This is a genomic window from Arthrobacter agilis, assembly GCF_030816075.1.
GTDB classification, from domain to species: domain Bacteria; phylum Actinomycetota; class Actinomycetes; order Actinomycetales; family Micrococcaceae; genus Arthrobacter_D; species Arthrobacter_D agilis_E.
In genome coordinates this window covers 795,339-1,026,024 of sequence record NZ_JAUSXO010000001.1, presented here as the reverse complement: position 1 = coordinate 1,026,024, position 230,686 = coordinate 795,339, and the positions used below count along the sequence as shown (strand labels likewise).

The following is a 230,686-nucleotide window of genomic DNA, read 5'->3' as shown; positions in this document are numbered from 1 at the left end:
GTGAGCAGGATCTGGCTCACCGTGACGCCGTGGGCGGCGAAGGCCCGCGCGTACTGCGCCATCAGCAGGCTCTGCCCCACGCTCGCTGCCGCCTGCTGGGTGGAGAGCTGGGAGGGACGGCGGGCGAGGCCGAGGGGCGCGAGCCCTGCGGCGATCGCGCCGGAGGACACGAGGATGACCTCCGTGCCCGCCGTACGCCGTGCGGCGAGGACGTCGGCGAGGCCCACCAGGGCCTCACCGGAGATGCCCCCCGACACCGAGGTGAGCGACGACGAGCCGACCTTGACCACGATCCGCCCGGCGACCGCCAGCCCCGCCCGGGACGCGGAGGGCTGCTGCGACTGCTCCAGCGTCACGCGTCAGTCCCCGGACTCGCCGTCCGCGCCGGGCTCGGCAGGACGGGAGCGGTTCTGCACGGACTCCGTCCAGATGCCGGCCTTGCGGTCGGCCTCGAGGTCGGCGCGGGCGGCGGCCTTCGCCACCTTGCGCTCCTGGTACTCCTCGCGCTTCTGCTCGCGCGTGGGCCGCACGTACTCGGCCAGGCGGAGATCGGAACCGCGCGGACCGGCGAGCAGCTCCGCGCCGCCCATCATGGTCGGCTCCCAGTCGAAGACGACGCCGTCGCCCTCGCCGATCACCACGGTGTCGCCGGGCTTGGCGCCCGTCTTGAAGAGCTGCTCCTCCACGCCGAGCTTGGCGAGGCGGTCCGCGAGGTAGCCGACGGCCTCGTCGTTGGTGAAGTCGGTCTGCTTGACCCAGCGCTCAGGCTTCTCGCCGAGTACCCGGAACAGCGGCAGGGCGTCCTTCTCCTCGTGCCGGATCCGGAACGAGGCGGCGTTGACGCCGCGCGGACGCAGCACGGGGGGCGCGACCTTCGGCGGCGTAGCCGCTACGGCCCTGCGCGCGTCCTCGACGATCTCCGCCATGGCGAAGCCGAGCTGGCGCAGCCCCTCGTGGCTCGAGGCCGACACCTCGAAGACGCGGTAGCCGCGCGCTTCGAGGTCCGGGCGCACGAAGTCCGCCATGTCCCGCCCGTCGGGGACGTCCACCTTGTTGAGCGCGATCAGCCGGGGGCGCTCGTTGAGGGGTATGACGTCCCCGTCGGGCCCGGCGAAGCTCATGTCGACGGAGTACCGCTCCAGTTCCCGTTCGATGATCTCGAGGTCGGCGAGCGGATCGCGGTCGGCCTCGAGCGCGGCGCAGTCCAGGACGTGCACCAGGGCCGCGCAGCGCTCCACGTGGCGCAGGAAGTGGTGCCCGAGGCCCTTGCCCTCGCTCGCGCCCTCGATGAGGCCGGGGACGTCGGCGATGGTGAAGCGGGTGGAGCCGGCCTCGACGACGCCGAGGTTCGGCACCAGCGTGGTGAACGGGTAGTCGGCGATCTTGGGCCGGGCCGCCGACATGGCGGCGATGAGGCTCGACTTGCCGGCGGACGGGAACCCGACGAGGGCGATGTCCGCGATGGACTTCAGTTCGAGGACGACGTCCCGCTCGTCGCCGGGGATGCCGAGGAGGGCGAAGCCGGGCGCCTTGCGCTTCTGGGAGGACAGCGCGGCGTTGCCGAGCCCGCCCTGCCCGCCGGCCGCGGCTACGAACTCGGTGCCCTCGCCCACGAGGTCGGCGAGCACCTCGCCGTCCTTCGTCTTGACGACGGTGCCGTCCGGGACGGACAGGATCAGCGTCTCGCCGTTCTTGCCGCCGCGCCAGTCGCCCATCCCGTTGCCGCCGTTGGTGGCATGCCGGTGGGGTGCGTGGTGGTAGTCGAGGAGGGTGGTGGTCTGGTGGTCGACCCGGAGGATGACGTCGCCGCCGTCGCCGCCGTTCCCGCCGTCGGGGCCGCCCAGGGGCTTGAACTTCTCGCGGTGGACGGAGACGCAGCCATGGCCACCGGTGCCTCCGGATACGTGCAGGACTACGCGGTCAACGAAGCTCGCCACGGTGGTCTCCTTCTACAAATCTCTCGCTGTGCCGAGTCTGATCGGCTTAAAAGAAGGTGGGGCGAGCCGTAGAGGCTCACCCCACCCGAATGCTGTGCGCACCGTGTACAGGCAGAATTACTCTGCTGCTGCTCCGACGATGTTGACGACCTTGCGTCCGCGACGGGTGCCGAACTCGACGGCGCCTGCCTCGAGTGCGAACAGGGTGTCGTCGCCGCCGCGGCCGACGTTGGCGCCCGGGTGGAAGTGGGTGCCGCGCTGGCGGACGATGATCTCGCCGGCCTTGACGACCTGACCGCCGAAGCGCTTCACGCCGAGGAACTGCGCGTTCGAGTCGCGGCCGTTGCGAGTGGAGCTTGCGCCCTTCTTATGTGCCATGAGTTATGCCTGCCTTCGCTGAAGTTTTGACGTGACCGACCGGTAGCCCGAAGGGACTACGCGATGCCTGTGATTTTGACGCGGGTCAGTTCCGAACGGTGACCCTGGCGCTTCTTGTAGCCGGTCTTGTTCTTGAACTTCTGGATGACAATCTTCGGTCCACGAAGATTCTCGACGATCTCGGCAGTGACGGTGACCTTCGCGAGGTCCTCCGCTGCGGAGGTGATCTTGGCGCCGTCTACCAGAAGGAGGGCGGGAAGGTTGAACGTGCTTCCTGCCTGACCGGTGACGCGGTCAAGGGTAACGAGGTCTCCTACAGAAACCTTTTCTTGGCGGCCGCCTGCGCGGACAATCGCGTACACCACTTGGGAACTCACTTCTCTCGACAATCTGACTTCTGATGAAAAAACCTGGGTGCGCTTCGGCAGCAATCCTGAAGGTTGCTCCATGTACCGGATCCGCGCTGCGCGTCCCTGACACCACGGCCTGCGGCTGCTGGTGTCGTCGGGACCTCTGCGTGCGCCGGACATGCCGGTTAACAGGCGAGTGCACCGAGGGTCAAGATTACGGCAGAGCTGCGCCTTCCCGCAAATCAGCGGGCATCCGGCCGTCCCCTGGACACGGAAGGCCGGGGTCCTCGCGGACCCCGGCCTTCCCGGCGGAGCGTGCAGGTGACCGGTGCGGCCGGTCCTGCGGTTCCTACAGTTCCGAGGCAGGTACCCCGACGCCGAAGATCAGCGGCTCGGCCGCGGAGGCCTCGGGCTTCCGCGCCGCCGACGGAGCCTTGGCGACATGGCGTGTCCCCGACTGCTCGACGGCCTGCTCCGCGCCCTGCGTCTCGATCGTCGTGTCCGCGGCGCCCTGGGCGCTGCGGGCCACACGGCGGCGCGGCCGCGCCCGCCGGACCGGCGCCTCGGGAGACGCCGCTACCGGTGCCACAGCTGCCACAGGGGCGCCTGCTTCGCGGGCTCCGTCGACGGCCGGCGGTTCGGTGGCGTCGGCCACCGCTGCGCCGTCACGCACGTCCTCTGCTGCGGCGGGCGCGTTCCCCGCTGCAGGCCTCCGGTTGAAGGCCTCGCTCAGGCTGTCGAGGGTCAGGCGGGTCGACGGCGAGGCGTCGCGCTCCTGGGTCTCCGGCCGCCGGCCCTCGGCGCGTGGCAGGGTCACCGTCTCGCCGTTGATCGTGAGGACGGCCTCGGTCACCTGGATGTCGGCCTCGGCGGCCGGCTCCTCCGTCCGGTCCTCGTGTGCCTGGTCCTCGTGTGCGTGGTGCGTCGCGGCCGCGATGCTCGCCAGGGCGGCGCGGGCGGCTTCCGCCTTCGCCGCACGCTCGGGGCTCTCGGCCACGGGAGCGGGAGGCTGCACGGGCGCCTCGTCCACCGGCTGGCCGCTCCGGCCCCGGTTACGCTTGCGCTCGCTCCGGGACATCCTGTCCTGGCGCACCGGCTGGCTCTCCGGTGCGGGCACGGAGCGGTGGTGCTCGACGGGCTCCATGTGGGTCACGACGCCGCGTCCCGCACAGTGCTCGCAGTCCTCACCGAAGACTTCGAGCAGACCGGTCCCCATGCGCTTGCGCGTCATCTGGACGAGTCCCAGCGAGGTCACCTCGGCGACCTGGTGCTTGGTCCGGTCACGGCCCAGGCATTCGACGAGACGCCGGAGCACGAGGTCGCGGTTCGCCTCGAGCACCATGTCGATGAAGTCGATCACGATGATGCCGCCGATGTCGCGGAGCCGGAGCTGGCGGACGACCTCCTCGGCCGCTTCGAGGTTGTTCTTGGTGACGGTCTCCTCGAGGTTCCCGCCGCTGCCGGTGAACTTGCCGGTGTTGACGTCGACGACGGTCATGGCCTCGGTGCGGTCGATGACGAGCGAACCACCGGACGGCAGGAAGACCTTGCGTTCCAGTGCCTTCGAGATCTGCTCGTCGATGCGTGACGCGGCGAAGATGTCCTCCTCGCCCGACCACTTCTCGAGCCTGCCGACGAGGTCAGGTGCCACGTACATGACGTAGGCCTCGATGGTGTCCCACGCCTCCTCGCCCGAGACCACGAGCTTGGAGAAGTCCTCGTTGAAGACGTCGCGGACCACCTTGATGGTGAGGTCCGGTTCGCCGTACAGGAGCTCGGGCGCCAGGGTCTTGGTGGAGCCGGCCTTCCGCTCGATCTCCTCCCACTGGGCGCGGAGCCGGTTGATGTCGTGGGTCAGCTCCTCCTCGCTGGCACCCTCGGCCGCGGTGCGGACGATCACACCGGCGTTCTCCGGCAGGCGGTCCTTGAGGATCCGCTTGAGGCGGTTGCGCTCGACGTCGGGCAGCTTGCGGGAGATGCCCGTCATCGAGCCGCCGGGGACGTAGACGAGGTAGCGGCCGGGGAGGGAGATCTGGCTCGTGAGCCGGGCTCCCTTGTGGCCCACGGGGTCCTTGGTGACCTGCACCAGCACAGGATCGCCGGACTTCAGCGCGAGCTCGATGCGGCGCGGCTGGCCGTCGAGGCCCGCGGCGTCCCAGTTGACCTCGCCGGCGTACAGGACGGCGTTGCGGCCGCGTCCGATGTCCACGAACGCCGCCTCCATGCTCGGCAGCACGTTCTGCACCTTGCCGAGGTACACGTTGCCGATCAGGGAGTCCTGCTGGGTGCGGGAGACGAAGTGCTCGGCGAGGATACCGTCCTCGAGCACGCCGATCTGGATCCTGTCGTCGCGCTGGCGGACGATCATCTGCCGGTCGACGGACTCGCGCCGGGCGAGGAACTCGGCCTCGGTGATGACCTGGCGACGGCGCCCCGTGTCACGGGACTCCCGGCGGCGCTGCTTCTTCGCCTCGAGGCGGGTGGAGCCGCGGACGCTGGTCACGCGGTCGGAGACGGGCTCGCTGGACTGCCGCGGAGCACGGACACGGGTGACCGTGTTGGGCGGATCGTCGTCGTCGCCGCCCGAGAGTTCGAGGTCCTGGTCGCCACGACGGCGACGGCGACGGCGGCGTGACGTGACGGCGGCACCGTCGTCGGGGCCGTTCGTCCCGGCCGGCTCGGCGGTGGTGTCCGCCTCCTCCTGGCCCGCCTCGGTCTGGCCGGCGTCGCTGCGGCGGCCGCGGGTGCGGCGGCTCCGCCGTGAGCGGCGGCCGGCGTCCTCGGTGTCCTCCTCCGGGTCCTCCTCGCGGGGCGCGGTGACCTTGACGGAGGGCACGGTGACAGTGCTCAGGTCGGGGGCATGGAACAGGAGCGACAGGGGTGATTCCGGGACGGCAAAGGGATCGCTGCGCTGTCCCTCTGCCGCCTCGTCCTCGGGAGCCGCTGCTGCGGCGTCGTCGGGGGTCGCTGCCGCAGTGGCACCCGTCGTGTCCGGGGTGGTGTCCGGGGTGGTGTCCGGGGTGGCGCCCGTGGCGTCGGTGGCCGATGCGGGATCGGCCGGCTGCTCCGGCTCGGCGGACGGGACGGGTTCCGAGGCGCGGCGGCTGCGCGTCCGGGTGGAGGTGCGGCGCGCACGCGCGGGCTTCTCCTCGGTCGCGGCCGGGACACCCTCGGTGTCGGCGGAGGCGCCGGTGTCGGCGGAGGTGCTCGCGGAGACGGTGTCGGTGGCGTCCTGCGCCGGCGCCGTGCCACCGGTGGTGGCCTCGGCAGCTGCCGTGTCCGGGACGGCACCGCCGGAGGGACGCTGCTCGACGGGCGCGGCCGGGCCGGCCTCGGCCGTGGCCGCCCGGCGACGGGTGCGCGGTGCCCGGACCGGGGCGGCGGGAGCTGCCTCGGCATCGGTGCCCGGGGTGGCCTCCCCCGCGTCCGGGCCGGTGCCCGTGGTGTCCGTGGTGGCCGTGGTGTCCGTGCTGGCCGTCGGCGCGGCATCGGCGGTCTCGGCGACGGCGGTCTTGCGGGCCCGCGTGGCCCGCTTGCGGACCGGCGCGACGGGCGCCTCAGTAGTGGGCGCGTCGGTGACGGGTGCTTCGGTCGCCGGGGCTCCCGCGGCGGGCGCGGTCTCCTGCACGGCGGGCGGTGCCCCTGCCGGGGCACTGGCGGCGCGGCGCCTGCGCGGCGCCTTCACCGGCGCGGCCTGCTCCGAGGGTTGCTGTGCGGCCTCGGGTGCGACGGTTGCGTTCTGGTCGTTCCCCAGCTGTTCTGACTGATCCATGGGTGCTCGCTCCAAGCCCCTGCGGCGCCGGCCACATTCCGACGCCCTCCAGGGCGGTATGTCGGCCCGCCGTGGGCCCTTCGCCCGGCGGCTGACCGGAAGTCGTTGTCATATCGTCCGAGGTCACACCGTCATGGGGGTGCGTCATCACTCGGAGACCAGTGGCGCTTTTCCAACTCAGCCGCCCTTGTCGACGGTGGGTCCCTCCAGCGGATTCCCCCTCCTTCCGCCGACGGGGCGGACTCGGTAGGACGGAAGCATCGCTGGTGGAACGGAAGCCTGTCACTGGACCGGTGTGGGAATGTGGTTCCCTCGCCGGCCTTCGTCATTATCTCACACCGGACTCCTGCAGAGGGGCCCGTGGAACGGCGAGCCCGCCCGGGAAGCTCCCGCCCCGGTACCCGTCGGTGGTCCCCACGGGTACCGGCGGCGCCACCGACCGGGCGGCGCCGGGTCAGAGGTTCGGGAGCTGCCCGGTGGCCGGCGCGTGGTCGCCCGCGAGCGGCCGCGCGACCGGCACCTTGGTGCCGAGGACCTGCGCGACGACGTCGTGCGTGATCTTCTGGGCGGTGAGTCCCACGCGTTCCAGCACCTGGCTGCGCGAGCCGTGGTCGAGGAACTCGACCGGGAGGCCCACCTCGTTGAGCGCGGTGTCGACGCCCGCCGAGCGCATCTCCTGGCGGATCCTCGAGCCGACCCCGCCGGCGCGGACGCCGTCCTCGATGACGATCACGAGGCGGTGCTCGGCGGCGAGGTCGATCACCGACCGGCAGACCGGCAGGAGCCAGCGCGGGTCGATGACGGTGGAGCTGATGCCCTGCGCGCCGAGCCGGTTCGAGACGTCGAGGGCGAGCTCGCTCATGGCTCCCACGCTGATGATGAGCACGTCGTTCTGGCGGGAGCCGGCCGGTCTGCGGGACAGGACGTCCACGCCGTCGTCCAGGCGTTCGATCGCCTCGACCTCCGCACCGACCGATCCCTTGGAGTAGCGCACCACGCTCGGCGCATCGCCGATGGCGACGGCCTCGCGGAGCTCCTCGCGCAGCCGGGAGGCATCGCGCGGCGCGGCGAGGTGCAGTCCGGGCACGGCCTGCAGCATCGCGAGGTCCCACATGCCGTGGTGGCTGGCGCCGTCGGGCCCCGTCACGCCGGACCGGTCGAGGACCACCGTCACGCCTGCCTCGTGCAGGGCGACATCCATGAGGAGCTGGTCGAAGGCACGGTTCAGGAACGTCGCATACAGGGCGACGACGGGGTGCAGCCCACCGAAGGCCATGCCCGCCGCGCTCGTGAGAGCGTGCTGCTCGGCGATGCCGACGTCGAACACGCGGTCCGGGTGGCGGGCGGCGAAGCGGTGGAGGCCCACAGGGATGAGCATGGCGCCGGTGATGCCGACGATGTCGGGGCGCTCGTCGGCGATGTCCGCGATCTCGTTCGCGAAGACGGAGGTCCAGGACTGCTGGCCCGCCGCGTCCACGGGCTCGCCCGTCTCGGGGTCGATCACGCCGACGGCGTGGAACTGGTCGGCCTCGTGGGCGCGGGCGGGCGCATAGCCGTGGCCCTTCTCGGTGATCGCGTGGACGATCACGGGCCCCTCGTAGTTCCTGGCCAGGTGCAGGGCCTGCTCGACGGCGGACTGGTCGTGGCCGTCCACGGGGCCCACGTACTTCATGCCGAGGTCCTCGAAGAGCCCCTGCGGCGCCCACCAGTCCTTGATGCCCTTCTTCATGGCGTGCAGGCTCTTGTAGCTGAACTCGCCCGCCGTGCCGCCGTTCTGCATGCGCAGCTTCACCCAGTCGAGGGTGCGCTCGTAGACGCGATGCGTGCGCACGGAGTCCAGGGTGGGGCGGAGGGACGCGAGGTAGTCGGCCACGCCGCCGATGGTCGGCGCGTAGGAGCGGCCGTTGTCGTTGACCACGATCACGACGCGCCGCCGCTTGTCCGCGGCGATGTTGTTGAGGGCCTCCCAGGCCATGCCGCCGGTGAGTGCGCCGTCGCCCACGAGCACGACGGTGTAGCGGTCCCCCTCCCCGTTCAGGACACGGGCACGGGAGATGCCGTCGGCCCACGAGAGCGAGGACGAGGCATGGGAGCTCTCGACGACGTCGTGCACCGACTCGGCGCGGGACGGGTAGCCGGACAGGCCGCCCTGCTGGCGGAGGGTGCTGAAGTCCTGGCGCCCGGTCACGAGCTTGTGCACGTAGGACTGGTGGCCGGTGTCGAAGATGATGCTGTCGCGGGGCGAGTCGAACACGCGGTGGATGCCGAGGGTCAGCTCCACCACCCCGAGATTGGGGCCCAGGTGTCCGCCCGTGCGCGAGACGTTGCTGACCAGGAATGTGCGGATCTCCCCGGCGAGAGCCGCCAGTTGAGCCTCGCTGAGCTTGCTCAGGTCCTGCGGGCCGTGGATAGTCTCCAGAAGTCCCATCGGCGCCTCCTCGGTTCGTTCGGCGTGGCGAAGGAATCGCCGCTGATTGACCTTAACTCTAACGTTCGGGTATCCGCCCGGGTGCCATCGGGGACCCGCGATCCGTGACCGCCGCCGGGTCAGGCCGACGGCGGGAGGAGGCGCGCGAACGATTCCATGTGGTGCGTGTGGGGGTAGAGGTCGAAGACGCGGAGGGTGTCGAGCGTCCAGCCGGCGGAGAGGAAATAGCCGAGGTCGCGTGCGAACGACGCCGGGTCGCAGGACACGTAGCCGACCACCCGCGGCGAGGCGTCGAGGATCTGCCGGACCACCTTCTTCCCCGCGCCGGCGCGGGGCGGATCGAGGAGCACGGCGTCGAGCGGCTCGTTCCAGCGGCCGAGCACGGCGTCCACGCGGCCCTGCACGATCGCCACGTGGTCCTGGCCGTGGAGGTTGCGTCGCGCGTCGCGGCTCGTCCCGGGGGACCCCTCGACCGACAGCACGGATCCGGTCGGGCCGACGGCGCGGGCGAGGGGCACGGTGAAGAGCCCGGCACCGGCGTAGAGATCGGCGATCCGCTCGCCCGCGGCGGGCTGGAGGCCGTCGAGCACAGCGGTGGCGAGGGCCTCCGGTGCGCCCCGGTGGATCTGCCAGAACCCTGCGCCGGTGACGCGGTAGTCGAGTCCCAGCACGCTCTCCTGGAGCCAGGTCCGCCCCGTGAGGCGCCGGACCTGGCCGGACTCCGGTTCGAGGACTCCCACCGAGGCGCCGTCGATCGAGGACGCCACGGCGGCGACGCGGCGCGGGGACGTGCCGGCGGCGGGGACGAGGAGGACCAGCGGGTCTCCCCCGCCGGACGGTGCGGCGACGTCCACCCGCTCGATTCCGGAGAGGTCCAGGGTCCACAGCCGCAGCGCGTTGATCGCGGGGACGGCCAGGGGCATCTCCCGCACCGGGACGACGGAGTGCGAACGGTGCAGGTGCATCGCCAGGCGTCCGGCGGCGTCGACGGCGAAGGCGGCCCGCGTGCGCCAGGCCAGCCCGTCGGCGGCCTCGCCGCGGGCGGGTTCGGCGGTCACGGTCCTCCCGGTCTTCGCCAGGCGGGCGAGCTGCTCCTCGAAGATCGCGGCCTTCAGGCGCCGCTGCTCGTCGAGGGCGATGTGCCCGAACTCGGCACCCCCCACGGCCGAGCGTCCGCGGGCGGCCGTGAAGAGGGCGTCGGCGAGCGGCCAGGGATGCGTCACCCGGTGGGGTGAGGACTCGAGCACCTCGACGACGTCGGCGCGCCAGAAGCTGGCGCCGTCGTCCGTGTCGGTGAAGCGCACGCGCACGCGCTCCCCCGGCAGCGCGTGCCGCACGAACACCACGCGGCCCTCGTGCCGCGCCACGAAGTGCCCGCCGTGGGCGGGCCGTTCGATGGTCAGGTCCACCGTCCCGGCCGGTTCCGTGGCGGCGGGATCGGGAGCTGCGGATGGTTCAGGGAGGGTCATGATGTCTTCCTACTTCAGGTCCTGGTAGATGCGGGTCGCGTCGGAGGACGCGAGCTGCCACGGCACGCTGGCAACCATCACCCCGGGGACGAAGTGCAGCCGTGCCTTGATGCGCAGGGCCGTCTGGTTGTGGACGAGCTGCTCCCACCACTTTCCCACCACGTACTCGGGGATGTAGACCACGACGAGGTCACGCGGGGAGTCCCTGCGCATCGTCGTGATGTAGTCGAGGATCGGGGTGATGGTGTCGCGGTAGGGCGAGGCGAGGACCGTGATGGGTACGGGGATCTCGTATCTCTCCCAGTCGGCGAGGGTGCGGCGCGTCTGCTCGGGGTCCACGTCCACGGTGATGGCGTCGAGCCGGGACGGCCGGGAGGCCCGGGCGAATGCCAGCGCCCGCAGCACCGGTTTCCGGACGTGGGAGACGAGGATCACGGCGTGGACCCGGGAGGGAAGCGCACGCAGGTGGACGGCGTCGTCGATCGCGAGCTCGGCGGCCACGACGTCGTAGTGCTTCTTGATGCTGCGCATGACGGCGAAGAGCACGGCCATCGCGAGGACGGCGATCCACGCCCCGTACTCGAACTTGGTGACGAGCACGACGACGAGCACCGCCGCGGTGAGGACGAAGCCGAGCATGTTGATGGCCCGCGACTTGCGGATGGCCCAGCGCTCCTGGGTGCCGACCGTGCTGCGCAGGGTGCGGTTCCAGTGCAGGACCAGGCCGAGCTGGCCCCCGGTGAAGGAGACGAACACACCCACGATGTACAGCTGCACCAGCGCTGTGACGTCCGCCTGGAAGAGGACGATGAGCACGACGGCGCCGAGTCCGAGCAGGAGGATGCCGTTGCTGAAGGTCAGCCGGTCCCCCCGGGTGCGCAGCTGCCGCGGCAGGTACCCGTCGGTCGCGAGGGTGGAGGCCAGGACGGGGAACGCGGCGAAGGCCGCGTGGGCGGCGAGCAGCAGGACCAGCGCCGTCACGGCGACGACGCCGTAGAAGGCCGGCGACCCGGCGTCGAAGACGGTCCGGGCCAGCTGGCTCACTACGGGGGCCTGGATGTAGTCCCCGGGGACGGGGCCGCCGTCGAGGCGGAGCTGCGCCGCCGGATCCTGCACCACGTGGACGCGCGCGGCGTTGGCGAGGTAGATGATGCCCGCGAGCATCGCTGAGGACACGATGCCGAGGATGAGCAGTGTCGTGGCGGCGTTCCGGCTCTGCGGCGCCTGGAAACGGGGCACGTTCGACACGGGCCCCTCGAGCCCGGTCAGCGCTGCGGCGCCCGCCGAGAACGCCCGGAGGACCAGGAGCGCGCCGGCCAGGCCCACGAGGCCGGTGTCGAGGGCCGCGTCCGGCACGATCTCGAAGCGGGCGCTCGGCGCCTGCGCGAGGGTGCCCGAGAGCGCCTGGACCACACCGGTGGCGCAGAGGGCGAGGATCCCGGCGAGGAAGGCGTAGGCCACGACGGCGCGGGCCCGGAAGCCGCGCGTGGTGCCGCGGAGGTTCAGCAGCACGAGCACCGCGACACCGGCGACGGCCAGCACCACGCGAGCACCGTGGAGGGATGGCGCGAGCGAGACGACGTACTGCGCGGCCGCCGAGACCGAGACGGCCACCGTCAGCACGTAGTCGACCATGAGCGCCGACGCGACCGTGGCCCCGGCCCGGGGGCCGATGTTCCGCTTGGCGATCTCGTAGTCGTCCCCGCCCGACGGGTAGGCCCGCATGGCCTGGCGGTAGGAGGCGACGACGACGAGCAGCACCGCGATCACGGCCACCCCCACCCACGGCGAGATGGCCACCGCCGCCACGCCTGCGAGGGCGAGGGTGAGGAGGATCTCGTCCGGCGCGTAGGCGACCGACGAGAGGGCACTGGCGGAGAAGACGGGCATCGCGAGGCGCTTCGGGAGCGTCCTGCTCCTCAGGCTGTCGCTGGCGAAGGGCCTGCCCACCAGCACCCTCTTGACAGCCTCGAGAAAAGTCAGCACAGCCCAAACACTAGCGCGTCCGTGCCCGCGGGCAGCCACTAGGCTTGGTGCTGGTACGGCACGGGACAGCAGGATCTACAGCAGGAATCAGGGGTGCCTCGGTGGCTCATTTCGTGATCATGGGGTGCGGCAGGGTGGGTGTCAGTCTGGCGCACACCCTCGACGACTCAGGGCACTCGGTAGCAATCATCGATCAGGACGACCGCGCGTTCCGCCGGCTGCGGTCCTCGTTCGGCGGTCGCAAGGTGACCGGCGTGGGGTTCGACCGCGAGACGCTCAAGTACGCGGAGATCGGCGACGCCTACGCCTTCGCCGCCGTCTCCAGCGGCGACAACTCCAACATCCTCGCCACGCGCGTGGCCCGGGAGACCTTCCACGTGCCGCACGTCGTCGCACGTATCTACGATCCGGGGCGCGCGGAGATCTACCAGCGCCTCGGCATCCCCACGGTCGCGGCGGTCCGCTGGAGCGCCGACCAGGTGCTGCGGCGGATCCTGCCCGAGCAGACCATCAACGGGGACTTCCGCGAGACCTCCGGCCGGCTGATCCTCGCCGAGCTCGCGCTCGCGGACGCCTGGCTCGGCCGGTCGCTGCGGAGCATCGAGGCGGCGAGCGGCGTGCGCATCGCCTATGTCACCCGCTTCGGCGAGGGCATCCTCCCGACCGCCGAGACGAGCTACCAGCAGGGCGACACCCTGCACGCCATGATGAGGACGACGGCGACGGACGAGATCACCCGTATCCTCGCCGCAGCCCCGAAGGAGGAGAGCCGATGAGGGTCGTCATCGCCGGAGCCGGGAGCGTGGGGTCCTCGATCGCACGCGAACTGCTGGGCAACAACCACGAGATCCTGCTGATCGACGAGAAGCCGGAGGTGATCGGCCGCAGCGGGCTCAAGGGGGCCAAGTGGCTGATCGGCGACGCCTGCGAGCTCACGACGCTGAAGGACGCCCACCTCGACGAGGCCGACGTCGTGGTGTCCGCCACGGGCGACGACAAGGTGAACCTCGTGGTGTCGCTGCTCGCCAAGAGCGAGTTCGGCGTGGGACGCACGGTGGGCCGGGTGAACAACCCCAAGAACGACTGGATGTTCGACGACTCCTGGGGCGTGGACGTTGCCGTCAACACCCCGCGCCTCATGACGGCGCTCGTCGAGGAGGCGGTGGAGATCGGCGACGTGGTGCGCCTGCTGACGCTGCAGACCGGGGTGTCCTCGATCGTCGAGTTCACCGTTCCCGCGGACTCGCCCCTCGTCGGCGGCACGATCGGTTCGATCAGCCTGCCCGAGGACTGCGCCGTCGTCGCCGTGCTGCGGGACGACTCCCCCATCACGCCGAGCCCGGACGACGTCGTCGAGGGCGGCGACGAGATGTTCTTCCTGGCCGCCATCGCGGCCGAGGACGACCTGCGGGCCGCCCTCTCCGCCAGGACCGACCGCGCCGCAGGCTGAGGGCGGGCCGGGCCCGCTCCGCCTAGCCCTTCGGTGCGGCGGGGCCCGATGCGCTCGAGCCCTCGGACACGGCGGGCGCCGGGCGGGAGACGATCCACGCGAGCCAGAGGCCGAGGGCGTACAGCGGCAGGCCCATGGCCACGCGCGTGGAGCCGAGGGCCGCGACGTTCCCGACGAGGTAGAGCGGCACCTGCACCACGAGCCGCAGCGCCAGCACCGCGACGATGATCCAGGTCGCCGTGCTGTAGGCGCGGACCCGCGCCGGGGCCTTGCGCCACTCGATGCCCTCGTTCCGGATGAAGCCGAACAGGAGCCCCGCGAAGGGCCACCGGAAGCCCACCGAGGCGACCATCGCCACGATGTACGCGCCGTTGATGAAGAACCCGGGCAGGAAGAAGTCCTCGGCGTTGCCGGTGCGCAGGGCCACGAAGGCACAGAACGCGACGCCGACCAGCCCGGCGAGGGCCTGCGTCACGGGGGTCCGCGAGACGAGCCGGACGGCGGTGAAGACCGCCGACACGGCCAGCGCCGCGATCAGCGAGACCTGCAGGTCCGTGGTGAGGGTGAAGAGGACCGTGAACACGAGTCCGGGCCCGATGCTCTCGGCGAGCCCCTGCACCCCGCCGATCGACGAGAGGACGTCGATCTGGCCGGCGTGGTTGCGCCGCACACCGGACTTGGCGGCGTACTGGGACGCGAGATCGGCCGCCGTCGGGCCCTCCTGCGGCCCGGGAGGCACCGCAGGAGACCCGGAGGGAGACCCTGCGGGAGGCACGGGGGCGGGTCCGGGGACCGCGCGGGCGCCCGCGTCCGGTCGGCGTCCGGCGCCGGTCTCGTCGGTCGGGTGGCTCACGGGTGGTTCCTCATCAATACTCCTCGGGGCGGCCGATGATCTCGTAGCGGGGGTTGTACACGGTAGGGGTGCCGGCGACCCGGCTCAGCATCCCCTCGAAGCGCAGGGCCACACCGGCCTCGATCCCGGGGACACGACGCTGGCCCATCCAGACGATCCGCACGTCCTCGTTCGCTCCGTTCCAGTCGATCCTCGCGAGGACCGCGAACGACGGCGGCGCCGTCGCCGGGGCGATGGTGATCCTCGCGATCACCCCGTGCGCCTTGATCCTGCCACGCTGCGGCAGGGGCGCCGGCAGAGGCTCGGCGGCCGGTGCCGGGAGCGGCACCGGACGGACCGCGCCCGGAGGAGCGGTCGCGAACCGGCCTGCCCGGTTCCCCCGGTCGGCGGGACCGGGGGCGTCCTGCCGTGTGCGCACGGGCGTCAGCGGGTCTCGGTGATCTCGGGGCCGCGCTCGAGCGGGTTCAGGTCGGGGCGCACGGGCGAGGGCGCGGGCGGAGGGCCGGCCGAGGCGTCCTTCGGCAGCCTGAGCTGCAGAAGCTCGCGCGGCGGGAGGGGGTGGTCGCCGCGGACCACCACGACGCTGCGGAACAGCGTCTCCATGGGCGCTGCAGCGTCCCGGTCGAGCGCTGCGGGCCCGCCGAACACGCCGCGGAGGAACCAGCGGGGACCGTTGACGCCGACGAAGCGGGCCACCCGGTAGCCCGGCTGGCCGTCCGGCGTCTGTGCAGGCAGCTTCGCGAGGAGCTCGGTGCCGAGTCGGCCGGGCCGTTCCTCGACGGTGCCGCCCTGCGACCCCACGGAGACGCCGATCTGCTCCCGGATCTCGTCCCAGAGCCCCTCCGTCTTCGGCGCCGCGAAGGCCTGGAGCTGCAGCGTCGAGCCGCCGAGGTCCAGCGTCACGGCGATGACACGCTTGCTGCGCTCCTCCACTTCGAGGCGCAGCTGCAGCCCTTCGGCCGCGTGGATGCGGAGGGCGCCGAGGTCGATGTAGCCGCTCTCCGTCTCCTGCTCCGACAGGTCGAAGGGGCCGAGTGTCGACCTCTCGTAGTCGGCGCTCGCCACGTGCCCGGCGGGCGCAGGGACGGCGTCGGTCGCGGCAGGAGCTGCCACGGCAGGATCGGCGGCGGCGGCGGCGCCGTCGCCGGTCGTGCTTCCCGCGTCGGCGTCGGCCGCTGCCGGACCGCCCTGGGCTGCCTCCGGCGCGTCGTCGCTCACCGCTTCGGCGTCCTGCTGCGCGTCGGCGTCGTCGTTCTTCTTCTTCCTGAGGCGCCCAAAAGCCATCTCCGGGTTCCTTTCCTGATCACGTGCTCGAGTAGATGAAGTCTTCACGGGTGTCGCGGGAGCGGCGGGTCAGCCGTCCGCAGGGGTGCCCGCGGCGGCCAGTGTCGCATCGCGTCCCCCGAATCCGCCGGTCGAGCCGAACCCGCCGGTGCCGCGTACGCTCTCGGGCAGGGCCTCCACCACGGTGAAGGCCGCACGCTCGACGCGCTGGATGACGAGCTGCGCGATGCGGTCGCCGCGCGTGAAGCGGACGGCCTCGGTCCGATCCGTGTTGAGGAGGCAGACCTTGATCTCGCCGCGGTACCCTGCGTCGACGGTCCCGGGGGCGTTGACGATCGTCACGCCGTGCCGCGCGGCGAGGCCGGAGCGCGGATGGACGAGTCCCACGTACCCGGCGGGGAGGGCCAGCGCCACCCCCGTCGGGACGAGCGACCGCTCACCGGGCTCGAGGACGAGGTCCACGGCGATGCGCAGGTCCGCGCCGGCGTCGCCGTCGGTGGCGTACGCGGGCGGCTCGAGGCCGTCGTCGAGCATCAAGATCTGGACCGGGAGGTCCTGCTGTGTACTCATCGACCGCATCTCCCACGCACGCTATCCGGTTACCAGCCCCCCACTTTAGCGCCTTTGCCCGGGGGCAGGGCGGCGGCCGGGATGAGTCATCCGGGAAATGGTGGGAAGCTGGTGTCATGTCCAGCGCGCCAGGGGGAGCCCCCCGGAACACACCCGACCAGGCCGTCCTCTACGAGGAGCGCCTGTGGCCGACCCCCTGGGTCTGGCTCATCGCGGCGGGCCTCGCCGCGGCCACGATCGTGGTGTTCGCACCCATCTCGATGCTCGTCGGCTACAGCGTCGCCGCCGTGGTCGCGGTCATCGTGTTCACGCTCCTCGTGCTCTCCACCCCCCGCATCGCCGTCACGGAGACCACCCTCACCGTCGGGCGCGCGAGCATCGAACGGACCTACCTCGGCGCGGTCGAATGGTTCACCGGCGACGACGCCACGTACCAGCGCGGACCCGGATTGAACGGCCTCGCCTACCTCTGTATCCGGGGGTGGATCTCCCCCGTGGTGCGGATCGAGGTCACGGACCCGGAGGACCGGACGCCCTACTGGCTCGCGTCCTCCCGCAACCCCGAGCGCCTCGCCGCGGCGCTCACCCGCTGACGGCGATCAGCCGCTGACGCGGGCGCTCAGCCTTCGCAGTCCACGCAGTAGAGGAGCCCGCCCCGTTCGTGGGCGATCTGCGACCGGTGGCGCACGAGGAAACACGACGCGCAGGTGAACTCGTCGGCCTGGGCCGCCAGGATCTGTACCGAGATCTCCTCGCTGGAGAGGTCCGCTCCCGGCAGGTCGAAGGAATCGGCCGCCTCGAGCTCGTCCTCGTCGATCACGGGGGCCAGGACCGCCGTCGGCCCGGTGCCCTCCGTATGTGCCCGCTCCCCGTGCCGTCCGGCGCGGTCGTGCGCCGTGTGCGTCGCCCCATGATTCGTTCGACCGTCGAGTGTCATCCCTGCCTCTTCCCCCTCATCACCGACCGCCCGGCGGGCGGCTTCCAACGAACTCGCATAACGTCGACGGGGCCAAATTTGTGCCCGGCGCCCGTGCAGCGTACGCCACGCCTTACCGCGTAGTAGGAATGGCCGCCATTCAATGGCACAGTTTCCCCTAGGAATTATTGTCGGCTGGAGGAATCGATGCAGGAGTTACGCCTGGTGGGTGTGGATGGCGAACATCTGCTGTTGAGCGGCGAGCAGGGCAGGTCGTTCCGGCTGCCCATCGACGATGCGCTGCGCACCGCGACCACCAGGGCCGGTGTGTCCCGGCCGTCGGTGTCCGAGGCTCCCTCCGTGCCCGAGGAACCCCGGCGGAAGCCTCCGAAGCCGCCCGTCCATCTGACCCCGCGCGACATCCAGGCGCGCATCCGCGCAGGAGCGACGGCGGAGCAGGTGTCCGCGGAGTCGGGACTCGACCTCGCGCACGTCGAGCGCTACGAGGGCCCGGTGCGGGCCGAGCGTGACTACGTGGCGTACCTCGCGCAGCGCGTCGAGGTCGCCACCCCCCTGCCGAGCCACGACGGCTACCGCTCCGCGTTCGGCGACAGCCCCGCCCTCCTCGGGGACATGGTGGCGTTCCGGGTGCGCAGCTACGGGATCGACCCGTCGTCGCTGGAGTGGGACTCCTGGCGCCGCCAGGACGGCTCCTGGCACGTCGAGGCGTCGTTCGACCTGCCCGAGGATTCCCAGGTGGACCTCGGGGAGCAGCCGCCCGCCCAGTGGACGTACAACCCGACGCGGAAGACCGTCACCAACGGCAACCGGTGGGCGCAGGTGCTGAGCGAACTGGAGCCGCTCGACGGTCCGCTGCCCTCCCGGCGGCTCAGCGCCGTGGCGGACCGCGTCTTCGATTTCGAGGCGGAGAAGGCCGACGAGGCACCGGACGCGGCGACCTCCGACCAGGACGGCCTGCTGGACGTGCTCCGGTCCCGGCGCGGTCAGCGCCTGGGAGCGGACGAGGACGGCGACGACGCCCTCGCGGCGCTCCTGAGCCGCGGCGGTATCCCGGCGGCCCACCCGAGGGACGACGACGACACGCCGCAGGAGGAGCAGGAGACCCCGGTACCGGGGCTGGCCCTCGCGCCCAGCGCGGCGCACGAGGCGGACGGCGCCGACGACCTCCTGGAGGCGGGAACCGGTCCTGCGCACCACGAGGACGGCACGCCGAGGCTGTACGACGGCGTCAGCACCGACACCCGCGAGATCAGCGTCTTCGCGCAGCCCACGCCTCCGCAGCAGCCGCCCGCAGCCGCCGCCCGTCCCACGGGAACCGGGAGTGCAGCGGGCCGTGCCGCGGCGGACGAGGGCGCACGACCCACCGGCAGGGACTCGGGCAAGGAAGCCGCGAAGGAAGCCGGCAAGCCTGCGGCGGACGCGGCCGCGGAGCGCCGTGCGAAGCCGAAGCGGTCGAGCGTGCCGAGCTGGGACGACATCGTCTTCGGACGCAAGGGCGACTGACGCCCGACGCGCCGGGCGGCTAGCGCCGTCCGGCCGCCCATGGCGGCCCTGTCCTTCCGGGGGGTCCCCCGGCGTGTCGGCGACGCGTGACAGCGGCTCCGACGGCGACCCCGGCCAGCGCCCAGAAGGCGCCGACCCCGACCCCTGCCAGGACGATCCAGAACGGTACGCGCAGGGCGTCCTGGTCGCCGTGTCGTCCGTCGTCCGTCGGTGCTCCGGTGTGCGGCATGGTCAGATTCTGCCAGGCTCCCGCTGTTTCGGCTCGAAGGGCAGTGGGATCTCGTTGGAGTAGAGCGACGGCGAGGTCCGGGAGGTCTGGCGGCGCATGTGGTGGCGCCGGCACAGCGTCTCGTAGCCGACCAGCGGCTCGCGGTCCCCGCCCGGCGCCTCCGGCCCGGGACCGGGCACGAGGTCCACGTCCCCACCCGTGTCCGGGTCCACCGACTGGTCGACGTCGCCCACCACCATCTGGTCGCCCTCGACGACCATGACGCCGTCGACGGTGCGGGCGTTGTGCGTGGCCCGCTTGCCGCACCAGCACAGCGCCTCGACCTGCAGGACCTGCACCCGGTCGGCGAGTTCGATGAGGCGCTGCGACCCGGGGAAGAGCCGTGTGCGGAAGTCGGAGGTGATCCCGAAGCTGAACACATCGATGTCCATCTCGTCGACGACGCGCGCCAGCTGGTCGATCTGGTCCGTCGTGTAGAACTGCGCCTCGTCGCAGATGACGTAGTCGATCCGCGCCCCCATGGTCTGCCGGACGGTCAGCTCCACCCAGAAATCCGTGTCCGGGAAGACCTCGACGGCCGGGACCTGCAGGCCGAGCCGGCTCGAGATCATCGACTCCCCCGCGCGGTCGTGGGAGCTGAAGAGCACGCCGCGCCGGCCGCGGGCCTTGTGGTTGTGGTCCATCTGCAGTGCGAGCGTGGACTTGCCGCAGTCCATGGTGCCCGAGAAGAACAGGAGTTCAGCCACGGCGTGCCCCCTTGCCGCTCCCCCGGCGCTTGGCGCCCTCGGGCTTCGCCAGGATCAGCAGCGGGATGTCGCGCTCGGCCCGGGTGAGGGAGCCGTGCTGCCCGACCATCTCGAACGCCCCCGGGTCAACGCGCCGCCCGTCGATGAGGGCGATCCCCTCGCGTGCCAGGACGAGCAGGTCCCCGATGCGCGGCAGGACGGCGTCGCTCACCGCCCCGAAGTAGCCCCCGGCGACGGCCTCCTCGCGGGTCAGCACCCAGGCGCGACGACCGAAGGCCTCGTTCCAGCGCAGGGCCAGCGCATCCCGGTCGTCCGCGGTGAGCGCGGGGTCGAGGTAGAGGTGGAGCATGCGCGGCTCGCCTCCGGTGTGCGCCACGCCGTCGAGGAGCTCCGCGTGGTCCGAGTAGTCGATGCGCTGGGACGGCGGGACGTCCACCATGCCGTGGTCGGCGGTGAGCAGCAGGAGCGTGTCGGACGGTACCCTGCGGGCCAGGAGCCTCAGCGCGGCGTCCAGGTCCTCCAGTGCGCGCACCCACTCCGGGGAGTCGACGCCGTACCGGTGCCCGGCCTTATCGAGGTCGTTGACGTAGAAGTACAGGAGCATGGCGGGGGCCGTCGCCAGGTGCTCCGCCGCGGCGTTGATCCGTGCCTGGATGGTGCCGGCTCCCACGAAGGCCGCGCCGCGCAGTGCGGCCCGCGTCATCGGGGAGTCCTCGAAGCGCGGCTGGCTGACGGTGACCACCGGGAGGTGGGCGGAGACCCTCTCGAAGACCGTCGGGTGGGGCTGCCAGGTGAGCGGGTCGACGGCGGCGTCCCAGCGTCCCAGCATGTTGACCACGCGGTCCTGGGCGGGATCGAGGACGTCGTAGCCCACCATGCCGTGCTGCCCGGGCGGCAGCCCGGTGCCGAGGCTGGCGAGCGATGCGGCCGTCGTGGAGGGGAAGGCCGAGGAGAGGATGCGGGCGGAGTCGAGGCTCTCCCGCAGGTAGGGCGCGTGGGCGGCGTACCGGCGCAGCAGCGGCATGCCGAGGCCGTCGACCATGACCACGACGACGCGGCGGGCGGCCGGTAGCGCCAGAGTGTTGGTGAACCCGTCGACGCCGAGCGCCGCGGCCGCGCTGGTCATCACGTCGGCCACGCTGGAGGCACCGTAGAGGGGCGGAGCCGGGAGGGGCTCCTGGTGCGTGAAAGCCATCGGCTGCTACTGCTGGTGGTGCGCCCGGCTGAACCGCGCGCCGAAGCCGGGCTGGCGGCGTGCCGTGACGTCCGGCGCGACGACGTACCCGCCGGCGGCCGGGCTGGCCGTGTTGGCCTTCCGGAGGGCGCGCGCGAACGCCTTCGCGTTCTGCACGGCCTGCGCGCCGTCCGCCTCGGCGCTGACGCGCAGCACGATGTCCTCCTGCGCGACGGTGCCGGTGAGCCCGTGGTCGGCGTCGCACTGGGGATCGCCGCAGCTCGCGGGGCCGATGTCGAGCCGCTGCCCGCCGGACCAGGCGATCGCGAGCGTCATCTCCCGGACCGGGTCGCTCGGCTTGTAGTCCTGCGGCTGCGCGTAGAGGTAGCTGAGGACCACCGACCTGATCTGGCTGACGGGGACGGACTCGGTGGAGATCTGCGCCATGACCTGCTCGCCGGCGTCGTCGAGCTGCTGGTCGTCCACGTGGGTGATCACGAGCATGTCCTCCGTGAGCACGAGCACGGTGATGTGCCGGTGCACCTCGGTGCGCTCGAAGTGCGTCTCGAGATGCGCGACGTGGGAGAGCGGCTCACGCCCGTCGAGCGCGTCGTGGACGACGTCGGCCACGAGTCGCGGGTAGAAGCCCGCCCGCTCGAGCGATGCATCGAGGTCACGCCACTGGGCGGAAAGCGATGGGGTCATGTCCCCAGTTTCCCCCACCGGACCGCGTTGTGCCTAACCCGCAGGCCGTCAGTCGCGCATGGCGCGGCGGGCGCTGTCGGTCCGCCGCTGCGGGTTCCCGACGTCGATCGCGGCACTGAGCACCGTGAGGCCCGAGGACGCGACGAGCACCGGGGTGAAGTCGAGGCGCGCGATCTCGGGGTGGTTGTCCTTCAGCAGGGCCACCCGGGCCACGAGGTCCTCGACCGCCGCGACATCCACGGGCGGGAGGCCCTGGTAGCCGAACAGCTTGCGCGAGGCGCGCGGCGCCCGCACGAGGTCCGTGACGTCGCCGGTGCTCAGCGGCGGGACGGCGTGCGCCCAGTCGTCGAGGAGGTTGACGGAGTCGCCGGCGAGGCCGAAGGAGATCACGGGTCCCATCAGCGGGTCCTCGATGGCCCGGATGCTGCAGGCCTGGCCGGAGGGCGCCATGGACTGCACCTCCATGCCGAACCGGCCGAAGGGCGCCAGCACCTTCTCCATCCGGGTGATGTTGCGGCGCAGGGACTCGGCGTCGTCGATGTTCAGCCGGACGCCGCCCAGGTCGAGGCGGTGCCGAAGGTGCTCGTCCATGGTCTTCAGCGCCACCGGCCAGCCCAGGCGTCCGGCCTGCTCGACCGCCTCGTCCACGGAGGAGAAGCGGGCCGACGGCAGGAGCCGGATGCCGTAGGCGCCCATCAGTGCCGAGCACTCCTCCGGCGTGAGCCGCGTGAGTTCGATGTCCGCGACCCGCGCCCGGACCTGTCCGAGGACACGGGCGGCCCCGTCGACGTCGACACCGTCCGGGTCCAGGAACTCGCCGTGATCGCGGGCACGCCACTGCGCGTACCGGACGACGGCGCCCAGCGCGGCGAGCGCGGCACCCGGGCTCGGGAAGCACGGCAGACCGCGCTGCAGGGGCAGGACGGCGGCGGCGGTCTCCCGTTCGGCCGGCCCTGCGGCCCCCTCCCCGTCCGGGGTCGCGGCACCGCCCTCGAGCGGCGCTGCGAGGGTGCCGCCCGTCGCCTCACCCGCGCGGGCGCCCGACGCCGGCGCGGAGACGAGCCCGTCCAGCTGCAGCCGGGCGTCCAGGATCCCCGTGAAGGACGCGACGACCGGCTTGCCCGCCCGCTCCGCACATGCCTGCAGGCAGGCGGCGGCGGCGTCGGCGGTGAGTCCCCGGGCCGGCAGCGTGGTGATGATCGCCGCGTGGACCGACTCCGCGCGCAGTGCGTCCTCCACGGCCTCGGCGAGGGCCCGCAGGGCGACGGACCGGCCGGTGTCGAGCTGCAGGCCGGTCTCCAGCCGGGCGACGGTCATGCCCTGCGAGACCACGCCGTCGGCCACCACCTTCCCGAGGGCGGACGAGTTGCTGAACACGGCGACGCCGGTGCCCAGGGGCAGGGGCTGGCTGGCGACGATCTGCGCGATGTCCATCAGCTGTTCCGTCGTCTCCACCCGCATCACACCGGATTGCCGGAGCATGGAGTCGAGGGCGCCGGGCGGTGCCTGGGTGGTCCGTACGGCGTGGCCCGGCGGGAGCTGCAGTCCCGTGACGTCGGACTTCGCGACGATCACGGGCTTCGTGCGCGCGAGGCGGCGGGCGATGCGCGAGAACTTCCGCGGGTTGCCGATCGATTCGAAGTACAGCCCGACGGCGCGGGTGGTCGGGTCGTCCTCCCAGAACTGCATGGCGTCGTTCCCGGACACGTCCGCGCGGTTGCCCGCCGAGATCACGGAGGACACGCCGAGCCCGCGGCGGTGGGCGCTCGCGTAGAGGAGCACGCCGAGGCCTGCCGACTGGCTGAAGAGCGACAGGGCGCCCCGGCGCGGGAGCTCGGGGGCCATCGAGGCGTTGAGCCGGACCGCCGGGTCGGTGTTCACGAGGCCGAGCGACGCCGGACCAACGACGCGCATGCCGTGCGCCCTGGCCTTGTGCACGAGGGCGCGCTGCCGCGCGAGGCCCTCGTCGCCGTCGTCGGCGTAGCCGGCGGTCGCCACGAGGAGTCCCCTGACGCCGGCCCGGGCGCATTCGTCCACCACGGCATCCACCTGGTCGTGGGGCACGGCGACGACGGCGAGATCCACGGGCTCAGGGACCTCCGCCAGGGAGGCGTGCGAGATCATGCCGTGCAGCTCGAAGGCCTCCGGGTTGACGGCGTACACGCGGCCGGTGAAGCCGCCGTCGATGAGGTGTTCCAGGAGCGCGTACCCGACGGTCCCCCATTCGCGGCTCGCGCCGATCACGGCGACCGACGAGGGCGTGAGGAGCTCCGCCATGCTCCTCGCCTCCGCACGGTGCTCCCGGGACTCCATCACGGCCTGCGACTTCCGCGTGGGGTCGATGTCGAAGCTCAGCATCACGACGCCGTCGTCGAAGTGCCGTTCCACCTCGTAGCCGGCCTCGGCGAAGACCGTGATCATCTTGCGGTTCTCGGGGAGGACCTCGGCGGAGAAGCGGCGGATGCCGTTCTCGCGGGCGGCCGCGGCCAGGTGTTCGAGGAGGATGGAGCCGACGCCGCGGCCCTGGTGGTGGTCGGAGACGTTGAAGGCGACCTCGGCCTCGAGCGGGTCGTCGAGGCGGTCGTAGCGGCCGATCCCGATGATGTCGGCACCCCGCGTGATGACGAAGGCCACGCGGTCCCGGTGGTCCACCTCGGTGAAGCGTTTGAGCTCCTTCGCGCTGAGCTTGGCCTTGTAGGTGAAGAACCGGAGGTAGATGGAGTTCTGCGACTGGCGGACGTGGAAGGCCTGCACGGCGTCCGCGTCGGAGGGCGAGATGGGGCGCAGGTGGCCGGTCCCGCCGTCGCGCAGGACGACATCAGCCTCCCAATATTCCGGGTATTGTCCGTCCGTCGCCATAGACTCAGGGTAGTCGGCATCCCCCCGGCCCCGGCCCGACGCCGCGACCGGATGCGCGGATGCCCCCGATCCACCCCATCCGATCCCCTGAGTTGTTGAGGAACCGCCACGTGGCCAGGCGCCAGAACTCCGCACCGCCGGAGGATTTCACCGAGAAGATCATCGACATCGATGTCAAAGCCGAGATGGAGGACTCCTTCCTCGAGTACGCGTACTCGGTGATCTATTCGCGTGCCCTCCCGGATGCGCGCGACGGCCTGAAGCCCGTCCAGCGGCGCATCCTGTACATGATGGCCGACATGGGCCTGCGCCCGGACCGCGGCCACGTGAAGTCGGCGCGCGTCGTCGGCGAGGTCATGGGCAAGCTGCACCCGCACGGCGACACCGCCATCTACGACGCCATGGTGCGCATGGCCCAGGACTTCTCCCTGCGCCTGCCCCTCATCGACGGCCACGGCAACTTCGGGTCGCTCGATGACGGCCCCGCGGCCGCCCGGTACACCGAGGCCCGCCTGGCTGCCGCCGCGCTGACCCTGACGGACCATCTCGACGAGGACGTCGTCGACTTCGTCCCCAACTACGACAACCAGCTGACGCAGCCCGAGGTGCTCCCCGCCGCGTTCCCGAACCTCCTCGTCAACGGCGCCAGCGGCATCGCGGTCGGCATGGCGACGAACATGCCGCCTCACAACCTCGGCGAGGTCGTCGCGGCGGCACGCCACCTCATCGCCCACCCGGACGCGTCCCTGGAGGACCTGACCCGCTTCGTCCCCGGGCCGGACCTGCCGAGCGGCGGCAAGATCGTGGGGCTCGACGGCGTGCGCGACGCCTATGCGACCGGCCGCGGGTCCTTCAAGACCCGCGCGACGGTGACCGTCGAGCAGCTCTCGGCGCGGCGCACGGGCCTCGTGGTCACCGAACTGCCCTACACCGTGGGGCCGGAGAAGGTGATCGAGCGGATCAAGGACGCCGTCACGTCCAAGAAGCTGCAGGGCATCTCGGACATCGTGGACCTGACGGACCGGACCCACGGGCTCCGCCTGGTGATCGAACTCAAGAACGGCTTCAACCCGAATGCCGTGCTCGCGCAGCTCTACCGCTTCACGCCGATGGAGGACTCGTTCGGCATCAACAACGTGGCACTCGTGGACGGGCAGCCGCGCACGCTCGGACTCCGTGAGCTCCTGCAGGTCTACGTCTCCCACAGGATCCTCGTGGTGCGCCGCCGCACGTCCTACCGGCTGCAGCGCAAGCGGGACCGCCTGCACCTTGTCGAGGGCCTGCTCGTCGCGATCGTGGACATCGACGAGGTCATCCAGATCATCCGTTCCTCGGACGAGTCCTCCGCCGCCCGCGAGCGGCTGATGTCCATCTACGACCTCACCGAGATCCAGGCCAACTACATCCTCGAGCTCCGCCTGCGTCAGCTCACCCGGTACTCGCGCATCGAGCTGGAGAAGGAACAGGAGCAGCTCCGCAAGGACATCGCCGGGCTGGAGGCCATCCTCGGTTCCGAGGAGCGGCTGCGCACGCTCGTGTCCGACGAACTCGCCGCACTGGCCGACCAGTTCGCGACACCGCGCCGGACCGTGCTGCTGGAGTCCGAGGCCGCCGCACCGCTCAAGGGGTCGACCCTTCCCGCGCCGGCCGGCAAGGGCGCCAAGGCCGTGATGCCGCTCGAGATCGCGGACGACCCCTGCTGGGTGCTCCTGTCGGCGTCCGGGCAGCTCGCGCGCACCTCGGACCGGGAACCGCTGGGCGACGGCCAGCGCATCAAGCACGACGCCTTCCGGTCCGTCCTGCCCTCGACGGCGCGCGGCGAGGTGGGCGCCGTGACCTCCGCCGGGCGGATGATCCGCCTGCAGGTCATGGACATGCCGGCCCTCCCGCCCACGGCCGGGGTGCCGAACCTCGCCGGCGGTGTGCCGTCGTCGGAGTTCATCACCCTCGAACGCGGCGAGAGCCTCGTGGGGCTGGCACCGCTGAACGGCGTGGTGGCCCTCGGGACGGCGCAGGGCGTGGTGAAGCGCGTGCAGCCGGACTACCCGCTGAACCGTGACGACTGGGAGGTGATCACGCTCAAGCCGAAGGACAGGGTGGTGGGTGTGACATCCGCCTCGGACCGGGACGATCTCGTGTTCATCACGCGCCTGGCGCAGCTGCTCCGCTTCCCGGCCTCCGCGGTACGGCCGCAGGGCCGGACCGCCGGCGGCATGGCGGGCATCAAGCTCACGGCCGGCGACGCCGTGCTGCACTTCGGTGCGGTGGAGCCCGGCGACGCGCAGGGCGTGGTGGTGACGGTCGCCGCGGCGGGCAACGCGCTGCCGGGCACGGCTGCCGGGTCCGCGAAGATCACCGAGTTCTCCGAGTACCCGGTCAAGGGCCGGGCCACGGCGGGCGTGCGGGCTCACCGGTTCCTCCGCGGGGAGGAGACGCTGTCGCTCGCGTGGGCCGGCCACGGTCCGGCGCGCGCCGCATCGGCCAACGGTGTGGCCCGGGCGCTGCCCACGGAACACGGGCGGCGCGACGGCTCGGGGGTCCCGCTGACCCAGCAGATCGACGCCGTCGGGCCGAGCCTCGCGGGGCTCATCGAGGCGTCCGCGCCCACCGTGCCTCCGGCCACCGCTGCCGGGCCCGACGGGTCGGCGTCCGGCGTGCGGATCGTCGACGGCTCCGCACCGGCGTCCCCGACACCGGCTGGGGAACCGGACGACGGCCAGGGCGTGCTGCTCTAGCTGCGGCGGGTCCGGGCGGTCAGTCCGCCGGGACCGTGAGCGGCAGGTCGAAGACGATCGCGCGCTGCGTCGGCACGTACCCCATGCGTTCGTACAGGCCGAGGGCGCCCGACGGATTCTCGGTGTCGACCCCCAGCCCCGCGTTCTCCATGCCGGCCGCCCGGTAACGCTTCATCGCCTCGGCCAGGAGTGCCGGCGCCAGGCCCCGGCCACGCCATGACCTGCGCACGCCCAGCAGATCCGTGTAGCCCTCCGAGTGGCCCAGCAGCTGCCGGGAGTCGGGGTCGTAGCTGGCGAGCTGGTAGGCCGCCACCTCCCCCCTGGCCGGGTCGAAGAGCGCAAGGCTCCAGTCGGTGCGGAACTCGGGATGGCTGACGGTGAACTGCCACGACTCCTGGTCGCGCGGCTCGCTCCCCCAGTGGTCCTGGAAGGCGTCGTTGTGGGCGAGGCGGACCAGTTCCACGATGTTCCGGTCGGCGCCGTCGGCGAAACTCACCAGCTCCAGCTCGGCCGGGAAGGGCAGCTCGGGGATCGGCTGTGCCAGCGGCCTCGTCATCTCGGTGAAGTACCGGACGATCGTGCTGCCGCTCGCCGTCAGCAGGGCCAGGTGCGAGGGATTGCGTTCCTCCACGTAGTTCCTGAAGATCCCTTCGGTCCGGCCGGTCTCCCGCAGCCGCCCGAGTGCCCGCCAGGCCTGCCAGGCGAGGACCGCCCGCCCGATCCCGCGGCCACGCCATGCAGGGTCGACACCGCCGGCCCCGTGGACGAGCGAGGACCCGGAATTCATGGACAGCCGCCCGAAGGCACGGGGGACCCCCGCGTCGTCGGACCCGACGATCGTGTCCCGGCGCGGGTCGTTCTTCGAGGCACGCAGCGCCTGCTCGAGGTCGGCTCGCTGCTCCACCCAGTCGGGTTCGTCCTCGGCCGCGATACGCCGGATCAGCAGGAGCCAGGCATCGATGTCCGCGTAGCTGAGGGGCCGCCACCGGAGGGCGGCGGGCAGTGGCGGTGCCTCGGTCTCCGCCGCGCCGCTCCTGTCAGAATGCTGTCCGGTCCGATCGGGGGTGGTCATGGAGCCAGCGTATTGCAGGGCGGCCCGGCCCGTCCTTTTGCGACGCGCCGCCCCGGTGCCGGCCCCACGCCTCAGCCGAGGACGGGCCGACCTGCTCGGACGCCGCGCAGCACCGTCGTCGTCCGCGGGCGACCGCTATGACCGCGGCCCGGCGCGGCTCCTGTGTCCTCAGCGCTCCGACCGGTCGTGACCGGGCGTCGTGACGGCGGCGGGCGGCAGCGTCACCACCTCGTCGCACAGCGCCGCCTCGTCGGGGTCGTGGGTCACGAGCAGCACCGCCGTGTCGGGCAGCCCCCGGCGCAGGTCTTCGAGCAGCGAGCGGGCGCCGTCGGCGTCCAGGTGGGCGGTGGGCTCGTCGAGCAGCACGACGCCGGACCGCGTCAGCAGGGCGCGTGCCACGGCGAGCCGCTGCCGCTGCCCCCCGGACAGTCGGGAGCCGCCCGGTCCGGCCTGTGCGTCCAGGCCGTGCTCTAGGCCGGCCACGAAGCCCGTCAGTCCGACGGCAGCGAGGACGCGCTCGAGCTCCTCGTCGCTGGCCGGGTCGCCGGGCGAGCGGGCGAGCTGCAGGTTGGAACGGAGCGTCGAGGTGAACAGGTGGCTCTCCTGCGGGCACCACGCGATCCGCGGCGTGGAGCCGTCGTGGGGCACCCCGTCCACGAGCAGCCTGCCCGCCTCGAGCGGCAGGAAGCCCAGCAGGGCGCCGATCAGGGTGGACTTCCCGCTGCCGGACGGACCGGTGAGCCCGGTCCAGGAGCCGGGCACGAGGTGCATGTCCACACCGGTCACCACGGGTCGGCCGGGCTCGTACCCCACCGCTGCGCCCTCGAGGTCGAGCCGGCGGGCAGGGGCCGGGACCTCCGGCACGTCGCCCGCCACGAGGGGGTCCAGGGACGGGCCGAGCCTCGGCTGGAGGCGGCGCACGACGGCGGAGAGCGCACCCCAGTGCTGCACGGCGGAGGCGCCCGCGACGAAGGGTTCGATCAGCGCGAGCTGCATCAGCACGAGCACCGCCGTCGTCCCGGCGGGCAGGCCGGCCGAAACCGCGAGGATGCCGAGCGATGCGGCGCAGCAGGCGGCGACGATCACGGCGGTCGCCGCCCCGGCGGCTGCGGCGGAGCGGCGCGCCGCGACCGATGCCCTGTGGTCGAGGTGCCGGGTGGCGGCGAGCGCGGCGCGGTGGGCGCCGTTCACCCGGAGATCGGGTGCCGCCCTCAGCAGGCCGGTCACGCGCTCGAGGGCGTCCGCGCGCAGCTGCACCGCGGCGGCCCCGGCGGCCCGCTCACGCGCGACCGCCACGATCGGCGCGACGACGACGGCCACCCCCACCGCGAGGGCCTGCCAGCCGAGGGCTGCGGGGTGCAGCACGGCTGTGGTGACGAGCGCGGCGAGGGCGGTGAGCACCGATGTGAGGAAGGGCAGCAGTGCCCGCGCGGAGATGTCCCTCAGCTCGTCGATGTCGCCGACGAGCCGCTCGATGCCGCCCGAACCGCGGGCGATCGTGCGCCAGGAGCGTCCTGCCCGCAGGAGGCCGCTCCACAGCCGCAGGCGCGTGTCGTCGGCCCGGTGGAACACCGCGCGGTGCAGCCACAGGCGCTCCTCGTAGCGCAGGAGCGAGCGGCCGATCCCGAAGAACCGGACACCGACGATGGCCGTGAGCAGGTAGAGGATGGGCGGCTGCTCTGCGGCGCGGACGATGAGCCAGCCGCTGAGGGCGGTGAGCGCGACCGCGAAGACGGAGGCACCGAGCCCCAGCGCGGCGGCGGCGAGGAAGCGGCGGTCCCAGGGGCGGACGAGGGCGAGGACATCGCGTCCCGAGCGGAGCCAGGACGCGCGCGGGGTCCTCGGACGCCCGGGAGCGGCCGCCGACCAGTCGGCATCGGTGCCATCGGACGCGGCTGCAGCGGCCGGGGTGGACGGATGATCGGGCGTCCCCTCGCGGCCCTGTGCGGCAGCGGGTCGGGCGGCCGGGACGGGCGCGGCCGTCGCGGTCACGGCATCGGATCGCACCGGGGACAGGTCAGCGGACGCCGGGGCAGCCGAGGACGGGGCAGGGGGCGCGGAGGCGCCGAAGGGCGGCACACCCGCCTGCGAGGCGGAGTGCAAGGAGGCCTGCGAGGCGGCGTGGACGGTGGCCTGCGACCCGGTCAGCGAGGCGGCGTGCGAGGCGGCCTGCACGTCGAGGTCCGGCAGGTCCAGCCGCACCTCGTTCTCGGCGAGCGCGGCCGTCTCGTCGTCGTGCGCGATCAGGAGGACCGAGAGCCCCGGGCGGCGCGCCAGGATGGCCCGCCGGATGGCCCGGGAGGCGTCCTCGTCCACGTGGGCGGTGGGTTCGTCGAGGAGCAGGAGGCGGACCGCGGGGTCCTGCGCCCGCAGCAGGGCGCGGGCGACGGCGACGCGCCGCAGCTCGCCCGGGCTCAGCTCGCCCGTCCGCCGGTCCGCGAGTCCGGCGGCATCCACCGCTGCCAGCTGTTCCGGGATGGCGGGGGCATCTGCCGGGAGCCCCGCGTACAGGGCCAGTTCTGCGCGGACCGTCTCCATCAGCAGCTCCGGGTGCTGCGGGACCCAGGCGACGCTCCCCTCCGGCAGCCCGTCGATCCGGCCCTGGATCCGGAGCCCTGCCGGGGCCGCCGCTCCCCCGGCCAGCGCCCGCATGAGCGTCGACTTCCCCGATCCGCTCGGGCCCCGGAGGGCCAGCACGGATCCCGGGGCGACGTCGAACGTGACGCGCTCGACCACGGGGGCGAGGACGCCGTCGTAGCGCGCGGTGAGTCCCTCCACGCGGATGCCGGCGGTCGCAGCCTGCGGGACCCGTGTGGAGGACGGGGCACAGGCCGGCGCCGGGGCGGGCACGGGAGCCGGCGTGTGCGCCGGGACGGCGTCCCCTACGGGCGGGGCGTCGATGACCGCGCGGACCCGGGCACCGGCCTCCTCGCCGTCCTCGCTCGCGTGGTGCGCGGCGCCGACGTCGCGCAGCGGTCCGTAGCACTCCGGCGCCAGGATCAGGGCGACCAGGGCCGTCTCGAGGCCGAGATCGCCATGGATCAGCCGGACGCCCGCGAAGACGGCGACGACGGCCACCGAGATGGTGCTGATGAGTTCGAGGGCGAGGGAGGAGAGGAACACCGTGCGGAGGGTGGTCATGGTGCGTGCCGTGTAGGAGTCGGCGATCTCGCGGAGCGCCCGCGTCTGCTCCGCGGCACGGCCGAGGCCCACGAGGACGGGCAGTCCCCGGGCGAGCTCCAGCAGGTGGTCCGACAGGCGGCCGAGCGCGGCGGCGGCCTGCTGGGTGCGCTCCTGCGTGTGGTGGCCGATCAGTGCCATGAACACGGGCACCAGCGGCACCGTGAGCACGATGATGAGGGCGCTGACCCAGTCGGCGAGGAGGATGCGTGCGCCGATGAGCAGGGGTACCGCGGCGCAGGTGACGAGCGCGGGCAGGTACTGCGTGTAGTACTTGTCGAGGCCGTCGAGGCCGCGCGTCAGCAGCACGGCGAGGGCGCCCTGCCCGCTGCCCGGGGTGGCGGCCCTCGTGGTGCCGCCGTCGTCGAGCACGCGCAGCAGGGCGGCTTCCCGCAGGCCCTCCTTGGCTCCGAGGGCGAGGCGTGCGGCGGTCGCGTCCTGCCCCCACGCCGCGACGGTGCGGAGGCCCGCGCCGAGCACGCCCTGGACGAGGACGGCCCGGAGGTCCAGCGCGCCGTCGGCGAGGGACGCGATGCCCAGAGCGAGTGCCTGGGCCATGAGCACCAGGCCCGCGGCACGCGCGGCGGCGAGCACGCCGAGGAGGTAGACGGCCGACGCGGACCCCCTGGCGCCCGTCGCGCCCGCCGGCCCCCCTGCCCGGAGGGCGGCCAGGGGCGTGACGCGTCCGGTCGCGGACTCCGGTTGGCGGGTGGCGACACTCACAGGGCTGCCACGGCATGTGCTGCGGGAATGCTCGCCTCCGACACGCGGCGGCGGAAGACCCAGTAGGTCCAGGCCTGGTACGCGAGGACGAGCGGCAGCCCGAAGCATGCGACGACGCTCATCAGACCGAGCGTGTAGGGCGAGGACGAGGCGTTCTGCACCGTCAGATCGAACGCGGCGTCGAGGGTCGACGGCAGGACGACGGGGAACACGGCACCGAAGATCGACCCGACGAGCGCGAGCATCCCGGCACCGAGGGCGGCGAAGGCGCGCCCGTCGCGCCCGATCACCGAGCAGCGGTAGGAGGCGGTGACCGCCGCGACGGCGAGGACCACGGCCAGCCACGTGATCACCGACCCGGAGTCCAGCTGGACGAGGAGGGCCCACCCCAGGAACGGGATCATGGCGACGGGCAGCAGGCGGCGGAACAGGCGCTCCGCCTGGCCGCGCACGCGCCCTTCGGTCTTCAGTGTGATGAAGGCCGCCGCGTGGACGAGGCAGAACAGGACGACCGCCGCGGCCCCGAGGAGCGCCGGGAGGGTGGCCCACGCGAAGGCGCCGCCCACGCGGTTGCCGTCGGCGTCGAGCGGCAGGCCCGTCGTCGTCAGCGCCAGTGCCGCGCCGATGCCCGCCGCAGCGGTGAAGGAGCCGACGGCGATGGCCCAGTCCCAGCGGCCGCGCCACGCATCGCCGTCCCGCTTGCCCCGCCACTCGAAGGCCACGGCCCGGAAGATCAGGCCGAGCAGCACGAGCAGGAAGGGCAGGTAGAGCGCCGACAGCAGCGAGGCGTACCAGGACGGGAAGGCCGCGAAGGTCGCGCCGACGGCGGTGATGAGCCACACCTCGTTGCCGTCCCAGACCGGCCCGACGGTGTTCAGGAGGACGCGCCGCTGCGTGTCGTTGCGGGCCAGGAGCTTCATGAGCATGCCGACCCCGAGGTCGAAGCCCTCGAGGAAGAGGTAGCCGGCCCAGAGCACGGCGATCAGTACGAACCAGAGGGTAGGCAGTGCCTCGGTCATCTAGGGAACCTTCCGGGCGAGCGGGCCGGGAGCGGGGCCGGCTGGGGATCGTGGGACACCGGGGCGGCCGGGTCAGTACGCGAAGGCAAGGACATCGCCGTCGTCCTTCCTGCCGGTGGGCGCGCCCGGGTGGTCGTCGTCGTGCGCGAGTTCCGGCATGGCCGAGGCCGTGCCACCGCGGACGTAGGTGAACAGCAGGCGCACCTCGACCACGAGCAGGACGGCGTACACCGACGTGAGGGCGACGAGCGAGACGACCAGCTCGGCGAGGGAGACGCCGGGTGACACCGCGGCCGCCGTGAACATGAACACGCTGTCGATGCCGGACGGGTCCGGGTTGGGCGCGACGACGAAGGGCTGCCGCCCCATCTCGGTGAAGATCCAGCCGGCGGAGTTGGCGCCGAACGGGGCGAGGATGCCGAACACCGCGAGACGCATGAGCCATCGGGACTGCGGCACGGTGCCCTTGCGGAGGACCCACAGGGCGGCGCCGGCGGCGGCGGCGGCGATCGCGCCGAAGCCGATCATGATCCGGAAGCCCCAGTAGGTGACCTCCATGACGGGCAGGTAGTCGATGGCCGTACCGGCGCGCTCGCCGTACATGGGGTCGTCCGGCAGCGTGGTGCCGTACTTCTCCTGGTACTCGGGCAGCAGGGTGTTGACGCCCTTGACCTCGGTGGTGAAGTCGCCGTTGGCGAGGAACGAGAGCACGCCGGGCACCTCGATGACGGCGGTGATGTCGTCGCAGCTCTGCGCGCCGAGGTTGCCGACCGAGAGGATCGAGAAGCCGGTGCCGTCGTGGCAGGCGGCCTCGGCTGCGGCCATCTTCATGGGCTGCTGGTCGAACATGAGCTTGCCCTGCAGGTCGCCCGTGATGCCCGTCCCGGCGAAGGCGATCATGGCGACGACCGCGCCGGCCCGGGCGGAACGGAGCCAGACCCTGTGGTCGACGGCGTCGCGGGCGCCGCTCCCGCCGATGGTGAGCGTGCCGTCGGCGGCGAGGGTGTCGAGGCCGTCGTGGCGCCGCTTCCACAGGTGGTACCAGCTGATCCCGAGGAGGAAGGCGCCGGCGACGGCGAGGGCACCGAAGACCGTGTGCGGGAAGGCGACGAGGGCCGTGTTGTTGGTGAAGACCGCCCACGCATCGACCATCACCGGCCTGCCGTCGACCATCTCGACGCCCACGGGGTGCTGCATCCACGAGTTCGCCACGAGGATGAAGTAGGCGGAGAAGACGGAGGCCAGGACGGCGGCCCAGAGGCACAGGAGGTGGATCAGCCGCGGCAGGCGGTTCCAGCCGAAGATCCAGAGGCCGAGGAAGGTCGACTCGACGAAGAAGGCTAGGAGCGCCTCCATCGCGAGGGGCGCCCCGAAGACGTCCCCGACGAAGCGGCTGTACTCGCTCCACGCCATGCCGAACTGGAACTCCTGGACGAGCCCGGTGGCGACGCCCATGATGAAGTTGATGAGGAAGAGCTTTCCCCAGAACTTCGTCATGCGGAGATAGTGCTCCTTGCCCGTGCGGTGCCACATGGTCTGCATCATCGCGACCAGGAGGCCGAGCCCGATGGTCAGGGGGACCATGAGGAAGTGGTAGACGGTCGTGATCCCGAATTGCCAGCGGGCAATCTCCAAGGCTTCCATCGGACCCTTTCGGCAGTGCCGTGCGCCGGCAACGCGGAACTTCTACACGCTGTAGAAGAAGTTCTTCTACACATCGTAGAACAAAATGCGGGTCATTTCTACGTGGAGTAGAATTGTCCGCTCCGAGGCGGTAAGTTAGGTGCACAACGCTTGATCGCTCCCCTGTGGGAGCGGACCGGGACCCGAGGCGGGTGCCGGTCATGCACTGATCGAAGGAAGAACATGGCAACGCTCGGAGACCTCGAACGCACGGTGATGGACCTGCTGTGGGCAACGCCCGAGGCGCTGAACGCCAACGCGCTCCGCGACGCGATCGCGGAGGCGCCCTCGGGTCAGGTGGGGCGTGAACTGGCCGTCACGACGGTCCTCACGGTTCTGTCGCGCCTCGAGAAGAAGGGCCTCGTGGAGCGGGAGCGCGACAGCCGCCCGCACCGCTACAGGTCCGTGACCAGCCGTGAGGACCACACGGCCGAACTCATGCACGAGGTGCTCGTGACCGCACCGGACCGCGAGGCCGTCCTCGCGCGGTTCATCGGCAGCGTGTCCGCGACCGAGGCGGAGACCCTCCGCAAACTGCTCGGCGGCAGCTGACCCTTCGGTGTTCTGGGCCTCGTACCTGCTCGCGGCACTCGCGATCATCCTCGCGTGGCCCGCTCCCATCGCGCTCTCGCGCGCCTCCTGGCCCGCCCGCGCGCCCTTCACAGCGATGGTGCTCTGGCAGTCGATCGCCCTCGCGGGCGGACTGTCGATGATCGGCGCGATGCTCGTGTGGGGCCTCGAACCACTCGGCGACAACCTCGTCTCGGCGTCGAGGGGCTTCGTCGGCATCCTGCTCGATGACGACTCCGCGGCGACCCTCGGCGTCATCCACGTCTTCGCGATCAGCGCGGCGACCCTGCTGTTCGGCCACCTCCTGTTCACCCTGGCGCTGACCTTCGTGCGCATCCGCCGCCAGCGCCGCCGCCACCGGGACATGCTCACCCTGCTGAGCTCCCCCGCCGCCGACCAGCCCGCCACGCTCGTGATCAGCCATCCCGCGCCGGTGGCCTACTGCCTCCCGGGCGGGGCACGCTCGGTGACGGTCATGTCGGACGGCCTCATGGACCTGCTCAGCCGGGCCGAGCTCGATGCGGTCCTCACGCACGAGAATGCGCACCTCCACCAGCGCCACCACCTGCTGCTCTGGGCTTTCGCCGCTTGGCGTGCGGCGCTGCCCTGGCTCCCGACGTCGCAGCTCGCCCAGCGCGCGGTGAGCGAACTGATCGAGATGCTCGCGGACGACGAGGCCCTGCGGCACGTGGACGAGCCGACCCTCGTACGCGCCATCGCCATCGTCGGTTCCGGCGCGCTCCCGCCCTCGCGCGAGGAGCTCGACGACCCCCTCGCAGAGCCCCTGTCCGAGCGGGGCCGGCACGGAGCAACGCCGCACGGGGCCGACGTGACCGGTGGGATCGCCGACGCGGAGTCGACGGCACACCGGCTGCGCCGGCTGCTCACACCCCTGCCGCCGCTGAGCCGCCTCCAGCAGAGCCTGGCCCTGTCCACCGCCGGCATGCTCCTGGTGGTCCCGCCGGTGCTGCTGGTGGTCCCCGAACTGCTCGGCTGAGCAGCACCGCGTCCGGGCGGGCGTCATCCGCGGACGGTCGCGGCTCGAACCGCTCTCCGTAGCGCTGACGGAACGGCCCGTCAGGCGTCGATGCGGTCCCGGTCCAGGGATGCGGCTCCCGCGATGATGAAGTCCTTGCGTGGCGCCACGTCGCTGCCCATCAGGAGGTTGAAGACGCTCTCGGCGGACTCGGCCTCCTGGATGCGGACACGCCGCAGGGTCCGGTGCCGCGGGTCCATGGTGGTCTCCGCGAGCTGGTCGGCGTCCATCTCGCCGAGTCCCTTGTACCGCTGGATCGGGGACTTGTACCGCTTGCCCTTCTTCTCCAGCGCGGCCAGCAGGCGCGTCAGTTCGGCCTCCGAGTAGGTGTACATCATCTCGTTGGCCTTCGAGCCGCCGTTGATCACCTCCACGCGGTGCAGCGGCGGGACGGCGGCGTAGACCCGGCCGGCCTCGACGAGCGGACGCATGTACCGGAAGAACAGGGTGAGGAGCAGCGTGCGGATGTGGGCGCCGTCCACGTCGGCGTCGGTCATCAGGATGACCTTGCCGTACCGGCGGGCGTCGAGCTGGAAGCTCCGCCCCGACCCGGCCCCGATCACCTGGATGAGGGCCGCGCACTCCGCGTTGGACAGCATGTCGCCCACCGAGGCTTTCTGCACGTTCAGGATCTTGCCGCGGATCGGCAGGAGCGCCTGGTAGTCGGAGGACCGGGCGTTCTTCGCGGTGCCGAGCGCGCTGTCGCCCTCGACGATGAACAGTTCGGAGCGCTCCGGATCGTCGATGCGGCAGTCGGCGAGCTTGGCCGGCATCGTGGAGGTCTCGAGGGCGTTCTTGCGCCGCTGCGTCTCCTTGTGCACCCGCGCGGAGATCCGCGACTTCATCTCGGCGACGACCTTCTCGAGCAGCAGCGCCGACTGCGCCTTGTCGTTGCGCGCGGAGGAGGACAGGCGTGCCTGCAGCTCCTTCTCGACGACCTTCCCCACGATGGCCTTGACCGCCGAGGTGCCGAGGATCTCCTTCGTCTGTCCCTCGAACTGCGGCTCGGCCAGGCGGACCGTGAGGACGGCCGTCAGGCCAGCGAAGACGTCGTCCTTCTCGATCTTGTCGCTACCCGCCTTCAGCTTCCGCGCATTGGCCTCGATGACCTTGCGGAAGGTCTTCAGCAGGGCCTGCTCGAAGCCGGTCTGGTGCGTTCCGCCCTTCGGCGTCGCGATGATGTTCACGTAGCTGCGCACCGTCGTCTCGTAGCCGATACCCCAGCGCAGGGCGATGTCGACGTCGCAGTCCCGCTCCACCTCGGCCATCCGGCTGTGTCCGCGGTCGTCGAGGACGGGGACGGACTCCTTGAAGCGGCCCGAGCCCTGGAAGCGCCAGACGTCCGTGACCGCTGGGTCGAGCGCCAGGAACTCGGCGTACTCGGAGATGCCGCCGTCGTGCTGGAAGACCTCCTCGACCGGCCCGGACTCCCCCGGCGTGCCCGGGAGCTTGCGCTCGTCCCGGAGGGTGATGCGCAGGCCGGGCACCAGGAACGACGTCTGCCGCGCACGGGTCTGCAGTTCCTCGTAGGAGAAGGCGGCGTCGGGCGTGAAGATCTGGCGGTCGGCCCAGTACCTGATGCGCGTGCCGGTGACACCCCGCTTGGCCGTCCCGACGACCTCCAGGCGGGAGCCGTCGAGGAACGGTTCGAACGACGACGTCGGCGACGGCGTCCTCGCGTCCTTGAACACGCCGGGCTCCCCCCGGCGGAAGGACATGGCGTAGGTCTTGCTGCCGCGGTCGACGAAGACGTCCAACCGGGAGGACAGCGCGTTGACGACGCTCGCCCCCACGCCGTGGAGACCGCCCGAGGCGGTGTAGGAGCCCCCGCCGAACTTCCCGCCGGCATGCAGCTTGGTGAAGACCACCTCCACCCCGGTCAGGCCGGTCTTGGGCTCGATGTCCACCGGGATGCCCCGGCCGTCGTCGTGGATCTCCACCGAGCCGTCCGCATGCAGGATCACCGTGATGCTCTGGCCGTACCCTGCCAGGGCCTCGTCCACGGAGTTGTCGATGATCTCCCAGAGGCAGTGCATGAGGCCGCGCGAATCGGTGGACCCGATATACATGCCGGGGCGCTTGCGCACCGCCTCGAGGCCCTCCAGGACCGAGAGGTGCCGGGCGGTGTAGTCCGAAGTGGGAGGTGTCACGGTGATGCATTCTCCTTGGCGGAACGGGCACGCGCCGGCACAGGCGCCGGAGAGTGTGTTCGGAGGGAAGGGGGGAACTCCAGTCTATTGCCGGGTACCGACAGCGACCGCCAGGCGCGGGCCGACGCCCCGGCGAGCGTCGCGGCACGTCCCATACCCCTCGTACGCCCGGAGCGAAAGAAGACCCAGCCTGGGAAGGGCCGCCGACGAATAGTGGTTATATGAGTACACGATCCACAGGAGGAGACACTCATGACCACTGCAGTAGCAACTCGCGAACTAACGGCCCTTGACCGCTGTGACCGATGCGGTGCCCAGGCCTATGTGCGGGCTGTCCTTCAGTCTTCCGGTGGAGAGCTTCTGTTCTGCGGCCACCACGCGCGTGCCGTCGAAGCAAACCTGAAGCCGCTCACGTCGGAGTGGCAGGACGAGACACAGCGGCTTCACGAGAAGCCCGCAGTCGTCGCCGACTGACCATCGCAGGACGCGGACCCCTCACACTTCCTACCAGGCGCCCCGTGTACAGGCGCTGAGACCTACGGAAAGGCCCCCTCCACAGGAGGGGGCCTTTCCGCGTTCCGGGGGCACCGGGGCCGGTCGGCGGGCCCGGAACGCCGCGCCGCCGTGTCCGGAGACGCCGCAGGGCCCTCCCGGAGGAAGGGCCCTGCAGGAAAAGGTCTCCCGTGGCGTCCGGCTCAGTCCAGGTAGTCGCGCAGGACCTGGGACCGCGAGGGGTGGCGGAGCTTGGACATCGTCTTCGACTCGATCTGCCGGATCCGCTCGCGGGTCACGCCGTAGACCTTGCCGATCTCGTCCAGCGTCTTCGGCTGCCCGTCGGTGAGGCCGAAGCGCATGGCGACGACGCCTGCCTCGCGCTCGGAGAGGGTGTCGAGCACCGAGTGCAGCTGCTCCTGCAGGAGCGTGAAGCTCACGGCGTCGGCCGGCACGACCGCTTCGGAGTCCTCGATGAGGTCACCGAACTCCGAGTCGCCGTCCTCGCCGAGGGGCGTGTGCAGCGAGATGGGCTCGCGGCCGTACTTCTGGACCTCGACGACCTTCTCGGGTGTCATGTCCAGCTCGAGGGCGAGCTCCTCGGGCGTGGGCTCCCGGCCGAGGTCCTGCAGCATCTGGCGCTGCACGCGGGCGAGCTTGTTGATGACCTCGACCATGTGCACGGGGATGCGGATGGTTCGCGCCTGGTCGGCCATCGCGCGGGTGATGGCCTGGCGGATCCACCAGGTGGCGTAGGTGGAGAACTTGAAGCCCTTCGTGTAGTCGAACTTCTCGACCGCACGGATGAGCCCCAGGTTGCCTTCCTGGATGAGGTCGAGGAAGAGCATGCCGCGCCCGGTGTACCGCTTGGCCAGCGATACGACGAGGCGCAGGTTCGCCTCGAGAAGGTGGTTCTTCGCCCGCTTGCCGTCGTGGATGACGAACTCGAGCTCGCGCTTGAGCTTCGGGTCCATGTCCGGATCGGCCGCGATCTTCTCTTCGGCGAACAGCCCCGCCTCGATGCGGAGAGCCAGGTCGACTTCCTGCTCGGCGTTGAGCAGGGCGACCTTGCCGATCTGCTTCAGGTAGTCCTTGACGGGGTCTGCGGTGGCACCCGCGGAGACGACCTGCTGGGCAGGGGCGTCGTCGTCGTCGGCGTCGGAGTACACGAAGCCGGTGGTCGTGCCGACTTCGGCGGCCTCGGGCTTGAGGTCCTCGGGATCGACGTCCGCGGCGGCGTCGACCGTCGGGTCGGCCGCATCGAGAGTGTCCACCGAACCCTGGGCGTCCGAGGTCGAAGCCTTCGCGGCCGCGGCGGAGGAAGCCGCCTTCGTGGCAGGCTTCTTGGCCGCTACCCGTCGCTTGGTAGTGGTGGTACCGGCGTCTGGCGACACCGGTGCTGCTGTCTTCTTGACCGGCACAGAAAACCTTTCATACGGCGGTGTGCGGTGCCATCAGAGGGACAACACCACTATGACCCTGTCAAGCCCGTGCTGATTATCAGAGCTGTCCGGCGAGATCGGGTCCCTGTAGGAACGATCCCGCGGCCCTCGCTATTCCCGTCGGATCCGCCCTCGGGCGGAGACCGTCACGGTGATGCTCGGTGTGTTCTGATGCACGGACCCAACCGGGTCTCGACCTCCATTGTCTCACGCCGGCCCGCCCGCCGGAAATCAGGACCGGGCTCTTTTCCCCCGTCCACAGCCGCCTCATCGCCCCTGCAGGGCGCCTCCTGCCGCGCCGGGCGGGGCCTTCGCGGCGTCGGCGGTCCAGGCGGTCGAGCGCCGCCGGGCCCAGGCCGGCAGCCCGCCGCGGCGCAGGAGCTCGGAGAGCAGCCGGGCGAGCCTGTACCCGGGTACGGCCTGTTCGGCGGCGTCGAGGAACACGGCCGCGCGGGACCCCCGCCCGCGCGCGTATTCGAACCACGCGGACATCGTCAGCGCCGCGGCCCGTGACTCGCCGTCGGACACCGCCGCCAGCCGGGCGAGGACCCCCGTCATCGCGTCCACGCGATGCCAGGCGATCTCTCCCGTGAACCGTCCGGCGAGGAGATCGGCGTAGACCAGCGCGGAGTCGGCCCCGCTGACCGGCTCCGGGGACAGCCCCTCCCCGGCGGCATCCGGAGGAGTCTGCGGCGCAGAGGCTGCCCGCGCCTCCTCCCGGACGGACCTCAGGACCTTCCCCGCGCTCCGGGAACCCCGCACGGCGGGCAGGGTCGGCGGCGGGTTCCCGCCCGGCCGCTCCGCCTCCGGGCCCAGCGCCCCTCGCGATCCACCCCCGTCCAACACGCCGGATGCCGCCGCACCGCCGAGGGCGGTGGCCGAGCCCAGGCAGGCGCTCACGAGCAGGAAGTCGCGGACGGCCCGCGACTCGATGCTCGCCAGCAGGAATCCGGCGACCTCGGGATCGGCACGCGTGTCGAAGTCGTCCTGCAGTGCCAGGACGGCGTCCCAGGCGGCCGAGGTGGCGCGGAACTGCCGCGGGGAGGTCCAGCGGCCGGCGCAGCACGCGGCGACGTGGGCCTGCGCGTCCTCGACGGCGTGGCGCTCGGCCTCCGCGGTCCGGCCGCCCACTGCTACCGCCGGGGCGGAACGGACGACGGCGGCCGGCGCCGACGCGTCGAACGCACTCCCGCCGAAGACCAGTTCGGCGTTGAGGGCACTGGAGGTGACCGTGTCGAGGGACTGGCCGGGCCAGGGACAGCAGTCGTCGTCCCTGCAGAAGTAGTCCCGCCAGCCGGCCGGGGCGACGAACCAGCCGCCCCGGACGGGAAGGCCCGCCAGCTCGAGGACGGCTTCGAGGGCGAGTACTGGAGCCTGGTGCGGCGCCGGCGCGAACCGCCGCCATTCCTCCCCGCTGTACACGATCAGGAGAGTGCCGTCCGCATCGGTGTCCCCGTCCAGGAACGAGAGCACTCCCTCGGCGAACGCGAGCGGGTCCGCGCCGTCCGGCGGCAGGTCCACCCGGAGGGTGGCACCCAGCCGCCGGCCGGCGGTGGTCAGCACGACGAGGCTGTGGGCGGGCATGAACCCGAGCGCGTGGGGTACGTAGGACAGGATGTCCGCCGGCGAGGTGACCGCGACGGAGCGGGGCTGTGGCCGGCCGGAGGGGCGGCTCGTCGAGGATGTCATGCAGGCCAGCCTGCTCCCCTTGCCGGCGCGCGGCCCGCTGCCGGCGTCCTATGTGGACAACCGGCACCCGGCGCGTCGTCTAGCCGGCGCGGCCCCTCCGGGCGACCCTCGTGTCGCGGCGCCGCCGGCGCTCGCGGGCCAGGGCCTCGCGGAGCGGCGGTACCACGACACCCTGTTCCGCCATGCGCCGTCGCACCCTCCGACGCGCGACGAGGACGGCGACCACCCCGACCGCGAGGACGACGAGCTGCGCGGCCATGGCGAGACGGAAGGAGTGGAGGGCATAGAGGTCGCCCCGGGAGTAACCGCTGCCCAGGAGTACGTCGAGGACGACGCCGATGACGAACATCGACAGCAGGGAGGCCATGAAACCGCCGATGTTGACGATGCCCGTGGCCGTCCCCATCCGCGCCGCGGGATTGAAGGTGCGGGCGAAGTCGAACGCGATCATCGACCCCGGTCCGCCGACGGCCAGGGCGACCACCAGCAGGACCAGCAGCGGCAGCGGCGCGGGTCCCGGGTAGAGCAGCACGGCGAGCCACGCGCCCGTGATCAGCGCGGCGATCGCGAGGACCATCGTGGAGCGCCGCAGCGGGTGCCGCCCCACGTAGCGTCCGAGGAAGGGCCCGCAGGCGATGCCCACCGCCACGAACAGGGTCATCAGGGCCGAGGCGGCACCCTCGCCGACCTTCTCGGCCCGCACGAGGTAGGGGTAGCCCCACATGAGCACGAAGACCGTGCCCGGGAACTGGATGGTGAAGTGCGACCAGAGGCCGAGGCGCGTACCCGGCTGCTTCCAGGCCTCCGCGAGGGACGTCCCGGTCTGCCGCAGGGTCTGCGCGGCGCGCTCGCTCCCGGCGAGGGGCGAGTCCCTGATCACGGCGACGGCGAGGACGACGGCGACCACCGAGAGCGCCGCGGCCGCGAGGAACGCCGGCTGCCACCCGTAGGTCGAGAGCAGCGCCACGAACGGGATGACCGACACGATCTGCCCCAGCTGGCCGACGATCCCGGTCCACTGCGTGAGGACCGGGATGCGCCGCGGCTCGAACCACGCGGGCAGCAGTCGCAGGACGCTGATGAAGGTCGTCGCATCCCCGGCGCCCACGAACAGGCGCCCGACGATGCCGGCGCCGACCGAATCGGCGAACGCCAGCTGCACCTGGCCCAGCGCCATGAGGATCCCGCCGGCCACGATCAGGACCCGCGGACCCCACCGGTCCACCAGCACGCCCACCGGGACCTGCAGGCCCGCGTAGACGAGCAGCTGCACCACGGTGAAGATCGACAGCTGCGACGCGGACGCGCTGAAGCGGTCGGTGGCCTCCAGCCCCGCCACCCCGAAGGTGGTGCGCTGCGTCACCGCGACCAGATAGGCCGCGACCCCCGCCGCCCAGACCAGGAGAGCCCTCGAAGAATTCACCTGCCCATTATCGCGGAACGGAGGACCCCGGCCGGAAGGGACGGCGGAGCCTGTCCGCGGGTGGCCTCACGGATGCGGACGGTCTCCTCGGTGCCGACGGACCCGCGGTCCGGGCCGATCAGGCGCCGGGGATCCCGTCCTCGTCCTGGCCCTCCGGTGCCGTCCGGCCGGCGCGGCCTTCCTGCCCCTCACCGTGCGGCGCGTAGTCGATGGGAGTGGTGCCGGTGAACTCCGTGTCCCACAGGAGCGTCGACTCCTCCTCGGCCTGCGGGCTGGCGAGGTACGCCTCGACGGCGGCACCGAGCTCTTCCGCGCTCGCCAGCTCGCTGTTCTCCTTCACGAGGAGCGACCTGCGCTCAGCACCGTCGGCGTACTCGTCGTAGCGCTTCTCGAGCGACGCGACCACCGACTGCACCTCCGCGGAGTTGCCGACCTGGCGTGCGATCTGGCGCTCGACGTCGCGCCCCGTCTCGCGCAGCCGGTCCGTCGGCAGCACCAGGCGCGCGGTCGCGCCCAGGTATTCGAGCCCGGCCACGGCGGCGGGCGGGTACTCGGCTTCGGCGAGGTAGTGCGGCACGTGGATGACGTGCCCGACGACGTCGTGCCCCGCCTCGATGAGGCGCAGTTCGAGGACGTGGCCGATGGACGCCTGCAACTCGGCGGTGGGACGCCAGGCGTTCATCCCGTCGATGATGTCCGACCGGTTGCCGTGCAGCGTCACGCCGATGGGCCGCGTGTGCGGGACCGGCATCGGGATCGCGTGGATCCATGACGTCATCGGTACCTCAAGCTCCTCGACGAGGCCGACGACGGCGCTCGCGAACCGCTCCCACTGGAGGTCCGGTTCCACACCTGTGAGGAACAGGAAGGGTTCCCCGAGGCCGTCGTAGAGGCGGTGCAGCTCGAGCCGGTGCGGCTGGTAGTCCGTGAGGTGGTCCTCGGCGAAGGTGATCTTCGGGCGGCGGCCGCGGTAGTCCATGAGCTGGTCGGCGTCGAACTCGGCCACCAGGTCGTGGTCGAGGATTTCGAGCAGCTCCTCGCTGACCTGCGAGACGACATGGCCTGCGTCCATGAAGCCCGTGAGGCTCACGAGCAGGGGCAGGCCCCGGCTCGCGGGGTCCTCGAAGACGGCGGCGTCGATGTTGTACAGGGTTCGTGGATCCAGCATGGCTCTCTCCTGACAGTGTGGTCCTGCTGATATGAACACCACCGGCGCCGGCTTCATTCCGGGAGGAGAATGCGCGACGCCGCACGGACTACGATCGTCAGGACGGTTCCCGGACCACCAGATACCGGGACCACCAGTGATGCTGCATCTGGACAACCCAGCCGGACACGAGGAGACAGATTCCGTGATCAAGACGACCGAACTACACCTGACCGCCTCCGCGAAGGACCTCAAGAAGATTCCGAGCGATGCCCTCGTGATCGCGGTCGCGAAGGGGACGGACGGGCCGGTCCTGCTCGAGAGCCCCCTGCCGGCCAAGGCCGCACGCGCACTGGGCGACAGCCTCCAGGTCCTCGGGATCACCGGCGCCGCCGACGAGGTGCGCCGCCTCCCCGGGCTCCCCGAGACCGGTGCCGATTCGCTCGTGCTCTCCGGCGTCGGCGCCGCCGCGCCGGACGAGGCGCTCGCCCCGGAGACGCTGCGCCGCGCCGCCGGTGCGGCCGTGCGCCAGCTGAACGGCCTCGACACGGTCGTCCTCGCCCTGCCGGCCGCGACCGTGGACGCCGCGACCGCCGTCGCCGAGGGTGCCGCCTTCGGCGCCTACAGCTACGAGGGCCACAAGTCCGGCCTGACGCCCGACGGCACCGTCGCACCCTCGACGGACAGGGCCGCGGTCCGCAACGTCGTCGTGCACACCCAGGCGGCCGACGACGCCGACCTCGCCCCGGCGTTCCGGCGTGCCGTCGTCCTCGGCAAGAACGTCAACGCGACCCGCTCGCTCGTCAACCAGCCGCCCAGCCACCTCTACCCGGAGACCTTCGCCCAAGCGGCGAAGGAACTCTCCCGCGGTCTTCCCGTGAAGATCACGGTGATGGACGAGAAGCGCCTCGAGCGCGACGGCTATGGGGGCATCCTCGGCGTCGGCAAGGGATCCACCCGGCCGCCGCGCATGGTGAAGGTCGAGTACTCGCCCGCCAAGTCCGCCGTGCACCTTGCCCTCGTGGGCAAGGGCATCACGTTCGACTCGGGCGGACTCTCGCTGAAGCCGGCCGCCGGCATGCAGACCATGAAGCTGGACATGGCCGGCGCCGCCGTCGTCCTTACCACGCTCCTCGCCGTCGCCGAACTGGGCCTGCCCGCGAAGGTCACCGCGTGGCTCTGCCTCGCCGAGAACATGCCCTCGGGCTCGGCACAGCGCCCCGAGGACGTCCTGTCGATCTACGGCGGGCGCACCGTCGAGGTCCTCAACACCGACGCCGAGGGCCGCCTCGTCATGGCGGACGGCCTCGCCGCGGCGAGCGAGGAGTCGCCCGACGCCATCATCGACATCGCGACCCTCACCGGCGCCCAGATGATCGCGCTCGGGACGCGGGTCTCCGGTGTCATGGGCGACGACGGGGTGCGCGACGCCGTGAAGGCCGCCGCCGACCGCGCCGGCGAGCAGTTCTGGCCCATGCCGCTGCCCGAGGAGCTCCGCGCCAGCCTCGAGTCGCAGGTCGCGGACATCGCCAACATCGGTGAGCGGAACGGCGGCATGATGACCGCCGCCGTGTTCCTCCGTGAGTTCGTCGGCCAGGTCGACGGCGAGAAGATCCCGTGGGCGCACCTGGACATCGCCGGACCCGCCTTCAACGAGGGCGCACCCTACGGCTACACGCCGAAGGCCGGGACCGGCGTCGGCGTGCGGACGCTGCTCGCCTACGTCGAGGACGTCCTCGCCCGCACCCTCTAGCCGGACGGGGCGCCGTGCCCGGCACGGCGCCCCTCCCGTCCCGTCCCGTTCCACCCCCGGCACAGGCTCAACGTGACACTGCGCACATCACGGCACTATGGCGCACACGACAGGGAGTTCGGCTGGATGCTTGCTGCGTGTGGGGATAGGGTGAAAAACGAGAGCACAAGCACCTGCGACCGCACCGCGACCGCAACAGCCAACGATTCATCAATCGACGCGCCCGGCGCGTCAACAGACCACGCGAGGGAGCGTTCAAGTGGCCGAAGCGGCAACTGCGCAAGAATTCGACATCCTGGTACTCGGTGGAGGCAGTGGCGGATACGCTGCGGCCCTCCGCGCGGTGCAGCTGGGCTTCACAGTAGGACTCATCGAGAAGGGCAAGCTCGGCGGCACCTGCCTCCACAACGGCTGCATCCCCACCAAGGCCCTCCTGCACTCGGCCGAGATCGCCGACGGCGCCCGCGACTCCGAGAAGTACGGCGTGAAGGCCAGCTTCGAGTCGATCGACATGAACGCGGTCAACGCCTACAAGGACGGCATCATCGCCGGCAAGTACCGCGGACTGCAGGGACTCATCAAGTCCAAGGGCATCACGGTCATCGAGGGCGCCGGCCGGCTCGCGTCGCAGAACACCATCGACGTCGACGGCACCGTGTACACCGGCAAGCACATCATCCTCGCCACCGGCTCCTTCTCCCGCAGCCTCCCCGGCCTGGAGATCGGCGGCAAGGTCATCACCTCGGACCAGGCCCTGAAGATGGACTTCGTCCCCAAGACCGCGGTCATCCTCGGCGGCGGTGTCATCGGCTGCGAATTCGCGTCGGTCTGGAAGTCCTTCGGCGTGGACGTCACCATCATCGAGGCCCTCCCGTCGCTCGTCCCCAACGAGGACGCCTCGATCGTGAAGAACTTCGAGCGGGCGTTCAAGAAGCGCGGGATCAAGTTCAACACCGGGACGCGCTTCAAGGCGGTCCAGCAGAACGACGACGGCGTCGTCGTCACCCTCGAGGACGGCAAGACCTTCGAGGCGGACCTCATGCTCGTCGCCGTCGGCCGCGGACCCGTGACCCAGGACCTCGGCTACGAGGAGGCGGGCCTCACCATGGACCGCGGCTTCGTGATCACCAACGAGCGTCTCCACACCGGCGTCGGCACCATCTACGCGATCGGCGACATCGTCCCCGGCCTGCAGCTCGCCCACCGCGGCTTCCAGCAGGGCATCTTCGTGGCGGAGGAGATCGGCGGCCTCAAGCCCGTCGTCGTCGCCGACATCAACATCCCCAAGGTCACCTACAGCGACCCCGAGATCGCCTCCGTCGGCTACACCGAGAAGGCCGCCCGCGAGAAGTTCGGCGACGACCGCGTCGAGACCCACGAGTACAACCTCGCCGGCAACGGCAAGAGCTCCATCATCGGCACCGGTGGCATCGTCAAGCTCGTCCGGGAGAAGGACGGCCCGATCGTCGGCGTCCACATGCTCGGCAGCCGCATGGGCGAGCAGATCGGCGAGGCGCAGCTCATCGTCAACTGGGAGGCATACCCCGAGGACGTCGCCCCGCTCATCCACGCGCACCCGACGCAGAACGAGGCCCTCGGCGAGGCCCACCTCGCACTCGCCGGCAAGCCGCTGCACGGCTGAGGCAAGCGCGCCGGGCATCACCGAAGGGCCTGGTCCACGCCGTGAAGGCGTGGACTAAGCTCGGAAGCAGGAAATCCAAGCACGTCCAGCTGAGCGGGCCACGCTCGTCGACCAGCTGCCAGGAACGATCTACAAAGGAGAAACGGGCGCATTATGTCTGAATCCGTGAACTTGCCCGCTCTCGGTGAAAGCGTCACCGAAGGCACTGTCACCCGCTGGCTGAAGTCCGTCGGTGACCGCGTCGAGGTCGACGAGCCGCTGCTCGAGGTCTCCACCGACAAGGTCGACACCGAGATCCCCTCACCCATCGCGGGCGTCATCGAGGAGATCCTGGTCGCCGAGGACGAGACCGCCGAGGTCGGCGCCCCCCTCGTACGGATCGGCGACGGCTCCGGCTCCGGTGAGAGCGACTCCGGTGCCGCGGCCCCTGCAGCTCCCGCCGAGCCCGAAGCCGCCCCCGAGCCGGAGGCCGCTCCCGAGCCGTCCCAGCCCGCGGCCGGCGCGTCCGACGACTCGTCGGGCGATGCGTCCGGCGGCTCCGGCGAGGGTACCGAGGTCACCCTCCCCGCCCTGGGCGAGAGCGTCACCGAGGGGACCGTCACACGGTGGCTGAAGGCCGTCGGCGACGACGTCGAGGTCGACGAGCCACTGCTCGAGGTCTCCACCGACAAGGTCGACACCGAGATCCCCTCCCCCGTCGCCGGCACGCTGCAGGAGATCCGCGTCAACGAGGACGAGACCGCCGAGGTCGGCGCCGTCCTCGCCGTCATCGGGTCCGGTGCCGCGGCACCCAAGAAGGTCGAGGCCGCCTCCGGCGAGCCCCTCGTCGCCGCCCCGGCCGAGGAGCGCAACGACGCCCCGACCGAGAAGCCCGGCGCCGACCAGGAAGCCGGACGGGCCTCGGGCACGTCCGAGCCCGACGACGACGCGAGCGGCGCCCCGGAGCCCGCAGCCCAGGAGCCCGCAGCCCAGGAGCCCGCGCCGTCCGCCGGCTCGGACTCCGGCAGCAGCGAGTCGGCAGGATCGGACGCCTCCTACGTGACGCCGCTCGTCCGCCGCCTGGCGAACCAGAACGACGTCGACCTCTCGACCGTCAAGGGCACCGGCGTCGGTGGACGCATCCGCAAGCAGGACGTCCTCGAGGCAGCGGAGGCCCGCAAGGCACAGGCGACCCAGCCGGCAGCCGCGGCGGCTCCTGCCGCACCCGCCCCTGCCGCACCGTCGAAGCCGGCCGCTCCCGCGGTCGAGCCCTCGAAGCTGCGCGGCACGGTCGAGAAGGCCCCGCGCATCCGGCAGACCATCGCCAAGCGCATGCGCGAATCGCTCGAGGTCTCCGCCCAGCTCACGCAGGTGATCGAGGTCGACATGACGCGTATCGCGAAGCTGCGGACCGCCTCGAAGGACTCGTTCCAGGCGCAGAACGGTGCGAAGCTCACCTTCCTCCCCTTCATCTCGAAGGCCGTCACCGAGGCGCTCAAGCAGCACCCGAAGCTGAATGCGTCCTTCGACGAGGAGAAGAAGGAGGTCACGTACCACGATGCCGAGCACCTCGCGATCGCGGTCGACACCGAGAAGGGACTCCTGGTCCCCGTCATCAAGGACGCCGGGAACCTGAACCTCGGCGGCCTGGCCAAGAAGATCGCCGATGTGGGAGCACGCACCCGCAACGGCCAGATCGGTCCCGACGAGCTCTCGGGCGGCACCTTCACGATCACGAACATCGGATCTGCCGGCGCCCTCTTCGACACCCCGATCATCAACCAGCCGCAGGTCGGCATCCTCGGCACGGGCATCATCGTCAAGCGTCCCGTGGTGATCACGGGCGTCGACGGCGACGACACCATCGCCATCCGGTCGATGATGTACCTCAGCCTCACGTACGACCACCGCCTCGTGGACGGCGCCGACGCGGGCCGCTTCCTGCAGACGCTGAAGGCACGGCTCGAAGGCGGCGCGTTCGAGGCCGACCTCGGCCTCTAGGACGCGACCACCGGCACGACCACAGGAGCCGCTCCCCGGACGGGGGGCGGCTCCTGTGCATCCGGTGGGCGGACCGTCTCCCGCCCGAGCGGCGGCCCCGCTGAGCCGGCCGCCGATGGAACTCCGTCCCGGCCCTCCCTAGGATGGGGGTGAAGTACCGGATGCGATCCCCGCGTCCGTCCGACAGCAAGGAGAACCATGGCTACCGTTCGCACAGCCCACACCGTCTGGAGTGGCGATCTTCCCTCCGGCTCGGGTCAGGTGACGCTCGATTCGTCCGGCCTCGGCAGCTACGACGTGACCTGGAAGGCGCGCGCCGAGCAGTCGGGCGGCAAGACGAGCCCCGAGGAGCTCATCGCGGCCGCGCATTCCGCGTGCTTCTCGATGGCCTTCAGCCACGCCCTCGGCGAAGAGGGCAAGACGCCCGAGCGCGTGGAGACCAAGGCGGAGGTCGACTTCCAGCCGGGCACCGGCATCACGGCGATCCGGCTGACGCTCGACGCGACCGTGCCGGGACTGTCCGAGGAGGACTTCCAGCGCGTGGCGCAGGCCGCCAAGGAAGGCTGCCCCGTCTCGCAGGCCCTCGCCGGCGTGAAGGACATCTCGCTGACGGCCACCCTGCAGGGCTGATCCCGCCCTCCACAGGGGGGTCCTGACGGACACGAAGGGCCCCGGACACAGCGTCCGGGGCCCTTCGTCCTGCGTGGACCCGCGAGCCCGGGCGGACCCGGGGTCAGCCGCGGAGGTCCTGCGGCCGCGGTGGCAGGGGCCCGGGCCGGCGCGACGGGTAGCCCTCCTTCGCGGGGGCCACGTCCGTGGGGGTCCCGGTGAGCATCCCCTGCAGGATCTCCACCCCGCGGTCGAGCTGCGGATCCGTGCCGGCCCGATAGGCCTGCGGAGGGAACGGGACCTCGATGTCCGGGTCCACGCCGTGGTTCTCGATGTCCCAGCCCACCCCGCCCGTCACGTGGAAGCCGTACCGTGGCTGGTTGACGCCCGTGCCGTCCGCGAGTGCGAACCGCCCGTCGATGCCGATCACCCCGCCCCACGTCCTCGTGCCGATCACCGGGCCGATCCCCCGCAGCTTCGCCACCTGGGTGATGATGTCGCCGTCCGACCCCGCGAACTCGTCGGTCAGGACGACCACCGGCCCGCGGGGCGCGTGTGCCGGGTACGTGCCGGGCGCTTCGTCACGCGGCATGGACCACGCCGCGACGCGGCGGCCGATCAGCTCGGCCACGAGCTGGGACGTGTGACCGCCCCGGTTGCGGCGCACGTCCACCACGAGGGCGTCGCGGGCGGTCTCGCGGTCGAGATCGCGGTGCAGCTGGCCCCAGCCGTGGGCGACCATGTCCGGGATGTGGAGGTACCCGAAGCGGCCGCCGGACGCCTGCTGGACGGCCGCCCGGTTCGCGGCGACCCAGTTCTGGTAGCGCAGGCGCTCCTCGCTGCGGAGCGGGACGACCGCGACCCTGCGGCGCGACCCCTCGGATCCCGGGGAGTCCCCGGCACCGGACCGCACGGTGAGCTCGACGGCTACTCCGGCGGCACCCGTCAGGAGCACGGACGGGCCGAAGGCGGCGGGCACCGGGACGCCGTCGACTGCCTCGATCACGTCCCCGGCGCGGACCCCGACGCCCGGAGCGCTGAGCGGGGAGACGGCCTGGGGATCGGAGGACTCCGTGTCGAAGACCCGCGTGACCTGCCACCCGCCGTCCGCGGGGGCCAGGTCCGCGCCGAGGAAGCCCTGGTGGCCGCCGGGTTCGGTCACGAGTGCAGGCGCGACGTAGGCGTGGGACGTGCCGAGTTCGCCGTGCAGTTCCCACAGCAGGTCGGCGAGGTCGTCGTGGGTGCCGAGGCGGTCGACGATCGGCAGGTACCGCTCCCGGACGCCGTCCCAGTCGATGCCCGCCATGTCCTCCGTCCAGTAGAAGTCGCGCTGCAGCCGCCAGGCCTCCTCGAACGCCTGCCGCCAGACACGGACGGGGTCGAGCGTGACGCGGATGCGCTCGAGGGCCACCCCTGTGCGCTTCGGCGAATCGGCGTCGGTCCTGCCGTCGGTGGGGATCGCCGTGACCGTCTTCCCTGCGGTGAACACCGCCGTCGCACCGTCGCCGCTGACCTCGTAGGCGTCGATCTCCGTCGCGAGGACCTCCACGCTCCGGCGGGCGAGGTCGAAACGCTCGAGCCGCCGCGGTGACGCCTCCGCGGACGAGGAGGCACGGCCGTCCCCCGTGATGCCACCGATCTCGCCGGCGGTCCAGAGCAGGCCGCCGTCCACCGCCCGCAGGTCGTCGTAGGTGCCCTGGGCGACGGGCAGCGCGATGGTGCGCGCCATCAGGAGGGCGGGATCGACGACGACGGGCACGGGAGTCTCCTCCGGGGCGCCTGCCGCGGCCCGCGCAGCACCCTGTGCTCCGGCCGTGCCCGCGGGCGCCGCGTTCGGCCCGAACGGGGACGGCGTGTCCGCGGCGAGCGCCACGAGGAAGGGCTTCGTCGACGCCGGGAAGCTCAGGTCGAAGCGGTGGGTGTCGTACACGGGATCGAAGCTTCGATCCGAGAGGAACGCGAGGTACCTGCCGTCGCGGGTGAAGGTGGGTGACCAGTCACGGAACCGCCCGTCGGTGACGTCGTGGATGCCGGGCCCGTCGGTGGTCGCCGTGACGGCATCGCCGGTCGCTTCCCCTGCCCCCGCTACCCCCACGCGGGTGAGGCGGATGCGGCAGCGCGTGCCCTCCTGCGCCACCGGTTCGGCCCAGGCGAGCCAGGCCGAGTCGTGCGAGAAGGTGACCGATTCGATCAGCCCGTGCTCGGTCGACGCGATCCTCCGGCGCTCCCCGGTGGAGAGCGTCACGAGGTCCAGGGCGCCGGTCTCCGATGCCACGGCGATCCGGGCGCCGTCCGCGCTGACGGCGAGCGCCGAGGCCCGGAAGCGTCCCTCGAACGTGATGCGCTGCAGGGCGTCGGGGGCTCCCGATCCCTGCGCCTCGAGCACCGCTGCCTCGCCGTCCGCCGTCGGATCGCCGCTCTCCCGCTGCCCGGTGTGTCCTGCGGATCCGGCGGCTCCCGCGTCGTCCCGCCCTGCCTGCTCAGCCGCCTCGACGCCGCCGGCGTGGGCGAAGACGTCGCGGACATAGAGGGCATCTTCTCCGTCCCGGTCCGCGACGTAGGCGACGCGCGTGTCGTCCACGGGTCGGCCGAGGCGCGCGCGGACGCCGGGGGCGGCCTCGACGATGCGGGACGGCCCGTCCCGGTGGGTCAGCCAGTGCAGCGTCCCGTGCGCCTCGACGATCGACGCGGACCCGTCGGCCGTCGGCACCGCGGCGGCGAGGTGCCGTTCCACCTGCAGGGGAAGCGGCCGCCGCGCCGTCGACGCCGAACCCAGCGTGATCTCCAGACGGACGGCGTCCTCCTCGAGGGACGGCAGGTGCCAGAGCCGGCCCGCCGACTCGAAGACGACGCCGGTGCCGTCCGTACTCGCGTGGCGTACGTAGAACTCGTCGTGGTCCGTGTGCCGGCGCAGGTCGGCACCCCGGCCGTCGACGGAGTAGAGGTTGCCGTGGCCCTCGTGGTCGGACAGGAAGGCGACACGGCCGGACACCCATATGGGATCGCTCAGGTTGCCGTCGAGCTCGGGCAGGAACCGCTCGAACTCCCCCTTCCCGTCCGAGTCCATCCAGAACTTGCCGGCGGTCCCGCCCCGGTAGCGCTTCCACCAGGCAGGCTCCCGCGTCAGGACGCTGCCGATGACCACGGGCCTCCCGGCGTCGTCGCCGGGACCCTCGACGATCGTGTCCACGGGCCCGTACGGGAGCACGGTCTGCGAGGACCCGTCGAGCGGCACGCGATAGGCCCAGCCCAGCCGTGAATCCTCGTGGCGGAAGGCACTCGTGGCCAGGACCTCGCCTGCCGCGGTGAAGCCCTTCACGCGGGTGCTCTGATGTCCCCAGTACGTGAGCCGGCGGAAGTTCCCGCCCTCGACGTCGGCGGCCACCACCTCGGGCGCCCCACCCTGGACGACGGTCCAGGCGATGGTCGACCCGTCGGGCGAGAAGCGCGGATTCCTCGCGGCGAGCTGCAGGGCGGAGATCCGCCACGCGCGCCCTCCGCCGAGGGGGGCCACCCACACATCGTTCTCGGCGACGAAGGTGACCCGGTGACCGTGCAGGTGCGGGAAGCGGAGATAATCTGAGCCCATTGGACGATCTTAGCCACGGCGCCGCAGCGGCCGGCGTGCCTGCCACGCCGGCCCCGTCCGCCCCGACCGGCGGTCGTCCGGTCCGCGACGGACGCGCCCGGTACCCTTCGGGGATCGCAAGTGGTTCGATGGTGCCATGCGCATCCTCCTCGCCGGCGCGTCCGGGACCATCGGAACAGCCCTCATCCGCCACCTCCAGCAGGACCATGACGTCCGGCGCCTCGTCCGCCGCACGCCCAAGGGTCCGCAGGAGATCCGGTGGAATCCCTCGGCCGGTGACCTGGATGTCGACGCCGTGGAGTGGGCGGATGCCGTCATCAACCTCTCCGGGGCGGGCATCGCCGGCAGCCCCTGGACGAGGAGCTACAAGGAGACGCTCTACGCGTCACGCATCCTGCCGACCAGGACCCTCGTCGAGGCCATGCGGCGGGCTGCGAGCCCGCCCGAGGTCTTCATCAGCCAGTCGGCGTCCGGCTACTACGGGGACCGCGGCGACGACGTGCTGACCGAGTCATCGGCATCGGGCGACACCCTCATGGCCGACATCTGCCGGCGCTGGGAGGCCGAGGCCCTCCGCGCGCCCGACGGTGTCCGCGTCGTCCTGCCACGGACCGGCATCGTGATGGCCAAGGAAGGCGGGGCCCTGCCGAACCTGCTGATCCCCATCCGCCTGTTCGCCGGCACCGCCCTGGGTTCCGGCCGCCAGTGGTGGCCCTGGATCAGCCTGAACGACGAGGTCCGCGCCCTCGAGTTCCTCCTCACCGCTCCCCTCTCGGGTCCCGTCAACCTGAACGCACCGGCGCCGGCCACGCTGGATACGATCACCCTGCAGCTTGGCAGGGCCTTCCACCGGCCGGTCTGGTTCCGCGTCCCCGGAGCCATCCTGACGGCCACCATCGGACAGCTCGGTCGGGAGCTCCTGCTCGTCAGCGCCCGGATGGAGCCACGCGCCCTGGCGGCCGCGGGCTTCTCCTTCGACGAGCCCACTCCGGAGGCACTCGCCGCCTGGGTGCACCGCACCGTCACCGGGAAGACCGCCGAGGAGAAGAACGCCGCCGGGACGACCGCCACCGACTAGCCCGACGTCGACTGGCCGACACCGACTGGGTGCACCGCGCCGTCACCGGGAAGACCGCCGAGGAGAAGAACGCCGCCGCGGAGTCCGCTGCCCGGACGTCCCGGACGTCGTCGGCTGCGCAGCGGGATCTCACCCCGGCGGCGACACGACGGAGTGGATCCGCCAGCCCGCCTCGGACCGCCAGAGGACGAACACGAGCTCCTGCCGTCCCGCTGCCATGACCGGACCAGGAGGGTCGCCGGGGCGCGGCAGCAGGGTCGCCTCCGTGTAGGAGGAGAGGGCTGCCGTCGCCCTGACGACGGCCACGTCGGTCGCGGCCGGCGGTGCCGCGACCGCGGGGAGTGCGGCGACCGCATGCAGCGCCACGAGGCCGGCGCCGGTCACCTCCGCCGGGTCCCCGATCTCGATCGACAGGTCACGGAGTGCCCGGCCCGAGCCGGCGAGCGCGGCCACGGCGTCCCGGTCCGCGGCCATGGCCGGCGAGCCCTCGACGTCGACGTCCACGAGGACGGCCGGGTCCGCCGTGGCGAACGCTGCCGCGCGACGAGCCGCGAGGGTGCCCAGGGCCGTGAGCGGATCCTCCGCGTCCCGGGCGTCGGCGGGAGCCCCGGACGTGGTCCGGCCGGCCTCCTGGCGGCGTCCGCCCAGGTCCCCGTCGCCCTGTCGGGCATTCCGCCGCTCGGCCTCCTCCGAGCGCTCCGCCTGCCCCGCGGGTGTCCGACCGTCGGGGATCGCGCCCGTCGTCCCGACGCCGTCGAAGGTGAGCGCGATACCCGTCACGAGGAGCACGGCGGCGGTCAGGCCGGCCATCAGTGCGAGCTTTCCCCGAGGCCGCCCATCGGGTCGTGGCCCGGTCCGTCCGCCGGCGCGCGCCGGTCGGCCGGCGGCAGCCCGGCTGCGCCGGGCACGAGACGGGTCGGCCGGACGGCGCGTCGGGGTGTGTCCGGACGGCGACCTCGGTGCCCTCATGCGGCGGGTCGTGCGTTCCCAGCGTGACGCCGGGGCGGCCGTGGCGTCCGTGCGCCGCGTGAGCAACTCGGGCAGGACACTGGCGTGGACCACGGACACCAGGTCGACGGGTGCCGGCACGGCGCTCGCCAGGAGGGTGCGGGCGAACTCGTCGGCCGTCGGCCGGCGGCCCCGGTCTGCGCCGAGCCCGTCCTCGATGAGCCGCATGAGCTGCGGTGGCACCTCGGGCACGATCAGGGCGAGGGGCGGCCTCTGCTCGGTGGGACCCGGGACGCGCCCGGTCAGCGCGAACCAGGCCACGGCTGCCAGCGCGAACACGTCCGACCCTGCATCGAAGGATCCCTGCCGCGCAGGATCGAGGAAGCCGGGCGTCCCCTCCACCACTCCGGGTGCCGACCCGAGGAGCATGCTGGTCCCGAGATCACCGAGCAGCGGTTTCCCCTCGTGTGTGAGGAGGATGTTCGCGGGCGCCACGTCGCCGTGCAGCACGCCGGCGCCGTGCAGGTGGTCGAGCACCTGCGCCACGGGGGCCAGCACGGTCACGACCTCCGGGATGGGGAGCGGTCCGCGGCTCGTGACGAGGCCCAGCAGGGATCCTCCCTTGGCCAGGTCCATCAGCAGGCCCGGACCCCGGTCCGTATCGACCACGCGGTGCACCCGGAGCAGGTGCTCATGGGCGAATCTCTGCAGGAGCCGTGACTCCTGCTCCAGGCCGACCGACCCACCGCCGCGCCCTGGCGCTTGCTGCCGGGGTCCGTCCTCCGCCGGCGGCACACCCCGAAGGCCACCGCGGGGGTCCCCGGGCTCGAGCGGTCGCGCCGTCGAAGCCTGCGGATCCGCCGCCCGCCGCGCGCGCCGCCCTCCGGCGACCGCCGGCTGTGGAGGGACGGCATGCTGGGCGGATGCCGCCCGCCGCGCCGGCGTCGGATGCCGTGCCACCTTCAGTGCGAACGGTCTCCCTCCGTCGTCCGTCACGAGCCAGACCGCGGAGGTGGCGCCCCGCCCCAGCAGCCGGCCGACGCGCAGGCCGGCAGCGGCCGGCCTGTCACCGTCCTCGTCCGGCCCCGCGGTTCCCGGTGCGTCCTGCGGCCCGGCGGGATCCACTCTCTCGGGGCTTCCGGGCGCAGTCCTCCCGGTGCGCTGTGCCCGTGCGGGATCTGTCATGCACCAGTTCTAGAGCACCGGGCCCGAGGACCGTCCGTTATCCACAGGCCGATCGGCTCCCGTCCCGGAAACGCTTGCATCACTAGAACACCTGTTCTATTTTTGATAGTCCCAGACGACGGCGGAACAGGTATGCCATGGACCCCACCCCCTCCGACCCGGCCGGTGGCTGGCGGTCGCTCGACGAACCGGTCACCGTCACGTTCGACGCCGCCGCGCACGGTCCGCGACCACTCGCCCTGCGCTGGCGTGGATCCCTCTGGCGAGTCGTCGGGGAGAGCCTCCACTGGTCCACCTGGCGTGCGCTGCCCGTCGCTCCCCGTCATCCGGACGACCACCCGCCCACCCGCGCGTTCACGGCCGATTTCTGGCGGTTCCGGGCCCAGTCCACTCCTGTCTCCCCCGTCCTGCACTTCGAGGTGCGACGGGCCGGCAGCGGCTGGCGGCTGGTGAGGCTCGGCACCACCTTCGACCTGCCGGGCGACGGTGCCGCCACCCGGCCGGGCCCGCTCCCCGCAGGCGGACCGGCCCGGCGTGCCCCGGCCCGGGCGGGAGGTGTCGGCGGACAGGACTAGGCTTGCCCCATGACTCTTGTGCTGTCGCGCGTCGGCCTCGCTCCGGACTACGTCGAGTACACGCAGGGCTGGGAGATGCAGAGGGCACTGCACGAGCAGGTGGTCCGCGGCTCCGCGCCCAGCACCGTGCTCCTCCTGGAACACACCGCCGTGTACACGGCGGGCAAGCGTACCGAGGACCACGAACGGCCCTTCGACGGCACGCCCGTCGTGCCCGTGGACCGCGGGGGGAAACTCACCTGGCACGGCCCCGGGCAGCTGGTGGGTTACCCGATCCTCGCCCTGCGCGACCCGGCGCGGGTCGCCGAGTACGTGCACACCCTCGAAGAGATCATCATCGTCGCACTGCGCCACTTCGACATCGACGGCATCAGGATCGAGGGCCGCTCCGGTGTGTGGCTCGCGGCCGCGGACGACCGACCGGCGCGGAAGATCGCGGCGATCGGCATCCGCGTGAAGGACCGCGTGACGATGCACGGCTTCGCGATCAACTGCAGCAACAACCTCGCCCCCTTCGCGCAGATCGTCCCGTGCGGCATCAGCGACGCCGGGGTCACGTCCATCTCCGCCGAATACGGGCGGACGGTGGAGCCCGCGCGGATCGTGTCGCTGATCGAGGCCGGACTACGCGACAATGAAGCGGTACTGGTGGGCGGCGTCGGGACCGACGCCGCCCGGCCAGGCACGGCCGCCGCCGGCTCCTCCGGCCCGGCCCAGGACACCCAGCCAGAAGGAGCTTCACTGTGAGCCTTGCACCCGAGGGTCGCCGCCTGCTGCGCATCGAGGCGCGCAACGCCGAGACGCCGGTCGAGCGCAAGCCGGACTGGATGAAGGCCAAGGTCAACATCGGGCCGGAATTCGTCGCGATGAAGAACCTCGTGAAGAAGGAGGGGCTGCACACCGTCTGCGAGGAAGCGGGCTGCCCCAACATCTTCGAGTGCTGGGAGGACCGCGAGGCCACCTTCCTCATCGGCGGTTCGGAATGCACGAGGCGGTGCGACTTCTGCCAGATCGACACGGGCAGGCCGCAGCCGCTGGACAGGAGCGAGCCCTTCAAGGTTGCCCAGTCCGTCCAGTCCATGAACCTGCGCTACGCCACCGTCACCGGCGTCGCCCGCGACGACCTGCCCGACGAGGGAGCCTGGCTGTACGCCGAGACGATCCGGCAGATCCACAGCATGAATCCCGGCACCGGGGTGGAGATCCTCATCCCCGACTTCTCCGGCCGCCCGGAGCACATCGCGGCGATCTGCGATGCCGCCCCCGAGGTGTTCGCGCACAACGTCGAGACGGTGCCGCGGATCTTCAAGCGCATCCGCCCGGCGTTCCGCTACGAGCGCTCCCTCGACGTGATCACGCAGGGCCGCGACCGCGGAATGGTCACGAAGTCCAACCTGATCCTCGGCATGGGTGAGACGCGCGAGGAGATCTCCGAGGCGCTCCGGGACCTGCACGCCGCCGGGTGCGACCTCATCACGATCACGCAGTACCTCCGGCCGAGCGAGCGCCACCTCCCTGTGGACCGCTGGGTCAAGCCCGGCGAGTTCATCGAACTCAGCGAGGAGGCCGAGGAGATCGGCTTCCTCGGCGTCATGAGCGGACCGCTCGTCCGGTCCTCCTACCGCGCCGGCCGCCTCTGGGCGCGCGCCATGCGGAAGAAGGGCCTGGACCTCCCGCCGGAACTCGCCCACCTCGACGAATCCGGGTCGGCGACCCAGGAGGCATCCTCCCTCCTCGCCGGCTGAGGCGGGCGACGGCGACAGCACGACGGCGGCGGACGACGGAGCATGCCGCCGTCGTCCAGTGCCCCGCATCCCGTAGAATCGAAGCACTATGTCGCACACGATCGATCCTTCAGGTCCCCCGCCCAAGCGCCGGTTGTTCTCGCGCACGCCGAAAGCCGGGAAGGGGCCGAAGAAGCCCGGGCGGTTGAAGCAGATCACCGAGGTCTTCCAGATGACCCGGCGCAACGACCCGAGTGCCGTCTGGTTCATGCTGCTCGCCTTCGTCGGCATCATCGCCCTGGGCCTGCTGGTCGGTCTCCTGATCAACAACGTCATCACGCTGATGATCATCGCGATCCCGCTCGCGTTCCTGGCGGCGATCTTCATCCTCTCCCGCAGGGCGGAACGCGCGGCGTTCTCGCAGATCGAGGGGAAGCCCGGCGCGGCCGGCGCGGCCCTCAGCGTCCTCCGGCGCGGGTGGATCCTGCAGGAGCAGCCGGTGGCCGTGAACCCGCGCACGCAGGATGCGGTGTTCCGGGTCATCGGGCGCCCCGGTGTCATCCTCGTCTCGGAGGGGCCCTCCTCGCGCGTCAAGCAGCTCGTCGACGGCGAGAGGCGCAAGATGGCCCGCATCATCCCCAACGTGCCCGTCCACGTCATCGAGACCGGGCGCGACGACCGCCAGGTCCCGCTCGCCAAGGTGCCGAAGACCGTGCAGAAGCTCAAGAAGACGCTCACGAAGCAGGAGGTCTACGCGGTCGACAAGCGACTGACCGCGCTCGGCACGAAACTCCCCATCCCGAAGGGCGTGGATCCGTTCAAGGCCCGCCCGGACCGCAAGGCGATGCGCGGACGCTGATCCCGCAGGCACACCGGGGAAGCACGGAGATCCCTACGGAACGAGCCCCTCCCGCATCGGGAGGGGCTCGTTCCATGCTCAGGAGGCCCTGGAGGCCCGGGCCTAGATGCGGAAGAGACCCGTGGCACGCGCCCGGTCGTGGAGTCCTCGCTGGTCCGCGTCGATGATGAACGCCGGGACGACGAGGCAGAGGAGCACGCTGCGGATGAGGGCCGTCAGGAACCCGGCGGGCCTGCCGTCGAGGGTCTGGACCTGCATCCGCAGGATCCGGTGCCCGATGCTGTAGCCGAAGAAGCCGACGAGCAGTACCTGCTCCACGAGGAAGATGTACAGCGTCGCGAAGCCGTCGTAGCCGAAGAAGGCGGCGGAGATCAGGGAGCAGATGATCCAGTCGATGAGGAGAGCGCCTGCCCTCGGCACGAACCGCGCCAGGGATCCCGGACCCTCCGAGGGCCGCCCGAGGCGCTGCCCCGGCCATTCCTGGCCGCCCGACGGCGGCGGGCCTTCCATCCATGAGCCGACGTCTCTTCTGTCCACCCGTCCAGCGTACCGGCAGCGGCGAGTCCGCATTATCCCTCCGCCCGGCGGGAGGCGCTAGGGTGGGTAGCGCAGTCCTTCTCAAGTAACGTCCCGGAAACAAGGGCGACACCAGCGAGAAACTGCCCGCTCCTACAGTTGGAACGAGTCGGCGGCAGCGTTCCACCTGCCAGAGCTCGTGACCACCGCGCGGTGCAGTGACACGCGCTGGCGCCGGGTCATTCACCAGCCATGCGTTAGGAGCATGAATCGATGTTCAAGAATGCGGACGAGGTCCTCACATTCATCGCCGACGAAGACATCCGATTTGTCGATGTCCGGTTCACCGATCTTCCGGGAGTGCAGCAGCACTTCAACGTCCCTGCGAAGTCGGTCGACGCGGATTTCTTCGTGCACGGCCAGCTCTTCGACGGGTCCTCCATCCGCGGCTTCCAGGGCATCGCCGAGTCGGACATGCAGCTCATCCCGGATGTGACGACGGCGTTCATCGACCCGTTCCGCACCGAGAAGACCCTCGCGCTGAACTTCTCCATCGTCAACCCGCGCACCGGTGACCCCTACCACCGTGACCCGCGCAGCGTCGCCGAGAGGGCCGAGGCCTACCTGTCCTCGACCGGCATCGCCGACACCGCGTTCTTCGCCCCCGAGGCGGAGTTCTTCATCTTCGACAACGTGCAGTACGAGTCCTCCCCGCAGGGCAGCTTCTACAAGGTCGATTCGATCGAGGCGCCCTGGAACAGCGGGCGCGAGGAAGTGGGCGGCAACCTGGGCAACAAGACCCCCTTCAAGGGCGGCTACTTCCCGGTGTCCCCCGTGGACAAGCAGGCCGATCTGCGCGACGCCATCTGCGTCGAGCTGGACAAGGCGGGCCTCGAGGTCGAGCGTTCGCACCACGAGGTCGGCGGCGCAGGCCAGGCCGAGATCAACTACAAGTTCACCACCATGACGCACGCTGCGGACGACCTGCAGAAGTTCAAGTACATCGTGAAGAACGTCTCCAACGCCTGGGGCAAGACTGCCACGTTCATGCCGAAGCCGGTCTTCGGGGACAACGGCTCCGGCATGCACTGCCACCAGTCGCTGTGGAGTGACGGCCAGCCCCTGTTCTACGACGAGCGCGGCTACGCCGGCCTGTCGGACACCGCCCGCTGGTACATCGGAGGCCTGCTCAAGCACGCCTCCGCCGTCCTCGCCTTCACCAACCCGACCGTGAACTCCTACCGTCGTCTGGTCAAGGGCTTCGAGGCTCCCGTCAACATGGTGTACTCGCAGGGCAACCGCTCCGCCGGTATCCGCATCCCGATCACCGGCTCGAACCCCAAGGCCAAGCGCATCGAGTTCCGCGCGCCGGACCCGTCGTCGAACCCCTACCTCGCGTTCGCCGCGCAGCTCATGGCCGGCCTCGACGGCATCAAGAACCGCATCGAACCCGCCGACCCCATCGACAAGGACCTCTACGAGCTTCCGGCCGAGGAGGCCAAGGACATCCAGAAGGCGCCCGGGTCCCTCGAGGAGGCCCTCCTGGCCCTGGAGGCGGACAACGAGTTCCTGCAGGCCGGCGACGTCTTCACGCAGGACCTGATCGACACCTGGATCGCCTACAAGCGCGAAATGGAGATCCTGCCGCTGTCGATGCGCCCGAACCCCTACGAGTTCGAGCTCTACTACGGCGTCTAGCAGCACCGGACACCATCCGCACCGAACGACGGCGGCCCTCCCCCACGGGAGGGCCGCCGTCGTTCGTCCTGCCATGCCGCCGCCACCACACGCGACCCCTTCGTGACCGAAATGCCCGGGTAGTCCGGGAGGCGACCGTACACTCATCGAGGCCACAGTTGCCGCTGTCAGCGGCAGGGACTCAGGCGGACGTGTGAGACGCCGTGGCGATGAGGAGAACCGTTGACAACGAGCGATACCAGCGCGCCACCCGTGGTGCTCACGCGGGCGGGCGGGGCGCAGACGCCGGCCGCCCCGCCGAAGACACCCCGGAAGGACATCCAGGCGCTCCGGGCGCTGGCGGTGACCTTCGTGGTGCTGAACCACGCCGCGCCCGATCTCCTCCCGGGCGGCTACGTCGGCGTCGACGTCTTCTTCGTCATCTCCGGCTACCTGATCACCAAGCACCTGATGGGCGAGCTGTCGGCGACCGGGCGGCTGCGCCTCGGCTCGTTCTACGCGCGTCGCGCCGCCCGTCTCCTGCCCGCCGCAATGGTTGTCTCCGTCGTCTCGCTGGTCGTCGCCTGGCTGGCGTTACCCTATACACGCTGGACCGGGATCGCCCAGGAGACCATTGCGGCCAACGTCTATGTCGAGAACTGGGTCCTGGCTCTCAAAGCCGTCGACTACTCGGCGCAGACCGAGTCGGCGTCACCCCTGCAGCACTACTGGTCCCTCTCGGTGGAGGAGCAGTTCTACCTCGTCTGGCCGGTCCTGCTGGCCGTCGTGTTCACCCTCGCCGTCCGCCATCGGATGCGCAGCAGGGCCCTCCTCACCCTGGTGCTCGGAGCGGTCCTCGTGCTGTCCCTGGCCTTCTGCATCTACATCACCTACACGAGCAGGAGCGCCGCATACTTCGTGACGCCGGCGCGCGCATGGGAATTCGCGGCCGGCGCCCTGATCGCCGTGCGGGCCATGCGCCACAAGCGCAGCCGGGCGACCGCGCTGACCCCGGCGTTCGCGGGCACCGCACAGGCAACCGGCTATGCCCTGATCCTGTACTCCGCCGTGACCTTCACGGAACGCACCCTCTTTCCCGGGTACCTGGCACTGGTGCCCGTCGTCGGCACCCTGCTGGTGATCGCGGCGGGCCCGCATCACCCTTCATGGTCGCCCAACCGGCTCCTTGCGGCGAGGCCCGTCCAGTTCATCGGAGACATCTCCTACTCCCTCTACCTGTGGCACTGGCCCGCCCTGCTCCTCGTCCCGGCCGTCCTCGGGCGCGACCTCCTGCCGATGGACACGGCCGTCCTCCTCGCCGGAGCGATTCTGCTGGCGTTCGGCAGCAAGCGACTCATCGAGGACCCGGCCCGGACCGGTCTCCTCCGCCGTTTCGGCCCCCGTAGGTCAGGCATGCTCCTGCTGGGTCTGATGCTCACCATTCTCCTGTCGGCGACGGTGATGACGGTGTCCGCCCAGGCTGCGGGTGACCGCCAGCGGCAGGCTCTCGAGGCGGTCTCCGGGGGTCCGTGTTTCGGGGCCAGGAGCCTGTCCAACGCGGTGTGCACCGACCCGTTCGGCCCTCCCGAACTCGCGCAGGTCGGAGCCGAGGAGGCTCCCTGGTTCGACGGCGAGGAATGCGCGGAGTCGCAGGATCCGATCGTGGTCAGCGGAGGCGCCCGCCTGAGCACCTGTGAGTTCACCTCCGACGGGCAGCCCTCGGCCGAGGTGTGGCTCGTGGGCGATTCGCACGCCGAGCAGTGGAAAGCGGCCCTCTACGCGCTGGGCCGGGAGTCGTCATGGCGCCTCCAGGAGAGCCTTGTCGGCGGATGCCCGTACGTGGGCGTGCGACGCACCGAGTTCAACGGCCGGCCCGAGGACAAGGGGTCGCAGGACGCGTGCCTCACCTGGAGCCAGGAGGTCTCCGACCGCATCCTCGCAGAGAAGCCGGACATGGTCTTCGTCTCGGCCTTCGGCGCCCGCGAGATTCTCGACGACGGCTCGGGACGGGACCAGCTGAGCCAGTACCGCGACGCGTTCGCCGACCGCGTCGGTGCCTGGGCCGACGCCGGTGTCACCGTCTACGTCCTCCGGGACACGCCGCTGACTCTCGGCCGATCCGGCCCCGAGTGCCTCGCCCTCCATCGGTCTTCGCCCCTCGAGTGCTCCATCCCGGTCGAAGAAGCCCTCGCCGTCGATCCTCTCGCCGAGGCGGCGGCCGCGCTCGATTCCCCCGGGGTGAAGGTGCTGGACCTGCAGGACCAGTTCTGTCCGGGCGGTCGCTGCTATTCGGCCGTCGGCGGCGTCCACGTCTTCTTCGACGCCAACCACATCACCAGCACCTACATGCGCTCGCTCACCCCGGTCCTCGCCGAGCGACTCGCAGCCAGTAGTGGCTGAGGCTCTGCTCGGTCCTCACCGGTGGACCTCCGCCGGCACCTCCGGTCTCGGGCCGCCGGGTGGCTCAGTACCCGTAGAAGTGCCGCTCGAAGACTGCCCTGCTGCGCCGCGTCATGCGGAGGTAGTCCTCCTCGAGGTCGGAGCCGCTGTCCGGCCCGTAGCCGCACCACCGCGCCACCGCTTCGAGGTCACGCCGTGACGACGGCAGCAGGTCGGAGCCGCGTCCGCTCCAGATGACGTTCGCCGCACGGATGCGCGTCGCCAGGTTCCAGCTCTCGCGGAGGGTGGCGACGTCCTCTCCGGGGAGCAGTCCCTCCGAGGCGATGACGTCCAGGGCGGCGAGTGTGGACTGCACGCGAAGGGCCGGGACGGCCCGCGCATGCTGCAGCTGGAGCAGCTGCACGAGCCATTCCACGTCGCTGAGGGCGCCACGGCCCAGCTTGAGGTGCCGGGACGGGTCGGCGCCGCGCGGGAGCCGCTCGGACTCCACCCGCGCCTTGATCCGGCGGATCTCCCGGACATCCGTCTCGCTGAGCTCCTCCGGGTACCGCACGGCGTCGATCACCTGCAGGAACTCGGCCGCCACGTCGTCGTCGCCCGCCAGCGGACGCGCGCGCAGGAGGGCCTGCGCCTCCCACACGAGCGACCAGCGCCGGTAGTACTCCCGGTAGGAGCCGAGCGAGCGCACCATCACCCCCTGCTTGCCCTCGGGCCGGAGGGCCGCATCGATCTCGAGGACCCGCTCCGCGAGCACGGGCGGCTTGCACGGCTGGGTGAGCAGGGCGGCCAGGCGCGCCACGATCGCCTCCGCCTGCTGCTGCGCGGCGGCCTCGTCGACGCCCTGCAGGGGCCGGTGGACGTAGAGGACGTCGGCGTCCGAGCCGTACGTGATCTCGCGACCGCCCTGGCGTCCCATGGCCATGATGACGACATGCGTGAGCTGCTCCTCCTGCCCGAAGACCTGGCTCTCCGCGACGTGCAGGGCCCCGAGGATCGCGGCACGATCGGCGTCGGCCAGTGCCTCGCCCACCTCGGCCTGGGACAACAGGTGGGAGCTGTCGGCGATGGCGATGCGCAGCAGCTCCCTGCGGCGGATCAGCCGGATCAGCCGGATGGCCTCCCCCGGCTCCGGGTGCCGTGACATCTTCGACTGGATCTCCTGCCACTGCGCGTCGAACGTGCCCGGCACCAGCGCGGCGTCGGACCCGAGCCACTGCGTCGATTCGGGCGAGACCTCCAGCAGGTCGGTGATGAACCGACTGCTCGACAGCACGGCGCACAGACGCTCGGCGGCGGCGTTCGAATCCCGAAGCATCCCGAGGTACCAGTGGCTCTCGCCCAGCGACTCGCTGAGGCGCCGGAACCCGAGGAGCCCCGCGTCGGGGTCGACGCCGTCGGCGAACCAGGCCAGGAGGATCGGCAGGAGCTGCCGTTGCAGCATCGCACGGCGCCGGAGGCCGCCCGTGAGCGACTCGATGTGGCGCATCGCCCCGCGCGGGTCGAGATAGCCGAGGGCCGCGAGCCGGGCCTGCGCGGCCTCCGCCGTCAGCTGGACGTCTTCGGGCCGCAGCGTCGCCGCATTGATGAGCAGGGGCCGGTAGAAGATCGACTCGTGGAGCCGGCGGACGAGCTTCCTGGTGCGCTGCCACTCGTCGTGGAGGCTCTGGGGGCTCGGACGCACGGTGACCAGGCAGCCCTGGGAGGAGCGGGCAAGGGCGCGCAGGGCGCTCTCGTCCTCGGGCATGAGGTGGGTGCGGCGCATCTGCACGAGCTGGATCCGGTGCTCGAGGACCCGCAGGTAGCGGTAGGCGTCGTCGAGGTCGAGGGCGTCGGACCGGCCGACGTACCCCGCGGCACTGAGGGCGCCGATCGCCGTGACGGTGTCCCGCACGCGCAGCGACTCGTCCAGCCGGCCGTGCACGAGCTGCAGCAGCTGGACCGTGAATTCGACGTCGCGCAGGCCGCCCGGTCCGAGCTTGAGTTGCCGCGCCTCCTCCTCGCGCGGGATGTTGTCGGTGACGCGGCGCCGCATCGCGCGGACGGCCTCCACGAATCCCTCACGCTGCGACGACGCCCACACGAAGGGCGCGATGGCCTCTTCGTAGCGGCGGCCGAGCTCCGGGTCGCCCGCTGCCGCACGGGCCTTCAGGAGCGCCTGGAACTCCCAGGTCTTCGCCCAGCGCTCGTAGTAGGAGACGTGGGACTGCAGCGTCCGGACGAGCTGTCCGTCCTTGCCCTCGGGGCGGAGATTCGCGTCCACCTCCCAGAGCGCAGGCTCCGGTCCGGCCGAGTAGACCCCGCGGGCCATCCCGGAGGCGAGGCCCGTGCCGATCCTCGTGACCGTCGTGTCGTCGAGGTCGTCCCCCTCCACCACGTAGACGACGTCGACGTCGGAGATGTAGTTGAGCTCGCGCGCGCCGCACTTGCCCATGGCGATCACGGCGAGCCGGACGCGGGCGACGACGTCGGATCCGTACGTCTCTCCCAGCTCGGCCCGGGCGACGGCGAGGGACGCCTCGAGTGCGGCGGTGGCCAGGTCGGCCAGTTCCCGGGCGACGACGGGCAGGTAGTCCACCGGCGCGCAATGGCCGAGGTCCCGCACGGCGAGGTCCGTGAGATGGCGGCGGTAGGTCACCCGGAGCCTGCGGTAGGCGTCGGGGCCGCTGACGCCCGCCACCGGGTTGTCCTCAGACGGATCCGCGTCGACCGCGAGCAGCAGCTCGGAGCGGAGGTGCTCCGGTCCGACGACGGCGGGTGTGGCCGGGCCCGGCCGCACGACGTCGAGATGCTCGGGCCGTCGCATCAGGAACTCGCCGAGGGCCTCCGAGGCCCCCAGGAGCCGGAAGAGCGGTCCGCGCCGGCCCTCGTCGGCGAACGCGGTGAGGACGGCCTTCCGGCTGCCGGCCAGCAGGCGCACGAAGGACTGCAGGGCGAGGTCGGGATCGGCGGCCGCCGCGAGCCCCGCGAAGAGATCGTCGTCGTTCAGCCCCTGCAGTTCGGGCGCGTCCAGGAACCGCCGGCTCTTCTCGAGATCCGTGAAGCCGTAACTGATCAGCTTGCGGTTGAGGCTCATCCCCCAACCCTAGCCACGTCGCGGGCTCCGGCAGGCACTACAGGATGTTCAGGTTCCTGCGCAGCTCGTACGGCGTCACCTGGATGCGGTAGTCGTGCCACTCGGCGCGCTTGTTCCGCAGGAAGTTCTCGAAGACCTGTTCCCCCAGGATGTCCGCCACGAGCTCCGACTCCTCCATCACGCGGATGGCGTCGTGCAGGCTGGCGGGCAGCGGGTCGTGGCCCATGGCGCGGCGCTCGGCGGCGGTCAGGCTCCACACGTCGTCCTCGGCGGCGGGCGGGAGCTCGTAGCCCTCCTCGATGCCCTTGAGGCCGGCGCCCAGGAGCACGGAGTAGGCGAGGTACGGGTTGCTGGCGGAGTCGATGCCCCGGTACTCGATGCGCGCGGACTGGCCCTTGTTGGGCTTGTAGAGCGGCACGCGGACCAGGGCGGAGCGGTTGTTGTGGCCCCAGGAGAGGTAGCTGGGCGCTTCACCGCCGCCCCACAGCCGCTTGAACGAGTTGACGAACTGGTTGGTCACGGCCGTGAACTCGGGCGCGTGGCGCAGGATGCCGGCGATGAACTGGCGTGCGGTCTTCGACAGCTGGAACTCCGCACCGGCCTCGAAGAACGCGTTCGTGTCCCCCTCGAAGAGGGAGAAGTGGGTGTGCATCCCGGAGCCCGGGTGCTCGGAGAACGGCTTGGGCATGAAGGTCGCGTAGCTTCCGGAGGTCAGGGCGACCTCCTTGATGATGGTGCGGAACGTCATGATGTTGTCCGCCGTCTGCAGCGCGTCCGCGTAGCGCAGGTCGATCTCGTTCTGGCCCGGGCCGGCCTCGTGGTGGCTGAACTCCACGGAGATACCGACGGACTCGAGCATCGCCACGGCGGTCCGGCGGAAGTCCTGGGCCACTCCGCCGGGCACGTGGTCGAAGTAGCCGGCGTGGTCCACCGGCACGGGCTGCCCGTCCGCGCCCAGTTCCGCGGACTTGAGCAGGTAGAACTCGATCTCGGGGTGCGTGTAGCAGGTGAAGCCCATGTCGGCGGCCTTCGCCAGGGTCTTCTTGAGCACGCCGCGGGGATCGGCGGTGGAGGGCCTGCCGTCGGGCGTGAGGATGTCGCAGAACATCCGCGAGGTCTGTTCCTTCTCGCCGCGCCACGGCAGGATCTGGAACGTGGACGGGTCCGGCTGGGCCAGCATGTCCGATTCGTACACGCGGGCAAGGCCTTCGATGGATGACCCGTCGAAGCCGAGGCCCTCGGCGAACGCGCCCTCCACTTCCGCGGGGGCGAGTGCCACGGACTTCAGGGAGCCGACGACGTCGGTGAACCACAGCCGCACGTAGCGGACGTCCCGCTCCTCGATGGTGCGCAGTACGAACTCCTGCTGCCGGTCCATGACCACCTCTTCCCGTTCCTCGTCGCCCAGGCCGCCCCGACGGGGCGGCGGGCCGTCCATGCCCGACGTCGTGCGCGTCCGGTGCTGCCGCTTCCGCGGCACGGCACCGCGCCCGCGCGCCAGCACCCGTGAACACTCTACTGACCCGCCGGAGCAGATCGGTGCGCGGGCCCGTCCCGTCCGCGTGCCGTGACGTACGACGTCACGCGCCGCCGTCCTGCCCTGCACGGCGGCGGCCGGTGTGCGGGAGCACACACGGCACGACCCCGGCGGCCCTCGACCACCGTCCGATAGTCTCGTGCCATGACTTCCGCCGAACAGCCCGCACCCTACGGCGACGGGGCAGGAACGACGCCGCCGCCTCCGCCGGGCGCGGCGGCCGCCACGACACCGGTCGCCCGCATCCGGACACACCACCTGCAGCAGGCCAAGGACCAGGGCACGCGGTTCGCGATGCTGACAGCGTACGACCAGTACGCGGCCCAGGTGTTCGACGAGGCCGGCATCGAGGTCCTCCTCGTCGGTGATTCGGCAGCCAACAACGTGCTCGGGCATGCCACGACCCTGCCCATCACGCTCGACGAGATGATCCTGTTCAGCCGGGCGGTGAGCCGGGCCGCCCGGCGGGCCCTCGTCGTCGCCGACCTGCCCTTCGGCAGCTACGAGGTCTCGCCCCAGCAGGCCGTGGAATCGTCCGTGCGGCTCCTCAAGGAGGGCCTGGTGCACGCGGTCAAGATGGAGGGCGGGGCCGACTACGCCCCCACTGTCCGGGCCCTCGTCCGCGCAGGCATCCCCGTGATGGCGCACATCGGGTTCACCCCGCAGAGCGAACACGCGCTCGGCGGCTACCGGGTCCAGGGCCGGGGCGAGGCGTCACAGCGCATCGTCGACGACGCCGTGGCCCTCGCGGACGCCGGCGCGTTCTGCGTGCTGATGGAGATGGTCCCGGCCGAGACGGCGGACGCGGTCGACGCCGCCCTCCGGATACCGACCATCGGTATCGGTGCGGGGCCCGGCACCACAGGGCAGGTCCTCGTCTGGCAGGACATGGCGGGCCTGCGCGGCGGCAGGCAGGCGAGGTTCGTCCGGCAGTACGCCGACGTGCGGACCGTGCTCTCCGACGCCGCCCGCGCCTACGCGGACGACGTCCGCGCCGGCACCTTCCCGGGCCCCGAGCACACCTTCTAGGGGGCTCCCGGGGGCTAGTCGTCCTCCCGGTCCCACGCGTCGTTGCGCTGCTGGACCTTCTCGAGGGCCTTCTCAGCCTCACCGCGGGTGGCATACGGCCCGATGAGCTGCGACCAGTCCGACTGGCGGTCCTCCTCGACCTCGTGCGTCCGCACGTTGTACCAGTACTCCGTCATGTCGACCTCCTCGATCGGGGCTGAGCGGCGTGTCGTCCACTGTCGCCGGCGACACCACGCGTGCGGGCCGTCCACCCGGGCCCGCTATAGGATCAAGGGTATGCCCCAGTCTTCCGCCACGGCCCCCCTCGGGACGCTGACACCCGGCACGGTCTCGCCCAGGCGCCCTGTTCCTGCGACCATCGTCCGGCCCCGAGTACGTGGGCCGCACGGCACCGGCCCCGTTCACCGGCTCGGAGGTGAAGACGCCCGAGACGATCGAGAAGATCCGCGTCGCCGGCCGGATCGCCGCGCAGGCCATCGTGGAGGTGGGCAGGCACGCCACGCCGGGCGTCACCACGGACGAGCTCGACCGCATCGGCCACGAGTTCCTGCTCGACCACGGCGCCTATCCGTCGACCCTCGGGTACCGCGGCTTCCCCAAGTCGCTGTGCTCCTCCCTCAACGAGGTCATCTGCCACGGCATCCCCGACACCACGGTGATCCAGGACGGCGACATCCTGAACATCGACATCACCGCCTACAAGGACGGGGTGCACGGCGACACGAACCACACGTTCTGCATCGGCGACGTGGACGAGGAGTCCCGCCTGCTCGTGGAGCGCACCCAGGAGTCGCTGAACCGGGCCATCCGCGCGGTGGCGCCCGGCCGGGAGATCAACGTCATCGGGCGCACCATCCAGTCCTACGCGAAGCGCTTCGGTTATGGTGTTGTCCGTGACTTCACCGGGCACGGCGTCGGAGAAGCGTTCCACACGGGCCTGATCATCCCGCACTACGACGCCGCCCCCGCCTACAACCGCGTCATCGAGCCGGGCATGGTCTTCACCATCGAACCGATGCTGACGCTCGGCACCATCGACTGGACCATGTGGGCGGACGACTGGACCGTCGTCACGAAGGACCGGAAGAGGACAGCGCAGTTTGAGCACACGCTCGTTGTCACCGACCGCGGCGCGGAGATCCTGACCCTGCCCTAGCGCGACCGCCCGCGGCCCTGCCCGAACACTGCCCGAACACTGCCCGCACTGCCCCATCCGGCTCGCGCCGGTCCCACTTCGACGGAGAATCATGGCCAAGGACACCGACAAGAAGAAATCGAAGAAGCTCCCCGCGACCGTGATCGGCGTCGACATCGGCGGCACCGGCATCAAGGGCGGCATCGTGGACCTCGAGAAGGGTGTCATCGTCGGTGAGCGGTACCGCATCCCGACGCCCAAGCCCGCGACGCCGGAAGCGGTGGCCGAGGTCGTGGCGCAGATCGTCACGGAGCTGTCCTCGCGTCCCGAGGGCCCTGCGGCCGATGTCCCGGTCGGTGTCACGTTCCCCGCGATCATCCAGCACGGTGTCGCCCGGTCCGCGGCGAACGTGGACAAGAGCTGGGTGGACACCGACGTCGACGCCCTGTTCACCACGGTCCTCGGACGCGACGTGCACGTGATCAACGACGCCGACGCAGCCGGTCTCGCCGAGGTCCGCTACGGCGCGGGCAAGGGCAAGATGGGCACGGTCCTCGTGATCACCCTCGGCACCGGCATCGGCTCGGCCTTCATCTTCGACGGCAGGCTGGTCCCCAACGCGGAGCTCGGCCACCTGGAGATCGACGGGCACGACGCGGAGACGAAGGCGTCGGCCGTGGCCCGCGAGCGGGACGGCATCGACTGGGACGAGTACGCGGTGCGCCTGCAGCGGTACTTCTCGCACGTCGAGTTCCTCTTCTCCCCCGAGCTGTTCATCATCGGCGGTGGCATCTCGAAGCGCAGCAGCGAGTACCTGCCCTCGCTCCGGCTGCGCACCCCGATCATCCCGGCGGAGCTCCGGAACCACGCCGGCATCGTGGGCGGCGCACTGCAGGCCGCGCTGCTCTTCTCGCCCAAGGCCTGAGCACGGGGATCCCGGGGGCCGTGAGCCCCGAGGGGTCGTGCCTGCACAGCCGGAAGCCCGGGACGGATCCTCCGTCCCGGGCTTCCGGCTTCTCCTCGTGTCCTGCCGCTACGGGCGGACGTGGAACCGGTGGTGGCGTCGGCTTCCCCTCCGCAGCCACCACCGGGGTCTCATGGGCGCTAGCGCGCCGTCAGGGGTCGTTGCGCGCCGCTCGGCACGCGTTCGTTCTCCTTCGCCTGCTCGCGCAGGGTGTCGATCGCGGCTTCGAAGTCCTCGAGCGACTCGAACCCCTGGTACACGCTGGCGAAACGCAGGTAGGCGATCTGGTCGAGCTTGCGCAGCGGGCCCAGGATGGCCAGCCCCACTTCGTGTGCGTCGATCTCGGCGACGCCGCTCGCGCGGACGTTCTCCTCGACCTCCTGCGCCAGCAGGGCGAGATCGTCCTCCGTCACCGGTCGGCCCTGGCAGGCCTTGCGGACGCCGTTGATGATCTTCGACCGGCTGAACGGCTCCCCCGCACCCGAGCGCTTGATCACGCTGAGGCTGGTGGTCTCCACGGTGCTGAACCGGCGGCCGCACTGCGGGCACTGGCGGCGCCGGCGGATCGCCGAGCCGTCGTCACCGAGGCGGCTGTCCACGACGCGGGAGTCGGGGTTGCGGCAGTACGGGCAGTACATACGGACCCCTTTCCGCTCGAGAACAACCGATTCCTCATTTTAGGACTACATATGGTGAAACAACAACACTGTAATTACCAGATGTAGTGGAAGGCCGCGTCGAAGGGGGCTCAGGAGGCAGGGCCGCCGAAGCGTGCCGTGACCGCTTCACCGTGCGCGGGGAGGTTCTCGGCGGCGGACAGGGCGAGGATCGACGCCGACACCCCGGCGAGCGCCGCACGGTCGTAGTCCACGAGCTGGACCGCGCGCAGGAACGTGGTGACGTTCAGCCCGGACGCGAAGGACGCGGTACCGGCCGTGGGCAGCACGTGGTTCGAGCCCGCGCAGTAGTCGCCGAGGCTCACCGGGCTGTAGGCACCGACGAAGATGGCGCCGGCGTTGCGGATCCTCGCCGCCACCGTCCGTGCGTCGGCCGTCTGGATCTCCAGGTGTTCGGCCGCATAGGCGTCGCACACCGCGATGCCGTGGTCGATGTCGTCGACGAGGATCACGCCGGACTGCGGACCGGAGAGCGCCGTCCGCACCCGCTCGGCATGCCGCGTCGCCGCGGCGCGGATCTGCAGCGCGGCGACGACGGCGGAGGCGAGGTCCTCGGAATCGGTCACCAGGACCGAGGCCGCCTGCGGATCGTGCTCCGCCTGGCTCACGAGGTCGGCGGCCACGAGGTCTGCGTCCGCCGTCGCGTCGGCCAGGACGGCGATCTCGGTGGTGCCGGCCTCGGAATCGATGCCGACCTGCCCGCGGACGAGGCGCTTGGCCGTCGCCACGAAGATGTTGCCCGGACCCGTGACGACGGTGACCGGCTCGATCCCCGTGCCCGCATCCGGGCCGTCGGGGATGCCGTGCGCGAGGGCGGCGACGGCCTGCGCACCGCCCATCGCGTAGATCTCGGTGATGCCGAGCATCGATGCCGCGGCGAGGATCACGGGGTGCGGCCAGCCGCCGAACTCCTTCTGCGGCGGCGACGCGAGGGCGATCGATCCGACGCCGGCGGCCTGCGCCGGCACCACGTTCATCACCACGGAGGACGGGTAGACGGCCAGTCCGCCGGGGACGTAGAGCCCCACGCGGTCCACGGCGATCCACTTGTGGGTGAGGCGGGCACCCTCGGCGATCTCGACCTCCACGTCCGCGGGTACCTGGGCGTGGGCGAAGATCCGCGCACGCCGGATCGCCTCCTCGAGGGCCGAGCGTACCTCGGCGTCGAGTCCTGCCACTGCTGCCGCGACGACCTCGGCCGGCACCCGCGGGTGGTCCTGCTCCACGCCGTCGAACCGTCGGGCGAGGTCCCGGAGGGCCTCGAGGCCGCGGGCCCGTACGTCGTCGATGATGGCCTGCACGGCCGCCTCGGAGGACTGGGCGCTGGCAGCCGCCCTCGGCATGGCGTCCCTCAGCTCACGGGAGGACAGCGCCAGGCCGCGCAGGTCGATGGTCCGGAAGCTGACGGGAGAGGAGGTGCTGGGCGCTGAAGTCACCCCCCGAGTCTATCGGGAGGCGTGCTGTGACCCGGTGTGGAGGCCGGCGGTCCCGTCAGGTCCGGCGGCGGGCGAGCCCGACGAGGGCGGTGGCGAAGATGATGACGGCGGCGACGCCGGGCCAGATCGCGAGGGTGCCGAGGGACTGCAGCACGAAGGAGGAGCCGGGCACGCCTTCCCGCCCGTGGGGTCCGAACAGGTAGGCGAGGCCCTCGCCGACGCCCAGGGCCAGGAGAGAACCGAGGATCGACCCGCCCACCGCGGCCCCGATCCGCGGCACCACGCCGGGCAGGGCCAGCCGGAGCGCGACCACGGTGCCCACGGCGATCCCCGCGGCGAGTTCCAGGCCCGCGAGGGTGAGATCGCGGAGCACCCAGTCCGTGGTGACCTCCGGGTCGCCGAACAGGCGCCCCGTGGGGGCGAGGAGCCACCAGAGGGCGCCGAGCAGGGCCCCGAGGAGGATCGTGGAACCGAGCCACCAGACGACGCCGGCCGGGGGCACCGACCGCCGGTCCTCGGCGACGGCGTAGACCGGCGGCGGATAGTTGCTCGATCCGGGGTCCGGCTGGTGGCTGGCGCGCATGACTTCTACATTAACAAACCCTCCAGTGCCCCGGGACCGCGCCTAGGGTGGACATGACGGCACCGCCCGTGCCCGGCGGACGTCGGCCGGCAACCGTCCGTCAGCAACCGTCCGTCAGCAACCGTCCCGTCCCTGCCGCCACGTCAGCCGACACCGACCCGGAGGAAACCCGTGACCCACCCCAGCACCGCTCCGGGGGGCCCCCTGTCCCCGGCCCCCCTGCACGGAGAGTCCTTCCGCGAGGTCTTCCGCCGGCACGCCGCCGGCGTCGCCATCATCACCGCGACCTACGACGACGTCCCCTACGGTTTCACAGCCACCTCGGTGGCCTCGCTGTCCGCCGATCCCCCGCGCTTCTCCTTCAACATGGCGAGGACGTCCTCCTCGTGGCCCGCGGTCGCGAACACCAGCTTCGTGGGCGTCCACATGCTCAGCACGGAGAACGAGGGGCTCGCGAACCGGTTCGCCCGGACGAAGGACCGCTTCACGGGCGACCACTGGGAGCCCGGCCCGGAGGGCGTACCGATCCTGAAGGACGTCGCCGGCTGGCTCGTGGGCCGCATCAGCATGCGCCTGTCCTTCGAGAACAACGCCGTCGTCGTCGCCGAGGTGGTGGCGGGGAACATCGGGCCCGACGGCGCCCCCCTGCTCTACCACGGCGGGAGCTACGGGACGCCGACGGCCACCGACTACGTCATCTGAGCCCGTCCGGCTCCGGGCGCGTGCCCGGAGCCGTCAGGCGTCGAGGCAGGCAGGCCCGAGCAGCACCTTCAGGTCACCGAACAGCCCGGGCGTCGGGTTGACGCGGAGGTCGACGCCGAGCTTCATCACCTCGACCTTGCGCGATCCGTTCAGCCGGATGAGGACCTCACTGGTGCCGGGGTGCGTCCGGAGGACGTCGCCGAGGGCCGTCACGGCCGTCTCCGTCGCCTTGTGCTGCAGCATGGAGATCACCACAGGGCCCGAGTGCCCCTCACTGAGGTCCGGGACGGTCAGTTCCTGGGCGTTGAGCATCACGGCGCCGTCGTCGCGGCGCTGCAGGCGTCCACGCACCACCACGATCAGGTCCTCCGCGAGGACCGCCGAGATGGGGCCGTAGACCTGCCCGAAGAACATGACCTCCATGGAACCGGAGAGGTCCTCGACCTCGGCCCGCGCGTAGGCGTTGCCGCTGTTCTTCGCGATCCGCCGCTGCAGGGAGGTGATCATGCCGGCGATCGTGACGATCGCGCCGTCGGCCGGGCCCTCCTCGCTGATGATCGACGGGATGGACGAGTCCGCGTGCTGGCCGAGGATGCCCTCGAGCCCTTGCAGCGGGTGGTCCGAGACGTAGAGGCCGAGCATGTCGCGTTCGAAGGACAGCTTGTCCTTCTTGTCCCACTCGGGCAGGTCGGGCACGTCGACGGACAGCGCGCTGACGCCGACGCCGTCGGGGCCGTCGTCGAACGCGCTGAAGAGGTCGAACTGGTTCGCGGCCTCGTTGCGCTTGAGGACGATCACGCTGTCCACCGCTTCCTCGTGGATCATCGCGAGGGCACGGCGGGGATGCCGGAGCGAGTCGAACGCGCCGGCCTTGATGAGCGATTCGATGGTGCGCTTGTTGCAGACGACGGCGGGTACCTTCTGCAGGAAGTCGCTGAACGAGGTGAATGCCCCCTTCTCCTCGCGCGCTCCCACCATGGCACCGACGACGTTCGCGCCCACGTTGCGGATGGCGCCCATGCCGAAGCGGATGTCCTTGCCGACCGGGGTGAAGTTGACACTCGACTCGTTGACGTCCGGCGGCAGCACCGTGATGCCCATGCGGCGGCACTCGTTGAGGTAGATGGCGAGCTTGTCCTTGTCGTCGCCGACGCTGGTGAGCAGGGCCGCCATGTACTCGGCGGGGTAGTGCGCCTTGAGGTACGCCGTCCAGTAGGACACGAGGCCGTAGGCCGCCGTGTGGGCCTTGTTGAACGCGTAGTCCGAGAAGGACTCGAGCACGGTCCACAGCTTGTCCATCGCGGCCTGCGAGTAGCCGTTGGCCTTCATGCCCGCGAAGAAGTCCGCCTGCTGCTTGTCCAGCTCGGACTTCTTCTTCTTGCCCATGGCGCGGCGCAGCATGTCGGCCTGGCCGAGCGTGAAGTTCGCCAGCTTCTGCGCGGCGCTCATCACCTGCTCCTGGTACACGATCAGGCCGTACGTCCCGCCGAGGATCTCCTCGAGGGGCCCCTCGAGCTCGGGGTGGATGGGCTCGATGTCCTGCAGGCCGTTCTTGCGCAGGGCGTAGTTGGTGTGCGAGTTCACGCCCATGGGACCCGGCCGGTACAGGGCCAGGACGGCCGAGATGTCCTCGAAGTTGTCGGGGCGCATGAGCTTCAGGAGGGACCGCATGGGGCCGCCGTCGAGCTGGAAGACGCCCAGGGTGTCGCCGCGCGCCAGGAGCTCGTAGGACGCCTTGTCGTCGAGTTCCAGGTCCTCCAGGACGAGGTCGGTGTCCTTGTTGGCCTTGATGTTCTCGACGGCGTCCGTGATGATCGTCAGGTTCCTCAGGCCGAGGAAGTCCATCTTGATCAGCCCGAGACCCTCGCACGTGGGGTAGTCGAACTGCGTGATGATCTGGCCGTCCTGCTCACGGCGCATGATCGGGATGATGTCGATCAGCGGGTCCGAGGACATGATGACGCCGGCCGCGTGCACGCCCCACTGGCGCTTCAGCCCCTCGAGGCCCAGCGCCGTCTCGAACACCTTCTCGGAGTCGGCGTCGGTCTTCAGCAGTTCGCGCAGCTCCTCGGCCTCGGAGTAGCGCTTGGCGTTCTTGTTGTGCACGTCGGCGAGGGCGAGTCCCTTGCCCATGACGTCCGGCGGCATGGCCTTCGTGAGCCGCTCCCCGGTGGAGAACGGGTAGCCCATGACGCGGGAGGAGTCCTTGAGCGCCTGCTTGGCCTTGATGGTGCCGTAGGTGACGATCATGGCCACGCGCTCGTCGCCGTACTTCTCCGTCACGTACCGGATGACCTCCGAGCGGCGGCGATCATCGAAGTCGACGTCGAAGTCGGGCATGGACACACGCTCGGGGTTGAGGAACCGCTCGAAGATGAGGCCATGCTTGAGCGGGTCGAGGTCGGTGATGCGCATGGCGTAGGCCACCATGGAGCCCGCACCCGAGCCGCGGCCCGGACCGACACGGATGCCGTTGTTCTTCGCCCAGTTGATGAAGTCGGCCACCACGAGGAAGTAGCCGGGGAAGCCCATCTGGGTGATGACGCCGACCTCGAACTCCGCCTGCTTGCGGACGTCGTCCGGCACGCCCGCGGGGTAGCGGTACTGCAGGCCCGTCTCGACCTCCTTGACGAACCAGGACTGCTCGTTCTCCCCCTCCGGGACCGGGAAGCGCGGCATGTAGTTCGCCTTGGTGTTGAACTCCACGTCGCACCGCTCGGCGATGAGCAGGGTGTTGTCGCAGGCCTCGGGGTAGTCACGGAAGATGGCCCGCATCTCCGCCGGCGACTTCAGGTAGAACTCGTCGGCGTCGAACTTGAAGCGCTTCGGGTCGGCGAGGGTGGACCCGGACTGCACGCAGAGCAGCGCGGCATGCGCCTTCGAGTCCTCGGCGTGCGTGTAGTGCAGGTCGTTCGTGGCGACGAGCGGCAGGCCGAGTTCCTTCGCGAGCCGGATGAGGTCCGCCTTGACGTTGCGCTCGATGTCGAGCCCGTGGTCCATGAGTTCGCAGAAGTAGTTCTCGGCCCCGAAGATGTCGCGGAAGTCCGACGCCGCCTGCCGCGCCTCGTCGTACAGGCCGAGCCGCAGCTTGGTCTGCACCTCACCCGACGGGCAGCCGGTGGTCGCGATCAGGCCCTTGCCGTAGGTCTGCAGCAGGTCGCGGTCCATGCGGGGCTTGTACAGGTAGCCCTCGAGGGAGGCGAGCGAGGACATCCGGAAGAGGTTGTGCATGCCCTCGGTGGTCTCCGACCACAGGGTCATGTGCGTGTAGGCACCGGCACCGGAGACGTCGTCGCGCCCGCCACCGCCCCACTGCACGCGCGTGCGGTCGTTCCGGGCGGTCCCCGGGGTCAGGTAGGCCTCGACGCCGATGATCGGCTTGATCCCCGCGCTGGTGGCCTTGCTCCAGAAGTCGAAGGCACCGAACACGAACCCGTGGTCCGTGGTCGCCAGGGCCTTCATCCCGAGTTCCTCGGTGTGGCTGAAGAGGTCCGTCAGCCGGGCCGCGCCGTCGAGCATCGAGTACTCGGTGTGGTTGTGGAGATGGACGAACGAGTCGGTCGATGCAGGAGTAGCCACCTGCCAAGTCTAGTGCTCCCCTACCTGACGGACGGCCGCCGGGAGCATCGACCGAGGTCGCTCCGGCGTGTCCGACGCGCCCCGGCGTGGCCTGTCAGACGAGTCCGGTGGAGAGGGCCGTGACCGCGTAGGCCAGGTCCACGGGGTAGGGGCTCGTGACGCTCACGGGCTCGCCCGTCCGAGGATGCGCGAAGCCCAGGCGGTGCGCGTGGAGCCACTGCCGGGTGAGGCCGAGCTCCGCGGCGAGCCGGGGGTCCGCCCCGTAGGTGAGGTCCCCGGCGCAGGGGTGGCGCAGCGCGGAGAAATGCACGCGGATCTGGTGCGTCCGGCCGGTCTCGAGGTGCACCTCCACGAGGCTCGCCCGGCCGAAGGCCTCCAGCACCTCGTAGTGCGTCACGGAGTCCCGGCCGCCCTCCATGACGGCGAAGCGCCACTCGTGGTGCGGGTGTCGCCCGATCGGCGCGTCGATGGTGCCCTTGAGCGGCTCGGGCAGCCCCTGCACCACCGCGTGGTACACCTTGTCGACCGTCCGCTCCTTGAAGGCGCGCTTGAGCGCCGTGTAGGCGGGTTCGGTCTTGGCGACGACCATCGCCCCCGACGTGCCGACGTCGAGCCGGTGGACGATCCCGACGCGCTCCGGCGCGCCCGACGTCGAGATGCGGTAGCCGGCCGCCGCGAGGGCGCCGACGACGGTGGGGCCGACCCAGCCCGGCGACGGGTGGGCGGCGACCCCCACGGGCTTGTCGACGACGACGAAGTCCTCGTCGTCGAGCAGGATCCCCATGCCGTCGACGGCCTCGGGGATGATGCGGTGCCTGTCCCCGGGGTCCGGCACGTCGACGTCGAGCCGGTCCCCGGCGTGGACGCGGTCCGATTTGGCCAGCGTCACCCCGCCGCGCAGGACGCGGCCGTCGGCGCACCACTGTGCCACCGCCGATCGTGAGACCTCGAGCAGGCGGGCGACGGCCGCGTCGACGCGGCTCCCCGCGTCGGTGTCGGGGACGGTGAGCTGCCGGTGGTCAGCGGTCATCGTCGCCCTGGTCCCCGGCCGTCCGGGCGTCGTCGCCCGGCGTGCCCGGCTTGTCGTCGGTGGTCCGCCGGCCGTCCATGCCGATGCCGCGCAGGGTCAGGATGCAGATGAGCACCACCCCGCTGACGACGGCCGAGTCGGCGATGTTGAAGATCGCGAAGTTGGGCAGGGCGATGAAGTCCACCACGTGGCCCTGGCCGAAGGACGGTTCCCGGAGGAGCCGGTCGGTGAGGTTGCCGAGGGCGCCGCCGAGGACGAGGCCGAGCGCCACGGCCCAGCCCCAGGACGCGACCTTCCGTACCTGCAGCACGATGGCGACGGCGACGACGACCATGACGATGGTGAACACCCAGGTGTAGTCGGTGCCGATGGAGAACGCCGCTCCCGGGTTCCGGATGAAGCGCCAGTGGAGCAGCGGGGGCAGGACGGGGGTGACCTGCCCCTCGGTCATCGTCGCGACGACCCACCACTTCGTGAGCTGGTCGAGGGTGTAGGCCACGAGGGTGCACAGCAGCATCACCGCGCCGTACTGCAGGGGGATCCTCCGGGCGTGGGCGGGGTCTCCGGGAGGAGCGGGATCGGCTGGCTGGTGCTCGTTCACGGTGCGTCCAAGGTCTACTCGCTGGTGTCCGCCGCGGTGCGCGGCGGCTGGAACGGCGGAAGGGCCGGCCGCCGGGGATCGCCCCCCGGCCACCGGCCCTCCCGCTGGCGGCCCGTACCGGGCCGGACGACCTGCTAGGACGCCGTGGCGTCGGCCGCGAGCGACCCGCGGGCGTCCAGGTCGCGGAGCTGACCCTCGATGTAGGCCTTCAGGCGGGCACGGTAGTCGCTCTCGAAGCCGCGGAGCTGCTCCACCTTGCTCTCGAGGACGGACTTCTGCTGCTCGAGGTCCCCGAGGGTCTTGCGGCTCTTCTCCTGGGCGTCGTTGACGAGGCCGCTGGCTTCGATCTGCGCCTCGGCGATGATCTTGTCGCGCTGCTCCACACCGGCGTTGACGTACTCGTCGTGCAGGCGCTGGGCCATGGCGAGCACGCCCGCGGCGGACTCGGCGGATCCGCCGGCGGCAGGAGTGGCGGGGGCGGCAGGGGCCGGCGTGGGCTCCTCGACGTCCGCAACCGTCGCCGGGGCCTTCTCCGCTGCGGCGTCGGCGTCGGCGTCCTCGGTGTGCGTGCTGGCGGCGACCGGGGCCGGGACCGTCGTGGCCTGGGACGTGTCGGCCGAGCCGTCGCCGAGCTTGCGGCGCAGTTCCTCGTTCTCGGAGTTCAGGCGGCGGAGCTCGACGACGATCTCGTCGAGGAAGTCGTCCACCTCATCCTGGTCGTAGCCCTCGCGGAACTTGGTCGGCTGGAACCTCTTGTTGACAACGTCTTCTGGCGTCAAAGCCATCTGGTCACCTCATACTGATAGAAGCCGCCCCCCTGGAGGCGGGCATGGCTGCGGTACCGAATTGTGGACATGAACACGGGACTCACGTCGAACTGTGAATCAGCGTATATCTTCTGGAACTGCATCACGAAACGGACTCGGACGCTAGGTGGCGAGCCCCGCGGACACGGACATCAGGATCAGCACCACGATGAAGAGCACCAGGAACGCGAGGTCGAGCTGCACCCCGCCCAGGCGGAGCGGCGGGATCAGCCGGCGGAGCCCCTTGATGGGCGGGTCCGTCACGGAGTACACGCCCGAGGCGAGCACCAGGGCGAGCTTCTGGGGACGCCAGTCCCGCGCGAAGCCCTGCACGGCGTCGTAGATGATCCGCAGGATCAGGGCGAGCTGGAACAGCATCAGTACCAGGTAGATCAGGGCGAATACCAAACTCACGGAGCAGTTCCAGTCCTTCGGGCCATCGGAGGGTCGGCGACCGTGACGGCCGCGACGGTCAGCTCTGGTTGAAGAAGCTGGTCTGCGCCTCGCTCGCCTTCAGGTCCTCGCCGAGGACTTCAATATACGACGGCGACAGCAGGAACACCTTATTGGTGACCCGCTCGATGCTGCCGTGCAGGCCGAAGACGAGGCCCGCCGAGAAATCGACGAGCCGCTTCGCGTCGGCCTCGCCCATGTCGGTGACGTTCATGATCACGGGGATGCCGTCCCGGAAGCTCTCGCCGATGAGCTTGGCGTCGTTGTAGGAGCGCGGGTGGATGGTGGTGATCTGGCGCAGCGCGGCGGAGTCCTCGCGCGACGACGGCGCGCGCTTGATGGGCGTCACGGGCGCGCGGTACTCCTCGGCGGGGGCGACCCGGGTCGCCACGGGGGCGGGCTCGAGGTGGCGTTCGTCGCGGTCGTAGTCCACTGAATAATCCTCGTTCCTGCTGGGCGCGCTTTTCGTTTCGGGCTCGTAGTGCTCATCACCATCGGCGAGCCCAAGGTAGATCATCGTCTTGCGCAGTGCGCCAGCCATGGTGACTCCTGTTCTGAGTGAGTGGATTGGTGGGGTCCGGAGCCGTGCCGTATGCGTCACGCCCGGCTGCATGTCGTGCCGCCCGTTGTCGCTTCAGACGCTACCCCACGGCCGGACGGGGACCGAGTACATCAGAACCGATCCGGAGGTGTGTCGCGCCGGCCGCGACGGCCGCTTCGAGATCCCCGCTCATCCCGGCGGAGACGGCCGACGCGGAGGGGTCCACCGCGCGTACCGCCTCGCTGATCCGCAGGAGCCGACCGAACGCCTCCGCGGGGTCCGCCCCGAGCGGCGCGACGCCCATGACGCCGGCGAGCCGCAGTCCCGCGGTCGCGCTGACGGCCCGCGCCAGGTCGACTGCATCGGCCGGGAGCGCACCGCCGCGATCGGCCGTCCGGCTCCCCGTCCCGGCCGGAGGACCGGCCGGAGGATTGCCAGGGGCATCGGCGGCGTGCTGGTCCACGGGCTGGTGGCGGGCGTCGAGGGTGAACTGCAAAAAGCACTCGAGGTCGGGGCGGTCGGGCAGGCCCTCGGCCGCGCGTCTCCCCTGTTCCGCGGCCATCGCCTTCGCGAGTGCTCCGACGAGTGCCGGGCGGTCCACCGAGTGCACGCTGTGGGCGTAGCGGACGACAGACTTCGCCTTATTGGTCTGCAGCTGTCCGATGAAGTGCCAGCGCAGGTCGAGGTCCCCGAGATCGGCTGCCTTCGCTGCGGCCTCCTGGTCCCGGTTCTCCCCCACGTCGCCCACCCCGAGACCCGCGAGGATCCGCACGTCGGCGGCGGGGAAGAACTTGGTGACCACGATCAGCTCCGGCGCGGTCCGCCCGGCAGCGGCCGCGGCCGCTGCGATCCGGGCACGGACCGCGGCGAGCCGGTCCGCGAGGTCGCGGGCGCGGACGCCGTCGTGCTCCGCGGCTCCCCCGGCGGGACTCACGTGCGCCAGACCAGGCCGGCGATGCGGCCCGCCCCGGGTGCACGGCGATGGGAGAACAGTGCTGGGTTCTCCAGCGTGCAGGCCGGGCCGGCTCCGGCCACGTGCCCGACGCCGACACCGGCGTCCCCGAGCTGACGGCGGACCGCGGCGGGCAGGTCGAGGGCGGCAGTGCCGGCGCGGGTCCTCGATGCCGCCTCGGGCAGGGCTGCTGCCACGGACCGCATCAGGTCCTCCGGGACCTCGTAGCAGGATCCACAGACGGACGGGCCGATCCACGCGGTGAGGTCTCGTGCGCCGGACCGGCGGAGCGTCCGCGCGGCGTGGGCGACGATCCCGTTGGCGACGCCCGCGCGGCCTGCGTGGACGACAGCCGTCGCACCCGTGCCGCCCTCGGTGACCGACGCGTCGGCGAGCACGATCGGCACGCAGTCGGCCACCAGGACGGCGAGCGGATGGGTGCCGGTGCGCGAGACCATGGCGTCGGCGTGCGGCGCCGGGGAGGCGCCGGTCCCGTGCCCGCTGCCGGCACTGCCGTCGACGATCGCGACGCGGTCGGAGTGGGTCTGGCTCATGAAGCGCAGGGCTCCCGCGGCGACACCCATCGAGTCCTCGAGCCGGCGCCGGTTCTCGTGCACACCCTCGGCGTCATCCCCGACGTGGAGGGCGAGGTTGCCTGCCGCCGCGGAGGTGAAGGCGACCCGGAGCCCCGGACGGACCTCGGCGTTCCAGTAGAACGGGGAGGCCGGTCCGGGACCCGCGGCAGAGTACACCGACTACTTCAGGAAGTCGGGTACGTCGAGGTCGTCCGAGCGGCCGGCGGAGAGGTCCGGCTCCACGATCGCGGGGAGGTCCACGTCGAAGCCCGAATCGGCGGGCACGGCCTGGACGTTCTGCGCGCGCTGCTGCGACCATGCGCCGAGGCCGGCGGTGGCGGGCATGCGCTGGTCGCCGCCGACGCTCGGGGCGACGGCGGGGCGGCTGGCGGGAGCCGCCGCTGCAGCGGGCTGCGAGGTGGCGTCCACCTGGTCGAACCCGGCTGCGATGACCGTCACGCGCGCCTCGTCGCCCAGGGCGTCGTCGATCACGGCGCCGAAGATGATGTTGGCCTCCGGGTGCGCGACCTCCTGCACGAGGCGCGCGGCCTCGTTGATCTCGAACAGACCGAGGTCGGAGCCGCCCTGGATCGAGAGCAGCACGCCGTGCGCGCCGTCGATGGATGCCTCGAGGAGCGGCGACGCGATGGCCAGTTCCGCAGCCTTCACGGCCCGGTCCTCACCGCGTGCGGAGCCGATGCCCATGAGCGCCGAGCCGGCGCCCTGCATCACGGACTTCACGTCGGCGAAGTCGAGGTTGATCAGGCCCGGCGTGGTGATGAGGTCGGTGATGCCCTGGACACCGGAGAGCAGCACCTGGTCCGCCGAACGGAACGCGTCGAGCATCGAGACGTTGCGGTCGCTGATGGACAGCAGCCGGTCGTTCGGGATGACGATGAGGGTGTCGACCTCCTCGCGGAGGGTGTCGATGCCGCTCTCGGCCTGGTTGGAGCGGCGGCGTCCCTCGAAGGTGAAGGGGCGGGTGACCACGCCGATGGTCAGGGCGCCGAGGGAGCGCGCGATGCGCGCGACGACGGGGGCGCCACCGGTACCGGTGCCGCCTCCCTCGCCGGCGGTCACGAAGACCATGTCGGCTCCGCGCAGGACTTCCTCGATCTCCTCGGAGTGGTCCTCCGCGGCGCGCCGGCCGACCTCGGGGTCCGCTCCTGCGCCGAGGCCGCGGGTGAGCTCGCGCCCGACGTCGAGCTTGACGTCCGCGTCGCTCATGAGCAGCGCCTGGGCATCCGTGTTGATGGCGATGAACTCCACGCCGCGGAGCCCGACCTCGATCATCCGGTTGACGGCGTTGACGCCGCCGCCGCCGATGCCGACGACCTTGATGACGGCCAAGTAATTCTGAGGTGCTGCCACGTCCTGTGTCCCTTGTTCGAATCTGTGTGCTGTACGGGGGCTGCCGAGTATTCGGCCGAACCTTCACGAGAAAAAACGTTAACGTTCAGGTTGAGAGTTAACGTTATGTCAGGTAACTTCTATCCTTGACGCTAGGTGCATACGCTGCGCGTTGCAAAGACCGGGCACCGCGTGTCGGCGTGTCGCCCCGTGTTGCCCTCTGCGCCGGTCTCTGATCGCCGGCCGGGATCCCCTCGAAAAGGCCGGTCCCGCGGACGCCGTCCCTCCCCCTGCGGACCCGCATCATCGCGTGACCGGACGGTCGGGTGTGCTGACGTCGAACTCGCGGACGGGCGGGTCGCTCGCCGGCATGGCCAGCATGGCCTCGAGCACCCGGGCCTTCTCGGCGCTGCGCTCCGAGCTGCCCCAGAAGATCCGCTGGTCGCCGGAGAGCGACAGCTGGATGGAGTCCACGCTCGCTGCGGAGGCATTGTTCAGCCGGGACAGCACGCCCACGGGCAGTTCGGCCAGCACGGTGGTGATGGAGGAGAAGACCGCCGAGTTGACCGCGTTGGTCCCGCCGTCGATCAGGGGCAGCTTGACCTGGTCCCGCTGGGCGACACTCGCGAGCTGCCGGCCCTCGGAGTCGATCAGCACGAACTCCCGACCGCTCTGCAGCACGGCGACGGGAACACGCTCGCGCACCGTGACCACGAGTGTGGACGGCGGCTCCGCGGCGATCTGGACGTCCTCGATGGGCGCCTTGTCCGCGAGCAGCCCGCGGACCTGGCCCGGCGAGATCCGCGTCAGCGGGGTGCCCAGCAGCGGACCGAGCGCCGCGTCCACCTCCTGGGTGGGGACCAGCGCGTTGCCCTCGACCACCACGGTCCGCAGGGCGAGGGCCGGCGAGAAGACCACGTAGGCCACCACGCCGCCGAGTACCAGCACCACGGCGGTGACCGCGAGGACGATGTTCCGGACCCGGTGCGACTTCCGTGGCGTCGGGAAGTCCAGGATCTTGCCCGGCGGTGTGCCGCCGCCGCTGCGGTCGAGCTGCGAGACCGTCCCGCCCGCCGTCTGGGGGCCACGCGTGGACGCCGGGGATGATGCGCTGGAGGACGCCGGGGACGCCGGGGTGGACGATGCCGGTGTGGCGGGGCGGGACGCCGCACGGGTTGCCGCCGGTTTCCGCGGCGTCACTCCGGCGCCCCCGCCCGATCGTGTGCCGCGCGCTCCCGGAGCCGGGAGACGAGCTGGGCACCGTACTGCGTGACGTCGCCGGCACCGATGGTGAGGACGATGTCGCCGGGCCGCGCCTGCGCGGTGACCGAGCGTACGGCCTCCTCGGGGTCCTCGACATAGGCGGCGCCGGGCAGGAGGTCCGTGATCGTCCAGCCCCCGATGTCGTCCACGGGGTCCTCACGCGCTGCGTAGACCGGCAGGACGGTGGCGGTGTCCGCGAGCGAGAGCGCCGTCGCGAATCCCGCGGCGAACTCCCGGGTGCGGGAGAACAGGTGCGGCTGGAAGAGCGCGTGCACACGGTGCTCCCCCGCGACGGTCCGTGCTGCCGTGAGGGCGGCCTGCACCTCCGTCGGGTGATGGGCGTAGTCGTCGAACACGCGGACGCCGTCGCCCTCGCCCCGGGCCTCGAAGCGGCGTGCCGCGCCCGAGAACAGCGACAGCGCGGCCGCGGCGACGGCGGGGTCCACGCCGAGCTCGAGCGCCACGGCGAAGGCCGCTGTGGCGTTGAGGATGTTGTGGCGTCCGGGGACGCCGAGCTGCAGTTCCTGCTGGGCGTCCAGGCCGTCGACGGCGAAGGAGAGCACGCTGTTGGTGGTGCTCCCGACGGCCCGCGTGGCGCTGATGCGGAGGTCGGCGGTGTCCGCGTACCCGTAGGTGCGGACCCTGCGCGGCTCGTGCACGCCGGCGGCGAGGGCTGCGGCGCCGGGATCGTCCGCGCAGGCCACGAGCAGCCCGTCCTCGGGCAGCCGCCGGGCGAACTCCCGGAAGGAGGCGTGGACGGCGTCGGCCGTGCCGTAGTGGTCCAGGTGGTCCGCCTCGACGTTGGTGACCACCGCGATCCGTGGGGAGTAGTTGAGGAAGGAGCCGTCGGATTCGTCGGCTTCGGCGACGAAGACGTCGCCGCCGGTCCACGCGGCGTTCACGCCGAGCGCCGCCACGTCGCCACCGATGGCGAAGGACGGCGCGAGGCCGGCTTCGCGGAGCAGGACGGTGATCATCGCCGTCGTCGTGGTCTTGCCGTGGGTGCCGGCCACGGCGACGGCCTGCTGGCCGTGCATGGCCGCGGCGAGGGCCTCGGAGCGGTGCAGGACGGGCAGTCCGCGGCGGCGCGCCTCGGCGAGTTCGGGATTCGTCGGGCGGATCGCCGAGGAGATGACGACGGTGCCGCCGTCGGGGACGGTGTCGGCGGAATGCCCCACGTGGACGTCCGCGCCGAGCGCCGCGAGAGCGCGCAGTCCCTTCGACTCGGCTGCGTCGGAACCGGAGACGCGCACCCCCTGGCCGAGGAGGACGCGCGCGACCGCGGACATGCCGGCGCCGCCCAGGCCGATGAAGTGCACGGGTTCCTGCAGGCCAGCGCCGGATAGCGCTGTCCCCTCGGGGTTTCCGGGCACTGCAGCACGACCGGTTCCGGGACGCCCGGCGTTCATCGGGCGCTCCGGGCCGCGTCGAGGACCAGGTCCGCCATGCGCCGGTCCGCGTCCCGGACGCCCTGGGCGTAGGACGCCGCCGACATGGCGGCCAGGCGTGCCGGATCGGTGACGAGTGCGGGGATGTGCTCGCGGATCCAGGCGGCCGTGAAGTCCGCGTCGTCCACGAGGAGGGCTCCGCCGGAGGCGACGAGTCCCGCTGCGTTGAGCCGCTGCTCGCCGTTGCCGTGCGGCAGCGGCACGAGCACGGCGGGAAGGCCCACGGCGCTCACCTCGCTCACGGTGGCCGCGCCGGCGCGCGCGACCAGGAGGTCGGCGGCGGCGTAGACGCGCTCCATGCCGTCCACGAACTCGATCTGGCGGTAGCCGTCCGCGGCGAGCGGGGCGCCGTCCTGCCCCGTCACCTGCTTGCCGCGCCCGGTGATGTGGAGGATCTGCACGCCGGCCGCTGTGAGGTCGGGGACGGCGGCGGCGACGGCCCTGTTGAGGCTCGCCGCCCCGGAGGACCCGCCCGTCACGATCAGGGTGGGGCGTTCCGGGTCCAGCCCGAGGGACGTCCGCGCGTCGGCGCGGGCGCTCGACCGGTCGAGGTCGGCGATGCTCCGGCGCATGGGCATGCCCACCAGCACCGCGTCGCCGAGGCCGGTGCCGTCGAAGGCGACCGCGACGCGCGCGGCGATCCGGGCGCCCACCCGGTTGGCCATCCCGGGCCGGGCGTTCGCCTCGTGGATGACCACGGGGACGCGGCGCGTCCAGGCCGCGAGGTACACGGGGGTGGAGACGTACCCGCCCACCCCGACGACGACGTCGGCCGCGGAGTCCGCGACGATCGCGCGGGCCTGGCGGACCGCTCGGACGAGACGCACCGGCAGCTTGACGAGGTCGATGGACGGCCGCCGCGGCATGGGCACGCGGTCGATGGTCCGCAGCTCGAACCCGGCGGCCGGGACGAGGCGCGTCTCCATGCCGGCCTCGGTGCCCACGGCGGTGATGCGGGCACCGGGCTGGCGGTCGACGATCGCCCCCGCGATCGCGAGCAGCGGGCTGATGTGGCCCGCCGTGCCGCCGCCCGCGAGGACCACCGACACGGTGCGTTCAGGAGTGGAGGCGGGTGTCATGGAAGTGCGGGTTCTCTTCTCGGGGTGGGGGACGGTGCGGGGGTGTCGGGCATGTGCGGCATCTTGCGGGCGAAGGACAGCAGGACGCCGACCGCCGCGAGCGTGAAGGTGAGGGCCGAACCTCCGTAGGAGATGAAGGGCAGCGGCACGCCGATCACGGGCAGCAGCCCCGTGACCATGCCGATGTTGACGAAGGCCTGCCCGATGAGCCAGACGAGGATCGAACCCATGAGGATCCGCACGAAGGGGTCGCTGTAGCGCAGCGCCACCCGGATGGTGGCCACCGCGAGGATGCCGAACAGGAGGATGACGACGAAGGTGCCGAGGAATCCGAACTCCTCGCCGATGATCGCGAAGATGAAGTCGTTGTGCGCCTCGGGGATCCAGTTCCACTTCTGCCGGCTCTGGCCGATCCCCACGCCGAACCAGCCGCCGGAGGCCATGGCGAACAGGCCGTTGTTGGACTGCAGGCACAGGTCCGCGCCGTCGTCGCAGTTCAGGCCCAGCCACGCGCTGATGCGCCCGCCGCGGTTGGAGCTGGTGGCGACCATCAGCAGGGACCCGGCCAGCGCGGCGAGGCCGGCGAGGCTGAACAGCTTCAGCGGCGCGCCCGCGAAGAAGAGGGCGGCTCCCGCGATCATCATGAGCACCAGGCCGGTCCCGAGGTCCCCGCCGATCAGGACGAGCCCGATGGGCAGGCCGCCGAAGGGCAGGGCCGGGATCATGGCGTGCTTCCAGTCCCGGATGAGGGCCTTCTTGCGTTCGAGCACGGCCGCGAACCAGAGGGCCAGGGCGAGCTTGGTCGGTTCGGACGGCTGGAAGGTCTGGCTCCCGATCCTGATCCAGTTCTTGTTGCCGTTGATCTCGACGCCGATCACGAGCACGAGGATCAGCAGCACGACGGCGATCCCGAGACTGGGCCACGCCAGCCCCTTGTACGCGCGCGGGCCGAGCCGGGAGAGCACCACCATCAGGACGAGTCCCGCGCCGGCCCACATGGCCTGCTTGAGGAAGAGGTCGAAGGTGTCCTTGCCCTCGGAGATGGCCTCCACGGAGGACGCCGAGAGGACCATCATGAGGCCGATGGCCGTGAGGGCGAGCGCCGACCCGAGGATCAGGTAGTAGCTCGACCCGGAGGGCGTGCGGTCCGAGCCCTCCAGGAACGCCCAGCCGCGCCGGAGGCGCGCACGGAGGCCCTTCTCGCGCTGGTCCTCGGGCGCCTCGGGAGCCTCGACGGCCGTCGAGGTGCCCGCCTTGACGGTGTGGGCCTTGGCCGCGGCGCTCGTCGGTCCGGAGCCGCGCCGGGTCCCGGTGGCCGGACCGGCGGGTCTGCCGGGTTCCGTGATGCGCGCAGGACGGACGGAGGGCTTGCGCCCTCCCGGGCGGGTTGGCGTGGTCGCCATCACGACTCCTTCGCGATTGTCCCCTGGCCACCGCGTGCGCCGACGGCGGCCATGAAGGCGGTCCCCCGGTGCGCGTAGGAGGAGAACTGGTCCATCGATGCGGCGGCAGGCGCCATCAGCACGGTGTCGCCGTCCCTGGCGAGGCGTGCTGCTTCGGTGACGGCCCACTGCATCAGGGCCTCGCCGGTCGCCGGGTCGGGTGACCCGCCGTCGTGCCCGTGTCCAGTCTGGGTGCTGGGGTGCAGGGAGACCGGGACATCGGGTGCGTGTCGGGCGAGAGCGCCCTGCAGCGGCGTCGGGTCCGCGCCGAGCAGGACGACGGCGCGGAGTCGCTGCGCGTGGTCCCTGACGAGCGCGTCGTAGGACACGCCCTTCGACAGGCCGCCGGCGATCCACACCACCGACTGGAAGGAGGCGAGGGATGCGGAGGCCGCGTGCGGGTTCGTGGCCTTCGAATCGTTGATCCAGAGCACCCCGTCCTCGTTCGCGACCACCTGGATGCGGTGGTCGCCGGGCTGGAAGGCCCTGATGCCGTCGCGCACCGCGGCGGTCGGGAGGCCGGCTGCCCGGACGAGCGCCGCTGCGGCGAGGGCGTTGGCGACCAGGTGACGCGGCACGACCTCGCCGAGTTCACTGATGGCGGCGAGCTCGGCGGCGGAGTCCTTGCGCTGTTCGATGAAGGCGCGGTCCACGAGGAGGTCCTCGACGACGCCCATCATGCTGATCGACGGCATGCCGGTGGTGAAGCCCACGGCGCGGCAGCCCTCGATGACGTCGGCCTCCTCGACCATGGCCTCGGTCTCGCGCTGCTCCACGTTGTAGATGCACGCGACGCGCGTCCGCTCGTAGACCGATGCTTTGGCGGCGAGGTAGGCCTCGTAGCTGCCGTGCCAGTCCACGTGGTCCTCGGCGACGTTGAGGCAGACGCTCGCCAGCGGCGAGAGGGAATGCGACCAGTGCAGCTGGAAGCTGGACAGTTCCACCGCGAGGAAGTCGTAGCCCTGCGGGTCGCGGATGACGTCGAGGATGGGGGTGCCGACGTTGCCGGCGGCGACCGCGCGCTTGCCGCCGGCCAGGAGCATGGACTCGGTGAGGCCGACGGTGGTGGTCTTGCCGTTGGTCCCGGTGATGGTCAGCCACTCCGCGGTGGGGCGCCCTTCGCGCACGCGGACGCGCCAGGCCAGTTCGACGTCGCCCCAGATCGGTACGCCGGCACCTGCGGCCTCCGCGAGCAGCGGCTGGGTGGGCCGCCAGCCGGGTGAGGTCACCACGAGGTCGGGCATCTCGCCGTCGACGCGTGGGAGTGTCGCGGCGTGCTCCGCCCCGAGCAGGACGTCGCGGGCGCCGACGATCCGCAGGGTGTCCGCCTTCGCCTCGTTCTCCGCCGTGGCGCCGGCGTCCACGACGACGACGACGGCGCCGAGTTCGATCAGCGTGTCCGCGGCGGAGAAGCCGGAGGCGCCGATGCCGGCGACGACGACGCGCAGGCCGGCCCAGTCGGCGTCCCAGGTGGTGAGGTCCTTCAGGCGGGGGGTCTCCCAGCCGGGGGTGTGTCCGTCTGCCGCGCTCATCCGACGACCCATTCCGCGTAGAAGATCCCGAGGGCACCGGCGACGAAGAGCCCGGCGAGGATCCAGAACCGGACCACCACCGTGACCTCCTGCCAGCCCTTGAGCTCGAAGTGGTGCTGCAGGGGCGCCATCTTGAAGACGCGCTTGCCGCCGGACAGCTTGAAGTAGCCGACCTGGATGATGACGGACAGCGTGATCATCACGAACAGTCCGGCCAGGATCACGAGGAGCAGTTCGGTGCGGGAGAGGATCGCGAATCCGGCGATCGCCCCACCGATGGCCAGGGACCCGGTGTCGCCCATGAAGATCTTCGCGGGTGAGGTGTTCCACCACAGGAAGCCCACGAGCGCGCCGCTCATCGCGCCGGCGATCAGCGCCAGGTCCAGGGGGTCCCGGACCTCGTAGCAGACGCCGCCTGCGCCCGGGGAACCGCAGCTCTGGTTGCTCTGCCAGATGCCGATCAGCATGTAGGCGCCGAACACGAGGATGGAGGCGCCCGCGGCGAGCCCGTCCAGGCCGTCGGCGAGATTCACGCCGTTGCTGGCGCCGGTGATGATGAGGTTGGACCAGATGACGAAGAGGATGGCCCCGAGGACCGTCCCGGCGAACGCGAGGTCGATCGGCGTGTCACGGATGAAGGAGATGGCGGTCGACGCCGGCGTCCTCCCCTCCCCGTTCGGGAACTGGAGTGCCAGGACGGCGAAGACCACGCCGACGGCGGTCTGCCCTGCGATCTTCGCCGGGGCGCTCAGGCCGAGGCTGCGCTGCTTAGAGATCTTGATGTAGTCGTCGGCGAACCCGACGAGTCCCATGCCCGCGGCCAGGAAGAGCAGCAGCAGGCCCGAGGCGCTGGGGCCGCCCGACGGGGATCCGGCCGCCATCATGACCAGGTGCGTCAGGAAGTAGGCCAGCAGCACCGAACCGACGATCACGGCGCCCCCCATGGTGGGGGTCCCGCGCTTGGTGTGGTGGGCTGTGGGCCCGTCGTCGCGGATGAACTGGCCGTAGCCCTTGTTCACGAGGAGGCGGATGAACAGGGGTGTGCCGGCGAAGGCGAAGACGAGGGCGGAGGCCGAGCCTATGAGGAGTGCGATCACGGCTGCTGGGCCTTTCCGGAGGCGGCAGGTCCGCTGCCGGCCTCAGAGTCTGCGGAGGGGGGACCCGGACGGCCGACGGGTGCGTCGGCCGGGGTTCCCGCCGGCTGGTTGCCGGCGATGCGATCGCCGAGGAAACGCAGTCCCGCGCCGTTGGAGGACTTGAAGAGCACGATGTCGCCCGGTTCGAGCTCGGCCGCGAGCATCCGCTCCGCGGCGAGGGCGTCGTCGACGTGCACGGCTTCGCTCCCCCACGAGCCCTCCAGCACCGCGCCGTTGAACAGCGCGCGGGTGTTCGGTCCCACGCAGATGAGCTTGGAGATGTTCAGCCGGACCACCACGCGGCCGAGGAGGTCGTGCTCCTCGATGGAGCGGTCCCCCAGCTCGAGCATCTCGCCGAGGACCGCCCAGGTGCGCCGGTGCCGGGCGCGTCCGAGTTCCGCGAGGGTCCGCAGTGCGGCCCGCATGGACTCGGGGTTGGCGTTGTAGGCGTCATTGATGACCGTCACGCCGTCGGCGCGTTCGGTGCGCTCCATCCGCCAGCGGCTCGAGGCCGCCAGCGTGCGCAGTCCCGCGGCGATGCTCGCGGGGGCGCAACCCACCTCGTAGGCGGCCGTGGCCGCCGCGAGCAGGTTGGTGGTGTGGTGGAGGCCGAGCAGCGGGGACACGACGTCGTACTCGCTGCCGTCTGGGAAGACCAGCGTGAAGGAGGGGCTGCCGTCCGGCGTGGTCGTGCTGTTGCGTGCACGCACCACGTCCGAGCCCTCCGCGGCGAAGTCGTCCGAGGCGCTGAAGAACGCCGTTCGGGCGGAGGTCCGGTGCCGCATCGCGAGGACGCGTTCGTCGTCGGCGTTGATGACCGCGGTGCCGGCCGTGGACAGCGCCTCGAACAGTTCGCCCTTGGCCCGGGCGATGTTCTCGACGCCGCCGAACTCGCCGGCGTGGGCGGAACCGACCCCGAGGACGACGCCGACGTCCGGCTGGACGAGGGAGGCGAGGTAGGCGATGTGGCCGGGCTTGGTGGCGCCCATCTCGATGACGAGGTACCGCGTGTCCCAGTCCGCCTCGAACACGGTGAGGGGCACGCCGACCTCCCCGTTGTAGGAGCCGCGGGGGGCGACGGTGGGTGCCTGCGTGGCGAGGATGCCGGCCAGGAGGTCCTTGGTGGTGGTCTTGCCGGCCGAGCCCGTGATGCCGATGACGGTCACCTCGCCATGGGCGCGGAGCCGGCGGACGGTCTCGGCGGCCAGTGCGCCCATGGCGAGGACGGCGTCGGGGACGACGACGGCCGCGAACGGGGCACCGTCCGGTCCGGCGACCTCGTGCTCGGCCAGCGCGAGGACGGCGCCCCGCTCGAACGCGGCGCCGACGAACAGGTGCCCGTCGGACTCCTCGCCCGGCTTGGCGACGAAGAGGGACCCGGGGACGCATTCGCGTGAATCGGTGGCTGCGGAGGTGACGGTGACGGCGGGGAGGGCCGGATCGGTGCCGACGAGGATTCCGCCTGTGAGTGCCGCGATCTCGGCTGCGCTGAATTCAATCATGACGGTTCAGGACTCTATCCCGGCCGGTGAAAGCCCAGAGAATCCGTGCCTTGTCAACGCGGAGCGGAGCTCCACGCGGTCGTCGAGGGACAGGTTGATGCCCTTCACTTCCTGCCAGACCTCGTGTCCGCGGCCCGCGATGACGATGGTGTCGGCAGGGCGCGCCAGGGCGACGGCGCGGTCGATCGCGTCGGCCCGCGGGAAGACCTCGAGCACCTCGCAGGCCAGTCCCTCGTCGCGGACCGCCGCGTCGGCCCCCTGGCGGACGGCACGGCGGATGACGGCGTCGTCCTCGTCGTGGGGGTCGTCGTCGGTCACGATGAGGATGTCCGACAGGCGTGCGCCCACGGCTCCCATGATGGGCCGCTTGGTCTCGTCGCGCTGCCCGGTCGCACCGAACACGGAGATCACCCGGCCCCCGGGGCGACGGACCGAAGCCAGTGTGCGCTCGAGGGCGTCGGGGTTGTGGGCGAAGTCGACGATCGCCGCGGGTTCCTCGCCGATGAGCTGCATGCGGCCGGGGACCTCGGTGGTGAAGGGGTCGGAGGCGTCGAGCACCCGCTGGACGTCCGCCGCGGGCACCCCGGAGGCGAGGACCATGCCGGTCGCGAGGGCCGCGTTGGAGATGTTGAACGTGCCCGGCAGGCCGCTCCGGATCCGGAGGTGGTCCCCTGTGCGGCCGCGGAGCACGAACGTGTGGCCGAGGCCGCTGGGCTCGACGTCGGTGACCGTCCAGTCGGCCGGTGTGTCGCCGGCAGCCTGCGCGGGTGCGGTGCGGACCGTCAGTACGGGGACGTCGGCGGCGTCGGCGAGCCTGCGCCCCCAGTCGTCGTCGACCAGCACCACGGCACGGCGGCAGCGCGCGGCTGTGAAGAGCGTCGCCTTGACCGCGAAGTAGTCGTCCATCGTGCCGTGGAGGTCGAGGTGGTCCTGGGTGAGGTTCGTGAACCCGGCGACGTCGAAGCGGACGCCGTCCACCCGCCCGAACTCGAGGGCGTGGGAGGAGACCTCCATGGAGGCCGCCCCGAGGCCGCGCTCGCGCATGAGCGCCAGGAGCGAGTGCACCTGGGGCGATTCGGGTGTGGTGAGGGCGCTCGGGATGGCCTCGCGTCCGGCCCTGATCTCGATGGTGCCGATCAGTCCCGTGGAGTGCCCGAGCGCCTCGAGGAGGGCGTTGAGGAAGTAGGTGGACGTGGTCTTCCCGTTCGTCCCCGTGATCCCGAACAGGGTCGGCGACGCGCCGTCGTCGGGCTGGCTGTCGAAGATCACCCGGGCGAGGGGGCCCACCGCACGCCGGGGGTCGGGGACGACGACGACGGGCGGCAGGTCCGGGCCTGCCGCCGCTGCGTGGTCGGCCAGGATGCCCGCCCCCGCGGCGTCGGTGAGGATCGCGCGTGCGCCGGCCTGCACGGCCTGCGGGGCGAAGTCGGCGCCGTGCCGTGCCGCTCCGGGCAGGGCGGCGTAGACGTCGCCGGGGAGCACGGCCCGGGAGTCGAGGGTGATGCCCGTGACGGTGGGGAGTCCCGGCGGGATGGACGGACCGGCCGGCGCTCCGATGGCGGCGAGCGCCGCGGAGAGGCTGATCGGGTGGGGGGCATGCGGCCGCATCAGGGAAGCGGGACTCCCCTGCGGCGTGGTCGGGTGCACGGTGCTCTGGCCTCCGGGTCAGTATTCGACCGGGTAGATGTCCGGCTTGGTCGTCGAGGCGGGGACGTTGTTGGAGTTGAGGACCTGCTTCATGACCTTCTGGAAGGACAGGCCGGGAATCAGGTAGTAGAGGTCGCCCTTGGGTCGCTGGAGCGTCACGACGACGACGTACTTCGGGTCCTCGATCGGCGCGATCCCGGCGTAGGACAGAGTGTAGCCGTCGTACCCGCCGGTCGCGCTGGGGGCCTCGGCCGTCCCGGTCTTCGATCCCACGCGGTACTGGTCGAGCTCCCCGGACTTGCCCGAGCCCTCCTGCGTGACCGTCTCGAGCATCTTCCGCATCTTCGCGGCGGTGTCCTCGGAGACGACCTTGGTGCCCTCGTCCTGGGGCACCTTGTGCTCCGTGCCGTCCGGGTCGATGTACGCGTCGATCAGGCGCGGCTGGAGACGGACGCCGTCGTTGGCGATGGTCTGGTAGACCATCGCGGTGTGGAGGGCCGTCTGGGTGAGTCCCTGCCCGAAGAGGACGGTGTACTGCTGGCGCTCGTCCCAGGAGTCGGGGGCGGTCAGCAGGCCCTGGTTCTCCTCGCCGAGGCCGGTGCCGAGCGGCTCGCCGATCCCGAACTTCTTCAGCCAGTCGTAGCGTTCCTGCTTCGTGAGCTTCTGGCCGATCTGGACGGTCCCCGTGTTCATCGACTTGGCGAGGATGCCTGCCGCGGTCCGGTGCTCCGTCTCGTGCTCGGAGGCGTCCTTGAAGGTCTGGTCGTCGACCGTGTACCGGTTCTCGAGGACGAACTTCGAGGTGGGCTCGATGAGTCCCTCCTCCAGCGCCGCCGACATGGTGATGACCTTGGTCGTGGAGCCGGGCTCGAAGGACGCGCTGACGGAGTTCGGGCTGCGCTGGTCGGCGGGCGTCGCCTCGGGGTCGTTCGGGTCGAGGGTCGTCGATTCCGCCATCGCGCGGATGGCGCCCGTCTTCGCCTCGACGACGACGATGTTGCCCCACTCGGCGTTGTAGTCCTTCACCTGCGAGGCGATGGTCTGCTGCGCGAACCACTGCAGGTCCTGGTCGATCGTCAGCCGCACGCTCTGCCCGTCGACGGCCGGCACGTCCTCGTTCGTGGCGTAGGGGATGCGGATGCCGTCGCCGCCGATCTCGAAGGTGCGGCTGCCCGCGTCCCCGGTCAGCTGGTCGTCGAGGGAGACCTCGAGGCCCGACCGCGCCTTGCCGTCGGTCCCCACGTAGCCGATGATCGATCCTGCGACCGGCCCGGCCGGGTACGTGCGGACGCTCGTCTCGTCGGCGTAGACGCCGGGGACCTTGACGGCCAGCGCCCGGTTCTTCACGTCCGGCGTCACGGATTTCAGGACGTAGTTGAAGGTCTTGTCCCCCAGCACGGAGCCCCTGAGGGTCTCCTCGTCGAGGCCGAGGACGGCTGCGAGTTCGGCGAGTCCCTGGTCCATGGGGATGATCTCCCATTCCTCCAGGTCCTCGTTGTAGCGCCGGAAGTCGTCGACGGCGCTCAGCCGCTGGTCCACCACGATGTCGTAGCGCTCGACGCTCCGGGCGAAGTACTTGCCGTTCATGTCGACGATCGAGCCGCGGACGGGCTGCACGGCCGTGCTGGTGAGCCGCTTGGACAGCCCGACCTGCGCCATGCCGTTGAGGTCGAGTGCCTGGAGCTGGAACAGCCGCACGCCGAGGACCATCAGCAGCACCAGGACGAACGCCAGGCCGACGCGGAGCCGGGTGGACCCGAGCGCCAGGCGGAGGCTGTCGGGGCTGCCGGTGCGTGCAGGGGTCACGGAGGAATCCTTGTCGATCAGGTGCGTGCTGTGCGGGAAGCGGCGGGCGCGGGCGTGTTGCGCCTGCTAGCGGTCGGAGCCGAGCTGCTCGGGGGCCGGGAGCGTGCCCGAGGCGACGCTGTCCTCCTGGCCGTCGGTCACGGTCTCTTCGGACGCGGTGGTCCCGCCGTCCGCGGCCGCGGGCTCCTCGACCGGGTCGGCCACAGGTGCCTCGACGGCCACCGGTGCCGGCTGCTCGGCGGGGATGCTCGGAGCCGCGATGAGGACCTCGGGCTTGGGCCCTTCCTTCGCGGGCTCCGGGGTGCCGGTCACCTTCTTCGAGTCCAGCTCGATGGTCCCGAACGTCGGGGAGGAGACCATGCCGAGCTTCGTGGCGGAGGCCGCCAGGTTCTGCGGCGCCTCCTTGCCTTCGATCTCGAGGACCAGGGCGTCGTTCTGCTGGCTCAGGGCCACCTGCTGGTTGCGGAGCTGCACGAGTTCGTACTGCGTGCCGGAGACGGAGATGTTCAGCATGAGCACGGCGGCCAGGGCCGCGCCGAGCACGAGCAGGCTGAAGACGGCGAAGGGCACCCGGCGGCGTGCGGGCCGTGCGGGGACCACCGAGAGCGGCGTCCGCGGTTTCTGCACCGGGCCCGTGGCACCCGGGGTGCCGCCGCTCAGTCTCTCCGGGGCGACGGCGAGGGCGCCGTGTCCGGCGTAGGCAGTGGCACGGTGTCGCTTCTCAGCAGTCAATACCTGGCTCATCTGGTCTTCCTGTCGACGGGTCCTGCTTTGATGCGTTCGACCGCGCGGAGCTTGGCGGATGCCGCACGGGGGTTCTCTTCGATCTCCGCTGCCGTCGGCGCTTCGGTGCCGCGCGTGAGCGAGCGGAGGTACGCCTTGTGTTCCTCGAGTTCGACCGGGAAGCCGACGGGTGCGGAGGACCTCGTGCCCGCGGTGAAGGCACTCTTCACGATGCGGTCCTCGAGGGAGTGGTAGGACATGGCGACGACCCGGCCGCCGACGACGACCGCGTCGACGGCTGCCGGCATGGCACGCTCCAGGACGGAGAGTTCCTCGTTGACCTCGATCCGCAGGGCCTGGAACGTCCGCTTGGCGGGGTGTCCCCCGGTGCGTGCGGCGGCGGCCGGCACGACGCCGCGGATGACGTCGACGAGCTGCGAGGTGGTGCGGAAGGGCTCGGTCTCCCTGGCACGCACGATCGCGGAGGCGATCCGTCCGGCGAACTTCTCCTCGCCCCAGGTGCGGATGATGCGCAGGAGGTCTTCGGAGGCATAGGTGTTGACCACCTCGGCGGCCGTGATGCCCCTGCTCGTGTCCATGCGCATGTCCAGGGGCGCGTCGTAGGAGTAGGCGAAGCCACGGTCGCGTTCGTCGAGCTGCAGGGAGGAGACCCCGAGGTCGAAGAGCACGCCGTCGACGCCCTCGATACCGAGGTCCGCGAGCACCTCCGGCAGTTCGTCGTACACGGCGTGGACCAGGTCGGTGCGGTCCGCGTAGGGGGCGAGGCGCTCCCCTGCGAGATCGAGCGCCTCGGTGTCGCGGTCGATACCGACGAGGTGGGCTGTCGGGAAGCGCTCGAGCATGGTCTCCGAGTGTCCGCCCATGCCGAGTGTCGCGTCGACGACGACCGCGCGGCGTCCTGCGGCTTCCGCGGAGGCGACGGAGGGGGCGATCAGGGAGACGCAGCGGTCGCGGAGGACGGGAACATGGCGCTCACCCGTCGGCCGGTCTCCGCCCATGCGTCCTCTCCCTCCTGCAGTTCGCCATTTGTCGTCTCGGTGTTTCTGCAGGCTGGCAGACGGGAGTGTCATGCTCTTGAGTCAGACCCCCATCCGGCCGGATGGTCCCCGCCTGGCTCCGGGGAAGTGGAGCCAGGTGGCGGACCGTGTCCGGCGGCTGGAGATCTCATCCAAGAGATGCCGCCCACCCGCGAATACGTGCTGCTTCGTCGTCGTGCTGGTACTGCTGGTACTGCTCGTTCCGCCGGCCTCAGATGATGCCCGGGAACCCGTCCTCGTCCGTCTCGGAGAAGGCGGTCTCCTTCTCCGTCAGGTAGGACTCCCAGGCGTCGGCCGCCCAGATCTCCGCACGGCTTCCCGCGCCGATCACTGCGAGCTCCCGGTCCAGGCCTGCGTAGGTCCTGAGGGCCGGCGGGATGGTGATCCTGCCCTGCTTGTCAGGGACCTCGTCCGAGGCTCCTGACAGGAAGATGCGGTTGTAGTCCCTCGCCTGGCGTGACGAGATCGGCGCCGCCCGCATCTGCTCGTGCACCCTTTCGAATTCACTCATGCTGAACACGTAGATGCAGCGTTCCTGGCCCCTTGTGAGGACCAGCCCCTCGCTCAACTCCTCACGGAATTTCGCAGGGAGAATCAGCCTGCCTTTTTCATCGAGGCGGGGGGTGTGAGTTCCGAGGAACATCCCTGACCGCCTGTTCTGAGTCCGCCAAGCCCAGCTATTTGCTGCCTTGCTCTTATGTTCCCCACTTTACTCCACAACTCTCCCCGGTCAATGCAACCGGGGCGCGGCGCGCCCGGCGCGGCGCGGCTTTTCCGGGGCGCCGCCCGCGCCACGAGTGGGATCGGGCACCGTGCGGTCCGCGGGGAGCGAAGTGGAGGGCGGGGAGCGTCATCGATGCTGCGTGGGGCACCGAGGGAGGGGCGTCCGCGGGCGGTCGACCAGGGCGGTCAGCGATGGTTAACGAGGAAGAACCCGCCGTGGCGGGTTCTTCCTGACGCTGTCTGTGCGGGGGCGGAGCTAGGTCTGATCGCGCTTGCGCTCGTCCCATTTGTCCTCGAGGCTGGACATGAAGCCGCTCTTCCCGGGGGATGGTGTCTTCGACGGCCGTCCCTCCGGCTGGCCCGCATCCGGCTGCCTGGACTTCGTGGTGGCGAAGTAGACCCCTGCGCCCATGATCAGGAATCCGACCACCCCGACGATCGTCAACTGGTAGACGATGCCGGCGAGGAGGACGAGGATGCCCGCGATCGTGATGAGCGAACCGATGACCAGGCGCCGGGTCGACATCGACTTGCGCGTGTCCGAGGCCATCGAGTGGGCGAACTTGGGATCATCGGCGTGTAACTGCTGTTCGAGCTGATCAAGCAACCTCTGCTCGTGTTCCGAGAGTGCCATGACCGCCTCCTTGATGTGGATACCAACGTTCCCGTACCCGACCAACGACCCGCACGTGAACCGGGTTCCCGGCGGAAGAGCGTGAACCGCGGGCTCCGGAGGGCGGAAATACGTGCAGGACGGCAGGCGGGCTACCTGCTTAAAGACTAGTTTGCTCCTCGTTGCGTGCAAAGTCACAATGCGGAGTTGATGCGGCCGTTCGGGGGATGCTAACCGGCGCCGATACCGCTCACGCGAGCGGCTCCGGCCGGCGGCGGGCGTCCCGGTCCCGGGGCGTCCCGGAGGGGCCGGACGGGTGTCCCCCGGTGCCGGCGGCAGGGCGCCGCACCGGGAGTCCGGCCGGGGTACCCTTCACCCCGTCGACGCCGTCCCGGGGCTTCGGACGGAGCAGCCCTGCGGGCACCACGCCGGCATCTCCGAACTTCCGGTTCACGTCGTCGAGCGCCCGCTCGGCGATCCGCCAGTTGTCGTCCCGCCGGTCGATCGTCAGCTGCGTGGAACCGTCTCCGGCCGGCTCGAGGGACTCGGCGCGCAGGCCGATCAGCCGCACCGCCTGCGGCCGTTCGCCCAGTGCTGCGAGGAGGGCGGTCGCGGCACCGTACAGCGCGTTCGCGCTGTCCACGGGCTCGTCGAGCTTCCGGGACCGGGTGAGCGTCGAGAAGTCCGCGTAGCGCAGCTTCAGCGCCACTCCCCCGGCCCGGTACCCCGAGGCACGCAGGCGGGTCGCGGTGCGGTGCGCCAGCCTCAGCAGTTCCCGCCGCAGGGTCTCGGAATCGTCGATGTCGTGCGAGAACGTCTCCTCCGCGCCGATGCTCTTCTCCTGCCTCGACACCACCACCCGTCGTGGGTCACGCCCCCACGAGAGGTGGTGGACGTGCTCGCCGGACGCCCCGAGCAGTCTCCTGAGCGTGGTCACCGGCGTGTGGGCGACGTCCTGGACGGTGTGGATCCCGATGCGCGCGAGGACCTCCTGCGTCTTGGCGCCCACCCCCCACAGCGCCGACACCGGCAGGGTGTGGAGGTAGGCGACGGTCTGATCGCCGGGGATGAGCAGGAGACCGTCGGGCTTGGCGCGCGTCGAGGCGATCTTCGCAACGAACTTGGTGGTCGCCGCGCCCACGCTCGCCGTGATGCCGAGGGTCGCCTGGATCTCGGCCCGGACCTGCTCGCCGATCTCGCGTGGCCCGCCGAGCCGCCGCAGGGACCCGGCGACGTCGAGGAAGGCCTCGTCGACGCTCAGCTGCTCGACCTCCGGCGTGACCGCGCGGAAGATGTTCATGACCTCCCGCGACACCTCCGCGTAGCGCCGCTGGTGGGGAGGGAGGATCACTGCGGTGGGGCACTGCCGCATGGCGATGGCCATCGGCATCGCGGACCGCACGCCGTACCGGCGGGCCTCGTACGAGGCGGACAGGACCACCGAGCGCCCCGACGGGGATCCCACGACGACGGGCACGCCGCGCAGATGGGGGTGGTCGAGCAGTTCGACGGAGACGAAGAACGCGTCCATGTCGATATGGAGGATGTGGCACTCCGCATGCTCGACCGGCTTCGACCCCTCATCCCTTGACACGCACATATCGTACGCAGTGCCACCGACGTCGGACGGTCGGGCCCCGGTGGCCGGCACCCGACGGGTCCGCCATGGAGCCGTCGACCCGTCGCAGCGGGCGGCAGGAGGATCGGCCCCGGCGGATAGAGTGGAAGCACCACGTCCAGCCGACCTGCCCGGGAGATCCATGCTGTCCGCACCCGCCACCCCTGACCAGGACGGCTCCGTTCCCGACGCCATCCCGGAGGAGCAGGAGCGGTTCCGGTCCTCGCTCACCCGCGGCATCGAGGCCTTCCTCGCCGAGCAGCGCGAGGTGCTCGCGGAGATCTCCGCGGAATCGCTGCCGCTCATCTCGAGCATCGCCGCCCTGACGGGCGGGGGCAAGAGGATGCGCGCCCTCCTGTGCTACTGGGGCTGGCGGGCGGCGGGCGGCGCCCCGACGGCGTCTGCCCCGGTCGTCGCGGGCACCGCGCTCGAGTTCTTCCAGGCGGCCGCCCTGATCCACGACGACATCATCGACCGCTCGGACACCCGGCGTGGACGGCCGAGCGTCCACCGGCAGTTCACGGCACGGCACACGGACGCGGGCTGGCACCTCGATCCCGAACGCTTCGGGGTCTCGGCGGCGATCCTGGCGGGGGACCTCTGCCTCGCCTTCAGCGAGGAGCTCTTCACGGCCTCGTGTGCGGGCATCCCGGGCCCCACGGGAGAGGCGGCCCGCACGATCTTCAACCGCATGCGGACCGAGGTCATGGCGGGCCAGTACCTCGACCTGCTGGAGGAGGCCGTCGGGCCGGACCAGACGCCCGCGGTGGCCGAGGAGCGCGCGCTCAACATCCTCCGGTTCAAGTCCGCGAAGTACTCGATGGAGCGCCCGGTCATGCTCGGCGGAGCGCTGGCCGGCGCCGACGATGCCCTGCTGTCCGCGTACTCGGCGTTCTCACTCCCCCTGGGTGAGGCCTTCCAGCTCCGCGACGACGTGCTGGGGGTCTTCGGCGATCCGGAGGTCACCGGCAAGCCTGCCGGGGACGACCTGCGCGAGGGCAAGCGCACGTTCCTCATCGCGCGGGCTCTCGGATCGGCCGGTGACGGCGTCCGCGCCCGAATCAACGCGATGCTCGGGGACACGTCCCTCGACGACGACGCCATCGGCATCCTCCGCGGCCTGATCCTCGACACCGGCGCCCTGGCTCATACCGAACAGCTCATCGCGGAGAGGTCCGAGGCTGCCTTCACGGCGCTGGACCGCCTGGAGATCGACGAGGTCTCACGGCGGGCCCTCCGCCTGCTGGCGGAGGCCGCGGTCACGCGGACCGCCTGACACCACCGATCCGTCGCGACGGATCGAAGCCCCGTGGCGGGCCCGCTGCCCGCCGTCGATCGGTCCTCGCCCTACCAGGCGGCTGCCTGGGCGCGACGGCGGATCTCCGTCTTCCGACCGCCGCGCAGGGCGTCGATGGGGCGGCCCGGGAGTGATTCGTCCTCGGTGTAGAGCCAGCGGATGATGTCCTCGTCGCCGTACCCGGAGTCGGCGAGCACCACCACGGTGCCCCGCAGGCTGTCGAGGACGGCGCCGTCCATGAGGAAGTCCGCGGGGACGCTGCGGATGTTCCGCTCACCGATGCGTACGCTGACCAGCGACCTGTCGCTGATGAGTGAGTGCACGCGGGTGATGGGCAGATCGAGGGCCGCGGCGACGTCCGGGAGGTTCAGCCAGGCGGGGACGAGGTGTTCGAGTTCAGTCACCGTCCAAGCCTGCCATGCTCCCGCAGGCAACTCCACTCGGGCGCCGCGGGAGGACCGGCGGCGCCGGACGGTGCCTCCGGTCGGCGCACTGTCGACGCAGGAACGACGCAGGACCGACGCAGTGCCGGCTCAGGACTGCCGCAGGAACACGCGCTCACGCCCGGCTCGCGCACGACACGCCGGAACCCCTGGTTCACACCGATTTCGGAGCTCTTGTGCTACTCCCCTTTTCGTGTAAATTCACAGGAGTCACTCAAGTAACAGTATCAACACGTGACTCAACAGCATCACCAGCACGTGTACGTACCCAGCCGGGGAGCACTGCCTCGGGTACGTGCGTCCGCGCGGACTCAGCCGCCAACAGACGAGGAACGAACCATGACTGCCCAGCGATCGAACGCACCGCTGAACGGCGCCCGCAGGAAGGCCGCCGGCGCCAGCCGCCGCGGCCTGAACGTCGCCGTGACCACCGCCGCACTGCCCGCGGTGATTCTCTCTTCCGTCGCCCTCGCCCAACCGGCGTCGGCAGCACCCACCCTGCAGGCGCCCGCGGTGCGGCACCTCGCGGGGCCGACCGCCCAGGTCCCCGCACGAGCAGTCATCCCCGCAGCCCTCGTGGCCGCCCAGGTCCCGGCGCAGAAGATCGCGGTCCACACGGCGACGACGCCGAGCGACTACACGATCAAGCCGGGCGACACCATCGGCGCGATCGCCAAGCGCTTCGGCCTGGCGACGGATGCCGTCCTCACGCTGAACAAGCTGGACGCGCGCACCATCATCTACCCCGGGCAGAAGATCAGACTCACCGGCAACGCCGCACCGGCCACCACGAAGGCTCCCGCTGCAGCGGCCCCTGCAGCACAGCCGGCGGGCGCGACCTACGTGGTCAAGCCGGGCGACACCCTCGGCGCCATCGCCTCCCGCAACGGCGTGAGCCTGCCGACCCTCCTGTCCGCCAACAAGCTCTCGATGACCTCGATCATCTACCCCGGCCAGAAGATCACCCTGGGCGCAGCCGCCGCACCCGCGCCGACCAAGCCCGCCCCCGCCCCTGCACCGGCCCCCGCACCGGCCCCCGCCGGCGGCAGCTACACGGTGAAGCCCGGCGACACCCTCGGCGCCATCGCCTCGCGCAACGGTGTCGGCCTCGATGCCCTGCTGAAGGCGAACAACCTCGGCATGACGTCGATCATCTACCCCGGCCAGACCCTGAAGCTCACGGGCAGCGTCACCACGCAGGCGACCCCGCCCCGCGCACCCGCCCCTGCACCCGCACCCGCACCCGCGGCCGGTTCCTACACCGTGAAATCGGGCGACACCCTCGGCGCCATCGCGTCGCGGAACGGCGTCAGCCTGTCCAGCCTGCTGACCGCGAACAAGATGACGGCGACCTCGATCATCTACCCCGGGCAGAAGCTCACCCTCCCCGGCGCGAACACCGCTCCGGCTCCCGCTCCCGCCCCGGGTAACCTCGTGCCCTCGACCTTCCTGGGCTACCAGTACCCGGACCGGGTGGTCGCCGACGCCAACGCCAACAAGGCGCTCCTCAACTCCATGCCCGCACCTTCGCAGGCCGAGATGAAGCAGATCGTCGCGGACACGGCCCGCTCCATGGGTGTCGACCCGAGCCTCGCGCTCGCCTTCGCGTTCCAGGAGTCCGGTTTCAACCAGCGCGCGGTCTCCCCCGCCAACGCGATCGGGACCATGCAGGTCATCCCGTCCTCGGGGCAGTGGGCGAGTGACCTCGTGGGTCGCAAGCTGAACCTGCTGGATCCGTACGACAACGCCACCGCAGGCGTCGCGATCATCCGTTCGCTCGTGCGGACCAGCGCCTCGCTGGACATCGCCATCGCCTCCTACTACCAGGGCCAGTACTCGGTCCAGACGCGGGGCATGTTCGAGGACACCAAGCAGTACGTCGCGTCCATCAAGGCCCACCAGAAGAACTTCAAGTAGGGCCTCCCGTCCGGCGACGGGCGGAACGGGGGCGGAACGAGGGGGCGGGATCGCGTGGTGGTCCCGCCCCCTTCCGCGTACCCGATTATCATCGGAGGGTGCACCAGCTACGCAGGGATCCGCTCGAGGGCGCAACCGTCGACGGACGGTACGTCGTCCAGTCGAGGCTGGCCCGTGGCGGGATGTCCACCGTCTACCTGGCCACCGACCGGCGCCTCGACCGGCGCGTGGCCCTCAAGGTCCTGTACCCGCACCTGGCCGAGGAGCCCGGCTTCATCGACCGCTTCGAGCAGGAGGCCAAGTCGGCGGCACGCCTGTCCCACCCGCACGTGGTGGGCGTCCTCGACCAGGGAGTGGACGAGATCGGCGGGCAACCGGTCGCCTACCTCGTCATGGAGTTCGTCCCCGGTCGGACCCTGCGGGACGTGCTGCGCGAGAACGGCCGGCTCACCCCGCGCCACGCGCTGAAGCTCCTGGACGCCGTGGTCGAAGGACTCGCCGCGGCCCACGAGGCGGGCCTGATCCACCGCGACGTCAAGCCGGAGAACGTCCTGATCTCCGACACCGGCAACGTGAAGATCGCCGACTTCGGGCTCGCGCGCGCGGTATCGGCGAGCACCGGTACCGCGACGCTCGTCGGGACCGTCGCCTACCTCTCCCCCGAACTCGTCCTCGGCCGGCCGGCGGAGGCACAGAGCGACATCTACTCGACGGGCATCATGCTCTTCGAACTCCTGACCGGACGACAGCCCTTCACGGGTGAGTCCCCCATCCAGGTGGCCGTGCAGCATGCTCAGTCGGAGGTCCCCGCACCGTCCGTGATCCTGCCCGGGCTGGCCGCGGACATCGACGAACTCGTGCAGTGGTGCACGTCGAGGGACCCCGAGGACCGGCCGGTGGACGGCGCCGCGCTCCTCGGCGAACTCCGGCACATCCGCTCGACCCTCAGCGACGCCGACCTGGACTTCGCGCCGGCCGACCCGCCCGCACCCGTCCCGGACCAGGACACACTGACGGCCGCCGTCGTCCCGCGCCTGGTGGGCGACGGCGCACCGACCGAGGCCCTGCGGTGGCCGGCACCTGCCGGGGACGGTGACACCGAGCGCGTCCCCGACGACGCCGCCGGGGGTGCCCGGGGCCTGACGGAGGTGCTGCCCGGCGCGGCGCTGGAGGACAACAGCACCCGTGTGATCGGCCGCGACCACAACGCGACGCGGGTTCTCGGCGCCATGCCGCAGCAGCCCCCGTCCCGGGGAAACCCGCTGCCGCCGGACGACGGCGCCCCCGACCACGACGGCCGGGACGCACGGCAGCTCCACGAGGTCTACGGCACGCCCCCGGCAGGACGGCCGGCGGGCAGCAGCAGCGCCAGGCCGCCGTCGAAGCGGCAGCAGGCACGGCAGGCCCAGCGGCCCCAGAAGAGCCTCCAGGGCCGGACGGCGCGCCGCTCCGTGCGGCTCCTCGCCGTCCTGCTGGTCCTCCTGGCGGGCCTGGTGGCCGGCGTGGGCTGGTTCTTCGGTGCCGGCCCGGCAGGCCTGGTGTCGCTCCCCGATGTCGCCGACTCCACGCTGGCGGACGCCCGTGCCGTCCTCGAACGGGAAGGGCTGGCATCCCTGTCCACCGAGGAGGTCTTCGACGAGCAGGTCCTCGAAGGCGTCGTCATCGCGACGGAACCCGCCGCCGCGTCCCCGGTCCGCCGCTTCGAACGCGTGGAGCTCATCGTGTCCAAGGGGCCGGAGCTGTTCGCGGTTCCCGACGTCGTGGGGAGGACGCGGGCCGAGGCGACGGAGGAGCTGCGCGCCGCCGGGCTGGCCGTCGGAGGGCTCGAGGAGGAGTACAGCGAGTCGGCTCCGGCGGACGAGGTCGTCCGCCAGTCTCCCGGACAGGGCGCCCAACGCCGCCGGGCGTCGACCGTGGACCTCGTCGTATCGCGCGGTCCGGCCCCGATCGCCGTCCCGGAGGTCACGGGACGCCCGGCGAAGGAGGCCGTCGCCGCGCTGGAGCAGGCAGGGCTGGAGGCGAGGGTGGCGGACGGCCGGGAGTACAGCCGGACCGTCCCCGAGGGCGCGGTGGCGCGCCAGGATCCGTCCGGCGCACCGGGCACCGAGGTACAGCGGGGGACGGCCGTGACGCTGACGCTGTCCCAGGGTCCGCGCATGGTGAAGGTACCCAGCGTGTTCTCACTGCCGGAGGAGCGCGCGGTCGCGACGCTGGAGGCGGCAGGGTTCACCGTGCAGGTGGACTACACCTTCGGCAGCGCGGTCCTCGGACTCGTGGCCGGGCAGAGCCCGACGGGCGAGCAGCCCGAGGGTTCGACGATCCGGATCACGGTCACCTGACCACCGCCGCGGGTCCTCCGCGCGGTGCGCGGATACCTGCGGGACCCGCCGTCGTCCCGCCCCGGGCGGGCGGTGGAGCGGACGACGGCGGGACATCGACCCGGACGGTCAGCTCTTGGAGAGGGCTCCTGCGACCAGGAAGGCCATCTCGAGCGACTGCATGTGGTTCAGGCGCGGGTCGCACACCGACTCGTAGCGTTCCAGGAAGGCGTCCTGGTCGATCGGGTCGGCACCGCCGAGGCACTCGGCGACGTCGTCGCCCGTCATCTCGACGTGCAGACCGCCCGGGAAGGTCCCGAGGGCGTTGTGCACCTCGAAGAACCCGCGCACCTCGTCGATGACGTCGTCGAAGTTCCGGGTCTTATAGCCGTTCGGGGACGTCACGGTGTTGCCGTGCATGGGATCGGTCACCCAGAGGACCTGGGCGCCCGACGCGGTGACGCGTTCCACCAGGGCCGGCAGCTTCTCCCGGATGTTCTGCGCCCCCATGCGGGTGATGAACGTGAGCCTGCCCGGCTCGCGGGCCGGATCGAGCTTGTCGATGAGCGCCAGGGCGTCGTCGGCCGAGGTCGAGGGGCCGAGCTTCACGCCGATCGGGTTCCGCACGCGGGACAGGAAGTCCACGTGCGCGCCGTCGATGTCGCGGGTCCGCTCGCCGATCCACAGGAAGTGCGCCGAGGTGTCGTACGGCAGGGACGTGCGCGAATCGATGCGCGTGAGGGCGCGTTCGTAGTCGAGGAGGAGGGCCTCGTGGCTGGCGAAGAACTCCACACGCTTCAGCGCCTCGAAATCCGCGCCGCAGGCGTCCATGAACCGCACGGCCCGGTCGATCTCGCGGGCCAGCGACTCGTACCGCGAGTGCGCGGGGTTCGCCATGAAACCCTTGTTCCAGTGGTGGACGAGGCGGAGGTCCGCGAAACCGCCCTGCGTGAACGCCCGGATGAGGTTCAGCGTCGACGCGGAGGTGTGGTAGGCCTTCACCATGCGCGCGGCGTCGTGGCCTCGGCTCTCCGGCGTGAAGTCGTAGCCGTTGACCATGTCGCCCCGGTAGGCGGGGAGGGTGACGCCGTCGCGCGTCTCGTCGTTGGACGATCGCGGCTTGGCGAACTGGCCGGCCATGCGTCCCATCTTGATGACGGGCAGCGAGGCGCCGTACGTCAGGACGACGGCCATCTGCAGGATCGTGCGGACCCGGGCGCTGATCTTGTCGGCGGTCGCGCCGTCGAAGGTCTCCGCGCAGTCCCCGCCCTGGAGGAGGAACGCCTTGCCCTGCGCGGCGGCGGCGAGCCGTTCGCGCAGCACGTCCACCTCGCCGGCGAAGACCAGCGGGGGGAGGCTCGAGAGTTCCTTGACCGACGCCGAATAGACCCCGGGGTCCTGCCACGAGGGCTGCTGGACCGCCGCCATGGAGCGCCAGGCGTCGAGGCCGGCGGTGGAGGGGGCAGGAGCCGCGGTACGCGGGAGGGCGGGAGCTAGCGAATCAGTCACAGGGGAATTCTACGGGCTGGGCCTCCGGTGGCCCGATTCGGCCCGTCATCGCGGTGTCCCGCGGTGTCATACAGCCCGGCCCGGCGTGCCGGGTGCGATCAGCCCGCGTCCGGCTGCTGGACGTCCGCGTGCTCGGCGCTCTTCGGGTCCCCCGCGGGGGTGCCCCTGTCGGCGGACGGCGCGCGGCCGATCTCCGTGACGGTGCCCGGCGCGGGGCCGGCCGGATCGGTGGCGATCCGGACCGCGGCACGGCGGGTGTCGGCTCCGGGCTTCGGCGTCTTGCGGCCGGCGGCCTTCTCCGCGGCGAGCCGCTCCTTGACCGTGCTCGCATAGGCGTCCACGTACTCCTGCCCCGAGAGGCGCATGAGCTCGTACATGATCTCGTCGGTGACGGAGCGCTGGACGAAGCGGTCGTCCTCCAGCCCTTCGTAGCGGCTGAAGTCGAGCGGCTCGCCGATGATGATCCCGACGCGCCGGATGTTGGGGATGCGCCGGCCGATGGGCTGGACCTTGTCCGTCCCGATCATCGCCACGGGGATCACCGGCACGCCCGTGGCGAGCACCAGCTTCGCGACGCCGGTCTTCCCGCGGTACAGGCGCCCGTCGGGGCTGCGCGTGCCCTCGGGGTAGATCCCGAGGACCCCGCCCTCGTTGAGGATGTCCATGCCCGCGGTGAGGGAGGACGACGACGCCGCCCCGCCCGAGCGGTCCATGGGCAGCTGGTTGGAGAGGCGGAAGAAGAGGGCGGTCAGCCTGCCCTTGACCCCCTTGCCCGTGAAGTACTCCGACTTGGCGAGGAACACGACGGTACGGGGGACCACGATGGGCAGGAAGATCGAGTCGGAGAAGGACAGGTGGTTGCTGACGATCACCGCGGGCCCCGACGAGGGGATGTTGTCGAGTCCCTTGACCCAGGGCCGGAACAGGAGGTTGAGGATCGGACCGACGATGATCCGCTTCATCACCCAATAGAACACGCTGCTCGTCCTCCCTGCATGGACGGAACGGCATTCGGCATGCCGCCCGCTTTTTCCTGTGGAAGCCTACTCTAAGGGTGTGAGCGCCATGGAGGGCACGTCGCGGGCAGGTCCGGGGGGCTCCGACACGCTGGGGACCGGTTGACGTGGCGGCGCACGGTGTCCACGATTGAACGAGCACGCCCTCTGATTCCCAGGAAGCCGGGCGGAGATCCTCCGCTCCCGGACCGCAGCACGCGACAGCAGGTAGCAAAGTATGGGCCCCCGAGGTCAGGAACCGAACGAATCCACCGATGACGCCGTCTGGCAGGACCTCGTCGCGCGCCTCGAGGGGACCTCCACGGATCCGTCCGGAACTCCCGGGCGTCCCCCCACAGCCCCGCCCGAGGAACCTGCCGCCCTGCCCCCGGAGACGCGCGGCCCCCGGGCGGAGGCGCGCGGCGCCCAGGATCTCACGGACCGGGAGCGCGCCGACGCGATCTTCCGCGACCAGCCCCTCCGTGCCACCGGACCCCGCGACTATGCCGCTCCGGAGGAGCCGGAGGAGGACGAGGGCTTCACCCCGGACGAGCCTCCGCCGCTGGGCTCCGGTGATCCCCTGACGGTCCTCGCCTGGATCGGCGCCGCGGGCGGACCGATCACGCTGCTGCTGTTCGCCATGTTCTGGCGGGACGCGCCCCTGGCCGCCACGCTCGGCGTCCTGGCGCTGTTCCTCGCGGGCGCGGGCTATCTCGTCACCAAGCTGCCGAAGCACCGGGACATCGGGGACGACGGCGCCGAGGTCTAGGGCGCCCCGTCCGGCCGCCGCCTAGGTACCGCTGCGCGAGAGCAGCCGCGACAGGTCCGCCGCCCCGATGAGCCCCGCCTCGGGTCCGAGGGCCGCCCGCTCGATACGGGCCGCCGGCCGGAAGCCGCGGCCGGTCAGGTTGCGGCCGAAGGCGCGCCGTGCGGGCTCGAGCAGGAGTTCGCCCGCCGCGCTGAGTCCGCCGCCGATGACGAACGTCCCGGGATCGAGCGCTGCGGCGAGATTGGCCAGCCCGAGTCCCAGCCACTGCCCGACGTCGTCGACCAGCTCGCGGGACGCTGGATCACCCTCCATCGCCAGACGCGTCACGAGCGCCCCGGTGATGGCGGCGTGACCTTCGGGTGCGGCGTCGATGATGGCCCGGGCCACGGGGGAATTCGCGCCGGCGAGTTCACGGGCCTCCCGCCCCAGCGCGTTGCCCGAGGCGTACTGCTCCCAGCAGCCGCGGTTCCCGCACTCGCACCGGTGGCCCTGCGGCACGATGATCTGGTGCCCGAACTCGCCGGCCACGCCGTGCCGTCCGCGCTCGACGCGCCCGCCCATGATCATGGCCCCGCCGATGCCCGTGCCGAGGGTGACGCAGACGAGGCGGGACTCCCCGCGGCCGGCGCCGAATCTCCACTCGGCCCACGCGGCGGCGTCGGCGTCGTTCACCACCGTGACCCGCCGGCGGAGCATCCTCTCGAGGTTCCGCCGGAGCGGTTCGTTGCGCCACGCCAGGTGCGGGCTGAAGAGCACGGTGCTGTTGGAGAGGTCCATCCAGCCGGCCGCCCCGATCCCGACGGAACGGATCCGGAACTCCCGCGACAGCTCCCGGACGAGCTCGGTGATGACCGCCTCGACGGCGCGCGGGTCGTGGCCGGGGGTGGCACGGCGCGCCTCGGCGAGGATCCTCCCGCGGACGTCCACGACACCCGCCGCCACCTTCGTGCCGCCGATGTCCACCCCGACCGCGAGGCCCCGGCGTGCGGGGTTGGCGAAGGTGCTGCGCGCGGTCCGTACGGCCGGCGGCGTGCCGCGGCCGGCGTGCCAGGCGTCGGCCCGAGGACGGCGTACGCGCGGTCCGGCCGGGTCGGGGGTGATGGGCATCAGGTGCCTCCTCCGTCCTGTGGGGGCGCGCCGGCGCCGCCGTTACCGATTCGTACATTACTGGACGGTAATTCGGCCGACCGAACCGATAGGCTGAGACCTGCCTCACGGTCGAGGCGATATCGAAGGAGCTATCGTGCGCGACATCAGCGTTCCCGTCCTCGTGGACGTCCCCCGCCAGACCAATACGACGGATCTCGTGGTGCGGCAGGCGGCCAAACCCTCCAACCCGGCCCTGTTCGCGGTCAAGGGCGCCTCGGGCGAGTGGGAGAACATCTCGGCCACCGAGTTCCGGCGCCAGGTCGAGGGCGTCGCGAAAGGCCTGATCGCCTCGGGCGTCCGGGCCGGGGATCGCGTGGCCATCATGGCCCGCACGCGCTACGAGTGGTCACTCGCCGATTTCGCCATCTGGTTCGCGGGCGCCGTCTCCGTCCCGGTGTACGAGACCTCCTCCCCCGCCCAGGTCGCCTGGATCCTCAGCGACTCGGGCGCCGTCGGAGCGTTCGTCGAGTCCGCCCGGCACGAGGACGTGGTCCGGCAGGCGGTGATCCTCGAGGGGATCGAGGGCCCGCGGCACGTGTGGCAGTTCGACGGCGGCGGACTGGACACGCTCCGCACCGCGGGCGCCGGTACCGATGAGCAGACCCTCTCGGACCGCCGCGCGTCTGCAGGACTCGACGACGTCGCGACGATCATCTACACCTCCGGCACCACCGGCAAGCCGAAGGGCTGCGAGCTGACGCACGGCAACTTCGTCGAACTGTCCGAGAACGCCGCCGCGGCCCTGCCGGAGGTCGCGCGGGAGGGCGGACAGACCATCATGTTCCTCCCGCTGGCCCACGTCTTCGCGCGGTTCATCTCCGTGCTGTGCGTCGCGGCGGGCGCCACGGTGGCCCACACCCCGGACGTTAAGAACCTCCTGCCCGATCTGCAGAGCTACCGGCCGACCTTCATCCTCGCCGTGCCCCGCGTGTTCGAGAAGGTGTACAACAACTCGATGCTGAAGGCCGAGGACGGCGGCAAGGGCCGGATCTTCCACGCCGGCGCCGACGTCGCCATCGCCTGGTCGAAGGCCGAGCAGGCCGGCAGGATCCCGCTGGGCCTGAAGGTCAAGCATGCCGTCTTCGACCGGCTGCTCTACGGCAAGATCCGCACCGCGATGGGCGGGCGTGTCCAGCACGCGGTCTCAGGCGGCGCGCCCCTCGGGGACCGGCTCGGCCATTTCTTCCACGGCATCGGGCTCATGGTGCTCGAGGGCTACGGCCTGACCGAGACCACGGCCCCCATCACGGTGAACACGCCCAAGCGGATCAAGATCGGCACCGTGGGCGCCCCGCTGCCGGGCAACGCGGTGAAGATCGCGGACGACGGCGAGATCCTCACGAAGGGCGTCTGCGTCATGAAGGGGTACTTCGACCGCCCCGACCTCACCGAGGACGCCTTCGTGGACGGCTGGTTCCGCACGGGCGACATCGGCGAATTGGACGAGGACGGCTTCCTGCGGATCACGGGGCGCAAGAAGGAGATCATCGTGACGGCCAGCGGGAAAAACGTCATCCCGGCGCTGCTCGAGGACGCTATCCGCGCCAACGCTCTGGTCTCCCAGTGCGTGGTCGTCGGTGACCAGCGGCCCTTCATCTCGGCGCTCATCACGCTCGACGAGGAGGCCCTGCCGGGCTGGCTCGAGCGGCACCACCTGCCGGCCGGCACGACGACGGCGGAGGCCGCGGACCACCCGCTGGTGCTCGCCGAGATCCAGGAGCTCGTGGACGGCGCCAACACCACGGTGTCCCGTGCGGAGGCCATCAAGGTGTTCCGGATCGTCGCCACCGACTTCACCGAGACCACCGGTCACCTGACGCCGTCCCTCAAGATCAAGCGTGCCCAGGTCCTGAAGGACTATGCGGACATCGTCGAGTCCATCTACTCCTCCGCCACGGTGTAGGCGCCCTCGCGGGCCGGTCTCCGACGCCCGGCCGGCCCGCCTACCCGGTCTTCAGGCTGAGCAGTGCGTTCTCCACCACCTCGGTGAGCGCCGGATGGATCCAGTACTGCCCGCGGGCCATGGTCCGGGCGTCGAGCCCGAAGGACATGGCCTGGATGACCGGCTGGATGATCATCGACGCCTCGTGGCCGAGGATGTGCGCGCCGAGGATGCGCCCGGTCTGCTGCTCGGCGATGAGCTTCACGAACCCGTGCGTGTCCTCCATCGCCCAGCCGTAGGCCGTCGAGCCGTAGTGCTGGACGGCGGTGACGATCGGGGATCCGGTACGGTCCGCATGGCTCAGCGCCTGCCCCTCGGTCATCCCCACGGAGGCGACCTGCGGGTGGGAGAACACCGCGGAGGGCACGAACCGGTGGTCGGCGGGGCGGAGCGCGCCGGGGTGCAGCAGGTTGTGTGCCACGACCTTCGCCTCGTGGTTCGCCACGTGCTTCAGCTGGTAGTCGCTGCTCACGTCGCCGAGGGACCAGAGGCCGGGCACCGGCAGGCCGCGGCGCAGCACGCGCTGGTAGCCGTCGACGACGAGCCGGCCGTCGTCGTGCAGGTCCAGGCCCGCCTCGCGCGCGCCCAGGGTGTCGGTGTTCGGTGTGCGCCCGACGGCGACGAGCACGGCGTCGACGTCGAGGTCCGTCGGGCCCCCGGGGCCGTTGAGCCGTGCGGTGACGCTGCCGTCACCGTTGGCGGTGATCTGCGTGACGTCGGTGTCCCGCCTGAGATCCCACTGGCGCGCGGCCTGCTCGGTGAACACCTCGGAGACGGTCTCGTCGAGGCTGCGCAGCATGCCCCCCGAGCGGACCGCGATGGTCACCGCCGTGCCGAAGGCCCCGAACACGTGCGCGAACTCCGCCGCGATGTACCCTCCGCCGATGATCAGCAGGCGGCCGGGGAGGTCCTCGAGCCGCATGACCGTGTCCGAGGTGTGCACCTGCGGCAGCTCGATGCCGGGGATCGCGGGACGGACCGCCCGCGATCCGGTGGCGATGACGAGCTGGTCTGCGGTGACGTCGTCGCCGGAGGCGGTGCGGAAGGACCTCTCCCCCGTGAGGCGGACGTGCTCCTCGATCAGTGTCACATTCGCGAGTTCCTCGGCGCGGTAGGACCTGCCGCCCTCGGAGATGGCATCGATCCGGGTGAAGATGCGGTCGCGGATGTCCCGCCAGCGCACCTTCTCCAGCGACAGGTCCACGCCGAGCCGGGACGACTCCCCGGCCGCGGCCGCCAGCCCGGCCGGGTACACGTACATCTTCGTGGGGATGCACCCGACATTCAGGCAGGTACCGCCGAAGGTGCCTCCCTCGACGAGGACCACCGTCCGGTCGTCCCATTCCGGCGAGATGAGGGTGTTGCCGGAGCCGGAGCCGATGATCGCGAGGTCGTAGTGGGTCACATCCCGCAGTGTAGCCGCGCCCGGTCGGCGAGCTGGTCCACCACGGTCGCCTTGGCCACGAGATCGTGCCGGACGTGCGCCTGCGCGGGATCCTGCGCGGGACCGGCGGCGGGATCCGCGTCCGCTGGTACGGGGTCCGGTCCGCCTGCCGAGGATTCGGTCGGGGCGCTTGCCATGGTTCCTCCACGTGGTCCGGCGGGCCCGCGCAGGGCGGAACCGCCTACTGCTTCTGCTCAGCGCCCCACTCTCGCGTGACGGCCGGTCGGCGGTGTCGGGGCGCTGAGCACGTCAGGACGCCGTGATGACGAGGAGGAGGTCCCCTCCCTGGGCGGGTGCGGCGTCGGTGAAGGCGACCCGCTGCACGGTCCCGGCGATGGGCGTGGTGATGCTGGCTTCCATCTTCATGGCCTCGATCGTGGCGACGGTGTCGCCGGCGGCGACGGTATCGCCTTCGGCGCGGGTGACGGTCACCGAGCCGGCGAACGGTGCGGCGATGTGGCCGGGGGTGCCGGGGTCGGCTTTCTCGGCGGCTTTGATGTCGCTCTGGATGCTCTTGTCCCGCACGCTCACGGGTCTCATCTGCCCGTTGAGCGTGCACATCACTGTGCGCATGCCCTTCTCGTCGGGGTCGGACACGGCTTCGAGGGTCGCGATGAGCCGGACGCCCTTCTCGAGCTCGATGACGTGCTCGGTACCGGTCTGCAGGCCGTAGAGGTAATCGGCGGTGCCCAGCAGGGAGACGTCCCCGTAGGTGTCGCGCGTGGTCCTGAAGTCCTGGGTGGGCCCGGCGAACAGCAGGGTGTTCAGCGCGTTGCGGCGCTGCGTGGAGGTCCCGGCGAGGTTCTTCTCGTCCTCGGCGGTGATATCCGCATCGCGGGGCTTGAGTTCCCGGCCCTTGAGGGCCTTGGTGCGGAAGGGCTCGGGCCAGCCGCCGGGCGGGTTGCCGAGGTCCCCGTTGAGGAATCCGATCACGGAGTCGGGGATGTCGAAGTCCTGCGGGTTCTCCTCGAACGCGGCGGGCTCCGCGTTCGATCCCACGAGGGCCAGGGCGAGGTCTCCGACGACCTTCGAGGACGGGGTGACCTTCACGAGGCGTCCCAGGATGCGGTCCGCGGCCGTGTACATGTCCTCGATGGCCTCGAAGCGTTCCCCCGAGGCCGAGGGCGATGGCCTGCTGCCGGAGGTTGGAGAGCTGGCCGCCGGGGATCTCGTGGCGGTAGACCCGTCCGGTGGGTCCGGGCAGCCCGGACTCGAACGGGGCGTACATGCGCCGCACCGCCTCCCAGTAGGGTTCCAGCGCGCACACGTTCCCCAGGTCCAGGCCCGTGTCCCGGGGCGTGTGGGCCAGGGCCGCGACCAGTGCGGAGGCCGAGGGCTGGCTGGTGGTGCCGGCCAGGGCGGCGCTGGCGACGTCGACGGCGTCGACCCCGGCGTCCACGGCGGCCAGCAGGGTCGCCAGCTGACCTCCCGCGGTGTCGTGGGTGTGCAGGTGTACCGGCAGGTCGAACCGTTCCCGCAGGGCGGCCACCAGCTTGGCGGCGGCGGCGGGGCGGAGCAGGCCGGCCATGTCCTTGATCGCCAGGACGTGCGCGCCGGCGTCGACGATCCGCTGGGCCAGGTCGAGGTAGTAGTCCAGGGTGTAGAGCGTCTCGGCCGGGTCGAGCATGTCCGCGGTGTAGCACAGCGCCACCTCGGCGACCGCGGTCCCGGTGTCCCGGACGGCCCGGATGGCCGGTTCCATCTGTGTCACGTCGTTCAGGGCGTCGAAGATCCGGAAGATGTCGATCCCCGACGCTGCCGCTTCCTGCACGAACGCGGCGGTCACGGCCTCCGGGTACGGGGTGTAGCCGACGGTGTTCCGCCCGCGCAGCAGCATCTGCAGACAGATGTCCGGGATCTCACGGCGCAGCGCGTCCAGGCGCTCCCACGGGTCCTCCCCCAGGAAGCGCAGGGCCACGTCGTAGGTCGCCCCGCCCCAGGCCTCCACCGACAGCAGGCCCGGCGTCAGCGCCGACACGCTCGCGCCGGCGGCGACCAGGTCCCGGGTCCGTACCCGGGTGGCCAGCAGCGACTGGTGCGCGTCCCGGAACGTGGTGTCCGTGACCGCGACCGCGGTCTGTTCCCGCAGGGCCCGCGCGAAGCCCTCGGGGCCGAGCTCCAGCAGCCGCTGCCGGCTCCCCGCCGGTGCGGCGGAAGCATCGGTGCCGGCAACACCGGAACCCTGACCGGTGTTCGGGCCGGCGTCCTGTCCGGTGGCGCTGGTGGTGGCGCTGGTGTCGGGCAGGACGGGTAGTTTCTCCTGCGGGTCCAGGTGCACCGGGCGGGGCCCGTGGGGCTGGTTCACCGTCACGTCCGCGAGCCAGGTCAGCAGTTTCGTGCCGCGGTCGGCCGGGACGCGGGCCGTGAGCAGTTCGGGCCGTTCGTCGATGAACGACGTGGCGACGTTGCCGGCGATGAAGTCCGGATCGTCCAGGACCGCCTGCAGGAAGCTGATGTTCGTGGAGACCCCGCGGACCCTGAACTCGGCCAGCGCACGGCGGGCGCGTGCCACGGCGGTCGGATAGTCCCGGCCCCTGCAGGTGAGCTTGACCAGCATCGAATCGAAGTGGGGGCTGATCTCCGCCCCCGCATACACCGTCCCGCCATCCAGGCGTACCCCGGCGCCACCGGCGGACCGGTACGCGGAGATCCGGCCCACGTCGGGGCGGAACCCGTTCGCGGGGTCCTCCGTGGTGATCCTCGACTGAAGGGCCGCACCGCGCAGGAACACCGTGTCCTGGGACAGTCCCAGGTCCGCCAGCGTCTCCCCGGCCGCGATCCGCAGCTGGGCCTGCACGAGGTCGACGTCGGTGACTTCCTCGGTGACCGTGTGCTCGACCTGGATGCGGGGGTTCATCTCGATGAACACGTGCTGTCCGGCGCGTTCCCCGACCGTGTCCACGAGGAACTCGACGGTCCCGGCGTTCACGTACCCCAGGGCGGTCGCGAACTTCACCGCGTCCCGGTGCAGGGCCTGCCGGATCCCCTCGTCCAGGTTCGGGGCCGGGGCGATCTCGATGACCTTCTGGTGCCGGCGCTGCAGGGAGCAGTCCCGCTCGAACAGGTGCATGACGTTGCCCTCGGCGTCGGCGAGGATCTGCACCTCGATGTGCCGGGGCCGCAGCACGGCCTGCTCCAGGAACATGGTCGGATCCCCGAACGCGGACTCGGCCTCGCGCATCGCGGCCTCCAGCGCCTCCGGCAGCGCCTCCCGCGTGTCCACCCGCCGCATGCCGCGCCCGCCGCCACCGGCGACGGCCTTCGCGAACACGGGGAACCCGATCTCGTCCGCCGCGGCAATCAGCTCACCGACGTCGGCGCTCGGACGCGACGAGGCGAGCACCGGGATACCCGCCTTGCGCGCCGCGTCCAGGGCCTTGACCTTGTTCCCGGCGAGTTCCAGTACCTCGGCCGGCGGGCCGACGAACGTGATGCCGGCCTCCGCCGCGGCGCGGGCCAGACCCGGATTCTCGGACAGGAACCCGTACCCGGGGTAGATCGCATCGCAGCCGGCCTCCCGGGCCACACGGATGATCTCCTCGACGTCGAGATACGCCCGGACCGGGTGGCCCTCCTCCCCGATCAGGTACGCCTCGTCCGCCTTCTGCCGGTGGATCGAGTTGCGGTCCTCCTGCGGGAACACCGCGACCGTCTTCGCACCCACCTCGTATCCGGCCCGGAAGGCACGGATGGCGATCTCACCACGGTTGGCTACCAGAATCTTCGAGAACATCGCACTCCTGCATCCTTGCGGGTCGGGTCCTGCACGCTGGACTGATCCTACCCGGCGGGCCCTTTTCGTCCATGGCCCGCGCACGGCCGGGACGGGCGCCCGCCCGGACCCCGGGCGGGTGCGGCCGGCCCGTCCGGGGCGGATGGTCGCCTCGCCCTATGATGGGTCGGGGATCAATCGGACAGCCGCGCGTCCCGGCGGCAGCCAGAGTTAGGTAGAGGTTCAACACGTGCAGGTAGTGAGCATCAGCAGCCTCAAAGGCGGCGTGGGCAAGACGTCGGTCACCCTGGGGCTGGCCTCGGCCGCACTGGCAGCGGGTATCCGCACGCTCGTCGTCGACCTCGACCCCCACGCGGACGCGACCACCGGCCTCGGCGTGCGCGCGACCGGCCAGACCGACGTCGGCCGCCTGCTGAAGAATGCGCGGCGCGGCGATCTCGCGGCGAACATCGTCCCGAGCGGCTGGGTGGCCACCGCGGTGAAGAACCCGGCTGCCCGCGCCTCCACGCTCGACGTCGCCATGGGCTCCGCGTACTCCGGGATCTACGACAGGCCGGACCTCGGGCGCCGCGACCAGCAGCGGCTGTCCCGCCTGCTGTCCCGCGTCGAGGGGTACAGCCTCGTGCTGATCGACTGCCCGCCGTCACTCAACGGGCTGACGCGGATGGCCTGGACCGCGAGCAACAGGGTGCTGCTCGTCGCGGAGCCCAGCCTCTTCTCCGTGGCGGGGACGGAGCGGACCATGCGTGCGCTCGAGCTGTTCCGCCAGGAGTTCGCGCCCGACCTGCAGACAGCAGGCATCGTGGCGAACCGCGTCCGGTCGACCTCCAACGAGCACTCGTTCCGCCTGAACGAGATGCGGCAGATGTTCGGGGACCTGCTGCTGAGCCCCGCCATCCCGGAGCAGGCCAACTGGCAGCAGATCCAGGGCGCCGCGTACTCCGTACATCACTGGCCCGGCGAACCCGCGCAGCAGGCCTCGGCGTACTTCGACGAACTGCTCAGGAGTGTGACGGATTCGGGCAGGATGCGAAGCCGCGCCGCGCGGCGCTGACGCCGGTCCCGCCACGGTATGCGACCGGGCGGGTGGTCCCTCGCCGGGCTAGCTGATCTTGCGGGTGGCCCGGCGCTTGCTGAGCTCGTCGCCGGGGAAGTCCTGGTCGGTGGCGTGCTCGCTCGGCAGGGCCGCGAGGCTTCCTTCGACCTCCCGCCAGACACGGCCGACGGCGATCCCGAAGACGCCCTGCCCGCCCTGGACGAGGTCGATGACCTCGTCGGCCGAGGTGCACTCGTAGACGCTCGCGCCGTCGCTCATGAGGGTGATCTGTGCAAGGTCCTCGACGCCCCGCTCGCGGAGGTGCTCGACGGCGCTGCGGATCTGCTGGAGCGAGACCCCGGTGTCCAGGAGGCGCTTGACGACCTTGAGGACGAGGATGTCGCGGAATCCGTACAGGCGGTGCGTGCCGGACCCGGAGGCGCCGCGGACGGCGGGCTCCACGAGACCGGTGCGGGCCCAGTAGTCGAGTTGGCGGTACGTGATGCCGGCGGCCTTGCAGGCCGTGGGGCCGCGGTATCCGGCGTCCTCGTCGAGGACGGGGAGGTCTTCCGTGAACAGTAAGCCCTGGGCGCTTGCTGGGACACCAGCGCCTGCCGGGCTGGTTGCCTTGCCGGCGTCACCCTTCGGACTCACGTGCTGCCTCCTCGTAGGGTTCCCGGGGAGTTTGCTCATCAGGCGGAACCTCAGGATGTGCACTCAAGTGTGCCCCGAGCCCCCCACACACGCAACGGGAACTGTATTCTTCGACGTTAGATCCCGGGAGGGTCGAGGTCAAAGAGGTTGGGCTGCAACGGTCGGCGTGTCGTGCACGGCTCGCCACCCAAGCGGCGGACAGCCCGGACTCAGCGCTCGAAGTCCTCCGGTTCGACGTCGGCGAGGAACTCCCGGAACTGGAGGACCTCCTTCTCGGCCGTCTCCTCCGTGTCGCCCTGCTCCGTGTCGTCGGCGTCCGCATCCGCGATCTCCACGCCCGCGACGGCCAGGACCTCGTCGGCGCAGTAGATGGGGCACGGGACGCGCAGGGCGACTGCCAGGGCGTCGGAGGCCCGTGAACTCACGGTCACGCCGTCGCTGAACACCAGTTGGGCGTGGTAGACGGTGTCCTCCACCGAGGTGATGCGCACCTCGGTGATCTCCTTGCCGGCCGCTGCCACGACGTCGACCAGGAGGTCATGCGTCATGGGGCGCGGCGGCACGATGCCCTGCTGCACGAACGCGATGGCGCTGGCCTCGGGCGCTCCGATCCAGATCGGCAGGTGCCGCTCCCCCGCGGTTTCCCGCAGGAGGACCAGCGGCTGGTTGGACGGCAGCTCGATCCGGACGCCGACCACTTCTACTTCGATCACGGGAAGCCGCCTAACTGTCCATTCGGGCGATGTGGCTGTGGACGAGGGCGCTGTGGAGGCCCAGGCACAATTCGCTGATCTCCCGTGCGGTCTCCGCCGCCCGCGCCTTCGAGGCGACGTCCTTGCGGGACGCCACCGGGGCGACGACGCGTTCGACGAGCCCTAGCTCACGGTCGGCCGCGGCACGGAAGGGCCGCAGGTGACGCGGTTCGATCCCGTGTCCCTCCAGCTGGACGCAGGCCTTGGTGATCTTGAGGGCGTGCTCGTCGAACCGGTTGTCGACGGCGGTGATGAGCCCGAAGCTCACGAGGTCGTCGACGAGCCGGCGCGGCGCCCCGGCCTCCGCTGCGAGGGTCTCCGCGGTGAGGCGGCGGCCGTGGGCACTCAGTTCGCGCGAGAGCTGGTCCGAGACGACGCGGGGCGCGAGGGTCATGCCGCCCGGCAGGGAGGCGGGACGCTCACCGCGGTCGATGGCGTCGACGTAGTCCTTGATGACCTTCAGGGGCAGGTACTGGTCGCGCTGCAGGGCCAGGACGAAGCGCAGGCGCTCGACGTCGTGCGCCGCGTACTTGCGGTACCCGGCACGCGTGCGCTGCGGCGAGATCAGGCCCTTCTCCTCGAGGAAACGGATCTTCGACGCCGTGACCTGGGGGAACTCCTCCGCCAGCTCGCGCAGGACCTCACCGATGTTCAGGACACCGGAGGGAGGACCTGGAGCGACGCCGGCCGTACGGCGGGCGGGGTGGGAGGCAGGCATGAACCGGACTAGGCCTGTGCTGTGGTGTGCTGGGTGTCCTGGCCGGGGACGGTGCGGGCCGCGTAGAAGGTGAGACGGAACTTGCCGATCTGCACCTCGTTGCCGTTGCGCAGCGTGACGCTGTCCACGCGGTCGTTGTTCACGTAGGTGCCGTTGAGGCTGCGCGTGTCCACGACCATGAACCCGTTCGCCGTCCGACGGAACTCCGCGTGCTGGCGTGACACCGTCACGTCGTCCAGGAAGATGTCGGCGTTGGGGTGGCGTCCGGCCTTCGTGACGTCCTCGTCGAGGAGGAAACGCGCCCCGGCGTTCGGACCCGAGTGGGCGATCAGCAGCGCGGAACCTGCCGGGAGCGCGGCGACGGACGCCTGCTCCTCGCGCGTCAGGTGACGCTCCAGGTCGCTCATCGCCGCCTGCGGCGGCAGCCCGATCGTCGTTGTCTCAGGAGACGTCATGTGCGGCTCTTCTCCATTCACGCCAGTATTCACGTTGGACACCATCGGACTTTCCTCCCCTACTGCGCGGCGCGACGGAGCGACTGCGATCCGCGCCACCCCCGCTGCCGGTAGGACTAGCCTACCTGCTGGGAGTAGTCCGCTGAACTCAGCAGCCCCTGCACGACGGACGGGTCGGACACCTTGATCTCGAGCAGCCAGCCCTCGCCGTAGGGGTCGGAATTGATGAGCGAGGGATCGTCGTCGAGCGCCTCGTTGCGGGCGACGATCTGCCCGGTGACGGGTGCGTAGATGTCGCTGACGCTCTTGGTGGACTCGACCTCGCCGATGACGTCGGCACCGGTGACGTCCGCACCCTCCTCGGGCATCTGCACGTAGACCACGTCGCCGAGGGCGTCCTGGGCGAAGTCGGTGATGCCGACGCGGACCGTGCCGTCGACGGCGGGCTCGCTGACCCACTCGTGCTCCGCGGTGTAGTACAGGCCATCGGGGATGTTGCTCATGGTTGCCTTTCGGAACGCGCGATCGTCGGCGGCGCAGGGCCGTCCGGTACGGGTACTGGTCGAGTATAGGCATAAGCGGCGGGGCCGTGACGCGCCTCTCACCCGGTCCGGGCGGCACCGGGACACCCCTGTCCCGGGAATGCGAAAGGCCCGTCCCCGCCGGTGTATCGCCGGTGGGAACGGGCCTGCCGTGGCGGAATGACAGGATGTGAACCTGCGCCCCCTCGACCCCCAGACTCCGGCAGCGCGTCCACGGCCGACGACCAGAACCGCGGCAGCGAAGGAAGTCGAGACACCGGCGGTCACTCGCGGAAGCTCGTCGGACCACTCCTCGCGCGCGCTCGCACGATCCCGCCCGTTCCCTCGGAGGGGACGGACCTCTACCGGCAGCTCAGGGCCGCCGCCGCAAGACCTGGGGATGTGAAGCCCCTTCCCTACCGGCGCAGTGCGCCCGATAGAGTCGCGGCATGGGGATATGGGACAGGGTCAAGGCGTCATATCGCGAAGCGAAGGCTGACGCATTTCAGCAGGCCAACGAGGCGGTGCCGGCTTCCATGCGTCTGGACGCCGCGGACTTCGACACCCGGCGAGAGCAGGATTCCGCCGTTGCGGCCCGCTCTGCAGCGGAGGAGCGGCGAGCGGACGCACAGGGCCAGACGGTGCGCGGAAACCGGGCCGGCTACATGTCGGCCGAGGAAGCCGACGCCCTGCTCGTCCCTGGCGAGGACGGCCGCCTCCCGCTGCGCCTCGTCCGATCCGGCAACGGCCTCGACCTCGCCGCACCGGACGGCCGGCTCATCGACTACAACACGCCGGCACTTCGTCACTTCCACATCTTCGCCTTCCGCGCGGTCGGTACGAGCTACTACGAGAACCCCGCCCGACCCTTCACGTTCCGCACCGGGCAGACCGTGGGCATCCTCCGGGAGCCGGACAACGAGCACGACCCGCACGCCGTCGCACTCACGACGGGCTGGCCGGCCCGCACGTTCGGCTACGCCACCGAGCAAGGTGCCCGATGGGTCGCCGAGCTGACGGATAGCGGGCAACACCTGGTCGCCCTGATCATCCAGGCCGAGAGGTCGTCACCGTGCGTCCTGATCACAACCCCGGAGATGCTCGCCTCCCTGCGCCGGGAGTGAGGGGTAGCCGGCCGGCGAAGGGGCCCGACCGGCTACCGCCGTACCTGGCGCCGGACGCGCCGGACTCGACGACGTCGGCGTTCACTCACCCCGACACTCCGCGGCAACGGCCATGCCGGAGGCCGGTGTGGACTTCACGGAAGTTCTCGACCCGCTGGGACACTCGTCCGCGAGCATGACCGGCGACAGCCACGGACACACGTCGGACGATAGCGCCCGCTGCTCTCGGCGAACTGTCGGGGGCAATCAGCTTTTGAACCGAACGTCTCCGCGTTGCTGCACGCGCTGCTCCACCAGGCGGACCAAACGGCAGAGGCCGCTCCCGGATTTCTCCGAGAACGGCCTCTGACCTGCTACTTCATCTGTCGGGATGACAGGATTTGAACCTGCGACCCCTTGACCCCCAGTCAAGTGCGCTACCAAGCTGCGCCACATCCCGATCGGCCTGTCCAGCAGGCCAAACCACTCGGATAACAATACAGCATTTCCCGGGCGGCTCCGCACACCGGAGAGGGGTCAGCGCTTGCGGCTCCGCTTCTCGCGGACGCGCATGCTGACCTCGATGGGCGTGCCTTCGAAGCCGAACGTCTCGCGCAGGCGGCGCGTGATGAAGCGGCGGTAGCCCGGGTCGAGGAACCCCGTGGTGAACAGGACGAACTTCGGCGGACGGCTCGAGGCCTGCGTGCCGAAGAGGATGCGGGGCTGCTTGCCGCCGCGCACCGGGTGCGGGTGGGCGGCGACGAGCTCGCCGAGGAACGCGTTGAGACGGCCCGTGGGGATACGCCGGTCCCAGGACTCGAGCGCGACGTCGAGCGCGGGGACCAGCCGGTCCTTGTGCCACCCGGTCAGCGCCGAGATGTTGACCCGCGGCGCCCAGTCGACGTGCGCCAGGTCCTGCTCGATCTCACGCTCGAGATAGCGGCGGCGCTCCTCGTCGAGGAGGTCCCACTTGTTGAAGGCCAGCACGATCGCGCGGCCGGACTCGATGGCCATGTTCAGGATGCGGATGTCCTGCTCGCTGAGCACCTCGTCGACGGCGAGGAGCACGACGGCGACCTCCGCCTTCTCGAGGGCGGACTGGGTGCGCAGCGAGGCGTAGAAGTCGGCGCCCTGCTGCATGTGCACGCGCCGCCGGATACCCGCCGTGTCGACGAAGCGCCAGGTGCGCCCGCCCAGCTCGATCATCTCGTCCACCGGGTCGCGCGTGGTGCCGGCCAGCGGATCGACGACCACCCGGTCGGACCCGGCGAGCTTGTTCAGGAGGGAGGACTTGCCCACGTTCGGTCGCCCGATGAGCGCGATGCGGCGCGGGCCGCCGGACCGCTCGATCCCGCCGTGCTCCGAGAACTCCGGAAGGATCTCGTTGACCTGGTCCAGCATGTCGGCCGTGCCCCGCCCGTGCAGGGCGGACACCGGCCAGGGCTGTCCGAACCCGAGGCCCCACAGCACGGAGGCGTCGGCCTCGTTCTGGATGTCGTCGACCTTGTTGGCCACGAGGATGACGGGCTTCTTCTTGCGGCGCAGCATGCGCACGACGGCCTCGTCGGTCGCGGTGGCACCGACGGTGGCATCGACGACGAGCAGCACGGCGTCGGCCATGTCGACCGCGATCTCCGCCTGGTCGGCCACGCGCGCGGCGATGCCCTTCGCGTCCTGCTCCCAGCCACCGGTGTCCACCAGGGTGAAGTTCCGGCCCGACCACTGGGCGGGGTAGGAGACCCGGTCACGGGTCACGCCGGGGGTGTCCTCGACGACGGCCTCGCGGCGGCCGAGGATCCTGTTCACGAGCGTGGACTTGCCGACGTTGGGGCGGCCGACGATCGCGAGCACCGGGTTGAGGCGGCCTTCGGTCTCCTCGTCGAAGTCCTCGTCCTGCCGGGCGAGGAGCGCGGCGTCCTCCTCGTCGAGCTCGTAGTCCTCGAGGCCGGCGCGCAGGGAGGCGGCGCGCTGCTCGGCCTCGGTGTCGTCGAGGGTCTCCAGCAGCTCGGTGACCTGGTCCTCGCCCGTGGGCTCGTAGTCCTCCCCTGCTGCGTTGTCGGGTGCGTCCGGCGAAAGGTTCTCGCTCATTGTTCTGTCCTTCGGTTGGTGTTCACCGTCTCCCGACGGTGGGCCTGGTGGGCGCGGGGCCCGGAGTCGATAGGGTGCTGGTCCGGCTAGTGCGCCACGGTGCGCACGATGCCGAGGACCGCCGAGACGGTCTGCTCGAAGTCGAGGTCGGAGGAGTCGAGGGTGACGACGCCGTCCGCCGCCTGCTGGAAGTTCACGACGGCGGAGTCCTTCGCGTCCCGCTCCGTGACCTGGCGCCGGAGCTGGGCGTCGGTCTGCGTGCCACCGAGCTGGTCCCCGCGCCGGCGCAGCCGCGCCTCCTCACTGGCCGTGAGGAGGATGCGCACCTCGGCGTCGGGGGCGACGACCGTGGTGATGTCGCGTCCTTCCGCGACGATCCGGTGGCCGGCACCGGCGATCAGGGCGCGCTGGCGGCGGATGAGTTCGGCGCGGGCCCCCATGGTCGTGGCGACGGCGCTCACCGAGGAGGAGACGCCCGGCTCGCGGATGGCGGCGGTGACGTCGTCGCCCGCGATGGTCACGGATTCGCGGTCGGGGCTGGTGCTGATGAAGAGCTCGATGTCCCGTGCCGCGGCCTCCACGGCCGCGCCGTCGTGCAGGTCGACGCCCGTGGCGATGCAGTGCAGCGTGACCGCCCGGTACATCGCCCCGGTGTCGAGGTACGCGGCACGGAGACGCCGCGCGACCTCACGGCTCACGCTCGACTTGCCCGATCCGGAGGGGCCGTCGATGGCGACGACGAGGGACTTGCCGAGCCGGAACCCGGAGAACGGGCTCGACGATGCGCTCTTCCCCGTCACATCGGTCTGCGTGGTCTCTGCTGAAGCCTGCGTCACTGCACTACCTTCCAGCCCCGCTGTGTCAGGGACTCCGTCAATTCCTGCCGTCGGCCGGGCAGCACGGAGAGCTCCGCGAGGCCCACCTCGCGTCCCGGTGAGTGTTCGAGCCTGAAATCCTCGACGTTGATGCCGGTGTGGCCGATCTCCGTGAGCAGCTTCGCGATCTGTCCCGGCACGTCGTCGACGAGCACCGTCAGGCGCGCGAAGGAGTTCGGCGGCGTACCGTGCTTGCCGGGGACGCGTGCCTGTCCGGAGTTCCCCTCGGACATCAGCTGCGCCATGTCGAGCCGTGCGCCGCCGGCCGTCGGGTCCTCGAGCGTGGTGATCAGCCGGTTCAGGTCGTCGCGGACCCCGTACAGGATCTCCACGAGCCGGCCCGCGTTGGCGGACAGGATCTGCACCCAGAGCCGGGGGTCGCTGGCCGCGATGCGCGTGACATCGCGCAGCCCGTTACCCGCGAGCGAGAGGGCACGTCCCGGTGAGTCCTGGAGCCTGCTCGCGACGAGCGACGACACCACCTGCGGCAGGTGCGAGATCAGGGCGACGGCCTCGTCGTGCTCCTCGACGGACATCCGCGCGGGCACGGCACCGAGGTCGACGGCGAGCGACTCCGCGCGGAGGACGGCGTCCGGGGCGCTCCCTGCATGGGCGCAGAGCACCCAGGGGGCGCCGTTGAACAACTCGGCGCGTGCCGCGACGGGCCCCGACGTCTCGCGGCCCGCCATCGGGTGGGTCCCCACATAGCGCGCCACGTGTCCGGCGACGGCGGGAGTGGCGACGAGCTCGCGCAGGATCGCCTCCTTCACACTGCAGATGTCCACCACGACGGCGTCGGGATACGTCAGCAGGGCGTCCGCCGCCACGCGCGCCGTGACATCGGGAGGGGTCGCGACGACCACCAGTTCCGGGGACAGCGACTCCCCCGCGGCCTCCGCATCGGCAAGGAGCCGCCCGGCACCGATATCACGGGCGACGGCCTCGGTGGAGGGAGAGCTGTCGGACAGGACGACGTCGATCCCGCGTGCGCGCAGGCCCAGCCCGATGCTCGCCCCGAGCAGGCCCGCCCCGATGATGAGGACGGGGCCCGTGAGGTGCGTGCCCTGTTCCGTGCGCGTCGTCATCGGTTAGAGGCCCACCGATGCCAGCAGGTGTCCGACCTCCTGGCGCCCGAGCACCCGGATGCTGCCCTGGCGCTGGTCGCCGATGCGGATGGGCCCCACCTGGGTGCGCACGAGGCGCTCGACGGGGTGGCCGACGGCGTCGAACAGACGCCGGACGATGCGGTTGCGGCCGGAGTGGAGGACCACCTCGACGAGGATGTGGCCGGGTGTGGAGTCGACGAGCTTGAAGGAATCGACCTGCGCGAGGCCGTCCTCGAGCTCGATACCCTCCTTCATCTGCGCGCCGACGCCCTGGGCCATGGGACCCCGGACCTGCACGAGATAGGTCTTGGGGACCTCGTAGGACGGGTGGGTCAGGCGGTTGGTGAGTTCGCCGTCGTTGGTGAGCAGGAGCAGGCCCTCCGTCTCGGCGTCGAGCCGGCCCACGTGGAAGAGGCGCTCGCTCTTGTCCTTGTTCTTCAGGAAGTCGCTGATGCAGCGGCGGCCCTCCGGGTCCTCCATGGTGGAGACGACGCCGCGGGGCTTGTTGAAGACGTAGTACTTCAGGTGCTCGTTGAGCTGGAGCCGGATGCCGTCGACGTGGATGGCAGCCTGCGCCGGGTCCACGCGGACGCCGAGTTCCGTGACGACGGTGCCGTCGACCTCCACCCGCCCGTCGAGGATCATCTCCTCGCACACGCGGCGCGAGGCGACGCCGGCGAGGGCCATGATCTTCTGCAGGCGTACGCCCTCGGGGTTGTGGACGTCGATCTCGTCGGCAGGGCGGCTGGAGCGCTTGGGCCGCGGGGCTCGCACCGGGCCGAGGTCCTGGCCGAACCGCTCGCGTCCGAAGGCCTTCGCTCCGGGCGGCTTCGGGCGTCCGCCCTGTCCACCGGATCGCGCGCCCGACGCTGCGCCGGGCCGTCCGGGCTTGCTGCCGGCACGCCCGCCGGTCTTGGCGCCGAACCGGCCGGCCGGTGTCCCGGCCGACGGGCGACCGGAGGCCGCGCGGGCGCGGCCGTCGGCGGACTCGCGGCGGTCGCCACCGGTGGCCGGACGGCCCTCCGACGGGCGACCGCCCTCGCGGCCGCGATCGGAGGCTGGACGCGGGGCCCCGGGGCGACCGCCGGTGCGCTCACCGCGGTCGGCGAACGGACGGCCCTCGCCGGTCCGTCCTGCGCCGCCCTGCCCGGAACCGTTGCGGGGTGAGGCCCCCCGGCCGCGGGCAGCGTCGGATGGGCGGCCGGTCGACCCGCCGCGGCGCGGCGTATTGCGTCCGGAACCGGATCCTGGCGGCTGTGTCATGGAGAGAAATCCTTCGTGTAGGTCGTGCTCAGTACGTCGTTTCGTCATACTCCCCGAGGCTTTCGAGCCCGGGCAGGTGGGGAGCGATCCGGGGCAGTTCGTCGACGCTGCCCAACCCCAATCTTTCCAGAAAGAGGGAGGTGGTCCCATAGAGCACCGCCCCGGTCTCCGGATCGGCCTCCATCTCGACAACGAGTCCGCGCTGGAGCAGGGTACGGACCACGGAGTCGACGGTGACGCCCCGGATGGCGGAGACCCGGGCGCGGGACACGGGCTGGCGGTACGCGATGACCGTGAGGGTCTCGAGTGCCGCCTGCGACAGCCGGGCGGACTGACCGTCGAGCACGAAGTCGGCGACGACCGCGGCGAAGTGCTTCCGGGAGAAGATGCGCCACCCGCCGGCGATGTTCCGCAGTTCGAAACCGCGGGGGGACACAGGTTCGTCGCTCGGGGCGCCTGAGCCAGTATAGCCGTCGTACTCACGCTGCAGTCCCACGAGGACGGCGTGCACCTGGTCCGCGGGCCGTTCGAGGGCCGCGGCGAGCTGCGTGTCGGTCACCGGCCGGTCGGTGACCATCAGGATCGCCTCGACGGCACCCCGGAGGCCACCGGGCAGCGCCTCGAGGGGATCCTGCTGCGGGTGATCCCCGGCGGACTCATCCATACTGTGCTCCTTCGCTGTGCACGAGGTCGTTCTCGCCCCCGACGTCGCCCTCGACGTCGCCCGTCAGCAGGTCCGCGGTCCACCGCTCGTCCCCGGCACTCCAGCTCACCAGCAGATCGGACAGCGGTGCCGGCTGGTCGAAGGTGACGGCGCCGTCCCGGAACAGCTCCAGCAGGGCGAGGAACCGCACCACGAGCACCATCCGCGACCGGGTGTCCTCGGTCAGCTCGCGGAAGGACAGCGGTCCCCTGCCCTGCAGCAGATCCTGCACCACCAGCGCCTGCTCGCGGACGCTGACGGTCGGTGCGTGCAGGTGCCCGATCGCCACTTCGGCCGGCTGCTCCTGGCGGGGTGCGAGCACCTTCGTCGCGATCGCTGCGAATTCCTCGGGCGAGTGCTTCCAGACGAGTTCGGGCAGCAGGCGGGTGAAGTGCGGTTCGAGCGGGACGTCGCGCGCGTACCGCGTGTCCTCCTCCTCGAGCCGCGCGGCGAGCTGCCGTGCCATCTCCTTGAACGCCCTGTACTGCAGGAGCCGGGCGAACAGGAGATCGCGGGCCTCGAGGAGGGCGATGTCCTCCTCGTCCTCGACGGCTCCGGCCGGGAGGAGGCGGGCGGCCTTCAGGTCGAGGAGCGTCGCGGCGACGACGAGGAACTCGCTCGCCTCGTCGAGCCGCCATTCCCCTTCAGCGGCCTGGATGCGGCGGATGTGGGCGATGAACTCGTCGGTCACCTGCGCCAGGGCGATCTCCGTGATGTCGAGCTCGCGCCGGGAGATGAGGTTCAGCAGCAGGTCGAAGGGTCCGCTGAAATTGGCCAGCTGCACCGCGAAGACCGTCTGGTCCGCCACCTCCGGGTACCGCGCGGACCCGGAGGGAGCGGGCACTAGGGCGCTCCGCCCCTGCTGATGAGCTCCCGCGCGAGGCTGCGGTAGGCGTCCGCGCCCGAGTGGTTCGCGGCGTAGGACGTGATGGGCTCGGCGGCGACGGTCGCGTCGGCGAACTTGATGGTGCGCTTGATGACGGTCTCGAAGACCTTGTCGCCGAACGCCTCCACGAGGCGTGCGATGACCTCGCGGCTGTGGAGCGTCCGCGCGTCGTACATGGTCGCGAGCACGCCGTCGATCTGCAGCCGGGGATTGAGCCGGTCCTGGACCTTCTCGATCGTCTCGACCAGGAGGGCCACCGCACGCAGGGCGAAGAACTCGCAGATGAGCGGGATGATGACGCCGTGCGCCGCGGTGAGGGCGTTGACCGTGAGGAGGCCGAGGGAGGGCTGGCAGTCGATGAGGATGACGTCGTAGTCGTCCGACACCTTCCGCAGGGCACGGTCGAGGACCTGCTCGCGGGCCACTTCGTTGACGAGCTGCACCTCGGCGGCCGACAGGTCGATGTTGGCGGGCAGCAGGTCGATGTTCTCGATCGCGGTGTGCTGGATGGCGTCCTGGATGGACACCTTGCGGTCCATCAGCACGTTGTAGACCGTCACGTCGAGCTCGTGCGGATTGGTGCCCAGGCCCGCGGAGAGGGCGCCCTGCGGGTCGAAATCCACGAGCAGCACCCGGCGGCCCGCCTCGGCGAGCGCGGCGCCGAGGTTGATGGTCGACGTCGTCTTGCCGACCCCGCCCTTCTGGTTGACCATCGCGATGACCCTCGCCGGGCCGTGCGATTCCAGGATCCTCGGCTCAGGGAACTCCGTCACAGGGCGGCCGGTGGGGCCGAATCCCGCGTCCACTGCGCTGGGCAGAGTTGTGGAACCCTGTTCACTACTCACGAATTTCTCCACGCTTCCATCAGATTCGGTGCGGCCGGCCGAGAAACGGCGTCCGAGCGGCTTTTCTTCTAGTCAACGGTACAACGCCGGTGCCGACGGCCGCGAAGCCGGCTGCCCGGCGACCCCGAGCCTTGATCCTCAACCTGAGGTAGAACCTTTGGGGCTGCGGCGGTCGCACGCCGCCGTCGGCGTCCCGGAACGACGACGGCGGCGACCGGATGTGCTCCGGTCGCCGCCGTCGTCGAAGGGCCTGCGGGCCCTGTCCCCCGGGTCCCGCGGACATCCCGGGGACAGAGGGTCAGCGGGTCATCGGGCGGTCCCGCGCACCGCGGCGTCGGTCGTCGCCTCGGCGCCCTCCTCGACGTCGTTGTCGTACCGGTGGTCGGTGCTCATCGTCGTCTCGTCGAAGGGCAGGCGACCCTCGAGGACCTCGTCCACGCGGCCCCGGTCGATCTCCTTGGTCCAGGTGCCGATGAGGACGGTGGCGACGGCGTTGCCGGTGAAGTTCGTCAGCGCGCGGGCCTCCGACATGAAGCGGTCGATGCCGACGATCAGGCCGACGCCGTCGACCAGGTCGGGGCGGTGGGACTGCAGGCCGCCGGCGAGGGTGGCCAGTCCGGCGCCCGTGACGCCCGCAGCGCCCTTGGACGCGATGATCATGAAGATCAGCAGGGAGATCTGCTCCCCCAGTGCGAGCGGCTTGCCCATCGCCTCGGCGACGAACAGGGCCGCCATCGTGAGGTAGATGGCCGTACCGTCCAGGTTGAAGGAGTAGCCGGTGGGCACTGTCACGCCGACCACGGGCTTGGAGACTCCCAGGTGCTCCATCTTGGCGATCAGCCGGGGCAGTGCGGCCTCGGACGAGGAGGTGCTGAAGATTAGCAGGTACTCGCGGCCGAGGTAGCGCATCAGCTTGAGGATGTTCACGCCGGTGACGAGCTTCAGGAGCCCGCCGAGGATGACGACGATGAACAGGATGCAGGTGATGTAGAAGGCGACCATGAGGGTTGCCATGCTGATGATCGCCTGCACGCCGGTCTGGCCGACGACGGCGGCGATGGCACCGAAGGCGCCGATGGGGGCGAGCCACATGATCATCACGAGGATGCGGAAGACGAGCGCCTGGATGTGCCCGATGCCGCGGAGGATCGGCGTGCCCGCCGATCCCATCTTCTGCAGGGCGAACCCGACGAGCAGCGCCACGAAGAGGGTCTGCAGGATGCTCGGGCCCGTCAGCGCGGACAGCAGCGTCACGGGGATGATGCTCAGCAGGAAGCCGACGGTACCGCCGTCGCCGCCCTCGGCCTCCCCGGCCGGGGTGGGCACGTCGTAGCTCGATCCGGAGATGTCGAGCCCCTCACCCGGCTGGATGAGGTTGCCGACCACGAGGCCGATGGCGAGCGCGAAGGTCGACATCACCATGAAGTAGCCGAGCGCGAGGCCTCCGACCTTGCCGACGGTCGCGGCCTTGGCGATGGATCCGACGCCGAGCACGATGGTGCAGAAGATGATGGGGGCGATCATCATCTTGATGAGGCTGATGAAGCCGTCACCCAGGGGCTTCAGCGCCTTCGCGAAGTCGGGGGCGGTGAGGCCGAGGATCGCGCCGAGGACGACGGCGACGATGACGGCGATGTAGAGGAAGTGCGTCTTGTCGACCCTCTTGCGGGGTTGCGCGGATCCACTGTCGGACCGCGACGGTGCGATAGCCATGGTGTTCTCCTAGATGACCGGCCACCCGGCGGGGCCGGCGGCGAAGGTCCTTCTTCGTCGGAGGGGTCTCACCAGGAAGCGTAGTGTTGTTGTGATCCTCTTCATCATGGCAGCGGGAGTGACCGGGGTCACGATTGAGTTCATACTGGTCACGGTCCGGGCGGCCCGCGTCGATGCCCGCAGGGCCCGGGCCGACAGGAACCGGAAGGAGCAGGATCGCCGCGTGCGCCGATGGAGTCTCGCCCGACAGTTCTTCCTCGCCCAGCTCGTGTTCATCCTGGCGCTCTCGGCGTCCCTGTCCGTGATCCTGTACGTCGATGCCGCGCAGGGCGTCAACGACGCCGCGGCCGAGCGGATGGTCGCGGTGTCCACGGCCATCGCGCTCGAACCGGCCGTCCTCGACGCCGTGGAGGGGCCCGATCCTTCCACCACGCTGCAGCCCTACGCCGTCGAGGTGATGGATCGTCTGGGCGTCGACTTCATCACGATCATGGCCACGGACCGCACCCGCTTCACGCACCGCAACCCCGAACAGATCGGCAGGCCCTACCTCGGCTCCGTCTCGGAGGCCCTGGCCGGGCGGACGCACACCGAGACGTACGCCGGGACCCTCGGCCCGTCGATCCGTTCGATCGTGCCGGTGGTCGACGGCGACGGGACGGTCCGGGCGATGGTCGCCTCCGGCATCACCGTGGATCGCGCCGCCATCGCCCGCAACGCGCAGCTGCCTCTCGTCGCCCTGATCGCGCTCGGCTCCCTGGCGCTCGGGGCGCTCGCCTCGTTCCTGTTGAGCCGGCGCCTCCGGCACGCGACGCTGGGCATGGGACCGGCGGACCTCTCACGCTCCTTCGTGTTCTACGACGCCGTCCTCCACTCCGTGCGGGAAGGACTGCTGCTGACCGACGCCGCCGGGCGCCTGGTGCTCTACAACGACCAGGCCGCCCGCCTCCTCGGACTGGACGGCACCCAGGACCCGGTCCCGGCGTCGCGCCTCGCCGTGCCGCCGTCGCTGCGTGAGCTCCTCGCCTCGGGTCGCCGCGCACATGACGAGGTGCACCTCACGGCCAGCCGTGTGCTGGTGGTCAACCAGGAGCCGGCCGTGCCGCCCGCCGCCGCAGGGCGGGGCGCGCAGCAGGCGGCGCTGGGCACTGTGACGACGCTGCGCGACCACACCGACATCGAGGCGCTCACGGGACAGGTCCAGACGATGCGCACGCTCACGGACGCCCTGCGCTCGCAGACCCACGAGCACGCGAACCGGCTGCACACCATCGTCTCGCTGGTCGAGCTCGGGCGGGGCGCCGATGCCATCGACTTCGCCACGCGGGACCTGCAGCAGTCGCAGCGCCTGACGGACGAGGTGGTCCAGGCCGTCGACGAACCGTTCATCGCCGCCCTCCTGGTGGGCAAGGCTGCCCAGGCGAACGAGCGCGGGATCGAGCTGATCACCGAGATCGCCCCCGAGGCGCGGGCGGGCCTGCTCAACCCGGTGGACCTCGTGACCATCATCGGCAATCTCCTCGACAACGCGTTCGACGAGGCCGTCGCCTCCGCGGAGCCCCGCGTGGTCCTCACGGTGCGCCGGGTGGGCGACGACGCGGCGCCGGGGCTCGGGATCGTCGTCGAGGACAGCGGCAACGGGCTGCCCGACTCGGAGAAGGCGAGGGTGTTCGCGTTCGGGTACAGCACGAAGGCGCCGGACGCAGCGGGAGGCACCGGACGAGGGATCGGGCTGGCCCTCGTCCGGCAGGCGGTGGAGCGCTTCGGAGGGTCGGTCGAGGTGACGGACACCGAGGACGGCGGCGCGCGGTTCTCGGTGCGCCTCCCCCTGCCCGGGGCACCGGACGGGCCTGCCGACCACCCTGCCGGCAGCTCCGGCACCGCAGCCGGCGGCACGCCGACCGGGGCCGAAGCAGGCACCGGACCCGCCGTGCCGCAGGGCGCCGAGGGCGGGGGCAGGACATGAGCGCCATCCGCGTCCTCGTGGTGGAGGACGACCCGGTGGCGGCGGACGCCCACGCGGAGTACATCCGGCGGCTCGAGGGGTTCGAGCTCGCCGGGATCGTGCGGAGCGGCGCCGAGCTCGCGGCCTTCCTGCATCTGACCGGCGGGGAGCAGGGGCGGGCGCCCGCCGTCGTCGACCTCATGCTGCTGGACATGAACCTCCCGGACGCCCACGGCCTCGACATCGTCCGGCGGGTGCGTGGCCTCGGCATGCCGCTGGACATCGTCGCCATCACGGCCGTGCGGGATCTCCAGGTGGTCCGCTCCGCCATCTCGTCCGGCGTCGTCCAGTACCTCATCAAGCCGTTCACCTACTCGGCGTTCAGCGAGAAGCTGGGCGCCTACCGTGAGTTCCGGCGGAATCTGGTGGAGCAGGCATCCACCACCACGCAGGCGGAGGTCGACTCCGCCTTCGCGTCCCTGCGGCCGGCGACGGCGGCCCTGCTGCCCAAGGGCCTCTCGGCGGAGACGCTGCGCGCGGTGTCGCGGCTCCTCAAGGAACTCTCGGAGCCCACCTCCGCCATCGAGGTGTCGGAGGCCCTGTCCATGTCCAGGGTCACCGCGCGCCGCTACCTGGAATACCTTGCGGACCAGCAGTCCGTCCTGCGCACACCGCGGTACGGCACACGGGGGCGCCCGGAGTTCGAGTACAGCTGGGCGCGCAACGCCGCGGACCGCTAGTGCCCGCGGCGGCCGGTCAGCCGCCCGCCACCGGGCGCAGCAGGGGCTCCAGCGCCGCGAGCACCGCGGGGTCCTCGATGGTGGACGGGACGGCGTACGCGGTACCCGCCGCCATCTGCCGCATCGTCTTCCGGAGGATCTTGCCGGACCGCGTCTTCGGCAGCGCCTCGACGACGACGGCGGACCGGAAGTCGGCCACGGGACCGATCGACCGGCGGACCATCGCCACGAGTTCGGCCTCGAGCGATGCCGGGTCGATGGCGGCGCCCGCCTTCAGCACCACGTAGCCGCTGGCGCGCTGTCCCTTGACGGGATCCGGCAGCCCGAGCACGGCGCACTCGGCCACCACGGGGTGCTGGGCGATCACCTGTTCGATCGCGCCGGTCGAGAGCCGGTGGCCGGCGATGTTGATGACGTCGTCGGTGCGGCCCATCACGAACAGGTAGCCGTCCTCGTCCAGGTACCCGGAGTCGCCGCTCGTGTAGAAGCCCGGGACGTCGCTGAGGTACGCCTCCCGGTAGCGGTCGTCGCTGCCCCACAGGGTCGTCAGCGTGCCGGGCGGCAGCGGGAGGCGGAGGGCGATGCTCCCCTCGGTCCCGGCGGGCACCGGGGCTCCGCCGGGGTCGAGGATCACGACGTCGTACCCGGGCGAGGGCAGGGACGGCGAGCCGGCCTTCAGCGGTACGCCGCCCAGCCCGCGCGGGTTGGCGCAGATGGGCCAGCCGGTCTCCGTCTGCCACCAGTTGTCGACGACCGGCACGCCGAGGACGTCCCCGATCCACGCCGACGTCCCGGTGTCGAGCCGCTCGCCGGCCGAGAAGAGCGTCTCCAGGGAGGAGAGGTCGTGGGCCTGCACGGCCGCACCGGCGGGGTCCGCCCGCCGGACCGCGCGCAGGGCGGTCGGCGCGGTGAACAGCACCCTGGCGTGGTGCTGTTCGATGAGGCGCCCGAAGGTCCCCGCGTCGGGGGTGCCCACGGGCTTCCCCTCGTACAGGACGGTCGTGGCGCCGGCGAGGAGCGGCCCGTAGACGATGTAGGAGTGGCCCACCACCCAGCCGACGTCGGACGCCGTCAGCATGGTGTCGCCCGGCCCCACGCCGAAGATCGCCCGCATGGACCAGGTGAGCGCGACGGCGTGCCCGCCGTTGTCGCGCACCACGCCCTTCGGGGATCCGGTGGTGCCCGAGGTGTAGAGGATGTAGAGCGGATCCGTCGCGGCGACCGGCACGGGCGGGACGGCCTCGGCGGCGGCGACGGCCTCGTCCCAGTCCAGCCACCGCGTCCCGGGCTCCCGGTACGCGGCGACACCGTGGCCGAACCCGTCGCGCGCCTTGACGACGACGGGCGTCCCCGTGCTGTCGGCGAGCGCGAGCGCCTCCTGGACCGCGGGGAGGTATTCGACGCGCCGGGTGGGTTCGATGCCGCCGTCCGCCGTGACGACCGCGGACGGCCGGGCGTCCCTGATGCGGGCGGCGAGTTCGGCGGCGGCGAAGCCCCCGAAGACGACCGAGTGGATCGCGCCGATCCGGGCACACGCCAGCATGGCCACGGCGGCCTCGGGGATCATCGGCAGGTACACGAGCACCCTGTCGCCCTTCCCGACGCCCAGGCGTGCGAGCGCGCCCGCGAACACCGCGACCTCGTCGCGGAGCTCCGCGTACGTGAGGGTGCGGGTGGTACCGAGCATCGCGGAGTCGTAGACGAGGGCCGCCTGCCCGCCCCGGCCGGCCTCGACGTGCCGGTCGAGGGCGTTGTAGCTCGTGTTGAGGGAGGCGTCGGGGAACCACCGGGGCAGCAGGGCGTCCGAGCCGTCGAGGGCGACCGTGGGCGGCGTCGTCCAGTCGACGGCGGCTGCGGCGTCCAGCCAGAACTGCTCCGGGTCGGCGAGGCTCTGGGCCTGCAGCCGTCGGTAGTCCTGTCCGGGAAGCATCCCGGATCCGGCATCGTGCCCTGTAGCCATGGTCGCCCCTCGTCGCGCGCGGTTGGTGAGGATCAGTATCCACCATCGCTCGCTGTATACACAGGGTCCGCCAATCCGATCTGTGGGCCGCGCTTTCTTGTTCGGGAGCCCTTCTGTGCATACATTGGAGACGGAGCCGGGTGCACCGGCGGACGGACCAGGACCACCACGGAGGAGGCGACGAGGATGCGGGCCAGCGATCGCGCCTATGCCCTGCTCCGCTCCGACATCGTCGAGTGGCGGCTCGCGCCGGGTGACGTGCTGGCCGAGGTGGAGCAGTCGGCCCGGCTCGGCGTCTCCCGCACGCCCCTGCGCGAGGCACTCTCCCGGCTGGTCGCCGAAGGCCTCGCCGCGCCCCAGGCAGGACGCGGCGTCGTCGTCTCCGCCATCTCCCTCGAGGCCGTGACCGACCTGTTCGAGGTCCGCGTGCCGCTCGAATGCGCGGCCGTCCGGCTCGCGGCCGCACGCGGCGACAGCGGCGTCTTCGCCGCCCTCGCCGGGGAGTTCGCCCGCGCCGGGCACCTCATCGAGGACGACGGCGGCGGCCAGGAGGCGTACTACGCGCTCGTGGCCCGCCTCGACCAGTGCATCGACGATGCTGCCGGGAACCACTACCTGCTGCAGGCGCAGAAACCCATCCGCACCCACCTCGCCCGTGTCCGCCGGCTCGCCCGGGACAACCCGGCGCGGCTCCTCGCCTCCGCCCGGGAGCACGAGCAGATCGCCCGGGCCCTGGCCTCGGGCAACGCGGACCTCACCGAAGCATCCATGCGGGTGCATCTCCACCACAGCCTCCAGCATCTGCTCGGCCCGCCGGCGGACTCCGACAGCCCGCGGGCACCGGACCACCGCTCCTGACCACCCGCTCCTGACCGACCGACACCGGACCACCGATGTCGGACCACCGATCCTGTACCACCGAGAGGAACACCATGGTCGAACTCCATCCCGTCCGCGTCCACCGCAGCGAGGAGAACCTCCCCCGCTCCGGCCAGCTCGCCTGGAAGATCGCCCAGGTCGCCGCCGATCCCGTCGAGGTGACGCCCGAGGTGACGGACATGGTGATCAACCGGATCATCGACAACGCCTCCGTGGCGATCGCGTCGCTGACCAGGGCGCCCGTCGTCGCGGCACGCGCCCAGGCGCTGAGCCACCCGGTGTCCGCGCACGGCGCGGGTGCCGCGGTGTTCGGCGTCGACTCCCCCGTCTCCGCCGAGTGGGCGGCGTGGGCCAACGGCGTCGCGGTCCGCGAGCTCGACTACCACGACACCTTCCTCGCCGCGGACTACTCGCACCCGGGCGACAACATCCCGCCGATCCTCGCGGCGGCCCAGCACACCGGCGCCTCGGGGGCGGACCTCGTCCGCGCGCTCGCCACCGGCTACGAGATCCAGGTGGACCTCGTGAAGGCCATCTGCCTGCACGAGCACAAGATCGACCACGTCGCGCACCTCGGCCCGTCCGCCGCGGCCGGCATCGGCACGCTGCTGGGCCTGGACCCCGACGTCATCTTCCACGCCGTCGGCCAGGCACTGCACACGACGACGGCGACCCGCCAGTCCCGCAAGGGCGAGATCTCCACCTGGAAGGCGCACGCGCCGGCGTTCGCGGGGAAGATGGCGGTCGAGTCGGTGGACCGGGCGATGCGGGGCCAGACCTCGCCCACCCCCATCTACGAGGGTGAGGACGGCGTGATCGCCTGGCTGCTCGACGGACCGGAGGCCTCCTACGAGGTGCCGCTGCCGGCGGACGGCGAACCGAAGCGCGCCATCCTCGACACGTACACGAAGGAGCACTCCGCCGAGTACCAGGCGCAGGCCTGGATCGACCTCGCCCGGCGCCTCCATGGCTCCCACCCGGAGGCCACCGACCCGGAGAACGTCGCGTCCATCGTCATCTCCACCTCGCACCACACGCACTACGTCATCGGCTCCGGCGCCAACGACCCGCAGAAGTACGACCCGACCGCCTCGCGGGAGACGCTCGACCACTCGATCCCCTACATCTTCACCGTGGCGCTCCAGGACGGACGCTGGCACCACGAGGACTCCTACGCGCCCGCGCGTGCCGCGCGCCCCGACACCGTCGCACTGTGGCACAAGGTGACCACGCTCGAGGACCCGGAGTGGACGCGCCGCTACCACTCCCTGGACATCGCGGAGAAGGCGTTCGGCGGCAGGGTCGAGATCACCCTCACGGACGGCACCGTGATCACCGACGAGATCGCCGTCGCCGACGCCCACCCCCTCGGCGCCAGGCCGTTCGCCCGCGCGGACTACGTCGCCAAGCTGCGCATGCTCGCCACGGGCATCGTCGAGGACGCCGAACTCGACCGCTTCCTGGCCGCCGTCGAGCAGCTGCCCGAGCTGCCCGCCGGATCCCTCGGGCAACTGAACATCGTGGCCCGCCCGGGACTCGTCGACGCGGCCGGTGCGCCGCAGGGACTGCTGTAGGAGGCGCCGTGCTGTACTCGACCACCACCCCCGAGCAGAAGCGCCGGGACCTCCGGGACGCACTGGCCTCCGGGCGCATCCAGCAGTTCCCCGGGGCCTTCAACCCGCTGTCGGCTCGCCTGATCGGCGACAAGGGCTTCGACGGCGTCTACATCTCCGGCGCCGTGATCGCCGCCGACCTCGGGCTGCCGGACATCGGCCTGACCACCCTCACGGAGGTCGCACACCGTGCCGGGCAGATCGCGCGCATGACGGACCTGCCCTGCATCGTCGACGCGGACACGGGATTCGGCGAGCCCATGAACGTGGCCCGCAGCGTGCAGGAACTCGAGAACGCCGGTCTGGCCGGCTGCCACATCGAGGACCAGTTCAACCCGAAGCGGTGCGGCCACCTGGACGGGAAGAACGTCGTCGACCTCGACACGGCCGTGAAGCGCGTCCGCGCCGCCGCCGATGCGCGCCGCGACCCGAACTTCCTCATCATGGCCCGCACCGACATCCGGGGCACCGACACCCTCGAGGCCGCGCAGGAGCGGTCCCGCGCGCTCGTTGAGGCGGGCGCGGACGCCATCTTCCCCGAGGCCATGCGGAGCCTCGACGAGTTCCGGGCCATCCGCGACGCCGTGGACGTGCCGATCCTGGCCAACATGACGGAGTTCGGCAAGAGCGAGCTGTTCACCGTGGAGCAGCTGCAGGAGGTGGGCATCACCCTGGTGATCTACCCGGTGACGCTGCTGCGCAGTGCAATGGGCGCGGCCGAGCGTACGCTGGACTCGATCAGGGCCCACGGCACGCAGGAAGAGGCTGTGGGCGAGATGCAGACGCGCAGCCGCCTCTACGAACTGGTGGACTACGAGGGATACAACCGCTTCGACTCCTCCGTGTTCAACTTCGAGGTGCCGGGCGGCGTCCGGACGGGCACACCCGCATCCGACGGACCGAACGCAGAGAAGGAGCAGCCGTGACAGAACCGGAGATCCACAAGGGGCTCGCAGGGGTCGTGGTGGACACCACCGCGATCTCGAAGGTCAATCCGGACACCAATTCGCTGCTGTACCGGGGCTACCCGGTGCAGGAGCTGGCCGGTTCCCGGGACTTCGAGGACATCGCCTACCTCCTGTGGAACGGCGAACTGCCGGACGCCGGCGAGCGGGAGCGCTTCGACGCGTTCGAGCGCGCGCACCGGGCCCTCCCCGACCACGTGGTCGCGGCCATCGACCTCCTGCCGCTGACCGCGCACCCCATGGACGTGGCTCGCACCGCCGTCTCGGTGCTGGGCGCGAGCCACCCCCGTGCCGGCGACAGCAGCCCCGAGGCGAACCTGGAGAAGGCGGCGGCACTCCTCGCGGTCTTCCCGGCCGTCGTCGCCTACGACCAGCGGCGCCGCCGTGGACAGGAGCGGGTGGAGCCCCGCGAGGACCTCGGCTACTCGGCCAACTTCCTCTGGATGACGTTCGGGGAGGAGGCTCCCCCCGAGGTGATCCACGCGTTCGACGTGTCGATGGTCCTGTACGCGGAGCACTCCTTCAACGCGTCCACCTTCACGGCACGCGTGATCACCTCGACCCTCTCGGACCTGCATTCGGCGGTCACCGGCGCGATCGGGGCCCTCAAGGGTGCCCTGCACGGCGGCGCGAACGAGGCGGTCATGCACACCTTCGAGGAGATCGGCATCCGGGAGGACGAGACCCGCGAGGAGGCCGCCGCCCGGGCGAAGGCCTGGATGGAGGATGCCCTCGCCGCCAGGAAGAAGGTCATGGGCTTCGGCCACCGCGTGTACAAGCACGGCGACTCGCGGGTACCCACCATGAAGTCGGCGCTCGACGCGATGATCGAGTACTACGGGCGCAGCGAGATCCTCGGCCTGTACACCGGGCTGGAGACCGCGATGGACGAGGCCAAGGGCATCAAGCCCAACCTCGACTATCCCGCCGGGCCCACGTACCACCTGATGGGCTTCGACACCGAGATGTTCACGCCGCTCTTCATCGCCGCCCGCATCACGGGCTGGACGGCGCACATCATGGAGCAGGCCGCGTCGAACTCGCTGATCAGGCCCCTCAGCCTCTACGACGGACCCGACGAGCGGCACGTGGGCGAGGGCTGACCCACCGGGGTCCGGTCCGGTCCGGTCCGGTCCGGCGGGAGCTCCGCGGGAGCTCAGCGGACGACGGCGCTGGCCACGCCCTCGTTGTCGGCGTCCATGACGATGGTGGCCGCGATCCTGCGCCCGTCGAGGACGAGCGGCACCCAGTGGGGGGCGTCCTGCCACATGCTGTGCCACGGGAGCTCGTCGATCGGGTACCAGCGGGGTTCGATCTCCTCGCTGGGCCGCGGGGCCGCCGCACCGGCGTCCGCCGTGAAGAGGAAGGCCACCATATTCCACGCCGGCCGTGCCGGGAAGGACCAGGTGATCCGGCCGGCCTCGCGCACCCCGGCGGGGAGGAGGTCGATGCCGCTCTCCTCGCGGACCTCGCGCACGGCGGCGTCGAGGGCGGTCTCCTGCCCGTCGATCTTGCCGCCGAGCGCCACCACCCGGCCGCTCCCGAAGCCGGTCCGCTTCAGTCCGAGGAGCACCTCGCGACGGTCCCCGCCCGTCCGGCCTGTGCCGGTCCGGACCAGGAGGCACAGCACCACGCAGCGGTAGGCCACACCGTCGACGGTCAGCCACTCGCCGGGCGGGGCCGCTCCGCCGGGCATCCCCGACGCCGGCTCAGGCACGGGCTCGGGGGTGCGCCGCTGCATAGACTTCCCGCAGGGTGTCGGCGGTCACGAGGGTGTACACCTGGGTGGTGGTGACGGAGGCATGGCCGAGGAGTTCCTGCACCACGCGGACGTCGGCGCCGCCCTCGAGCAGGTGTGTGGCGAACGAGTGCCTGAGCGTGTGCGGCGAGACGTCCCGCTTCACCTCGGCCCGCTCGGTCGCCGTCTTCAGGATGGTCCAGGCGCTCTGGCGGCTCAGCCGGCCGCCCCGCGCGTTGAGGAAGAGGGCGGGGCTGCCCTTGCCCTTCGCCGCGAGTGCCGGGCGCCCCCGGACGAGGTAGGCGTCGACGGCCCGCGCCGCGTACGAGCCCACGGGGACCAGGCGCTCCTTCGACCCCTTGCCCGTCAACCGGACGACGGCAGGTCCGTCCAGCGCGTCGCCGACGGACACGTCGTCCACGTCTAGGCCCACGGCCTCGCTGATCCTCGCGCCGGTCGAGTAGAGGAACTCGAGCAGTGCCCGATCGCGCTGCCCCGACGGCGTGGCGGTGTCGACGGAGTCCAGGATGCGCACGACGTCGGCGACGGGGATGGCCTTCGGCAGCCGCTGCCCCGTCATCGGCGGATGGACGTCCCGCGCCGGATCACCCTCGGTGACGCCCTCCAGCGCCCAGAACCGGTGGAGACCGCGGACGGCGACGACGGTGCGTGCCGCCGAGCGCGGGCCGAGCGGCGCGAGCCCGTCCTCCCCGGAGGCGACCGCCCGGGCGAAGGCCGACACGTCGTGCCGGGTGATGGCCGCCGCCTCACGCACGCCGCGCGCGTCGAGGAACGCCTCGTAGCGCCGCAGGTCACGCCCGTAGGCGGACAGCGTGTTGGTGGACAGTCCGCGTTCGACGGACATGTGCTGGAGGTAGTCCCGGATGAGGAGGGACAGCGGTCCCGCGCCGACGACGGGCGCCGGTTCCGGCATGGACGTCAGCCCTCGAGCACAGCGCCGCGCGGCCACGTGGCGTGCTGGCTCGGGTGCTCGGGCCAGGGCGTCGTGGCGGGGCGGAGGTCGGCGTACCCGTTCTCGCGCGCCACGCGGGCCGCGAGGATCGCCGCGACCGCGGACGGGCTGTGGATGCGCCCCTCGAGCACCGCGTCCACCGCGGCGTCGAGATCCACCCACTGCACCTCGATCTCGGCTTCCTCGTGGGTGCGGGTGTGCCGGTCCGCCTCGGGGACGTCGCCGATACCGCGCGCGAGGTACACGCGCAGCGCTTCGGAGGACGATCCCGGGGACAGGAACAGGTCGACGAGCACGTGCCAGTGCCGGGCGGTGAGGTCCGCCTCCTCGGCGAGTTCGCGGGCCGCGGCGTCCACGAACTCCTCGCCGTCCTCGTCGAGGAGGCCCGCGGGGATCTCCCACAGCGCCATCCGGACCGGATGGCGGTACTGGCGCAGCAGGAGCACCTGTCCGTCGTCGTTCAGCACGAGCACGGCCACGGCCCCGGGGTGCTGGATGAAGTCCCGCGTGATCGGCTCGCCGCCGTCGGTCAGGCTGAACTGCTCGCTGACCACGTCCCACACGCGCCCCTCGTAGACCGTGGTGGTCCCGAGGAGCCGGCGCGGGCTCTGCTCGTCACCGAACGCGGCGCTTCCCGCACCGGGCAGTCCCATGCTCAGGCCTTCGCGCCCCGGCGCTCGAGCGCCGCCTTGACCAGTCCGGCGAACAGGGGGTGCGGCCGCGTGGGACGCGAGCCCAGTTCGGGGTGGGCCTGGGTCGAGACGTAGTAGGGGTGGACGTCCTTCGGCAGCTCGGCGAACTCGACGAGCTTGCCGTCCGTCGTCGTCCCCGAGAAGACGAGGCCGGCGTCGGCGATCTGCTGGCGGAACTCGTTGTTCACCTCGTAGCGGTGGCGGTGCCGTTCGAACACGGTGGTCTTGCCGTAGGTCCCCGCGATGACGGAGCCCTCCTGGAGCTTCGCCTCCCAGCGGCCCAGGCGCATCGTGCCGCCCATGTCCCCTTCGCCGGCGACGATGTGGAGCTGCTCGGCCATGGTCGCGATGACGGGGTATTCCGTGTCCGGCTCGAATTCGCTCGACGACGCGCCCTCCAGCCCCACGACGTTCCGGGCGTACTCGATCACCATGCACTGCAGACCGAGGCAGAGACCCAGGGTGGGGACCTTGTTCTCGCGGGCGTAGGTCAGCGCGCCGAGCTTGCCCTCGAGGCCGCGGATGCCGAAACCGCCCGGGATGCAGATCGCGTCGACGCCGGCGAGCGCCTTCTTCGCGCCCTCCGGTGTCTGGCACTCGTCGGACGGGACCCACTTGATGGTGACCTTGGCCTTGTTCGCGAAACCGCCGGCGCGCAGCGCCTCGGTCACCGAGAGGTAGGCGTCGGGGAGGTCGATGTACTTGCCGACCAGCGCCACCTCGACCTGGTGCTTCGGGTTGTGGACCGCTTCGAGCAGCTTGTTCCACTTGGTCCAGTTGACGTCCTTGAACTTCAGGTCGAGCGCCTGGACGATGTAGGCGTCGAGGCCCTGGGCGTGGAGGGTCTTCGGGATGTCGTAGATGCTCGGCGCGTCCGCCGCGTTCACCACGGCGTCGAGGTCGACGTCGCACATGCGGCCGATCTTCTCGCGCATCGCGGCGGGGACCTCGCGGTCGGAGCGGATCACGATGGCGTCGGGCTGGATACCGATCGAGCGCAGCATGGCCACCGAGTGCTGGGTGGGCTTGGTCTTCAGTTCCTGCGACGGGCCGATGTACGGCACGAGCGAGACGTGGAGGAAGAAGACGTTGTTCCGGCCGACGTCCTGGCGGACCTGCCGGGCCGATTCGAGGAACGGCTGCGATTCGATGTCGCCGACGGTTCCGCCGATCTCGGTGATGATGACGTCCGGGGCCTTCTTACCAGGTGTCGCCTCGGCCGGCAGGCGCATGCGGCGCTTGATCTCGTCCGTGATGTGCGGGATGACCTGGACGGTGTCGCCCAGGTACTCGCCGCGGCGTTCCTTGGCGATGACCGTCGAGTAGACCTGACCGGTCGTGACGTTCGCCGACCCGTCGAGGTTCTCGTCGAGGAACCGTTCGTAGTGCCCGATGTCCAGATCGGTCTCGGCACCGTCGTCGGTGACGAAGACCTCGCCGTGCTGGAACGGGTTCATCGTGCCGGGATCGACGTTCAGGTAGGGATCGAGCTTCTGCATCGTCACGGAGAGGCCGCGCGCCCTCAGGAGGTGACCCAGGCTGGATGCCGTCAGTCCCTTGCCGAGTGAGGAGGCCACGCCGCCAGTCACGAAGATGTGCTTGGTCGTTGCGGATTTCAGGAACCGGGAGTTTATTTGCTGCGCCACGGAATTCAACCCTATCACCGAGCAGTTGTCCGGGCGGCATCGGCGAGGAGTTCTTCGGCGTGGGCACGCGCCGACGCGGAATCCTCCTGGCCGGCGAGCATCCGTGCGAGCTCCCGCACGCGCTCGTCGTCGGGTAGGACCTCGACGTCGCTGGCGGTCACACCGCCCCCTTCGCCGTCCCGCGAGACGTTCTTCGTCACGCGGATATGCCGCGCGGCGAACGCTGCGACCTGGGGCAGGTGGGTCACCACGATGACCTGGACGTGCTCGGCGAGCATCGCGAGCCGCCGTCCGATCTCGACGGCGGCCTTGCCACCCACGCCGGCGTCCACCTCGTCGAACACGAAGGTGGGCACGGGGTCCACGGCCGCGAGGACCACCTCGATGGCCAGCATCACGCGGGAGAGCTCACCGCCCGAGGCCCCCTTGCCGAGGGCGCGCGGCGCCGAGCCGGGGTGCGGCTGCAGGTTGAACGCGATGTCGTCGGCGCCGTGGACCGTCAGGGACTCCGACGGCGTGACCTCGATCAGGAGCTGGGCGTCGGGCATCGCGAGGGCGGTGAGCTCGTCGCTGACCCGCCCGGCAAGGCTCTCCGCCGCCGCGGTCCTCAGCGAGGACAGCGTGGCGGCGAGGTCGTGCACCTCGCGGTGGAGATCGACGATGACGCCGTCGAGCTCCTCGACGCGGGAGGAGTCGCCGCTGAGTTCCAGCAGCCGCTTGACGGCGTCCTCCTGCCAGGCGAGCACCTCGTCGATGGTGGGGGCGTACTTGCGCACCAGCACCGACAGCGCGGCGCGGCGCGACTCGACCTCCTCGAGGCGGCCCGCGCCCTCCGAGTCGAGCGCCGTCCCGTAGCCCGCCAGCTCGGCGGAGATGTCCGCGAGGAGGTAGCCGACCTCCGCGAGCCGTTCGGCGAGCCTGCCGAGGTCGGCGTCGTGCCCGGCGACCGCCTCGAGCTGCCGCTTCGCCTCGTCGACCAGCGACACGGCATCGGCGTTCGCGCCGATCTCCTCGGAGACGAGCGCCTGGTGGGCCACGAGGGCCGCCGTGCGCAGTTCCTCGAGATTCCCGAGACGCATGGATTCCGCCTTCAGGGCGGCGTCCTCCCCCGGCTGCGGATCGACGTCCCCGATCTCGGTGAGGGCTGCTTCCAGGCCTTCGGCCTCGCGGAGCCTCTCCCGGGCCTCGCTCCTCAGCCGGTCACGCTCGGCCAGGGCGTCCCGCCACCGGCGGAAGGCGTCCTCGTAGGCGTGCAGGGTCTCCTCGAGGGGCTTGCCGCCGAACTTGTCCAGGGCCTGCCGCTGCGCGGGGGCGCCCTTGAGCCGTAGCTGGTCGGACTGCCCGTGGACGACGACGAGCTCGTCCCCCAGCTCGGCGAGGACGCCCACGGGAGCCGCGCGGCCCCCGACGTAGGCGCGGCTGCGGCCCTCGCTCGTCACAGTGCGGGCGAGGATCAGCTCCGCTACCCCGTCGTACACCTCCAGTGCGGCCCCGGCCTCGGCGGCCCTCAGGGCGGCGGGGCTGGCGGGGTCCAGCCGCAGCACGGCCTCCGCGGACGCCGACTTCGCGTCGAGGCGCACCGCTCCGGCGTCCGAACGTGCTCCCCTCAGCAGGCCGAGGGCGGTGATGACCATGGTCTTGCCCGCCCCGGTCTCGCCCGTCACGACGGTGAGCCCCGGCCCGAGCCTGAGGGTGGCGTCGGTGATGACGCCGAGGTCGCGGATACGCATCTCCTCGATCATCGCTGGGGTCCGTCCTGGTGTCTCACGGGGCCGCGCCAGCCCTGGATGGGTAGTTCGAACTTGCGGACGAGCCGTTCCGAGAACGGCGTCTGCCGGGTGCGGGCCAGCCGGACGGGGCGCTCCGAGCGCTGCACCTCGACGCGCGCGCCCGGCGGCAGGTCGATACTGCGCCGTCCGTCGCACCACATCACGCCTGCCGCCTCGGTGCGGGTCAGGAGCTCGACGGCGAGCACCGACGTGGGGGCGACCACGAGGGGCTTCGCGAAGAGCGCGTGGGCACTGATCGGCACCATGAGCAGCGCCTCGACCTCCGGCCAGACGATCGGCCCGCCGGCGGAGAAGGCGTAGGCGGTGGAACCGGTGGGGGTGGCGAGCACGACACCGTCGCAGCCGAACGAGCTCACCGGGCGGCCGTCGACCTCCAGGACCACCTCGATCATGCGTTCCCGGTCGGCCTTCTCCACGGCCACCTCGTTGAGCGCCCAGCTCCGCCCGAGCAGGGTGTCGCCGTGCCAGACGACGACCTCGATGGTGGTCCTCTCCTCCACGGTGTAGCTGCGGTCCGCCACCCACCGGACCGTCTCCTCGAGATCGGCGCGTTCGCTCTCCGCGAGGAAGCCCACATGGCCGAGGTTGACGCCCAGGAGGGGTATGTCCGCGTCCCGGACCAGTTCGGCGGCCCGCAGGATGGTGCCGTCGCCGCCGAGGACCATGACGAGTTCGACGTCGCCGAAGACGACGCCGTCACCGAGCGCCTGGGCCGGGGCGGCGAGGGCCCCGTACTCCCGCTGGAGGTCGGCGAGTTCCTCGGGCCGCATGACGGGCTGGAGCCCGAGGTCATGGAGCCGGGTGCATGCCTCCTGCGCCGCGATCATCGCGTTCCTGCGGCCGGTGTGTGCAAGAACCAGGATTCGTCTACTCATCGAGCTCCGTCTGATTGGTAATGCCGGGCGGTGGGAAGAGCTCATGCAGTGCCTGGTCAGTCAACCGGTCCAGCTCCCCCTCGATCCTAGGCACCAATCCCTTCACAGGCACCTTTATCCACACGAAGTACTCCACGTTGCCGTCCTGCCCCGGCAGTTCGCTCTGCGCGATCCCGGCGATGTGCAGCCCGCACCCGAGGGCACTGCGCACCACGCCGGCGACGGCCCGGCGGCGGGCCTCGGGTGACGTGACGACGCCGAGCCGGTTCAGCCCGCTGCGTCCCACCTCGAACTGGGGTTTGACCATCAGGAGCAGCTCCCCACCGGCATCCGTGGCGCCCGCCAGGGCTGCCAGAACGAGCCGGAGCGAGATGAAGGACAGATCCGCGACGGTGAGTTCCACCGGGCCGCCGATCTCCGCCGGGTCGAGGTGGCGGACGTTCATGCCCTCGAAGACGTGCACGCGCGCGTCGTCGCGGAGCTGCTGGACGAGCTGGCCGTGTCCGACGTCGACGGCAGCGACCTCGCGGGCGCCGCGCCGCAGGAGGACATCGGTGAACCCGCCGGTCGAGGCACCCGCGTCGAGGCACCGCTTCCCCGTCGGGTTCACGGCGGGGAAGGCGCGCAGCGCGCCGTCGAGCTTGGTGCCGGCGCGGCTGACGTAGTCCTCGCCCCGTTCCTCGACGAGGAGCGTGTCCGCGGGAAGGGTCGGTGCGGAGGGCTTGAGCGCCACGACGCCCTCGCGCACCACGCGTCCCGCCGCGATCAGTTGTGCTGCATGGGATCGTGACCGCGCGAGCCCGCGCGTCACGAGTTCCTGGTCAAGGCGAGCCATGGGCTCCTGCCCGGTGGAGCTTCTGCTCCGGGTTCAGTTCCCCGCCCAGGCGTTCGAGGACGTCGAGGTACACCGCCGCGTGGTCCGTCACGGGCAGGTCCGCGAGCCGGTCGAGCGCGCGGAGGACCTCGTCGACGTGCGCATCGCCGGTGCCGCCGTCCGTCGCGCCCCCGGTCGTGTGCTCGGTCGTGTCCTGCACCGCCGCCGCCCTCCCGTGTCCCGTGTCGGTCATGATCCGTCCCTCCAGCCTAGCCAGCCGTCGCGAAGGCGACCTCGGGTGCGGCCCCGGGTGTCGCGTCGGGGTGCGCCGCCCACCAGGCGGCGCAGGCGGCGCGCCAGCTGTCGACGTCGTCCTCGCGACCGCTGATGCTCACCGTGGACCCGGTCACCCGGGCGACCGCGGCACCGCAGGCGTAGGAGCCGTCGTCGGCGGTGATCGCGGGGTACTCCTCGTACAGGTCGGCGAGGGAGCCGATGAGGTAGTCGGGGCGTTCGGCGACGTCGGCGGCGAGGGCGGTGCGGACCGTGTCCACGCCGGTGAGGACGAGCGCCGTCGCCATGCCCGCGCGGTTTCCGCCGAGGATGTCCGTATCGAGCCGGTCGCCCACCACGAGGGCACGATCCACACCGGAGTGGCGGGCCGCGGTCTCGAACAGGGCCGCACCCGGCTTGCCGGCGATGGACGGCGACTTTCCGGTCGCGGCGGCGACGGCAGCCACCAGGGTCCCGTTCCCGGGAGCGATGCCGCGCTCCTGCGGGATGGACAGGTCGGTGTTGGTGGCCACCCAGGTGGCACCGGCGGCCACCGCGTAGGCGGCCTCGGCGAGGTCCTTCCAGCCGATCGTGGGAGCGAATCCCTGGATGACCGCGTCGGGCCGGTCCTCCGCCGAGCCGACGACGGAGAGGCCCTGCGCCCGGACGGCGTCGGCGAGGGTGTCACTGCCCACGACGAGCACCGTGGATCCTGCGGGCACCTGACCGGCCAGCAGCTCGGCACCGGCCTGAGCGGAGCCGAACACCTGATCCGCGGTGGCCGGGGCTCCCAGGTCGCGCAGGTGCGCAGCGACCTGCTCGGAGGACCGCGACGCGTTGTTCGTGACGTAGGCGAGGCTCTTGCCCTCCCCCGCGAGGCGCTCGAGGGCGTCGGTCGCGCCCTCGATGGCGTGCGGGCCGGCGTAGACGACGCCGTCGAGGTCGGCGAGGACACCGTCGAAGGTGTCGATCAGGCGTCCGGCGCCGCGGTGATCGTTCCTCAGGCCCTCAGTCATCGACGTCCTCGTCCGTGTTCACCGCGGACCCGGTTGCTGCCTGGTCCGTCCCCGCTGCGGAGAACCGGACTTCAGGCGCCGTTCCCCGGGTGTCCTCGACGTCGGCGATGTCCGCGGTCCCCGTGTCGTCCATGCTGAACAGCATCTCGGTCTGGAGCGCCTGCACCGGTGCCGCAGACTCACCGACGGGCACGGCGTCGACGGCGACAGGCTTCTCGGGCGCGGGCGCCGCGGGTACCTCGGCGTCGTCCGTAGCCGGGGCCGCCGCCTCCGAGGGCGATGCGACGTCCAGCGGAAGCGGTGTGTCGTCCTGATCGGTCACCACGTCGTCCTGACGGGCCTCCAGGTCAGGGGACGCCTCGGCGTCCGGGCCCGGCGCTGCGACCGTGTCCGACTCCGTATCCGGCGCTGTTTCAGACTCCGCGTCTGGAACTGTATTCGACTCCATGTCCGACTCCGTGGCCGACTCCGTGTCCGACTCGATGTCCGACTCGATGTCCGACTCGATGTCCGACTCGGCCGCAGATCCGGTCCCGGTCTGCTCGCTCGGACCACCGTCGAGCTCCGCCTGGACGTCGTCCACCTCCGCGTCGTGCGCGGCCGTGCGGCCGTCCGGGGTCTCCGTCTCTGCGGCACCGGCCGGGGCAGGTGTGCCGAGGATGTCGGTGACGCGCGGGACGGGTACCGGCGCGGGATCGTCGTCCTCGCCCAGATCGACGATGTCCGGCTCGAGGTCGTCGTCGAGTCCGAGCGCGCGCTCTGCCACGCCGGCCTGGCGACGCCACGTACCGGACTCGCCGGAGCGACCGACGGCATCGAGTGCGTCGGCGTAGGCCCGGAAGAGGCGGGGGCTGAAGGAGAAGGCCCGCTGGAGGTCCAGTTGCGGGATCTCCAGCGCCGAGACCGCTGCGTCGAGCTGCCCCAGATCGGCCCGTGCACCGGAGACGACCATGGCGAGTTCCGCCTTGCCCGCCGCATCCAGTGACGCGGCTTCCTCGCTGCGCGCGAGATCCAGGGCGCGGTCGGGCCGTCCGAGGCCTCGCTCGCAGTCGGCCATGACCGGCAGGTGCACGTTGGAACCACTGATGCGCCGGAAGGTGCGGAACTCGCGGAGAGCCTCGCCGTAATGGCCCGCGGCATAGGCCGTCACGCCGACGGCCTCGCGGACGGCGGCGAGCCGCCCGCCGCGACGGCTTGCGGCCAGCGCGTGCTGGAAGGCCAGCTCAGGGTCGATATCGATGAGCCGGCCCGCCATGACGAGGTGCTTCGCGACCCAGAGCGCGCTGCGTTCCTCGAGGTTGCGGACCTGGGCACGGGTGACCCGGTCGAGCTCGTCGCCCTTGACGTCCTCGTCGATCTCCGGGGACCGCTCGCGATCAGGACGATTGGCGCTGCGGAGGTCACGCGCGTTGTGGGGCCGTGGCCCTGAGGAGGCCTCGTCCACGCGCGGCCCGCGGCGATCGCCGGTGCGGGGTCCGCGACCGTCCTCGCGATCCGCGGGACGGCGGTAGGAGCTGTCACGCCCGGCCGAACGCCCGTCGCCACCCGGCCGGCCGTCGGAGGAGGTACGGGACTTCCACGGTCGATCGGCTCCGCCCTGGGCGCGGTCAGCCGGACCTCCTCCGCGACCCGCGAACCGCGGCTGCTTGTCCGCGGCAGAGCCGGCTGCGGAACCACCCCGCGATGCCGATCCCCTCAGCTGCGCACCCCGGCCGCCTTCCGCCCCTCGCTGGGGGCGCTCGAACGGACGCGATGAGGTGCGGTCGGAATTCTGGCCCGGGCGATCGTCGCGCCGCGGCCCGGACGCTCCGCCTCGTTCCTGGTTGGACCGTGAGCCACGGTCGAAGCCCTGCCTGTCACGGCCGGCATGTCCTGGCTTGTCGTCCCGGGTGTAGTCGGGCCTGTCACGACCGGCACCCTGGGCATCCCGCCCGTACGTCCCGCCCGACTGACCAGCACCCGAGCCACCCTGGCCACCCGAGCCACCCGAGCCACCCGAGCCACCCTTCCATGCAGGGCGTCCGGCAGAAGGCCTGCCACTGCTGCTGGAACCCCGGGAACCACCCTCCGGGCGCGGGCCCCGGCGGTCCTCGCGCGGTGCGTCACGCTCCGACCTGTCCCGGGGCGGGTAGGAACGCTCGCCCCCACGCCGGTCGTTCCCGCCATCAGCAGACGACGGCGGGCGGTGTCCTCCGGACTTCGACCCCCAGGAATGACGACCCGTGCGGCCTGACCCACCCTGGTTTCCGCGGTTGGCGCCACCCGACTGGCGGGACTCCCCGTCTCGTCCGGCAGTATGCTCCTGCTCAGCCATGGCAGCGCGATCCTCTCGTCAGGTGTCGGCAAGAACGTGCCGGCGGGTCTCTATTTTGCTGTGGGTCCTACCCATCTATGGAACCACGAAGACCGGGTGGGCACTTACTCCGCACCGGCGGTTGCCGGCCATGTGATGCATCACTCCTGCCGGACGAAGGAGCGACAGGACGACCACGCCCGGGCGGCGTTGTCGCCGGGGTTGGCTGAACCGTCTGGGGTGGTTAAAGGGGTGAGGCCCCACCGGTGGTGGGGCCTCGTCCTTGTAATGGTTGTCCGGCGGTGTCCTACTCTCCCACACTCTCTCGGGTGCAGTACCATCGGCGCTGTGGGTCTTAGCTTCCGGGTTCGGAATGGGACCGGGCGTTTCCCCCACGCTATGACCGCCGTAACCCTTGCTACCGGCCTGACCGGGCGCCCTCCCCCCGTGCTGGGGGTTTGGGTTCGGTGGCGGTAAATCTGTGGGTGTTGGTCGTGTTGTGCTGGTTGGACCTATTCAGTTGTAGGTGGTGCCCCCCGCCTGGTGCGGGGCCCTGGGTCCTTGCCTGCCCTGGTGGGGGCGGGGTGGGGACGGGTCCCGGTGGGGGTGGTTCCTGTTGTTGGTTGGGAACCGCATAGTGGACGCGTAGCATGTCGATCTTTCACCCGCCCCTGCGTCACCGTTCGTGAAGGGGGTTCGGGGTCCTGGTTGCCCGGGATCCCGTGACCACCTTGTCGTGGTGGGGGTGGGTGTGTGGTGTAAGTTATCGGCTTATTAGTACCGGTCAGCTTCACAGGTCTTTAGTCCCTGCTTCCACGTCCGGCCTATCAACCCAGTGGTCTGGCTGGGGGCCTCTCACACTCTTGGTGTATGGAAATCTCATCTTGAAGCAGGCTTCCCGCTTAGATGCTTTCAGCGGTTATCCCATCCGAACGTAGCTAATCAGCGGTGCACTTGGCAGTACAACTGACACACCAGAGGTTCGTCCGTCCCGGTCCTCTCGTACTAAGGACAGCCCTTCTCAAATTTCCTGCGCGCGCAGCGGATAGGGACCGAACTGTCTCACGACGTTCTAAACCCAGCTCGCGTACCGCTTTAATGGGCGAACAGCCCAACCCTTGGGACCTACTCCAGCCCCAGGATGCGACGAGCCGACATCGAGGTGCCAAACCATGCCGTCGATATGGACTCTTGGGCAAGATCAGCCTGTTATCCCCGAGGTACCTTTTATCCGTTGAGCGACGGCCATTCCACAATGTGCCGCCGGATCACTAGTCCCGACTTTCGTCCCTGCTTGAGATGTCTCTCTCACAGTCAAGCTCCCTTGTGCACTTACACTCGCCACCTGATTGCCAACCAGGCTGAGGGAACCTTTGGGCGCCTCCGTTACTTTTTAGGAGGCAACCGCCCCAGTTAAACTACCCATCAGGCACTGTCCCTGACCCGGATTACGGGCCGAAGTTAGATATCCAGAGTGACCAGAGTGGTATTTCAACGATGACTCCACGTGAACTGGCGTCCACGCTTCACAGTCTCCCACCTATCCTACACAAGCCACACCGAACACCAATACCAAACTATAGTGAAGGTCTCGGGGTCTTTCCGTCCTGCTGCGCGTAACGAGCATCTTTACTCGTACTGCAATTTCGCCGAGTTTATGGTTGAGACAGCGGGGAAGTCGTTACTCCATTCGTGCAGGTCGGAACTTACCCGACAAGGAATTTCGCTACCTTAGGATGGTTATAGTTACCACCGCCGTTTACTGGGGCTTAAATTCCCAGCTTCGTCCCACGCAAGCGTGAAACTAACCGGTCCTCTTAACCTTCCAGCACCGGGCAGGAGTCAGTCCGTATACATCGTCTTGCGACTTCGCACGGACCTGTGTTTTTAGTAAACAGTCGCTTCCCCCTGGTCTCTGCGGCCCCGATCCGCTCCGGCGAGCTAGTCGCCTTCACAGTTGGGGCCCCCCTTCTCCCGAAGTTACGGGGGCATTTTGCCGAGTTCCTTAACCATAATTCTCTCGATCGCCTTAGTATTCTCTACCTGATCACCTGTGTCGGTTTGGGGTACGGGCGGCTGGAACCTCGCGCCGATGCTTTTCTCGGCAGCATAGGATCACCGAATCCCCCCTTGACGGGGGTCCCATCAGATCTCAGGCTCGTGACTGAACACGAGGACGCGGATTTGCCTACGCCCTGCCCTACATCCTTAGACCGGGACAACCATCGCCCGGCTCGGCTACCTTCCTGCGTCACACCTGTTAATACGCTTACCTCCCGAGATCAGGTCCCGCGATCCACAAAAAACCACGTCACCACAAGGGTGGGCGGTCATGCTTCTGGCGGTTAGTATCCCTCGATCAGTATTGGCGGTTCTTCGCCGGTACGGGAATATCAACCCGTTGTCCATCGACTACGCCTGTCGGCCTCGCCTTAGGTCCCGACTTACCCAGGGCAGATTAGCTTGACCCTGGAACCCTTGATCATTCGGCGGACGGGTTTCTCACCCGTCTTTCGCTACTCATGCCTGCATTCTCACTCGTGTAGGCTCCACCGCTGGTTTCCACCGCGACTTCACTGCCCACACGACGCTCCCCTACCCATCCACATCCTTGAACCAAGAGAACAAGTCTCCGGCTTGGGATCTATGTGAATGCCACAACTTCGGCGGTGTACTTGAGCCCCGCTACATTGTCGGCGCGGAATCACTTGACCAGTGAGCTATTACGCACTCTTTCAAGGGTGGCTGCTTCTAAGCCAACCTCCTGGTTGTCTGGGCAACTCCACATCCTTTCCCACTTAGCACACGCTTAGGGGCCTTAGTTGGTGGTCTGGGCTGTTTCCCTCTCGACTATGAAGCTTATCCCCCACAGTCTCACTGCTGCGCTCTCACTTACCGGCATTCGGAGTTTGGCTGACGTCAGTAACCTTGTAGGGCCCATTAGCCATCCAGTAGCTCTACCTCCGGTAAGAAACACGCAACGCTGCACCTAAATGCATTTCGGGGAGAACCAGCTATCACGAAGTTTGATTGGCCTTTCACCCCTACCCACAGCTCATCCCCTCCATTTTCAACTGAAGTGGGTTCGGTCCTCCACGACGTCTTACCGTCGCTTCAACCTGGCCATGGGTAGATCACTTCGCTTCGGGTCTAGATCACGCCACTCACTCGCCCTATTCAGACTCGCTTTCGCTACGGCTTCCCCACACGGGTTAACCTCGCGACGTAACACTAACTCGCAGGCTCATTCTTCAAAAGGCACGCCATCACAGCTACAAGGCTGCTCTGACGGTTTGTAGGCACACGGTTTCAGGTACTGTTTCACTCCCCTCCCGGGGTACTTTTCACCTTTCCCTCACGGTACTGGTCCGCTATCGGTCATCAGGGAGTATTTAGGCTTACCAGGTGGTCCTGGCAGATTCGCACGGGATTTCTCGGGCCCCGTGCTACTTGGGATCCTCTCCAAACGGCGTCACGCATTACGGTTACGGGACTAACACCCTCTCCGGCCGGGCTTTCAAACCCGTTCACCTATACGCACGCACTCATTTCACCAGTCCGGCAGAACTGGAACGGAAAGTCCCACAACCCCAGTGATGCAACGCCCGCCGGCTATCACACACCACTGGTTTAGCCTCGTCCGCGTTCGCTCGCCACTACTAACGGAATCACTATTGTTTTCTCTTCCTGTGGGTACTGAGATGTTTCACTTCCCCACGTTCCCTCCACGTACCCTATGTGTTCAGATACGGGTCACCCGGTCACTCGCGCGCCGGGCGGGGTTTCCCCATTCGGACATCCTGGGATCAAAGTTCGGTTATCAACTCCCCCAGGCTTATCGCAGATTCCCACGTCCTTCTTCGGCTCCTGATGCCAAGGCATCCACCGTGTGCCCTTAAAAACTTGACCACAAAAGATCAAAAAACATATCGAGAAAACCAGGCCCGAACATACGTCCGAAACCAGATTTATCTTAGAAATTGCTTCTTTTTAAGATGCTCGCGTCCACTATGCAGTTCTCAACCAACAACCCCGTCACACCCGAACACCCGACCCCACACCCCCCACAAACGAGGGAGAACCAGGGAACAAACCGGGCGCGCAGCATGCGCGGGAAAACCAGAAACAACCAAACCCCACCCCCCGACACGCGGCACCAACCCCACACCAGGAACCCGACACGCACCCGAAGAAGAACCACCCAAGGAATCCACAAAGGACCCCTCACGTCGCCTTCCCCGCACGCACCCGGTACCCGGTCCACGACCGACACCACCCACGAAGAACAGGGCCCTGTTATCTCAGGACCCAACAGTGTGCCAAACGATTACCCGAACAAACCCCGACACGCGCTTTCCAGACACCAGCCGGCCACCATCCCCTTCCAGGGACACCAGCACCACCGGTGCGTACTCACACGCCACCAGGACCCCTCCGGGACCTATCCATTGATATTCCACCCATGAGCACCCACCGCGGAACAAACGCCCGCGCTATGGGCTGACTCCTGCAGGCCACACACCCACCACTGAGGATGGACGACATGAACCTGAGGCGCTCCTTAGAAAGGAGGTGATCCAGCCGCACCTTCCGGTACGGCTACCTTGTTACGACTTAGTCCCAATCGCCGGTCCCACCTTCGACGGCTCCCTCCCACAAGGGGTTAGGCCACCGGCTTCGGGTGTTACCAACTTTCGTGACTTGACGGGCGGTGTGTACAAGGCCCGGGAACGTATTCACCGCAGCGTTGCTGATCTGCGATTACTAGCGACTCCAACTTCATGAGGTCGAGTTGCAGACCTCAATCCGAACTGAGACCGGCTTTTTGGGATTAGCTCCACCTCACAGTATCGCAACCCTTTGTACCGGCCATTGTAGCATGCGTGAAGCCCAAGACATAAGGGGCATGATGATTTGACGTCGTCCCCACCTTCCTCCGAGTTGACCCCGGCAGTCTCCCATGAGTCCCCGGCATAACCCGCTGGCAACATGGAACGAGGGTTGCGCTCGTTGCGGGACTTAACCCAACATCTCACGACACGAGCTGACGACAACCATGCACCACCTGTAAACCGGCCACAAGTGGCTGACACATCTCTGCATCATTCCGGTTCATGTCAAGCCTTGGTAAGGTTCTTCGCGTTGCATCGAATTAATCCGCATGCTCCGCCGCTTGTGCGGGCCCCCGTCAATTCCTTTGAGTTTTAGCCTTGCGGCCGTACTCCCCAGGCGGGGCACTTAATGCGTTAGCTACGGCGCGGAAAACGTGGAATGTCCCCCACACCTAGTGCCCAACGTTTACGGCATGGACTACCAGGGTATCTAATCCTGTTCGCTCCCCATGCTTTCGCTCCTCAGCGTCAGTTACAGCCCAGAGACCTGCCTTCGCCATCGGTGTTCCTCCTGATATCTGCGCATTTCACCGCTACACCAGGAATTCCAGTCTCCCCTACTGCACTCTAGTCTGCCCGTACCCACCGCAGATCCGGAGTTAAGCCCCGGACTTTCACGGCAGACGCGACAAACCGCCTACGAGCTCTTTACGCCCAATAATTCCGGATAACGCTTGCGCCCTACGTATTACCGCGGCTGCTGGCACGTAGTTAGCCGGCGCTTCTTCTGCAGGTACCGTCACCCACCCAAAAGATGGACTTCTTCCCTACTGAAAGAGGTTTACAACCCGAAGGCCTTCATCCCTCACGCGGCGTCGCTGCATCAGGCTTGCGCCCATTGTGCAATATTCCCCACTGCTGCCTCCCGTAGGAGTCTGGGCCGTGTCTCAGTCCCAGTGTGGCCGGTCACCCTCTCAGGCCGGCTACCCGTCGTCGCCTTGGTAGGCCATTACCCCACCAACAAGCTGATAGGCCGCGAGTCCATCCAAAACCACAAAAGCTTTCCACCAACATGGCATGCGCCAGAAGGTCGTATCCAGTATTAGACCCGGTTTCCCAGGCTTATCCCAGAGTCAAGGGCAGGTTACTCACGTGTTACTCACCCGTTCGCCACTAATCCCCCCACAAGTGAGGTTCATCGTTCGACTTGCATGTGTTAAGCACGCCGCCAGCGTTCATCCTGAGCCAGGATCAAACTCTCCGTAAATGCATTACAGACACAACAACACCACCCGGGAAAACGGGTGACACCATTGCACAAAATTCGAAACCAGCCAAAAAAACCAGCCACCACACGGGGTGCGGCAACCAGCAAATTCAACCAATCAAAAAACAATCGGTATCAACAAACTTGGCACACTATTGAGTTCTCAAACAACAGGAGCTACCGGCACCAAACACAACCAAACGGATCTGTTCTCGCTCCGAAGCAACTTTACAAGCCTACCCCACCACCCCCGATCCCGCAAATCCGCTCCCCAGCCGCACCACCAGGCAAAAACCCGGCACCACCACCAACCAACGAACCCACACAACCGACAACAGAACCAAAGCCCATCCCGGCAGCATGCACAGCACACACCAGAACAGCTTCAACTCGAATCAAAGGGGGGATGTGTCACCCTCACCGGGGCAACTCCATAACTATAGAACCACAAACCCACCACCACCAAATCCACCCCCACCCCCACCCCCACCCCCACCACAGCGCGAAGACCACCGCGGTGCAGGAACGACGAGAGCCGGCACACCCCCTCGGGGCGTGCCGGCTCTCGTGGAAAGCGCCGCAGGCGGGTCAGGCGACGTCGACCATCGCCAGGTTGCGCTTCCCGCGGCGGACGAGCAGGTATCGCCCATGGAGGAGGTCGGCGTCGCCGACGGTGTGCTCCGCGTCGGTGATCTTCGCGTTGTTCACGTACGCCCCGCCCTCGGAGACGGTGCGCCGCGCCGCCGAGTTGCTCGCCGAGAGACCGGAGGCGACCAGCAGGTCCACGATCCCCAGTCCGTCCCTGGTGATGGCGACCGATTCCAGTTCCGCGGTCGCGGCCTCGAGGGTGGGGAGGTCGAGCACTGTGAGATCGCCCTGCCCGAAGAGGGCGGCCGACGCGGCGATGACCTTCTCGGTGGCATCCACGCCGTGGACGAGGGAGGTGACGTCGTAGGCCAGCGCGCGCTGGGCAGCCCGCTCGTGGGGCCGCTCCGCCGTCGCCCGCTCGAGCGCGTCGATCTCCTCGCGGCTGCGGAAGGTGAAGATCCGGAGCCGCTCGGTGACGTCGGCGTCCGAGGTGTTGAGCCAGAACTGGAACATGGCATACGGGCTGGTCATCGCGGCGTCGAGCCAGATGGCGTTGCCTTCGCTCTTGCCGAACTTGGTGCCGTCGGAGTTCGTGATCAGCGGCGTGCCGATGGCGTGCACGGCCGTGCCCTCGACCTTGCGGACCAGTTCCGTGCCGCTGGTGAGGTTGCCCCACTGGTCCGAACCGCCGGTCTGCAGGACGCAGCCGTAGTCGCGGAACAGCTGGAGGAAGTCCATGCCCTGCAGGATCTGGTAGCTGAACTCGGTGTAGCTGATGCCCTCGTCGGAGTTCAGGCGCTTGGCGACCGTCTCCTTCTTGATCATCGTGCCGACGCGGAAGTACTTGCCGACGTCGCGCAGGAAGTCGATGACGCTCATCGGGCCGGTCCAGTCGAGGTTGTTCACCATCCGGGCGGCGTTCTCGCCCTCGAAGTCGAGAAACTTCTGCACCTGGCCCTGGAGGTAGCCGACCCACTCGGCGACCGTCTCCTTGGTGTTCATGGTGCGCTCGGCCGTGGGACGGGGATCGCCGACGAGGCCGGTGGAACCACCGACCAGGCCGAGGGGCCGATGCCCGGCGAGCTGCAGCCGGCGCATCGTGAGGAGCTGGACGAGGTTGCCGAGGTGCAGGCTGGGCGCCGTGGGGTCGAATCCGCAGTAGAACGTGATGGGCGCGCCGGCGAGCAGTTCCTTCAGCTCGGCCTCGTCGGTGGAGACGTGGATCAGCCCACGCCACACCAGCTCGTCATGGATGCTCTCGAACGAGGGATCGTTGCGCTGGCTCTCGAGGCCACTGACCGGGGTTTTTGTTCGCTGGGACACCCCTCCAAATTATCAGCCGGCGATACCTGCAGGAATCCGGCCGGTCGAGATGACGCGGAGGCGCTGCGTGGGCCGGGTCATCGCCACGTAGAGATCGCCCACCCGCGCCGTCGCCGAATCGAGCATCTCCTGCGGTTCGAGGATGACGACGCCGTCGAATTCCAGGCCCTTCGACTCGCGGGGGCCGATCACCACGATGTCCTGGCCCGGCCCGCCCGCACCCGAACCGACACGGCTGCCGTAGACGGGCACCAGCGCCGCGCGTACCTCCGGCACCAGGTGGTCCGGCGCGATGACGGCGAGCAGCCCGCCGTCGATCGACGCCAGTTCCTCGGGCATGACGTCCACGAGGGACGGCACGAGATCCCGGACGGTATCGAGGACGGGAGGGAACCGGCCCTCGCGCACGGCCTTCGGTGCGGAGACGACGAGCCCCGCGGCGTTGGCCATCCGGACCGCCGCCTCGGCGATCTGCGAGGGGGTGCGGTAGTTGACCGTCAGTTCCTCGAGCTGCCAGCGCTCCCCCACGAACGGCTCGAGCGCCTGCTGCCAGGACCTGGATCCCGCCGCCGAGCTGGTCTGCGCGATGTCGCCGACGATGGTGAACGACTTCAGCGGACACCGGCGCATCAGGAGGCGCCACTGCATGGGTGAAAGCTCCTGCGCCTCGTCCACCACGATGTGGCCGTACGCCCAGGTGCGGTCCCCGGACGCGCGTTCGGCCGCGGACAGCCGGGTCACCGGGACGGCGTTGTGCTGGGCGAGGTCCTCGGCCGTCAGCACCCCGTCCACGCCGGCGTCCTCGAGCGTGGCGTTGACGTTCTCGAGGGCCCGCTCCGCATTGGCGAGGTCCCGCTTCTGCTCCTGCTCACGGGCGGAGCTGTCCCGCCCCGCGGACGCATCGAGCTCGCCGAGGAGTTCGGCGGCCTCGTCGAGCAGGGGGACGTCCGCCTCGGTCCAGGGGGCGTCGACGGGCCGGGCCAGGGCGGCCACCTCCGCGTCGGTGAGATCCGGGGCCGCTGCGCGGAGCAGCTCGGGACGCGCGAAGAGTTCCGCGACGAGCTTCTGCGGCGTGAGGGGCATCCAGGCGAGGTTGAGGGCGATCCGCACGTCGCGCGAGCTGCGGACGTCCTCGGCGAGGTAGGAGCGGTCCGCGTTGTTCCCTCCGCCCGAGGACTCCTCGAGCTTGTCCAGCAGCTGCTCGGTGAGCTCACGGAGGAGGATCTTGACGAACGTCACGCGCGCTTCGTTGTGCGGCTTGCCCGTGGCCCGCGCCCGTTCGCGCGCACGCGCCACCTGGCGGGGCGTGAGCGTCAGCAGGGTCCCCTCGACGTTGAGGCGCTTGTTCTCGGCCGGCACCCGCTCACGGTTGGCGACCGCGTTCCGGAGGACCCGGGCCATCTCGAGGCGGCCCTTGATGGCCGCCGCCGCCTCGCTCGTCTCCTGCACCGTCGACACGCCGGGCATCAGCGTACCGATGCCGGCCATGACGACGCCGGTCTCCCCGAGGGAGGGCAACACGCGTTCGATGTACTTCATGAAGGCGTCCGTCGGTCCGACCAGCAGCACGCCGGCGGACTTCAGCCGCTCCCGGTGCGTGTAGAGGAGGTAGGCGGCACGGTGGAGCGCGACGGCCGTCTTCCCGGTGCCGGGGCCGCCCTGCACCACGGTGACGCCGGGCAGCGGCGCACGGATGATGCGGTCCTGCTCGGCCTGGATGGTTCCGACGATGTCCGACATCTGGCCTGTGCGCCGCGAGTTCAGCGCGGCGAGCAGGGCGCCCTCACCCTGCAGGGACTCGTCGTCCCCGAGCAGGTCGACGTCGAGGACGTCGTCCTCGATGGCGACGACGTCGCGCCGCGACAGGATGAGGTGGCGACGGCGGCGGACGCCCATGCGCTCGAAGGCGGTGGCCTGGTAGAAGGTGCCCGCCTCGGGGGCACGCCAGTCCACCATGAGCTGCCGGAGGTCGTCGTCGGAGAGCCCGATGCGGCCGATGTAGCGTTCCTCGCCGCTGTCCAGGTCCAGGCGCCCGAAGACGAGCCGGTCGTCGACGGCGTTCAGCTGGGCGAGGCGGTCCTCGTACATCGTGGCGAAGGCGTCGCGCTCCGAGCGGTTCTGGTGGGAGCCGGCCGCCTGGGTGCGCCGGACCTCCGCGAGCTGCTCGACCTTCTCGGCACGGAGTTCGTCGAGGCGGCGGTACAGACCGTCGACGTAGCGGCGCTCGTGGTCCAGCTCCGCCCTGGCATGGGACGTCTCGTGCATCGGACACTACCTTCCTTCAAAGACGGACCGTCAAGTCTAGCGCGTGGACTACACGGTTCTCAGCGCGTGGACGTTCCGGCCGGCCAGGCTGGCCCGGCCACCGAGGTCGCCGAGTTCGAGGACCACTCCGCAGCCTGCGACGACGGCTCCAGCCTGTTCGAGCAAGGCGCATGCGGCGACGAGCGTTCCGCCCGTGGCGAGCACGTCGTCCAGGACCAGGACGCGCGCCCCGGCGGGCAGGTCGGACTGGTGGAGCTCGAGCGTCGCCTGCCCGTATTCGAGGTCGTAGGACGCGCTGTACACGGCGCGGGGCAGCTTGCCGGCCTTGCGCACCGTGACGACGCCGGTGCCGGTCGCGTAGGCGACGGCCGCCGCGAGGAGGAAGCCGCGGGCCTCGACCCCGGCCACGGCGTCGAACGATCCGGCGAAAGGCTCCGCGACCGCGTCGACCACGGCGCGGAACGCCCGGGCGTCGGAGAAGACGGGGGTGAGGTCACGGAAGACGATGCCCGGGGACGGGAAGTCGGGGACGACGGCGCAGAGGCGGTCGATGGCGTCCGTGGCGTCGGCCGCGAGTCCGGTCGGTCCTGCTGCTGTCGCCGGGGTTCCGCCGGCATCCGCTCCGCTGATTGTCACGGATCAACACTACGTGCTGCGGGGCGCTTACCGGGACGGTAGCGCGAGACCGTCGGATCCCCGGGCAGCCAGAAACGCCACGGGTACTGAGCGGTCCCGGCGATCCCGCTCACACCGACGCGCGGGCCGCGGGCGATGTCCGTCGGGGGCGTGTCCGGGAGGGCGAGCCGGAAGGGGTGCGCGAGCACATCCGCTCCATCAGCCGCGCGGTCGAGGCCCAGTGCCTGCGCGAGCCGGGCCGGCCCCCGTGCGAGGTCGAGGTCCGTCGCCGGGTGGGAGCGCCGCACGCGGGCGAGGTCCACGCCCTCGGTGATCTCCCCCGCGCGCAGGAGGAGACCCGTGGCCCACCCCTCCGACCCGCACACGATGTTGGCGCAGTAGTGCATGCCGTAGGTGAAGTAGACGTAGAGGTGGCCGGCCGGGCCGAACATGGTGGCGTTCCGCGCGGTCTTCCCGCGGAAGGCGTGCGAGCCGGGGTCGTCGGGGCCGAGGTAGGCCTCCACCTCCGAGATGCGGACCGTTACCCCGCCGTCGTCGCCCGTGTGGCTGAGCTGCGCCCCGAGCAGCCAAGGGGCGACGCCGAGGGCGCTGCCGCCCAGCCTGGCCCGTACGTCCGCTGCCGTCCCGCTCTGATCGACCACCCGTCGACCGTAGCAAGCCCGACCCGCGCGGGTCCTGCCGCAGTGTCCGAAACCCGCTAGTTCCATCCTCCGGGGGGTGGCAGGATGACGACATGGACTTCTGGCAGCAGTACCGGGCGATCGACGCGCGCGATGTGCGCTTCGACGGGCAGTTCGTCACCGCGGTCTCGAGCACGGGCATCTACTGCCGGCCCTCCTGCCCCGCCCGCACCCCGAAGCCCTCCAACGTCACCTTCTACCGCACCTCGGCCGCCGCCCACGAGGCCGGGTACCGGGCGTGCAAGCGGTGCCTGCCCGAGGCCGTCCCCGGTGACCCGGAATGGAACCTCCGCAGCGATGCCGCGGCCCGCGCCATGCGCCTCATCGCCGACGGCGAGGTGGACCGGGCGGGAGTCGCCGGCCTCGCAGCCCGGCTCGGGTACTCGGCCCGCCACCTCAACCGCATCCTCAAGGACGAACTGGGGGCCGGGGCGCTCTCGCTGGCCCGCGCCCACCGCGCCCAGACCGCCAGGGCCCTGCTCACCGCATCGACGCTGCGGTTCTCCGACGTCGCGTTCGCAGCCGGCTTCGGGAGCATCCGTCAGTTCAACGACACCGTGCAGCAGGTCTTCGACCTCACGCCCGGACAGCTGCGGGACGCCTCCCGGCAGCTCCGCGGGCACGCGGGCGAGGAGGCGGCTTCCGGCGGTCCGCTCCGGATCCCCCTGTTCCTGCCGACGCGCCTGCCCTACGACAACGGGATCTTCCGGTTCCTCGCCGCACGGGCGGTGGAGGGGGTGGAACAGGCCGGCGGATCGGGCTACGAGAGGCTCCTCCACCTGCCCGCGGGCCCCGCCTGGTTCAGGGCGGGCGCCGTCGAAGCGCGCGGCAGGGGGCAGGCCGCCCTGCCCGTGACGGTCTCGGTGGCGGGGCTGGGTGATCTGCCGGCCCTGCTGAGCCGGATCCGGCGGCTCTTCGACCTCGACGCCGACCCGGTGGCCATCGACGCGGCCCTCCGCCGGCACCCGACCTTCGCACGTCTCACCGCGGCCACGCCGGGACTGCGTCTTCCCGGGTCCGTGGATCCCCACGAGACACTCGTCCGGGCCATCGTCGGCCAGCAGGTGACCGTCGCCGCGGCCAGGACGGCCCTCGGCCGCCTCGCCACGGCGGGTCCCGCCGTCGAGGCACCGGGCACCGGCCTGTCGAGGATGTTCCCGTCGGCGCAGGACCTCGCGGAGGCACCCGAGCCGCTCCTGCGCGGGCCCCGCCGACGGAACGATGCCCTGCGGGCCGCGGTCCACGGCCTGGCGTCGGGTTCCCTCGAGATCGGGGTGGGAGCCCGCCCCGAGACACTGCGCGCCGAGCTGCTGCAGCTGCCCGGCATCGGCCCCTGGACCGCGGACTACGTCACCATGCGGGTCCTCGGCCACCCCGACACGAACCTGCCCACCGATGCCGCCGTGCGCCTGGGCTGGCGCCTCGCCGGCCGGGACGCCGATCGGCCGGACGACGGCGTCCCGGCGCCGTCGGGCCCCTCGCTCGCCGACGCGATGGACACCGTCCGCCCCTGGCGCTCGTACGCGACCGTGCACCTGTGGAGGGAGGCCGGACGACGGACCGCCCGCACAGGCGGCGGGGCTCCGCTCGACGCCGTCGCCTGACCCGCTCCGCCTACCCGTGACCACCGAAGGGATTCCCGCCATGACCGCCACACTCGCCCCCACCGCCCCGCTGCGCGGCGCCACCACCACCACGATCGACACGCCCGACGGCGCCTTCACCGTCATCGAGGCGGAGGGCGCAGTACTGTCCTCCGGCTGGACGGACCTCCCCTCCGAGCTCACCGGGCAGATCCACCCGAGCATCAGGGCGGTGGGCTTCGATCCTGCCGCGTCGTCGGTGCAGCCGATCCTCGACGCCGTCGCCCGCTACTACGACGGCGACTTCGAGGCCATCACGACGGTGCGGGTCCGGCAGTCCTCGGGACCGTTCCGGGTCCATGCCTGGGAGGTCCTCCGCACCGTCCGGCCGGGGGCACCGGTCACGTACCTCCAGTACGCCGAGCGCGCCGGCAACCCCACGGCCGTCCGCGCCGCTGCGGCGGCCTGCGCCAAGAACGCCGCGGCGCTCTTCGTCCCGTGCCACAGGATCATCCGCACCGACGGCACGCTCGGCGGGTTCCGGTGGGGGCTGCCGGTGAAGCAGCGGCTGCTCGATCGGGAGTCCGGCCGGGCGCAGGAGGCCTGACCGGCCCTCCGCCCGGACCGCCCGAACCGGGCGTCCGCGCGGAGGGTCAGGCGTGTGCCACGAGGCGCTGGCGGGCCGCCATGTCGCGGTACAGGTCGCTGCTCTCGAGGAGCTCCTGATGCGTGCCCACGGCCTCGACGCGCCCCTGGTCCAGGACCACGATCTGGTCGAAGTCGGCGATCGTCGACAGGCGGTGGGCGACGACGACGACCGTCCGGTCCCGCGAGGCCTCCCCCAGCGTCCGCTGGAGGAGCTGCTCGGTCCGGGAGTCCACGGCGGACGTCGGCTCGTCCATCAGCAGGACGGGGCGGTCCGCGAGGATCACCCGGGCCCAGGCGAGGCGCTGCCGCTGTCCGCCGGAGAGGCGGATGCCGTCCTCCCCCAGGTTGAGGTCGAGGCCGTCGTCGGACCGCTCGCCGAGTTCGTCGAGGCCCACGGCGGCGAGGACGCGGCGAAGCTGGTCGTCGGTCGCCTCCGGGGCTGCGAGCCGGAGGTTGTCGGCGAGGGTCCCGCTGAGGACCGGGGCCTCCTGTTCCACGAGGCCGATGCGTGAACGGAGCTCGGAGCGCGGGATCCGGGCCAGCGCGGTGCCGTCGACGGTGATGCTGCCGCCCGTCGGCTCGTAGAACCGTTCCAGGAGCGCGAGCACTGTGGATTTGCCGGCACCCGACGGGCCGACGAGTGCCGTGCGGCTTCCCGCGGGGACGGAGAAGCTCACACCGTCGAGGACCAGCGGGTCGCCGTCGACCGGGTCGAGGGCCTGCAGGGGATCCGGTGACGAAGGACCCCTCCGGGCGGGCGCGCCCCCGGACGCGGGTGCGGGCGGCCCACCGGCGGCACCGTCCGCCGCGGCGTAGCGGAAGCTGACGTCACGGAGTTCGATCGGACCGCTCGCGGTCGCTGGTGCCGTGACCGGCTCCGTCGGGGCGGGACGCTCCTCGTCGGTCCGCTCGGGCTCGAGCCGCGCGATCTCCTGGATGCGGTCGAGCGCGGCCAGCCCGGACTGGATCTGCACGAAGGCGCTCATGGCCGAACCGATCGGCATCACGAGCAGGAACAGGTAGAGGATGAACGCGATGAGGTCGCCGAGCAGCAGTTCGCCCGCCGCGACGCGGATGCCGCCGACGGCGAGCACCACGATGAAGGCGCCCTGGACGCAGATCGACATGATGGGCTGGACGGCGGCCTGGAGACGTGCCATGGCGATGCCGGCCCGGTAGGCCTTCGTGGCTTCCACGTCGATCACGGCCGCTTCGCGCTGCTCGGCGACGGAGGCCTTGATGGTGCGGATCCCCGACAGGCCCCGCTCCACGGCCGCGGTCATGGAGCCGACGGCGTCCTGCACATCGCGGCTGCGCCTGCGGATCAGCCGACCGAGGAACAGCACCCCGCCCGCACCCAGCAGCACCGCGGCCAGGGTGATCGCGAAGAGCAGCGGATCGATGAGCACCATCAGCACGACGGCCGCGAAGAACATCAGAACGGACGAGACGATCTCGAACAGGCCCGAGGTGATGACGCTGCGCATCAGGGTGGTGTCCGAGCCGACACGCGACATGAGGTCGCCGACCCGGCGCCGGTCGAACTCGCGGATCGGCAGGGCGAGCAGCCGGCCGACCAGCGACCGGCGCACGCCGAGGACCACCGACTCGGCGGTGCGCTGCAGCAGGTAGGACTGGGCGGCCCCGAACACGGCTCCGCCGAGGGTGATGGCGACGAGGAGCCACACGAACACCGTGGCCGGGCGGCTCGCCGACACGGCGTTGACGAGCTGCTGCACCATGAGGGGCTGGGCGATCGCCAGCCCGGTCGAGACCAGGGACACGACGGCGACCACGACGAGGACACGGACGTGCCCCCGCAGGTAGGGGAAGAACTCGCGGAGGGTGGCGCGCTGGTCGGTGGGCTGCATGCACACACCCTGCGCCGGGTGCACGGGCCTGTCAAAGGACTTCGCGGCAGGCGTAGCAGGGCGACAGGGCGCCCGCCGTCCGTGCGGCGTGGTCCCGGGAAGGGGCCACGCCGCGTCCGGATCAGGCCGCCGCGTACCCCGCGACGTCGTCCAGCTCCGCCCGCAGGGCGGAGAGCTGGCGCCGGACGGCGGACGGGGCCGTACCGCCCTGCGCGTCGCGGCTCGCCAGGGACCCCTCGACCGTCAGGACCTCGCGGACCGCCGGCGTGAGATGCGCCGAGATGCCCCCGAACTCCTCGTCCGTCAGGTCCCACAGTTCGACGCCGCGCTGCTCCGCGATCCGCACGGCCGCGCCGGAGAGCTCGTGGGCCTCCCGGAACGGGACACCCTGGCGGACGAGCCACTCCGCGATGTCCGTGGCCAGGGCGAACCCCTGCGGTGCGAGCGCCGCCATGCGCCCGGTGTTGAAGACCAGCGTCGCGATCATGCCGGACACCGCGGGCAGGAGGACCTCGAGCGTGTCGACGGCGTCGAACACCGGTTCCTTGTCCTCCTGGAGATCGCGGTTGTAGGCCAGGGGCATGCCCTTGAGCGTCGCGAGCAGACCCGTCAGATCACCGATCAGACGGCCCGCCTTGCCGCGCGCGAGCTCGGCGACGTCCGGGTTCTTCTTCTGCGGCATGATCGACGAGCCCGTGGAGAACGCGTCGTCGAGCGTGACGAAGGAGAACTCCTTCGTGGCCCAGATGATGATCTCCTCGCTCACGCGGGAGAGATCGACGCCGATCATCGCCGTCACCCACGCGAACTCGGCGTAGACGTCCCGGGACGCGGTGCCGTCGATGGAGTTGTGCGTGGCGGAGAAGAACCCGAGGTCCGCCGCCACGGCCTCGGGATCGAGCCCGAGGGACGAACCCGCCAGCGCGCCCGATCCATAGGGCGAGACCCCTGCCCGGCGGTCCCAGTCCTTCAGCCGCTGCACGTCGCGCAGCAGCGCCCACGCGTGGGCGAGCAGGTGGTGGCTCAGCAGGACCGGCTGCGCGTGCTGCAGGTGCGTCCGGCCGGGCATGGGCACCTCGAGGTGGGCCTCCGCCTGGTCGACGAGCGCGCCGATCGTCGCGAGGACGCCGCCGGCGATGATCCGGGCGTGGTCCCTGAGGTACATGCGCCCGAGCGTCGCCACCTGGTCGTTGCGGGACCTGCCGGCGCGCAGCTTCCCGCCGAGGGCCGGCCCGGCACGCTCGATGAGGCCGCGCTCCAGCGAACCGTGCACGTCCTCGTCGGTCTCGGCCGGCAGGTAGGCGCCGGACCGCACGTCCTCGTCGAGCCGGTCCAGTGCGTCCAGCATGCCCGCGAGCTCGGCGTCGTCGAGCAGGCCCGCCCGGTGGAGCACCCGCGCGTGGGCGCGGGATCCCTCGATGTCGTACCGGGCCAGGCGCCAGTCGAAGTGGGTCGACTTGCTGAGGGCGGCGAGGGCGTCCGCGGGGCCGCCGGCGAACCGGCCGCCCCACAGCGAGCCCTCGTTGGTCCCGCCACCGTGCACTGGGGCCATCAGGCGCCCGCCCGCTGGTCCCGGCTCGATGCCACCTTCGAGGACAGGCCGAAGATCTCGATGAACCCACGGGCCATCGACTGGTCGAAGGTGTCGCCGGAGTCGTAGGTCGCGAGGTTGAAGTCGTAGAGGGCGACGTCCGAGCGGCGGCCGGTGACGGTGGCGCGGCCCCCGTGGAGGTCCATGCGGATGTCCCCCGTCACGTACTTCTGCGTGTCGTCCACGAAGGTGTCCAGCGAGCGCTTCAGCGGGGAGAACCACTGGCCGTCGTACACGAGCTCGGTCCAGCGCTGGTCGACGGTCTTCTTGAAGCGGGCCTGCTCGCGCTCGATGGTCACGTTCTCGAGTTCGCGGTGCGCGGCGATGAGGGCCATGGCGCCGGGGGCCTCGTAGATCTCGCGGCTCTTGATGCCGACCAGGCGGTCCTCGACGATGTCGATGCGGCCGATGCCCTGGGCACCCGCACGGCGGTTGAGCTCCTCGATGGCCTGCAGCGGGGTGACGGCGTGGCCGTCGATCGCCACGGGGACGCCCTCCCGGAAGGAGATGGTGACCTCGTCCACGGCGGGCGGGAACTCCGGCGACGCCGTGTAGTCGTAGACGTCCTTGGTGGGACCGTTCCAGATGTCCTCGAGGAAGCCCGTCTCGACGGCACGGCCCCACACGTTCTGGTCGATGGAGAACGGGTTCTTCTTGGTGGTCTCGATCGGCAGTCCCTTCTCCTCGGCGAAGGCGATCGCCTTGTCGCGGGTGAGGGCCAGGTCCCGGACGGGGGCGATGCACTTCAGGTCGGGGCCCAGGGTCTGGATGCCCACCTCGAAGCGCACCTGATCGTTGCCCTTGCCCGTGCAGCCGTGGGACACCGTCGTCGCGCCGAACTCGCGCGCGGCGGCGACGAGGTGCTTGACGATGACCGGACGGGACAGGGCCGAGACGAGCGGGTAGGCGTCCATGTAGAGGGCGTTGGCCTTCAGGGCGGGCATGCAGTAGTCGGTGGCGAACTCCTCGCGGGCGTCGGCCACGTACGCCTCGACGGCTCCGCAGCCGAGTGCGCGCTGGCGGATGGTCTCGAGGGATTCTCCGCCCTGTCCGACGTCGACGGCCACCGCGATCACCTCGGCCCCGGTGGCTTCCGCGATCCAGCCGATGGCGACGGAGGTGTCGAGTCCGCCGGAGTAGGCGAGGACGATGCGTTCTGTCACGGGAAATGCTCCTTCGATTGTCCGGGCGGGCGCCCGTGCTGTCTGTGGGTGTCTGTGGGTGTCTGTGGGTGTCTATGGGTGGCTGTAGGTGTTCGGGTGTTCGGTGTTCAGGTTTTCATGCGGCGGCCGGCCTGCGCAGGGCAAGCGTAGCGGCGCGCGGTCAGGACGGCTCGGCGGGCCCCTGCGGTTCCTGCGCGAGGCCGAGGAACCGCTCGGCGACGGCGGCGCCGCCGTCGGGTTCGCGGCTCACGAGCATCACGGTGTCGTCGCCCGCGATGGTCCCGAGGATCGAGGGCATCACGGAGTGGTCGATGGCCAGGGCGAGGAAGTTCGCCGCTCCCGGCGGAGTGCGCAGGATGACGATGTTGCCCGAGGACTCGGCGGTCACGAGCAGCTCGTTGCACAGTTTCGCCAGCCGCGCATCGAGGATCTCCTGGGAGACGGCAGTCTGCACGTGGCGTCCTCCGCCCTCCACCGGGACCGCGTAGATCAGGGCGCCGTCGGCACCGCGGACGCGGACGACGCCGAGCTCCACGAGGTCCCGCGAGAGCGTCCCCTGGTTGACCTGCACACCGTCCGCCGCGAGGAGCGTGGCCAGTTCGACCTGCGAGCGGACGGACTGCGCCGTGAGCAGGTCCGTGATCCGGGCGTGCCGGGCGGTCTTCGTGGTGGGACGGGCCGAGTCGCGCTGCACGGTCACGAGGGGCTCCCCGTCGTCCCCGGCGTCCCCGATCGCGCGACCAGCCAGGTCATGAGCGCCTTCTGGGCGTGCAGCCGGTTCTCCGCCTCGTCCCAGACCAGGGACTGCGGGCCGTCGATGACGTCGGCGCTGATCTCGTACCCGCGGTAGGCGGGCAGGCAGTGGAGCACGACGGCGTCGGGGGCGGCGTGCACCATGGCCGCCGCGTCGACGGCGTACGCGCGGAAGAGCTCCTGCCGCGCGGCCTTCTCGTCCTCCTGCCCCATGGACACCCACGTGTCCGTGGCGACGACGTCCGCACCCGCGAGCGCGGCGACGGCATCCGTGGTCACGAGGACCGACCCGCCGGTCTCGGCGGCGCGCTGCTCCGCCGCGCCCACGACCGCGGGGTCGGGGAGGTAGCCCTCCGGCCCCGCGATCCGGACGTGCATGCCGGCGGTGGCACCGGCGAGGAGGTAGGAGTTGGCCATGTTGTTGGCGCTGTCCCCGAGGTAGGTCATGGTCAGCCCGGCGAGGGTGCCCTTGTGCTCGCGGATGGTGAGGAGGTCCGCCAGCAGCTGGCACGGGTGGTAGTCGTCGGAGAGGGCGTTGATGACGGGGACGCTCGACGCGGCCGCCATCTCCTCGAGGCCAGCCTGGGCGTAGGTGCGCCAGACGATCGTCGCGACCATCCGCTCGAGCACCTTGGCGGTGTCGGTGATGGATTCCTTGTGGCCGAGCTGGGAGTCGCCCGCCCCGATGATGAGCGGCACTCCGCCCAGGTCCGCGATCCCGGCGGCGAAGGACACGCGGGTGCGCGTGGAGGTCTTGTCGAAGATGACGGCGACGGTCCTGCGGCCCGCCCCCTCGGCCGCGTAGGGGGCGTGGGAGTAGGGCTTCGCCTTGAGTTCCGCGGCGAGGTCGAGGACCTCCGCCTGCTCGGCGGGCGAGAGGTCCGTATCGACGAGGAAGTGGCGCGTCATGAGAGTGCCTCCCGGGCAGTCGTGAGGATCGAGGGCAGGGCGTCGAGGAAGCTCGCCGCCTGCTCCCGCGTGAGGATCAGCGGAGGTGCGAGGCGGATGGTGCCGGGGCCGGTCGCGTTGATGATGAACCCTGCAGCGAGAGCGGCCTGCACCGCTGCCGGGGCGTACTCGCCGTCGAGGTCGAACCCGATGAGCAGGCCCGCACCCCGCACCGCCGTGACACCCTGCACGGCGGCGAGGTGCTCCCGAAAAAAGGCGCCGACGTCGGCCACGTGCTGCAGCGCACCGGATGATTCGAGCGTATGGAGGGTCGCCAGTCCTGCCGCCGTGGCGACCGGGTTGCCGCCGAAGGTGGTGCCGTGCTGGCCCGCCGAGAGAAGCGCCGAGACGTCCTCGCCGAAGGTGACGAGGGCGCCGACGGGGAAGCCGCCGCCGAGGCCCTTGGCGAGGGTCATGGCGTCCGGGACCACGCCGTCGACCCACTGGTGGGCGAACCAGCGGCCCGTCCGCGCGATGCCCGACTGGACCTCGTCGAGGATCAGGAGGGCCCCGTGCTCGCGGGTCAGTTCGCGGGCGGCGCGGAGGTACTCCGGTGAGAGCGGACGGACGCCGGCCTCGCCCTGGATCGGTTCGAGCACCAGGGCCGCCACCGAGTCGTCCATGGCGGCGCGCAGGGCATCGACGTCGTCGAACGGGATGTGCTCCACGCCCCCCGGCAGCGGCTCGAACGGTGCACGGTAGGCCGTCTTCGAGGTGAGGGCGAGCGCTCCCATCGTCCTGCCGTGGAAGGCACCGTCGAGGGCGAGGATGCGGTGGCGCTCCGGCGTGCTGTTGCGGCGCGCCAGCTTCACCGCGGCCTCGAGGGCCTCGGCGCCGGAGTTGGTGAAGAAGACGCGCGAACCGGCGGGCGCCTCGGAGAGCTCGAGCAGCTTCTCCGCGAGCGCCACCTGCGTGGGGCTCGTGAAGAAGTTCGAGATGTGGCCGAGGGTCGCGAGCTGGGCCGAGACGACGGACGTGACGAAGGGGTGTGCGTGGCCGAGGGCGTTCACGGCGATCCCTGCGAGCAGGTCGAGGTACTCGTTGCCGTCGGCGTCCCACACCGTGCAGCCCGAGCCGCGCACGAGGACGCGCTGCGGCGTGCCGAACACGCCCAGCAGCGCCCCGTTGTACCGGGCGAGCCAGTCGGCGCCCGAGGCCGTGCCCGGGAGCGCGTCGGCCGGGGTCGCGGTTCCGGTGTCGGTCATGAGGGTGCTCCTGCCGTGGCGGTGTCGGTGTCGGTGGCCGTGTCGGTGTCGGTGTCCGGGACGACCTGTGTGCCGATGCCCGCGGTGGTGAAGGTCTCCAGCAGCATCGAGTGGGCCAGGCGCCCGTCCACGATGTGCGCGCGCTCGACGCCGGCGTCGACGGCCTGCAGGCAGGCCTTCATCTTGGGGATCATGCCGGACTGCAGGCTGGGCAGGAGTTCACGCAGTTGGGAGGCGGAGAGGGAGGAGATGAGGGAGCTGCGGTCCGGCCAGGCGGCGTAGAGGCCCTCGACGTCGGTGAGGATCACGAGCTTCGACGCTCCGAGGGCCGCGGCGAGCGCCGCGGCCGCCGAGTCGGCGTTGACGTTGAGCACCTGCTGGGTGGCGTCGCCGTCGTCGTCGTACTCGGGGGCGACGGTGGAGATGACGGGGATGCGCCCTGCCTGCAGGATGTCGAGGATCGCCCCCGGGTGCACGGCGGTCACCTCGCCGACGAGCCCGAGGTCCACGGGCTCGCCGTCGACGACGGTGCCGGTGCGGACCGCGCGGAGCAGTCCGCCGTCCTCCCCCGACAGCCCGACCGCGTAGGGACCGTGCGAATTGATGAGGCCCACCAGTTCGCGGCCCACCTGCCCGGTGAGGACCATCCGCACCACGTCCATCGCCTCGGGGGTCGTGACGCGCAGACCGCCCTTGAACTCGGACTCGATGCCCAGTTTCTCCAGCATCGCGTTGATCTGCGGCCCTCCCCCGTGGACGACGACGGGACGGATGCCGACGTGGTGCAGGAAGACGATGTCCTCCGCGAAGGCGCGCCGCATGGCGTCGTCCACCATCGCGTTGCCGCCGTACTTGACGACCATGGTGGTACCGGCGAACCGCTGGATCCACGGCAGGGCTTCCATCAGGGTGGCGGCCTTGTCCTGGGCCCGCAGCGTCGAGGCCGACGGTCCCGCCTCGGTCGGTCGGACGTCTGTCATGGTGTGTCCCGTCAGCTCGAGTACGCGGAGTTCTCGTGCACGTACTCGTGCGTGAGGTCGTTCGTCCAGATGGTCGCGCTCGCCGTCCCGGCGGCGAGGTCGATCTCGACCGTGACATCGTGTGCCGTGAGGTCCACGAGGTCCCGCGACTCCCCGATGCCGCCGTCCCGGCAGATCTGCACGCCGTTCATGGACACGTTGAGCTGCTCGGGCTCGAACACGGCGTCCGTGGTCCCGACCGCCGCCAGCACCCGGCCCCAGTTCGGGTCGTTGCCGAAGATCGCGGTCTTGAAGAGGTTGGAGCGGGCGACGGCGCGGGAGACCACCTCGGCATCGCGCTCGGAGGCGGCGTTCACGGTGGTCACGGCGATGGTGTGGCTCGCGCCCTCGGCGTCGTGGATGAGCTGCGCGGCGAGGTCGAGGCACACCTGCGTGAGCGCCTCCGTGAACTGGGTCTGGTCCGGGGCGACACCCGCGGAGCCGGACGCGAGGAGGACGACGGTGTCGTTCGTCGACATGCAGCCGTCGGCGTCGGTCCTGTCGAAGCTCACGCGGGTGGCTTCCCGCAGGGCGGCGTCGAGGGCGGCGGCGTCCAGCGCCGCGTCCGTCGTGAGGACCACGAGCATGGTGGCGAGACCCGGTGCGAGCATGCCGGCCCCCTTGGCCATGCCACCGATGGCGTATCCCTCGCTCGCGGAGTCGGCGGTGGCCGGGTACCGCGCCTCCTTGGACACGGTGTCGGTGGTCCTGATCGCCTCGGCAGCTGTGGGTCCGCCTCCCCTGCCGAGTGATCCGACCGCGTCGGCCACCCCCGCGAGGAGCTTGTCCATGGGGAGCTGTTCACCGATCAGGCCCGTGGAGCAGACGAACACGTCGGTCGCCGAGACGCCGAGCAGCCCGGCGGCGACCTCCGCCGTCCGGTGGGTGTTCTGGAACCCCTCTGCTCCGGTGCACGCGTTGGCTCCTCCGGAGTTGAGGACGACGGCGTCCACGCGTCCGTCGGACACGACCTGGCGCGACCACAGCACGGGCGCTGCCGCCACGCGGTTGGAGGTGAAGACGGCGGCCGCGTTGTGCAGGGGACCGTCGTTGACGACGAGCGCGACGTCGGGCTTGCCGGTGCTCTTGAGGCCGGCGGCGACACCCGCGGCGCGGAACCCGCCCGGATAGGTGATGCTCATGGTGCGATCCCCTGGATGGTCAGGCCCGCGGTCTCGTCGAGGCCGAGGGCGATGTTCATGGACTGCACGGCGCCGCCGGCGGTCCCCTTGGTGAGGTTGTCGATGACGCTGCTGACGATCACGCGGCCCGCGTGGTCGTCGAAGGCGAGCTGCAGGGCGGCATGGTTGCTGCCGAGCACCGATTTCGTGGCGGGCCACTGGCCCTCGGGCAGGACCCGGACGAACGGCTCGTCCGCGTAGGCCGCCTCCCATGCGGCGCGCAGCTGCGCGTACCCGACGCCCGGCTTCACCCGCGCGGTCGCCGTCGTCAGGATGCCGCGGGCCATGGGCGCGAGGGTGGGGGTGAAGGACAGCGAGACGGGCTCGCCGGCCGCGAGGCCGAGGCCCTGCTCCATCTCGGGGGTGTGGCGGTGCCCGCCGCCCACGCCGTAGGGGCTCATGCCGCCCATGACCTCGGAGCCGATGAGGCCGGGCTTGGCCGCCTTGCCCGCGCCGGAGGTGCCGGAGGCGGAGACGACGACGACGTCGTCGGGCTCCAAAAGGCCGGCGGCGAAACCGGGGGCGAGTGCGAGCAATACGCTCGTGGGATAGCAGCCCGGGACGGCGATGCGGCGTGCCCCTGCGAGGTCCGCCCGGTGGCCGGGAAGTTCGGGTAGCCCGTAGGGCCAGGTGCCGGCGTGTGCCGACCCGTAGAACTTCTCCCACGCGGCCGGGTCCTGCAGCCGGTGGTCGGCCCCGGCGTCGATGACCAGCGTCCCGGGCGACAGCTGCGCGGCGATCTCGGCGCTGGCGCCGTGCGGCAGTGCGAGGAAGACGACGTCGTGTCCCGCGAGCACCTCGGGCGTGGTGTCCTGGAGCACGCGGTCGGCGAGGGAGTGCAGGTGGGGCTGCAGCTCGCCGAGGGTCGATCCGGCGTTGCTGTGCGCCGTGATCGCTCCGATCTCGATGTCGGGGTGGTTCGCCAGGAGGCGCAGGAGCTCCCCTCCGGCATAGCCACTGGCCCCTGAAACCGCTGCGGTGAACGTCATGCACCCAACCCTACAGCAACTCCATGCATACTTTCACATAGTTATGCAGTCGAACCGGTCGGCGACGCACCGCCGATGAAGCGAAGAACCCGCACCGGGTGTCCCGGCACGGGTTCCCGGCTGTAGCGCCCTGATCACCTGCCCAGTGCGGCCGCCAGCTTCGCGGTGTAGAGCGGGGCGACCGCGTTGTGCCCGGCCTGCGACATGTGGACGCTGTCCAGGTACTGGGCATTGGCATCGCTGGCGAGGCCCGCCACGGAGATGAACGTGACGCCCTGCCTCGCCGCATTGGCCGCCAGTACCGCGTCGATGTGGCGGCGCCGGTCGTGCGAGGGATCGCTGCGGGACATCACGCCGTTGATGACGATCCGGCTCTGCGGATACATGAGTTTCAGCTTGGCCCACAGTGCCGAACTGTCGGCGATGACCTGCGCGTCACTTTTGAGCGTCGTCGCATCGTTGCCGCCCATGGAGACCAGGACCAGGCCAGGCGTTCCACCCGGGAAGGGAAGCAGTCCCTGCTCGACCGCCGTCCAGCCGGTCCCGCCGGACCAGGAACTGAAGGTGGAGTAGCCCATCCCGCCGTAGGCCAGGTGCGCCGCCTGGTCGGTGAAGCCCATGGCACGCGCGCCCTGCTCGCTCCAGGAGTCGCCGTCGAGCTGCGAATCGCCGTAGAGCACCACCGACGCCTCGGTGGCCGTGACCCCGGTGAACGGGTAGACGGGTCCACCCGGCGCGGCGACCGGAGGCGCCCCCGTGGTGATGATGCCCTTCTCGAACTGGGTGTGCGTACCGGCGGCATCCTTCCAGGTGTCCGCCGTCGGCCAGCCGTACCGGCCGAAGTCACCGCTCCAGGCGGCGAAGTGGCCGGCGTCGATACTCTTGGGGCCGGTGGTCTGCGCCCAGGTGATCACGCCGCCCTGGAAGCGCTGGTAGTACCCGCCCTGCCAGGCGGTCTTCGGGCCCGCCGGCATGCCCAGGTAGGACTCCGGGCCGCCCTTGTTCTCGTAGTAGGTCTGGATGTGTCCGCCCGTGGTGGACACCGTCCCGGTGGAGCCCGACCAGTACACCCTCCCGCCCTCGAAGTCCTGCCGGACGCCGTTCCGGACGGCGGCTTCCTCGGACCTGGGGTAGCCGAGGAAACCGCGCTCGTACCGGTTGGCGGCGTAGTAGCCCTTGATGGCTCCGGTGACGACGCGGGCGCCCGTCGCGGGCGACCAGTAGACGTAGCCGTTCTGGAAGTTCTGGACCGCTCCACCGCGGACCGTGAGTCCGAATTCATCGCCGGTGGGGAACCCGAGATAGCCCCTGGTCCAGCCGGCGGCCGAATACCTGGCACCGATGGCGTAGTTGAGCACCATCTGGGCGCCGGTCCGCTGGGTCCAGAGGATGTGGCCCTTCTGGAAGCGCTGCGAGCAACTGGTGGCGTCGCAGCTCTTGCTGCTGATCGGATTGCCGAGACGGGCGCGGTTGACGTTCCACTTGCTGTAGGTCGCGCCGTCGACGCTGTAGCCGGCGACCATGAGCGCCGGCACGGCAGTTGGGGGCGCGACAGCCGCCTGCACGGGCGGCGCGAACGCGGCCCCGGCGAGCAGGATCCCCCAGGCCAGCGCCAACGAGGTCACGGTCGATGCGATGCCGCACGGAGAACGCAGAGGGCGCAGCACACGCCTCGGATAGTGGACGACGTTGGCCAAGATTTCCCCATTCTCCGGTGTTCGTTGGGAGAAGACTACTCGGTACCGGTCCGGCCGCCGACCGTTCGGTTCCGCGCTCCGGCTCTGCGTCCGGCCCGCGTCGACCCGCAGGGTCGCCGTCTCCCGCGTAGCGCCGCGGAAAACAGCCTTCGACGGCGGACGGGAGCGCCCTCGGATTAGCATGAGGGGACGCCCCCGAAAGGACATGCCATGCCCTCAGCCATCGTCGTCACCGCCCCCGGCGGACCGGACGTCCTCACCCTTGCGACAGTCGATCGCCCCGACCCGGGGCCGGGCCGGCTCCTGGTGAAGGTGGCGGCCGCCGGGGTCAACTTCATCGAGACCTACCAGCGCAGCGGCGTCTACGCCATCGAGTACCCGTTCACGCCGGGCGCCGAGGCGGCCGGGACCGTGGAGGCCCTCGGTGAGGGCGTGACCGGCTTCGCCGTGGGTGACCGGGTGGCCTTCGCCGAGGGCACGGGCACCTACGCCGAGTACGCGCTCGTCGACGCCGACCGCGCCCTCCCCGTGCCCGACGGCGTGGACCTCGAGACCGCGGCGGCCCTCCCCCTGCAGGGGATGACCGCCCACTACCTCATCACGTCGACGTTCCCCGTCGAGGCAGGTCACACGGTCCTCGTCCACGCCGGGGCCGGCGGGGTGGGCCTGCTGCTGATCCAGCTGCTCAAGGCGAAGGGCGCGCGCGTGATCACCACGGTGTCCACGCCGGAGAAGGAGGAGCTCGCCCGCGGCGCGGGCGCGGACGAGGTCCTGCGGTACGAGGGCTTCGCCGACGCGGTGAGGACCTCGACCGGCGGGACGGGGGTCGACGTCGTGTTCGACGGCGTCGGCAGGGACACGTTCGACGAATCGCTGCGCTCGCTGCGGATCCGGGGCACGCTGGTGCTCTTCGGCGCCGCGTCCGGGCCGGTGCCCCCGTTCGACGTGCAGCGCCTCAACAGCGGCGGCTCGCTCTTCGTGACCCGTCCCACGCTCGCCCACTACCTGCTCACCCCCGAGGAGCGGCGGTGGCGGTCCGAGGAACTCTTCGGTGCCGTCGCGGCGGGCCAGCTCGACGTGCGGATCGGCGCCCGGTATGCGCTGGCCGACGCGGCCAGGGCCCACGAGGATCTCCAGGCGCGGCGGACCACCGGCAAGGTGCTGCTGATCCCCTGAGCGATCCCCCGATCCCCCGGAGACACGAAGGCCCGCCCCCGAGCCGGGGGCGGGCCTTCGTCCGCGTGCGGTCAGCGCTGGACGGCGCCGAACCTCTCCGCGGTGAGGGCCACGGCGGCGTCGCGTGCGGCGCTCGCCTCCTCGGCCGTCAGGGTGCGGTCGGGCGCCCTGAACCGCAGGGCGAACGCCAGTGACTTGCGACCCTCCCCGATGCCCTGGCCCGTGTAGACGTCGAACAGGCTGACGTCCTCGAGGAGCTCCCCGGCGCCGTCCCGGAGCGCCTCGAGCACGTCGCCCGCCACCACGTCGGCGGGCACGACGAGCGCGACGTCCTGCGTGGCCGGCGGGTAGGTGGAGAGCGGTCGGGCGACGATGACGTCGGCCGCGGCCTCGAACAGCAGGTCCACATCGACCTCGAGAGCGACTGTGCGTGCCGGCAGGTCCTCGGCGGCGATCAGCTTCGGGTGGAGCTCGCCGGCGTATCCCAGCACCTCGCCGCTCCGCAGGGAGAACTCCGCGGTACGGCCCGGGTGGAACGCCTGGTGGCTGCCCTGCCGGACGACGACGTCCACGCCCGTGACCTGCCCCATGAGCCGCACCACGTCCACGGCGTCGGCCCAGTCCCAGGCCCGGGGCGTCACCCCGGCGGACGGCGCGGCCTCGTGGCCGGTGAACAGCGCGGCGACGGTCTGCGGCTGGTCCGGGATACCGGTGTAGAGGGCGTCGAGCACCTCGTCGTCCGGCCGGATCCCGAGCGGCGGGATGGACCCGGTACCCAGCGGCCCGGCGGGCAGGAAGACGGCCCCCGCCTCGAACAGGGCGAGGTCACGGAAGCCCCGTGAATGGTTCCGCTTCGCGAGCTCGACGAGTCCCGGGAGGAGGGACCGGCGGAGGAGGCCGCGTTCGGCACTGAGCGGGTTGGCGAGCCGGACCGACGGTGCGGCTGCTCCCTCCTCCGGGCTGCCGAAGACGGCGTTGGCGCGTTCGCCCACGAACGGGTAGGACAGCACCTCGGTGAGCCCGGCCGCCGCGAGGGCGTTCAGGAGCCGGCGGCGCTGCTGCTGCACGCGCGTCAGGCCGCGGCCCGGAGGCGCGACCGGCAGGGTGGAGGGGATGGTGTCGTAGCCGACGAGCCGGATGATCTCCTCGGTCAGGTCCTCCCGCGTCTCGAGGTCGGTGCGCCAGCTCGGCGCGGTGACCTGGTAACCGCCGTCGACGCTCTCGACGGCGGCACCGAGGTCGGTGAGCGCACCGGTGATCTGCTCGTCGCTGAACTCGCGTCCGATCAGGCGCGCCGGGAAGTCGGCCGCGAGGTCGATCACGCGGGGCTCCGGTGCCCGGCCCACATCGGTGGCGGCGTCGTCGACGGTTCCGCCCGCGAGTTCGAGGAGGAGTTCGACGGCGCGCTGCGCGGCGATGTCCGCGACCTGCCAGTCGACGCCGCGCTCGAAGCGCTTGGACGCCTCGGACGGCAGCCGGTGGCGGCGGCGCGAGCGTCCGATGCTGACGTCGTCGAAGTGGGCGGACTCGATCAGCACGTCGCGCGTGCCGTCGGAGACCTCCGTGGAGGCGCCGCCCATCACGCCGGCGATGCCGATCGGGCCGGAGGCGTCCGTGATCAGGAGGTCCTCGGCGTCGAGCGTGCGTTCCTTGTCGTCGAGCGTCCGCAGTCGCTCGCCGGAGCGCGCCCGCCGCACCACGATGTCGCCCGAGAGCTTGTCGAGGTCGTAGAAGTGCAGCGGCTGGCCGAGCTCGAGCATGACGTAGTTGGAGATGTCGACCACGAGGGAGATGGAGCGGATGCCGGCCAGCCGCAGGCGCGCGGACAGCCAGGGCGGAGTGGGCCGCGTCGGGTCGACGCCGCGCACCGTCCGGGCCACGAACCGGTCGCAGCCGGGCGTGCCGTAGATGGGGGCGGTGTCCTCGAGGCGCACGGGGTACCCGGCGCCCGCGGCGGTCGGCACGACCACGGCACCCGCCGGATCGGTGAACGCCGTGCCGGTGGCGTGTGCGTACTCGCGGGCCACGCCCCGGATCGAGAAGCAGTAGCCGCGGTCCGGCGTCACGTTGATCTCGGCGGCCTCGTCGTACAGGCCGAGCAGCTCCATCGCGTCCGTGCCGACCTCGGGGTCCAGCCCCAGGGTCGAGAGCACGAGGATGCCGTCGTGGTCGTCGCCGATGCCGAGCTCGCGGACCGAGGCGATCATGCCCGCGGATACGTGGCCGTAGGTCTTGCGGGGACTGATCCGGAAGTCGCCCGGCAGGACGGCCCCGGGCAGGGTCACGACCACCTTGTCGCCCTCGGCGAAGTTGTGGGCGCCGCACACGATGCCCTGTACTCCCGAGGGCTCGATGCCGTCGCCGGTGAGGCTCTGCCCGGTGCCCTCCGGCACCACGCGGACCTGGCACCAGTTGATGGTCTTGCCGTTGGACTGCGGCTCCTTGACGAGGCTGAGCACCTGGCCCACCACGATCGGGCCGGTCAGCTCGTCGGTGGGGCGGTGGACGTCCTCCTCCTCCAGCCCCACCTTCACGAGCTCGGCCATGACGTCCTCCGCGGTCGCGTCCGCGGGGACGGCTGCGTATTCGCGCAGCCACGACAGTGGGATTCTCACCTAGATCTCCATCCCGAAGTGTTCGCTGAAACGTACGTCGCCCTCGATCATGTCGTGCATGTCGCTGACCTCGTTGCGGAACATGAGTGCCCGCTCGATCCCCATGCCGAAGGCGAAGCCGGAGTAGACGTCCGGGTCGATCCCGGTGGCGCGCAGCACGTTGGGGTTGACCATGCCGCAGCCACCCCACTCGATCCAGCGCGGCCCGCCCTTGGCGCCGGGGTGCCAGATGTCCAGTTCCGCGCTCGGTTCGGTGAAGGGGAAGTAGTTGGGGCGCAGCCGCACCCGGGCGTCGTCGCCGAACAGCTGCTGCGTGAAGTGCTCGAGGGTGCCCACGAGGTCGGCCATGGTGAGGCCCTTGTCGATGGCGAGCCCCTCGAACTGGTGGAACACCGGGGTGTGCGTGGCGTCGAGCTCGTCCGTGCGGAACACCTTGCCCGGGCACAGGACGTAGATCGGCAGGTCACGCTCGAGCATGGAGCGCACCTGCACCGGCGACGTGTGCGTGCGCAGCACGAGGTGGGCCTCCGGTGGCTCCACGAAGAAGGTGTCCTGCATCTCGCGGGCGGGGTGGTCCGGCTTGAAGTTCAGGGCGTCGAAGTTGAACCATTCCGACTCGAGCTCCGGCCCCTCGGCGATCTCCCAGCCCATGCCGACGAAGACGTCGCTGACCCGCTCCTGCAGGGTGGACAGCGGGTGCCGCGCGCCGGTCCGGCGGCGACGCGGGGCCGCGGTCACGTCGACGGCCTCCTCGACGAGGATCCGCGCGTCGCGCTCGGCCTCGAGCTCCACCGTGCGGGCGGCGAGCGCCTGGTTGATCCTGCCGCGGGCCGGGCCGATGTTCTTGCCGGCGGCCGACTTCTGCTCCTTCGGCAGGGCGCCGATCCCCCGGTTCGCGAGGCTCAGGGGCGACTTCTCGCCGGTGTGCGCGATCCGCACCGCCTTCAGCCCGTCGAGGTCGGCGGCGGCCGCGATCGCGGCGAGCGCGGCATCCACGGCGGCGGCGACCGACGAGGCGTCCAGCGGATCGGGGACCTGGGCGTCGGGGCCGTCGGGGCCTGTGTGCTCTGGGGTTTCGGACATGGGGATTGCTTACCTTGCACTCTCGGACGTGCGGCGGGCGGCTTGCCGGGGCGAGCCGCACCTCTGGCGGGAACAGGGACACGGACAGGAAAAGGCCGGGTCGCAGCGTGCGCGCACCGGCGGGTCAAGTCTAGGCGACCCGTTCGGCGGCGTCGCAACAGCCTCCGACGGCGCCCGTCACCCATCCGCTACGGGCCCGGTACGCCCCCGGCTGTGCGCTCCCCGCCGGTACGATGACCGGATGGACCGCAGGCTCGTGCCTCTGCTCAATTGGATCAACCTGTCGACGCCGTGCGGCCTCGCGGTGGCCCGCCTCTCGGGGTGCCGCGTCACCGCGGGCCCTCTCGGCCTGCTGCTCGCCGAGGGCTACCGGCGGCGCCTCCCGAAGGCGCGGGCGTTCACGGTGGGCAGCGTGGTGCTGCTCCGGGGCACCGTCCCGCCCGGCGCGCCCGCGGGCTTCGCCCGGTTGCTGGAGCATGAGGCCCGGCATGCCCGCCAGTACGCGGCGTGCCTCGGCCTCCCGTTCCTGCCGGCGTACGTCGCGGCGGCCGGATACTCGCTCCTGCGCACCGGTGACCCGGCGTCGCGTAATCTCTTCGAGCGCGGTGCGGGACTGTCCGACGGCGGCTACCCCGAACGGCCGCTCCGGCCGGTCGCCGGTGCCGTCCGGGCGGGGGCCAGGGCCGCCGTGACCGCGGTCGTGAGGGGCGCCCGGCGGCGGTGAGGCGTCCGCGCCCGTCCGCTGCCCCATAGGTGTTCTCCGGTGGTGTCCGGCGCTCTCCGGCGTTCTCCGGCGGGCGGATCAGTGTTCGGTGCCGGCGGTGATCCGCACGTCGGCCCGGGTGTCCGCCGTCGTCGCCGCGATCGCCGCGAGGGCCGTGGCCATCCGCTCGATGGCGAGTCCCGGCTGTCCGTGCGCCTCGCCCTGGTCGGTGGAGAACGGCACGTGGACGAATCCTCCCCGCGTCCCGTCCCGCCGGGCGAGGAGGTGCATGAGTCCGTAGAAGAGGTGGTTGCAGACGTACGTCCCGGCCGTCTGCGACACCTCGACCGGGATGCCCAGGGCCGCCACCGCCTCGCGGCACGCCTTGACGGGCAGCGAGGAGAAGTATGCGGCGGGCCCGGCCGGCACGACGGGTTCGTCGATGGGCTGCCGCCCGGCGTTGTCCGGGATGCGGGCGTCGTCGACGTTGATGGCGACGCGCTCCACCGAGACGCTCCCCCGCCCGCCCGCCTGCCCCACGCACAGCACGATCTCCGGCTGGAACCGCTCCAGCGCGGCGTCCAGCGCGTCGATGCTCTGCCCGAAGACGCACGGGACCTCCACGGCGACCGCGTCCATCCCCTGGCCCCGGAGCAGGTCCGCCGCATGCTCGGCCGCCAGCCAGGACGGGTTGGTCGATTCTCCCCCGAAGGGTTCGAAGCCGGTCAGCAGGATCATGTCCCCAGCCTAGGTCAGACCGCGGCTCGGTGGCATCGAATTAGAACACGTGTTCTACTGGGTCCATGCGGTGGGAAGGCCAGAAACTGACAGCGGACGACGTCGCCCCGGTGACGCCGGCCCTGCTGCCCCTGGCAGGACTGGTCAGGAGCGTGCAGACGCCGGAGTTCGCGGGGATCACCTTCCACGAGGTCACCGCCCGATCGGTCCTCAACAGGGTGCCGCCGACGTCGTCCATGCCGTTCTCCTGGACCATCAACCCGTTCCGGGGCTGCTCCCACGCGTGTGTCTACTGCTTCGCCCGCAAGACGCACAGCTACCTCGACCTCGACACGGGGCTGGACTTCGACGCGCAACTCGTCGTCAAGATCAACGCCGCCGAGGTGCTCGCCCGCGAACTGGCCCGCCCCTCCTGGGCGCGGGAGCACGTGGCCCTGGGCACGAACACCGACCCCTACCAGCGGGCGGAGGGCCGGTACCGGCTGATGCCGGGCATCATCGCGGCCCTCGCGGACTCGGGGACGCCGTTCTCCATCCTCACCAAGGGCACGCTGCTGGCACGCGACCTCCCGCTGCTGAAGGCGGCGGCGCAGTCGGTCGCCGTCGGCATGGGGATCTCCCTCGCGCTCGTGGATCCGGTCCTCGCCGAGGCGATCGAGCCCGGAACCCCCGCCCCGAAGGCGCGGCTGGCCCTCATCTCCCGGCTGCGCGACGCCGGCCTGCCCTGCGGCGTCATGGCCATGCCGATCCTCCCCTGGCTCACCGACGGCGACGAATCGCTGGACCGGCTGTTCGGCGAGCTGGCCGCGGCGGGCGCCACCGGCGTCACGGCCGGACCCCTGCACCTGAGGCCGGGCTCACGGGAATGGTTTCTGCAGTGGCTCGCGGCCCATCACCCGCACCTCGTGCCGCGGTACGAGGGGCTCTACCGCGGCGGCAGCTACGCGTCGAAGGAGTACCGGGACTGGCTCGCGGGCAGGATCCGGGTCTTCCGGAGGAAGCATCGGCTGGCGGCGGGCGCCGGGTTCTTCCGCAACCTCCCGACGGCGGGGCAGCCGGAGCCGGCCGTCCCGTCGGCACTCATGACGGGTCCGGTCCAGGCGCCGCTGTTCTAGCCGTCTCCACGAGGCGGGCGGTCAGGGCCCGCAGTGCGTCGACGATGGGCCGGTCGGCGGGGATCCAGGGCAGGGCGTCGAGCTCCCCGCCGGAGTCCAGGGCCACCCAGCGCACCTCGTCGTGATCCTGCAGGGGCGCCGCCTCGCCGGCCGATGGTTCGGCCAGCCACACGCGCATCACCGCCGTCGCGTTGAGCGGCCAGCCCTGCGGACCGGGACCCGGGACCTCGTGGCCGAGCCGTACCCGGATGCCGAGTTCCTCGTCGAGTTCGCGCAGCAGCGCCTCCTCGCACCCCTCACCGGGCTCCACCTTGCCCCCGGGGAACTCCCACATCCCGGCGAACTGCGGGGGCGCCGTCCTCCGGGCCACGAGCAGTCGCGTGGGGTGCCGGAGGGAGTCGACGACGGCCGCTCCGACGATCTGGCGGAGCGCGGTCTCTGCGGGTTGCGTCACCGGCCGAGTCTATCCACGCCACACCGTCACCGCGGCACGCGTCCTGTGCCGGGCGGGCCGATCGGCGGGGGTCAGCTCTCCTCGGGCGCTGCGAGTTCCTCCCCGGTGGGCGCCGTCCGGTGCTCCGGGTTGTCGCCGCGGCGGTACTCCCCGTGCGGGCTCAGACCGGGGACCTGCTGCCCCGCGTTGAGTTCGGTGGAGGTGTAGGTGTCCTCGGAGAACTCCGCGGCACTCTCGTTCTCGGGCTCCGCGGGAAGATTGATGTCCTCCCGCAGGTGCTCGCTCTGCGGCAGTTGGAAGGAGTTCGGCGTCCAGCCCATGATGCGATCCGATCGGTCGATGGTTCTCTGTTCGGCAGGTGGTCCCGGCGGGCCGCCCGCTTCGGGCGGCTCCCGGGCTCGTCATGATATCGCTGTGCGTCCTCGGCCCGCCCTGGCGAAGGCCCTGCGCGCGGGACGGAGCGCCGCCTCGTGGTGCTCCGCGATCCCGCCCCGTGGCAGGTGTGTCACCCGGACGGCCTCGGCGACGACGTCCTCGAGGCTGCCCCGGCGCAGGAGGGCGGCGCGTTGCCGCCGGGCGCCCGTGCCGCGTGCCAGGAGCTGGCGCAGGAGGGACTCGGCGATCTCCGCGTCGCCCTGGTCCTGGAGGGCCGGGCGGAGGTAGCGCAGCAGCGCCAGCGCCACGGATTCGGCGTCCTCGGGCCTCCCGGTCAGGGGATGCAGCAGCTTGCCGTCCATGCCGAACCTGCCCGCCCGCCAGGACGCCATCTTCACGAGGGCCGTGGGCACGGCGAGCGGAGCCTGCCCGGCCCGCCACTCCCGCGCCGTGGTCTCGACGAGCCCCCGTGTCAGCAGGGCGATCAGCACGGCGTCGTCCGAGTACAGGCAGACGTCGCTCACGCGCACCTCGACCGTCGGGTGGTGGTGGCTCAGGCGGGCGTCGAAGTAGATCTGCGCGAGATCGACCGGAACGGCCGTGTCGAGCAGGCCGGCGACGGTCGCGTGGTACCGCTCGGCCGTCCCGAAGATCTCGGACGGGCCGGTCATCGGCCAGCGGCTCCAGGCCTGCGACCGGTAGCTGGCGTACCCGGTGTCCGTGCCGTTCCAGAAGGGCGAGTTGCTCGACAGCGCCAGCAGGACCGGCAGCCAGGCCCGGATGCGGTCCAGGACCGCCACGCCCTCGTCGTCGTCGGCCACACCGACGTGGACGTGGCACCCGCAGGTGAGCTGCTCGCTGGCGGTGACCGCGAACCTGTCCTGCATCTCCTCGTACCGCGTGCCCGGCGAGGCGATCGGGCTCGCCGGGTGGGGTGAGGTGGCGAGGGCCGCAGCCCGGGCACCGACCCGCCGGGCCGTCTCGTCGGCGAGGGCCCGGCACCGGGCGATGTCCATGGCGAGGTCGTTGACGTCGTCGTACGGGTGGGTCCCCGTCTCGATCTGCTCCTGCTTGATCTCGCAGGTGAGGCGTTCGTCCTGGCAGAGGCCGAACGCCTCCTGGCCCAGGGGCACGGGGCGGCCGCTGTCGGCGTCGACGAGGAGGAACTCCTCCTCCACGCCGAAGGTCCTCATGAGTGCGCCCCCGAGGTGGGCGAGGATGCTGCCGTGGCGCGCTGCACTGCGCGTGAAGAGGGTGTGGACATGGTGGTACTCCTGCGAGGAACGATCGACAGGGCCATTGCTCAACCAAGATGTCGTCCGACAACCGTACGGCCGCCGCCGACGACGCAGCAATCCGCCCGCAGCGCAGGTTCCGGTTGACTTTCCGGCGCGACGCGGCCATCGCCTAGGCTTGACGGAGACGACGGCGTCCACGCCGCCGCCCACTTCCCGCCTCCGGGCGCAGCGGCGGCCTTCCCCCTCCCGACGATCCGCCGCAAGGACACCCATGACTGCCTCCGTTCCCCCGTCCCCCTCCCACCGGCTGAGCGGCCGGCGGCTGACCCTGGCCATCGGGGCGCTCGCGGTGGGGGGTTTCGCCCTCGGGACCACCGAGTTCACGATCATGGGCCTGCTCGAGGACATGCGCGCCGACCTCGGCGTCGACTACGACCGCGGCGGCCAGGTGATCTCCGCCTACGCGCTCGGCGTGGTCGTCGGAGCGCCGGTCCTCGCCACCCTGGGCGCGAAGAAACCCCAGCGCACTGTCGCGCTCGCCCTGGCGCTCGTCATCACCCTCGCCAACCTGTCCTCGTTCTTCGCCTCCGGCTTCGGGTGGATGCTGGCCTCCCGGTTCCTGTCCGGGCTTCCGCACGGGGCCTACTTCGGCGTCGCCGCGGTGATCGCCGCCTCCCTCGCCGACCCCGCCCGGCGCGGACGCGCCATCTCGATGGTCATGCTGGGGCTGAGCATCGCGAACGTCGTCGGGGTGCCGTTCGCGACGTGGGTCGGCCAGCAGTTCGGCTGGCGCTCGATGTTCCTGCTGGTGGGTCTGATCGGTGCGGTGACGGTGGTGCTGATCCGGGCGTTCGTCCCGGCGCTCCCCGTGCGGGCGGGCGCGAGTATCCGGGCGGAGCTGGGGGCGCTGCGCCGCCCGCAGCTCTGGATGACGCTGCTCATCGGGATCGTTGGTTTCGGCGGGTTCTTCGCCGTCTACTCCTACATCTCTCCGCTGATGACCGAGGTGGCCGGGATCGGGGTGTCCCTGCTGCCGTTCGTCGTCGCCCTGTACGGGGTCGGCATGGTCGTCGGCAACATCCTGGGCGGCCGCCTGGCGGACCGGTCGATCATGGGGAGCATCTACGGGTCCATGGCCGCCATCGCCGTCGTGCTGCTGGTCTTCCCGCTGGCCGCGGGTACGCCCTGGAGTGCGTGCTGCTTCGTCTTCCTGGTAGGTGCCAGCGGCTCCACGCTCATCCCGCCCCTGCAGGCGCGGCTCCTCGACGTCTCCCCCGGCGCGCCCTCGCTCGCGTCGTCCATGAACCACTCCTCGCTGAACCTGGCGAACGCGCTCGGTGCAGCACTCGGAGGTGCCGTCATCACGGCCGGCTGGGGCTTCACCGCCCCTGCGCTGGCGGGGGCCGTCCTCGCCGTCCTCGGGCTCGGTGTGGCCCTCGTCAGCGGTCGGATGGACCGCCGTCGTGGGGAGAGGGCGGAGCGGCGCTCGGTCCCGGTCGGGTGACGCGCTGCGCCCGGGCCGAGGCGTAGAGGCAGACCGTCGCGGCGGTGCCGACGTTGAGGGATTCCGCGTGCCCGTAGACGGGGACGGCGACGCGGGCGTCGGCAGCCTCGGTGATCTCCGGGGGAAGCCCCTGTGCCTCGTTGCCGAAGAGCCATGCGCTCGGCTCTTCCAGCCGGATGCTGCCGTCCGTGCCGGGAACCACATCGGCCGCCCGGGGGTCCGGCGTCGCGGCTGCTGGATCCTCACCCTCCGGGGCCGACCGGCCGGGGCCGGTTCCCACGAGGCGGGCCGCCCGCGCGTCCTGGAGGTCGTCGAGGTTCACGGCGCCGTAGCCGTCCGCGGCGAGCACGCTCATCCCGCCACCCTTCAGGCGCTCGATCAGGCCGTCCAGCTCGATCCCGAGGACGAGCGGGAGGTGGAACAGGGAGCCGACGGTGGAGCGCACCGTCTTCGGGTTGTAGGGATCGACGCTCGCACCCGTGAGGATGACGGCGTCGGCGCCCGCGGAGTCCGCTGCACGGATGATCGTGCCGGCGTTGCCCGGATCCCTCACCTCGACCAGAACGGCCACGAGCCGCGGTGCGGCGGCGAGCACGTCCTCGAGCGGGACGTCGACGAATCTGCACACCGCGACGAAACCCTGCGGGGTCACGGTTGAGGACATCGCCGCCAGGACCTCGGGCGTCGCCTGCCGGAGGACCGGCGCGGCGCCGGCGTCCAGCAGCGCGGCGATGTCGGGGTGCCGATCGAGCGCTTCCGCCGTGGCATAGGCCCCGACGACGACGCCCTCCCTGCCGGCCTCGCGCCTCTCGAGGTGCAGGCGTAGCGCCTCACGCACCGCCTGGGGCCCTTCGGCGAGGAACTCGCGGCGCCTTAAACGCGACGGACGCCCGGCCAAGCGAGCCACCTCCTTCACCCGATCAGCCTGGGTGTTGGTCATCAGTGGCGCCTGGGGGCGTCCGTCGTCAGTCATCGTGGACCGGTGGGCGGGCCGAGGGCCCGCTCCCGCCGATGGGCCTAGGCCGAAGCCTTGAGCGGAGCCGACGTGTCGGCCGGCAGGGCGTTCTTCGCGATCTGGACGAGCGCGGCGAACGCGGCCCCATCCGTGACGGCGAGGTCGGCGAGCATCCGGCGGTCGACCTGGATCTCGGCAGCCTTCAGGCCCTGGATCAGGCGGTTGTAGGTCAGGCCGTTGGCGCGGGATGCAGCGTTGATGCGCTGGATCCAGAGGCGACGGAAGTCACCCTTGCGCTTGCGGCGGTCGCCGTAGCTGTAGACGAACGAGTGGAGCAGCTGCTCCTTGGCCTTGCGGTACAGGCGCGAACGCTGGCCGCGGTAACCCTTGGCGCGCTCGAGGACGACCCGACGCTTCTTGTGGGCATTGACTGCCCGCTTCACACGTGCCACGTGCGTACTCCTTTGTGTTCTTCGGTAACGGCCGCAGCCGCAGCGCTGCACGGTGCGTGCATGCGCTTACCCGGGGTGGATAAGTGGTTAGACGCCCAGCATCTTCTTGATGGTCTTGGTGTCGGCCTTCGAGACGATCTGGTCGCTCGCGAGGCGGCGCGTCACGGTCGAGGACTTGTGCTCGAGGTAGTGACGGCGGTTGGCCTGCTGGCGCTTGAGCTTCCCGCTTCCGGTCAGCTTGAAGCGCTTCTTGGCGCCGCTGTGGGTCTTCATCTTCGGCATGGGGACCGATCTCCTTCTGGTAGCCGGGGCGGGTGCACCCGGAATTCGGCACCGGAACGGTGCCTGCTGGTTTTCGAACGAGCCCGTCGGGACCGGGCCGGGGCCCTAGTCCGTGCTTCCGGGCTTGGGACGGCTGGTCGGGCTCTTGGGCGCCGTCCTGCCGGCGGGCTTGGGGGTCGCCGACGGCTTCGGCGCTCCGGGCTTCGGCATGGCCGAGGGCTGGGCTGCTGCGGACGGCTTCGGTGCCGACGCGGCGGGCTTGGGTGCCGCAGCGGCGGGCCGCGGTGCCGGAGCTGCCGCAGCGGGCCTCGGCGCCGCAGCGGCCGGAGCGGCCGCCGCGGGCCGGGACACCGCCGGGCGCGAGGCCGACGAGGGCCTCGACGCCGCGGGGCGCTCGGTAGCCGGACGCTGCGTCGTCGACCGCGGGGCGGACGAGGTGCGCGTCGGGGCGGCGGCCGGAGCCGGTTCCGCCGTCGGTGCCTGGGCGGCCGGGGCCTCGACGGTCTCGGTCACCTCCGCGGCGGGCGCGTCCTGGGCGGGTGCCTGGGGCGCGTCGGTCTCGGGTGCCTCGGTCTCGGGCTCGCTCGTGATCGAGTACCCCTCCGGCAGCAGGTCCGCGAGGGACTGCGTCAGCGGTGCGCTGCCGACGCCCGAGGTATCGATGCGCGGCGCCTCGCCGTTCTTGGCGGCCTCGTTGGCGGCCTTCGCCTCGGCGCGCTGCGTGGCACGGCGGGCTTCCGCCTTGGCCTCGGCCTTGTTCTTCGTGGGACCGATGACCATGACCATGTTGCGTCCGTCGATCCGCGGCGACGACTCGACCACGCCGACCTCGGCGACATCCTCGGCGAACTTCTGCAGCAGGCGGATGCCCATCTCGGGCCGCTGCTGCTCACGTCCGCGGAACTGGATCATGGCCTTGACCTTGTCGCCGGCACCGAGGAAGCGGATGGCGTGCCCGCGCTTGGTCTCGTAGTCGTGCGTGTCGATCTTGAGGCGGAACCGGATCTCCTTCAGGACCGTGTTGGTCTGGTTCTTCCGCGCCTCGCGGGCCTTGACGGCCGCCTCGTACTTGTACTTACCAAAATCCATGAGCTTGGCGACCGGCGGCTTGGCCTGCGGTGCTACCTCGACAAGATCCAGGTCGGATTCGGCGGCAAGTCGGAGTGCGTCCTCGATACGGACGATTCCTACCTGTTCGCCGGCAGGTCCGACCAACCGCACCTCTGGAACGCGGATACGATCGTTGATTCTTGGCTCGCTGATGTGTGACTCCTGTGGATACTCAAGCTGAAACCGCCTGCAGACGAAAGAAGGCCTTCCATTGCAAGCGCAATCGAAGGCCTCGGTAACCGGTCTGCGCGGTCTGCGGAGGCGCGAGCCTCCTGCTCGACAGCAGGACCGACCATGGAACCCGGCTACCTGCAATGCGGCGAGCGGCCGCACCAGGCAAACGCGGGTGGGAGAGGACTCCGCTTGCGTTCCGGCCCGTTCCTCCAGCCCCTGACGGAGCACAGCGAGTAACAGCGACCGGTTGGTCTATGCCAAGCTTACCAGTATGGACACCCCACACGACAATCCGCAGCCGACCCCCGATGACGCGTCCGTACCGGCGACCCGGCGCAGCTTCGCCGACGAGCAGGAGCACGGCGCGGACACGCCGGACGCGGCGGAACAGGACGTCCGCCGGCAGATGCGGGACATCTCCGAGGTGGCGGCCGTGGAGGTCATCGTCACCTCCGCCGTCCACCTCATGAGCGCCGCGGCGGTCAAGTGCGGCCTCGGCCACGAGGAGAACGCGGAACAGCTCAAGGACCTCGACGAGGCGCGCAAGCTCATCACCGCCCTCGCCGGTTTCGTGACCGCCGCGGCACCGGAGATCGGCTCCCAGCACGCCGGACCGTTGCGCGACGGGCTCCGCTCGCTGCAGCTCGCCTTCCGGGAGGCATCGATCATCCCCGATCCCCCGGGACAGGGCCCCGGCGAGAAGTACACCGGCCCGGTCAACTAGGCGCCGGCCGGGCGGCCCTACTGTGCGGGCTGCTCGGTGGCCGTGCTCGTATGGACCCCGCGGTCGCGGGCGAGGAATCCGACGGCGCCGATGGCCGCCGAGACGAGGGACACGGCGGTGAAGCCGCCCCAGGGGCCGGTCGCGTCGATGAGCAGTCCGGCGACGGGCGCCCCGAGTGCGACGCCCGAGGTCAGCGCGGAGCCGTACCAGCCCATGGCCTCGCCCCTCCTGTCCTCCGCGACGAGGTCGGCGACCTTCTCCGACGCGGCGGAGAGGACCGGCGCGCACAGGAGGCCCGCCGGGATGGACAGCAGCGCCAGTGAGAGCGTGCTGTCGGCGAAGCCCATGGGCAGCGTCAGCAGGCCCATGCCGAGCAGGAGCAGCGACGGCGGGACCGGCCGGTGCAGGGCGCCGTAGAGGAGGCCGCCGACCACCGACGCCGCGCACCACGCCACGAACACGAGCCCGAGCTGGCCCTCCTTCCCCGCGAGCTCGAGGGCCGCGACGATGCCGACCTCGGAGCCGGAGAGGACGAGCCCGGCCCCCGCGGCGATCACCATGACCAGCACGAGCGGCGCGGTCAGCCACGGGAACGCCCTCCGCACCCCCCTGCGCAGCATCGCCGCCGGCCGGCGCGCCGCCGTCGTCGTCGCCGGTGAGGTGTACCCGACGAGGTCGGCCGGGGCCTCGCCGATGAGGGCCGGTGCGGCGGCCGGCACGGGCGAGGCACCGGGCAGCTGCTCCGAGCGCGTCGGCGGGTTGATCACCATGAGGAAGATCCCGGCGGAGGCGGCGGCGATGCCGACGAGGGTCAGGCCGAGCACGGAGGAGACCTGCGTGGCCAGGACGACGCCCACCGCGGGCCCCGCCATGAAGACGACCTCCGTGGAGATCGCGTCGAGCGTGAAGGCGGTGCGCCGGCGGTCGCCGTCGACGAGCACGCCGAGTGCCTGGCGGATCACCGAGAAGGCCGGGAGGGTGAAGAGGCCCCCGACCAGGGCCGCGACGAGCAGCCACTGGTAGGACAGGTGCGGTGCGACCGACCAGATGACCGCCTCCGCGACGACCGACGGGATGAGCGCCCGGCGCAGCCCCGCGGCGTCGATCCGCCGCCCGCGCCACGGCGCACCGACGGCGATGCCGATCGTGACGACGGCGGCGACCGCGCCCGCCTCGGCGTAGCCGCGGTCGAGGGTCTGCACCACGTGCAGGGTCAGCAGCACGCCTGCGGCGGAATGGGGGAAGCGGGCGATCATCCCGATGATCAGCAGTGTCCGTACGGAGCGGATGCGCAGCAGGTCCCGGTAGACGGCGAAGTTCACGATCTGTCTTTCTTGGCCGACGGCACTCCGTCAGCGGGTGAGTTTGATGTCGAGCGAGTCGACGCGTTCGACGAAGTCGGCGCGCTCCAGGAGCTTCCCCCGGAGGGAGGCGACGGCGTCGCGCACCTGCTGCGGCGACAGGCCGCCGCGGAGCTGCACGTCCATGCGCAGTTCCGGCCCAGGGCCTCCGCCGGAAGCAATGCTACCGTCGGCGGCCCGGGTGAGGACGCCGGCGGCCGGCCGGAGCGCCACGGAGAGGATGTCCGGCTCCTCGCGGGCGGCGGCCTCGACGAGCGATGCCAGCGCGGGGTCCTCGTAGGACGGGGTCCACGGGACCTGCCGGGCGAGCGCCCAGACGGCGGGACGACGGAGGACGACGGTCAGGTCCGCCCCCGGATCCAGCACCAGCAGTTCGGCGTCCTCCGCGGCGGCGGCGAGAGCGGCCCGTGCCGCGTACGCCGCGACCGGTCTCGCGTCGGGGTGCCACCGCGTGAGTGCCGGGGTGGACGAGAAGACGGGCAGTGCCTTCCGCCCGTCCGGCGCGGTCAGGGTGACGAGCGCCATCTCCGCCTCCTTGTCGGCGGGCAGACCCGAGGCTCCCTCCGCCTGCTCGCCGAGCTGCGCGACGATGGGGATGAACACGCGCGCGGTGGTGAGGGCCGCGAAGACCGCGCGCTCGCGCGGCCCGGGCTGGTCCGCGGCCCGGTCCGGGACCCCCAGGAGCCCGGCCATGGCCGCGGCCAGCGCGCGGTCGGCCGTGCCGTCGTCGTCGTCGAAGGCGTGCAGCGGGTTGTCCGACCCGGACAGGTCCCGGCCCGCCCACGGCCGGCCGGCGGAGTCGGCGGTGTTCCCCGCCAGCGCCGCCGCGATGTGCGCGGGGAGCCGGCGTCCGCTCACGCGTCCGAGGCGGGCAGCCCGGCCACGTCCAGTGCCTGGGGCAGCGTGAAGGCGCCGGCATAGAGCGCCTTGCCGACGATCGCGCCCTCGAGGCCGTGCGGGACGAGCTCGCGCAGGGCCGCGATGTCGTCGAGGCTGGAGATGCCGCCCGAGGCCACGACGGGCCGGGTGGTCTTCGCGAGGACCTCCTGGAGCAGGGCGATGTTCGGGCCCTTCAGCGTGCCGTCCTTCGTCACGTCCGTGACGACGTAGCGTGCGCAGCCCGCGTCCTCGAGGCGCTGCAGGACCTCCCACAGATCGCCGCCGTCCTCGGTCCAGCCCCGCGCCGCGAGGGTGGTCCCGCGGACGTCGAGCCCGACGGCGATGGCGTCGCCGTAACGGGCGATGGCCAGCTCGGTCCACTCGGGGTTCTCGAGGGCGGCCGTACCGAGGTTGACCCGGGTGGCGCCGAGCTCCAGTGCCGCGTCGAGCGATGCGTCGTCGCGGATGCCGCCGGAGAGTTCCACCTTGATGTCGAGGTGGCGGACCACGCGCTCGAGCAGGTCCCGGTTGGATCCGCGGCCGAAGGCCGCGTCCAGGTCCACGAGGTGCACCCACTCCGCCCCGTCCTCCTGCCAGGCGAGGGCGGCGTCGAGCGGGTCGCCGTAGCTGGTCTCGCTGCCGGCCTCGCCCTGGACCAGGCGCACGGCCTGGCCGTCGGCGACGTCGACGGCGGGGAGGAGTTCGAGCACGGGTGATTCGGCGAAGGGGGTCATGGTCTGCTTTCGTACGGGCGGCGGAGCTCGGGTGGGTCGGTCGGGGTCGGGCTGCGGCTAGTCGCCGGGGAGGGTGAACAGGTAGGCGGCGACGAGCGCGAGTCCGGCCAGCGCGAGGAAGGCGATCCACACCCAGCGCGGGAACTCCTGGCTGCGCAGCGAGTACGCCCCGCCGATGAGGAGGCCGGCGGCTCCCATGAGCAGGAGACTCACCATCGGCTCACCGCAGTCCCTCGATCCAGTTCCGCAGCAGCTGCGCTCCTGCGTCGCCCGACTTCTCGGGGTGGAACTGGGTGGCGCTGAGCGGGCCGTTCTCGACCGCGGCGATGAAGGGTCCCCCGTGGTGGGACCAGGTGACCTGCGGCGGCTTCATGGCGGGCTGGGTGACGTCGAAGGACCAGTCCTGCACGCCGTAGGAGTGCACGAAGTAGAAGCGCTCGTCACCGATGCCGTCGAACAGGACGGTGCCCTCGGGCGCCTGCACGGTGTTCCAGCCCATGTGCGGCACGACGTCCGCCTTCAGGCGCTCCACGGTGCCGGGCCACTCCCCCATGCCGGGCGTGCGCACACCGTGCTCCACGCCCTCGTCGAAGAGCACCTGCAGTCCCACGCAGATCCCGAGGACGGGCCGGCCACCGGCCACCCGGCGGCCGATCATGCGCAGGGCGTCGACGTCCTTCAGTCCCTTCATCACGGCGGCGAAGGCTCCGACGCCGGGGACGAGGAGCCCGTCGGCGTTGAGTACGTCGTCGGGCTTCGCGCTCAGGACGACGTCGGCCCCCACGTGCTCGAGGGCGCGGACGACGGAGCGGACGTTGCCGGAGCCGTAGTCGAGGACGGTGACGGTGCGGGCGGTCATAGCGCTCCCTTCGTGGAGGGGATGCCCTCGACGCGGGGATCCGGTTCCACAGCTGACCGCAGCGCCCGGGCCAGGGCCTTGAACTGGGCCTCGACGATGTGGTGCGGATCGCGGCCCGCGAGGACCGTGACGTGCAGGCAGATCTGGGCGTGCAGCGCGAGGGCCTCCAGGACGTGGCGGGTGAGTGATCCGGTGAAGTGCCCGCCGATGAGGTGGTACTCCTGGCCGGCGGGTTCCCCTCCGTGGACGAGGAACGGGCGGCCGGAGATGTCGACGACGGCAGTGGCGAGGGCCTCGTCGAGCGGCACGGTCGCCTCGCCGAAGCGGCGGATGCCGGCCTTCGTGCCGAGGGCGATCCGCAGTGCCTCGCCGATCGCGATCGCGGTGTCCTCGACGGTGTGGTGGACGTCGATGTGCGTGTCGCCGGAGGACCTGATGGTGAGGTCGATCAGCGAATGCTTCGACAGGGCCGTGAGCATGTGGTCGTAGAAGGGCACGGTGGTGTCGATCGAGGACACACCGGTGCCGTCGAGGTCGAGTTCGACGAGGACGCTCGACTCGCTCGTGACGCGCTCGATACGTGCCGTTCGGCCGCGGGCGGCATCAACTGTCATTGCATTCCTTCTGTGCGCTGCCCGGTGTCCGGGCACGGATCGAGGTTTGGGGCGTGCTGCTGTGGGGTGGAGGGGTGCGACGCCGGACCGTGCGCGCTCCTCAAGTCTAGGAGACCCGCGCGGGGTGGTCCGGCGGACGGTACCGACGGGCTAGAGCAGCTTCTCCAACGCCGAGAGGAACACCGTGGTCTCGCGTTCTGTTCCCGCGGTGACCCGCAGCGAGCCGGGGATACCGACGTCGCGGATGAGGACCCCTGCCTCCAGGAGCCCCTCCCACACGCGGTGCGGGTCCTCGAGGCCCGAGAAGAACACGAAGTTCGCGTCCGACGGGGCCGGCGAGAGGCCGAGGCCCCGGAGCTCCCGCACGATGCGGTCCCGCTGCACCTTGATGGCCTCGACATTGGACAGGAGGGTGGCCGCGTGCGTGAGGGCCGCGTTGGCCGCCGCCTGGGTGATCGCGGAGAGGTGGTACGGCAGGCGGACCAGCCGGAGCGCGTCGGCGACCTCCGGCGCTGCGGCGAGATACCCGATCCGGGCTCCGGCCAGGGCGAACGCCTTGCTCATCGTGCGGGACACGAGCAGTCGGGGGCGCCCGGGCAGCAGGGTGAGGGCGCTCGGCGTGTCCTTCTGGGCGAACTCCCCGTAGGCCTCGTCGACGATGATGATGGCGCGCGCCGCCTCGCCCGCCTCGTAGGCGGCCTCGATGACGTCGAGTCCCAGCGCCGTGCCCGTGGGGTTGTTCGGCGAGCACAGGAAGACGATGTTCGCGCCGGAGCTGCGCACGGCCCGGGCCGTGGCCTCCGGCGTCATGGCGTAGGAGGCCTCACGGTCCGCCGTGACGTAGCGGGTGCCCGTGCCGCTCGCCAGCAGGGGGTACATGGAGTAGGTCGGCGGGAATCCGATGGCCGTGCGCCCCGGGCCGCCGAAGGCCTGGAGCACCTGCTGCAGGACCTCGTTGGAGCCGTTCGCCGCCCAGAGCTGGTCCGGGGTGAGCCCGTGGCCGAGGTAGTCGGCGAGATTCTTCCGCAGTTCGGTGAATTCACGGTCCGGGTAGCGGTTCAGGCCCTGGGTGGCCGCGGCGACGGCCTCGACGATGGCCGCGTGCACGTCGGCCGGGACACCGTGCGTGTTCTCGTTGACGTTCAGGAGGATCGGGACGTCCAGCTGCGGAGCTCCGTAGGGGTGGAGCCCGACGAGATCGTCACGCAGCGGCAGGTTCGAGAGGGCGTCGACGGAGGAGGGCACCCCATGAGTTTAAGCGATGCCGCCTGCAGCGGCCAATGGCGGGTGTCCGGGTGCGACGATTGCCCCGCCCCGGACGGCGTGCCTAACCGCCGACGGGGACCGCGATGTCCTGCCCCGCCTGGACGACGGAGCTGCGGAGGTCGTTGAGTTCGACCATCTCGGCGACGACGTCCCGCGGGTCGCGGTCCGGCGCGTACCGGAGCGCGAGGTCCCAGAGGGACTCCCCCGCCGCGACGCTGACCTCGACGGCCGCCGCCGGCGCCGGCAGCGACTCGCCGGCCTGGGCCTGCGACGTCAGGAAGGCGCCGAGGAGGATCAGGGCCGCCACGCCCAGTGCGATCGGCAGGCCGACCAGGACGAGACGTCCCCGCCGCGTCAGGCTCAGGGGGCGCTCCGCACTCCGCTGCATGGAGGTACGGGGCTGGGCCGGTCCGGCGGCCTGCGGGATGCCACGGGACGGCCTGGGCACGCGCGGACCGAAGGTAGCGGCGCTGCGTGCGGCCCGCCCTGCGGGGACGGACCGGAGGCGTGCCTCAGGACGGGTGGGGGTCAGCGCCCATAACGCCGTGCTGCCGTGCAGTGCGGGTACTTCAGCCATTGCCAGCCTCTTTCCCTTCGAATAGCCGATCAGGTCTGGACTCCTGTTTCGAACGCGTGTTCTAATTAATCAGAGCTTATTTCTAGCACTGACGGACGACCGTTGTCGAGACTCGGTCGAACACATGTTTGAAAAGCTCCACCGTCTGCCCTAGCGTGATCAGGGCAGGGCATCGACGGCACCCGCCGCTACGGAGCGGCAGGCACGGCGTCGATGTACCTCAGGCAATCACCCGCCACTGACAGAAACGCCCGCCGCGGCCGCGGCGGGCGGCAGGCGGGCACAACGGGATCTGCAGTCCCAGGCGAAAGGCACAACAGTGGCGGAACGAACTCCGGCGGACGGGCAGGAATCGAACACGGTCGAGGGGCCGGCAGGCCCCGTGCCGATCTCGGCGGGCCGTGGCCGTCCCCGCGGCCGCTCCGTGTCGAAGGGACTGACGGCGCGTCAGCTGACGATCCTCGAGACCATCCAGCGCTCCATCGCGGACAAGGGCTACCCGCCGTCGATGCGGGAGATCGGCGACATCGTGGGCCTCGCCAGTCTTTCGAGCGTGACCCACCAGCTGTCGCAGCTCGAGCGTCTCGGCTACCTGCGGCGTGACCCGAAGCGCCCCCGGGCCATGGAGGTCCTGCTGCCGCTCACCCTGCCTCCCGAGGCACCCGTGGACGGATCGCCGGAGCGGAAGCCCTCCGCCGAGCACCGGGTCGCCGTGGACACGGCCCTGGTGCCGCTCGTGGGTCGTATCGCGGCCGGCGGGCCCATCCTCGCCGATCAGGTCGTCGAGGACGTCATGCCCCTCCCCCGGCAGCTCGTGGGCCACGGGGAGCTCTTCATGCTCAGGGTCTCGGGTGATTCGATGGTCGACGCCGCGATCTGCGACGGGGACTGGGTGGTGGTCCGCAAGCAGCAGAGCGCGCAGAACGGCGACATCGTCGCGGCGCTGCTCGACGACGAGGCCACCGTGAAGACGTTCCGCCAGCGCGACGGGCACACCTGGCTCCTGCCCCAGAACACGCGGTACGAGCCCATCCTCGGTGACCACGCGAGCATCATGGGCAAGGTCGTCTCGGTGATGCGCGCCCTGTAGTCGCCGGGCGGACCGCCGCACGACACCGGAAGGGAGCCGCAGTCCAGGACTGCGGCTCCCTTCTCGCGCATCCACCGCGGATCGGTCGGAGGCGGGTCAGCGGGCGGAGAGCCGCTCGAGGATGCCGGTGACCGTGGACCGGTCCGTCGTCGCCCAGAACGGTGGCAGCGCCGCCCGGAGGAAGCCCCCGTAGCGGGCCGTGGCGAGGCGGCTGTCGAGCACCGCGACGACCCCCCGGTCCCCCGCGGACCGGATGAGGCGCCCTGCCCCCTGGGCGAGCCGTACGGCCGCGTGGGTCGCGGAGACGCTCATGAAGCCGTTGCCGCCGTTGCGTGCGACGGCGCGGGTGCGGGCGGTCATGAGGGGATCGTCGGGCCGCGGGAAGGGGATGCGGTCGATGACGACCAAACGGCACGAGGCCCCGGGCACGTCCACGCCCTGCCACAGGGACATCGTGCCGAACAGGCAGGTGTCCGGTTCGGCGGCGAACCGGTCCACGAGGCCGCTGAGCGAGGATTCCCCCTGGCACAGGATCTCGAAGTCCACCTCGGGCCGCAGCGCCTCCGCTGCCTCCTCGGCGGCCCGCCGCGAGGAGAACAGGCCGAGCGCACCCCCGCGGGACGCCTTCAGGAGCGTCAGCAGTTCCTCCAGCTGCGCGGCCGAGGTGCCCCGTTCGGGCTTCGGCAGGTCCTTCGCCACGTACAGGACGCCCTGCCGCGGATAGTCGAACGGGCTGCCGACGTCGACGCCGGTCCACGCGGGCGCGCCCGGTCCGCTGAGGCCGAGGGATCCTGCCACGGGCCCGAACTCCGAGCCGATGGCGAGCGTCGCGGAGGTCAGGATCACCGTGTGGTCCTCGAAGAGTCCCTCCCGCAGGCGTCCCGCGACGGACAGGGGCGCGACGTTGAGCGTCGCGGGTGCGGTCTCGTCCGGCGAGGAGTAGCCGGATCCGGGGGTGAACGTGCTGGGCCGGGACGCCCACACCACCTCCTTGGAGTCCGCCGCCGCGAGGATCCGTTCGGCGAGGTCGAACACCAGGGTGACGCGGGAGCGTGCCACCTGCCGGCCGCCGTCGGCGTCGGCCTCGGACTTGCCGTCCGTCTTCGTGTCGGACAGCGCCGCCCGTGCGGCGTCCCGGACCTGCGCCAGGGACTGCTCGAGGTCATCGGGCAGGCCGCCGGGCAGGAGCCCCGACGGGACGAGTTCGGCCGCCGCCTCGAAGGCGGACGCTGCGGTGTCGAGGGCCGCGGTGCCGATCGACGCGTGGCGGCGGAGCGCCGTCGAGGCCGCACTCACCATGGCGGCGGACAGCTGCCCGGACACCGCGCCCGTGACGCGGTCGTGGAGTTCGTGGGCTTCGTCGATGACGACGACGTCGTACTCGGGCAGCACGGCCAGCCCCTCGAAGGCGCTGATCGCGAGCATCGCGTGGTTGGTGATGATGATGTCGGCGTCCGCCGCGGCGGCACGCGCCTTCTCGCTGAAGCACTGCTGCGCGACGGGACAGCGTGCGGCGCCGAGGCACTCCATGCTGGACACGGACACCTGGCGCCACGCCCGGTCGCTGACGCCGGGCACGAGGTCGTCGCGGTCGCCCGTGGCGGTGTCCTCCGCCCACTCGCGGAGCCTGACCACCTCCCGGCCGAGGGCGGACGCCGGGCCGCCGGCGCCGGGGGCCGGGGAGGGATGGGGTGCTGCGTCCTCGCCGAGGCTGAAGAGCGCGTCCGGGGCGTCCTCCTCGGGGAAGCCGCCGCCGGTCTTGTGGAGGCAGACGTAGTTCGAGCGCCCCTTGAGCAGCGCGACGTCCACCGGGCGCGCGAGGGCGGGCCGCACGGCGTCGAGCAGGCGCGGCAGATCCCGGCCCACGATCTGCGCCTGCAGGGCGAGCGTCGCGGTGGAGACCACCGACGGGCGGTCGCTGTCCATGGCGTGCGCGATCAGGGGTACCAGGTACGCCAGCGACTTCCCGGTGCCGGTGCCGGCCTGGACCAGCAGATGGTCGCCGGACCGGATGGCCTCGCTGACCTGCCGGACCATCTCGTGCTGGCCGGCGCGCATCTCCCCGCCCATCGCCCCGACGGCGGCATCGAGCAGCTCGAGCGCCTGCCGGGTCCCGGCGGTGGGGCGCGCCGGATCCGGCGCCGCGACGGCGGCGCCGGTCCGCATACTGTCACTCATGCCGCAGGTACGGCTCCAGGTCCGCTGCCAGGCCCTCGCGGACCATCACGTCGAGGCGTGTCCCCTCGTCGACGTGTTCCATGCCGAGGATCTCCACGTCCTCCTCGTGCAGGCGGCTGAGCACCTCGCCCCGCTCGTAGGGGACGAGGAGGTCCATCTTCACCCCGGGGCGCGGGATGCTCGTGCTGATGAGCTGCCGGAGCTCGGTGATCCCGGCTCCCGTGCGGGCGGAGACGACGACGGAGCGCGGTTCGCGCTGCCGCAGCCGCTCGATCACGAACGGGTCGGCGGCGTCCGCCTTGTTGAACACGACGATCTCGGGCACCTTGCGGGCGTCGATCTCGGTCAGGACGGCGCGGACGGCGGCGATCTGGCCCTCCGGGTCCGGGTGCGATGCGTCGACGACGTGCAGGATCAGGTCGGCGTCGGCAACCTCTTCCAGGGTCGAGCGGAACGCCTCGACCAGCTGGGTGGGCAACGACCGGACGAATCCGACGGTGTCGGCCAGCGTGTACCCGATGCCGTCCGGGGTCTCCGCCTTCCGCACGGTGGGATCCAGGGTGGCGAACAGGGCGTTCTGCACGAGCACACCGGCGTCGGTGAGGCGGTTCAGCAGGGACGACTTGCCGGCGTTGGTGTACCCGGCGATCGCGACGGAGGGTACCTGGTTCCGCCGGCGGTTGGCCCGCTTGGTCTCGCGCGCGGGCTTCATGCCGGCGATCTCCCGGCGCAGCTTTGCCATCCGGGTGCGGATCTTGCGGCGGTCGAGTTCGATCTTCGTCTCGCCGGGACCGCGGGAGCCCATGCCGGCGCTCGCGCTGCCGACCTGCCCACCGGCCTGGCGGGACATCGACTCGCCCCAGCCGCGCAGGCGCGGCAGCAGGTACTCGAGCTGCGCGAGTTCCACCTGCGCCTTGCCCTCGCGGCTCTTGGCGTGCTGGGCGAAGATGTCGAGGATCAGGGCGGTGCGGTCGATGACCTTCACCTTGACGATGTCCTCGAGCCCTCGGCGCTGCGACGGGGACAGCTCGCTGTCGACGATCACCGTGTCGGCTCCGGTCGCCTGGACGATGTCCTTCAGCTCCTGGGCCTTGCCCGAGCCGAGGAAGGTGCCGGGGTCCGGCTTCAGGCGGCGCTGGACGATGCCGTCAAGCACCTCCGAGCCGGCCGTCTCGGCGAGTGCTGCCAGTTCCTGCAGGGAGTTCTCGGCGTCCTGCGCTGTTCCTTCGCTCCACAGTCCGGCGAGGACGACCCGCTCCAGCCTCAGCTGCCGGTACTCGACCTCGGTGACGTCCTCGAGTTCGGTCGAGAGACCGGCGACGCGGCGCAGCGCACGGCGCTCGGCCAGGTCCTCCTGGTCGCCGTCGGCGTCCGACAGCTCGTCGTCGCCGGAAAGGGCGAGGGCCCGGGAGCGCCAGGACGTCTCGATGGGCGCTCTGGTCGTCTCCGGTTTCTTCCCGCTTCTCGCCTTCGCCGCGGCCGCTTCGTCGCTGGCCAGGATCCGGTCGATAACGGCTTGGATCTCCTCGGGGCCCATGTCGGCTCCGGTGGAATGTCCGTGATTCTCGGTCATGATCTCCCTAGGTGGATGTCCTCCAATGTTACGGCCGCACTGCGAGCCGTTCCATCGGATTCTCCCCCGGCGAAAACCTGGTGCACCGGTACCGGGCGACCACCGGTGGGGACGGCCAGGGGCGTGCCACTAGGCTTTCCCCATGGATTCACAGCAGGAGCCGCAGCACTATTTCAGCGCCCAGCCGGCAGGGCCGGACACGCGCAGGCCACTGGCCGTCGTCCTGGCAGGCGCGCGCCGCGATCTCGTGACGTCATCGGGCCTCTTCAGCCCCGACGGCGTGGACAAGGGCACCGCGATCCTGCTGGACACCGTGCCGGACCCCGAGGGGCCGCGCCTGCTGGACATCGGCTGCGGCTGGGGCCCGATCGCGCTCACGATGGCGCTCAAGGCGCCCGGCGCCGAGGTCCACGCCGTCGACGTCAACGAGCGGTGCGTCGCGCTGACCGCGGAGAACGCCCGGCGGCTGGGACTCGGCAACGTCACGGCCACGACGCCCGACGGCGTCGACCCCGACCTCGAGTTCTCCACGATCTGGTCGAACCCGCCGATCCGGATCGGGAAGCAGGAACTGCATGCGCTGCTGCTCCGCTGGCTCCCGCGCCTCGCCCCCGGCGGGAGCGCGTGGCTCGTCGTGCAGAAGAACCTCGGCGCGGACTCCCTGCAGCGCTGGCTCGCCGGGGAGCTGCCGGCAGGGTTCAGCGTGCGGCGCGCCGAGACGTCGAAGTCGTTCCGCGTCCTCGAGGTGTGCCGCCCGGAGTGACACCGGCGGCGGGCGACGGGACGCGCTGACGGGTCGGTGGCGGGTCAGCCGGCGGGTAGCAGGGTGCCGTCCGCCACGAGGACGGCGGGCCCGCTGAGCTGGACGTGCTCCCGGTTGTCCGGGCCGTCGAAGAAGGTCACGCCGACGACTCCGCCGGGTACCGCCACGAGCCACTGCGCGGGTGCGCCCTCGCCGGCCCAGAAGCGTGTGCCGGCGGCCGCGGCGCAGGCGCCCGTCCCGCAGGACTGCGTCTCCCCGACGCCCCGCTCGTGCACGCGCATGGTGAGGCGGCCGACGCCGTCGCTGCCCACGAGCGGATCGGACGGCACGACGAGTTCGACGTTGGTGCCCGCCGGCGGGACGGGCTGGACGGCGGGTGCCCGGTGCAGCTCCGTCCGGTCGAGCTCCGCCTGTTCGGCCAGCGCGACGACGGTGTGCGGGTTGCCCATGCTGATGGACAGGGCGGGCCGATCGACGTCGAGCCCGCCGATGTCGACGAGGGAGTCCATGCCGCGTGCCACGGCGGCGTCCGGGAAGATGAATTCCCAGGGACCCATGTCCACGGCGTAGCCGTCCCCTGACCGGGTCACGCGCTTGACCCCGGCCCGGGTGCCGACCGCCAGCTCGCCGCCCTCGGGCAGTTCGGCGACGCCCTTGGCGAGGAGGAAGTGGGCGAAGACCCTGACGCCGTTGCCGCACATCTCGGAGACGGACCCGTCCCCGTTGCGGTAGTCCATGAACCATTCGGCGCGCGGCTCCGTCTGCAGCAGGGCCCGGCCCTCGGGGAGCGCAGCCGAACGTACCGCCCGGATGTAGCCGTCCGCGCCGATCCCGCGGTGGCGGTCGCACACGGCGGCGACGAACGCCGGATCGATCGGCCCCGTGCCGTCGGGGTCGAGTGTCAGGACGAAGTCGTTGCCCGTCCCGTGCCCCTTGGTGAAGGGCAGCCCCGTGGGCGGCAGGGCGGTGGGGGTCGTCGTCTCGGCGAGGAAGTCGGTCACCGTTCTAGGATAGGTGCCGCGGCCTGCCGGACGAGTGCGGCGGCCGTCTCGGCGAGATCCGATGCCCGCCAGTCCAGCCAGGCGACGCGGGGGTCCCCGCGGAACCAGGTCAGCTGGCGGCGTGCGAAGCGCCGCGTCGCGGCGACGGTGTCCTCCACGGCGTCCGCCTCCGCCATGGTCCCGTCGAGGACCCGCAGGAACTGGCCGTAGCCCAGGGCGCGGGATGCCGTCCGTCCGTCCCGGAGCCCCGACGCGGCGAGGCGGCGGACCTCGTCCGCGAGGCCGTCCCGCACCATGGCATGGACCCGGTCCGCGAGCCGCTCGCGCAGCACCTCGCGGTCGACGGCGAGTCCGATCTGCAGCGCCGGGCGGTGGTACTCCCGCCGCGGCATGAAGGCGCTGAACGGTCGTCCGCTGACCTCGTGCACCTCGAGCGCCCGTACGAGGCGGCGGTCGTCGTCGATCCGCGCGGCGGAGACGGGATCAACGGTCCGCAGGCGCTCGCGGAACGCCGCGCTGCCTGCTGCGGCGAGTTCCTCCTCGAGCCGTGCCCGGACGCCGGGGTCGGTGGGCGGGAACTCGAGGCGGTCGAGGGCGGCCCTGACGTAGAGGCCCGATCCGCCCACCAGGATGGGGACGCGGCCGCGGTCGCGGATGCCGTCGATCATCCGCCGGGCGTCCTCCTGGTAGGCGGCGACGCTCGCCTCCTCGGTGACGTCGAGGACGTCGAGGAGGTGGTGCGGGATACCCTGACGCTCCTCAGGCGGGAGCTTGGCCGTGCCGATGTCCATCCCCCGGTAGAACTGCAGGGCGTCGGCATTGACGACCTCACCGTCGAGGCGCTGCGCCAGGGCGACCCCGAGGTCGGACTTGCCCGATCCCGTGGGACCGACGACCGCGACGACCGGGAGGGTCAAGGGGCGCCCGTCCGGACGGGCAGGGAGGGCATGCCCAGGGACACGGGCCGGGGGGCGTCGTCCGACGGTGCGGGGACGCCGCACGAGTCGGCCTGGCTGCGGTCCCACGCGTCGCCGGCCCGGGACCGGCGGAGGGCGTACTCGGCGGGCGACGGATCGGACAGCAGGTGGAAGGACGCGGCCTCGGTGATGGGGAGCGTCACGAAGTCACCGGGACGCGGTGCCTCCGCCCCGGCGGGCACGGAGAAGTGGACGAGTCGCTGGTCCCGCGCACGTCCCGTGAGGCGGTGGGTCTCGGCGCCCTTGCGGCCCTGCTGGTCGGTGACGAGCACCTCGACGGTCGTGCCGACCTGGCGCGCGTTCTCCTCGCGGGCGATGCGGTCCTGGAGGGCGGTGAGACGCTCGAAGCGTTCCTGCACCACGGCCTTCGGCAACTGGTCCGGCAGGTCGGCGGCCGGCGTGCCGGGGCGCTTGGAGTACTGGAACGTGAAGGCGGTGGCGAAGCGTGACTGCTCGACGACGTCGAGGGTGGCCTGGAAGTCCTCCTCCGTCTCGCCGGGGAACCCGACGATGATGTCCGTGGAGATGGCCGCGTGCGGCATCCGGTCACGGACCCGGTCGAGGATGCCGAGGAAGCGCGCGGACCGGTAGGAGCGTCGCATCGCCTTCAGCACGGTGTCCGAGCCGGACTGCAGGGGCATGTGTAGCTGCGGCATCACGTTGGGGGTCTCGGTCATGGCGTCGATGACGTCGTCCGTGAAGGCGGCCGGATGGGGGCTCGTGAAGCGGACGCGTTCGAGTCCCTCGATGGACCCGCAGGCACGGAGCAGCTTGGCGAAGGCGCCGCGATCCCCGAACTCGACGCCGTAGGAGTTGACGTTCTGCCCGAGGAGCGTGACCTCGACGGCGCCGTCGGCCACGAGGGCCTCGATCTCCGCGAGGATCTCCCCCGGCCGGCGGTCCCGCTCCTTGCCCCGCAGGGACGGCACGATGCAGAACGTGCAGGTGTTGTTGCAGCCGACGGAGATGGACACCCAGCCCGCGTAGACCGATTCGCGCCGGGTGGGCAGCGTGGACGGGAAGACGTCCAGGGATTCCAGGATCTCCAGCTGCGCGTCCTGGTTGTGCCGGGCCCTCTGCAGCAGGGCCGGGAGCGCACCGATGTTGTGGGTGCCGAACACGGCGTCCACCCAGGGCGCCCGGCGGAGGATGGTCTCGCGGTCCTTCTGGGCCAGGCAGCCGCCGACGGCGATCTGGAGGTCGGGGCGCGCTTCCTTCACGGCCTTGAGGATGCCGAGGTTGCCGTACAGCTTGTTGTCGGCGTTCTCGCGGACGGCGCAGGTGTTGAAGACGACGACGTCCGCCTGCCCCTCCTGCACGCGCGTCAGCCCGGCGCCCTCGAGCAGTCCCGAGATGCGCTCGGAGTCGTGCACGTTCATCTGGCAGCCGAAGGTGCGCACCTCGTAGGTGCGCCCCGCGGCGTCACGGGTGGTCTCGCCGGTCGTCTCGCCGGTGGTCTCGCTGGTGGTCCCGCTGACGGGAACCGGGACTGTGATGCTCACGCCATCAAGCGTACGGCGGGCGGCGCGGACGGCCACAATCGTCCGGTCGGTCAGCCCGCGTCCGCCTCGGCGAGGACGTCCTTGACGATCGAGAAGGCCGCACCCGGGCTGTACCCCTTGCGGGCGAGGACGCCGACGAGGCGGCGCACCTCCTTGTCGCGGACGGCGCGGTCCGTCAGGTCCGCGCTCCGGCGGAGCTTGCGGCGCACGACGTCGCGCGCCTGCTCGTGTTCGTCCTCGTCGGAGAGCTGCAGCAGCGCGTCCTCCGCCAGCTCACCGTCGATGCCCTTCTCCGCGAGCTCACGGCGCAGGGAGGAGCGTGACAGCGACTTCGCGGCGGTCCGGGTCCGCACCCACATCCGCGCGAACTCGGCGTCGTCGATCAGCTGCACCTCCTCGAACCGGTCGAGGAGTGCGGAGGCGACGGCGGGCGGGACGGAGCGCTCGGCGAGCTTCCGGTCGAGCTGGTGACGGCTCCGTGCTCCGAGGGCCAGTTGCCGCAGCAGGACGGACCGCGCTTCCGACGTCCACTCCTCGTCGCTCTTGTCGACGACGCCGTGCTCCGACGGATCCGCGCCGCCGGGACCCGCGCTGCCGGCCGGCCTGCGGCCGCTGCGGCCTGTCCTGCCCCGGCGTCCAGGGGGTGCGTCGGAGTCCGCTCGAAGGGGGGCATCCGTCCCCGCGCCCGAGGATCCGGACCCGGCGGACCGGCGGCGCCCCGCACCCGCCCACGGGCCGTCCGGTGCGTCGGCATCGAAGGCGGCCACGTCGTCCGCGGGCGGAGCATCTGCTGCCGAGCCGACGACCGGGCCGAACGGGTCATCGGCCGGTGCGCGACGCGCGCCCCCACGGCGGCCGCCTGAGCGGGCCTTCCGCTGCCCTCCGCCCCGGCTCCCGAAGGACGACGGGGAGCCCCGCCCGAAGGACGAGCGACGGGGTGCCGGCCCTGCCTCCGAGGGTCCTGCGTCGGGCTCGGAGCCGGGCGAGCCGAACCGGCCGGACGAGGTTCCCCATTCGACCGCGTCCGGACCGGGGTCGGATGCCACCCGGGCCTACTCGCCGCTGACGGCCTTGAGCTTGGGAGCCTCGGCCTCTACTTCCGCGGGCTGTACCCCGATGCCCAGCTTGACCCTGATCTTCTGCTCGAGCTCGTCCGCCAGGTCGGGGTTGTCCTTCAGGAACTTCCGGGCGTTCTCCTTGCCCTGCCCCAGCTGGTCCCCGTCGTAGGTGAACCAGGCTCCGGACTTCTTGACCAGGTTGTTCTCGACGCCGACGTCGATCAGGCCGCCCTCGCGGGAGATGCCGTGACCGTACAGGATGTCGAACTCGGCCTGCTTGAAGGGAGGAGCCATCTTGTTCTTGACGATCTTGGCGCGGGTCCGGTTACCCACCGGGTTCACGCCTTCCTTCAGGGTCTCGATGCGACGCACGTCGATGCGGACCGACGCGTAGAACTTCAGCGCCTTGCCACCCGTGGTCGTCTCGGGGCTTCCGAAGAAGACACCGATCTTCTCGCGCAGCTGGTTGATGAAGATGGCGGTGGTCTTGGTCTGGCTCAGGCGGCCGGTGATCTTGCGGAGTGCCTGGCTCATGAGCCGGGCCTGCAGGCCCACGTGGCTGTCACCCATCTCGCCCTCGATCTCGGCGCGCGGCACGAGGGCGGCGACGGAGTCGATGACGATGATGTCGATCGAGCCCGAACCGATCAGCATGTCCATGATCTCGAGGGCCTGCTCGCCCGTGTCGGGCTGCGAGACCAGCAGGGCGTCGGTATCGACGCCGAGCTTCTTGGCGTACTCGGGGTCGAGGGCGTGCTCGGCGTCGATGAAGGCGGCGATACCGCCGTTGCGCTGTGCGCTGGCGACGGCGTGGAGGGCGACGGTGGTCTTACCGGAGGATTCCGGACCGTAGATCTCGACGACCCTGCCACGCGGCAGCCCACCGATGCCGAGGGCGACGTCCAGGGCGATGGAGCTGGTCGAGATGGTCTCGATGGGTGCCCTGGTCTCGTCGCCGAGACGCATGACGGAACCCTTGCCGTACTGCTTGTCGATCTGGGCGAGAGCAGCTTCGAGGGCTTTCTCGCGGTCTGGAGCGGCCATTCTTCACCTCGGTTGTTCGTGGCCAACTGGCCTGATTAAGTGTTCGATACGACTGTATTGGCCTGCGCCGACAGTATGAGGTGGGGTCGCCGGTATGTGCGTAAGAGCGCTCCACCGCCACGACCATCATACCGCGGTCCGAACAGATATTCGATTATCCGCGGGCCTCCCGCGTGTCCGGCGGCGCGCCGCGGAGACACGGCGGCCCGGGTCACCGGGGCTTGATGTCCCGGCCGAGCCAGCGCTCCCGCGGCACGTCCTGGGTGCGGCACACCGCTTCCCAGACGGCCTTCGGATCGACGCCGGCGGCCAGCGCCTCGGCCGCGGTCCGGTCGCCCAGGCGGTCGACGACCAGGTCCCGGGCGAGGGTCCTCGAGTAGCCCTGACCGAACTCGTCGTCCATCAGCCGCCAGAAGTCGCTCAACCGCATGTGTCGTCCCTTGCTCTCATCGTCGTCCCGCGCGACGGTCCGGGTGCGCGACGGGCGGGTCCCTCCATTCTGCGCGCTCGGACCCCGTGGTCGGTCGTCCCGGACCCGGAGGGGCCCCGCCGCATGGTGTCCCGCCGACGGGTCGCCCTACAATTGGCCCATGAACGCGAAGCCGAGCACCAGGGACCCCGATCCGGGCATTGCCGCCTACCCCGGGGAGGATGCCGACACCGATGCGGCCATCGAGGCCCTCGAGCAGCAGTTGAGCATGCTCTGGCGGCGCGCGCGCTCCAATTCGTACAAGGTGGCCCGCCGCGTGCACCCCGACATGGAGCCGGCAGCCTACGGGCTCCTGGTGATCCTGCAGCGCGAGGGGTCCATGCGGCTCACGGACATCGCCGCGAGCGTGGGCGTCGGCAAGCCGTCCGTCAGCCGCCAGATCGCGATGCTCGAGCAGCTCGGGCTGGTGCAGAAGGAAGCCGACCCCCTCGACGGGCGGGCCCAGTCCATCTCCCTCACCGAGGCCGGGACGCATCAGCTCGTCGCGGCGCAGTCCGCCCGCAAGCAGGCGTTCCATCAGCTGATGGAGGACTGGGACGTGGACGACCTGACACGCCTCGGGACCCTGATCGCCCAGCTGAACAACACCTACACCAAGGACAACTGGTAGCAGACGGCAGGAAGGCCCGTCCCTCGAGGGACGGGCCTTCCTTGTCGGAGGGGAATCAGCGGTTCGTGGCCGCGAGTCCCCGACGGAAGTCGTCGTTCAGTTCGTCGGTGAGGTCGTCCCCGAACTCGCGGGAGAACTCCTGCGGGATGGTGTCCGGGATGGAGACGCCTTCTGCTACTGCCAGGCGGTCGCTGACTTCCCGCAGCATCGAGGAAAGAGGCACCTCGAGTGCACTGCAGATTGATGAGAGGAGTTCAGAGGATGCTTCCTTCTGTCCACGCTCGACCTCGCTGAGGTATCCGAGGGAAACCCTCGCACTGTGCGACACCTCTCGCAGGGTACGGCCCTGGCGCTGGCGGACGTCACGCAGGACGTCGCCGATCTCATGGCGAAGAACTACCATTTTGCGCTCCTTAGGCTTGCGTTGTGCATCATCTGCCAACCCCACATCACGCCAACGGACCACGCCGTTTACGGATACGGGTTGCTTTACCATCTGTATCGCCTTGCTCCCTCATGAGTGGGCACCGCCCGACGGGCGCGTGCACCGTGATGATGACCTGCCCGTCCTGCTTGAGCCTGAGTCGCCTACCCTATCAACGGCCGGCATTGTTTATAACTACCCCCGGGCACCGTTTGTTCCCCTCGACAGCGCTCCGAGGAGCTCCGTGAGGACCGCCTCGCAGGAGGCGCGGCGGACGGCGTCGCGTCCGCCGGGGAAGTGGTGCTCGAAGGTCTCCGTCCCCGATGCGGTCGAGATCGCCGTGAACACGGTGCCGACGGGCTTCCCCTGGTGCGCCGTCGGGCCGGCGACGCCGGTGGTCGCGACGCCGATATCGGCCGCCAGCGCCTCCCGGGCCCCCCGCGCCATGGCCTCCGCCACCCGCGGATCGACGGCGCCGGCCTCCGCGAGGAGCTGCGCGTCGACGCCCAGAAGGTTCTGCTTGACGGAGACCTGGTAGGCAACTATGCCGCCCTGCAGGACGGACGAGGCGCCGGGTACCTCGGCGAGGGCCGCCGCGACCATGCCCGCGGTGAGGGATTCGGCGGTGGCGACGGTGAGGCCGAGCCGGGTGGCCAGGGCGACGACGTCGGACGCGAGCTGCGCGCCGGTCACTTCCGGGCGCCCGCCCGCAGGCGCGCGGCCTGGAGGATGTAGTCCACGCCGGTCACCACGGTGATGACGACCGCGGCGGCCATGACGACGGCGCCGAGCCACCAGGCCCAGTCCCCGAGCAGGGCCTGCAGCGGGAGCAGGAACAGCAGGATGGCGGCGGTCTGGACAACGGTCTTCAGCTTGCCGCCGCGGGAGGCGGGCATCACGCCGTACCTGATCACCGCGAACCGCAGCAGGGTGATCCCGATCTCCCGGACCAGGATGACGATGGTCACCCACCACCAGAGCTCCCCCAGGACGGACAGCAGCACGAGCGCCGACCCGATGAGGAGCTTGTCCGCGATCGGATCGGCGATCTTCCCGAAGTCCGTGATGAGGCCCCGGCTGCGCGCGAGGTCGCCGTCGAGCTTGTCCGTGTAGATCGCCACCACGAACGTGAGCACCGCGAGCCAGCGGAACAGCCCGGCCTGCCCGTCGTCGAGCAGGAGGAACCAGATGAAGAACGGGACGAGCAGGATGCGCACGACCGTGAGGATGTTCGCGATGTTCAGGACCGGCACCGCCGGGCTCGGGGAGCTGTTCACCATGTCAGGCTACCTGCCGGTGAGGTTCCAGGCGTCGTTGTCGCCGTCGTCGTCCCCCGGGGCGTCGGCGCCGTCATAGTAGTCGACGGCCTGCGGCCGTGACGCGAGGTCCTCGGCCACGAGGTCGACCGGCCCCTGGGCGGGACGGGCCGGCGCCGGCGGCTCGTCGCCGCGCATGGCGGCCAGGACGGGCTCGAGGTCGTCGGGCTTGACCAGGACGTCGCGTGCCTTCGACCCCTCCGAGGGACCGACGACGCCGCGGGACTCGAGGAGGTCCATGAGGCGCCCCGCCTTCGCGAAGCCCACGCGGAGCTTGCGCTGCAGCATGGAGGTGGAGCCGAACTGCGTGGTGACGACGAGCTCGGTGGCCTGCAGCAGGACCTCGAGGTCGTCCCCGATGTCGTCGTCGATCTGCTTCTTCGGCGCCTCGACGGCGACGTCCTCGCGGTAGGTGGCCTGCAGCTGGCCCTTCACGTGCTCCACGACGCGGTGGATCTCGGACTCCGTGACCCAGGCACCCTGCACGCGCATGGGCTTGGAGGCGCCCATCGGCAGGAACAGGGCGTCGCCCTGGCCGATCAGCTTCTCGGCGCCGGGCTGGTCGAGCACCACGCGGGAGTCGGTGACGGAGGACGTGGCGAACGCCATGCGGGAGGGGACGTTGGCCTTGATCAGGCCGGTGACGACGTCCACCGACGGGCGCTGGGTCGCGAGGACGAGGTGGATGCCGGCGGCGCGCGCGAGCTGCGTGATCCTCACGATGGAGTCCTCGACGTCTCGCGGCGCGACCATCATGAGGTCGGCGAGCTCGTCCACGATGACCAGGAGGTACGGGTAGGGGCGGACGACGCGCTTGGAGCCCTCCGGCGGGACGACCTTGCCGTTCCGGACGGCCTTGTTGAAGTCGTCGATGTGCTTGTAGCCGAAGTTCGCGAGGTCGTCGTAGCGGGTGTCCATCTCGCGGACCACCCACTGCAGCGCCTCGGCGGCCTTCTTGGGGTTGGTGATGATCGGCGTGATGAGGTGCGGCACGCCCTCGTAGGCCGTCAGCTCCACGCGCTTCGGGTCCACCATGACCATGCGCACCTCGTCGGGCGTGGACCGCATGAGGATGGAGGTGATCATCGAGTTCACGAAGGAGGACTTGCCCGCACCGGTGGCACCGGCCACGAGGAGGTGCGGCATCTTGGCGAGGTTCGCGACGACGAACCCGCCCTCGACGTCCTTGCCGACGCCCATGACCATCGGGTGTTCGGTCTTGCGGGCGTTCCCGGAGCGCAGGACGTCGCCGAGCGATACGGTCTCGCGGTCCGTGTTCGGGATCTCGATGCCGATGGCCGACTTGCCGGGGATGGGCGAGAGGATGCGCACGTCGGAACTGGCGACGGCGTAGGAGATGTTCTTCGACAGGGCGGTGACGCGCTCCACCTTGGTGCCCGGGGCGAGTTCGATCTCGTAGCGCGTCACCGTGGGGCCGCGCGAGAACCCCGTCACCTTGGCGTCGACGTTGAACTGGTCCAGCGTGTGCGTGAGCGCGGCGACGACGGCGTCGTTGGCCTCCGAGCGCTCCTTCGGCGGGGTGCCGGCCGGCAGGTAGTCCGACGGCGGCAGCGTGTAGGCGACGTCGCCGGCGAGCTGCAGCTGCTCGGTGCGCTGCGGGATGGGCGTCGGCGGGACCTGCGGCTGCACCGGCGTGGAGGGGACGATCAGCGCCTTCGCGGCCGGGACCACGTCGATGGCCTCCGTGGCACCCTCCGGGGCGCGTTCGGGGGCCTCGGCGGCGGGGAGGCGGTGCGCGGCGGACCGCTTGAGCTCCTCGGCGGCGAGTTCCTGCTTCGTGGGGCGCCGCACGCCGGGCGGCACCGCGGCCTCGGCCTCGCGGGCCCGGCGTTCCTCGTCCTCGATGACGGCGCGCTCGAAGGCCTCGTCGCCCACGAAGCCGCCCTGGTCGGCGTCGTGCTCGGCGTCGAAGGGGGCGTCCTCCTTGTCCTTGCCGAACAGGCGCTTGCGCTTCTTCGGCTCCGGCTTCGCCGTGGCGCCGTGTGTCTCGTAGAGATAGCTCTGGTCGTGGCCGTCGTCGCGGCGGTGCGCGGCGTCGTCGGGGTCCTGGCCCATCAGGTGCTCGTAGAGCGTGCGCAGGCGGGCAGGGATGTGGCGGAAGGGCGTCGCGGTGACGATCAGGAGGCCGATGAAGGCCGCGACGGCGAGCAGGAGGCCGACCGGCCAGGCGGTGAGGACGCTGCTGAGGGGCCCGGCGACGAGGAAGCCCACCACGCCGCCCGCGCGCCACAGCGCGTCGAGGCCGTCGGACAGGCCCGGCCGGCCGCCGACGAGGTGCGCGATCCCCGAGCCGGCGAAGAGGATGACGAGCAGGCCGATCGCGATGCGGTTGTTGGCGCGGTGGCGCTCGGGGTACCGGAACAGGCGCACGGCGCCGATGCCGAGGAGGAACGGGACGAGCAGGGCAATCCAGCCGAAGGTCCCGCCGGCGGCGGCGTGCACGATGTCCGCCGGTGTGCCGCCCAGCGCCCACCACTCGACGGCGGCGACGGCGAGGGCGAGGATCAGGAGGAACAGGCCGGAACCGTCGCGCCGCAGCTCCCGCTCGGGGTTCGCGGTGTGGCCGAAGGCGCGGACGCCGGACCCGACGACGCGGGCCAGGCCCATCCAGACCGCCTGGACCGCCCGGAGCGGGAAGGCGAGGTGGTCCTCGTGCTGCGGTTCCGGGGGGGCCTGGATCGGCCGGGTCTTGGCCGGCGTGCGGGCGGTCCCCTTCGCGGGGGCCTTGCCGCGGGAGGTCCCGGCAGCGGCGGACGCTCCCCTGCCGCGGGTCTGCTGCTGGCCCCGCGGGGCAGGGGAAGTTCGAGTGGCCATGGTCTTCACGGTACCGGACGGCGTCCCCGAAGCGGCGGATTTCGGCCTCCTGCCGGGGAGGGGCCCGGTACCGGCGGGGGTCCGCGGGGTGCCCGGGTCAGGCCTCGAGGACCACCGGGATGATCATGGGTCGCCTGCGGTAGCGACGATTGACCCAGGTGCCGATGGTGCGCCGGACCACCTGCTGCAGCTGGTAGGTCGTGTGGTCCGTGGTGTTCGTCACGGCCTCCTCGAGGGCGGCGCTGATCTTCGGGGTGATCTCGTCGAAGACGGAGTCGTCCTCGGCGAACCCGCGCGCGTGGATGTCCGGCCCGGAGACGATCTTGCCCGTGGTGCGGTTGACGACCGTGATGATCGAGATGAAGCCCTCCTCGCCGAGGATGCGGCGGTCCTTGAGGTCGGCGTCCGTGATCTCGCCGACGCTGGAGCCGTCCACGTAGACGTAGCCGCACTCCACCGCGCCGACCACGCGGGCCGTCCCGTCCACGAGGTCGACCACGGAGCCGTCCTCGGTCAGCAGCACGTTCGACGCGGGCACGCCGGTCTGCTGCGCCAGCCTGCCGTTGGCGATGAGGTGGCGTGTCTCGCCATGGACGGGCATGACGTTCCGCGGGCGGAGGATGTTGTAGCAGTAGAGCAGTTCTCCGGCTGCCGCGTGGCCGGACACGTGCACCTTGGCGTTGCCCTTGTGGATCACGTCGGCGCCGAGCTTGAGCAGCCCGTTGATGACGCGGAACACGGCGTTCTCATTGCCGGGGATCAGCGACGACGCCAGGATCACGGTGTCGCCCTCGCCGACCGTGATGCGGTGGTCGCCGTTGGCCATCCGGGAGAGCGCCGCCATGGGTTCGCCCTGGGACCCGGTGGACATGAGGACCACGCGGTCGTCGGGCAGGTCGTCCACGTTCCTGATGTCCACGAGGATGCCGTCCGGGACCCTCAGGTAGCCGAGCTTCTCGGCGATGGCCATGTTGCGCACCATCGACCGGCCCGCGAAGCAGACGAAGCGGCCGTGGGCGTGCGCGGCGTCGAGCACCTGCTGCACCCGGTGCACGTGGGAGGAGAAGGACGCGACGATGATGCGCTTGCGCACCTGTCCGAACAGGTGCTCCAGGACGGGGCCGATCTCGCGTTCCGCCGTCGTGAAGCCGGGGACGTCCGCGTTCGTGGAGTCGACCAGGAACAGGTCGACGCCCTCCTCGCCGAGGCGGGCGAAGGCCCGCAGGTCGGTGATCCGGCCGTCGAGGGGCACCTGGTCCATCTTGAAGTCGCCCGTGTGCAGGACCGTGCCGGCCTCGGTGCGGAGGAACACGGCGAGGGCGTCCGGGATGGAGTGGTTGACGGCGACGAACTCGCACTCGAACGGGCCGAGCTGCTCGATCTGGCCCTCCGAGACGGTGAGCGTGTACGGGCGGATGCGGTGCTCCTGCAGCTTCGCCTCCACGAGCGCGAGCGTGAGCTGCGAGCCGATGACCGGGATGTCCGCCTTGAGCCGCAGGAGGTACGGGACCGCCCCGATGTGGTCCTCGTGGCCGTGCGTGAGGACCAGACCGACGACGTCGTCGAGCCGGTCCTCGAGATAGGAGAAGTCGGGCAGGATCAGGTCCACGCCGGGCTGGTTCTCCTCGGGGAAGAGCACGCCGCAGTCGACGATCAGGAGCTTCCCGCCGATCTCGAAGACCGTCATGTTCCGGCCGATCTCACCGATGCCGCCGAGGGGCACCACCCGCAGGGTGCCCGGCTCGAGGGCCGGGGGCGGGTTGCGCAGGGCGGCGGTGCCGGCGGCGTCGCTCACGCGCGTGCGCCCTGCCGTGCGTCCTGCCGTACGCCCTCGGAGGTGAGGTCCCAGCCGGCGGCGGCGAGGTCGGCGAGGACCGCCTCGAGTTCGTGCGGCTCGGCCCCGACGAGGGGCAGGCGGACGAGGGCGTTGGGCAGCACGCCCTGCAGGTGCAGGATGTGCTTCGCGGAGACCGCGCCCGGGATGTGCGTCATCACCGCGCGGACCACGGGGTCCAGCTCGAAGTGGATCCGGCGTGCCTCCGCGAAGTCGCCCGCGGCCGCCGCGTCGACGAGGGCCCGGAAGCCGCGGGTGGCGACGTGCGCGCTGACGCTGACGACGCCGACGGCCCCGGCGGCCATCCACGGCAGGGTGAGCCCGTCGTCGCCGGCGTAGACGTCGAGGTCGGTGGCGGCGAGGACCCGGGTGATGGCGGCGAAATCGGCCTTCGCGTCCTTCAGGGCGCCGATCTTCGGGTTCTCGGCGAGGCGGAGCATCGTCTCGGTGGTGATCGGGATCCCGGACCGGCCGGGGATGTCGTAGACCATGATCGGCAGGTCGCCGGCCGCGGCGACGGCCTCGAAGTGGGCCAGCACGCCGGACTGGGTGGGCTTGTTGTAATACGGCGTCACGACGAGCTGCGCGTGGGCGCCGGCCCGCTCGGCCCGCCGCGCCATCTCGACGGAGTGCGACGTGTGATTGGTGCCCGTGCCCGCGATCACGCGCGCCCGGTCCCCCACCGTCTCGGCGACCACGCGGTAGAGGTCCTCCTTCTCGGAATCCTCCAGGGTGGAGGTCTCCCCCGTGGTGCCGGAGACCACCAGCCCGTCGCAGCCGTCGTCGACGAGGCGGGTCGCGAGGGCGGCGGTGGCGTCGAAGTCGACGGCGCCGTCGGCGGTGAACGGCGTGACCATCGCCGTGACGAGGGAACCGAACGGGAGGGTGCGCGAGGGGGTGTCAGCCATGGGTAAAACGTTACCCGTTCGCGCGGTGCCGGGTGGTACGGGCCCCGCCGGGGACGCGGCGGGGGACTCGACGGGCACAGGGAGGGCGGGGGTGCCTGTGGGATTATGGCGGGATGCACACGAAGTCCGCCCCCCGGCGGTTGACCGGGATCGACGCAGCCCGCGGCGTGGCGCTCTTCGGCATGATGAGCACGCACATCCTCCCGCTCTACGCCCCGGGCACCATCGAGGCCACCTGGACGGCCCTGCTCTTCTCCGGCCGCGCGTCGGGGCTGTTCGCCGTCGTCGCGGGCATCGGCCTGGCCCTCCTGACCGGAGGGCGCTCGCCGCATCGTGACCGCCTGCTCGCCGCGGACCGGACCGGCATCGCCGTGCGGGCCGTGATCATCGCGCTGATCGGCCTCGTGCTCGGCGGCGTGGAGACGAACATCGCGATCATCCTGTTCCACTACGGTGTGCTCTTCCTCCTCGCCCTGCCGTTCACGGGCCTCCGGGTCCGGCCGCTCGCGGTGTGGGCCGCGGGCTGGGTGCTGCTGGCGCCCGTCGCGGCCCACCTGCTGCGGCCCGTGGTGACCGGGACCGTCGTCCCGCCCTCGCTCGGCGGGAACCCGCTCTTCGAGCACTTCCTCGTCCCGCAGACGCTGGCCGCGGACGTCTTCCTGACCGGCTACTACCCGGTGCTGCAGTGGCTCGGGTTCCTCCTGGTCGGCATGGTGATCGGGCGGCTGGATCTCTCGCGCCTCGGCGTGCAGGCGGGCCTGCTCGCGGCGGGCGTCGTCGCCGCCGTCGGCGCACGCCTGGTCAGCGCGCAGCTCCTCGGGCCGGGCGGCGGGCTCGCCGCGCTCGTCGCGACGCCCGAGGGCAGCCGCTACCCGCTCGAGGCGATGCTCGACGTCGGGCTCACCGGGGTGGACCAGTCGGGTTCCTGGTGGTGGCTCGCCGTCAGCGCACCGCACTCGGGGACGACGCTGGACCTGGTGCACGTGGCCGGGTCGGCCGCGGCCGTCGTCGCGCTGTGCCTCCTGCTGACGCGGCGGTTCCCCTCCGCGCTCCTGCCCCTCTCGGCGCCCGGCGCCATGACGCTCACGCTCTACAGCCTCCACGTCTGCGTGATGAGCTGGACGGACCAGCTGGTCCCGCTGCCGGATCCGCTGCAGCTCTTCTGGCTGCAGGCGGTCGCCGCGGTCGCGATCGGCATCCTGTTCCAGCGTGTGCACTCCCGGGGACCGCTGGAGCTGCTCACGTCCGGTGCCGCGAACGCCGCGCGCGAGGGCCGCGCCGAGGTGCGGCGCTAGCTGCCGGCCGAGGGCACTGCGTGCCCGGCGGCAGGGCTCAGGCTGCGGCGTCCTGCCGGTACAGCTTCGCGGCGTCGCGCATGGCCCTGCGGGCGCGCTTGCGGTCCCCTGAGGCGTCGTAGGCGTACGAGAGGCGGAACCAGCTGCGCCAGTTCCCGGGGTCGGCCTCGACCTCGGCCTCGTAGGCGGGGAACGCGCTGTCCGCGGCGGAGCGCACGATCCGCCCGCTCGGTGTCCTCGGCAGGTCGTCCACGGGGAGCCCTCCCTCGCCCTCGAGCTGCCGCGCCATCCGCTGCGTCTGCGCGCCGAAGAGCAGTTCCCGGATCAGGGCCCAGGCGCCGATGCACGGCAGGAGGAGATAGCCGGCGCCGATCGCCTTCGCGACCGGTTCGGGGTCGCCGAGCAGGAGGAAGCTGCGCTGGAAGGCCACGGCGAGCCAGAAGACGAGCAGGGCGGTGATGAGCAGGACCCCGAGCTTGACCCTGTGCTGGCGGTAGAACTCCACGGCGCTCACCGGGTCCCGCCGGCCCGCAGGTCGAGGTAGCCGTCGAGGCCGACGGTCAGGCCGGGATGGTCGGCGACCGAGCGGATGCCGAGGAGCACACCGGGCATGAACGAGGCGCGGTCGAAGGAGTCGTGACGGATGGTGAGCTGCTCCCCCGGGCTGCCGAGGAGCACCTCCTGGTGCGCGGTGAGCCCGCGGAGGCGCACGGAGTGGACCGGGACGCCGTCGACCCTGGCGCCGCGCGCACCGGTGAGCTGCTCGCGTGTCGCGTCGGGCGCGTCCGGGACGCCCGCGGCGGCGCGGGCGGCAGCCATGAGCTGGGCGGTCCGGACGGCGGTGCCCGAGGGGGCGTCCACCTTGTCGGGGTGGTGCAGCTCCACGACCTCGACGGATTCGAAGTAGCGCGCCGCCGTGGCGGCGAAGGCCGTGGCGAGCACGGAGCCGAGCGCGAAGTTCGGGGCGATCAGGACACCGGTGCCGGGGGTGGCGGCCAGGCGGGACTCCAGGTGGGCGAGGCGGTCGTCGGTCCAGCCCGTCGTCCCGACGACGGCGTGCATGCCGTGCTCGACGGCGAACACCACGTTGTCGAACGTGGCGTCCGGGACGGTGAGGTCGACGACGACGCGTGCCCCCGCGGACACCAGCGAGTCGAGCGGATCGCTGCTGCCGAGCGCCGCGACGAGTTCGAGGTCGGGAGCCGCCTCGACGGCGCGGACGGCCTCGGTCCCCATGCGGCCCCGGGCACCCAGGACGGCCACGGGCAGGTGTTCAGTCATGGGGTCAACCCTACTGTTCGGTCCCTGCGCCGACCCACTCCACGGTCCCGTCCGCGAAGAACTGCTCCTTCCAGATGGGCACGCGTTCCTTCACGAGGTCCACGAGGTCCGAGCACGCCCGGAACGCCTCCCCGCGGTGGGCCGCGCCCACGGCGGCGACGAGTGCCTGGTCGCCGATCGCGAGGGGGCCGATGCGGTGGGCCACCCAGATGCGGGTGCCGTCGTGACGGGCGGCGATCTCCCCGGCGACCTCGCGGATGACCCGTTCCGCGCTCGGGTGCGCGGAGTAGCTGAGCGACGTCACGGAGCGTCCCCCGTCGTGGTCCCGCACCACGCCGCTGAAGCCGACGACGGCGCCGCAGTGCGGGGAGTCGACGCCGGCGTGGGCTTCCTCGGGGGTGATCGGGGTGGCGGCGACGGCGGCGTGGACGACTTCACCGGTGGTCATGGTGGCCCTCCAGCTGGGCGCAGATGTGGTCGATGAGCGGTGCGAGGACGTCGAGTCCGTCGCGTACCCCGCCGGGCGAGCCGGGCAGGTTGAGGACGAAGGTCGAGCCCGCGGTGCCCGCCAGCCCCCGGCTGAGGGCGGCGGTGGGGACCGTGGCGGCGCCGGCGCGGCGCATGGCCTCCATGATGCCCGGCAGGCTGCGGGTCAGGTAGGGGGCGGTCTGCTCGGGGGTGGCGTCGTCGGGGCTCAGCCCGGTCCCGCCGCTCGTGAGGAGGACCGCCGGGCGGGTTTCGAGCGCGGCGCCGATGGCGGCTCCCACGGCGTCGCCGTCCGGCACCACGACGGCGTCCGCGACGGCGAAGCCGTGCCGGTAGAGCCAGTCCGCGATGGCGGGCCCGCACTCGTCCTCGTAGGTGCCGGCGGCGGCGCGCGTCGAGGCGATGACGACGGCGGCGGTGCGGAGGGCGCTCATACGCTCCAGTCCCCGCTCTTGCCGCCGGACTTCGCGAGGACGCGGGTGCCGTTGATCACGGCGTGCTTGTCCACGGCCTTGATCATGTCGTAGAGGGTCAGGGCCGCGACGGACGCCGCGGTGAGGGCTTCCATCTCCACGCCGGTGAGCGCTGTGGTCCGTACGAGCGCCGTGATGCGCACGCGTCCGCCGTCGGGCTCGAAGTCCACGGTCACCTTCGACAGCGGCAGCGGGTGGCACAGCGGGATCAGCGACGAGGTCTGCTTGGCGGCCATGATCCCGGCGACGCGCGCGACGGCGAGGGCGTCGCCCTTCGGCAGGTCCCCCTCGGTGATGAGCGCGACGACGTCGGCCCGGGTCTCGAGGGTGGCCTCGGCGACCGCCTGGCGGACGGTGGCCTGCTTGCCCGAGACGTCGACCATGTGGGCGGTGCCGTCGGCGCGGACGTGGGACAGGCCGTCGACGGGCGGCGGCGTGGAAGGTGGTGGGGTCATGGCTGGATCCTTTCTGCGGAGTCCATTCAACCAGTGCCGGCCGGATCCGTCCCTGCGTCCGCCAGGACGAGCACGTCCTCGACGGCGAAGGGATCCTCGGGCACGGGGCCCGTGAGCGTGACCTCCACGCGGTCCCCCGCGGCGAGGGCGGCGACCCCGACGGGCACGTGGACGAGGCAGTTGGAGGCGGCGAGGGCGTGCAGCAGATGGGAGCCGGGTCCGCCCACGAGGGTCACCTTCCCGTCCCGGTACAGGCCGCGGCGCACCTGATGCTTGGCGTCGGGGCTCTCGAGGCCGTCGACGAGGACGGCGTCGAGCACGGGACGCGGGGCCGGCGCACCGGTGAGCGTGCGGAGGGCGGGGCGGAGGAACATCTCGAAGGAGACGAGGGCGCTGACCGGGTTGCCGGGGAACCCGAGGAACGGGATGCCCGAGATGGTCCCGTGCGCCTGCGGGCCGCCGGGCTGCAGGGCGACGGAGGAGAACTCCACGCTGCTGTCCGCCAGCGCCTGCTTCACGACCTCGTACGCGCCCTGGCTGATCCCTCCCGTACTGAGCACGAGGTGGGTGCTGCCGGCGGGGATCGCGCCGATCGCGTCCCGGAGGACGGCCGGGTCGTCGCCGAGGGAGCCGGTGGCGCGTGACGTCGGCCCCGGCCTCCCGCAGGGCCGCTTCGAGGAGCGTGGAGTTGGCGTCGTAGATGGTCCCGGGAGCGAGCGGGGTGCCGGGCTCGGCCACCTCGTCGCCGGTGGAGAGCAGCAGCACGCGGAAGCGGGGGCGGACACGCACCGTCCCGACGCCGCAGGCCGCGAGGAGCCCCAGCTGGGCGGGGCCGAGCAGCGTGCCCGCCGGCAGGGCGACCTCGCCCTCGGCGATGTCGCTGCCCGCCCGCCGCACGAACAGCCCGGGGTGGATGCCGCCGGGCAGGCGGACGGTCACGGGGCCCGCCGCCCGGTCCGCCGCGGTGGGGAACTGCGCCGGGTCGGCACGTTCGATGGGCACGACGGCGGCCGCCCCCTCGGGCAGCATGGCGCCGGTCATGATAGGCGCGGCGGTGCCCGGCGCGAGGGGCCGCGGCACGGAGCCGGCGGGGATGGCGTCGGCCACGGGCAGCGGGGACACGGTCTCGAGGTCGTCGGAGTGGACGGCGTACCCGTCCATCTGCGAGTTGTCGAAGGGCGGCAGGCTCACCGGCGCGCGCACGTCCTCGGCGAGGGCGCGGCCCTGGGCGTCGATGAGCGGCAGGACCTCCGGTGCGCTGCCGTCGTATCCGCTGCTCCAGCGCAGGAGGCCGGCGACGGCGGCCCGGTGTTCGGCGACGGTTCTTCTCATGACTGCCTTCCCCTCATGACTGCCTTCCGCGCATCGGCCGGCGGTCCTGTCGCGGAGGGCCACGGGGACCGGCAGGTGGTCTAGGTCACCGTGAACGTTACCGTGTGCAGACCTTCGGCCCCGTCGGGGGCCGGTGCCACCGAGGCCTCCGACTGCACGCCTCCTGCCCGGTCCACCGCCCGCGACTGCACGGTGTGGGTGCCGGCCTCCAGCGGGATCGTGGCACGGTACTGGCACCAGGTGTCGGCGGAGATGGGCGTGCCGAGCGTCGCGCGCTGCCAGGGGCCGCCGTCGACCCTCACCTCGACGGCCTCCACGCCGGTGTGCTGCGCCCATGCCACGCCCGCGACGACGACGTCGCCCGCCGCCACGCGGGCGGAGGGCCGTGGCACGTCGACGCGGGAGGAGGTCTTGACGGGGCCGCGCTCGGACCAGCCGCGCGTGGACCAGTACGCGCGGTCGTCGGCGAAGCGGGTCACCGTCAGTTCGCTCACCCACTTGGTGGCGGACACGAACCCGTAGAGGCCCGGCACCACGAGCCGGACGGGGAACCCGTGCTCGACCGGCAGGGGTTCCCCGTTCATGCCGACCGCGAGCAGGGAGTCCCGGGAGTCGGTGAGCGCCTCCAGCGGCGTGCCTGCGGTGAACCCGTCGACGCTCCGCGACAGGACCATGTCCGCGCCCGGCTGCACGCCGGCGCGGGCCAGGAGCTCCCGGACCGGCCAGCCGAGCCAGCGGGCGGTGCCGGTGAGGTCCCCTCCGACGGTGTTGGACACGCAGGCGAGCGTGATGTGGCGCTCGATGAGGGGCAGGGCCAGCAGGTCGTCGAAGGTGATCTCGACCTCGCGGTCCACGCGTCCCGTGACCTTCAGGGACCACTGCGCCGGATCGACGACCGGCACCACGAGGGCCGTGTCGATGCGGTAGAAGTCGTCGGAGGGTGTCACGAGGCTGGTAAGCCCCTCGACGCCGAGGTCCGCGCCGGCGGGGATGACGGATCCCACCGGGGGCGGCGGGCCGGTCTCCGTGGGCGCGGGGAGCCGGACGGCCGCGCGCTGACCCGCCACGGCGGACTGCGTGGAGCGCACGCCCGTCGCGGCGGCGCCCGTGGCGACGGCGACGACGGCAGCACCGGAGGCGCCCTGCAGGAACCGTCGGCGTGCCGGGAGCCCTCCTGCGCCGTCCTCGGACGCCCGGTCCCAGGCGCGCAGGGACCGCACCAGGGCGCCGAGCACGAGGATCGCCACCAGTGCGGCGAGGACCGGCGCCACGAACGACACGAGCGACGACTGCGGCCGGGAGGCGACGGCGAGGGCGCCGATCACGCCGAAGCCCGCGACGACCGCGCGGCCCGCGAAGGTCCTGCGGTACTCGAGGATGCCTGCCGCGAGGGCGAGGACCGTGATGAGGACGGCGACGGCGGCGAGGAAGACGGTCTTGTCCGCGGTCCCGAACCAGGCGATCGCCCAGTCCTTGACGCCGGGCGGCAGGATGTCGATCACGGCGGAGCCCACGGCGCTGACCGGGGTCACCGAGGGGCTCAGGGCTGCGGCGGCGAGCTCGCCGCCGATGACGCCGAGACCGACCGCGAGGGCTCCGGAGAGCGCGGCCCAGGTGCGCCGTCGGATCATCGCTGCCTTCCCGTCCGGCCCGGCGACGGAACGCCGCCGACGAGGCCACCCTGTACACGACCGCGGGCACCGGCTCGTTCCCCGTGCACCGATAGGGCCGGATCCGCCGGAGGGCGTACCCTCGATCCATGGGAGTTGACCTCGGAATGCCGCGTGATGCCCGCAGGGCTGCCGCCCAGGGGCTCCTGGACGTCCACGGCCGGCGCGCGACGGACATGCGCCTGTCCCTCACGGACAAGTGCAACCTGCGCTGCACCTACTGCATGCCCGCGGAGGGCCTGAACTGGCTGCAGAAGGACCAGGTCCTGACGCGTGCCG

189 protein-coding genes, 1 tRNA gene, 3 rRNA genes and 4 pseudogenes (2 of these 197 only partly in view) are annotated in these 230,686 nt (G+C 71.1%); 49 read left to right on the top strand and 148 right to left on the bottom strand.

Going from position 1 to position 230,686, the window contains the following annotated elements:
- The 8 genes from proB to QFZ50_RS04415 form a co-directional block, all read right to left on the bottom strand.
- Positions 1 to 356, bottom strand: the 5' end (the start) of a protein-coding gene (gene proB / locus QFZ50_RS04450; protein WP_307082286.1) for a glutamate 5-kinase. The gene continues 802 nt to the left of window position 1, outside the view; 356 of the gene's 1,158 nt are visible here — the first part of the coding sequence; it begins with the start codon at positions 354 to 356; the stop codon falls past the left edge of the window.
- 3 nt (positions 357 to 359) lie between these two features.
- Positions 360 to 1,937, bottom strand: coding sequence for a GTPase ObgE (gene obgE, locus QFZ50_RS04445; protein ID WP_307082284.1), 1,578 nt, complete (start codon positions 1,935 to 1,937; stop codon positions 360 to 362).
- A 117-nt stretch (positions 1,938 to 2,054) separates the two neighbouring features.
- The gene (gene rpmA, locus QFZ50_RS04440) at positions 2,055 to 2,315 is read right to left on the bottom strand and encodes a 50S ribosomal protein L27 (protein ID WP_087073579.1); all 261 of its coding nucleotides are present in this window, start codon (positions 2,313 to 2,315) and stop codon (positions 2,055 to 2,057) included.
- Between the two features lie 56 nt (positions 2,316 to 2,371).
- Positions 2,372 to 2,680 (bottom strand): 50S ribosomal protein L21, encoded by a 309-nt coding sequence (gene rplU / locus QFZ50_RS04435; RefSeq protein ID WP_307086667.1) that lies wholly within the window; start codon positions 2,678 to 2,680, stop codon positions 2,372 to 2,374.
- A gap of 334 nt (positions 2,681 to 3,014) precedes the next feature.
- A complete protein-coding gene (locus QFZ50_RS04430; protein WP_307082278.1) occupies positions 3,015 to 6,437 on the bottom strand; it encodes an Rne/Rng family ribonuclease in 3,423 nt (1,140 codons plus the stop codon).
- Between the two features lie 454 nt (positions 6,438 to 6,891).
- On the bottom strand, positions 6,892 to 8,865 hold the full coding sequence (gene dxs, locus QFZ50_RS04425; protein WP_307082277.1) for a 1-deoxy-D-xylulose-5-phosphate synthase: 1,974 nt from the start codon (positions 8,863 to 8,865) through the stop codon (positions 6,892 to 6,894).
- A 119-nt stretch (positions 8,866 to 8,984) separates the two neighbouring features.
- Positions 8,985 to 10,334, bottom strand: coding sequence for a class I SAM-dependent RNA methyltransferase (locus tag QFZ50_RS04420; RefSeq protein WP_307082275.1), 1,350 nt, complete (start codon positions 10,332 to 10,334; stop codon positions 8,985 to 8,987).
- A 9-nt stretch (positions 10,335 to 10,343) separates the two neighbouring features.
- Positions 10,344 to 12,320 (bottom strand): APC family permease, encoded by a 1,977-nt coding sequence (locus tag QFZ50_RS04415; RefSeq protein ID WP_307082273.1) that lies wholly within the window; start codon positions 12,318 to 12,320, stop codon positions 10,344 to 10,346.
- Between the two features lie 86 nt (positions 12,321 to 12,406).
- On the opposite strand from QFZ50_RS04415, the gene QFZ50_RS04410 reads away from it, so the two are divergent.
- Both QFZ50_RS04410 and QFZ50_RS04405 read left to right on the top strand, forming a co-directional pair.
- Entirely contained in the window at positions 12,407 to 13,096 is a 690-nt protein-coding gene (locus QFZ50_RS04410; RefSeq protein WP_373462297.1) for a potassium channel family protein, read from the top strand.
- Complete coding sequence (locus QFZ50_RS04405; protein ID WP_307082269.1) at positions 13,093 to 13,770, top strand: potassium channel family protein; 678 nt, start codon at positions 13,093 to 13,095, stop codon at positions 13,768 to 13,770. Before QFZ50_RS04410 ends, QFZ50_RS04405 begins: the two co-directional genes overlap by 4 nt.
- 22 nt (positions 13,771 to 13,792) lie before the next feature.
- Here QFZ50_RS04405 and QFZ50_RS04400 read toward each other — a convergent pair whose 3' ends face one another.
- The 4 genes from QFZ50_RS04400 to dut all read right to left on the bottom strand — a co-directional run bounded on the left by QFZ50_RS04400 (position 13,793) and on the right by dut (position 16,477).
- Complete coding sequence (locus QFZ50_RS04400) at positions 13,793 to 14,389, bottom strand: DUF3159 domain-containing protein (protein WP_373462296.1); 597 nt, start codon at positions 14,387 to 14,389, stop codon at positions 13,793 to 13,795.
- Positions 14,390 to 14,636: 247 nt separating this feature from the next.
- A complete protein-coding gene (locus QFZ50_RS04395; RefSeq protein ID WP_307082267.1) occupies positions 14,637 to 15,041 on the bottom strand; it encodes a hypothetical protein in 405 nt (134 codons plus the stop codon).
- Between the two features lie 5 nt (positions 15,042 to 15,046).
- Positions 15,047 to 15,907, bottom strand: coding sequence for a DUF3710 domain-containing protein (locus QFZ50_RS04390; RefSeq protein ID WP_307082265.1), 861 nt, complete (start codon positions 15,905 to 15,907; stop codon positions 15,047 to 15,049).
- A gap of 69 nt (positions 15,908 to 15,976) precedes the next feature.
- Positions 15,977 to 16,477 carry a dUTP diphosphatase gene (dut, locus tag QFZ50_RS04385; protein WP_307082263.1) on the bottom strand — a complete coding sequence of 167 codons (501 nt, stop codon included), beginning with the start codon at positions 16,475 to 16,477 and terminating at the stop codon, positions 15,977 to 15,979.
- Between the two features lie 116 nt (positions 16,478 to 16,593).
- Here dut and QFZ50_RS04380 point away from each other — a divergent pair, with 116 nt between their 5' ends.
- The gene (locus QFZ50_RS04380; protein WP_307082261.1) at positions 16,594 to 17,070 is read left to right on the top strand and encodes a DUF3093 domain-containing protein; all 477 of its coding nucleotides are present in this window, start codon (positions 16,594 to 16,596) and stop codon (positions 17,068 to 17,070) included.
- 26 nt (positions 17,071 to 17,096) lie between these two features.
- Here QFZ50_RS04380 and QFZ50_RS04375 read toward each other — a convergent pair whose 3' ends face one another.
- Positions 17,097 to 17,414 (bottom strand): DUF4193 domain-containing protein, encoded by a 318-nt coding sequence (locus tag QFZ50_RS04375; protein ID WP_307082259.1) that lies wholly within the window; start codon positions 17,412 to 17,414, stop codon positions 17,097 to 17,099.
- A 186-nt stretch (positions 17,415 to 17,600) separates the two neighbouring features.
- Between QFZ50_RS04375 and sepH the strand changes: the two genes are divergently transcribed.
- Complete coding sequence (gene sepH / locus QFZ50_RS04370; protein ID WP_307082257.1) at positions 17,601 to 18,917, top strand: septation protein SepH; 1,317 nt, start codon at positions 17,601 to 17,603, stop codon at positions 18,915 to 18,917.
- A 19-nt stretch (positions 18,918 to 18,936) separates the two neighbouring features.
- On the opposite strand, the gene QFZ50_RS04365 is transcribed toward sepH, so the two are convergent.
- Genes QFZ50_RS04365 through QFZ50_RS04345 form a run of 5 tightly spaced genes read right to left on the bottom strand, consistent with a single transcriptional unit; the run spans position 18,937 to position 24,630 of the window.
- Complete coding sequence (locus QFZ50_RS04365) at positions 18,937 to 19,146, bottom strand: hypothetical protein (RefSeq protein ID WP_307082255.1); 210 nt, start codon at positions 19,144 to 19,146, stop codon at positions 18,937 to 18,939.
- A 2-nt stretch (positions 19,147 to 19,148) separates the two neighbouring features.
- Positions 19,149 to 19,892, bottom strand: coding sequence for a thymidine kinase (locus tag QFZ50_RS04360; RefSeq protein WP_307082253.1), 744 nt, complete (start codon positions 19,890 to 19,892; stop codon positions 19,149 to 19,151).
- Positions 19,885 to 21,087 carry an alkaline phosphatase family protein gene (locus QFZ50_RS04355; RefSeq protein WP_307082252.1) on the bottom strand — a complete coding sequence of 401 codons (1,203 nt, stop codon included), beginning with the start codon at positions 21,085 to 21,087 and terminating at the stop codon, positions 19,885 to 19,887. Before QFZ50_RS04355 ends, QFZ50_RS04360 begins: the two co-directional genes overlap by 8 nt.
- Before the next feature lie 6 nt (positions 21,088 to 21,093).
- Entirely contained in the window at positions 21,094 to 21,771 is a 678-nt protein-coding gene (locus QFZ50_RS04350) for a DUF5998 family protein (protein ID WP_307082250.1), read from the bottom strand.
- Positions 21,772 to 21,819: 48 nt separating this feature from the next.
- On the bottom strand, positions 21,820 to 24,630 hold the full coding sequence (locus QFZ50_RS04345; RefSeq protein ID WP_307082249.1) for a bifunctional acetate--CoA ligase family protein/GNAT family N-acetyltransferase: 2,811 nt from the start codon (positions 24,628 to 24,630) through the stop codon (positions 21,820 to 21,822).
- Positions 24,631 to 24,740: 110 nt separating this feature from the next.
- On the opposite strand from QFZ50_RS04345, the gene QFZ50_RS04340 reads away from it, so the two are divergent.
- Complete coding sequence (locus QFZ50_RS04340; RefSeq protein WP_307082247.1) at positions 24,741 to 27,365, top strand: DNA gyrase/topoisomerase IV subunit A; 2,625 nt, start codon at positions 24,741 to 24,743, stop codon at positions 27,363 to 27,365.
- Positions 27,366 to 27,384: 19 nt separating this feature from the next.
- Here the strand turns inward: QFZ50_RS04340 and QFZ50_RS04335 are convergent, their stop codons facing one another.
- The 4 genes from QFZ50_RS04335 to QFZ50_RS04320 form a co-directional block, all read right to left on the bottom strand.
- Positions 27,385 to 28,437, bottom strand: coding sequence for a GNAT family N-acetyltransferase (locus QFZ50_RS04335; RefSeq protein WP_307082245.1), 1,053 nt, complete (start codon positions 28,435 to 28,437; stop codon positions 27,385 to 27,387).
- Between the two features lie 168 nt (positions 28,438 to 28,605).
- Complete coding sequence (cydD, locus tag QFZ50_RS04330; protein ID WP_307082243.1) at positions 28,606 to 32,340, bottom strand: thiol reductant ABC exporter subunit CydD; 3,735 nt, start codon at positions 32,338 to 32,340, stop codon at positions 28,606 to 28,608.
- Positions 32,337 to 33,359: a cytochrome d ubiquinol oxidase subunit II gene (gene cydB, locus QFZ50_RS04325; protein WP_307082241.1), complete on the bottom strand. Its 1,023-nt coding sequence runs from the start codon at positions 33,357 to 33,359 to the stop codon at positions 32,337 to 32,339. Before cydB ends, cydD begins: the two co-directional genes overlap by 4 nt.
- A gap of 72 nt (positions 33,360 to 33,431) precedes the next feature.
- Positions 33,432 to 35,003: a cytochrome ubiquinol oxidase subunit I gene (locus tag QFZ50_RS04320; RefSeq protein WP_307082239.1), complete on the bottom strand. Its 1,572-nt coding sequence runs from the start codon at positions 35,001 to 35,003 to the stop codon at positions 33,432 to 33,434.
- Positions 35,004 to 35,225: 222 nt separating this feature from the next.
- Here QFZ50_RS04320 and QFZ50_RS04315 point away from each other — a divergent pair, with 222 nt between their 5' ends.
- Together QFZ50_RS04315 and QFZ50_RS04310 are read left to right on the top strand one after the other, a co-directional pair.
- Positions 35,226 to 35,594, top strand: coding sequence for a BlaI/MecI/CopY family transcriptional regulator (locus QFZ50_RS04315; RefSeq protein ID WP_307082237.1), 369 nt, complete (start codon positions 35,226 to 35,228; stop codon positions 35,592 to 35,594).
- Positions 35,595 to 35,601: 7 nt separating this feature from the next.
- Complete coding sequence (locus tag QFZ50_RS04310) at positions 35,602 to 36,609, top strand: M56 family metallopeptidase (RefSeq protein WP_307082235.1); 1,008 nt, start codon at positions 35,602 to 35,604, stop codon at positions 36,607 to 36,609.
- Positions 36,610 to 36,689: 80 nt separating this feature from the next.
- On the opposite strand, the gene QFZ50_RS04305 is transcribed toward QFZ50_RS04310, so the two are convergent.
- Complete coding sequence (locus QFZ50_RS04305) at positions 36,690 to 38,798, bottom strand: DNA gyrase/topoisomerase IV subunit B (protein WP_307082233.1); 2,109 nt, start codon at positions 38,796 to 38,798, stop codon at positions 36,690 to 36,692.
- Between the two features lie 252 nt (positions 38,799 to 39,050).
- Here QFZ50_RS04305 and QFZ50_RS04300 point away from each other — a divergent pair, with 252 nt between their 5' ends.
- Positions 39,051 to 39,272, top strand: a complete 222-nt coding sequence (locus tag QFZ50_RS04300) for a DUF7455 domain-containing protein (protein ID WP_104049807.1) — start codon at positions 39,051 to 39,053, stop codon at positions 39,270 to 39,272.
- A 221-nt stretch (positions 39,273 to 39,493) separates the two neighbouring features.
- Here QFZ50_RS04300 and QFZ50_RS04295 read toward each other — a convergent pair whose 3' ends face one another.
- From QFZ50_RS04295 to QFZ50_RS04280, 4 genes are all read right to left on the bottom strand, one after another.
- A complete protein-coding gene (locus QFZ50_RS04295) occupies positions 39,494 to 40,684 on the bottom strand; it encodes an RNA polymerase sigma factor (protein WP_307086664.1) in 1,191 nt (396 codons plus the stop codon).
- A gap of 315 nt (positions 40,685 to 40,999) precedes the next feature.
- Positions 41,000 to 42,421 carry a DUF4192 family protein gene (locus QFZ50_RS04290; protein ID WP_307082231.1) on the bottom strand — a complete coding sequence of 474 codons (1,422 nt, stop codon included), beginning with the start codon at positions 42,419 to 42,421 and terminating at the stop codon, positions 41,000 to 41,002.
- Positions 42,422 to 42,500: 79 nt separating this feature from the next.
- A complete protein-coding gene (locus tag QFZ50_RS04285) occupies positions 42,501 to 43,844 on the bottom strand; it encodes an MFS transporter (RefSeq protein WP_307082229.1) in 1,344 nt (447 codons plus the stop codon).
- Between the two features lie 118 nt (positions 43,845 to 43,962).
- On the bottom strand, positions 43,963 to 45,012 hold the full coding sequence (locus tag QFZ50_RS04280; RefSeq protein WP_307082227.1) for a proteasome assembly chaperone family protein: 1,050 nt from the start codon (positions 45,010 to 45,012) through the stop codon (positions 43,963 to 43,965).
- Positions 45,013 to 45,196: 184 nt separating this feature from the next.
- On the opposite strand from QFZ50_RS04280, the gene QFZ50_RS04275 reads away from it, so the two are divergent.
- The 4 genes from QFZ50_RS04275 to QFZ50_RS04260 all read left to right on the top strand — a co-directional run bounded on the left by QFZ50_RS04275 (position 45,197) and on the right by QFZ50_RS04260 (position 50,996).
- Entirely contained in the window at positions 45,197 to 46,744 is a 1,548-nt protein-coding gene (locus QFZ50_RS04275) for a leucyl aminopeptidase (RefSeq protein ID WP_307082225.1), read from the top strand.
- Positions 46,745 to 47,003: 259 nt separating this feature from the next.
- Positions 47,004 to 48,386 carry a dihydrolipoyl dehydrogenase gene (gene lpdA / locus QFZ50_RS04270; protein WP_307082224.1) on the top strand — a complete coding sequence of 461 codons (1,383 nt, stop codon included), beginning with the start codon at positions 47,004 to 47,006 and terminating at the stop codon, positions 48,384 to 48,386.
- Positions 48,387 to 48,539: 153 nt separating this feature from the next.
- Complete coding sequence (gene sucB / locus QFZ50_RS04265; protein WP_307082222.1) at positions 48,540 to 50,366, top strand: 2-oxoglutarate dehydrogenase, E2 component, dihydrolipoamide succinyltransferase; 1,827 nt, start codon at positions 48,540 to 48,542, stop codon at positions 50,364 to 50,366.
- 198 nt (positions 50,367 to 50,564) lie between these two features.
- On the top strand, positions 50,565 to 50,996 hold the full coding sequence (locus tag QFZ50_RS04260; RefSeq protein ID WP_307082220.1) for an OsmC family protein: 432 nt from the start codon (positions 50,565 to 50,567) through the stop codon (positions 50,994 to 50,996).
- A gap of 103 nt (positions 50,997 to 51,099) precedes the next feature.
- Here QFZ50_RS04260 and QFZ50_RS04255 read toward each other — a convergent pair whose 3' ends face one another.
- Positions 51,100 to 54,564 carry a S41 family peptidase gene (locus tag QFZ50_RS04255; RefSeq protein ID WP_307082218.1) on the bottom strand — a complete coding sequence of 1,155 codons (3,465 nt, stop codon included), beginning with the start codon at positions 54,562 to 54,564 and terminating at the stop codon, positions 51,100 to 51,102.
- Between the two features lie 136 nt (positions 54,565 to 54,700).
- On the opposite strand from QFZ50_RS04255, the gene QFZ50_RS04250 reads away from it, so the two are divergent.
- Entirely contained in the window at positions 54,701 to 55,642 is a 942-nt protein-coding gene (locus QFZ50_RS04250) for a TIGR01777 family oxidoreductase (protein WP_307082216.1), read from the top strand.
- A 129-nt stretch (positions 55,643 to 55,771) separates the two neighbouring features.
- Here QFZ50_RS04250 and QFZ50_RS04245 read toward each other — a convergent pair whose 3' ends face one another.
- Positions 55,772 to 57,775 (bottom strand): protein kinase domain-containing protein, encoded by a 2,004-nt coding sequence (locus QFZ50_RS04245; protein ID WP_307082214.1) that lies wholly within the window; start codon positions 57,773 to 57,775, stop codon positions 55,772 to 55,774.
- A gap of 137 nt (positions 57,776 to 57,912) precedes the next feature.
- Between QFZ50_RS04245 and QFZ50_RS04240 the strand changes: the two genes are divergently transcribed.
- The 4 genes from QFZ50_RS04240 (at position 57,913) to QFZ50_RS04225 (ending at position 60,933) form a co-directional block, all read left to right on the top strand.
- Positions 57,913 to 58,350 carry a hypothetical protein gene (locus tag QFZ50_RS04240; RefSeq protein WP_307082212.1) on the top strand — a complete coding sequence of 146 codons (438 nt, stop codon included), beginning with the start codon at positions 57,913 to 57,915 and terminating at the stop codon, positions 58,348 to 58,350.
- 9 nt (positions 58,351 to 58,359) lie between these two features.
- On the top strand, positions 58,360 to 59,097 hold the full coding sequence (gene lipB, locus QFZ50_RS04235; RefSeq protein WP_307082210.1) for a lipoyl(octanoyl) transferase LipB: 738 nt from the start codon (positions 58,360 to 58,362) through the stop codon (positions 59,095 to 59,097).
- On the top strand, positions 59,094 to 60,095 hold the full coding sequence (gene lipA, locus QFZ50_RS04230; RefSeq protein ID WP_307082207.1) for a lipoyl synthase: 1,002 nt from the start codon (positions 59,094 to 59,096) through the stop codon (positions 60,093 to 60,095). Before lipB ends, lipA begins: the two co-directional genes overlap by 4 nt.
- Positions 60,096 to 60,183: 88 nt before the next feature.
- Entirely contained in the window at positions 60,184 to 60,933 is a 750-nt protein-coding gene (locus tag QFZ50_RS04225) for a DUF4191 domain-containing protein (protein WP_307082205.1), read from the top strand.
- A gap of 102 nt (positions 60,934 to 61,035) precedes the next feature.
- Here QFZ50_RS04225 and QFZ50_RS04220 read toward each other — a convergent pair whose 3' ends face one another.
- Positions 61,036 to 61,503: an RDD family protein gene (locus tag QFZ50_RS04220; protein WP_307082203.1), complete on the bottom strand. Its 468-nt coding sequence runs from the start codon at positions 61,501 to 61,503 to the stop codon at positions 61,036 to 61,038.
- Between the two features lie 219 nt (positions 61,504 to 61,722).
- Here QFZ50_RS04220 and glnA point away from each other — a divergent pair, with 219 nt between their 5' ends.
- Together glnA and QFZ50_RS04210 are read left to right on the top strand one after the other, a co-directional pair.
- Positions 61,723 to 63,147 (top strand): type I glutamate--ammonia ligase, encoded by a 1,425-nt coding sequence (gene glnA, locus QFZ50_RS04215; protein WP_307082201.1) that lies wholly within the window; start codon positions 61,723 to 61,725, stop codon positions 63,145 to 63,147.
- Positions 63,148 to 63,369: 222 nt separating this feature from the next.
- Positions 63,370 to 65,526, top strand: coding sequence for an acyltransferase family protein (locus tag QFZ50_RS04210; RefSeq protein WP_307082199.1), 2,157 nt, complete (start codon positions 63,370 to 63,372; stop codon positions 65,524 to 65,526).
- Positions 65,527 to 65,590: 64 nt separating this feature from the next.
- Here the strand turns inward: QFZ50_RS04210 and QFZ50_RS04205 are convergent, their stop codons facing one another.
- Together QFZ50_RS04205 and QFZ50_RS04200 are read right to left on the bottom strand one after the other, a co-directional pair.
- Positions 65,591 to 68,599 carry a bifunctional [glutamine synthetase] adenylyltransferase/[glutamine synthetase]-adenylyl-L-tyrosine phosphorylase gene (locus QFZ50_RS04205; protein WP_307082195.1) on the bottom strand — a complete coding sequence of 1,003 codons (3,009 nt, stop codon included), beginning with the start codon at positions 68,597 to 68,599 and terminating at the stop codon, positions 65,591 to 65,593.
- 37 nt (positions 68,600 to 68,636) lie between these two features.
- On the bottom strand, positions 68,637 to 69,977 hold the full coding sequence (locus QFZ50_RS04200) for a glutamine synthetase family protein (protein WP_307086662.1): 1,341 nt from the start codon (positions 69,975 to 69,977) through the stop codon (positions 68,637 to 68,639).
- A 303-nt stretch (positions 69,978 to 70,280) separates the two neighbouring features.
- Here QFZ50_RS04200 and panB point away from each other — a divergent pair, with 303 nt between their 5' ends.
- On the top strand, positions 70,281 to 71,165 hold the full coding sequence (panB, locus tag QFZ50_RS04195) for a 3-methyl-2-oxobutanoate hydroxymethyltransferase (RefSeq protein ID WP_307082193.1): 885 nt from the start codon (positions 70,281 to 70,283) through the stop codon (positions 71,163 to 71,165).
- A 14-nt stretch (positions 71,166 to 71,179) separates the two neighbouring features.
- Here panB and QFZ50_RS04190 read toward each other — a convergent pair whose 3' ends face one another.
- On the bottom strand, positions 71,180 to 71,341 hold the full coding sequence (locus QFZ50_RS04190; protein WP_307082191.1) for an SPOR domain-containing protein: 162 nt from the start codon (positions 71,339 to 71,341) through the stop codon (positions 71,180 to 71,182).
- A 100-nt stretch (positions 71,342 to 71,441) separates the two neighbouring features.
- On the opposite strand from QFZ50_RS04190, the pseudogene map reads away from it, so the two are divergent.
- Positions 71,442 to 72,321 (top strand): annotated as a pseudogene (gene map, locus QFZ50_RS04185) (type I methionyl aminopeptidase).
- Positions 72,322 to 72,412: 91 nt separating this feature from the next.
- Positions 72,413 to 73,225, top strand: coding sequence for a polyphosphate--glucose phosphotransferase (gene ppgK / locus QFZ50_RS04180; protein WP_307082189.1), 813 nt, complete (start codon positions 72,413 to 72,415; stop codon positions 73,223 to 73,225).
- A gap of 179 nt (positions 73,226 to 73,404) precedes the next feature.
- Here the strand turns inward: ppgK and nrdR are convergent, their stop codons facing one another.
- The 3 genes from nrdR to QFZ50_RS04165 all read right to left on the bottom strand — a co-directional run bounded on the left by nrdR (position 73,405) and on the right by QFZ50_RS04165 (position 75,960).
- Complete coding sequence (gene nrdR, locus QFZ50_RS04175; protein WP_307082187.1) at positions 73,405 to 73,902, bottom strand: transcriptional regulator NrdR; 498 nt, start codon at positions 73,900 to 73,902, stop codon at positions 73,405 to 73,407.
- Between the two features lie 110 nt (positions 73,903 to 74,012).
- Complete coding sequence (hisD, locus tag QFZ50_RS04170) at positions 74,013 to 75,377, bottom strand: histidinol dehydrogenase (RefSeq protein ID WP_307082186.1); 1,365 nt, start codon at positions 75,375 to 75,377, stop codon at positions 74,013 to 74,015.
- Between the two features lie 55 nt (positions 75,378 to 75,432).
- Positions 75,433 to 75,960 (bottom strand): hypothetical protein, encoded by a 528-nt coding sequence (locus QFZ50_RS04165; protein WP_307082185.1) that lies wholly within the window; start codon positions 75,958 to 75,960, stop codon positions 75,433 to 75,435.
- Positions 75,961 to 76,131: 171 nt separating this feature from the next.
- Between QFZ50_RS04165 and QFZ50_RS04160 the strand changes: the two genes are divergently transcribed.
- Positions 76,132 to 76,662, top strand: a complete 531-nt coding sequence (locus QFZ50_RS04160; protein ID WP_307082184.1) for a flavin reductase family protein — start codon at positions 76,132 to 76,134, stop codon at positions 76,660 to 76,662.
- A 33-nt stretch (positions 76,663 to 76,695) separates the two neighbouring features.
- Here the strand turns inward: QFZ50_RS04160 and dnaE are convergent, their stop codons facing one another.
- The 23 genes from dnaE to dinB all read right to left on the bottom strand — a co-directional run bounded on the left by dnaE (position 76,696) and on the right by dinB (position 104,121).
- Positions 76,696 to 80,241: a DNA polymerase III subunit alpha gene (gene dnaE / locus QFZ50_RS04155; RefSeq protein ID WP_307082182.1), complete on the bottom strand. Its 3,546-nt coding sequence runs from the start codon at positions 80,239 to 80,241 to the stop codon at positions 76,696 to 76,698.
- A gap of 94 nt (positions 80,242 to 80,335) precedes the next feature.
- On the bottom strand, positions 80,336 to 81,271 hold the full coding sequence (locus tag QFZ50_RS04150; protein ID WP_307082180.1) for an RluA family pseudouridine synthase: 936 nt from the start codon (positions 81,269 to 81,271) through the stop codon (positions 80,336 to 80,338).
- Positions 81,261 to 81,812 carry a signal peptidase II gene (lspA, locus tag QFZ50_RS04145; protein WP_307086660.1) on the bottom strand — a complete coding sequence of 184 codons (552 nt, stop codon included), beginning with the start codon at positions 81,810 to 81,812 and terminating at the stop codon, positions 81,261 to 81,263. The genes QFZ50_RS04150 and lspA overlap by 11 nt, the downstream gene beginning before the upstream one ends.
- A 194-nt stretch (positions 81,813 to 82,006) precedes the next feature.
- Complete coding sequence (locus QFZ50_RS04140) at positions 82,007 to 82,657, bottom strand: DivIVA domain-containing protein (protein ID WP_307082172.1); 651 nt, start codon at positions 82,655 to 82,657, stop codon at positions 82,007 to 82,009.
- 144 nt (positions 82,658 to 82,801) lie between these two features.
- A complete protein-coding gene (locus QFZ50_RS04135) occupies positions 82,802 to 83,092 on the bottom strand; it encodes a YggT family protein (protein ID WP_307082169.1) in 291 nt (96 codons plus the stop codon).
- Positions 83,093 to 83,150: 58 nt separating this feature from the next.
- Entirely contained in the window at positions 83,151 to 83,672 is a 522-nt protein-coding gene (locus QFZ50_RS04130; RefSeq protein ID WP_307082166.1) for a cell division protein SepF, read from the bottom strand.
- 100 nt (positions 83,673 to 83,772) lie between these two features.
- Positions 83,773 to 84,606 (bottom strand): YggS family pyridoxal phosphate enzyme, encoded by an 834-nt coding sequence (locus tag QFZ50_RS04125; protein WP_307082165.1) that lies wholly within the window; start codon positions 84,604 to 84,606, stop codon positions 83,773 to 83,775.
- Complete coding sequence (locus tag QFZ50_RS04120) at positions 84,603 to 85,376, bottom strand: polyphenol oxidase family protein (protein ID WP_307082163.1); 774 nt, start codon at positions 85,374 to 85,376, stop codon at positions 84,603 to 84,605. The genes QFZ50_RS04125 and QFZ50_RS04120 overlap by 4 nt, the downstream gene beginning before the upstream one ends.
- A 3-nt stretch (positions 85,377 to 85,379) precedes the next feature.
- The gene (gene ftsZ / locus QFZ50_RS04115) at positions 85,380 to 86,570 is read right to left on the bottom strand and encodes a cell division protein FtsZ (RefSeq protein WP_307082161.1); all 1,191 of its coding nucleotides are present in this window, start codon (positions 86,568 to 86,570) and stop codon (positions 85,380 to 85,382) included.
- Between the two features lie 282 nt (positions 86,571 to 86,852).
- Positions 86,853 to 87,749: a cell division protein FtsQ/DivIB gene (locus QFZ50_RS04110; protein ID WP_307082159.1), complete on the bottom strand. Its 897-nt coding sequence runs from the start codon at positions 87,747 to 87,749 to the stop codon at positions 86,853 to 86,855.
- Positions 87,746 to 89,101 (bottom strand): UDP-N-acetylmuramate--L-alanine ligase, encoded by a 1,356-nt coding sequence (gene murC / locus QFZ50_RS04105; RefSeq protein WP_307086658.1) that lies wholly within the window; start codon positions 89,099 to 89,101, stop codon positions 87,746 to 87,748. Before murC ends, QFZ50_RS04110 begins: the two co-directional genes overlap by 4 nt.
- A 116-nt stretch (positions 89,102 to 89,217) precedes the next feature.
- On the bottom strand, positions 89,218 to 90,339 hold the full coding sequence (gene murG / locus QFZ50_RS04100) for an undecaprenyldiphospho-muramoylpentapeptide beta-N-acetylglucosaminyltransferase (RefSeq protein ID WP_307082157.1): 1,122 nt from the start codon (positions 90,337 to 90,339) through the stop codon (positions 89,218 to 89,220).
- The gene (gene ftsW / locus QFZ50_RS04095) at positions 90,336 to 91,742 is read right to left on the bottom strand and encodes a putative lipid II flippase FtsW (protein ID WP_307082154.1); all 1,407 of its coding nucleotides are present in this window, start codon (positions 91,740 to 91,742) and stop codon (positions 90,336 to 90,338) included. The genes murG and ftsW overlap by 4 nt, the downstream gene beginning before the upstream one ends.
- A complete protein-coding gene (gene murD / locus QFZ50_RS04090; RefSeq protein WP_307082152.1) occupies positions 91,742 to 93,313 on the bottom strand; it encodes a UDP-N-acetylmuramoyl-L-alanine--D-glutamate ligase in 1,572 nt (523 codons plus the stop codon). The genes ftsW and murD overlap by 1 nt, the downstream gene beginning before the upstream one ends.
- Positions 93,310 to 94,410, bottom strand: a complete 1,101-nt coding sequence (gene mraY, locus QFZ50_RS04085; RefSeq protein WP_307082150.1) for a phospho-N-acetylmuramoyl-pentapeptide-transferase — start codon at positions 94,408 to 94,410, stop codon at positions 93,310 to 93,312. Before mraY ends, murD begins: the two co-directional genes overlap by 4 nt.
- Positions 94,407 to 95,951 carry a UDP-N-acetylmuramoyl-tripeptide--D-alanyl-D-alanine ligase gene (locus QFZ50_RS04080; protein WP_307082148.1) on the bottom strand — a complete coding sequence of 515 codons (1,545 nt, stop codon included), beginning with the start codon at positions 95,949 to 95,951 and terminating at the stop codon, positions 94,407 to 94,409. The genes mraY and QFZ50_RS04080 overlap by 4 nt, the downstream gene beginning before the upstream one ends.
- Positions 95,952 to 95,957: 6 nt before the next feature.
- A complete protein-coding gene (locus QFZ50_RS04075) occupies positions 95,958 to 97,559 on the bottom strand; it encodes a UDP-N-acetylmuramoyl-L-alanyl-D-glutamate--2,6-diaminopimelate ligase (protein ID WP_307082146.1) in 1,602 nt (533 codons plus the stop codon).
- Between the two features lie 57 nt (positions 97,560 to 97,616).
- The gene (locus tag QFZ50_RS04070) at positions 97,617 to 99,404 is read right to left on the bottom strand and encodes a peptidoglycan D,D-transpeptidase FtsI family protein (RefSeq protein WP_307082145.1); all 1,788 of its coding nucleotides are present in this window, start codon (positions 99,402 to 99,404) and stop codon (positions 97,617 to 97,619) included.
- Positions 99,405 to 99,470: 66 nt separating this feature from the next.
- Entirely contained in the window at positions 99,471 to 100,148 is a 678-nt protein-coding gene (locus tag QFZ50_RS04065; RefSeq protein WP_307082143.1) for a hypothetical protein, read from the bottom strand.
- A complete protein-coding gene (gene rsmH / locus QFZ50_RS04060) occupies positions 100,145 to 101,146 on the bottom strand; it encodes a 16S rRNA (cytosine(1402)-N(4))-methyltransferase RsmH (protein ID WP_307082141.1) in 1,002 nt (333 codons plus the stop codon). Before rsmH ends, QFZ50_RS04065 begins: the two co-directional genes overlap by 4 nt.
- Before the next feature lie 250 nt (positions 101,147 to 101,396).
- A complete protein-coding gene (gene mraZ / locus QFZ50_RS04055; protein WP_307082140.1) occupies positions 101,397 to 101,828 on the bottom strand; it encodes a division/cell wall cluster transcriptional repressor MraZ in 432 nt (143 codons plus the stop codon).
- Positions 101,829 to 102,164: 336 nt separating this feature from the next.
- Positions 102,165 to 102,542, bottom strand: a complete 378-nt coding sequence (locus tag QFZ50_RS04050) for a DUF3040 domain-containing protein (protein WP_307082137.1) — start codon at positions 102,540 to 102,542, stop codon at positions 102,165 to 102,167.
- A gap of 229 nt (positions 102,543 to 102,771) precedes the next feature.
- Positions 102,772 to 104,121 carry a DNA polymerase IV gene (gene dinB, locus QFZ50_RS04045; RefSeq protein ID WP_373462246.1) on the bottom strand — a complete coding sequence of 450 codons (1,350 nt, stop codon included), beginning with the start codon at positions 104,119 to 104,121 and terminating at the stop codon, positions 102,772 to 102,774.
- A 160-nt stretch (positions 104,122 to 104,281) separates the two neighbouring features.
- Here dinB and QFZ50_RS04040 point away from each other — a divergent pair, with 160 nt between their 5' ends.
- Positions 104,282 to 105,415, top strand: a complete 1,134-nt coding sequence (locus QFZ50_RS04040; protein WP_307082133.1) for a polyprenyl synthetase family protein — start codon at positions 104,282 to 104,284, stop codon at positions 105,413 to 105,415.
- Between the two features lie 71 nt (positions 105,416 to 105,486).
- Here the strand turns inward: QFZ50_RS04040 and QFZ50_RS04035 are convergent, their stop codons facing one another.
- The gene (locus tag QFZ50_RS04035; RefSeq protein ID WP_307082131.1) at positions 105,487 to 105,840 is read right to left on the bottom strand and encodes an Rv2175c family DNA-binding protein; all 354 of its coding nucleotides are present in this window, start codon (positions 105,838 to 105,840) and stop codon (positions 105,487 to 105,489) included.
- 378 nt (positions 105,841 to 106,218) lie between these two features.
- On the opposite strand from QFZ50_RS04035, the gene QFZ50_RS04030 reads away from it, so the two are divergent.
- Both QFZ50_RS04030 and QFZ50_RS04025 read left to right on the top strand, forming a co-directional pair.
- Positions 106,219 to 107,796 carry a LysM peptidoglycan-binding domain-containing protein gene (locus tag QFZ50_RS04030; protein WP_307082129.1) on the top strand — a complete coding sequence of 526 codons (1,578 nt, stop codon included), beginning with the start codon at positions 106,219 to 106,221 and terminating at the stop codon, positions 107,794 to 107,796.
- Between the two features lie 98 nt (positions 107,797 to 107,894).
- Positions 107,895 to 110,135: a Stk1 family PASTA domain-containing Ser/Thr kinase gene (locus QFZ50_RS04025; RefSeq protein WP_307082127.1), complete on the top strand. Its 2,241-nt coding sequence runs from the start codon at positions 107,895 to 107,897 to the stop codon at positions 110,133 to 110,135.
- A gap of 108 nt (positions 110,136 to 110,243) precedes the next feature.
- Here the strand turns inward: QFZ50_RS04025 and QFZ50_RS04020 are convergent, their stop codons facing one another.
- Both QFZ50_RS04020 and QFZ50_RS04015 read right to left on the bottom strand, forming a co-directional pair.
- Positions 110,244 to 111,623, bottom strand: a complete 1,380-nt coding sequence (locus QFZ50_RS04020) for a class II 3-deoxy-7-phosphoheptulonate synthase (RefSeq protein WP_307082125.1) — start codon at positions 111,621 to 111,623, stop codon at positions 110,244 to 110,246.
- 98 nt (positions 111,624 to 111,721) lie between these two features.
- Positions 111,722 to 112,600, bottom strand: a complete 879-nt coding sequence (locus tag QFZ50_RS04015; protein WP_307082122.1) for a lysophospholipid acyltransferase family protein — start codon at positions 112,598 to 112,600, stop codon at positions 111,722 to 111,724.
- Positions 112,601 to 112,856: 256 nt separating this feature from the next.
- Here QFZ50_RS04015 and QFZ50_RS04010 point away from each other — a divergent pair, with 256 nt between their 5' ends.
- Positions 112,857 to 113,387, top strand: coding sequence for a hypothetical protein (locus QFZ50_RS04010; protein ID WP_307082120.1), 531 nt, complete (start codon positions 112,857 to 112,859; stop codon positions 113,385 to 113,387).
- A 21-nt stretch (positions 113,388 to 113,408) separates the two neighbouring features.
- Here the strand turns inward: QFZ50_RS04010 and QFZ50_RS04005 are convergent, their stop codons facing one another.
- Positions 113,409 to 114,494 carry an ROK family glucokinase gene (locus QFZ50_RS04005; RefSeq protein WP_307082118.1) on the bottom strand — a complete coding sequence of 362 codons (1,086 nt, stop codon included), beginning with the start codon at positions 114,492 to 114,494 and terminating at the stop codon, positions 113,409 to 113,411.
- Between the two features lie 136 nt (positions 114,495 to 114,630).
- Here QFZ50_RS04005 and QFZ50_RS04000 point away from each other — a divergent pair, with 136 nt between their 5' ends.
- Positions 114,631 to 116,439, top strand: a complete 1,809-nt coding sequence (locus tag QFZ50_RS04000) for an AMP-dependent synthetase/ligase (protein WP_307082116.1) — start codon at positions 114,631 to 114,633, stop codon at positions 116,437 to 116,439.
- A gap of 40 nt (positions 116,440 to 116,479) precedes the next feature.
- Here the strand turns inward: QFZ50_RS04000 and QFZ50_RS03995 are convergent, their stop codons facing one another.
- The 3 genes and pseudogenes from QFZ50_RS03995 to QFZ50_RS03985 form a co-directional block, all read right to left on the bottom strand.
- Positions 116,480 to 117,883, bottom strand: coding sequence for a mycothione reductase (locus tag QFZ50_RS03995; protein ID WP_307082114.1), 1,404 nt, complete (start codon positions 117,881 to 117,883; stop codon positions 116,480 to 116,482).
- On the bottom strand, positions 117,880 to 118,059 hold the full coding sequence (locus QFZ50_RS03990; RefSeq protein WP_307082112.1) for a hypothetical protein: 180 nt from the start codon (positions 118,057 to 118,059) through the stop codon (positions 117,880 to 117,882). Before QFZ50_RS03990 ends, QFZ50_RS03995 begins: the two co-directional genes overlap by 4 nt.
- A 112-nt stretch (positions 118,060 to 118,171) precedes the next feature.
- Positions 118,172 to 121,655, bottom strand: a pseudogene (locus tag QFZ50_RS03985) (pyruvate carboxylase).
- Positions 121,656 to 121,884: 229 nt separating this feature from the next.
- On the opposite strand from QFZ50_RS03985, the gene QFZ50_RS03980 reads away from it, so the two are divergent.
- Positions 121,885 to 122,709 carry a ParA family protein gene (locus QFZ50_RS03980; protein ID WP_307082110.1) on the top strand — a complete coding sequence of 275 codons (825 nt, stop codon included), beginning with the start codon at positions 121,885 to 121,887 and terminating at the stop codon, positions 122,707 to 122,709.
- 48 nt (positions 122,710 to 122,757) lie between these two features.
- Here QFZ50_RS03980 and QFZ50_RS03975 read toward each other — a convergent pair whose 3' ends face one another.
- The 5 genes from QFZ50_RS03975 to gcvH form a co-directional block, all read right to left on the bottom strand.
- Complete coding sequence (locus tag QFZ50_RS03975; protein ID WP_307082108.1) at positions 122,758 to 123,345, bottom strand: MerR family transcriptional regulator; 588 nt, start codon at positions 123,343 to 123,345, stop codon at positions 122,758 to 122,760.
- A 209-nt stretch (positions 123,346 to 123,554) separates the two neighbouring features.
- Complete coding sequence (locus QFZ50_RS03970; RefSeq protein ID WP_307082106.1) at positions 123,555 to 124,058, bottom strand: bifunctional nuclease family protein; 504 nt, start codon at positions 124,056 to 124,058, stop codon at positions 123,555 to 123,557.
- A 10-nt stretch (positions 124,059 to 124,068) separates the two neighbouring features.
- Positions 124,069 to 124,815: a transcriptional regulator FtsR gene (ftsR, locus tag QFZ50_RS03965; RefSeq protein ID WP_307082104.1), complete on the bottom strand. Its 747-nt coding sequence runs from the start codon at positions 124,813 to 124,815 to the stop codon at positions 124,069 to 124,071.
- 8 nt (positions 124,816 to 124,823) lie between these two features.
- Positions 124,824 to 125,270 (bottom strand): FHA domain-containing protein, encoded by a 447-nt coding sequence (locus QFZ50_RS03960; RefSeq protein ID WP_373462245.1) that lies wholly within the window; start codon positions 125,268 to 125,270, stop codon positions 124,824 to 124,826.
- A 116-nt stretch (positions 125,271 to 125,386) separates the two neighbouring features.
- Positions 125,387 to 125,773, bottom strand: coding sequence for a glycine cleavage system protein GcvH (gene gcvH, locus QFZ50_RS03955; RefSeq protein ID WP_307082103.1), 387 nt, complete (start codon positions 125,771 to 125,773; stop codon positions 125,387 to 125,389).
- Between the two features lie 467 nt (positions 125,774 to 126,240).
- Between gcvH and QFZ50_RS03950 the strand changes: the two genes are divergently transcribed.
- Positions 126,241 to 126,915, top strand: coding sequence for an HIRAN domain-containing protein (locus tag QFZ50_RS03950; RefSeq protein ID WP_307082101.1), 675 nt, complete (start codon positions 126,241 to 126,243; stop codon positions 126,913 to 126,915).
- A 67-nt stretch (positions 126,916 to 126,982) separates the two neighbouring features.
- Positions 126,983 to 127,264: pseudogene (locus QFZ50_RS18185) on the top strand (tyrosine-type recombinase/integrase); the annotation flags it as partial.
- A 16-nt stretch (positions 127,265 to 127,280) separates the two neighbouring features.
- On the opposite strand, the gene QFZ50_RS03945 reads toward QFZ50_RS18185, so the two are convergent.
- The 9 genes from QFZ50_RS03945 to QFZ50_RS03905 form a co-directional block, all read right to left on the bottom strand.
- Positions 127,281 to 127,354 (bottom strand) — tRNA-Pro (locus QFZ50_RS03945).
- Between the two features lie 77 nt (positions 127,355 to 127,431).
- Positions 127,432 to 128,982, bottom strand: a complete 1,551-nt coding sequence (gene der / locus QFZ50_RS03940; RefSeq protein WP_307082099.1) for a ribosome biogenesis GTPase Der — start codon at positions 128,980 to 128,982, stop codon at positions 127,432 to 127,434.
- A gap of 86 nt (positions 128,983 to 129,068) precedes the next feature.
- Complete coding sequence (gene cmk / locus QFZ50_RS03935) at positions 129,069 to 129,782, bottom strand: (d)CMP kinase (protein ID WP_307086655.1); 714 nt, start codon at positions 129,780 to 129,782, stop codon at positions 129,069 to 129,071.
- Between the two features lie 32 nt (positions 129,783 to 129,814).
- A complete protein-coding gene (locus QFZ50_RS03930; protein ID WP_307082097.1) occupies positions 129,815 to 130,942 on the bottom strand; it encodes a prephenate dehydrogenase in 1,128 nt (375 codons plus the stop codon).
- A gap of 3 nt (positions 130,943 to 130,945) precedes the next feature.
- Positions 130,946 to 132,226, bottom strand: a complete 1,281-nt coding sequence (locus QFZ50_RS03925; protein WP_307082095.1) for a pseudouridine synthase — start codon at positions 132,224 to 132,226, stop codon at positions 130,946 to 130,948.
- Positions 132,227 to 132,254: 28 nt separating this feature from the next.
- Positions 132,255 to 132,890, bottom strand: a complete 636-nt coding sequence (scpB, locus tag QFZ50_RS03920; protein WP_307082093.1) for an SMC-Scp complex subunit ScpB — start codon at positions 132,888 to 132,890, stop codon at positions 132,255 to 132,257.
- Positions 132,883 to 133,773: a segregation and condensation protein A gene (locus QFZ50_RS03915; protein WP_307082091.1), complete on the bottom strand. Its 891-nt coding sequence runs from the start codon at positions 133,771 to 133,773 to the stop codon at positions 132,883 to 132,885. Before QFZ50_RS03915 ends, scpB begins: the two co-directional genes overlap by 8 nt.
- Complete coding sequence (locus tag QFZ50_RS03910) at positions 133,773 to 134,660, bottom strand: ParA family protein (RefSeq protein WP_307082090.1); 888 nt, start codon at positions 134,658 to 134,660, stop codon at positions 133,773 to 133,775. The genes QFZ50_RS03915 and QFZ50_RS03910 overlap by 1 nt, the downstream gene beginning before the upstream one ends.
- A gap of 306 nt (positions 134,661 to 134,966) precedes the next feature.
- The gene (locus QFZ50_RS03905; protein WP_307082088.1) at positions 134,967 to 136,373 is read right to left on the bottom strand and encodes a cation:dicarboxylate symporter family transporter; all 1,407 of its coding nucleotides are present in this window, start codon (positions 136,371 to 136,373) and stop codon (positions 134,967 to 134,969) included.
- A gap of 91 nt (positions 136,374 to 136,464) precedes the next feature.
- Here QFZ50_RS03905 and QFZ50_RS03900 point away from each other — a divergent pair, with 91 nt between their 5' ends.
- Both QFZ50_RS03900 and QFZ50_RS03895 read left to right on the top strand, forming a co-directional pair.
- The gene (locus tag QFZ50_RS03900) at positions 136,465 to 138,339 is read left to right on the top strand and encodes a sensor histidine kinase (RefSeq protein WP_307082087.1); all 1,875 of its coding nucleotides are present in this window, start codon (positions 136,465 to 136,467) and stop codon (positions 138,337 to 138,339) included.
- On the top strand, positions 138,336 to 139,058 hold the full coding sequence (locus tag QFZ50_RS03895; protein WP_307082085.1) for a response regulator: 723 nt from the start codon (positions 138,336 to 138,338) through the stop codon (positions 139,056 to 139,058). Before QFZ50_RS03900 ends, QFZ50_RS03895 begins: the two co-directional genes overlap by 4 nt.
- Before the next feature lie 16 nt (positions 139,059 to 139,074).
- Here QFZ50_RS03895 and QFZ50_RS03890 read toward each other — a convergent pair whose 3' ends face one another.
- Positions 139,075 to 141,018, bottom strand: coding sequence for an AMP-binding protein (locus tag QFZ50_RS03890; RefSeq protein ID WP_373462244.1), 1,944 nt, complete (start codon positions 141,016 to 141,018; stop codon positions 139,075 to 139,077).
- A gap of 186 nt (positions 141,019 to 141,204) precedes the next feature.
- Between QFZ50_RS03890 and QFZ50_RS03885 the strand changes: the two genes are divergently transcribed.
- The 4 genes from QFZ50_RS03885 (at position 141,205) to QFZ50_RS03870 (ending at position 145,578) form a co-directional block, all read left to right on the top strand.
- A complete protein-coding gene (locus tag QFZ50_RS03885) occupies positions 141,205 to 141,876 on the top strand; it encodes a GntR family transcriptional regulator (protein ID WP_307082083.1) in 672 nt (223 codons plus the stop codon).
- A gap of 74 nt (positions 141,877 to 141,950) precedes the next feature.
- Positions 141,951 to 143,471, top strand: coding sequence for an MmgE/PrpD family protein (locus QFZ50_RS03880; RefSeq protein WP_307082081.1), 1,521 nt, complete (start codon positions 141,951 to 141,953; stop codon positions 143,469 to 143,471).
- An 8-nt stretch (positions 143,472 to 143,479) separates the two neighbouring features.
- Complete coding sequence (prpB, locus tag QFZ50_RS03875; protein ID WP_307082079.1) at positions 143,480 to 144,436, top strand: methylisocitrate lyase; 957 nt, start codon at positions 143,480 to 143,482, stop codon at positions 144,434 to 144,436.
- Positions 144,433 to 145,578 (top strand): bifunctional 2-methylcitrate synthase/citrate synthase, encoded by a 1,146-nt coding sequence (locus QFZ50_RS03870; RefSeq protein WP_307082077.1) that lies wholly within the window; start codon positions 144,433 to 144,435, stop codon positions 145,576 to 145,578. Before prpB ends, QFZ50_RS03870 begins: the two co-directional genes overlap by 4 nt.
- Positions 145,579 to 145,631: 53 nt before the next feature.
- On the opposite strand, the gene QFZ50_RS03865 is transcribed toward QFZ50_RS03870, so the two are convergent.
- The 17 genes from QFZ50_RS03865 to QFZ50_RS03785 all read right to left on the bottom strand — a co-directional run bounded on the left by QFZ50_RS03865 (position 145,632) and on the right by QFZ50_RS03785 (position 168,137).
- A complete protein-coding gene (locus QFZ50_RS03865; protein WP_307082075.1) occupies positions 145,632 to 146,216 on the bottom strand; it encodes an 8-oxo-dGTP diphosphatase in 585 nt (194 codons plus the stop codon).
- A complete protein-coding gene (xerD, locus tag QFZ50_RS03860) occupies positions 146,185 to 147,147 on the bottom strand; it encodes a site-specific tyrosine recombinase XerD (RefSeq protein WP_307082074.1) in 963 nt (320 codons plus the stop codon). Before xerD ends, QFZ50_RS03865 begins: the two co-directional genes overlap by 32 nt.
- Before the next feature lie 5 nt (positions 147,148 to 147,152).
- Positions 147,153 to 147,839, bottom strand: coding sequence for an NUDIX domain-containing protein (locus QFZ50_RS03855; RefSeq protein ID WP_307082072.1), 687 nt, complete (start codon positions 147,837 to 147,839; stop codon positions 147,153 to 147,155).
- Positions 147,840 to 147,841: 2 nt separating this feature from the next.
- Complete coding sequence (locus QFZ50_RS03850; protein WP_307082070.1) at positions 147,842 to 149,542, bottom strand: CTP synthase; 1,701 nt, start codon at positions 149,540 to 149,542, stop codon at positions 147,842 to 147,844.
- Complete coding sequence (recN, locus tag QFZ50_RS03845; protein WP_307082068.1) at positions 149,539 to 151,266, bottom strand: DNA repair protein RecN; 1,728 nt, start codon at positions 151,264 to 151,266, stop codon at positions 149,539 to 149,541. Before recN ends, QFZ50_RS03850 begins: the two co-directional genes overlap by 4 nt.
- Entirely contained in the window at positions 151,263 to 152,189 is a 927-nt protein-coding gene (locus QFZ50_RS03840) for an NAD kinase (RefSeq protein ID WP_307082066.1), read from the bottom strand. The genes recN and QFZ50_RS03840 overlap by 4 nt, the downstream gene beginning before the upstream one ends.
- Positions 152,182 to 153,024 carry a TlyA family RNA methyltransferase gene (locus QFZ50_RS03835; protein ID WP_307082064.1) on the bottom strand — a complete coding sequence of 281 codons (843 nt, stop codon included), beginning with the start codon at positions 153,022 to 153,024 and terminating at the stop codon, positions 152,182 to 152,184. The genes QFZ50_RS03840 and QFZ50_RS03835 overlap by 8 nt, the downstream gene beginning before the upstream one ends.
- Positions 153,011 to 153,256, bottom strand: a complete 246-nt coding sequence (locus QFZ50_RS03830; RefSeq protein WP_307082061.1) for a hypothetical protein — start codon at positions 153,254 to 153,256, stop codon at positions 153,011 to 153,013. Before QFZ50_RS03830 ends, QFZ50_RS03835 begins: the two co-directional genes overlap by 14 nt.
- 16 nt (positions 153,257 to 153,272) lie before the next feature.
- The gene (locus QFZ50_RS03825) at positions 153,273 to 154,292 is read right to left on the bottom strand and encodes an HAD-IIA family hydrolase (protein ID WP_307082059.1); all 1,020 of its coding nucleotides are present in this window, start codon (positions 154,290 to 154,292) and stop codon (positions 153,273 to 153,275) included.
- Positions 154,285 to 155,736, bottom strand: coding sequence for a hypothetical protein (locus QFZ50_RS03820; protein ID WP_307082057.1), 1,452 nt, complete (start codon positions 155,734 to 155,736; stop codon positions 154,285 to 154,287). Before QFZ50_RS03820 ends, QFZ50_RS03825 begins: the two co-directional genes overlap by 8 nt.
- A gap of 1,143 nt (positions 155,737 to 156,879) precedes the next feature.
- A 5S ribosomal RNA gene (gene rrf, locus QFZ50_RS03815) occupies positions 156,880 to 156,996 on the bottom strand.
- Between the two features lie 342 nt (positions 156,997 to 157,338).
- Positions 157,339 to 160,494, bottom strand: a 23S ribosomal RNA gene (locus QFZ50_RS03810).
- A 656-nt stretch (positions 160,495 to 161,150) separates the two neighbouring features.
- Positions 161,151 to 162,684, bottom strand: a 16S ribosomal RNA gene (locus tag QFZ50_RS03805).
- The 16S, 23S and 5S rRNA genes sit together here, the layout of an rRNA operon.
- Before the next feature lie 588 nt (positions 162,685 to 163,272).
- Positions 163,273 to 164,595: a tyrosine--tRNA ligase gene (gene tyrS / locus QFZ50_RS03800; protein WP_307082055.1), complete on the bottom strand. Its 1,323-nt coding sequence runs from the start codon at positions 164,593 to 164,595 to the stop codon at positions 163,273 to 163,275.
- A gap of 12 nt (positions 164,596 to 164,607) precedes the next feature.
- Complete coding sequence (locus tag QFZ50_RS03795) at positions 164,608 to 166,860, bottom strand: HelD family protein (protein ID WP_307082053.1); 2,253 nt, start codon at positions 166,858 to 166,860, stop codon at positions 164,608 to 164,610.
- 48 nt (positions 166,861 to 166,908) lie between these two features.
- Complete coding sequence (locus QFZ50_RS03790; protein ID WP_307086651.1) at positions 166,909 to 167,412, bottom strand: adenine phosphoribosyltransferase; 504 nt, start codon at positions 167,410 to 167,412, stop codon at positions 166,909 to 166,911.
- An 80-nt stretch (positions 167,413 to 167,492) separates the two neighbouring features.
- On the bottom strand, positions 167,493 to 168,137 hold the full coding sequence (locus QFZ50_RS03785) for a DNA-3-methyladenine glycosylase (RefSeq protein WP_373462243.1): 645 nt from the start codon (positions 168,135 to 168,137) through the stop codon (positions 167,493 to 167,495).
- A gap of 92 nt (positions 168,138 to 168,229) precedes the next feature.
- Between QFZ50_RS03785 and QFZ50_RS03780 the strand changes: the two genes are divergently transcribed.
- Together QFZ50_RS03780 and QFZ50_RS03775 are read left to right on the top strand one after the other, a co-directional pair.
- Positions 168,230 to 169,780 carry an Ada metal-binding domain-containing protein gene (locus QFZ50_RS03780; protein ID WP_307082051.1) on the top strand — a complete coding sequence of 517 codons (1,551 nt, stop codon included), beginning with the start codon at positions 168,230 to 168,232 and terminating at the stop codon, positions 169,778 to 169,780.
- Positions 169,781 to 169,820: 40 nt separating this feature from the next.
- Entirely contained in the window at positions 169,821 to 170,366 is a 546-nt protein-coding gene (locus tag QFZ50_RS03775) for a methylated-DNA--[protein]-cysteine S-methyltransferase (RefSeq protein ID WP_307082049.1), read from the top strand.
- 46 nt (positions 170,367 to 170,412) lie between these two features.
- Here QFZ50_RS03775 and QFZ50_RS03770 read toward each other — a convergent pair whose 3' ends face one another.
- From QFZ50_RS03770 to QFZ50_RS03725, 10 genes are all read right to left on the bottom strand, one after another.
- Positions 170,413 to 172,278, bottom strand: coding sequence for an ABC transporter ATP-binding protein (locus QFZ50_RS03770; protein WP_307082047.1), 1,866 nt, complete (start codon positions 172,276 to 172,278; stop codon positions 170,413 to 170,415).
- 121 nt (positions 172,279 to 172,399) lie between these two features.
- Positions 172,400 to 173,830: an argininosuccinate lyase gene (gene argH / locus QFZ50_RS03765; protein WP_307082045.1), complete on the bottom strand. Its 1,431-nt coding sequence runs from the start codon at positions 173,828 to 173,830 to the stop codon at positions 172,400 to 172,402.
- Positions 173,830 to 175,032, bottom strand: coding sequence for an argininosuccinate synthase (locus QFZ50_RS03760; protein WP_307082043.1), 1,203 nt, complete (start codon positions 175,030 to 175,032; stop codon positions 173,830 to 173,832). The genes argH and QFZ50_RS03760 overlap by 1 nt, the downstream gene beginning before the upstream one ends.
- Before the next feature lie 160 nt (positions 175,033 to 175,192).
- Positions 175,193 to 175,732, bottom strand: a complete 540-nt coding sequence (locus tag QFZ50_RS03755) for an arginine repressor (RefSeq protein ID WP_307082041.1) — start codon at positions 175,730 to 175,732, stop codon at positions 175,193 to 175,195.
- Positions 175,729 to 176,694, bottom strand: a complete 966-nt coding sequence (gene argF, locus QFZ50_RS03750; protein WP_307082039.1) for an ornithine carbamoyltransferase — start codon at positions 176,692 to 176,694, stop codon at positions 175,729 to 175,731. The genes QFZ50_RS03755 and argF overlap by 4 nt, the downstream gene beginning before the upstream one ends.
- Entirely contained in the window at positions 176,691 to 177,938 is a 1,248-nt protein-coding gene (locus QFZ50_RS03745; RefSeq protein WP_307082037.1) for an acetylornithine transaminase, read from the bottom strand. The genes argF and QFZ50_RS03745 overlap by 4 nt, the downstream gene beginning before the upstream one ends.
- Positions 177,935 to 178,918 carry an acetylglutamate kinase gene (argB, locus tag QFZ50_RS03740; RefSeq protein ID WP_307082035.1) on the bottom strand — a complete coding sequence of 328 codons (984 nt, stop codon included), beginning with the start codon at positions 178,916 to 178,918 and terminating at the stop codon, positions 177,935 to 177,937. Before argB ends, QFZ50_RS03745 begins: the two co-directional genes overlap by 4 nt.
- A gap of 11 nt (positions 178,919 to 178,929) precedes the next feature.
- A complete protein-coding gene (gene argJ, locus QFZ50_RS03735; protein WP_307082033.1) occupies positions 178,930 to 180,099 on the bottom strand; it encodes a bifunctional glutamate N-acetyltransferase/amino-acid acetyltransferase ArgJ in 1,170 nt (389 codons plus the stop codon).
- Positions 180,096 to 181,127, bottom strand: coding sequence for an N-acetyl-gamma-glutamyl-phosphate reductase (argC, locus tag QFZ50_RS03730; protein ID WP_307082032.1), 1,032 nt, complete (start codon positions 181,125 to 181,127; stop codon positions 180,096 to 180,098). Before argC ends, argJ begins: the two co-directional genes overlap by 4 nt.
- Before the next feature lie 134 nt (positions 181,128 to 181,261).
- Positions 181,262 to 182,752: an SGNH/GDSL hydrolase family protein gene (locus QFZ50_RS03725; RefSeq protein WP_307082030.1), complete on the bottom strand. Its 1,491-nt coding sequence runs from the start codon at positions 182,750 to 182,752 to the stop codon at positions 181,262 to 181,264.
- A 282-nt stretch (positions 182,753 to 183,034) separates the two neighbouring features.
- Between QFZ50_RS03725 and QFZ50_RS03720 the strand changes: the two genes are divergently transcribed.
- Positions 183,035 to 184,000: a quinone oxidoreductase family protein gene (locus QFZ50_RS03720; protein ID WP_307082029.1), complete on the top strand. Its 966-nt coding sequence runs from the start codon at positions 183,035 to 183,037 to the stop codon at positions 183,998 to 184,000.
- Between the two features lie 71 nt (positions 184,001 to 184,071).
- On the opposite strand, the gene pheT is transcribed toward QFZ50_RS03720, so the two are convergent.
- Together pheT and pheS are read right to left on the bottom strand one after the other, a co-directional pair.
- Positions 184,072 to 186,615: a phenylalanine--tRNA ligase subunit beta gene (gene pheT, locus QFZ50_RS03715; protein ID WP_307082027.1), complete on the bottom strand. Its 2,544-nt coding sequence runs from the start codon at positions 186,613 to 186,615 to the stop codon at positions 184,072 to 184,074.
- Positions 186,616 to 187,698: a phenylalanine--tRNA ligase subunit alpha gene (gene pheS, locus QFZ50_RS03710; RefSeq protein ID WP_307082024.1), complete on the bottom strand. Its 1,083-nt coding sequence runs from the start codon at positions 187,696 to 187,698 to the stop codon at positions 186,616 to 186,618.
- Between the two features lie 241 nt (positions 187,699 to 187,939).
- Here pheS and QFZ50_RS03705 point away from each other — a divergent pair, with 241 nt between their 5' ends.
- On the top strand, positions 187,940 to 188,422 hold the full coding sequence (locus tag QFZ50_RS03705) for an eCIS core domain-containing protein (RefSeq protein ID WP_307082022.1): 483 nt from the start codon (positions 187,940 to 187,942) through the stop codon (positions 188,420 to 188,422).
- A 78-nt stretch (positions 188,423 to 188,500) separates the two neighbouring features.
- Here the strand turns inward: QFZ50_RS03705 and pcp are convergent, their stop codons facing one another.
- Complete coding sequence (gene pcp, locus QFZ50_RS03700) at positions 188,501 to 189,139, bottom strand: pyroglutamyl-peptidase I (protein ID WP_307082020.1); 639 nt, start codon at positions 189,137 to 189,139, stop codon at positions 188,501 to 188,503.
- Positions 189,140 to 189,204: 65 nt separating this feature from the next.
- On the opposite strand from pcp, the gene QFZ50_RS03695 reads away from it, so the two are divergent.
- A complete protein-coding gene (locus QFZ50_RS03695; RefSeq protein ID WP_307082018.1) occupies positions 189,205 to 190,254 on the top strand; it encodes an Rv2578c family radical SAM protein in 1,050 nt (349 codons plus the stop codon).
- Here QFZ50_RS03695 and QFZ50_RS03690 read toward each other — a convergent pair.
- The 3 genes from QFZ50_RS03690 to QFZ50_RS03680 form a co-directional block, all read right to left on the bottom strand.
- Positions 190,220 to 190,708: a (deoxy)nucleoside triphosphate pyrophosphohydrolase gene (locus tag QFZ50_RS03690; protein WP_307082016.1), complete on the bottom strand. Its 489-nt coding sequence runs from the start codon at positions 190,706 to 190,708 to the stop codon at positions 190,220 to 190,222. The genes QFZ50_RS03695 and QFZ50_RS03690 overlap by 35 nt on opposite strands.
- A 71-nt stretch (positions 190,709 to 190,779) precedes the next feature.
- A complete protein-coding gene (locus QFZ50_RS03685; protein ID WP_307082014.1) occupies positions 190,780 to 191,028 on the bottom strand; it encodes a hypothetical protein in 249 nt (82 codons plus the stop codon).
- 81 nt (positions 191,029 to 191,109) lie between these two features.
- On the bottom strand, positions 191,110 to 192,390 hold the full coding sequence (locus tag QFZ50_RS03680; RefSeq protein WP_307082012.1) for a glutamate--cysteine ligase: 1,281 nt from the start codon (positions 192,388 to 192,390) through the stop codon (positions 191,110 to 191,112).
- A gap of 202 nt (positions 192,391 to 192,592) precedes the next feature.
- Between QFZ50_RS03680 and QFZ50_RS03675 the strand changes: the two genes are divergently transcribed.
- Positions 192,593 to 193,825, top strand: a complete 1,233-nt coding sequence (locus QFZ50_RS03675; RefSeq protein ID WP_307082010.1) for an MFS transporter — start codon at positions 192,593 to 192,595, stop codon at positions 193,823 to 193,825.
- Here QFZ50_RS03675 and QFZ50_RS03670 read toward each other — a convergent pair.
- From QFZ50_RS03670 to infC, 4 genes are all read right to left on the bottom strand, one after another.
- A complete protein-coding gene (locus tag QFZ50_RS03670) occupies positions 193,761 to 194,798 on the bottom strand; it encodes a TrmH family RNA methyltransferase (RefSeq protein WP_307082008.1) in 1,038 nt (345 codons plus the stop codon). The two genes, QFZ50_RS03675 and QFZ50_RS03670, sit on opposite strands and share 65 nt — an antisense overlap.
- A 44-nt stretch (positions 194,799 to 194,842) precedes the next feature.
- Complete coding sequence (rplT, locus tag QFZ50_RS03665) at positions 194,843 to 195,232, bottom strand: 50S ribosomal protein L20 (RefSeq protein WP_307082006.1); 390 nt, start codon at positions 195,230 to 195,232, stop codon at positions 194,843 to 194,845.
- A gap of 87 nt (positions 195,233 to 195,319) precedes the next feature.
- The gene (rpmI, locus tag QFZ50_RS03660) at positions 195,320 to 195,514 is read right to left on the bottom strand and encodes a 50S ribosomal protein L35 (protein ID WP_105031597.1); all 195 of its coding nucleotides are present in this window, start codon (positions 195,512 to 195,514) and stop codon (positions 195,320 to 195,322) included.
- Positions 195,515 to 195,619: 105 nt separating this feature from the next.
- A complete protein-coding gene (infC, locus tag QFZ50_RS03655) occupies positions 195,620 to 196,762 on the bottom strand; it encodes a translation initiation factor IF-3 (RefSeq protein WP_307086647.1) in 1,143 nt (380 codons plus the stop codon).
- A gap of 307 nt (positions 196,763 to 197,069) precedes the next feature.
- Here infC and QFZ50_RS03650 point away from each other — a divergent pair, with 307 nt between their 5' ends.
- Entirely contained in the window at positions 197,070 to 197,522 is a 453-nt protein-coding gene (locus QFZ50_RS03650; RefSeq protein WP_307082003.1) for a DUF1844 domain-containing protein, read from the top strand.
- Between the two features lie 17 nt (positions 197,523 to 197,539).
- Here QFZ50_RS03650 and QFZ50_RS03645 read toward each other — a convergent pair whose 3' ends face one another.
- The 8 genes from QFZ50_RS03645 to QFZ50_RS03610 form a co-directional block, all read right to left on the bottom strand.
- Entirely contained in the window at positions 197,540 to 198,844 is a 1,305-nt protein-coding gene (locus tag QFZ50_RS03645) for an MFS transporter (protein ID WP_307082001.1), read from the bottom strand.
- A 30-nt stretch (positions 198,845 to 198,874) separates the two neighbouring features.
- Positions 198,875 to 199,741, bottom strand: a complete 867-nt coding sequence (locus QFZ50_RS03640; protein WP_307081999.1) for an SseB family protein — start codon at positions 199,739 to 199,741, stop codon at positions 198,875 to 198,877.
- Positions 199,738 to 200,496, bottom strand: coding sequence for a bifunctional 1-(5-phosphoribosyl)-5-((5-phosphoribosylamino)methylideneamino)imidazole-4-carboxamide isomerase/phosphoribosylanthranilate isomerase PriA (priA, locus tag QFZ50_RS03635; protein WP_307081996.1), 759 nt, complete (start codon positions 200,494 to 200,496; stop codon positions 199,738 to 199,740). Before priA ends, QFZ50_RS03640 begins: the two co-directional genes overlap by 4 nt.
- Positions 200,497 to 200,553: 57 nt before the next feature.
- Complete coding sequence (locus QFZ50_RS03630) at positions 200,554 to 200,712, bottom strand: hypothetical protein (protein ID WP_307081994.1); 159 nt, start codon at positions 200,710 to 200,712, stop codon at positions 200,554 to 200,556.
- Between the two features lie 4 nt (positions 200,713 to 200,716).
- The gene (gene hisH, locus QFZ50_RS03625; RefSeq protein ID WP_307081991.1) at positions 200,717 to 201,355 is read right to left on the bottom strand and encodes an imidazole glycerol phosphate synthase subunit HisH; all 639 of its coding nucleotides are present in this window, start codon (positions 201,353 to 201,355) and stop codon (positions 200,717 to 200,719) included.
- The gene (gene hisB, locus QFZ50_RS03620; protein ID WP_307081989.1) at positions 201,352 to 201,969 is read right to left on the bottom strand and encodes an imidazoleglycerol-phosphate dehydratase HisB; all 618 of its coding nucleotides are present in this window, start codon (positions 201,967 to 201,969) and stop codon (positions 201,352 to 201,354) included. Before hisB ends, hisH begins: the two co-directional genes overlap by 4 nt.
- Positions 201,970 to 202,119: 150 nt before the next feature.
- Entirely contained in the window at positions 202,120 to 203,214 is a 1,095-nt protein-coding gene (locus QFZ50_RS03615) for a histidinol-phosphate transaminase (RefSeq protein WP_307081987.1), read from the bottom strand.
- A gap of 82 nt (positions 203,215 to 203,296) precedes the next feature.
- A complete protein-coding gene (locus QFZ50_RS03610; protein ID WP_307081985.1) occupies positions 203,297 to 203,812 on the bottom strand; it encodes a LysM peptidoglycan-binding domain-containing protein in 516 nt (171 codons plus the stop codon).
- A 382-nt stretch (positions 203,813 to 204,194) separates the two neighbouring features.
- On the opposite strand from QFZ50_RS03610, the gene lexA reads away from it, so the two are divergent.
- The gene (gene lexA / locus QFZ50_RS03605) at positions 204,195 to 204,902 is read left to right on the top strand and encodes a transcriptional repressor LexA (RefSeq protein ID WP_307086645.1); all 708 of its coding nucleotides are present in this window, start codon (positions 204,195 to 204,197) and stop codon (positions 204,900 to 204,902) included.
- 96 nt (positions 204,903 to 204,998) lie between these two features.
- On the opposite strand, the gene QFZ50_RS03600 is transcribed toward lexA, so the two are convergent.
- Both QFZ50_RS03600 and hflX read right to left on the bottom strand, forming a co-directional pair.
- Entirely contained in the window at positions 204,999 to 207,080 is a 2,082-nt protein-coding gene (locus tag QFZ50_RS03600; protein WP_307081983.1) for an ATP-dependent DNA helicase, read from the bottom strand.
- Complete coding sequence (gene hflX / locus QFZ50_RS03595; RefSeq protein WP_307081981.1) at positions 207,073 to 208,653, bottom strand: GTPase HflX; 1,581 nt, start codon at positions 208,651 to 208,653, stop codon at positions 207,073 to 207,075. The genes QFZ50_RS03600 and hflX overlap by 8 nt, the downstream gene beginning before the upstream one ends.
- Before the next feature lie 142 nt (positions 208,654 to 208,795).
- Here hflX and QFZ50_RS03590 point away from each other — a divergent pair, with 142 nt between their 5' ends.
- The gene (locus tag QFZ50_RS03590; protein WP_307081980.1) at positions 208,796 to 209,416 is read left to right on the top strand and encodes a class I SAM-dependent methyltransferase; all 621 of its coding nucleotides are present in this window, start codon (positions 208,796 to 208,798) and stop codon (positions 209,414 to 209,416) included.
- Positions 209,417 to 209,460: 44 nt separating this feature from the next.
- Here the strand turns inward: QFZ50_RS03590 and dapF are convergent, their stop codons facing one another.
- The 6 genes from dapF to QFZ50_RS03560 all read right to left on the bottom strand — a co-directional run bounded on the left by dapF (position 209,461) and on the right by QFZ50_RS03560 (position 215,428).
- Positions 209,461 to 210,417 carry a diaminopimelate epimerase gene (dapF, locus tag QFZ50_RS03585; RefSeq protein WP_307081978.1) on the bottom strand — a complete coding sequence of 319 codons (957 nt, stop codon included), beginning with the start codon at positions 210,415 to 210,417 and terminating at the stop codon, positions 209,461 to 209,463.
- Complete coding sequence (gene miaA / locus QFZ50_RS03580) at positions 210,414 to 211,334, bottom strand: tRNA (adenosine(37)-N6)-dimethylallyltransferase MiaA (protein WP_307081976.1); 921 nt, start codon at positions 211,332 to 211,334, stop codon at positions 210,414 to 210,416. The genes dapF and miaA overlap by 4 nt, the downstream gene beginning before the upstream one ends.
- Complete coding sequence (miaB, locus tag QFZ50_RS03575; RefSeq protein ID WP_307081974.1) at positions 211,331 to 212,896, bottom strand: tRNA (N6-isopentenyl adenosine(37)-C2)-methylthiotransferase MiaB; 1,566 nt, start codon at positions 212,894 to 212,896, stop codon at positions 211,331 to 211,333. The genes miaA and miaB overlap by 4 nt, the downstream gene beginning before the upstream one ends.
- Before the next feature lie 50 nt (positions 212,897 to 212,946).
- A complete protein-coding gene (locus tag QFZ50_RS03570) occupies positions 212,947 to 213,942 on the bottom strand; it encodes a regulatory protein RecX (RefSeq protein WP_307081972.1) in 996 nt (331 codons plus the stop codon).
- 6 nt (positions 213,943 to 213,948) lie between these two features.
- Complete coding sequence (gene recA / locus QFZ50_RS03565) at positions 213,949 to 214,998, bottom strand: recombinase RecA (protein WP_307081970.1); 1,050 nt, start codon at positions 214,996 to 214,998, stop codon at positions 213,949 to 213,951.
- A gap of 211 nt (positions 214,999 to 215,209) precedes the next feature.
- On the bottom strand, positions 215,210 to 215,428 hold the full coding sequence (locus tag QFZ50_RS03560; protein WP_307081969.1) for a DUF3046 domain-containing protein: 219 nt from the start codon (positions 215,426 to 215,428) through the stop codon (positions 215,210 to 215,212).
- Between the two features lie 160 nt (positions 215,429 to 215,588).
- Here QFZ50_RS03560 and QFZ50_RS03555 point away from each other — a divergent pair, with 160 nt between their 5' ends.
- Complete coding sequence (locus QFZ50_RS03555) at positions 215,589 to 216,098, top strand: MarR family winged helix-turn-helix transcriptional regulator (protein ID WP_307081967.1); 510 nt, start codon at positions 215,589 to 215,591, stop codon at positions 216,096 to 216,098.
- A gap of 55 nt (positions 216,099 to 216,153) precedes the next feature.
- Here the strand turns inward: QFZ50_RS03555 and QFZ50_RS03550 are convergent, their stop codons facing one another.
- The 6 genes from QFZ50_RS03550 to dapA all read right to left on the bottom strand — a co-directional run bounded on the left by QFZ50_RS03550 (position 216,154) and on the right by dapA (position 223,415).
- Positions 216,154 to 216,594, bottom strand: coding sequence for a helix-turn-helix domain-containing protein (locus QFZ50_RS03550; protein ID WP_307081965.1), 441 nt, complete (start codon positions 216,592 to 216,594; stop codon positions 216,154 to 216,156).
- Between the two features lie 123 nt (positions 216,595 to 216,717).
- On the bottom strand, positions 216,718 to 217,215 hold the full coding sequence (locus tag QFZ50_RS03545) for a CinA family protein (protein WP_307081963.1): 498 nt from the start codon (positions 217,213 to 217,215) through the stop codon (positions 216,718 to 216,720).
- On the bottom strand, positions 217,212 to 217,802 hold the full coding sequence (gene pgsA / locus QFZ50_RS03540) for a CDP-diacylglycerol--glycerol-3-phosphate 3-phosphatidyltransferase (protein ID WP_307081961.1): 591 nt from the start codon (positions 217,800 to 217,802) through the stop codon (positions 217,212 to 217,214). The genes QFZ50_RS03545 and pgsA overlap by 4 nt, the downstream gene beginning before the upstream one ends.
- 6 nt (positions 217,803 to 217,808) lie before the next feature.
- Positions 217,809 to 220,673 carry an FtsK/SpoIIIE family DNA translocase gene (locus QFZ50_RS03535; RefSeq protein WP_307081958.1) on the bottom strand — a complete coding sequence of 955 codons (2,865 nt, stop codon included), beginning with the start codon at positions 220,671 to 220,673 and terminating at the stop codon, positions 217,809 to 217,811.
- Between the two features lie 97 nt (positions 220,674 to 220,770).
- Entirely contained in the window at positions 220,771 to 222,468 is a 1,698-nt protein-coding gene (locus QFZ50_RS03530) for a ribonuclease J (protein ID WP_307081956.1), read from the bottom strand.
- Positions 222,465 to 223,415, bottom strand: coding sequence for a 4-hydroxy-tetrahydrodipicolinate synthase (gene dapA, locus QFZ50_RS03525; protein WP_307081953.1), 951 nt, complete (start codon positions 223,413 to 223,415; stop codon positions 222,465 to 222,467). Before dapA ends, QFZ50_RS03530 begins: the two co-directional genes overlap by 4 nt.
- A 113-nt stretch (positions 223,416 to 223,528) precedes the next feature.
- Between dapA and QFZ50_RS03520 the strand changes: the two genes are divergently transcribed.
- Positions 223,529 to 224,710, top strand: a complete 1,182-nt coding sequence (locus tag QFZ50_RS03520) for a heparan-alpha-glucosaminide N-acetyltransferase domain-containing protein (protein WP_307081951.1) — start codon at positions 223,529 to 223,531, stop codon at positions 224,708 to 224,710.
- Positions 224,711 to 224,747: 37 nt separating this feature from the next.
- On the opposite strand, the gene QFZ50_RS03515 is transcribed toward QFZ50_RS03520, so the two are convergent.
- The 8 genes and pseudogenes from QFZ50_RS03515 to QFZ50_RS03480 all read right to left on the bottom strand — a co-directional run bounded on the left by QFZ50_RS03515 (position 224,748) and on the right by QFZ50_RS03480 (position 230,368).
- Positions 224,748 to 225,224 (bottom strand): hypothetical protein, encoded by a 477-nt coding sequence (locus tag QFZ50_RS03515; protein WP_307081949.1) that lies wholly within the window; start codon positions 225,222 to 225,224, stop codon positions 224,748 to 224,750.
- Complete coding sequence (dapB, locus tag QFZ50_RS03510; protein WP_307081947.1) at positions 225,221 to 225,991, bottom strand: 4-hydroxy-tetrahydrodipicolinate reductase; 771 nt, start codon at positions 225,989 to 225,991, stop codon at positions 225,221 to 225,223. Before dapB ends, QFZ50_RS03515 begins: the two co-directional genes overlap by 4 nt.
- A 10-nt stretch (positions 225,992 to 226,001) precedes the next feature.
- On the bottom strand, positions 226,002 to 226,439 hold the full coding sequence (locus tag QFZ50_RS03505) for a molybdenum cofactor biosynthesis protein MoaE (RefSeq protein WP_307081945.1): 438 nt from the start codon (positions 226,437 to 226,439) through the stop codon (positions 226,002 to 226,004).
- Complete coding sequence (locus QFZ50_RS03500; RefSeq protein ID WP_307081942.1) at positions 226,426 to 226,911, bottom strand: MogA/MoaB family molybdenum cofactor biosynthesis protein; 486 nt, start codon at positions 226,909 to 226,911, stop codon at positions 226,426 to 226,428. Before QFZ50_RS03500 ends, QFZ50_RS03505 begins: the two co-directional genes overlap by 14 nt.
- Positions 226,908 to 227,405, bottom strand: a complete 498-nt coding sequence (gene moaC, locus QFZ50_RS03495) for a cyclic pyranopterin monophosphate synthase MoaC (protein WP_307086643.1) — start codon at positions 227,403 to 227,405, stop codon at positions 226,908 to 226,910. Before moaC ends, QFZ50_RS03500 begins: the two co-directional genes overlap by 4 nt.
- A 26-nt stretch (positions 227,406 to 227,431) precedes the next feature.
- Positions 227,432 to 228,190 (bottom strand): molybdopterin-binding protein, encoded by a 759-nt coding sequence (locus QFZ50_RS03490; RefSeq protein ID WP_307086641.1) that lies wholly within the window; start codon positions 228,188 to 228,190, stop codon positions 227,432 to 227,434.
- 73 nt (positions 228,191 to 228,263) lie between these two features.
- A pseudogene (locus QFZ50_RS03485) lies at positions 228,264 to 228,737 on the bottom strand (gephyrin-like molybdotransferase Glp); the annotation flags it as partial.
- A gap of 80 nt (positions 228,738 to 228,817) precedes the next feature.
- A complete protein-coding gene (locus QFZ50_RS03480) occupies positions 228,818 to 230,368 on the bottom strand; it encodes a molybdopterin-dependent oxidoreductase (RefSeq protein ID WP_307081940.1) in 1,551 nt (516 codons plus the stop codon).
- 128 nt (positions 230,369 to 230,496) lie between these two features.
- Here QFZ50_RS03480 and moaA point away from each other — a divergent pair, with 128 nt between their 5' ends.
- Positions 230,497 to 230,686, top strand: the 5' portion of a protein-coding gene (gene moaA / locus QFZ50_RS03475) for a GTP 3',8-cyclase MoaA (protein ID WP_307081938.1). It continues 881 nt past the right edge of the window; 190 of the gene's 1,071 nt are visible here — the first part of the coding sequence; the start codon lies at positions 230,497 to 230,499; its stop codon lies off the right edge, out of view.

Coding starts and splice junctions, on each gene's coding strand:
- QFZ50_RS04200 (WP_307086662.1), bottom strand. CDS start 69,977: ATGGACCGGCAGCAGGAGTTCGTACTGCGCACCATCGAGGAGCGGGAC.
- murG (WP_307082157.1), bottom strand. CDS start 90,339: ATGACACCCGCCTCCACTCCTGAACGCACCGTGTCGGTGGTCCTCGCG.
- hisH (WP_307081991.1), bottom strand. CDS start 201,355: ATGACCGCCCGCACCGTCACCGTCCTCGACTACGGCTCCGGCAACGTC.
- lipB (WP_307082210.1), top strand. CDS start 58,360: ATGACTCTTGTGCTGTCGCGCGTCGGCCTCGCTCCGGACTACGTCGAG.
- der (WP_307082099.1), bottom strand. CDS start 128,982: ATGAGCGAGAACCTTTCGCCGGACGCACCCGACAACGCAGCAGGGGAG.
- ftsR (WP_307082104.1), bottom strand. CDS start 124,815: ATGCCTGCCTCCCACCCCGCCCGCCGTACGGCCGGCGTCGCTCCAGGT.
- priA (WP_307081996.1), bottom strand. CDS start 200,496: ATGACCCCCTTCGCCGAATCACCCGTGCTCGAACTCCTCCCCGCCGTC.
- hflX (WP_307081981.1), bottom strand. CDS start 208,653: ATGACCGAGAATCACGGACATTCCACCGGAGCCGACATGGGCCCCGAG.
- dinB (WP_373462246.1), bottom strand. CDS start 104,121: ATGTGCGTGTCAAGGGATGAGGGGTCGAAGCCGGTCGAGCATGCGGAG.
- QFZ50_RS04300 (WP_104049807.1), top strand. CDS start 39,051: ATGACCACTGCAGTAGCAACTCGCGAACTAACGGCCCTTGACCGCTGT.
- QFZ50_RS03535 (WP_307081958.1), bottom strand. CDS start 220,673: ATGGCCACTCGAACTTCCCCTGCCCCGCGGGGCCAGCAGCAGACCCGC.
- QFZ50_RS03925 (WP_307082095.1), bottom strand. CDS start 132,226: ATGACACAGCCGCCAGGATCCGGTTCCGGACGCAATACGCCGCGCCGC.
- dxs (WP_307082277.1), bottom strand. CDS start 8,865: ATGGGACTTCTGGAGACTATCCACGGCCCGCAGGACCTGAGCAAGCTC.
- sepH (WP_307082257.1), top strand. CDS start 17,601: ATGCAGGAGTTACGCCTGGTGGGTGTGGATGGCGAACATCTGCTGTTG.
- argJ (WP_307082033.1), bottom strand. CDS start 180,099: ATGAGCATCACCTATCCGGGCGGGTTCCGCGCCGCGGGTGTCGCCGCC.
- QFZ50_RS04345 (WP_307082249.1), bottom strand. CDS start 24,630: ATGGCGACGGACGGACAATACCCGGAATATTGGGAGGCTGATGTCGTC.
- QFZ50_RS03795 (WP_307082053.1), bottom strand. CDS start 166,860: ATGCACGAGACGTCCCATGCCAGGGCGGAGCTGGACCACGAGCGCCGC.
- QFZ50_RS04030 (WP_307082129.1), top strand. CDS start 106,219: ATGACTGCCCAGCGATCGAACGCACCGCTGAACGGCGCCCGCAGGAAG.
- QFZ50_RS03500 (WP_307081942.1), bottom strand. CDS start 226,911: ATGAGCGCCCTCCGCACCGCCGCCGTCGTCATCGCCTCGACGCGCGCC.
- panB (WP_307082193.1), top strand. CDS start 70,281: ATGACTTCCGCCGAACAGCCCGCACCCTACGGCGACGGGGCAGGAACG.
- QFZ50_RS04390 (WP_307082265.1), bottom strand. CDS start 15,907: ATGGCTTTTGGGCGCCTCAGGAAGAAGAAGAACGACGACGCCGACGCG.
- sucB (WP_307082222.1), top strand. CDS start 48,540: ATGTCTGAATCCGTGAACTTGCCCGCTCTCGGTGAAAGCGTCACCGAA.
- pcp (WP_307082020.1), bottom strand. CDS start 189,139: ATGATCCTGCTGACCGGCTTCGAACCCTTCGGGGGAGAATCGACCAAC.
- pgsA (WP_307081961.1), bottom strand. CDS start 217,802: ATGGTGAACAGCTCCCCGAGCCCGGCGGTGCCGGTCCTGAACATCGCG.
- QFZ50_RS04140 (WP_307082172.1), bottom strand. CDS start 82,657: ATGGCTTTGACGCCAGAAGACGTTGTCAACAAGAGGTTCCAGCCGACC.
- xerD (WP_307082074.1), bottom strand. CDS start 147,147: ATGCCGGAACCGGCGCCCGTCGTCGGCGCGGGACCGCTGTCCCTCCTC.
- gcvH (WP_307082103.1), bottom strand. CDS start 125,773: ATGAGCAACATCCCCGATGGCCTGTACTACACCGCGGAGCACGAGTGG.
- QFZ50_RS03825 (WP_307082059.1), bottom strand. CDS start 154,292: ATGACTGAGGGCCTGAGGAACGATCACCGCGGCGCCGGACGCCTGATC.
- QFZ50_RS03675 (WP_307082010.1), top strand. CDS start 192,593: ATGACTGCCTCCGTTCCCCCGTCCCCCTCCCACCGGCTGAGCGGCCGG.
- QFZ50_RS04220 (WP_307082203.1), bottom strand. CDS start 61,503: ATGCGGACTCGCCGCTGCCGGTACGCTGGACGGGTGGACAGAAGAGAC.
- QFZ50_RS04130 (WP_307082166.1), bottom strand. CDS start 83,672: ATGGCTGGCGCACTGCGCAAGACGATGATCTACCTTGGGCTCGCCGAT.
- QFZ50_RS03685 (WP_307082014.1), bottom strand. CDS start 191,028: ATGGGCTGGACGCCGAACTCCTTCCAACTGCCGCAGAGCGAGCACCTG.
- QFZ50_RS04205 (WP_307082195.1), bottom strand. CDS start 68,599: ATGAGCCTCAACCGCAAGCTGATCAGTTACGGCTTCACGGATCTCGAG.
- QFZ50_RS03720 (WP_307082029.1), top strand. CDS start 183,035: ATGCCCTCAGCCATCGTCGTCACCGCCCCCGGCGGACCGGACGTCCTC.
- recN (WP_307082068.1), bottom strand. CDS start 151,266: ATGATCGAGGAGATGCGTATCCGCGACCTCGGCGTCATCACCGACGCC.
- nrdR (WP_307082187.1), bottom strand. CDS start 73,902: ATGTACTGCCCGTACTGCCGCAACCCCGACTCCCGCGTCGTGGACAGC.
- QFZ50_RS04250 (WP_307082216.1), top strand. CDS start 54,701: ATGCGCATCCTCCTCGCCGGCGCGTCCGGGACCATCGGAACAGCCCTC.
- QFZ50_RS03835 (WP_307082064.1), bottom strand. CDS start 153,024: ATGGCTCGCCTTGACCAGGAACTCGTGACGCGCGGGCTCGCGCGGTCA.
- QFZ50_RS03630 (WP_307081994.1), bottom strand. CDS start 200,712: ATGGTGAGTCTCCTGCTCATGGGAGCCGCCGGCCTCCTCATCGGCGGG.
- QFZ50_RS04050 (WP_307082137.1), bottom strand. CDS start 102,542: ATGGCACTCTCGGAACACGAGCAGAGGTTGCTTGATCAGCTCGAACAG.
- QFZ50_RS04165 (WP_307082185.1), bottom strand. CDS start 75,960: ATGCGCGCCAGCCACCAGCCGGACCCCGGATCGAGCAACTATCCGCCG.
- ppgK (WP_307082189.1), top strand. CDS start 72,413: ATGGCCAAGGACACCGACAAGAAGAAATCGAAGAAGCTCCCCGCGACC.
- QFZ50_RS03505 (WP_307081945.1), bottom strand. CDS start 226,439: ATGACCACCGGTGAAGTCGTCCACGCCGCCGTCGCCGCCACCCCGATC.
- QFZ50_RS03770 (WP_307082047.1), bottom strand. CDS start 172,278: ATGCAGCCCACCGACCAGCGCGCCACCCTCCGCGAGTTCTTCCCCTAC.
- murD (WP_307082152.1), bottom strand. CDS start 93,313: ATGAGCGCGGCAGACGGACACACCCCCGGCTGGGAGACCCCCCGCCTG.
- moaC (WP_307086643.1), bottom strand. CDS start 227,405: ATGACCCCACCACCTTCCACGCCGCCGCCCGTCGACGGCCTGTCCCAC.
- QFZ50_RS03855 (WP_307082072.1), bottom strand. CDS start 147,839: ATGGGACTGCCCGGTGCGGGAAGCGCCGCGTTCGGTGACGAGCAGAGC.
- murC (WP_307086658.1), bottom strand. CDS start 89,101: ATGTCCGCGGTCGCGCGCGTCCTCCTCGGCCAGGGGGTGCGCGTCTCC.
- QFZ50_RS04405 (WP_307082269.1), top strand. CDS start 13,093: ATGAGGGTCGTCATCGCCGGAGCCGGGAGCGTGGGGTCCTCGATCGCA.
- QFZ50_RS04280 (WP_307082227.1), bottom strand. CDS start 45,012: ATGCTGGATCCACGAACCCTGTACAACATCGACGCCGCCGTCTTCGAG.
- QFZ50_RS04010 (WP_307082120.1), top strand. CDS start 112,857: ATGGGCCCCCGAGGTCAGGAACCGAACGAATCCACCGATGACGCCGTC.
- dapA (WP_307081953.1), bottom strand. CDS start 223,415: ATGGCTGACACCCCCTCGCGCACCCTCCCGTTCGGTTCCCTCGTCACG.
- QFZ50_RS03650 (WP_307082003.1), top strand. CDS start 197,070: ATGGACACCCCACACGACAATCCGCAGCCGACCCCCGATGACGCGTCC.
- QFZ50_RS04255 (WP_307082218.1), bottom strand. CDS start 54,564: ATGGGCTCAGATTATCTCCGCTTCCCGCACCTGCACGGTCACCGGGTC.
- QFZ50_RS04380 (WP_307082261.1), top strand. CDS start 16,594: ATGTCCAGCGCGCCAGGGGGAGCCCCCCGGAACACACCCGACCAGGCC.
- rsmH (WP_307082141.1), bottom strand. CDS start 101,146: ATGGGCGGAGACCGGCCGACGGGTGAGCGCCATGTTCCCGTCCTCCGC.
- QFZ50_RS04350 (WP_307082250.1), bottom strand. CDS start 21,771: ATGACCCCATCGCTTTCCGCCCAGTGGCGTGACCTCGATGCATCGCTC.
- QFZ50_RS04080 (WP_307082148.1), bottom strand. CDS start 95,951: ATGATTGAATTCAGCGCAGCCGAGATCGCGGCACTCACAGGCGGAATC.
- QFZ50_RS04260 (WP_307082220.1), top strand. CDS start 50,565: ATGGCTACCGTTCGCACAGCCCACACCGTCTGGAGTGGCGATCTTCCC.
- QFZ50_RS04150 (WP_307082180.1), bottom strand. CDS start 81,271: ATGACCGCTGACCACCGGCAGCTCACCGTCCCCGACACCGACGCGGGG.
- argC (WP_307082032.1), bottom strand. CDS start 181,127: ATGACGTTCACCGCAGCGGTTTCAGGGGCCAGTGGCTATGCCGGAGGG.
- QFZ50_RS03865 (WP_307082075.1), bottom strand. CDS start 146,216: ATGCAGCGGCGCACCCCCGAGCCCGTGCCTGAGCCGGCGTCGGGGATG.
- QFZ50_RS03895 (WP_307082085.1), top strand. CDS start 138,336: ATGAGCGCCATCCGCGTCCTCGTGGTGGAGGACGACCCGGTGGCGGCG.
- QFZ50_RS03930 (WP_307082097.1), bottom strand. CDS start 130,942: ATGACGACGCGCACGGAACAGGGCACGCACCTCACGGGCCCCGTCCTC.
- QFZ50_RS04040 (WP_307082133.1), top strand. CDS start 104,282: ATGCTGTCCGCACCCGCCACCCCTGACCAGGACGGCTCCGTTCCCGAC.
- QFZ50_RS03950 (WP_307082101.1), top strand. CDS start 126,241: ATGGGGATATGGGACAGGGTCAAGGCGTCATATCGCGAAGCGAAGGCT.
- QFZ50_RS03960 (WP_373462245.1), bottom strand. CDS start 125,270: ATGACGTCTCCTGAGACAACGACGATCGGGCTGCCGCCGCAGGCGGCG.
- mraZ (WP_307082140.1), bottom strand. CDS start 101,828: ATGTTCCTCGGAACTCACACCCCCCGCCTCGATGAAAAAGGCAGGCTG.
- QFZ50_RS04420 (WP_307082275.1), bottom strand. CDS start 10,334: ATGACCCTCCCTGAACCATCCGCAGCTCCCGATCCCGCCGCCACGGAA.
- QFZ50_RS03830 (WP_307082061.1), bottom strand. CDS start 153,256: ATGACCGACACGGGACACGGGAGGGCGGCGGCGGTGCAGGACACGACC.
- QFZ50_RS03780 (WP_307082051.1), top strand. CDS start 168,230: ATGGACTTCTGGCAGCAGTACCGGGCGATCGACGCGCGCGATGTGCGC.
- QFZ50_RS03610 (WP_307081985.1), bottom strand. CDS start 203,812: ATGGCTGAAGTACCCGCACTGCACGGCAGCACGGCGTTATGGGCGCTG.
- glnA (WP_307082201.1), top strand. CDS start 61,723: ATGTTCAAGAATGCGGACGAGGTCCTCACATTCATCGCCGACGAAGAC.
- QFZ50_RS04065 (WP_307082143.1), bottom strand. CDS start 100,148: ATGAGCCAGGTATTGACTGCTGAGAAGCGACACCGTGCCACTGCCTAC.
- rpmI (WP_105031597.1), bottom strand. CDS start 195,514: ATGCCGAAGATGAAGACCCACAGCGGCGCCAAGAAGCGCTTCAAGCTG.
- QFZ50_RS03480 (WP_307081940.1), bottom strand. CDS start 230,368: ATGATCCGACGGCGCACCTGGGCCGCGCTCTCCGGAGCCCTCGCGGTC.
- dapB (WP_307081947.1), bottom strand. CDS start 225,991: ATGACTGAACACCTGCCCGTGGCCGTCCTGGGTGCCCGGGGCCGCATG.
- QFZ50_RS04335 (WP_307082245.1), bottom strand. CDS start 28,437: ATGACCACCCCCGATCGGACCGGACAGCATTCTGACAGGAGCGGCGCG.
- hisB (WP_307081989.1), bottom strand. CDS start 201,969: ATGACAGTTGATGCCGCCCGCGGCCGAACGGCACGTATCGAGCGCGTC.
- QFZ50_RS03520 (WP_307081951.1), top strand. CDS start 223,529: ATGCACACGAAGTCCGCCCCCCGGCGGTTGACCGGGATCGACGCAGCC.
- QFZ50_RS04240 (WP_307082212.1), top strand. CDS start 57,913: ATGGACCCCACCCCCTCCGACCCGGCCGGTGGCTGGCGGTCGCTCGAC.
- QFZ50_RS04225 (WP_307082205.1), top strand. CDS start 60,184: ATGTCGCACACGATCGATCCTTCAGGTCCCCCGCCCAAGCGCCGGTTG.
- QFZ50_RS03890 (WP_373462244.1), bottom strand. CDS start 141,018: ATGGCTACAGGGCACGATGCCGGATCCGGGATGCTTCCCGGACAGGAC.
- QFZ50_RS03880 (WP_307082081.1), top strand. CDS start 141,951: ATGGTCGAACTCCATCCCGTCCGCGTCCACCGCAGCGAGGAGAACCTC.
- QFZ50_RS03600 (WP_307081983.1), bottom strand. CDS start 207,080: ATGAGTGACAGTATGCGGACCGGCGCCGCCGTCGCGGCGCCGGATCCG.
- QFZ50_RS04430 (WP_307082278.1), bottom strand. CDS start 6,437: ATGGATCAGTCAGAACAGCTGGGGAACGACCAGAACGCAACCGTCGCA.
- QFZ50_RS03695 (WP_307082018.1), top strand. CDS start 189,205: ATGCGGTGGGAAGGCCAGAAACTGACAGCGGACGACGTCGCCCCGGTG.
- QFZ50_RS03905 (WP_307082088.1), bottom strand. CDS start 136,373: ATGGCTATCGCACCGTCGCGGTCCGACAGTGGATCCGCGCAACCCCGC.
- QFZ50_RS04075 (WP_307082146.1), bottom strand. CDS start 97,559: ATGCGGCCGCATGCCCCCCACCCGATCAGCCTCTCCGCGGCGCTCGCC.
- QFZ50_RS03670 (WP_307082008.1), bottom strand. CDS start 194,798: ATGACTGACGACGGACGCCCCCAGGCGCCACTGATGACCAACACCCAG.
- ftsW (WP_307082154.1), bottom strand. CDS start 91,742: ATGGCGACCACGCCAACCCGCCCGGGAGGGCGCAAGCCCTCCGTCCGT.
- argH (WP_307082045.1), bottom strand. CDS start 173,830: ATGGCCCCAGTGCACGGTGGCGGGACCAACGAGGGCTCGCTGTGGGGC.
- recA (WP_307081970.1), bottom strand. CDS start 214,998: ATGGCCGCTCCAGACCGCGAGAAAGCCCTCGAAGCTGCTCTCGCCCAG.
- argB (WP_307082035.1), bottom strand. CDS start 178,918: ATGACAGACGTCCGACCGACCGAGGCGGGACCGTCGGCCTCGACGCTG.
- rpmA (WP_087073579.1), bottom strand. CDS start 2,315: ATGGCACATAAGAAGGGCGCAAGCTCCACTCGCAACGGCCGCGACTCG.
- QFZ50_RS04320 (WP_307082239.1), bottom strand. CDS start 35,003: ATGGAAGCCTTGGAGATTGCCCGCTGGCAATTCGGGATCACGACCGTC.
- QFZ50_RS03555 (WP_307081967.1), top strand. CDS start 215,589: ATGAACGCGAAGCCGAGCACCAGGGACCCCGATCCGGGCATTGCCGCC.
- QFZ50_RS04245 (WP_307082214.1), bottom strand. CDS start 57,775: ATGACAGATCCCGCACGGGCACAGCGCACCGGGAGGACTGCGCCCGGA.
- QFZ50_RS03550 (WP_307081965.1), bottom strand. CDS start 216,594: ATGGTAAAGCAACCCGTATCCGTAAACGGCGTGGTCCGTTGGCGTGAT.
- QFZ50_RS04315 (WP_307082237.1), top strand. CDS start 35,226: ATGGCAACGCTCGGAGACCTCGAACGCACGGTGATGGACCTGCTGTGG.
- QFZ50_RS04355 (WP_307082252.1), bottom strand. CDS start 21,087: ATGGCTTTCACGCACCAGGAGCCCCTCCCGGCTCCGCCCCTCTACGGT.
- QFZ50_RS03745 (WP_307082037.1), bottom strand. CDS start 177,938: ATGACCGACACCGGAACCGCGACCCCGGCCGACGCGCTCCCGGGCACG.
- QFZ50_RS04290 (WP_307082231.1), bottom strand. CDS start 42,421: ATGACATCCTCGACGAGCCGCCCCTCCGGCCGGCCACAGCCCCGCTCC.
- QFZ50_RS03560 (WP_307081969.1), bottom strand. CDS start 215,428: ATGCGGTTGAGCGACTTCTGGCGGCTGATGGACGACGAGTTCGGTCAG.
- cydB (WP_307082241.1), bottom strand. CDS start 33,359: ATGACCGAGGCACTGCCTACCCTCTGGTTCGTACTGATCGCCGTGCTC.
- scpB (WP_307082093.1), bottom strand. CDS start 132,890: ATGGATGAGTCCGCCGGGGATCACCCGCAGCAGGATCCCCTCGAGGCG.
- QFZ50_RS03775 (WP_307082049.1), top strand. CDS start 169,821: ATGACCGCCACACTCGCCCCCACCGCCCCGCTGCGCGGCGCCACCACC.
- QFZ50_RS04190 (WP_307082191.1), bottom strand. CDS start 71,341: ATGACGGAGTACTGGTACAACGTGCGGACGCACGAGGTCGAGGAGGAC.
- dut (WP_307082263.1), bottom strand. CDS start 16,477: ATGAGTACACAGCAGGACCTCCCGGTCCAGATCTTGATGCTCGACGAC.
- QFZ50_RS03590 (WP_307081980.1), top strand. CDS start 208,796: ATGGATTCACAGCAGGAGCCGCAGCACTATTTCAGCGCCCAGCCGGCA.
- QFZ50_RS03990 (WP_307082112.1), bottom strand. CDS start 118,059: ATGGCAAGCGCCCCGACCGAATCCTCGGCAGGCGGACCGGACCCCGTA.
- QFZ50_RS03840 (WP_307082066.1), bottom strand. CDS start 152,189: ATGAGTAGACGAATCCTGGTTCTTGCACACACCGGCCGCAGGAACGCG.
- argF (WP_307082039.1), bottom strand. CDS start 176,694: ATGACGCGCCACTTCCTCGTCGATACGGACCTCTCGCCCGCCGAGCAG.
- QFZ50_RS03705 (WP_307082022.1), top strand. CDS start 187,940: ATGGACCGCAGGCTCGTGCCTCTGCTCAATTGGATCAACCTGTCGACG.
- pheS (WP_307082024.1), bottom strand. CDS start 187,698: ATGTCCGAAACCCCAGAGCACACAGGCCCCGACGGCCCCGACGCCCAG.
- QFZ50_RS03885 (WP_307082083.1), top strand. CDS start 141,205: ATGCGGGCCAGCGATCGCGCCTATGCCCTGCTCCGCTCCGACATCGTC.
- QFZ50_RS04375 (WP_307082259.1), bottom strand. CDS start 17,414: ATGACACTCGACGGTCGAACGAATCATGGGGCGACGCACACGGCGCAC.
- QFZ50_RS04005 (WP_307082118.1), bottom strand. CDS start 114,494: ATGCCCATCACCCCCGACCCGGCCGGACCGCGCGTACGCCGTCCTCGG.
- QFZ50_RS04365 (WP_307082255.1), bottom strand. CDS start 19,146: ATGCCGCACACCGGAGCACCGACGGACGACGGACGACACGGCGACCAG.